This is a genomic window from Hydrogenophaga pseudoflava (assembly GCF_031020795.1).
Taxonomy (GTDB): domain Bacteria; phylum Pseudomonadota; class Gammaproteobacteria; order Burkholderiales; family Burkholderiaceae_C; genus Hydrogenophaga; species Hydrogenophaga pseudoflava_A.
The window spans coordinates 500,951-726,441 of sequence record NZ_JAVHJP010000002.1 but is presented as its reverse complement, the minus strand read 5'-3'; the positions used below and the strand labels follow the sequence as shown (position 1 = coordinate 726,441).

The window sequence follows — 225,491 nt, the reverse complement described above, 5'->3', positions numbered from 1 at the left end:
GGCGTGGAACTCGACCGTGGCCTTGACGACGTAGAGGTCGCCCCCGAGCCGGTGCATCGACTCTTCGTACGGCAGCGCCACCGCCCGCCAGTAGTCGGTGATGGCGGTGTCGAAGTACATCAGGTAGTGGGCGTTGAAGACGATCTTCTGCATGTCCACCTCGGCCCAGCGCACGCGCAGGCGGTGGAAGAAACGGAAGTCGGCGCGGGACATCTGTGGCATCTCAAGGTTCTCCGAAGGCGTGGCGCAGCGCGCGGGCGGCGTCGTTGTGGGCGGTCAAGGCAGTGGGGATGGCGCGACCGAACTGGATGAAGCCGTGCACCACGCCCGCGTAGATCTCCAGGTCCACCGGCACACCGGCCATGCGCAGCCGGTCGGCGTACAGCACACCCTCGTCGGTCAGGCAATCGCACTCGGCCAGGCCGATCCAGGCGGGCGCCACGCCGTCCAGATCGCGCACCTGGCCGGTCTCGTCCACACCGTCCAGCGGTGCGAAGCGCCAGTCGTTGCGGTCCTGCGGATCGCGCAGGTAGTGGCCGAAGAAATAGCTGATGTGCGGCTCTTCGAGGATGAAGCCGTGGGCGAAGGTCTTGTGGCTGGGCGTGTCCTGGTGGCCGGCGGTGCCGGGGTAGAACAGCAGCTGCAGCGCCAGTGGCCAGCCAGCGTCCCGCGCGGCGATGGCGGTGACCGCCGCCAGCGTGCCACCGGCACTGTCGCCACCGACGGCGATCCTCGAACCATCGAGCTTCAAGGCTTGCGCCTGTTCACGCAGCCACCCCAGTGCGTCGCAGGCATCGTGCACCGCGGTGGGGAACTTCCAATCGGGCGCCAGCCGATAGTCGAGCGAGACCACGGCGCAGTGCGCCAGATGGGCCAGGTGGCGGCACAGCGGCTCGTGGGTGGCGATGTTGCCGACGGTGAAACCGCCGCCGTGCAGGTAGAGCAGCACCGGCAGGGGTTGGTCACTGGCGGGGGCGTACAGGCGCGCCGGCAGCTCAAACCCGTCGCGCGCCGCGATCACGAGATCCTCGGTCCGTGCCAGCTTGTGCGACGGAATGTCCACCACACCCGCACCGGCGGCGTAGGCGGCCTTGGCCTGGTCGGGGGTCAGCGCGTGCAGCGGCGGATGCCCGGCGCGGGCGATGCGGTCGATCAGGCCGCGCATGGCAGGACTCAGCAGGGACCTGGGGTTGGGGTGGTGCGACGACATGGGCCGGCATTGTGGCCGTCTTTTCCGTCGCCCGCTGACCGCTGCGCGACCCGGACCGGGCAACTCAGCCCGTATAGTTTTCGCCATTCCACACAACGAGCGAGACAAGCAGCCATGGCGCAAATTCTGTATGTCACCAACATCCTGATCGAAGACGGCGCGCTGGCGCAGCTGGCCGCCGAATGCACCCGGGCCGGCATCACGCGGCCGCTGATCGTCACCGATGCCGGCGTGAAGGGCGCAGGCCTGCTGGAGCGGGCGCTGGCCGCCCTGCCCGGCTGGCCGGTGGCGGTGTTCGACCAGACTCCCGGCAACCCCAACGAGGCGGCGGTGCGCGCTGCGGTCGAAGCCTGCAAGGCCGGCGGCTGCGACGGCCTGATCGCGCTGGGCGGCGGCAGCTCGATCGACTGCGCCAAGGGCGTGGCCATCGCCGCCACCCACGAAGGCCCGCTCAAGACCTACGCCACCATCGAAGGCGGCTCACCGAAGATCACCCCGGCCGTGCTGCCGCTGATTGCGGTGCCGACCACGGCGGGCACCGGCAGCGAGGTGGCGCGCGGCGCCATCGTGATCGTCGACGACGGCCGCAAGCTGGGCTTTCACAGCTGGCACCTGGTGCCCAAGACCGCCCTCCTCGACCCGGCCCTCACCCTGGGCCTGCCGCCCCTGCTGACCGCCGCCACCGGCATGGACGCGATCGCACACTGCATGGAAACCTTCATGGCCCCGGCCTTCAATCCGCCGGCCGACGGCATCGCGCTCGACGGCCTGCAGCGTGGATGGGCCCACATCGAACGCGCCACCACCAACGGCCAGGACCGCGAGGCGCGGCTGAACATGATGAGCGCGTCCATGCAGGGCGCCATGGCCTTCCAGAAAGGCCTGGGCTGCGTGCACAGCCTGAGCCACAGTCTGGGCGGCGTGAACCCGAGGCTGCACCACGGCACGCTCAACGCCCTCTTCCTGCCCGCGGTGATCGGGTTCAACGCCGGAGCCGAAAGCGTGCAGAAAGAGCGGCGCCTGCAGCGCATGGCGCACGCCATGGGGCTGGCGGACGACGGTGACGCGGCGGCGGTGGGCCAGCGGCTGGGCGAGGCGATCAGGGCCATGAACGCCCGGCTGGGTCTGCCCTCTGGGCTGGCCGCACTGGGCGTGACCGAGGACCTGTTCGAGCGCGTGATCCAGGGCGCGCTGGCTGACCACTGCCACAAGACCAACCCGCGGCTGGCCAGCGCAGAGGACTACCGGGACATGCTGCGGGCCTCGATGTGAGGCCCGTCCGCCTCGTCAGTTGCGGCGCTTGAGCGTGTACCGGCTCTCGTAAAAGCTGTTGGGATAGCCTTCGGCATCCTTGCCGGCGTCGATGTCGCCCAGTTGCAGGGTAGTGCCGTCGGTGTACATCACCAGCTTGCCGTTGCCCTGGTCGGATGCGCCATTGAACTTGTCGGCGGTCACGCCGGCAATGGCCTTGGTGCCGGCGTGGTTCATCGACAGGTTGGTCAGCACCTTTTCGTCCTTCACGCTGGGGCCGGAGCAGGAACTGCCGATGTAGCCGTAGAGGACCACGTTGCCGCTGAAGCTGGTGGCCGAGGTCTTGGTGAAGTCGGCCCGCACCCTGCCGGAAGCGCCGCCCTCTTCGAAGCAGTCCGATTCCCAAGTACCGATGTACTTGGCCACCACATCGCCAGAGCTGTCCCCCGCCACCGAGGGATCATCGTCACCACCACCACAGGCGGTCAGGAGAGCGGCCGTTGCCAGGGCGGCACCGATCAGTGAAAGGGCGCGGATTCTTTTCATGATGGGAATTCCTTGCATGGGGAGAAAAAGGGTTGGGGAGCATTCTGCCGCAGGACGACCGCGGGCCAGCACGCTTGCAGCGGACCTCAGGGATTGCCTCGGACCATCCCGAGCACCTTGCCCATGTCCAGCGTGCGAGACATGTCCTGCATCTGGGGCAAATACTGGGCCTGCATCTGTTTCGCAGGCGCCAGCAACTGCTGGAAGGTCTGCTGCAGCAAGGCGGTGCTCATGACGCGGCCGCCGGCGTAGTAGCGCCGGGCCACCTGGCCGAGCGCGTAGGTGGTGGCGAACGACATGGCCATGCCAGTGGCCACGCCACCCATCCCGCCGATGGTGCGACCGGCCACCTTGCCCAACAGTCCTCCGAGCAGCTTGCGGCCGAACTGCTCCACGTACTGGGATGTCAGTCCCACGCCGACGGTGGTGATGAACTCCTTGATGTGGCCTTGGTCGAGTTCGATGCCGTAGGTGCGGCCGATGTTGTAGACCATGCGGACCTGCAACGGGATGATGGCCATCGACGCCCAGGACTGGGGCAGCAGCTCGAGCGCGCCATTGAGCAGGGCCGCATTCAGGATGGTCTTGTCCAGCGCGGCTTCGCGCGCCGGATCGTTGATCGGTGTGTGCCCCGGCACAGCGACGGCCGACGACAACGGCGGACGCATAGGCGCCGCAGCGGCGGCGGCCGTGAGCACCGCATCGGCCTCCTGCTCGAACGCCTGGGCACGGCCAGCGTCCAGCGCCAGGCGGGACTTCAGATCCGACAGGAACGCCGTTTCGGCCGCGTTCTGGCGCCCGTCGGCATCGGAAACACAGACCGCCATTTCGTAGGCCAGCTGGCGCTGGGCCGGATCGGCCAGCGCAGACACGGCGTCGGCCAGTGTCACGCGCTTGAGCAGCACATCCTGGTACACGTTCGCGAGCGCCGCACCACCGGCCTCGCGGCCCAGCGACTCCGCCAGGCGACGCACGGCCTCGCGCTCGGCATCGGCCTTGTCGCCGTCAGCGAAGGCGGCGAGCAGTGCGATGGTCAGAATGGCGTGCTGTTCTTTCAGATCCATGGAACGTGTTCCTTTGAAGATGACTCGGAGCACTGTAGAGCAACCCCTGCCGCCCGGGTTCCCGGTGGCTGGCCCGATAATCCACCCATGCGTTTCCTGATCGACTTTTTCCCCATCGCGCTCTTTGTCGCCGCCTACAAGTTCGGCGACATCTACAGCGCGACCGCTGTGCTCATGGCCGCCACCGTGGTGCAGACCGGCATCATCTACGGCGTCGACAAGAAGCTTCAGACGCTTCAAAAGGTGACGCTTCTTCTGGTGCTGGTGTTTGGCGCGCTCACCCTGCTGCTGCACGACGAACGCTTCATCAAGTGGAAGCCCACGGTCCTGTACGCCAGCATGGCCATCGTGCTGGCGGCGGCGCTGTGGATCTGGAAGAAGAACTTTCTGCAAATCCTGCTGGGCAGCCAGCTGAATCTGCCGGCTCCGGTGTGGTCTCGACTAACGGTGATCTGGATTGCCTACTTCCTGTTCATGGCCGCCATCAACGGCTATGTGGCGGCCTACTATTCCACCGAAGACTGGGTGAACTTCAAGCTCTGGGGCTATGTCTTCCCGGTGGTGTTCATCATCGGTCAGGGGCTCTACATCGCCCGCTACCTCAAGAGCGACACCGAAGCGGGGACCGGATCGTGATGCCCGACCAGCTGTTTGTTCCCACCGCAGGCGCGTTGCAGGCCGCCCTGGACACCGCCCTCAGCCCGAGCCGGCTGGAAGTCATCGACGAAAGCGCGGCCCACGCCGGGCACTCCGGTGCCAACGGGCTGGGTTATGGCACCCACTTCCGGGTGCGCATCGCCGCCCCGGCGTTCACCGGCAAGAGCCGCGTGGCGCAGCATCGCCTTGTGTATGATGCACTGCGCAATTTCACCGACGCCGGCCTGCATGCGCTGGCCATCGAAATCCTCACTTGATTCTCACCATGAAATTCTCCCTGTCGGCCCTGACCGCTGCGGCCCTGATCGTTGCCGCTCCCCTGGCCATGGCCCAGAACGTCGCCATCGTCAACGGCAAGGCCGTGCCCAGCAGCCGCGTCACCGCACTGGAGCAGCAGATCGCGGCTTCCGGCCGTCCGATCGACGAGGCCACCCGCGCCCAGATCAAGGAAGAAGTCATCCTGCGCGAAGTGTTCATGCAGGAAGCCCAGAAGCGCGGCATTGCCGCCACGCCGGAGTACAAGGAGCAAATGGAACTGGCCCGCCAGACCATCATGATCCGCGCGCTGTTCGCCGACTACCAGAAGAAGAACCCGGTGTCCGACGCCGACCTGAAGGCCGAGTACGACAAGTTCGCCGCGGCCAATGGTGGCAAGGAGTACCGTGCCCGCCACATCCTGGTCGAGAAGGAAGAAGAGGCCAAGGCCATCATCGCGGCCATCAAGGGCGGTGTCAAGTTTGAAGACCAGGCCAAGGCCAAGTCCAAGGACCCGGGTTCCGGTGCCAACGGGGGCGACCTCGACTGGGCCAATGCCGCGAGCTATGTCACGGAGTTCTCCGAGGCCATGATCAAGCTCGACAAGGGCCAGATGACGCAGGAGCCGGTCAAGAGCCAGTTCGGCTGGCACATCATCCGTGTCGACGACGTGCGCCAGGCCAAGCTGCCCACGTTCGAAGAACTCAAGCCGCAAATCGCGCAGCAGATGCAGCAGCAGAAGCTGGGCGACTTCCAGCGCACCCTGCGCGAGAAGGCCAAGATCCAGTAAGCTTGGTTCTCTCACCCACAAAAAGCGCGGCCCGGGCCGCGCTTTTTTTTGGCCCTTAAGCCGGTGGATCTGGCCGGATTGCTTCGATTGGATTTGATCAAATATTCAAAATCAAGATCCGAAATGCCAGAATGGCGCACTCATTTGATCAAATCCATATGAACGCCCCCACCGACATCCGAGCCTTCCTGGCCGAGCACCGCATCCACGAGGTCGAGTGCGTGATCCCCGACATGACGGGAATAGCGCGCGGCAAGATCCTGCCCAAGGACCTCTTCCTCAACTCCGGCCACATGCGCCTGCCCAAGAGTGTGCTGCTCAACACGGTCAACGGCCAGCAGCCCGACAACGCGGCCTTCGTCGGCGACACCGACCCGGACATGGTCTGCGTGCCCGACCTGTCGACGGCGCGCATGGTGCCGTGGGCGGCCGAACAGGTCGCGGTGATCATCCACGACTGCCAGGAGTTCGACGGCTCGCCGGTCGCGCTGTCCCCCCGCGGCGTGCTGCGCCGCGTGCTCGCGCTGTACGAAGCCCAGGGCTGGCAGCCGGTGGTGGCGCCCGAAATGGAGTTCTACTTGGTGGCCCGCCAGCAAAACCCGCACGAGCCGCTGCAGCCGCCGCTGGGCCGCACCGGCAAGCCCGAGGCGGGCCGGCAGTCCTACTCCATCGACGCCGTCAACGACTTCGACCCCTTCTTTCTGGAACTCTCGCGCTTTTGCGAGGTGCACCGGCTGGGCGTCGAGACCCTGATCCACGAGGCGGGCGCCGGCCAGATGGAGATCAACTTCACCCACGGCGACGCCATGGACCTGGCCGACCGGGTGTTCCTGTTCAAGCGCACGGTGCGCGAAACCGCGCTGCGCCACGGCATCTTCGCCACCTTCATGGCCAAGCCCATGGAGGCCGAGCCGGGCAGCGCGATGCACATCCACCAGAGCATCCTGGACCGCGCCACCGGCCGCAACATCTTCAGCGATGACGACGGCGCGGTCACGCCGCATTTCCGCCACTTCATCGCCGGCCTGCAGCGCTATGTGCCTCAGGTGATGCCCATGCTGGCGCCCTATGTGAACTCCTACCGCCGCCTCTCGCGCTACATGTCGGCGCCGATCAATGTGCAGTGGGGCTACGACAACCGCACCTGCGGCATCCGGGTGCCTGAGTCCGACCCGGCCAACCGGCGGCTGGAGAACCGCGTGCCGGGCGTGGACGTGAATCCCTACCTGGCCATGGCCGCGACCCTGGGCGCCGGGTACCTGGGCCTGATGGAAAAGCGACAGCCCAGCGAGCCGATGAAGACCAGCGCCTGGGACCGCGACTACGAGCTGCCCAGCCACATGGAAGACGCGCTGCGCCGCATGCGCGAGTGTGAAGCCCTGCGCGACGTGCTGGGTGGTGCCTTCATCGACGCCTTTCTCGCGGTCAAGGAACTGGAATACGCCACCTACAACCGCGTGATCAGTTCCTGGGAGCGCGAACACCTGCTGCTGCTGGTCTGAGGAGACACACGACATGACGCAAGAGCAACGCCCCACCCGCGCCGGCCTGGACTGGGCCCGCGCCCAGGCCTTTCTCGCGCAGGAACGCGCGCGCTTCACCGCCGACCACCCGCGCTCGGCCGCACTGGCCGAGCGTGCGCGCGGGCACCTGCTGTTCGGCGTGCCGCTGCACTGGATGAACGACTGGGACACGCCTTTCGCACTGCACGTGGACCACGCCTGCGGCGCCCAGGTGACCGACGTCGACGGCCACACCCTGGTCGACTTTTGCCTCGGTGACACCGGTGCCATGTTCGGCCACTCGCCGGCGCCGGTGGCGACCGCCCTCGCCCGCCAGGCCTCGCGCGGCTACACCACCATGCTGGCCACCGAGGACGCTGCCGTGGTCGGCGAACAGCTGGCGCAGCGCTTTGGCCTGCCGGTCTGGCAATTCGCGATGAGCGCCACCGACGCCAACCGCTACATCGTGCGCTGGATCCGCGCCGCCACGGGCCGCAAGAAAATCCTCGTGTTCAACGGCTGCTACCACGGGACCATCGAGGACGTGTTCGTCGACCTGGTCGACGGCCGCCCGGTGCAGCGCGACAGCCTGCTGGGCCAGGTGCACAAGCTGCTGGACACCACGGTGGTGGTGGAATTCAACGACCTGGCCGCGCTTGAAGACGCCTTGAAGGCCGGCGACGTGGCCTGCGTGCTGGCCGAACCGGTGATGACCAACATCGGCATGGTCTTGCCCGAGCCCGGCTTCTGGGACCAAGCCCAGCGCATCATCCGCCGCCACGGCACGCTGCTGGTGATGGACGAAACCCACACCATCAGCACCGGCCCGGGCGGCTACGCGCAGGCCCACGGCATCGCGGCCGATGCCCTGGTGCTGGGCAAGCCGGTGGGCGGCGGTGTGCCCTGCGCGGTCTACGGCATGAGCGCCGAACTGGCCGCGCGCGCCGAACGGGCCAAGCGCGAAGCCCCGCCCGGCCACAGCGGCATCGGCACCACGCTGACCGGCAACATGCTCGCCATGGCCGCGATGCGCGCCGCGCTGACCGAGGTCATGACGCCCGATGCCTACGGCCACATGCTGGGGCTGGCGCAAGGCCTGGCCGACGGGCTGCGCCAGGTGATCGCACGCCAAGGCCTGCCCTGGTGCGTGACCCAGGTCGGCGCCCGCACCGAGTTCCAGTTCTGCCCCACCCCGCCCGCCAGCGGCAGCGAGGCCGACCGCAGCCTGGACGGCGAACTGGAGCACCTGATCCACCTGGGCCTGCTCAATCGCGGTGTCATGATCACGCCCTTCCACAACATGATGCTGGTCTGCCCGCAAACCACCGAAGAACAGGTCGCCCGGCTGACCTCCGCGCTGGACGAGGTGCTGGCGCAGATCACCCCGCTGCGCTGACCCCCATGCCATGAAGACATCACCCGCCCCGACGCAGCAGGACGAGACCTACACGCGGCTGCGCCAGTGGGTCACGGTCGGCAAGTTTCTGCCGGGCGAGCGGCTGAAGATCCACGCCATCGCCCAGCAGCTGGGCGTGGGCGTGATGCCGGTGCGAGCCGCCCTGCAGCGGCTGGCGGCCGAGGGGGCGCTGGTCAACGTGCCGCACGCCGGCATGCAGGTGCCCAAGCTCTCGCTGGCCGAGTTCGACGATGTGCTGCAGACCCGGCTGCTGCTCGAAGGCGAGGCCGCCGAGCGCGGCGCCCACCGGCTGGACGCCAGCGGCGTGGCCGAACTGCTGGCACTGGAGCAGCAGATGCGCGACGCGCTCAAGGCCAACGACGCCAAGGGCTACCTCGACGCCAACGAGCTGTTCCACCTGCGCCTGTACCAGGCCGCCGCCTCGCCCACCCTGCTCTCGCTGATCGAGACCGTCTGGCTCAAGGTCGGGCCGCTGTCGAACAAACTGTTCGAGGCACCGGCCTCGCTGCGGGTCATCAACGAGGCGCACGGCGACGCCGTGATGGCGCTGCGGCTGCGCGACAGCGCCGGTGTGCGGCGCGCGATCGAGAAAGACCTGTTCGTGGCGGCGCAGTTCCTGCGGCCGTTCTGCGCCTGAACCAGCTCAGCCGCGCCACCACACGAAGGCCGCCAGCAGGCCGATCATCACCGGCTGGTGCAGCAGGTAGTACGGCAGACTCCAGCGCCCGAGCACCACCATCGCGCGCTTGAAACCGGCGACGGGTGCATCGCCCGCACCCAGCCACTGCGGCCGGTGCACGAGCAGCCAGCGCCCTGCCGCCACGCCCCACCACATCACGCCCAGCCAGGGCAGCACCGGGGCGTAGTCTTCGGTCACCGGCAGCTCGCTGATGAAGCCCAGCGCGTTCCAGCCCGGCTGGTTCAGGAAGGCCAGCGAGGGCAGCGCGCCGATCACCAGGGGCGCGACCCACTTCATCGCAATCGCCAGCGCACCCAGCGGCCAGAGCCAGGCGCCCCAACCCGCCGTCAGCCGCACCAGGATCAGCATGACCGCGATGCCGTGCAGGATGCCGAAGTAGATGAAGGTGTCCGGGAACATCAGCCAGGAGCCGGCCGACACGAGCAGCGCCCCACCGGCCACCTGCGCCCAGCGCTTCCAGAAACGCGGCCAGCCTTGTCCCTGCTGCACGGCCACCGCCTGCGACAGCCCGGCGGTGAACAGGAACAGGCTCACGATCATCGTGCGCTGCCAGGTCCAGAACGGGTCGTCGTAGAAGTCCTGCGCGATGAAGCCGAAGTGGTTCAGGTCGAAGCAGAAATGGAAGGCGGTCATCCACAGCATCGCCGCCGCACGCAGCAGGTCGATGCGGTCCAGCCGGGGTGTGGCGGTCACCGGCAACTGGAGTGCACCTTCAGCAGCAGCTGCGCCAGCTCGCGCGGCGCACTCACCATCGGGTCGTGCCCCGTGGCCAGTTCATACACCGTCCAGCCCGGCTCGCTGCGCACCCGCTTGCGGGCCGCGTCGATGGTGGCCAGCGGCGGGTTGGTGCAGTCGATGAAGCTGTGCGGGATGGCCCAGACCAGGGCCGGATCGAACAGCAGGGTCTCGTGGTAGAGGCGGTAAGGCTGCGGCGTCTGGCGGCGGTTGACCCAGTCGCGATCGGCGCCCTCCAGGCCGAACACGCTGGCGTCCGGGGGTGGAAAGCTCAGCCCGCCGCTGCTCTCCTGCGCCTCGGCCGCACGCTTGGCCACGGTCTCCGGCGCGTGCGGGGTGCTCCAGCTGTTGCCAGGATCGGGGACGCCTGCGTCCAGGTAGACGAGGTGCTGCAGCAGGCCGGGGTGCGAACGCTGCAGGCGGTCGGCCACGCAGGTGATCAGGTTGCCCGCGTAGCTGTGACCGACCAGCAACACGCGCGGCAGTTCCTCGGCCTCGATCAGCCCGATCACGTCCTGGATGTGGGTATTGATGCCCACCGTCGGGCTCAGCAGGTGCGCCCGTTCCCCCACCCCGGTGAGCGTGACCGCGTGGGCGTCCACACCGGCGCCTCTGAGCAGCGGAAGCACCCGCTTCCAGCACCAGGCGCCGTGCCAGGAACCATGGACGAGGACGATGGCGGTACTCGAAGGGTCTTGGGCAGCAGGCATGGGCGATCTCCGGGACAATATCGGGTTGATTTGCGGGGGCCGTTGGAGGCCCTGATTCTGCCTGTACCGCCCCATTTCCTGCGTCACCATGTTGCCTCACCAGCTCGAACTGCTTGCCCCTGCCCGCGACGCCGACATCGGCATCGAGGCCGTGAACCACGGGGCCGACGCGGTCTACATCGGCGGCCCGTCCTTCGGCGCCCGCACCAGCGCCGACAACAGCGTGCAGGACATTGCCCGCCTCGTGCGTCACGCCCACCGCTACAACAGCCGCATCTTCGTGACGATGAACACCATCCTGCGCGACGACGAGCTGGAGCCCGCCCGCAAACTGGCCTGGCAGCTGTACGACGCAGGCGTGGACGCGCTGATCGTGCAGGACATGGGCCTGCTGGAAATCGACCTGCCGCCGATCCAGTTGCACGCCAGCACCCAGACCGACATCCGCACGCCCGAGAAGGCGCGCTTCCTGCAGGATGCGGGCCTGTCCCAGATCGTGCTGGCGCGCGAACTGACGCTGCAGCAGATCGCCGCCATCGACGCCGCGCTCGGAGCGAAGGACGCTCCCGGCCGCGCCATCCTCGAGTTCTTCGTGCACGGCGCGCTCTGTGTGGCCTACAGCGGCCAGTGCTACATCAGCCACGCCCACACCGGCCGCAGCGCCAACCGCGGCGACTGCTCGCAGGCCTGCCGCCTGCCCTATGAGGTGAAAGACAGCCAGGGCCGCATCGTGGCGCACGACAAGCACGTGCTGTCGATGAAGGACAACAACCAGAGCGACAACCTGCGCGAAATCATCGACGCGGGCGTGCGCAGCTTCAAGATCGAAGGCCGCTACAAGGACATGGCCTACGTCAAGAACATCACTGCGCACTACCGCGTGCTGCTCGACGAGATCCTGGAAGAACGGCCGGAACTCGTCCGCGCCAGCAGCGGCGAATGCACCTTCCACTTTCAGCCCGACCCCGACCAGAACTTCAACCGCGAGTTCACCGACTACTTCGTGCAGGGCCGCAAAGAGGACATTGGCGCCTTCGACACGCCCAAGAACCCGGGCCGGCCGATCGGCTTCGTCACCGCCACCGGCCCCAACTTCGTGGAGCTGCAGACCGACGACGCATCCACAGTGATCCACAACGGCGACGGCCTGTGTTACCTGGACCTGCAGAAGGAACTGGTGGGCCTGCAGATCAACCGCGCTGAAGCCGTCAACAAAAAGGGGCTTTGGCGCGTCTTTCCCAAAGACCCGATGGAGGGCTTCAAGGACCTGCGCAAGGGCGTGCAGGTCAACCGCAACCGCGACATGGACTGGGTGCGCGGTCTGGAGAAGAAATCGGCCGAACGCCGCATCGCCGCGTGGTTGACACTGGACGAAACCACCGATGGCTTACGGCTCACCGTGACCGACGAAGACGGCCACAGCGGCAGCGCCACCCTGCCCGGCCCGCTGCAGGATGCCAAGGACCCCAGCCAGGCAGACGCGAAACTGCGTGAGAACCTTTCACGCCTGGGCGACACCCTGTTCCAGCCGCTGGACGTGACGCTGAACCTGAACGGTCCGCGCTTCGTGCCCGCCTCACAGCTCAACGCCCTGCGCCGCGACGCGGTGGAACAGCTCGAAGCCGCCCGCTCTGCGGCCTGGCACCGCCTGCCGCGTGCGACGCCGGTGGAACCGCCCGTGGCCTACCCGGAAGACACGCTCACGTACCTGGCCAACGTGTTCAACCACAAGGCCCGCGACTTCTACGCGAAGCACGGCGTGAAGGTCATTGCCGCCGCCTACGAGAGCCACGAGGAAGAAGGCGAAGTCAGCCTGATGATCACCAAGCACTGCGTTCGCTTCAGCCTCAGCCTCTGCCCCAAACAGGCCAAGGGCGTGACCGGCGTGCAGGGCACGGTGAAGGCCGAACCCATGCAGCTGATCAACGGCAAGGAGAAGCTGACCCTGCGCTTCGACTGCAAGCCGTGCGAGATGCACGTGGTCGGCAAGATCAAACGCAGCGTGATGAACGCGGTGCCGGCCAGCCCGGTGAGGTTCTACAAGACGCGGCCGACGGCGGGGGTCTGAACCCGGCGGTTGTAGGTCAGGAAGACATCGTCACGCACCCAGCCCAGGGATTCGTACAGCCGCTGGGCCGTGGCATTGGTTCTGGCGGTGGTGAGGTCCATGCGCTCCTTGCCTTGCTGGACTGCATGGGCTTCGGCGGCCAGCAACAGCAAGCGCCCGACGCCTGCCTTGCGCATGGCAGGCGCCACGAACAGGTCGTACAGGGTGTAGATCGGCTTGGCTTCCACGGAGCAATAGGTCGGGTACAGCTGGCAAAAGCCCACCAAACCGGCGGCACTTTCTGCCACCAGGATCACGGACTCCCTGTTGGTCAGGCGCGCGGCAATGAAGGCCTGCGCCAGCGCCAGATCAGACGGCTGTTCATAGAACTGGCGATAGAGGTCGAACAGCATAGCGGTCGCAGGGATGTCTGCCGCCTGCGCCGACCTCACGTCGATGCCCATGGTGATTTCCTTTTCATGCATCACACAGCTTCCCGCGCTTCGAGCAGCAACTGCCGCACGCTCACCCCTTTGACCTTGGCCACCGCCCGCACCCGAACGCCCTGCTCCGCTTCGAGCCGGCACCGCTGGTGGTAGTCCAGCCCGTCGGTCTGCCCGGGGTTGTGGGCGGAAATGCGGCGGCTCCACTGGAGCTGGCCGTCGAACTCCACCGCCAGCTCCAGCCAGGCGTCGCCCGGCGGCTCGGCCGGCACGTTCACCAGCAGCGAGATGTCCACATCGAACAGCCGCGCCCGACCGTTGAGGCCGGGGATATTCAGCACCGCCACACTGTCGTCGCTGTCGACGCGCCAGAGCTCGGGTGTGGATTCGGAAGACGTGCCTGGCCGATCTTTCATGCGCCCGGACTGTAGTGCATGCGCGAGCGACACACAGGCCCAGGGGCACTCAAGCTGTCTTTCTGCCCGCCGCGAAGATCGGCAGCAGGCCACGCCGGCCTGCCCGACAGGATCAGATGTACGCGGCCACCGGCTTGGCGTGGCGCATGTGCAGGCTCAGGCCCAGCGCGGCCATGTGGTTGTTGTTGCGGCCCAGGATCACTTCCGACAGCGGCAGGAACTCGGCCTCTTCGTAGGCGGCGTGCGCGGTGTACTCGGTCACCAGCCGCTGCACCTCGGCGATGTCCAGGTCGGTGCTCTGGCCCTTGGCGACCTGCTTGAGCCCCTTCTCCAGCCGCTTCCACAGCGCTTCCACCATGCGGTGCTCTTCGGTCAGGCGCTTGGTCATGGTCTTGACCTTCTCGAGCTCGGCGCCGGGCTGGGCCGAAGCGATCACCGCGGGGAACAGTTCGCGCTCTTCCTCCAGGTGGTGCTCGAAGATGGCTTCGCGGAAGAACTCGAGCGACTGTTCGGCGATCCTGCGGGCGCGGGCGGCGGGTTCCAGCAACGCAGGCAGTTCGTCCAGTGCGCTCAGGCGTTTGACGATGCCGGCATGGCAGTTGGTGAAGTTGCTGATCGGTGCCTGGGTGTCGACGGTGGTGTTCATGGTGGCTCCTCTGTTCATGGGCACCAGTCTGGAGCACCGCGGCGGGAGTGGTCTTGACTCATGTCAAAACCACCCCTGTTCATTCAGTGTGCGGACTGACCGCGCAGCTTGTTGAACGCATTGAACAGCAGCACGCAAACGATGCCGGCGAGCAGTCCGGCCACGCCTCCGGCCAGGCTGTTGACCAGACCACCGACCGCACCCAGGCCTTGCGCCCAGTGCTCGACGGCGTGCCCCAGCGCGGGCACGCCGTGGAGCAGGATGCCGCCACCGACCAGGAACATGGCGGCCGTACCCAGCACGGACAGGGCCTTCATCAGCCAGGGTGCGAACACCAGCAACCCGCGCCCGAAGGCCTGTGCCGCAGACGACGCGCTGCGGCTGAGGTGCATACCCGCGTCATCGAGCTTGACGATGCCGCCGACCAGACCGTACACGCCGACGGTCATGATCAGCGAGATGCCGACCAGCACCGCCACCTGCTGGGCAAAGGGCGCCGATGCGACCGCCCCCAAAGTGATCACGATGATTTCGGCCGAGAGGATGAAGTCGGTGCGCACCGCACCCTTGATCTTCTCCTTCTCGAAGGCAACCAGGTCGACCTTCTCGTCGCTCACGGCCTTCACCAGTTCGGCGTGGTGGGCGTCGTCGTCTTCCTTGGCGTGGAAGAACTTGTGCATCAGCTTCTCGGCACCCTCGAAACAGAGGAACAGGCCGCCCAACATCAGCAGCGGCGTGATCGCCCATGGCGCGACGGCACTGATGGCCAGCGCGGCCGGCACCAGGATGGCCTTGTTGATCAGCGAGCCCTTGGCCACCGCCCAGACCACCGGCAGCTCGCGGTCGGCGTTGACGCCCGTGACCTGTTGTGCGTTGAGCGCGAGGTCGTCACCGAGCACACCCGCCGTCTTCTTGGCCGCCATCTGCGTCATGGCGGCCACATCGTCGGCGGCCGAGACGCTCTGGCGCGCAGCGACCTTGGTCATGGTGGCCACGTCGTCGAGCAGGGTGGCGATGTCGTCAAGCAGTGCAAGGAGGCTGGAGGCCATGGAGGTGGTTCAACTTTCTTCAGGACCAGACTAGGGGAAACAGCGGGTCGTCCATCGGCGCGCCGTCGGGCAGGCGCTGGTCGAGGTCGGGGAACGGCGGTGAGGTGCGCCAGCGGCGCAGGGCATGGGTCGCGTCGTCGCCCAGGTAGCGCGCCGAGAACACGCGGCGCCGCGCGCCGGGACCGGTGCCGCTGCTGGCGTGCAGGCTGAGCATGTGGAAGGCCACACAATCGCCCGGCTCGAGCGCCCAGGCAAGCTGGCGGTAGCGGTCGGGCTCGGCGTCGATGGGCGGCAGCTCGGCCAGCGTGCCGTCGGGAAACCATTTGGCCTGCTGGTCGCGGAAGGTGCGCGGCATGTACCAGGTGCCGTCGTGCGAGCCGGCCACGAACCGCAGCGTGCTCGCCAGCGGTACAGGGTCCACCGGGATCCAGAAGCTCACGTTTTGCATGCCACCGACGTTGTAGTACGGCTGGTCCTGGTGCCAGGGCGTGGGCTGGCGCGTCCCCGCTTCCTTGACCAGCAGGTGGTCGTGGTACAGGCGCACCGTGCGGCTTTGCATCAGCTGCGCCGCCAGATGCGGCAAGGCCGACTCCTGCAGGATGCTCCGGTAACCGGGATTCGCCTGCCAGGTGCAGAAGTCTTCGACGAAGCGCCCCGGGTCGTCGGGCTCACTCGCCACCAGCGCCAGCGGGCTCAGCTGTGCCAGGTTGTGCTCGATGCCGGCTTCGAGTGTGCGCAGTTCGTCGTTGTTCAGCACACCGCGCAGCACCACCGCCCCGTCGCGGGCGTAGGCCAGGGCGGTGTCGGCGGGCAGCGGGTGCAGGCGGCTCATCGCGGGATTAGCCCACCCACTTGCGCGCGTTGCGCCAGATGCGCATCCACGGGCTGAGATCGGACGGGTTGCCGCTGGTCCAGCTCATCTGGATGTTGCGGAACACGCGCTCGGGGTGCGGCATCATGGCCGTGAAACGGCCGTCGGCCGTGGTCACCGCCGTCAGGCCGCCCGGGCTGCCGTTCGGGTTGAACGGGTACTGCTCGGTGGCGGCGCCGCTGTTGTCCACGAAGCGCATGGCGGCGATGGCCTGCGCCGGGTTGCCGCGGTGCCTGAAGTTGGCAAAACCTTCGCCGTGCGCCACGGCGATCGGCAGGCGGCTGCCGGCCATGCCCTGCAGGAACAGGCTGGGCGATGCCAGCACTTCCACCATCGACAGGCGGGCCTCGAAACGCTCGCTCTGGTTGGTGGTGAAGCGCGGCCAGGCCTCGGCGCCGGGGATGATGTCGGCCAGCTCGGCGAACATCTGGCAACCGTTGCACACGCCCAGGCCGAAGGTGTCGGCGCGGCCGAAGAAGCCCTGGAACTGCTCGGACAGCACCGGGTTGAAGGTGATGCTGCGCGCCCAACCGATGCCGGCGCCCAGCGTGTCGCCGTAGCTGAAACCACCACAGGCAACCACGCCCTTGAAGTCGGCCAGCTTGGCACGACCGCTTTGCAGGTCGGTCATGTGCACGTCATACGCTTCGAAACCGGCCTGCGTGAAGGCGTAGGCCATTTCCACGTGCGAGTTCACGCCCTGCTCGCGCAGGATGGCGACCTTGGGGCGGCTCAGGTTCAGGAACGGCGCGGCCACGTTGTCGAGCGGGTCGAACGTCAGGGCCACGTGCATGCCCGGGTCGGCGGGCTGACCAGCAGCGGCGTGTTCGCTGTCGGCGCAGGCCGGGTTGTCGCGCTGCTGGTTGATCTTCCAGCTCACGCTGTCCCAGACCTGCTGCAGGTCGAACAGGCTGGCGCTGAAGACCGCCTTGGTGTCGCGCCAGACCTGCAGCTGTCCCTTGCCCACGTCGATGGACGAGGACGCCGGGCGGGTCTTGCCGACGAAGTGGCTGTGCTTGGACAGGCCGTGCTCGCGCAGGGTCTGCATCACCGCGTTGCGGTCTTCGGTCTTCACCTGCAGGACGACGCCCAGTTCTTCGCTGAACAGGGCCTTGAGCGTGAGTTCCTCGCGGCGGGCGCTGACCTGCTGCGCCCAGTTCTTGGCGTCGCCGCTGTCCATGCGGCTGTCGGTGATGCCGTCGCCTTCGGTGACCAGCATGTCCACGTTCAGCGACACGCCCACCTGGCCGGCAAAGGCCATTTCTGCCGCCGCGGCCAGCAGGCCGCCATCGGAACGGTCGTGGTAGGCCAGGATCTGGCCCTGGGCGCGCAGTGCGTTGACGGCGTTCACCAGGTTGATCAGGTCCTGCGGGCTGTCCAGGTCCGGCACCTCGTCGCCCGGCTGCCCCAGGGTCAGGCCCAGCACGCTGCCACCCAGGCGGTTGCGGCCCTTGCCCAGGTCCACCAGCACCAGGGTGGTGTCGTCGATATCGCGGTTGAGCTGCGGCGTGAGCGTGCCGCGCACGTCGGTCAGCGTCGCAAAGGCGCTGACGATCAGGCTCACCGGCGAGGTGACCTTCTTCTTTTCACCGTCGGCCGTCCACTGGGTGCGCATGGACAGGCTGTCCTTGCCCACCGGCACCGACACGTCCAGCGCCGGGCACAGTTCCATGCCGATGGCCTTGACGGTGGCGTACAGGTCGGCGTCTTCACCCGGTTCGCCACAGGCGGCCATCCAGTTCGCGGACAGCTTGACGCGCGGCAGCTCGATGGGCGCGGCCAGCAGGTTGGTGATCGCCTCGGCCACCGACATGCGGCCCGAGGCCGCGGCATTGATGGCCGCCAGCGGCGTGCGCTCGCCCATGCTCATGGCTTCACCGGCAAACCCGGCGTAGTCGGCCAGGGTCACCGCGCAGTCGGCCACCGGCACCTGCCAGGGGCCGACCATCTGGTCGCGGTGCGACAGGCCACCTACCGTGCGGTCGCCGATGGTGACCAGGAAACGCTTGGACGCCACGGTCGGGTGGCTCAGCACGTCGATCACGGCTTTTTCCAGCGAGACGCCCGTCAGGTCCATGGGCTTGAAACTGCGCTGCACCGTCTTGACATCGCGGTGCATCTTGGGCGGCTTGCCCAGCAGCACGTCCATGGGCATGTCGACCGGGCTTTCCTTGCCTTCATCGACCAGCGACAGGTGGCGCTCTTCGGTCGCCACACCGACGACCGAGAACGGGCAACGCTCGCGCTCGCAGAAGGCCTTGAACTGCGGCAGCGACTCGGGCGCGATGGCCAGCACGTAGCGTTCCTGGCTCTCGTTGCACCAGATTTCCTTGGGCGCCAGGCCACTCTCTTCCAGCGGCACGGCGCGCAGGTCGAAGCGCGCGCCGCGGCCAGCGTCGTTCACCAGTTCGGGGAAGGCGTTGGACAGACCGCCCGCGCCCACGTCGTGGATGAACAGCACCGGGTTTTTCTCGCCCTGCGCCCAGCAGTGGTTGATGACTTCCTGCGCCCGGCGCTCGATCTCGGGGTTGCCGCGCTGCACGGAATCGAAGTCCAGCGAGGCGGCGTTGGTGCCGGTGGCCATGGAGCTGGCGGCGCCACCGCCCATACCGATCTTCATGCCCGGTCCACCGAGCTGGATCAGCAGCGTGCCGGCCGGGAAATCGATCTTCTTGGTCTGGGTTGCGTCGATCTGGCCCAGGCCGCCCGCGATCATGATCGGCTTGTGGTAACCGCGGGTCACGCCGCCCACGTCCTGCTCGTATTCGCGGAAGTAGCCCAGCAGGTTGGGACGGCCGAACTCGTTGTTGAACGCCGCCCCGCCCAGCGGACCCTCCGTCATGATCTGCAGCGGGCTGGCGATGTGCTCGGGCTTGCCGCCCGGCTGGTCGGACAGGCCCCCCCAGAGCTTGGACACGGTGAATCCGGTCAGTCCCGCCTTGGGCTTGGAGCCGCGGCCGGTCGCGCCCTCGTCGCGGATCTCGCCGCCCGCGCCGGTGGAGGCGCCGGGGAAGGGGGAAATCGCGGTCGGGTGGTTGTGCGTTTCCACCTTCATCAGGATGTGATGGGTGGCGGCTTCTGCGGCATACGCGGGCGACGTATCGGCCCCGGCGCGCGCCACGAAGCGCTCCAGCTGGTGGCCTTCCATGATGGAGGCGTTGTCCGAGTACGCCACGACGGTGTGCTGCGGGCTCGTCTGGTGGGTGTGGCGGATCATGCCGAACAGGCTCTTGTCCTGCGCCACGCCGTCGATGGTGAACTGCGCGTTGAATATCTTGTGGCGGCAGTGTTCGCTGTTGGCCTGCGCGAACATCATCAGCTCGACGTCGGTCGGGTTGCGCTTGAGGCCGTTGAAGGCGTTGACGAGGTAATCGATCTCGTCGTCGGCCAGGGCCAGGCCCCATTCGCTGTTGGCTTTTTCCAGCGCGGCGCGGCCACCGCTCAACACATCCACGTGCTCCATGGACGCGGGGTGCAGTTCGGTGAACAGGGCTTCGGCCTGTGAACGCTCGGTGGTCACGGCCTCGGTCATGCGGTCGTGCAGCAGGTCGGCCACGGCGCGCAGCTGGTCTTCGCTCAGGCTGGCCTTGCCCAGCAGGCCGGACTTCAATCCGATGCGGAACTCGACCAGACGCTCGACGCGGTGCAGCGTCAGGCCGCAGTTGTGTGCGATGTCGGTGGCCTTGGAGGCCCAGGGCGAGACGGTACCCAGCCGGGGCAGCACGTACAACGCGGGAGCGCCAGCCTGTTCAGCGGCGACGAAGGCCTCAGAGGCCGGCTCGCCGTAGGTCAGCAGCTGGCCCAGGCGGTCCACCGTGGCGGCGTCGGGCGCGGCGTCGAACGACGCCAGGTGCACGAAGCGGGCCGAGAGGCCGTTGATCTTGTCGGAGATGCCCTGCAGACGGGGCAGGAGTTGCTGGACTTTGAAGTCGCTGACGGCGTTGCCGCCGTCAAAGAAGCGCAGGTGCAGGGTCACGGTGGGTGGCCTTGGGGCTGGCGGGCGCGGGGCGTCCCGGGGATGGGGGAAAGCCCGCGATTTTACCCGCCACCCGGCGGCTCACCGGGTGTCAGAACTGGTATCCGACGCTCACATTGACGACCGGCAGCACCCTGGCGCTGTTCAGGTCGTCCTGCACCTTGCGCTCCTCGGCGGCGATGGCGGCCTGGGCGCCCGGCTGGGCCAGCAGACCGCCCGAGCCGGTCAGCTTGACCTTGGGCTTGCCGATGGACACGCCCAGGTCCAGGCCAAAGGTCCAGCCCGGTTCGTTGTGCCGGCCGTGGCCCCAGCCCACGCCGACGTAAGGCATGGTGCTCGGGTACTTGATGTCGGCGCGCAGGGAATTGCCCGTGGCGTCGAAGCGCTGGCCGTCGATGGTGACCGAGCCGTTGGTGGCCTGGGCATTCAGCGCGGCCGAGGTGCCGCCGAAGGTGGCACCTCCGACCATGCGGAAGGTGCCCAGGAAGGGGCGGAAGTCGACGAACACGCCGTTGCCCTTGAGCTTGAGGTCGCCCTTGTAGGTGATCTGGTCCTCGGTGTAGGTGTCCGACTCGGTCAGGCTGGCCAGCTCACCGCGAACGCCCAGGGCAGGACCGACCGGCAGGTTCAGACCCACCCCGAGGCCACCCGTGCCGGCGACGCCGTACACGCCAACGCCTTGTGCCAGTGCGGAGCCGGACAGGGCCATCAGGGACAAACCGGTGATCAATAGCTTTTTCATGCAAGCGCCTCGCTGTGGGGGGGGGGAAGGAGCGGGCGAGTATAGGAGTGACGACTGCGCCCGGGTGGCTATTTCACCCTTCGTTTCAAACCGCTGCCCGCCACGGGATAATTGCGCCCCATGAGCATCACCTACAAAGACGAGGCTGGCATCGCCGGCATGCGCACCGCCTGCCGCCTGGCCTCGGAGGTTCTGGATTTCCTGACCCCGCACATCCAGCCCGGCGTCACCACGCTGGAAATCGACCGCCTCTCGGCCGACTACATGAAGCAGCAGGGCACGCGCTCGGCCACCATCGGCTACCAGCCCCCTGGCTACCCGCCCTACCCCGGCCACCTCTGCACCTCGATCAACCACGTCGTCTGCCACGGCATCCCCAACGACAAGCCGCTCAAGAAGGGCGACATCCTCAACGTCGACGTCACCGTGATCACGCCAGAGGGCTGGTACGGGGACAACAGCCGCATGTTTCTCATTGGCGGCGAGGCCGCCTGCAGCGTGCAGGCCCGGCGGTTGACCCAGGTCACCTTCGAGGCCATGTGGAAGGGCATCGTGATGGTCAAGCCCGGCGTGCGCCTGGGCGACATCGGCCATGCGATCCAGACCTACGCCGAAGGCAATGGCTATTCGATCGTGCGCGAGTTCTGCGGCCACGGCATCGGCCAGCGCTTCCACGAGGAGCCGCAGGTGCTGCACTACGGCCGCCCCGGCACGCTCGAAGAGCTCAAGCCCGGCATGACCTTCACCATCGAACCGATGATCAATGCCGGCAAGCGCGACATCAAGGAGATGGGCGACGGCTGGACCATCGTCACGCGCGACCGTTCGTTGTCGGCGCAGTGGGAACACACCGTGCTGGTGACTCCCACGGGCTACGAGGTGCTCACGCTCTCGGCGGGCAGCCCGCCCCTGCCCCCTTTCGTGACCACCACCGTCTGCTGATTCCGGAGCCTAGCCATGGGTGAAGCCGCAGGCGAGCTGGGCGCGCTGCGCCAGCGCTACCGCCAGGACAAGACCACCCTGTTCACCCAGCTGGGCGAACAGGGTTCATCGACCCGCGGCGTGCGCCGCACGCTGCAGCAACTTGCACGACTGACCGACGACACCCTGCGGCAGCTCTGGACCAATGCGGGATTTGGCGCCGGGTTCTCGCTGCTGGCCGTCGGTGGTTATGGCCGTGGCGAGCTGTTCCCGAACTCGGACGTCGACGTGCTGGTGTTGCTGCCGGACGGCGCGACGCCCGACGGCGACGAGGCGCTGAAGGCGCGCCTGGAATCCTTCATCGGCGCCTGCTGGGACGTGGGCCTGGAGATCGGCTCCAGCGTGCGCACCGCCTCGGAATGCGTGGAGGAAGCGGAGCGCGACGTGACCGTGCAGACTTCGCTGCTCGAATGCCGCCTGATCGTGGGTTCGCGGGCGCAGTTCACCGGCCTGGTGCGGCGCCTGGGCGAGGTCATGGACCCCAAGGCCTTCTTCGTGGCCAAGACGCTGGAGATGCGGCAGCGCCACACCAAGTACGAGAACACGCCCTACTCGCTCGAGCCCAACTGCAAGGAGTCGCCGGGCGGCCTGCGCGATCTGCAGGTCGTCCTCTGGGTGGCCAAGGCCGCCGGGCTGGGCCGCAGCTGGGATGAGCTGGCGCGACGGGGCCTGGCCACGCCGCTGGAGGTGCGCCAGATCAAGGCCAACGAGGCCCTTCTGAGCCTGATCCGCGCGCGGCTGCACCTGCTGGCCCACCGGCGTGAGGACCGGCTGGTGTTCGACCTGCAGACCGCGGTGGCCGAATCCTTTGGCTACAAGGCGCAGGCGCCGGCGCCGGCCGGCCCGCACGAGCAACCGCCGGCGCCCACCACCCGCCTGGCCCGCCGCGCCAGCGAGGAGCTGATGCGGCGCTACTACTGGGCGGCCAAGGCCGTGACCCAGCTCAACCAGATCCTGCTGCTCAACATCGAGGAGCGCCTGAACAGCGACGAGTGCGGCGCCGACCAGATGCGCCCAATCAACGAGCGCTTCTTCGACAAGGCCGGCATGCTGGAGGTGGCCAGCGACAACCTCTACATCCAGCAGCCCCACGCGATCCTCGAGACCTTTCTGCTCTACCAGACCACGGTGGGCATCAAGGGCCTGTCGGCACGCACGCTGCGCGCGCTGTACAACGCGCGCCCGATCATGAACGGCGCCTTCCGCGCCGACCCGGTCAACCGGGCCACCTTCCTGCAGATCGTGCAGCAGCCCGAGGGCATCACCCACGCCATGCGGCTGATGAACCAGACCTCGGTGCTCGGGCGCTACCTCTGGGTGTTCCGCCACATCGTGGGCCAGATGCAGCACGACCTGTTCCACGTCTACACCGTGGACCAGCACATCCTGATGGTGCTGCGCAACGTGCGGCGCTTCTTCATTGCCGAGCATTCGCACGAGTATCCGTTCTGCTCGCAGTTGGCCGCCGGCTGGGACAAGCCCTGGATCTTCTACGTGGCGGCGCTGTTCCACGACATCGCCAAGGGTCGCGGCGGCGACCACTCCGAGCTGGGCGCGCGCGACGTGCGCAGCTTCTGCCGCCAGCACGGCATCGCGCGCGAGGACGCCCGGCTGATCGAGTTCCTGGTGTCTGAGCACCTGACCATGAGCCGCATCGCCCAGAAGGAAGACCTGAGCGACCCGGACGTGATCGGCGCGTTCGCCCAGCGCGTGGGCAACGAGCGCTACCTCACCGCGCTGTACCTGCTCACGGTGGCCGACATCCGCGGCACCAGCCCCAAGGTGTGGAACGCCTGGAAGGGCAAGCTGCTGGAAGACCTGTACCGCTACACCCTGCGCGCCCTGGGCGGCCGCGCACCCGATCCGGACGCCGTGGTCGAGGCGCGCAAGCGCGAGGCCCTGTCGATGCTCGCGCTGCACGCCCTGCCCCACCAGGCGCACAAGACCCTCTGGGACACGCTGGACGTGGGCTACTTCATGCGCCACCAGGCCGACGAGATCGCCTGGCACACGCGGGTGCTCACGCGCCAGCTGGCCATCAACGCGCGCAGCGGGTCCGGCGTGGCGCCGGCGCCGGCCGGCGAGGCCAGCGCCCCGGACGCCGCCATCGTGCGCGCCCGTCTGTCGCCCGAGGGCGAGGGCCTGCAGGTGCTGGTCTATTCCCCCGACCAGAACGACCTGTTCGCCCGCATCTGCGGCTATTTCGACAACGCCGGTTTCTCGATCCTGGACGCCCGCATCCACACGACCATGACGGGCCATGCGCTGGACACCTTTCAGGTGGTGGCGCCGACGCTGTCGGACCACTACCGCGAACTGATCGCAATGGTCGAAAACAAGCTGGCCAGCACCATCGACGCACGTGGCCCGCTGCCGCCGCCCAGCAAGGGCCGGCTGTCACGCCGGGTCAAGAGCTTCCCGATCACGCCGCGGGTGGACCTTCGGCCCGACGAAAAAGCGCAGCGCTGGCTGCTGAGCATCTCGGCCAGCGACCGCGCCGGACTGCTTTACTGCATCTCTCGCGTGCTGGCCCAACACCAGATCAGCGTGCAGCTGGCCAAGGTCAGCACCTTGGGTGAACGCGTCGAAGACACCTTCCTGATCAGCGGCCCCGAGCTGCAGGTCAACAAGCGCCAGATCCAGATCGAGACCGAGTTGCTGGAAACGCTGGAGGGCTGAGCACCCTCCAGCCCCCCCTCATGCGGGGTGGATCAGCGCATTCGGGTCGCGCTCGTGCGCCCGCTCATCCCGCACCTGGCGACCGAACAGGCGGGCGAAGAAGATGCTCAGGTCGTCCACCATGGTGAACACGGCCGGCACCACCAGCAGGCTCAGCAGGGTCGAGGTCATGAGACCACCGATCACCGCCACCGCCATTGGCGAGCGGAAGCTGCCATCCGCCGCCCCGGACCCCACCGCCACCGGCAGCATGCCCGCCACCATGGCGATGGTGGTCATCACGATGGGCCGCGCGCGCTTGTGACAGGCGTCCAGGATCGCCTCCAGTCGGGGCAGGCCGCGCTGGCGGCGCGCCTCGATGGCGTACTCCACCAGCAGGATGGAGTTCTTCGACGCGACCCCCATCAGCATCACCAGACCGATCAGCGAGGGCATGGAGAAGCTCTTGTTGGTCAGCAGCAGGGCCACGAAGGCGCCGCCGAAGGACATCAGCAGCGCCGGCAGGATGGTCAGCGGCATCAGGAAAGCCTTGAACAGCAGCACCAGCACGATGTAGATGCACAGCACGCCGGTCAGCATGGCCAGACCGAAACTGGCAAACAGCTCGCCCTGCACCTCGGCGTCGCCGATCTCCAGCACCTGAACGCCCGGCGGCAGGTTCCGGATGCTGGGCAACTGCTCGACCGCGGTCTTCATGTCGCCCAGCGGAATGCCGGCCAGCTCGACCTCGAAGTTGATGTTGCGTGAACGGTCGTAGCGGTCGATCACGGCAGGGCCACCGCCGAAGCTGAGCGTGGCGACCTGGCTGAGCATGACTGGCCCCTTCGCGCCGGGCACGGCGAGGCGGCCCAGGACGTCCAGGTTCTCGCGCGCCGCGCCGTCGAGCTTGACCACGATCGGCACCTGGCGCTGCGGCAGGTTCAGCTTGGGCAGGGCGCTGTCGTAGTCGCCCACGGTGGCGATGCGCAGCGTCTCGGCGATGGCCGAACTGGTCACGCCCAGGTCGGCGGCGCGCTGCAGGTCCGGCGTGACGATGATCTCCGTGCGCACCAGCGCGGCCGAGGACTGGATGCTGCCCACACCGTTGATGGTGCGCAGGTCGCTCTCGATGGCGCGGGCCGCAGTCGACAGCGCGTTGGCGTCGTTGCCGGTGAGCGTGAGGATGTATTTCTCGCCCGAGCCGCCCAGGCCCACCTTGTAGCGCACGCCCGGCAGGCCGGACATCACCTCGCGGATCTGGTTCTCGATCACCTGCTTGCGCGGGCGCTGGCCGCGCGGGTCCAGCTGGATGGTCAGCGCCGCCTTGCGCGACTCCTGCGCACCCTGCGGAGCGAACGGATCGCTGCCGGCCGAACCGGACCCGATGGTGGTGTAGACCGACTTGACGTGCTGCACGCCGGTGACCAGCACCCGTGCCCGCTCGGCGGTCGCCACCGTCTGCGACAGCGTCGCGCCCGGCGGCAGCTCCAGGTAGACCTGGGTCTGCGAGTTGTCGTCTGGCGGGATGAAGCCCTGCGGCAGCAACGGGATCAGCGCCAGCGAGCCGAAGAAGAACAGGACGGCGCCGATCAGCGTCAGCCAGCGGTGGCGGATGCAGGCCGCAGCCCAGCGCTGGTAGGTGTCGAGCCAGCCGGGTTCGTTCTGGTTGGTCATCCAGGCCCAGAGGCCGCCGAAGAAGCGGTTGCTGCGCGCCCAGGCCGGCTGCTCCTTGGCGGTCACCACCGGCTTGAGGAGGTAGGCCGCCATCATGGGGGTGAGCGCACGCGCCACCACCAGAGAGGCGAACACCGCCAGCGCCGCGGTCCAGCCGAACTGCTTGAAGAACTTGCCAGGAATGCCGGCCATGAAGGCCGTGGGCAGGAACACCGCGATCAGGGTGAAAGTGGTGGCGATCACGGCCATGCCGATCTCGTCGGCCGCCTCCATCGCCGCCTGGTACGGCGTCTTGCCCATGCGCATGTGGCGCACGATGTTTTCCACTTCCACGATGGCGTCGTCCACCAGGATGCCGATCACCAGCGACATGGCCAGCAGCGTGACCACGTTGATGGTGAATCCCATGTAGTGCATGCCGATGAAGGCCGGGATGGCCGACAGCGGCAGCGCCACGGCCGAGACCACGGTGGCGCGGAAGTCGCGCAGGAACAGCCAGACCACCAGCACCGCGAGGATGGCGCCCTCGTACAGAAGGGTCATGGAGGCGTTGAATTCCTCCTCCACCGGCGTCACGAAATCGAAGGACTCGGTGATCTGCAGGTCCGGACGGGCGGCCTGCAGCTCCTTGAGCTTGGCGCGCACGCCATGTCCGACCTCGACCTCGCTGGCGCCTCGGCTGCGCGCCACTTCAAAACCGACCACCGGCTTGCCGTCGAGAAAAGCCGCTGCGGTCGGCTCGGCGATGGTGTCCTTGACGGTGGCGATCTGGTCCAGCCGGATGCGCCGGCCATCGGAGAGCGACAGCTCGAGCGCGGCCAGTTCCTCGGCCGACTTCATCGACGAGAGCGTGCGCAGCGGCTGCTGGCTGCCGCCGATGTCGGCCCGGCCACCCGCGCTCTCGATCTGCACGCGTGCCAGCTGGCGCGAAATGTCGGCCGCGGTTGCACCCAGCGACTGCAGCTTCAGCGGGTCCAGCAGGATCTGCACCTCGCGGTTGACGCCGCCCACCCGGTTGATGGCCCCCACGCCGCGCACCGAGAGCAGCAGCTTGGCCACGTCGTTGTCCACGAACCATGAGATGGCCTCGTCGTCCATCTTGTCCGAACGCACCGTGTAGGCCAGCACGGCGCCACCGGCCAGTTCCAGCTTGTTGATGATGGGCTCGCGCAGGTCGGTGGGCAGGTCGCCGCGCACCTTGGCGACGGCCGAGCGAACGTCGTCCAGCGCTTCCTGCGTCGCCTTCTCGATGCGGAACTCGGCCGTGATCGAAACCGTGCCGTCCTGCACCTTGGTGTAGATGTGCTTGAGGCCCTGCAGCGAAGCCAGGCTGTTCTCGATCTTTCGCGCGACGTCGTTTTCCAGCTGGTTGGGTGCGGCACCCGGCAGGCTGGCGACGATGGTGATGTTGGGCACGTCCAGGTCGGGGAAGTTCTGCACCTTCATCGCCTGGAACGAAAACAGACCGGCGAGTGTGAGCATGACGAACAGCATCGCCGCCGGAATCGGGTTGCGGATGGACCACGCGGAAACGTTCATGGCCGGTCCTTCACTGCGCGATCTTCACGAGGTCGCCCTCGTTGAGGAAACCGGCGCCCTGCACCGCCACCGTTTCGTCGGCCTTCAGGCCCTGCAGCACCTCGACGCGGTCGCCCGCGCGTCGGCCGGTCTCCACCTTGCGCTGGGCGGCCTTGCTGTCGGCACCGATCACGAACACGTAGTTGTGCCCGTCGCGCACCACGATGGCCTGCGCCGGCACGGTCAGCGCCTGACTGGTTCCGATCTGGAACTGCCCGCGTGCGAAGGTGCCGGCCTTGAGTTCGGTGTGTTTCGGCAGGTCGGCGAACACCAGCACGTTGCGGGTCTGAGGGTCGGCCGTGGGCGCGATGGCACGGACCGTGCCGGCCACCTTCAGGCCGCTGGCGGACGTGACCTCCACCTTCTGACCCACCTTGACCTGACCGACCTCGGCCGGCGTCACCTCGGCACGCCACTCCATGCGGCTCTGGCGCACCAGGCGGAACAGTTCCTGCCCGGCGCCTGCCACCGAACCCACCGTGGCGGTGCGGGCAGAGATCACGCCATCGTCGGGCGCGCGCACCTGGGTGTTCCCCAGGCGCACCTGGCTGGCGCCATAGGCCGCCTTGGCGGCTTCGAACTGCGCGCGCGTGACCTTTTCCTGTGTCAGGTACTGGGCGATCTGGGACTTGGACAGCGCACCAGTGTTCTCGATCGAGCGCGCCCGGTCGGCGTCGGCCTTGGCGCTCTCGGCTGCGGCCTCGGCCTGCATCAGCGCCGCCTTGCCCTGCAGGCTCTCGGCCTCGGTGGTCTCGCGGGCGAAGGTGGCCAGCACCTGGCCCTTCTTCACCACATCGCCGATGTTCACATTCACCGTCGCCAGGCGCAGGCCCGGCACCTCGGCGCCCACGCTGGCCTCCTGCCAGGCGGCGATGTTGCCGTTGGCCTGCAGCTGCAGGGCCAGGCTGGCAGTTTCCGGCTTGGCGGTGCTCACCGTCATCGCGGCTTTGGGGGCGGCGGGCGCGGCGCCATCGGCTGCGGGCGCTGCCGGGCTGGCGGCCGCATCTTCGGCGGGTTTGTCGCTGCCGCCGCAGGCCACCGCGAGCACCGACGACAGCAGCAGCACGGCCGCGAGGCGGCCAGAGGATTCAACGGACAGTTGGCGCATGGTCTTCTTCATGAGGCTTGGCGCACCGGTTCCGGCGCGATCTGGGGGTCAAAACCGCCGCCCAGGGCGACGTACAGGGCGATCCAGGTGTTCAGGTGGTCCAGTTGCAGCGCCACGGCGCCGCTGTCTGCGTTGAGCTTGAGCCGGCGCGCTTCCTCCAGCTCGTTGAGGTTGGCCAGGCCGACGCGGTAGCGCGCCTCGGTGGCCTCGAACGAGCGGGTGTAGCCCGCCACAGCCTGCTGGCTGGCCACCAACTGGGTGCGCAGCGTGTCCAGCGCCACCAGCGACTGCTCGACCTCGGCGATGGCGCGGCGCAGCACATTGGCGTAGCCGATGGCCGCCGACTCGTATCGCGCGGCAGCAGACTCGGCCGATGCGTTCAGGCCACCGCGGCCGATCAGCGGCAGGTTCACCACCAGCGGACCGACCGACCAGGTGTTGAAGGTCGTGCTCTCGCCGCCGGTGGTGAACCGGTTGCGCAACACGTTGCTGCTCAGATTCAGGCTGGGCCAGAGCGCGGCCCGGGCCACACCCACACCTTCGGCGGCCGCGACCAGTTCCTGCTGGGCACGGGCCACGTCCGGCCGCTGGCGAATCACCTCCAGCGGCACCGCCGACACGGCCAGGGCCGAACCGGCCGCGGTCGGGTCGGGCAAGGTGCCACCGGCACCCAGGCGCCCGCGCAGAGCGGGCTCATCGGCCCCAACCAGCGCCACGATGGCCTTGAACTGCTGCTCGCACTGGCGGTGCTGCTGCGCCAGCCGCGCCTCGGCGTCGGCCTGACCTGCGCGCGCCAGGGCGGCGGTGGCCGGTGCCAGCAGACCGGCGCGCTCGGTGTCGGCCGCGCTCTGGGCGGTGATGGCGCGCGAGGCGCGGTCGCTGTCGATCACGGCCTTCTGCGCCAGGCAGGAGCGCCAGCCCAGGTACAGCCGCGCCGTTTCGGCCGCCATCAGCACGCGGGCCTCATGCCAGCCGGCCTGCGCCGCATTGGCCTGGGCCGAAGCCTGGCGCACCGACGACGCGTTCTGGCCCCACAGGTCGATCGCCCACGAGGCCTGCAGGCCCACGTTCATGCCCGTGCCCAGCGGGGCACTGGCGTCCACGCCACGGTAGGCGCCGGCGGTCAGACCCACCTGGGGCAGCGTGGCGCTGTCGGCGCCGGCCAGCGCCGCGCGCGCCGCGAACACCTGCGCACGGGCCGCCATGATGCTGGCGCTGCCCTGCTGGGCCTGTCCGATCAACTCCTGCAAACGGGGATCGCCCAGGCGCGACCACCAGTCGACCAGCGCGGTGGTCTGGCCCTGATGGGGCAACGCAGGAGCAAACCAGGCCTTGGGCAGACTGGCTTCGACCGTCTGCACGCTGCGCTCCGGCGGAGGCCCCATGCCGGCACAGGCGCTGAGGCCAAGCGAGCCCAACAGAATAAGAAGTGGTTTCATTTGCATTCAGACGACATGCCGCGTTGCAGCGCAACAAAGGAAACGAGCATAGCGAAGCCGCAGCCCCTTTCCGAAGACTTTTTGTTTCAGTTTTTTTCGATTTCCGCCACACCCGGAGTCACCACTTCGGTGAAACCGAAGCGGGTGAAGTCGCGCACGCGCATCGGATACAGCGTGCCCATCAGGTGATCGCATTCGTGCTGCACCACCCGGGCGTGAAAGCCTTCGACTTCGCGGTCCACCCGGCTGCCGTCGGCGGCAAAACCCTGGTAGCGGATGCGCCGCCAGCGCGGCACCACGGCCCGCAGCCCCGGCACCGAGAGGCAGCCCTCCCAGCCCTCATCTTCTTCATCGCCCAGCGGGGTGATAACCGGGTTGATCAGCACGGTGCGCGGCACCACCGGCGCGTCCGGGTAGCGCGGGTTGGGCGCACCGGTGCCAAAGATCACCACCTGCAGGTCCACGCCGATCTGCGGCGCCGCCAGGCCGGCCCCGTTCGCCGCGGCCATGGTCTCTTCCATGTCGGCGACCAGTTGGTGCAGCTCTGGCGTGTCGAAGCTCTGCACCGGCTGCGCGGTCCGCAGCAGCCTGGGGTCGCCCATCTTGAGGATCGTGTGAATGGCCATGAGAAAGCGGTGGTATTGGGGTTTTGCCCTGATGGCGCGCGATTGTGGCGCAGCTAGAGTGAGCAGAGATACCCGCCCCTGTAATTGCTGCCATCACGCTGTCAGGAGGACCCATGAAACTCGCGCCGATTGGCACCGCTTTGTCCACCCTGGCGTTTTCAGGCGCAGTCTTCGCCCAGGGCGCCGACATCTTCAAGGGGGCCGATCTGGCGTTGGGAGAGAAGCTGATCGCCGAACACAAGTGCGCCCAGTGCCACGCCAGCAAGGTGGGCGGCGACGGCGGCGCGATCTACAAGCCGGGGGGAAGGTTCAACAACGCGGGGCTGCTGCGCGGCATGGTCGAGATGTGCAACACCCGGATGAACCTGGGCCTGTTTCCTGAGGAAGTGACGGCGGTGGCCGCGGTTCTCAACCGCGACCACTACAAGTTCAAGTAGCCAGCAAGGCCAGCATGCCGGCCTCGTCCAGCACCGCCACGCCCAGCTCGCGCGCCTTGTCCAGCTTGCTGCCGGCTTCTTCGCCGGCCACCACGTAGTCGGTCTTCTTGCTCACCGAGCCGGCCACCTTGGCGCCGGCGGCTTCGAGCAGCTCCTTGGCCTCTTCACGACGGAGCGTGGGGAAGGTGCCGGTCAGCACAAAAGTCTTGCCCGTGAGCGGCTGGGCCGCGCGCTCGGCGGGGGTGCCCTCTTCCCAGCGCACGCCGCAGGCGCGCAGCTGCTCCACCACCTCACGGTTGTGCGGCTGCTGGAAGAAGGTGTGGATGCTCTGAGCCACCGTCGGACCGACATCGTTGACTTCCAGCAACCGCTCCTCGCTGGCCGCCATGATGTCGTCGAGATTGCCGAAGTGGCGCGCCAGGTCCTTGGCAGTGGCCTCGCCCACGTGGCGGATGCCCAGGCCAAACAGGAAACGCGGCAGCGTGGTTTGCTTGGATTTTTCCAGCGCGTCCAGCACATTCTGTGCGGACTTCTGAGCCATGCGGTCCAGATTGGCCAAAGCCATCAGCCCCAGGCGGTAGAGGTCCGGCAGGGTCTTGACCACGTCACCATCCACCAGTTGTTCCACCAGCTTGTCGCCCAGGCCCTCGATGTCCACGGCACGCCGCTGGGCGTAGTGCAGGATGGCCTGCTTGCGCTGCGCGCCGCAGAACAGGCCGCCGGTGCACCGGTGGTCTACCTCACCATCCTCGCGCACGGCCTCACTGCCGCAGACCGGGCAGCGGGTCGGCATGGTGAACGGCTGAGCGCCGTCCAGGCGCTTGTCGGTCAGCACCGCCACCACCTCGGGGATCACGTCGCCGGCACGGCGCACGATCACGGTGTCGCCGACCCGCACGTCCTTGCGGCGCGCCTCGGACTCATTGTGCAGCGTTGCGTTGGTCACCGTCACGCCGCCGACGAACACCGGGGCCAGCTTGGCCACCGGCGTGAGCTTGCCGGTGCGGCCGACCTGCACATCGATGGCCTGCACCGTCGTGAGCTGTTCCTGCGCCGGGTACTTGTGCGCCACGGCCCAGCGCGGTTCGCGGGTCTTGAACCCCAGCTCGCGCTGCAGCGCGAGCGAGTTGACCTTGTAAACCACGCCGTCGATGTCGAATGGCAGCGCGTCGCGCTTGGCGGCGATCTGCGCGTGGAACGCCACCAGGCCATTGGCGCCCAACGCCACGCAGCGGTCGGCGCAGACCGGCAGGCCGAAAGCGGCCAGCGCGTCGAGCAGGCCGCTGTGCGTGCCGGGCACGACCCAGCCGCGTACCTCGCCCATGCCGTAGGCGAAGAAGGACAGCGGGCGCTGTGCGGTCACCGCAGGGTCGAGCTGGCGCACCGCGCCGGCGGCGGTGTTGCGCGGGTTGATGTAGGTCTTCTCGCCCTTCTCGCGCTGGCGTTCGTTCAGCCGTTCGAAATCGTCGCGGCGCATGTAGACCTCGCCGCGCACCTCGAGCACCTCGGGTGCGGCCCCGTAAAGCCGCAGGGGAATCTGCCCGATGGTGCGGATGTTCTGGGTCACATCCTCGCCGGTCTCGCCGTCGCCGCGTGTGGCCGCCTGCACCAGCACCCCCTGCTCGTAGCGCAGATTGATCGCCAGGCCGTCGAACTTCAGTTCGGCCGCGTACTCGACGGGGGCCTCCGTGTCGGTCCGGCCGAGTTCGCGCCGCACCCTTGCATCGAAGGCCTCGGCACCGCCCGCGGTGGTGTCGGTCTCGGTCTGTATCGACAGCATCGGCACCGCGTGGCGCACCGGCACCAGTCCGTCGAGCACCTTGCCGCCCACGCGCTGGGTCGGCGAATCGGGGGTGAGCAGCTCGGGGTGTGCCGCCTCGATGGCCTGCAGCTCCTGGAACAGCCGGTCGTACTCGGCGTCCGGGATCTCCGGCGTGTCGAGCACGTAGTAGCGGTGGGCATGGTGGTGCAGTTGCGCGCGCAGTTCGGAGGCACGCTCCGCCGGCGTGGGCTCGGCGGCAAACAGGTCTTGGGTCATCAGGAGAACAGGCGGCGGGCCTGCGGGGAACCGGCGGACAGGTCGTGGCTGTCCAGCGCGTCGTACAGCGACTCGAGGTCGGCGCCGATGCTGTCCATGGTGTCGGCGCCCAGCGGCTGGCCGGCGTCGTCGGTGACCACGCCGTCCATGGCCTCGGCCAGCGCCGAGGCGGCTTGGCGCAGGCGCACAAAGGGCTGTTCGCTGCGGGGCACGTGCGTGACCTCCAGCGACAGGTTGATCTCGCGCAGCGCGCTCTGCTCCGGGTCTTCGGCCATGGCCGCCTGCGGATCGAACGACAGGCTGAGGATGGGCGCCTGGCCCACGGCGCTGCCGGGCAGCACCATGCGGCCGGGCAACACGCCCGCCACAAATCCGAAGCGCGCGGCGTTCTGCGACACGTAGCCCGGGCTCCAGGCTGCGCGGCGTGCGCGCAGTGTGAAGCCGAGCTGTGCGTCGTGACCGCTGGCAAAGGCGTCCAGCTCGCGGGCCCGCGCCACTTCGGCGCGCATGTCCGGGAAATCCGGCATGGCGCCGATGGCGTCGGCAAAGGCCTGGGCCTTCATCACGAACTCCGAGAACTCGATGTCGTTCAGGGCGCCGGCGCGGTTGGCCAGCTGAACGCCCACCTGCAGGGCCTTGTAGCGCTGCCCCGGCCGGGGCGCTTCCCACTCGCCGCCGTCTTCGACCAGTCCCTCCACGGCAAACGGTTTGCTCCCCACTCGGCGCGTGCCCGGCAGGGCCGCGATCACGGCGTCTCCCGAGACCTCGCCATCGAGCTGCAGCGGGGCGATGACATCGATCAGGGCATCCAGTCCGGGCCGCCGGTCTGGCGTGGCGACGACATGGTTGAGCGTGACCGCCACCGAGGGCACCGGCCGCACTTCTTCGCGCACCGAAACCGCTTCCACCGGCTCGTCGCGCAGCACCGGTTCGATGCGCTCGCCGTCACCCACCACACGGTGGTCGGCCAGTGGTTCCGCGTCACCCGCCGGCACGGTGTCCGCGCCCGCGGCATCGCGGGGAAGGTCGGCCTCGGGCAGGCCCCGGGCGGTGCGCGGTGCGCTGCGGCGCGTGACCCAGGCGTTGTAGGCGACCACGCCTGCGAGAACAAGACCGCCGACGATGGCCAGGCTGATTTGCAGGGTGCTCATGGGTGAAAGTCGGCGATGGTGGGGTGTGGGTCTCAGGCGGATTCGAGCATACCGGCGGCGGACTCCATGTCCACCGCCACGATGCGAGAGACGCCCTGCTCCTGCATGGTCACGCCGATCAGCTGTTCGGCCATTTCCATGGCGATCTTGTTGTGGCTGATGAACAGGAACTGGGTGCCCTTCTTGCTCATGCTGGTCACCAGGCGGGCGTAGCGCTCGGTGTTGGCGTCGTCCAATGGCGCGTCCACCTCGTCGAGCAGGCAGAACGGCGCCGGGTTGAGCTGGAAGATGGCGAACACGAGCGCAATGGCGGTCAGCGCCTTCTCGCCGCCCGAAAGCAGGTGGATGGTCTGGTTCTTCTTGCCCGGCGGCTGGGCCATGACCTGCACGCCCGCGTCCAGGATTTCTTCGCCGGTCATCACCAACCGGGCGTTGCCGCCGCCGAACAGCTCGGGGAACATCCGGCCGAAGTGCTCGTTGACGGTGTTGAAGGTGTTACCCAGCAGGTCGCGGGTTTCGGCGTCGATCTTCTTGATCGCGTCCTCCAGCGTGTTCATCGCCTCGATCAGGTCCTTGGACTGGGCGTCGAGGAAGGTCTTGCGCTCGCGCGCGGCGGTCAGCTCGTCCAGCGCGGCCAGGTTCACCGCACCCAGCGACTGGATCTCGCGGTGGAAGCGGTCGATCTCGGACTGCAGGCCGGTCAGGCGCACATTGCCTTCGGTGATGCTCTGCGACACCGCGGCCAGGTCGGCCTGGGCCTCGGCCAGCAGCTGGCTGTACTGCTCGACGCCCAGACGCGCGGCCTGCTCCTTGAGCTGGAAATCGGTGATGCGCTGGCGCAGCGGGTCCAGCTCGCGCTCCAGCTTGAGGCGGTGCTCGTCGCTGGCGCGCAGCTTGGCGGTCAGGTCGTCGTACTGGCTGCGCAGCGCACCCAGCGCCTGCTCGCGCTCCAGCTTCATGGCCAGCGCCGACTGCAGCCCGGCCTGCGCAGCGGCGTCGTTCAGGCGCGAAAACTCTTCAGCGGCGCGCGCGGCTTCGTCGGCCAGCGACTTCTCCTGCGCACCGGCGGTTTCCAGCGAGCGCTGCAGCTCGCCCTGGCGCGCTTGCAGGCTGCGCAGGGTAAAGGTGGCTTCCTGCGCCTGACGCTCCAGACCCCGCTGCTGCTCGCGCGCATCGCTCAACCGGCGTTCCGCGGCGATCACCTTGTCGTCGAGCTGGGCATGGCGCTCCTGGCTGTCGGCCAGCTGCATGTCGAGTTCTTCGAAGCGCGCTTCGGCGGTGACACGGCGCTCCTGCAGGTCGTCGAGCTGGCCGTCGACCTCGGCAAGGTCGGCGGCGATCTGTTCGCTGCGGGCGCGGGTCTGCTCGGCCAGCTGGGTCAGGCGCAGCATGTCCACCTGCAACTCGTGGGCGCGGGTGCGGGTCTCGGCGCCTTCGCGGCGCGCGGCCACCAGGCGCTGAGAGGCGTCGGTGTAGGCGGCCTCGGCACGCACCAGCGCGGCGCGCGCCTGTTCGGCAATCAGCACCTGGGCCTTGAGTTGCTTGTCGAGGTTCTCGATTTCCTGCGCGCGCGCCAGCAGGCCGGCCTGCTCGCTGTCGGGGGCATAGAAACCGACGCTGTGCGCCGTGACCACGTGGCCGGCCGGCACATAGAGGGCTTCGCCGGCCTGCAACTGGCTGCGCAGCCCCATGGCCTCGTCCAGATTCGCGGCGGTCCAGCAACCCTGCAGCCAGTCGGCCAGCAGGGCTTTCTGCCCGGCGTCGTTCAGGCGAAGCCAGTCGGCCAGCGGCCTGAGACCGGCGCGGGCCGGTGCGGGCACTTCGGCCGTGGTGGGCGGGCTGTAGAAGGCCAGCTTGGCCGGCGGCGCGTCGTTGCCGAAGGCGCGCACCATCTCCAGGCGCGAGACCTCCAGCGCACTCAGGCGATCGCGCAGAGCCGATTCGAGAGCGTTTTCCCAGCCGGGCTCGATATGAATACGGCTCCACAGGCCCTGCAGGCCGTCCAGGCCGTGTTTGGCCAGCCAGGGCTTGAGCTTGCCGTCGGTGCGCACTTTCTCTTGCAGCGCCTTGAGCGCTTCCTGCCGGGCGGACAGGTCGGACTGCTTCGCCGATTCCTGGTTGACCGCCAGCTGCGCCGCGCGGCGCTGTTCGTCCAGCTCGGGCACGCTCTCCTGCAACTCGTGCAGCACCGCCTCGGCGAGTTCGGCGGCCTGCTCGGCCTGCTGGAACGAGGCCTGCGACTGCGCGAGGCGGGCCTCGTCGGGCGCGGCCAGTGCGTTGCGGTCGGCCACCAGGCGCTCGCGGCGCTGGTTGAGCTGGCGGCTCTGCTCTTCGATGTTGCGCTGCTCGGCGGCCAGCACCTGGATCTGCTGCTGCACCTGGGCCACACTGCCCCGCTGCTCGTTGGCGGCGTTCTGTGCGGCGCGCAGCGCGTCTTCCAGCGAAGGAAGATTGCCGGCCTGCTCTTCGCCCTGCGCGGCGAGTTCGACCGAACGCTCTTCGGCCGCGACGATGTTCTCTGCCAGTTGCTCCAACTCGACCGCGGCGTCCTGGCTGCGGGTGGACCAGGAGGCGATCTGCTCCTTGAGCTGCGCCAGCCGCTGTTCGGCGCGCTGCCGGCCTTCCACCACAAAACGGATCTCGGCCTCGAGCTTGCCCACCTCGGCGCTGGCCTCGTACAGCTTGCCCTGCGCCTGGTTGACCTGGTCGCCGGCCGCGTAATGCGCCTGGCGGATGGTTTCCAGCTCGGACTCGACCCGGCGCAGATCCGCGGTGCGCGACTCCAGGTCGTTCACCGCCTGCGCCGCGTCGGCCTTGACCTTGACCTGGTCGGCCTCGGCCTCTGCGCGCTTGAGGAACCACAGCTGGTGCTGCTTGAGCGTGGCGCCGGACTGCAACTCGTTGTAGCGCGCCGCCACCTCGGCCTGCTTCTCCAGCTTGTCGAGGTTGGCGTTGAGCTCGCGCAGGATGTCCTCGACCCGGGTCAGATTTTCGCGCGTGTCGGCCAGCCGGTTGGCGGTCTCGCGGCGGCGTTCCTTGTACTTGGAGACGCCCGCGGCCTCTTCGAGGAACAGGCGCAGTTCCTCGGGCTTGGATTCGATGATTCGGCTGATCGTGCCCTGGCCGATGATGGCGTAGGCGCGCGGGCCCAGGCCGGTGCCCAGGAACACGTCCTGCACGTCGCGGCGGCGCACCGGCTGGTTGTTGATGTAGTAGCTGCTGGTGCCGTCGCGCGTGAGCACGCGCTTGACCGCGATCTCGGTGAACTGGCCCCACTGGCCGCCGGCCCGGTGGTCGCTGTTGTCGAACACCAGCTCCACGCTGGACCGGCTGGCCGGCTTGCGGTTGTTGGTGCCGTTGAAGATCACGTCCTGCATGGACTCGCCACGCAGCTCGGAGGCCTTGCTCTCGCCCAGCACCCAGCGCACCGCGTCCATGATGTTGGACTTGCCGCAGCCGTTGGGACCGACCACGCCCACCAGCTGGCCCGGCAGCATGAAGTTGGTCGGCTCGGCAAAAGACTTGAAGCCGGACAGCTTGATCGAATTGAGGCGCACGGGAGTTCGGTCGCGGAACGCTAACTGGTTGATTTATTTGAATAATCCTCCCCGGGCTGGGGCCGGACCGCAGCGCGAATGATACCGTGTCGGCCCCGTGGAAACCGTGCCCGCGACCGCGCCGTGAGGCCTTGGGATAATCGCCGCCCATGAACCCCAAGTTGTCTCTCCTGCAGCCCTACCCCTTCGAGCGGCTGCGCCGGCTGTTCGCGGGCGTCACGCCCAACCCCGGGCTTCGTCCCATCAGCCTGGGCATCGGCGAGCCCAAACACGCCACGCCCCAGATGCTCAAGGACGCGCTGGCCGCCGCGCTGGACACCGGTCTGACCGGCTACCCGGCCACTGCGGGTGAACCTGCGCTGCGCCAGGCCTGCGCCGCCTGGATGCAGCGCCGCTACGGTGTGGCGGTGGACGCCGCCACCCAGGTGCTGCCGGTCAACGGCTCGCGCGAGGCCCTGTTCGCCTTCGCACAGACCGTGCTGGACGCGACAAAGCCCGGCGCCACGCTGGCCTTTCCCAATCCGTTCTACCAGATCTACGAGGGCGCGGCCTTGCTCGGTGGCGCCCAGCCCTTCTACGTGCCCAGTGTGCCGGCACGCAACTTCGCGGTGGACTGGGACAGCGTGCCCGAGGAGGTCTGGGCGCGCACGCAGCTGATCTTCGTCTGCTCGCCCGGCAACCCCACCGGCGCCGTGATGCCGCTGGACGAGTGGCAGAAGCTGTTCGAACTGAGCGACCGCTACGGCTTCGTGATCGCGTCCGACGAGTGCTACAGCGAGATCTATTTCCGCGACGAACCGCCGCTGGGTGGTCTGGAGGCGGCCGTGAAGCTGGGCCGCCCGGACTTCCGCAACCTCATGATGTTCACCAGCCTGTCCAAGCGCAGCAACGTGCCCGGTCTGCGCAGCGGCTTCGTGGCGGGGGATGCGGCGCTCATCAAGAGCTTCCTGCTCTACCGCACCTACCACGGCGGCGCCATGAGCCCCGCGGTGCAGGCCGCCAGCGTGGCCGCCTGGGCCGACGAGGAGCACGTCATCGACAACCGCCGCCAGTACCGCGAGAAGTTCGCGGCCGTCACCCCCATGCTGGCCGAGGTGCTCGACGTGGCCCTGCCCGACGCAGCCTTCTACCTCTGGGCCGGCGTGCCGGCGTCCTTCGAGGACAAGGTGGCCGGCCTGAGCGCCGACGAGGCCTTCGCCCGGGAACTGCTGGCTCAATACAATGTGACCGTTTTGCCCGGCAGCTACCTGGCCCGAGCCAGTGGTGGCGCCAATCCCGGCGCCGGCCGCGTGCGCATGGCCCTGGTGGCCGAACCCGCCGAATGCCTGGAAGCCGCCGAACGCATCGTGCGCTTCTGCCGCGAACAGTCCCGCTGATCAACCGTTTCAACCCCAACGCCGACCCGTCTCATGACCCAACAACTGCAAACCCTGATCGACAACGCCTGGGAACAGCGCGCCGACTTCTCGCCCGCCTCCGCGCCGAAAGAGGTGCTCGACGCGGTCGAACACGTGATCGCCGAGCTCAACGTCGGCAAGCTGCGCGTCGCCACCCGGGAAGGCGTCGGCCAGTGGACGGTGCACCAGTGGATCAAGAAGGCTGTGCTGCTGTCCTTCCGCCTGAAGGACAACGCGGTCATGAAGGCCGGTGACCTGGCCTTCTTCGACAAGGTGCAGACCAAGTTCGCCCACCTCTCCGAGGCCGAACTCAAGGCCACCGGTGTGCGCGTGGTGCCGCCGGCTGTGGCGCGCCGCGGCAGCTTCATCGCCTCGGGCGCGATCCTGATGCCCTCCTATGTGAACATCGGCGCCTACGTCGACTCGGGCACCATGGTCGACACCTGGGCCACGGTCGGTTCCTGCGCCCAGATCGGCAAGAACGTGCACCTCTCGGGCGGCGTCGGCATCGGCGGCGTGCTGGAACCGCTGCAAGCCAACCCGACGGTGATCGAGGACAACTGCTTCATCGGCGCCCGCTCTGAGGTGGTGGAAGGCGTGATCGTGGAAGAAAACTCCGTTCTCGGCATGGGCGTGTACATCGGCCAGAGCACCCCCCTGTTCGACCGCGCCACCGGCGAGATCAGCTACGGCCGCGTGCCCTCCGGCTCCGTGGTGGTCAGCGGCAACCTGCCCAAGAAAGCCGCCAACGGTGCCGACTACAGCATGTACGCCGCCATCATCGTCAAGCGTGTGGACGCACAGACGCGCTCCAAAACCAGCATCAATGACTTGCTGCGCGACTGAACTCAACGCCTGACCCGGGAGCCGACATGAGCAGCGGAACGATGGAGCGCATCCTGCGCCTGATGGCCGACAAGAAGGCCTCGGACGTGTACCTGTCGGCCCATGCGCCGGCGATGATCAAGATCAACGGCCAGACCATCCCGATCAACAGCCAGGTGCTGCCGCCCGAGGCGCCGCGCAACCTGCTGTCCGAAATCGTGCCGCCGGCCCGCATCGAGGAACTGGTGGAAACCGGTGAGCTGAACATGGCGGTGCCGCTGGACGGCATCGGCAACTTCCGGGTCAGCGCCATGCGCCAGCGTGGCAACTACGCGGTGGTGATCCGCTTTGTTCCGGCCGATGTGCCGGCGCTGGACTCGCTGAACGTGCCGCCGATCCTCAACGAGATCGTGATGGAAAAGCGCGGTCTCGTGCTCATGGTCGGCGCCACCGGCGCCGGCAAGTCGACCACGCTGGCGGCCATGATCGACCACCGAAATGAGAACAGCACCGGTCACATCCTCACTATCGAGGAGCCGATCGAGTACGTCTACCGCAACAAGCGCTCGGTGGTGAACCAGCGCGAGGTGGGCCGAGACACCGCGTCGCTGCAGATCGGCCTGAAGAATGCGCTGCGCCAGGCGCCAGACGTGATCCTGATCGGCGAAATCCGCGACCGGGAAACCATGTCGGCCGCCATCGCGTACGCCCAGTCGGGCCACCTGTGCATGGCCACCCTGCACGCCAGCAACAGCTACCAGGCGCTCAACCGGATCCTCAACTTCTACCCGGTCGAGGTGCGCCCCACCATGCTCGGCGATCTCGCGGCCGCCCTGCGCGCCGTGGTGTCGCAGCGCCTGCTGCGCACCCACACCGGCGGCCGTGTGCCGGCGATGGAGGTGTTGCTCAACACCGCGCTGGTGGCCGACCTGATCCAGAAGGGCGACTTCTCCGGCGTGCGCGAGGCGATGGAAAAGTCGCTGGCGGTGGGTTCCCAGAGTTTCGAGCAGGATCTGGCGCGACTCGTGATCGACGGTCTCGTCTCGCGCAACGAGGCGCTGGTGCATGCCGACTCCCCCAACAACCTGATGTGGCGTCTGCAGAACGACTTCAACGCCTCCAAGTCCAACCAGGCGGCCACGCCGGCGGACGACGACCAGAGCGACCAGGCCACCTTCACCGAGTTCACGCTCGACGTCAAATTCTGATGACCGCCACGCTGCGCCTTGCCGAAGAACTGATTGCCCGCCCCTCGGTCACGCCCGACGACGCGGGCTGCCTGGACCTCATCGCGGCGCGGCTGCGGCCGCTGGGCTTTGATTGCCAGCGCCTTGACAGCGGCCCGGCGTCTTTTCGCGTGGCCAACCTGTGGGCGCGCTGCGGCACGGGCCAGCGTCCCACCCTCATCTGGGCCGGCCACACCGATGTGGTGCCGACCGGCCCGCTGGAAGCCTGGACCAGCGACCCCTTCGTGCCCAGCCACCGCGACGGCAAGCTGTTCGGACGCGGCGCCAGCGACATGAAGACCTCGCTGGCGGCCATGGTGGTGGCCTGCGAGCAGTTCCTGGCCGCCACCCCGCAACCGGCCATCGACATCGCTTTCCTGCTCACCAGCGACGAAGAAGGCCCGGCCAACGATGGAACCGTGGTGGTCTGCCGGGAGCTGCAGCGCCGCGGTGAACGCCTGGACTGGTGCATCGTGGGCGAACCGACCTCGGTCGAGCGCACCGGCGACATGATCAAGAACGGCCGCCGCGGCACCATGAGCGGCAAGCTCACGGTCAAGGGCATCCAGGGCCATATCGCCTATCCGCAGCTGGCGAAAAACCCGATTCATCTGGCCGCGCCGGCGCTGGCGGAACTGGCGGCCACGGTATGGGACGAAGGCAATGCCTTCTTCCCTCCGACCAGCTGGCAGGTCAGCAACATCCATGGCGGCACCGGCGCGAGCAACGTGATTCCGGGCACCGTGGTCATCGATTTCAACTTCCGCTTCTCTACCGAGTCCACGCCCGAAGGTCTGCAGAGCCGCGTGGCCAGCGTGCTGGCCCGCCATGGCCTGCAGCCGGGCAGCGACTACGAGCTGGGGTGGACCGTGGGCGGCCTGCCCTTTCTCACGACCCCGGGGCCCCTGGTCGATGCCGTGCGCGCCGCCATCCAGGACACCACCGGCATCACCACCGAGCTCTCCACCACCGGCGGTACCAGCGATGGGCGTTTCATCGCACAGATCTGCCCCCAGGTGATCGAACTCGGCCCGCCCAACGCGACCATCCACAAGGTCGACGAACACGTGCTCCTGGCCGACATCGAGCCGCTGACGCAGATCTATCTCGGCGTGCTGCAGCGGCTCCACCGCAACGCGTCGCAGGCCGGCTGAGCACCATGACCCTGCTGGAACTGCTGGACCGCGCCAAGACGCGGCTCGACGCCGCCGAGCTCTCTTATGGCCACGGCACCACCAATGCGCGCGACGAAGCCGTCTGGCTGGTGCTCTGGTCCCTCGGTCTGCCGCTGGACAGCGACCTCGACGCCATCGCGTCACAGCCGGTGTCCGACGATGCGGCCGGGCAGGTCGAGGCCCTGATCGCCCGCCGCATCGAGACCCGCCAGCCTGCCGCCTACCTGACCCGCGAGGCCTGGCTGCAGGGGGTCCCGTTCTATGTCGACGAACGCGCCATCGTGCCGCGCAGTTTCATCGCGGAGCTGATCGCCGACGGCGGCTTCGACGCCTGGCTCGGCGAGGACACGCGGCAGGTGCTCGACCTGTGCACCGGCAACGGCAGCCTGGCCGTGCTCGCGGCCATGGCCTGGCCCGACGTCGAGGTGACCGGTGCGGATCTCTCGCCCGACGCGCTGGCGGTGGCGCGCATCAACGTCGACCGTCATGGCCTGCAAAGCCGCATCACGCTGACCGAATCCGACGGACTTGCCGCGTGCCCGGGCCCCTGGGACCTGGTGCTGTGCAACCCGCCCTATGTGAACGCGCAGAGCATGGCCGAATTGCCCGCCGAGTTCCGCGCCGAGCCCGAAATGGCTTTGGCCGGCGGCACCGACGGCATGGACTTTGTGCGCGCCCTGCTGCGCGACCTGCCTTCTCGCCTGTCCCCGCAGGGTGTGCTCGTGCTCGAAATCGGCCACGAGCGCCCTTTCTTCGAGGCCGCCTTCCCGACGCTGGAAGTGGTCTGGCTCTCCACCAGCGCCGGTGACGACCAGGTGCTGCTGCTGACCGCCGAGGCGCTGCGCGCGCACGCGGCCTCCCAACCCGTTTCTCCATGATCACCCTGAAAAACCTGGTCCTTCGTCGTGGCACGAAGGTCCTGCTCGACGGCGCCTCCTGCACCATCAACCCCGGCGAAAAGGTCGGCCTCGTGGGGCGCAATGGCGCCGGCAAATCCAGCCTGTTCCGCCTGCTCGACGGCACGCTGCACGAAGACAAGGGCGACTTCAGCGTCCCCGCTCAGTGGCGCATGGCCCAGGTCGCGCAGGACATGCCCGAGACCGACATGCCGGCCACGCAGTTCGTCATCGAAGGCGACGTCACGCTGCTGGCCGCCCAGCAGGAAGTGACCGCGGCCGAGGCCACCGACGACGGCGAGCGCATGGCGCACGCCTACATGGCGCTGCACGACGCCGGTGCGCACGACGCGTCTGCCCGCGCACAGGCCCTGATCCTCGGGCTGGGTTTCCGCACCGACGAGCTGGAACGCCCGGTCAACAGCTTCTCCGGCGGCTGGCGCATGCGCCTGCAACTGGCGCGCGCCCTGATGTGCCCGAGCGAACTGCTGCTGCTTGATGAACCGACCAACCACCTGGACCTGGACGCCCTGGTCTGGCTGGAAGACTGGCTCAAGCGCTACCAGGGCACGCTGCTGGTGATCTCCCACGACCGCGAGTTTCTGGACACCGTCACCGACGTCACGGTCCACATCGAACGCGCGCTGCTGACCCGCTACGGCGGCAACTACAGCCGCTTCGAGGACATGCGCGCCGAGCAGATGGCGCTGCAGGCCACGGCCTACGCGCGCCAGCAGGAGAAGATGGCGCACCTGCAGAAGTTCATTGACCGCTTCAAGGCCAAGGCCAGCAAGGCCAAGCAGGCGCAGAGCCGGGTCAAGGCGCTGGAGCGCATGGAGAAGATCGGCCCGGTGCTGGCCGAGGCCGAGTTCAACTTCGAGTTCGCCGAACCGCAGAACCTGCCCAACCCGATGCTGGCGATGCACGAGGTCAGCTTCGGCTACCCGCCCGCGACCGACGGTGGTGCGCCGATCACCATCGTGCGCGGCGTCAGCAAGTCGGTGCTCGCCGGACAACGCATCGGCATCCTGGGTGCCAATGGCCAGGGCAAGTCCACCGTGGTCAAGACCATCGCGCGCGACCTCGGCGCCATCAGCGGCGAGATCATCGAAGGCAAGGGCCTGAACATCGGCTACTTCGCCCAGCAGGAACTGGACGTGCTGCGACCGGCCGACACGCCGCTGGAACACATGATCCGCCTGGTCAAGGACTGCACCGCGCAAGGCCGCCTGAGCGGACAGGCCACGCGCGAGCAGGACCTGCGCAGCTTCCTGGGCAGCTTCAACTTCACCGGTGACCAGGTCAAGCAGGCCGTGGGCACCATGAGCGGCGGTGAGAAAGCGCGCCTGGTGCTGTGCATGATTGTCTGGCAGCGCCCCAACCTGCTGCTGCTGGACGAACCGACCAACCACCTGGACCTGGCCACGCGCGAGGCGCTGTCGGTGGCACTCAACGAATTCGAAGGCACGGTGATGCTGGTCTCGCACGACCGGGCGCTGCTGCGTGCGGTGTGCGACGAGTTCTGGCTGGTCTCGCGCGGCGGTATCGCACCCTTCGATGGTGACCTGGACGACTACCAGCGCTACCTGCTGGATGTGGCCAAACAGGCCCGCGAGGCACGCCGCCAGGAGGCGCGCGCCGAAACCGCAGCGGTGGCACCGGTGGCCTCCGCTGCCCCGGTCGGCACGCAACCCGCTGCACCCTCCTCCGGAGGCGCGGAACAACGCAAGCTCGACGCCCTCAGGCGTCAGCAACTTGCAGATCGACTGCGACCACTGAAAAAGTCGTTGGAGCAGGCAGAGAAGCGCCTGGAGTCCCTCGGCCGGGAGAAAGCCCGGCTGGAAACGCTGATGAGCACGCCGTCCTCCCCGGCAGCCCTGGCCGATGCCGGACGGCAACTCAAGGCGGTGAACGAGGAGATCGAGTCGGTCGAAGCGCAATGGCTCGAACTGTCGGAAGCGATCGAGGCTGCCAGCACTGTCGCCTGAGCGCCGCAGCAGGATGACGTCCTGCACATGCCGAGCAGCGAGCAGTGGTGGAAGCTGTACCACCGAAGGAATGGCGCTACAGTGACCGCCACTCAGAGGCCTGTCTCTGTGTTCTGTAAGGAGTCCTCCGCATGATGTCCATTCTCGGCACCCTGTTCATCGGCCTGATCGCAGGTCTCGTCGCGCGCATGCTCAAGCCGGGCGATGACAGCATGGGCTGGATCATGACGGCCCTGCTCGGTGTCGCCGGCTCGTTTCTGGCCAGCTACGCCGGCGCTGCCCTGGGGCTCTACACGCCGGGTCAGCCGGCAGGGTTCATCGCCTCCGTCGTGGGCGCCATCGTGCTGCTGGTGGTCTACGGCATGCTCAAGAAGAACACGTCCTGAGGCCACAAGTCCTGAGGTCCAGGCATCGGGCCGGCCTCTCAGGCCTGCCTTCACAGAGCAAGATCCTCCGGAGGCTGCTCCAGGTCCTTGCACTCGGAAGACCTGCACCGTGTAGGTGACGTTTCCTCGTCTCACCGTCCTCAATGAGCCGATGCCACACACAGAAGCGCTCATAGCGAAACAGGCAGCGCGCTGGTAGCGGAGCCGCAAACAAAAAAGCCCGCTACCGTTTCGGTAGCGGGCTTTTTTGTCCCACAAGGGGATTTTGGTAGGACGTGGCAGGCTCGAACTGCCGACCAACGGATTAAAAGTCCGCTGCTCTACCAACTGAGCTAACGTCCCATCAAACTCGAACACTTGCCCGGCTTTCGCCCGGGACTTCATCAACAACCAGCCATCGCTGGTGGGGCGTGAGTGACTCGAACACTCGACCTACGGATTAAGAGTCCGCTGCTCTACCAACTGAGCTAACGCCCCGCACTCTATCCGGTTTGTTCTACCAATCGGATAGCGCGAAGCCTCAGATTATAGCGTCATTTCGCGCTGTTTCGAAAGCTTCACTGGTTTGTTTGATGCAGCGTCTGCAAGCGCGTTGAACACGCAGCCAGCAGCGCACAGCCCGAAGCTTGCCGTCACGCTGACCACCGAACCGTAGCCGTGGCAATTGAGCGATCCGTCGGGAGAAGAGATGTCGCAGGAAGCATCGGGCGGTGCCACGGGCTCACGGCTGAACACACAGGTCACCCCCATGCGACGGGTTCGCGATGCGCCGTGCTCGCGGCGCAGCCGGTACCGCAATTGGGCCAGCAGCGGGTCGTGGGTCACCTCGGCCAGGTCACCGACCTCGATGGCCTGCGGTTTCCGCTTTCCACCCGCCGCCCCGACGGACACGAAGTTCACACGGTGGGCCACCGCCCATGCTGCCATGGCGGTCTTCGCGCGCACCTGGTCACAGGCATCGATCAGCCCCAGCGGGCCAGCATGCGCCAGCAGGTTGTGACCGTGCGCCGGCCAGTTGTCCGCCGTCACAAAGTCATCCACGACCTCTACACGACACTCCGGATTGATCGATACGATCCGCTCGCGCATGGCCTCCACCTTGGCCATGCCCACGGTGTCCGTCAGCGCATGAATCTGCCGGTTGATGTTGGACTCGGCCACATGGTCCATGTCGACCAGTGTCAGGCGCCCCACCCCGCTGCGCGCGAGTGCTTCGGCGGCCCAGGCGCCCACCCCTCCGATGCCCACCACCATCACATGCGAATCAAAGATCGCCTGGGCACCCGCAACACCATAGAGGCGGCGCAGCCCCCCGAAGCGACGCTCGAAGTCTGCGTTCATTCGCGCTCAAGCAGCCAGATCTGGAACCGGAAACCCAGCACGGCGCCCGCCATGATGCCGGCGACCGCGATGGCACTGGTCAGACTCAGTGTCGACAGGCCTGAGAGGCCTTGCCCCACGGTGCAACCCATGGCGGTCACGCCACCAACCCCCATGCAGGCGGCACCGGCCAGGTGCAGCGCCGTGTCCCGGGTGTCCCGAAAACCTTCCCACCGGAAACTGCGGGACAGCAGCGCCTGAACAAACGAACCAACGACCACACCGCCCACCGTCACCACGCCCAGCGTCAGCACCTTGGAGGTGTCGCTGTAGTGGATCAGCCAGTCCAGCAGATAGGCCATTGGTGCCGTGAAAGTCAACGACTCCATGCGCCCGCTGTTGGTCGCCAGGTACACCGACTCCAGCGTTTCGGGGTGCTCCGGCACAAAGCCGAGGTGGCCACTGATCCACCACATCGAGACAATCACTCCGCCCAGCCCGAACCCTGCCAGCAGCCCGTCGGGCGTCCGGAAGTCTTTTCCGAGCAGGGCCCACACCACCAGACCACCGCCAATCACCAGCGCAGCGATCAGACCGGCCAAACCGGGCTCCAGGCCAGCGAATCGCGTCAGCCACATGGGCAGGCTGCCGCCAGCGGCCAAGTCCACAGCCACCTGATCCACCGTGTTGACTCGCAGCACAGCCAATACGCCGCGCAGCGTGGCGAACGCAAAGAAACCCATCACGAAAAACACCACCAGCGACTTCAGGCTGCCCGTTCCGATGCGCACCAGCGTCTTGCTACCGCAACCGGAGGCCAACACCATGCCGAAACCAAACAGCAGACCACCCACCAGCGCCGACAGCCAGACGATGCGCCCGGAGCTGTAGATGGTCTTGCCGGTATCGATCCAGCCCAGCCAGCCCATGCCGTAGAACCCGATCATGGCGACACCCACCGCCATGCCCCACATCCGCATGCGGGTCCAGGAGCCCATGTTGACGATGTCGCTCACCGCGCCCATGGTGCAGAACTGGGTCCGCTGGGCGATGAACCCGAAAAGACAAGAGGCCGCGAAAGCGGCCCAGAGAACAGTGCTTTGAAGAGATTGAATGCCGGCGAGATCCATCCACCGATTGTAGAAGCGCCCCTCACCCCGGGAGGGGTGGAGGCTTCCAGCGGAATCAGCGCAGACGCGACAGGCGTTCGCGACCCGCGGCGGCGGCTTCAGACTGCGGATAGGTGCGGACCAGGGTCTCGAGCGTGCGCTGGGCCGACTTGCTGTCCTTGAGTTCGACCTGACTGTTGGCCATGGCGAGCATGGCTTCCGGCGTGCGCGTGTGGGTCGGGTACTGGCTCACCAGCCTGCGGTGGCTGTCGATGGAGTCCTTGTAGGCACGGGTGGCATACAACGCATTGCCCTGCCAGTACAACGCCGACGGGATGTAGCCACTGCCCGGGAAACGCCGCAGGAAAGAGGAATAGGCTGAGGCAGCCCCGGCGAAGTCCGACTTGCGCAGCAGTTCCATGGCTGCGTCGTACTCGCGCTTTTCTTCGGGAGATGCGGAGAACTCCATGCCGTCGACCGTCACCTTGCTGGGCTCGACCTGCTTCAGCCGTGCATCCACGCCCGCCTGGACGTCCTTTTGCTGCCGTTGCAACTCGGACACTTCACGGGCCAGCTGCTCGTTCTGGCCACGCAGGCGGGCGATTTCGGCCCTGAGCTGCTCGTTCTGGTTGGACAGCTCCAGCAGGCTGCGCTGGCTGGCCGAGCCCGCCTCGCGCGACTCGCTGGCCAGGCGATTGAGCTTTGCGTCGACCTCCAGCTTGTAGGCGTCGAACTTCTGCCGCAGGTCGAGGATGGCCTTGCGCGCCTCGTCGTCATCGAACAGGGCGTGAGCCTGCAACGGCCACAGGCAAGCTCCGGCCAGCGCCAGGGCAGACACCACACGAGCGGACAGGACAACAGACGTGCGCACGGTCATCTCAGCGGTAGGTCAGTTCCACGCGGCGATTCTTGGCGTAGGACGATTCGTCCATGCCGAGCGCGGCGGGCTTTTCCTCGCCAAAGCTCACAGGCTCCATCTGGGACTCATTCACACCCAGCAGCGCGAGCGAACGGCGGACGGCTTCGGCGCGCTTCTGGCCCAGCGCCAGGTTGTACTCGCGGCCACCGCGCTCATCGGTGTGACCCTCCAGCGCGACCTTGCGGGACGGATTGGCCTTCAGGTAACGGGCATTGGCCTCCAGCGCCGAGGTGAATTCGGCACGGACTTCGAAACTGTCGTAATCGAAATAGATGATGCGGGAGAGGGCCGCGGGCTGCTCTGAGTCCATGCCGGGGACTTGCACACCAGTGACACCACGCGGATCAACACCGGAGCCTGAGCCATTCTGGCCCGCTTGGCCGGTGGTGGTGTTGCGGTCTTCGACCGGTGCCTCGTCGAGCTTCACACTGGAGCCGCAGGCGGCGAGCGACGCCACCAGGATCAGGGCGCCCAGCCGGAAGGGCCAGTGGGAGGTCGTGCGCAGCGGCGCAGGGGTCGAAGAGTTGTTCATGGAGATCCCTTTCTGAGTCGGGTTGGTTGGTTTTGAAAAAAACAAGGCTCTGGGCGCGGGCGGTCAGCGGACGAACGGGCCCCACTCCGGTTCCCGGATGTCGCCTTGGGCACCGGTCAGCCGGGTCTTGACCCGGCCATCCACGGTCGAGGTCATCAGGGCCTCCTGACCGCGATCACGGGTGGCGTACACGATCAGCCGGCTGTTGGGCGCGAAACTGGGGCTTTCGTCGGCGCTTGCATCGCTGAGTGCCGTGACGTTGCCGCTGGACAGCTCCATCACATGGAGGCGGAACGCCCCCCCCACGCGGGAGATGAACGCCAGCCAGCGCCCGTCGGGACTGGGGGCCGGAGAGATGTTGTAGTTGCCGTTGAAGGTCAGGCGCTGAGGGTTCTCGCCGCCCGCCCCCATGCGGTAGATCTGCGGCGAGCCACCACGGTCGCTCACGAAGAAGATCGAGCGGCCGTCGGCGCTGAACACCGGCTCGGTGTCGATGCTTCCCGACTGGGTCAGCCGGCGCGGCTGGCCACCGTTGGCATCCATGACGTACACCTGAGCATTGCCCGAGATGGACAGCGTGGCCACCACCTGCCGACCATCCGGCGACCAGGAGGGCGCGCTGTTGGAGCCACGGAAGTTGGCGAGCAGGCGGCGTTTGCCGGTGGCGACATCGTGCGAATAGATGACAGGCTTGCGTGATTCGAACGACACATAAGCCAGTTGCCCACCGCCGGGCGCCCAACTCGGGGAAATGATGGGCTCAGGGCTGCTGAGCGTGGCCTTCGCATTCTCGCCATCGGAGTCGGCCACCAGCAGGGTGTAGCGTGGACCGCTCTTGGTCACATAAGCGATGCGGGTGGCAAACACGCCTTTCTCGCCGGTGAGCTTCTCGTAGACGTAGTCGGCGATGCGGTGTGCTGCGTAGCGCAGGTCACCTGCATTGACCGGGTAGCTGAGCCCTCCGAGGTCCTGCCCGCGCACCGAATCCCAGAGCCGGAAGCGGATATCGAAGCGGCCATCGGCCAGCTTGGATACGCTGCCGGTCAGCAGTGCGTCAGTGCCCTTCTCGCGCCAGGCGGCGAGTTCGGGCCGAGAGGTTTCGTCCAGGCGGACGGGAAGCGGCTCCACAAAACGGAACTGCCCACTGCGCTCCAGGTCGGCCCGGACGATCGCGATCATGTCCTGGTTGGCCAGCCCGTTGTCGCGGAAGGCGACGCCGGAAATCGGAATCTGGGTCACGCCGGCGCCGGACACCTCGACGCGAAATTGCGCCAGCGCATTTTGTAGGGGGAGAGCCGCCAGCGGAAGGACGGCGGCTTGGGACAACAGATGCCGCCGCGTGGGCAGCCATTCGGGTCGATTCAAATCCAGCATGCGTCGGGTGTTGGTGTCAGCGAGAGAAAACGCTGCCGTCGGATAATACCGGATGCGCATCCACCGACCGTGACAAGATGTGCCATATCCTTGCTGTGCGCGGGCCCTGAAGCCCCTCACCGAGCCTCACGAACCACCGACTGCTGTCTTGACCTCGCCTTCCACCTCTGCCGCACTGCCCACCGCCACCATCCGCGAGCGCCTGGTGAGGTTCTGGCCGTACTTCCGCTCGGCGTCGGCGGGCATCGTACTGGCGGTGATCTGCACCATCGTCGGCGCGCTGACGGAGCCGATGATTCCCGCACTGCTCAAGACCCTGCTGGACAGCGGCTTTTCCAAGGGGACCATCGACCTCTGGATGGTCCCGGTGGCGCTGGTGGGTTTGTTCGGCATCCGCGGACTGGCCGGGTTCCTCGCGCAATACGCGCTGTCCTACACCGCCAGCCTCGGCCTGCTGAACCTGCGCCGCGCCATGTTTGCCAAGCTCAACGACGCGCAGCTGACCCTGTTCGCCCGCCAGAGTGCCAGCAAGCTCTCCAACACGCTGGTCTACGAGGTCCAGACGGGATCGACCTTGCTGGTCAACGCGCTGCTGACGCTGGCCAAGGACAGCCTCACGCTGCTGGCGTTGCTGGGCTACCTGATGTATCTGAACTGGAAGCTCACCCTGATCGTGCTCTTCCTCTTTCCGGCGCTGGTGGTCGTCATGCGGGTGCTTTCGCGGCGGCTCTACAGCCTGACCAAGTCCAGCCAGCAGGCCACCGACGAGCTGGCCTATGTGGTCGAGGAAAACGCCCTCGCCCACCGCATGGTGCGGCTGCACGGCGCACAGGAGCGCCAGTCTGAGCGCTTCGAATCGCTCAGCGTTCGCCTGCGGCGTCTGGCGCTGAAATCGACCATCGCGCAGGCTGCGATGACGCCTCTGACGCAGATGCTGGCAGCGGTGGCGCTGTCGGCAGTGATTGCCGTGGCCCTGTGGCAAAGCAGCCGCAGCGGTGTCACGGTCGGCAATTTCGTGGCGTTCGTGACGGCCATGCTCATGCTGGTGGCCCCCATTCGCCACCTGGCCGAGATCGCCGGTCCCATCACCAGGGGGCTGGCGGCACTGGAACGCGGGCTGGAGCTGATTGAGCACACGCCGGAACAGTCCAGCGGTACCCACCGGACCGACCGCGTCCAGGGTGCGATCGAGCTGAAAGAGGTCTGGGTGCGCTACCCATCGCGGGACGACGAGAGCACGAGCGACGACGAGGTCAACCGCACGGCGCTGTGCGGCGTGTCGCTGCAGGTCCAGCCTGGGGAGGTGTTGGCGCTGGTGGGCCCGTCCGGCTCCGGCAAGACCACACTCGCCAACCTGCTGCCGCGTTTCGTCGAGGTCCTGCATGGCGACGTGCTGCTCGACGGGGTGGCGCTGCCCGACTGGGACCTGCACTGCCTGCGCCGCCAGTTCGCCATGGTCAGCCAGGACGTGATCATGCTCAACGACACCCTTGCTGCCAACGTGGCGCTGGGTGCCGCGGACGGAGCCATCGACGAGGAGAAGGTACTGGCGGCTCTCCACTCGGCCAACCTGGGCGAACTCGTTGCCAGGCTGCCTCGGGGCATTCACAGCAACGTCGGACACAACGCGGCCGAACTGTCGGGCGGGCAGCGCCAGCGGCTGGCGATTGCCAGGGCGATCTACAAGGACGCGCCGGTCCTGATCCTCGACGAGGCCACGTCGGCGCTGGACAACGAGTCCGAGCGGCTGGTACAGGAGGCGCTTGCGCGGCTCATGAAAGGCCGCACGACGCTGGTCATCGCCCACCGTCTGTCGACCATCGAACACGCCGACCGCGTGGTGGTGCTGGCCAACGGCCGCATCGCGGAACAGGGCACCCACCAGGTGTTGCTGCGTGCGGGCGGCCTCTATGCGCGGCTGCACGCCCAGGGCTTCTCACCGGAGCCTGAGGCAGCGTGAACCAGAGCCTCAGAGCAGGACGATGTCGTACTGCTCCTGGGTCATCGAACCCTCGGCCTGCAGCGAGATGGGCTTGCCGATGAAGTCCGAGAGGCCGGCCAGATGCTGGCTCTCCTCATCCAGGAACAGCTCGATCACCCGGGGCGAGGCCACCACCCGGAACTCACGCGGGCTGAAGGCGCGCGCCTCGCGCAGGATCTCGCGCAGGATGTCGTAGCACACGCTGCGCGCGGTTTTCACCACGCCCTTGCCGTCGCAGGACGGGCAGGGCTCGCTGAGCATGTGGGCCAGGGACTCGCGGGTGCGCTTGCGGGTCATCTCCACCAGACCGAGCTGTGAAAAGCCGCCGGTCATGGTCTTGACCCGGTCGCGCGCCAGTTGCTTGCGGAACTCGGTCAGCACCGCGTCGCGGTGGTCCTCGCGCACCATGTCGATGAAGTCCACGATGACGATGCCGCCCAGGTTGCGCAGCCGCAGCTGGCGCGCGATGGCCTGCGCGGCCTCCAGGTTGGTGCGGAAGACGGTGTCGTCGAAGTTGCGGGCCCCCACAAAGCCACCGGTGTTGACGTCGACCGTGGTCAGCGCCTCGGTCTGGTCGATCACCAGATAACCGCCGGACTTGAGGTCGACCCTGCGACTGAGAGCGCGCGCGATCTCCTCGTCGATGTTGAACAGGTCGAAGATTGGCCGCTCGCCGGTGTAGAGCTGCAGCTTGCTGGCGGTGTCGGGCATGAACTCCGCGGCAAAGGACTGCAGCAGCCCGAACTGCTCCCGGGAGTCGATGCGGATCGAGTGAGTCTGCGCACCCACCAGGTCCCGCAACACCCGCTGCATCAGGTTGAGGTCGACGTGCAGCACCGTGGCCGGAGGCTGGCGCGAGGCCGCATCCTTGATGCGCTGCCAGGTCTTGCGCAGGTAGGCGATGTCTTCACCCAGCTCTTCATCGCTGGCGTCCTCGGCATTGGTGCGCAGGATGAATCCGCCGGCCGCGCTGCCGTCGGGCATCGCCGTCAGCGTCAGCAGGCGCTGCCGCAGCGACTCGCGCTGCGCGGACGGAATCTTCTGCGACACCCCGATGTGGTTGTCCTGCGGCAGGAACACCAGCAATCGGCCCGCGATGCTGATCTGCGCCGTCAGACGGGCGCCCTTGGTCCCGATCGGGTCCTTCAGGACCTGGACCATCAGCGCCTGCCCCTCAAAAATCTGCCGCTCAATGGGTTGCACCGGGTCGGCGGCCAGCACGCGGTTGCTGCCTCCGTTGGAGACCTCCGAGCCGGGCGCTGCGGCGGCCCGCTCACGCGGTGCTGCGTGCTTGGCCGTGATGTTGGGCATCAGATCGGCGACGTGCAGGAACGCCGCACGGTCCAGACCGATGTCGATGAACGCCGACTGCATGCCGGGCAACACGCGCGAGACCTTGCCCAGGTAGATGTTGCCCACCAGGCCGCGCTCCAGAGTGCGCTCCAGATGCACCTCCTGCACCGCGCCCTGCTCCACCACCGCTACGCGGGTTTCCTGGGGTGCCCAGTTGATCAGGATGTCCTGGCTCATCGATACCTCGTGTTGAGTTGGCGGGTCAGCAGGCCAGCCGCACACCGGCTGACCGAAGCAGTTGCGCCGTTTCATGGGCTGGCAAGCCCATGATGCCCGAGTAGCTGCCGCTGATGTGACGGATGCGCAGGGCCGCCGCGCCCTGGATCGCGTAGGCACCGGCCTTGCCCATGGGTTCGCCGCTGTCGACGTAGCGCCGGATGTCCGCGCCGCTCCACGGGTCGAATTCGACTTGCGAAATGGACAGCGCCGCCCAACGGCGCCACGCTCCACGGGCTGCGGGACGTGCCACCGCCACCGCTGTCAGCACACGGTGACGGCGTCCGGCCAGATCGGACAGCATGCGCCGGGCATCGGCGGCATCGACCGGTTTGCCCAGAATGCGACGCCCGAGCGCCACCGTGGTGTCTGCGCAAAGCACCGGCGCCAGCGGCCACCCTCTGCGGCGAAGCCGCTCTTCGGATGCCTGCAGTTTCAGTGCTGTGACCCGTTGCACATAGGCGGCTGGCGACTCGCCGGGCTTCACCAGCTCCAGCGCCTCGACGTCCTCGTCTGCGTCGGGCAGCAGCAGCTCGCAGCGCACGCCCCACTGTTCGAGCAGTTGCTTGCGGCGGGGGCTCTGCGAGGCCAGGTAGATGAAGTCACTCACAGCGGATCATTCCCGGTGATAGGGATGGTTGGCGTTGATCGACCAGGCCCGGTAGAGCTGCTCGATCAGCAGCACACGGACCATGGCGTGGGGCAGCGTCATGTCCGAGAGGCGGATTCGCTGGTGGGCCGCTTCGCGAAAAGCGGGCTCAAGGCCGTCCGGCCCACCGATCACCAGCGCCACGTCGTCGCCCCCCAGCTGCCAGGCCTTGAGCTGCTGGGCCAGCGCCTTGGTGGTCAGCTGCGCACCGCGTTCGTCGAGCACCACAATACGGCAGCCCTTGGGAAGCGCAGCCACAATGCGCTCGCGCTCGGCAACCATGACCGTCTCCACGGTCTTGGCGCCGCGCGGCTCGGTCTTCACGGTCTTGATCTCTACCCGCAGCTCGGGCGGAAAACGCTTGGCGTAGTCGTCGTAGGCGGTCTGGGCCCAGTCGGGCATGCGCTGCCCGACCGCGACGATCACCAGCTTCATGCCTTCTTCTTCGGTGCGGCCTTCTTCGCGGCAACAGTTTTCTTGGCGGCGGGCTTGGGCTTGTTCACCACCAGCTTGGGCAGCACCGCCTTGGGTTGGGCTGCCTTGGCCGCGCCGGCGGTCTTGCGTGGCGCCTTGGCCGCGGCCTTCTTGGCGGGTGCTTTCACCGGTGCCACCGCTGCGGCGGCGGCCTTGGCCTGCTTGCGGGCCACAGACTTGGCGTCCACCGGCTTGACCTCTTTCTCGACGCCCTTGCGGGTGGTCTTGCTGGTCGGCTTGGCCGCCGCGCGCGCCTCGGCGGCCTTCTCGGCCGCGCTCTTGAGACGCACTGGCTTGGCGCCCCAGATCTCTTCAAGGCGGTAGTACTGGCGGATCACTGGCTGCATCACATGGGCAACCGCCTGACCGCAGTCGATGATGATCCACTCGCCGTTGTCCTCGCCTTCGATGCGGGGCTTGTCGAAGCCGGCGTCCCTCACCGCATCCCGGACGCTGGAGGCCAGCGCCTTGGTCTGCCGGTTGGAGGTGCCGCTGGCGATGATGACGCGTTCAAACAGCGGCGACAGCGTTTCAGTGTTGAAGACCACGATGTCCTGGCCTTTGACGTCCTCCAGACCGTCGACGATGGCGCGCTGGAGTTTCTGGATGTCTTTTTTGGCGGTGGTTTCGCTGGTCATGAAGGCTGCTGGTAAAGGGAATGGTTGGAAATATAGCCGGCGACGGCTTCGGGCACCAGCGCTGCCAGCGCCCGGGAGTCTGCACCCGAGGCCACCAGCGACCGGATCTCGGTGGAGCTGATGGGCGACAGAGGCACGGATAAGCGCAGGTGAGGCACAGGCGCCGGCGCGTCGGTGGCACCGGACCAAGGGGCCGTGACAGCCGGGACATCGGGGCGCCCAGCCACCACCAGTTGAGCAAGATCGAGCACCTCGGACCAGCGATGCCAGGTCTTGAAGGCCGCCAACTGGTCCTGGCCGATGAGGAGGAACCGTTCGGAACCCGCATATTCACGTGCCAGTTCCTCGAGGGTGTCGACAGTGTAGGAGTCGCCCGGCCGGTCGATCTCGCGCCGGTCCACGCGCACGGGCTCCAGATCGCCGAAGGCCAGCTCGCACATGGCCAGCCGGTGTTCCGCCGGGCTCAAGGTGCGGGCCTTGTGCCAGGCCCGGCCGGTCGGCAGGATGTGCAAACGGTCCAGCCGCAGCAGCTCCAGAGCCGACTCGACCAGCCCACGGTGCGCGCGGTGCGGGGGATCGAAAGCCCCCCCAAACATGCCGACCCTTCGCACGGGCGGCGGCCGGTCATCCGGCCGTGCATTGAGCATCAGACCCAGTCCTTGCGCACCAGGAATTCGCTGTAGAGGCGTGCCTCGTGAGACCCTGGCTCTTCCTGGCGCTGGTAGGACCAGCTCACCATGGGGGGCATCGAAAGCAGGATGGACTCGCTGCGCCCGCCCGACTGCAAGCCGAAGTGGGTCCCACGGTCCCACACCAGGTTGAACTCCACATAGCGGCCTCGGCGATACAACTGGAACCCGCGCTCGCGCTCGCCATGTGGAAGCGACTTCCGTCGGTCGACGATGGGAAGGTAGGCGTCCAAAAAGGCATCGCCCACGGACCGCATCATGGCAAAGCTGCCCTCAAAACCCAGCTCCGAGAAGTCGTCGAAGAACACGCCGCCGATGCCGCGCTGCTCGTCACGGTGCTTCAGGTAGAAGTATTCGTCACACCACTTCTTGAAACGGGGGTATTTGTCGACGCCGAACGGGTCGAGCGCGCCCTTGCAGGTGCGGTGGAAGTGCCCAGCGTCCTCCTCGAAGCCGTAGTAAGGCGTCAGGTCCATGCCGCCGCCGAACCAGCACACCGGCTCTTGGCCCGCAGGCGTGGCAGCGATCATGCGCACGTTCATGTGCACCGTGGGCACAAAGGGGTTGCGCGGGTGGAACACCAACGACACTCCCATGGCCTCGAAAGGCGCGCCCGACAGCTCGGGGCGGTGCTGGGTGGCCGACGGCGGCAGGGCTGGCCCTTTGACATGAGAAAAACCACAACCGGCGCGCTCGAAGACCTCGCCCTGCTCGAGGATCTGGGTAATGCCCTGCCCCTGCAAACGCTCGCCGGGCGGCTTTTTCCAGTGATCGACCACAAAGCTGCCGCCATCGACCATCGCAATGGTCGACGTGATGCGATCCTGCAGACCGGTGAGGTACTCGCGAACGCGTGCGGTCGGTTTTTTCATCTCAGAGTGCCCGGTAACCGATGTCGCGGCGGCACTGCATGCCTTCGAAGCGGATGCCGTCGACCACGCCATAGGCCTTCTGCTGCGCCGCGGCCACGGTGTCGGCCAGCGCCGTCACGCACAGCACGCGACCGCCCGACACCACCACCTCACCGTTCTCATCGGCCGTGCCCGCATGGAAGACCATGCGGTCGGCCTCGTCGGCCGGCAGACCACGGATGGCGTCGCCCTTGCGCGGATTCATGGGGTAGCCGGCGGCGGCCAACACCACGCCGAGTGCCACGCGCGAGTCCCAGTCCAGCGTCACCTGATCCAGCTCGCCGCGGGTGGCCGAGAGCAGCACCTGCGCCAGGTTGGAGCGCAGCCGCATCATGATCGGCTGCGTTTCCGGATCGCCCATGCGGCAGTTGAACTCCAGCGTCTTCACGCGCCCGTCGGGCGTGATCATCAGGCCGGCGTACAGGAAGCCGGTGTAGGGGATGCCGTCGGCGGCCATGCCGCGCAGCGTCGGCAGGATGACCTCGTCCATGGCGCGCTGGTGCACCGCGGGCGTGACCACCGGCGCGGGCGAGTACGCGCCCATGCCCCCGGTGTTCGGCCCCTGGTCGGCGTCCAGCAGGCGCTTGTGGTCCTGGCTGGTGGCCAGCGCCAGCGCGTTCACACCGTCGCACAGCACGATGAAGCTGGCCTCTTCGCCCTCCAGGAACTCCTCGATCACCACGCGGGCACCGCCTTCGTTGTGCGCCACGCCCAGCTTGTTGTCCAGCAGCATGAAGTCGATGGCCTCGTGCGCCTCGGCCAGCGACATCGCCACCACCACCCCCTTGCCTGCGGCCAGGCCATCGGCCTTGATCACGATGGGCGCACCTTTTGCGTCCACGTAGGCGTGGGCCTGCACCGCGTCGGTGAAGGTCTGGTACTCGGCCGTGGGGATGCCGTGGCGCTGCATGAAGGCCTTGCTGAAGGCCTTGGAGCTCTCCAGCTGCGCGGCCTTCTGCGTCGGGCCGAAGATGGCCAAGCCGTGGGCACGGAACTCGTCCACCACACCAGCGGCCAGCGGCGCCTCCGGACCGACCACGGTCAGCCCGATGCCGTGGGCCTGCGTCCATTCGCGCAGCGCCACCTTGTCGGTGATGGCCAGGTTGGTCAGTTGCACATCACGAGCCGTACCGGCATTGCCGGGCGCCACGAACACCTGTTCCACGCCCTCGGACTGCTTGAGCTTCCACGCCAGCGCGTGCTCGCGGCCACCGCCGCCGATCACCAGGACTTTCATTCGTTGATCTCGGCGTTGTGGAAGACTTCCTGCACGTCGTCCAGGTCTTCGATGATGTCCAGCAGCTTTTGCATGCGGGCCGCGTCCTCACCAGTCAGTTCGATGGTGTTCTCGGGGCGCATGGTCACCTCGGCCACCTCTGGCTTCAGGCCAGCCGCTTCCAGCGCGTTCTTCACGGCCTCGAAATCGGTGTAGGCCGTCAGCACCTCGATGGCACCATCGTCGCCGGTGATCACGTCTTCGGCGCCGGCTTCCAGCGCCACTTCCATCACCTTGTCCTCGTTCGTGCCGGGCGCGAAGATGATCTGGCCGCAGTGCTTGAACTGGAAGGCCACCGAACCTTCGGTGCCCAGGTTGCCGCCGTGCTTGCTGAACGCGTGGCGCACTTCGGCCACTGTGCGCACCTTGTTATCCGTCATGGTGTCGACGATGATGGCCGCGCCCCCGATGCCGTAACCCTCATAGCGGATCTCTTCCAGCGCCTGGCCTTCGAGATTGCCCGAAGCCTTGTCCACGTTGTACTTGATGCGGTCGGCGGGCATGTTGGCCGCCTTGGCCTTGTCGATCGCCAGCCGCAGGCGTGGGTTCATGGCCGGGTCGCCGCCGCCGGTGCGGGCCGCGACCGTGATCTCGCGGATCACGCGCGTCCAGATCTTTCCCCGCTTCTCATCCTGCCGGCCCTTGCGGTGTTGAATGTTGGCCCATTTGCTGTGTCCAGCCACGAGAGAGTCCTTTTTTCTGACCAGAATTTGGTGTAATAACCCTCGATTTTACGACCCCCTCTTCTCCCATCTTCCTGAGGATGCTGCCATGGCCGAACCGCTGCTGATCGCCCAGAACGCCAACGCCCAGTGCCATCTGCTGCCCGGTCTGGCCAACCGCCACGGTCTGATCACCGGCGCAACCGGCACCGGCAAGACGGTGACGCTGCAGACCCTGGCCGAACAGTTCTCCAACATCGGTGTGCCGGTGTTCATGGCCGACGTCAAGGGCGACCTCACCGGCATCAGTCAGACCGGCAACCTGCCCGACAAGGTGCGCAAGATTCTGGCCGACCGCGGCCTGACCCCCACCCCGCCCCAGGCCTGCCCCACCACGCTGTGGGACGTGTTCGGCGAGCAGGGCCACCCGGTGCGCGCCACCGTGTCGGACATGGGCCCGCTGCTGCTCTCGCGCATGCTGGACCTCAACGAGACGCAGGCAGGCGTGCTCAACCTGGTGTTCAAGATCGCCGACGACAACGGCCTGCTGCTGCTGGACATGAAAGACCTGCGCGCCATGCTGCAGCATGTGGGCGACAACGCCAAGCAGTTCACCACCGAGTACGGCAACATCAGTGCCGCCAGCATTGGCGCCATCCAGCGTGGTCTGCTGCAGATTGAGCAACAAGGAGGCGACAGGTTCTTCGGCGAGCCCATGCTCGACATCAGCGACTTCATGCAGACCGTGGGCGGCAAGGGCGTCATCAACGTGCTGACCGCGGACAAGCTGCTGAACGCGCCGCGCCTGTACGCCACCTTCCTGCTCTGGATGCTCTCCGAGCTGTTCGAGAGCCTGCCCGAGATCGGGGACCCCGAGAAGCCCAAGCTGGTGTTCTTCTTCGACGAGGCCCACCTGCTGTTCGACGAGGCGCCCAAGATCCTGGTCGAGCGCATCGAGCTGGTGGTGCGCCTGGTGCGCTCCAAGGGCGTGGGCGTGTACTTCGTGACCCAGAATCCGCTGGACATTCCCGACTCGGTGCTCGGCCAGTTGGGCAACCGCGTGCAACACGCGCTGCGCGCCTTCACCCCGCGTGACCAAAAGGCCGTCAAGGCGACCGCCGAAACGATGCGCCCCAAGGCCGGACTTCACATCGAAGCCGCTATCACCGAACTGGCTGTGGGCGAGGCGCTGGTGAGTCTCCTGGACGCCAAGGGGCGACCGAGCGAGACCGAGCGCGTGTTCGTGCTGCCGCCGGGCAGCCAGCTCGGACCCATCACCCCTGAGCAACGCAAGGCATTGCTGCAGGGCTCACTGGTGGCCGGCGTGTACGAAAAGGTGGTCGACCGTGAGAGCGCCTACGAAATGTTCCGCAAACATGCGGGTGCAGCGGACGATGCGGATGCTCCAGCGGCGGACGCGCCCAAGACGCCGCGCATTCCGGGCGGGGCCGGCAAAAAGGCCGAGGCAGAGGGCGGTGGCATCGGCGGCATGCTCAACGAAGCCCTGTTCGGACGGACCGGACCCCGGGGCGGCCAGTACGACGGCATCGTCCAGACCATGGCCAAGACCGCGGCGCGCAGTGTCGCCAGCGGCATTGGGCGTCAGATCGTGCGCGGCGTGCTGGGCAGCCTGCTCGGCGGCAAGCGCTGAACCGCGCAGAAGAACAAACAGGGCATCACATGACACACCGCTTCTTTGCCCACGCTTGCCTGGTGAGTCTGAGCGCCCTGCTCAGCGCCTGCGGTGGGGGTGGCGGTGACGACGAGGCGGCGGGTGGTGGCAGTTCGGCCGAAAAGGTCGCCAGCTGTGGGCTCAATGGCGGACCGCTGCGCATCATGCCGCTGGGCGACTCGATCACCGAGGGCGAGGCGGGACACAACAGCTACCGGCGGGTGCTGTGGCAACGCCTGAACGGAGCGGGCTGCTCGGTGAACCTGGTGGGCAGCAAGTCGGGTGTCTCCAGAGGCTCGCGCGACAGCGGATCGGTCCAGCCGCCCAACGCCGACTTCGATCTGGATCATGAGGGCTACTGGGACTATTCGGTCAACGAACTCACCCCGCGGGTCGGCGGGCTGGTGGCCCAGGCTGAGCCCGATGTAGTCCTCGTTCACCTGGGCACCAACGACGTGCTCGGTGGACAGTCGGCCAACGGCATTGCCCAGGAACTGGGCGCACTCATCGATGGCATCCGTGCTGGCAAACCGGACACGCACATCCTGCTGGCCAAGATCATCCCGGCCGCCCCCGACCCGGCGGGAACCGCTGCCCTCAACCGCCTGATCGACGGCCTGGCGTCCGGCAGGTCCACCTCCACATCGCCGATCGCCGTGGTCAACCAGGCCAGCGGGTACTCGACGGGCGACAACTACGACGGGGTCCATCCCGGCCCTGGTGGTGAATCCAAACTGGGCAACCGCTGGGCCGACGCTGTGCTCGCCTGGCGCACCCGGTGAAGGACTGACGGCTGCGATCACCCCCCCAAAAAAAAGAAACCCGGCGATGCCGGGTTTCTTTTTTGCTGGCGTCGAATGCAGACGGGTCAGCCGGCGGTGGCCTCTTCCGGCTTGGCCTTGCCTTCCTTCTTGGGCAGCGGCTGGATGTCGAGCTTGACCTCCTGCGTCTCTTTGCCGTCTTCGCCGACCTTGGACTCCAGGTCCACCGTCAGGCGCCCACCCTCGGTCAGACGTCCGAACAGCAACTCGTCGGCCAGCGCGCGGCGAATGGTGTCCTGGATAAGGCGCTGCATCGGACGCGCACCCATCAGCGGGTCGAAACCCTTCTTCGCCAGGTGCTTGCGCAGCGTGTCGGTGAAGGTGACCTCCACTTTCTTCTCGGCGAGCTGACCTTCAAGCTGCAGCAGGAACTTGTCCACGACGCGCATGATGATCTGCTCGTCCAGCGCCTTGAAGCTGACGATGGCGTCCAGCCGGTTGCGGAACTCCGGGGTGAACAGGCGCTTGATGTCACCCATTTCGTCCCCGGCCACACGCGGGTTGGTGAAGCCGATGGTCGCCTTGTTCATGGTCTCGGCGCCCGCGTTGGTCGTCATGATGATGATGACGTTGCGGAAGTCGGCCTTGCGCCCGTTGTTGTCCGTCAACGTGCCGTGGTCCATGACCTGAAGCAGCACGTTGAAGATGTCCGGGTGCGCCTTCTCGATCTCGTCGAGCAGCAGCACGCAATGCGGCTTCTTGGTGATGGCCTCGGTCAGCAGGCCGCCCTGGTCGAAACCGACATAGCCGGGAGGCGCGCCGATCAGACGGCTGACCGCGTGTCGCTCCATGTACTCCGACATGTCAAAACGGATCAGGTCGATGCCCATGATGTAGGCCAGCTGCTTGGCGGCTTCGGTCTTGCCGACGCCGGTGGGGCCGCTGAACAGGAAGGCACCGATCGGCTTGTCGGCCTTGCCCAGACCGGAGCGCGCCATCTTGACGCTGGCGGCCAGCACCTCGAGCGCCTTGTCCTGCCCGAACACCACGCTCTTGAGGTCGCGCTCCAGCGTCTGCAGCTTGCCGCGGTCGTCGTTGGACACGTTCGCAGGCGGAATGCGCGCGATCTTGGCCACGATTTCCTCGATTTCTGCCTTGCCGATGGTCTTCTTGCGCTTGGACGGCGTGAGGATGCGCTGTGCCGCACCGGCCTCGTCGATCACGTCGATGGCCTTGTCCGGCAGATGGCGGTCGTTGATGTACTTGGCCGACAACTCGGCAGCAGCCTGCAGCGCCGCCACGGCGTACTTGACGCTGTGGTGTTCCTCGAAGCGGCTCTTGAGCCCCTTGAGGATGTCCACCGTCTGCTCCACCGTCGGCTCGACCACGTCCACCTTCTGGAAACGGCGGGACAGCGCGGCGTCTTTTTCGAAGATGCCGCGGTATTCGGTGAAGGTGGTCGCACCGATGCACTTGAGCTGGCCGCTGGAGAGCGCCGGCTTGAGCAGGTTCGATGCGTCCAGCGTGCCACCCGAAGCCGCACCCGCCCCGATGAGCGTGTGGATCTCGTCGATGAACAGGATGGCGTTGGGCTTGTCCTTGAGGGACTTGAGCACCGCCTTGAGGCGCTGCTCGAAATCTCCCCGGTACTTGGTGCCGGCCAGCAAGGCGCCCATGTCGAGGGAATACACGGTGGCTTCGGCGAGGATCTCGGGCACATCGTTCTGGGTGATGCGCCAGGCCAGTCCCTCGGCAATTGCCGTCTTGCCCACACCGGCTTCGCCCACCAGCAGCGGATTGTTCTTCCGGCGGCGGCAGAGGATCTGGATCGTGCGCTCGACCTCGTACTCGCGGCCGATCAGCGGATCGATCTTTCCATCCTTGGCGGCCTGGTTGAGGTTCTGGGTGAACTGCTCCAGCGGAGACTGCTTTTCATTGCCCTTGGCCTCGGCGCCCTGCTCCTCGTTGTCCGCAGCGCTTTCGCCTGGCTTGGACGACTCCGGAGGATCGCTCTTGCGGATGCCATGGGCAATGAAGTTGACCACGTCGAGGCGGGTCACGCCCTGCTGATGCAGGTAGTACACCGCATGGGAGTCCTTCTCGCCGAAGATGGCCACCAGCACGTTGGCGCCGGTCACCTCTTTCTTGCCGTTACCGGTGGACTGCACATGCATGATGGCGCGCTGGATCACGCGCTGGAAACCCAGTGTGGGTTGCGTGTCCACCTCGTCAGTGCCGGCGACCTGGGGAGTGTTGTCCTTGATGAAGTTGGTCAAGGACTTGCGCAGATCGTCGATGTTGGCCGAGCAGGCACGCAGGACCTCCGCTGCGCTGGGGTTGTCCAGCAGCGCCAGGAGCAAGTGCTCGACCGTGATGAATTCGTGTCGCTGCTGGCGGGCCTCGACGAAGGCCATATGCAAGCTGACTTCAAGTTCCTGGGCAATCATGGACGCTTCCTTTGGGCTGGTGAGAATCTGAAACGCAAGCGTTCGGGTAGTGGTTTACAGGGAAGAGACCATCAGTTGGGGTAGACCCGCCTTTATTCAACCGGTTCACTCAGGCATTGCAGTGGGTGACCGGCGGCACGGGAGGCTGCCAGCACCTGGTCGACCTTGGTGCTGGCCACATCCCGGGTATAGATGCCGCAGATTCCTTTGCCTTCAAGATGGATCTTGAGCATGATCTGGGTCGCCGTCTCGCGGTCCTTGCTGAAAAACTCCTGGATCACATGCACGACGAACTCCATCGGCGTGAAGTCGTCGTTGAGCAAAACAACCTGAAACATCTGTGGAGGCTTGGTGCGCTGGGTGCGCCTCTCAAGCACCACCGAGTCGTCGCCGACACCCGTCGGAGCCGCGGGAACAGGGGGTTTCTTGGGTATCTGGGTGGCCATGAAAATGATTCTAGCGGCCAGCCGGGTTCGGGTACCGGCTGTGGACATGCCCGAACAACCCTCGGCCGGCGCGCTGCGCCCGCCTGGTGGTTGCTGCCGCTGGTGCTGAAGCTCTCCATGTCCCCATTGTCGGACCAGCCGCCAAGAAAAAACCGCCAAGGAACGGCAATTCCTGGCGGCTTTTGTGCCCTTTCCCCCGCGGCGGGGGCACGCTCACATGTGGTCGATCATGACCTGCCCGAAACCCGAGCAGGACACCTGGGTCGCCCCGTCCATCAGCCGGGCGAAGTCGTAGGTCACCTTCTTGGACAGGATGGCCTGCTCCATGGCCGAAATGATCAGGTCGGCCGCCTCGGTCCACCCCATGTGGCGCAGCATCATTTCCGCCGACAGGATCTCGGACCCCGGGTTCACATAGTCCTTGCCGGCGTACTTGGGCGCGGTGCCGTGGGTGGCCTCGAAGCAGGCCACCGAGTCGGACAGGTTGGCTCCCGGCGCGATGCCGATGCCGCCCACCTGCGCCGCCAGGGCATCGGAGATGTAGTCGCCGTTGAGGTTGAGCGTGGCAATGACCGAATACTCCGCCGGCCGCAGCAGGATCTGCTGCAGGAAGGCGTCGGCGATCGAGTCCTTGACCACGATGTTGCGGCCGGTCTTGGGGTTCTTGAACTGGCACCATGGACCGCCGTCGATCGGCTGGGCGCCGAACTCCTTCTGGGCCAGGGCGTAACCCCAGTCGCGAAAACCGCCCTCCGTGAACTTCATGATGTTGCCCTTGTGGACCAGGGTCACGCTGGGCTTGTCGTTGTCGATGGCGTACTGGATCGCCTTGCGGACCAGCCGCTCCGTGCCCTCAATCGACACCGGTTTGATGCCGATGCCGGAGGTCTCCGGAAAACGGATCTTGGTCACGCCCATCTCGTCCTGGAGGAACTTGATCAGCTTCCTGGCCTTGTCGCTCTGGGCAGCATACTCAATGCCGGCATAGATGTCCTCGGAGTTCTCTCGGAAGATCACCATGTTGGTCTTCTCGGGTTCCTTCAGCGGTGACGGCACGCCTTTGAAGTACTGCACCGGCCGCAGGCAGACGTACAGATCCAGTTCCTGGCGCAGTGCGACGTTGAGCGAGCGGATACCGCCGCCCACGGGAGTGGTCAGAGGCCCCTTGATCGAGACCACGTACTCCCTGAGTGCGGCAAGCGTCTCTTCAGGCAGCCACACGTCCGGGCCATACACCCGGGTTGATTTCTCCCCGGCAAACACCTCCATCCAGTGGATCTTGCGCTTGCCACCGTAGGCTTTCTCCACCGCCGCATCGACCACCTTGAGCATCACGGGCGTGATGTCCAGGCCGGTGCCATCGCCTTCGATATACGGAACGATGGGCTCGTCCGGCACGTTCAGCGACATGTCCTGATTGACAGTGATCTTCTGGCCCTGGGACGGCACTTTGATGTGCTGGTACATGGAAAACGATCTCCGGTGAAAGGGTGAATGCAGACGCTCTGGAGCCGTTGTCGGCCCGGCCAGCCGGAAATTCTATTCCGAGCCACAAGCCCGATCACGCACAATGCGCGCTTGCACGACACGAGAACCCTTCCATGATCCGCCGGACCGTCCTCATCGGCCTTCTGGGCCTGTTTGCATCTTCCTCCTGGTCGCAGAACGCGCCGCAACTTGATCTGCCCAAGGTCACGTTGAAAGCGGGCATGCACCTGATTCAGGCCCAGGTGGCCTCCACTCCCGAACAGCGTGCGACCGGGCTCATGTTCCGCTCGGAGATGCCAGCCAACGAAGGCATGCTGTTTGTGTTCGAGGAGCCGGCGGGGCAGTGCTTCTGGATGAAGAACACCTTGCTGCCGCTCACCGCCGCCTTTGTGGCCGACGACGGCACCATCGTCAACCTGGCGGACATGAAGCCGAAGTCATTGGACTCCCACTGCTCTGCCAAGCCTGTGCGGTACGTGCTGGAAATGCACCAGGGCTGGTTTGCCAAACGCGGCCTTCAGGCGGGGGCTCGCCTTGGCGGGCAGCCCTTCGAAGGACGTCGCTAAGCCGCAACGCAATGAAAAAACCCGCCAGGCGGCGGGTTCTCTTGTGATGGGTGACCTTTGAACCAGGATCAGGCCACCGACTCCAGCGCAGCATTGAGCGTCTTGCTCGGACGCATCACCGTCGAGAGCTTGTCGAAATCAGGCTTGTAGTAGCCGCCGATGTCCACCTGCTTGCCCTGTACCTCGGTCAGCTCGGCCACGATGGCCTGCTCGTTGTCCGCCAACTGTCGGGCCAGCGGTGCGAACTTGGCAGCCAGTTCGGCGTCTTCGGTCTGCGCCGCGAGCTCCTGCGCCCAGTACAGCGCCAGGTAGAACTGGCTACCCCGGTTGTCGAGCTGTCCCGTCTTGGGCGAAGGGTTCTTGTTGTTGTCCAGCAGCTTGCCCGTGGCGCTGTCGAGGGTCTTGGCCAGGAGCTTGGCCTTGCTGTTGCCGGTTTTCAGTCCCAGGTCCTCCAGCGACACGGCCAAGGCCAGGAACTCGCCCAGCGAGTCCCAGCGCAGGTGGTTCTCCTCGACCAGCTGCTGCACATGCTTGGGTGCGGAGCCGCCAGCACCCGTTTCGTACATGCCACCGCCGGCCATCAGCGGCACGATGGACAGCATCTTGGCCGAAGTGCCCAGTTCCATGATGGGGAACAGGTCGGTGAGGTAGTCGCGCAGGATGTTGCCGGTGGCGCTGATGGTGTCCAGGCCGCGGATCACGCGCTCCAGCGTGTAGCGCATCGCGCGCACCTGGCTCATGATCTGGATGTCCAGGCCGTTGGTGTCGTGCTCGTGCAGGTACATCTTGACCTTGCGGATCAGTTGCGCCTCGTGCGGGCGGTAGGCATCCAGCCAGAACACCACCGGCATGCCGGAGTTGCGGGCACGGTTGACGGCCAGCTTGACCCAGTCGCGGATGGCGGCGTCCTTGACCTGGCACATGCGCCAGATGTCGCCGGCCTCCACGTTCTGGCTCAGCAGTACTTCGCCGGTTTCAAGGTCGGTGATGTTGGCAATGCCGTCTTCGGTAATCTCGAAGGTCTTGTCGTGCGAGCCGTATTCTTCGGCCTGCTGCGCCATCAGGCCGACGTTGGGCACCGTGCCCATGGTCTTGGGATCGAACGCGCCGTGCCACTTGCAGAAGTTGATCATCTCCTGGTAGATGCGGGCGAAGGTGGACTCGGGCATCACGGCCTTGACGTCCTTCAAACGGCCATTGGCATCCCACATCTTGCCGCCGTTGCGGATCATCGCCGGCATCGAGGCGTCCACGATCACGTCATTGGGCGAGTGGAAGTTGGTGATGCCCTTGGCAGAGTCCACCATGGCCAGCTCGGGGCGGTGTTCGTGGCAGGCGTGCAGGTCGCGCTTGATCTCGTCCTGCTTGGACTGCGGCAGCGAGGCGATCTTGTTGTACAGATCGACCATGCCGTTGTTGACGTTGACGCCCAGCTCCTTGAACAGCTCGCCGTGCTTCTCGAAGGCTTCCTTGTAGAAGATCTTCACGCAGTGGCCGAACACGATGGGGTGCGAGACCTTCATCATCGTGGCCTTGACGTGCAGCGAGAACATCACGCCGGTCTTGCGGGCGTCTTCGATTTCCTTCTCGTAAAAGGCCAGCAGGGCCTTCTTGCTCATGAACATGCTGTCGATGACCTCGCGGTCCAGCAGCGAAACCTTGGGCTTGAGCACGATGGTCTTGCCGCTCTTGGTGATCAGCTCCATCTTCACGTCGCGCGCCTTGTCCAGCGTGATCGACTTTTCACCGTGATAGAAGTCGCCGGCGTGCATGTGCGAGACGTGCGAACGCGAGGCCTGGCTCCACTCGGCCATGCTGTGCGGGTTCTTGCGCGCGAACTCCTTGACGGCACGGGGGGCGCGGCGATCGGAGTTGCCCTCGCGCAGCACGGGGTTCACAGCGGAACCGGTGCACTTGGCATAACGCGCCTTGATGGCCTTTTCTTCGTCGTTCTTCGGGTTCTCGGGATAGTCGGGAATCTTGTAGCCCTTGGCCTGCAGTTCCTTGATGGCCGCCACCAGTTGCGACACCGAGGCACTGATGTTGGGCAGCTTGATGATGTTGGCCTCGGGGCGCAGCGTCAGCTTGCCCAGCTCTGCGAGGTAATCCGGCACGCGCTGCTCTTCGCTCAGGCATTCCGGAAACTGCGCCAGGATGCGGGCCGCGACGGAGATGTCGCTGGTGGTCACATTGACGCCGGCGGGCGCGGCAAAGGTGCGGATGATCGGCAGGAACGACGCCGTCGCCAGCAGGGGCGCTTCGTCGGTGAGGGTGTAAACGATGGTCGAGGACGGTTGGCTCATGGCATGGCTCCTGATGTCGTTGTTGGAAATCCGCCGCTCCCGACGAACTCGGGGCAAGCGGTCGATGGTCTGGGATTTTGCTTTCAGTCCTCTGACCTCGGCTTCAAAATTCGAAGTGTTATCTCACATAACAAAATTGAACCTCAAAAAATCCATTTTTTTTTGCCGCTGCCGTGACAGAACGGATCCAGAGCCAAGAAAAAAGCCCGAAGGCGTCATGCCTTCGGGCTTTGTGCAGCCAGATCGGCCCGTCGCCTTCAGGCGAAGTTGCTTTCTGCAAACGACCAGTTCACCAGCTTGTCCAGGAATGTCTCGACAAACTTCGGGCGCAGGTTGCGGTAGTCGATGTAGTACGCGTGCTCCCACACGTCCACGGTCAGCAGCGCCTTGTCGCCGGTGGTCAGCGGGGTACCGGCGGCACCCATGTTGACGATGTCCACCGAGCCGTCGGCCTTCTTGACCAGCCAGGTCCAGCCGGAACCGAAGTTGCCCACGGCGGACTTGACGAAAGCTTCCTTGAAAGCGGCGTAGCTGCCCCACTTGGCGTTGATGGCCGCGGCCAGAGCGCCGGAGGGCTCGCCGCCGCCGTTGGGCTTCATGCAGTTCCAGAAGAATGTGTGGTTCCAGATCTGGGCAGCGTTGTTGTAGATGCCACCGGAGGACTTCTTGACGATGGACTCCAGGTCCATGTTTTCGAACTCGGTGCCCTTCTGCAGGTTGTTGAGGTTGACCACATAGGCGTTGTGGTGCTTGCCGTGGTGGAACTCCAGGGTCTCCTTGGAGTAGTGCGGTGCCAGGGCGTCGATGGCGAACGGCAATGCGGGCAGGGTGTGTTCCATGTGGGGTCCTCGTCTGTGTTGAGTGGGGAAAAGTCCGGCGCATTGTAGGCAACACCATGAACCGCTGCTGCCCTCAGGGCCAAGAAACCCGGGCTCTTCAACGGTCGGCAGTCAGCCCGACCGAGCCGTCGGCCAACCTCGCCGTGACCAGCTGTCCCGGCTGGATCTGCTCAGCCCGGGTGATTGCACGTCCTTCCCGGTCGGTGAGCAAGGTGTAGCCCCGTTCGAGCACCAGCGTCGGATCGAGCAACCCCAGCGCAGCGCCGCAGCGCTCCAGCCGCTGCGCCTGCGACGACAGCGCGCGCCCGACCGCCTGAGGCAAGGTGGCGGACAGCCGCTCAAGCTGCATCGCATGGCGCTGCTGGCGCAGCCGCACCGCGGATGTGAGCCGGTGCTGCAGCGTCGACAACCGCTGGCTGCTGTCGTGCAGGCGGCTGGAGGGCCGCCCCAGCCGCTGGGCCAGCCGGTCCAGCCGTTGCGACCGCAGGTCCAGCCCTCGCCAGACCACTCCCCGGAGGTCGGTTTCTAACTGGTCGAGTTCGTCGAGCCGCTGTTGACGGGGCGGCGCACACAGCTCGGCAGCAGCCGTGGGCGTGGGGGCGCGCAGGTCGGCCGCAAAGTCGGACAGGGTGAAATCGGTCTCGTGCCCGACGCCACAGATCACCGGCATGGGGGCGCGAACGACCGTGCGCACCACCGATTCGTCGTTGAACGCCCAGAGATCCTCAAGAGACCCTCCGCCTCGAACCAGCAACAGGACCTGGCCCTCGTCCAGGTCCCTGAACCGCTGATAGGCCTGCTCCAAGGCCCGGCAGATTTCCTGTGGCGCCTGGGCGCCCTGCACAGACGCCGGATGCACCCGCACCGGAATATGGGGCACCCGGCGCCGCAACGCGGTGACCACGTCGCGCAGCGCAGCCGCCCCGAGCGAGGTCACCACCGCGATGCTGCGAGGCTCCGGCGGCAACTGGCGCTTGCGCTGGGGATCAAAAAGTCCCTCCGCCTCCAGGCGCGCCTTGAGCCGCACGAACTGCTCGAACAGCGCCCCCTGCCCCGCCGGTTTGAGCCCATCGACGATCAGCTGCAGGTCACCGCGCGGGCCATAGACGTCCAGACGCCCCTGCGCCTGCACCAGCAGCCCGTCGCGCGGAACGAACTGCAGCTGGTCCGCTGCACGGCGGAACATGGCGCAACGCAGTTGTCCCGACTCGTCTTTCAGCGAGAAGTAGCAGTGCCCACTGGCGGCCCTGGAAAAGCCCGAGACCTCGCCGCGCACCGCCACCGGATTGAAACGAACGGACAAAGCGTCCGCAATCGCTTGCATCAGCGGCCCAACCCCCCACACGCGCCGCGCGGCCCCGTCCTCCTGAGTGAAAAACGGCTCAGACACAGGCGTCTCCGGAGCGAACCTGTCCACAACACGCGCCGATGCTGGATTCCGGGCCATCCGCCCCTGTGAAACCAGGGACTGGCGGGAAGTGGCTTGATTTCAAAGCACTTTGGACTGCCTGTTTTGTCATCGAACTGTTGAAACGCAGACGTTTGGCGGGATGCGCCGCCATCGGGGCACGGTTCTGCACAAAGTTATCCACAGAATCTGTGCATGGGCCCCAATGGCCAAGTGGCGGGCAGAGGGTTTGACGCTGGCGTGGAGGCCGCGGCGGGTGGTCGCAGGGGCTGAGACATAATCAAAAGATTGCACCGGAGCCCTGATTTGTTTTCCATCATACAAGCCGCTGGCTGGCCGATCTGGCCTCTCATCTTCTGTTCAGTGATCGCTCTTGCCCTCGTGATCGAGCGGTTTGTCAGCCTCAAGGCGGCCAAGGTACTGCCCCCGCAACTGCTTGATGAAGCCATCATGGTGTCCCGCAACGGCGTGCCCAACCCGGACGTGGTCACCCAGCTGGAGCAGAACTCGGTGTTTGGCGAGGTGCTCGCCAGTGGCTTTCGCACCTTGAACAACAACCCCAGAGCGACCGAGGAAGACCTGAGGTCCTCACTCGAAGGGGCCGGACGCATGGCCGGGTCTAAGCTCCAGCGCTATCTAGGGGCGCTGGCCACGATCGCATCCGCGGCCCCTCTGCTGGGTCTGCTGGGCACGGTGATCGGCATGATCGAGATCTTCGGCTCGCAGGGCGGTGACGGGGGCATGGGCACCATGCCGGGCGGTGGCAATCCCACCCAGCTGGCGCATGGCATCTCGATCGCCCTGTACAACACCGCGTTCGGTCTGATGGTGGCCATTCCAGCGCTGATCTTCTGGCGCTATTTCCGCGCCCGTGTCGACGACTACCTGCTGGCAATGGAGGTCGCCTCGGAGCGGTTCGCCCGCCATCTGGTGACCCTGCGCAAGTAAAGCCGCTGCCAGGAGCCACCGCATGAACTTCCGTCCTGGAACCCGCGACGAACCGGAAATCAACCTGATCCCGTTCATCGACATCCTGCTGGTTGTGCTGATCTTCCTGATGCTCACCACCACCTACAGCAGGTACACCCAGCTGCAGGTCAGCCTGCCTGTCGCCGATGCGCAGGCCCAGCGCACCACCCCCAAGGAAGTCATCGTCTCGGTCAGCAGCGATGGCCGCTATGCGATCAACCAGGCGCTGCTGGACGGCTCGTCCGTCGAGTCGCTGACCCGTGCGCTCGAAGAAGCAACGCAGGACACCCGCGACATGGTGATCATCATCAGTGCAGATGCCGCGGCCACCCACCAGTCGGTGATCAACGTGATGGATGCGGCCCGGCGCGCCGGCCTGGTGCAGATCACCTTCGCCACCCAGCAGTCCGGCTCGGCCCCGTCGCGCGGCAAGTCCTGACGCTCGCAGCCACATGACACGCCCGGACGCCGAGGCCCGGTGGCAAGCGATCTGGGCACGGCGCGGCTGGCAGGCCTGCCTGCTCTGGCCTTTGTCCCAGGTCTACCGGGCGCTGGTGGTCTGGCGCCGTCATCGGTATGCGCAGGGTCGTTGGCCGGTGGAGCACCTGCCCGTGCCGGTGATCGTCGTTGGCAATGTGGTGGTCGGTGGCGCTGGAAAGACGCCTACCGTGATGGCGCTGATCGCCCATCTGCGTTCAAAGGGCTGGTCACCGGGTGTGGTGTCCCGTGGGCACGGAAGGCTCGGCGACGAACTGCTGGAGCTCACCAAGCACACCACAGCGTCCGAAGCCGGTGATGAGCCGACCCTGATTCACCGGCGCACCGGCGTACCGGTCGTGGTCGGAAAACGCCGCGTGGAGGCCGCCCGGGCCATGCTGGCGGCGCACCCCGAGGTGAATCTGCTGATCTGTGACGACGGATTGCAGCACCTGGCGCTGGGACGGGACATCGCCATTGCGGTCTTCGACGACCGGCGTACCGGCAATGGGTGGCTTCTGCCGGCCGGTCTGCTCCGGGAGCCTTGGCCCCCCCAACCTGGCGACCCTTTTTCACCGCAGTTCGTACTCCTGCAGCGGCGGGCCACCCGCCCCGCCGCCATGGCGCCTGCCCTGCCAGCGGGTGCAGTGTCGTTTGTCGCCACCCGGCGCCTCGCCGGCAGCGCGCGCAATGCCAATGGCGATGAACGCCCCTTGTCTGAGCTGGCGTGCCAGGAGCTGGTGGCGGTCGCGGGCATTGCCCGGCCGGAAGTTTTCTTCGAGATGCTGCGCGACCAGGGGCTGACTCTTTCCCGGTGTGTGGCCCTGCCGGATCACGCGTCGCCCGACGCCTACCACGCTGTGCTTGCGTCCCCGTCGGCCACCGTCGTCTGTACCGAAAAGGACGCTGTGAAGCTCTTTGCCCAGGCGCAGGGCTTGCCGGCTGGCGCACGACCCTCGCTGTGGACCGTGCCGCTGGAGTTGCAGCTTGACTCTGACTTTCTGGAGGCGCTGGATCGCCGGCTCGAGGGCCTGCGGCCAAGCACGGGACTATCATCGCCGGATGGACACCAAACTGCTTGAACTGCTGGTCTGCCCGGTCACCAAAGGCCCGCTGATCCACGACCGCGAGGCCCGGGAACTGATCTCCCGCAGTGCCCGCCTGGCCTATCCGGTGCGCGACGGCATTCCCATCCTGCTGGAGCATGAAGCACGCACTCTGAGCGACGAAGAAGCCGCCCGGCCGCCGGCCCCTGCGGCATGACCCCGCCGGCCCAAACTTCGGCGTTCAGCGTGCTGATTCCAGCGCGCATGGCCTCCAGCAGGCTCCCGGACAAGCCGCTGGCCGAGATCGCGGGCCTGCCCATGGTCGTTCGTGTGGCCCGGCAGGCACAGCTCAGCGGCGCTCGCCAAGTGGTGGTGGCCGCCGACAATCCGCGCATCCTCAGCGCATGTGAGGCCCATGACGTGTCGGCGCTGCTCACCCGCTCCGACCATCCTTCCGGCAGCGACCGTCTGGCCGAGGCCTGTGAGCAACTGGGCCTGAATGACGAAGAACTTGTGGTCAACGTTCAAGGGGACGAGCCGCTGGTGGATCCGGAACTCATCGGAGCGGTTGCCATGCAACTGGCCCTGCGGCCCGACTGTGTGATGAGCACGGCCGCCCACGCGATCGAACGGGTGGAAGATTTCCTCAATCCGAACGTGGTCAAGGTGGTGCTCGACCGCCGGCAGGTGGCGCTGTATTTCAGCCGTGCGCCCATTGCCTGGTGGCGCGACGGTATGTCGAGTGGCCGGCCCACCAGCCTGCCGTCCCCGGCCCCGCTGCGGCACATCGGCGTCTACGGATACCGGGCCGGCTTCCTGCGCCGGTTTCCAGCGTTGGAACCGGCGCCGCTGGAGTTGACCGAATCCCTGGAGCAGCTGCGCACCCTCTGGCACGGTGAGCGCATAGCGGTGCACGTGGCGGCCCACGCGGCGGCCCCCGGTGTCGACACGCCCGCGGATCTTGAAAGGGTTCGGTCGCTGCTGCGGAAGTCTTGAACTGCGACACTGCCTGTAAGGCAGTGTCGGGGTGCGCCATGCTATCCTCGTTCAGGCCCTGGTACGGGGCGAGCGCCGCCGGGGAGGCAGGCGGGCACGAACGAAACATTGATACAAGGAAGACGATGAGACTGATCCTGTTGGGCGCTCCTGGTGCGGGCAAGGGCACACAAGCCACCTTCATCTGCCAGAAGTACGGCATCCCCCAGATCTCCACTGGAGACATGCTGCGGGCTGCCGTGAAGGCCGGAACCCCCCTCGGTATGCAGGCCAAGACGGTCATGGATGCCGGCGGACTGGTGAGTGACGACCTGATCATCAACCTCGTCAAGGAACGCATCGCGCAGCCAGACTGTGCCAATGGCTTCCTGTTCGATGGCTTCCCGCGCACCATCCCCCAGGCCGATGCCATGAAGGCAGCTGGCGTGAAACTGGACTACGTGCTGGAAATCGACGTGCCGTTCGACGCCATCATCGAGCGCATGAGCGGTCGCCGCTCGCATCCCGCGTCGGGACGCACCTACCACGTCAAGTTCAATCCGCCCAAGGTCGACGGCAAGGACGACGTTACCGGAGAGCCGCTGATTCAGCGCGACGACGACAAGGAAGAGACCGTCAAGAAGCGCCTTGAGGTCTACAGCGCCCAGACCCGACCGCTGGTCGACTACTACAGCCAGTGGGCCAAGACCGATCCGGCGGCCGCTCCCAAGTACCGCGCCATCAGCGGCACGGGCTCGGTGGAAGAGATCACTGCCCGCGCGTTTCAGGCCCTGGCCGTCTGACGCGGGCGGCACCCGCCCCCCCGAACCCGGCGGCCTGCCGGGTTTTTTTTGCCTCAACGAGGTCAGGACGCCAGCAGCGACAGCGCGATGGCCAGGCGCGCTTTCACAGGGGACAGGCCCGCAGAATCAGGCATGGACTGGGCCAAATCCGGAATCACCCGACCCCGCGCACAGCGGGTGGACCTCACAACGCGCACCCCCTGGGCCATGGCATCAGAGAGGGCCTGTTCGAGCGCCCGGTGCACCGTACCGTTGCCCGTGGCCGCCACCACGATACCCCGCGGGCGCAAGACAGGATCAAGCTCTCCGGCCCGCATCAGTGCATGAACAACCGAACCGTCGGCGTCGGCATGGCTGGTCACCACTTGCACGTTCGGCAGCGCATCTGCCTCGAGCACCCGCGCCAACAGGTGCTCTGGATTCGATGGAAGCGTACGCTGGATGGGGCCATGGAACCACCGCACCTCCCCTTCTTCGATGCAAGCCAGGGCGCCGGCGTCACCAGAGTCGAAGGCGTTCACGCGGTAGCTGTGGACTTTGCTCACGTGTTCGGCGGCATGCATCTCCCCTGCGCAGACCACCACACACCCTGAGACCTCGGGATGGCCGGCCACGGTGAAAGCATCCAGCAGGTTTTGAGGACCGTCGGGCACCAGGGCAGTGGCAGGGCGCATCGCGCAGGTGAACACCACAGGCTTGGAAGGCCGCAATACTGACTGTATGAAAAAAGCGGTTTCTTCCAGCGTGTCCGTTCCGTGGGTGACGACGACGCCGGCCACTTCGTCGCGGGCAAGGTGGTGGGAGATCCGCAGCAACAACCGCTTCCAAAGCCCGAAGTGCATGTCCTTGCTGTCCACCTGGTACACCTGTTCCACCTCCAGAGGACAGCCCTGAAGCGCGGGCACACCGGCCAGCAGATCCTCGACCCGCACCTGCCCCGCCACATAGCCGACGTTGTCGCCGGCCCGCGCAGCCCGTCCGGCGATGGTGCCCCCTGTTCCCAGGATTACGCGAAGAGGTCTGTTGCTATTGTTCACTTGCCAAGTCTCCAAAACTGTTTAAAAATACAGATACTGGATATGCAAACAGCCACCCAGCATTACCCCGCCAAACCACGAGGTTGACATGATCGAGTCGTTTCCGCCCAAGCTCACGGCCCGCCAGCAGCAGATCCTGGAGTTGATCCAGAACGCCATCTCGCGCACCGGCGCCCCACCCACCCGGGCCGAAATCGCAACCGAACTCGGCTTCAAGTCGGCCAACGCAGCCGAAGAGCACCTGCAGGCACTCGCACGCAAAGGCATGATCGAACTCGTCAGCGGCACATCCCGCGGGATCCGGCTCCGCAACCGGGACCTGCAGGCCATCAACGATCAGCGGGCCCACCAGCTTACACTGCCGCTGCCCGGCCTCTCCCAGCTCATGCTGCCCCTGATCGGCCGGGTGGCGGCGGGTTCCCCGATCCTCGCGCAGGAACACGTGGACCGGACCTACCACGTCGAGCGCAGCCTCTTTCAGCGCACCCCCGACTATCTGCTGCGTGTGCGGGGCATGTCCATGCGTGATGTCGGCATCCTGGACGGCGACCTGCTGGCGGTGCAGTCTGGCAAGGATGCGAAGAACGGTCAGATCGTCGTGGCCAGACTCGGTGACGACGTGACCGTCAAGCGCTTCATGCGCCGCGACCATCAAATCGAACTGCACGCAGAGAACCCCGACTACAAAACCATCGTGGTTCAGCCCGGGGAACCTTTCGAGATCGAAGGCTTGGCCGTGGGCCTGATTCGCAACAGCTTTCAGATCTGATCCGCTGGGTCGGTGTCGCTCTCGCAGGTGGCGGGCGTTTTGCCAGGACGGTGTGTCGTCCCTCGGCAAACCCTGCGAGAGCGGTTGTTGCGAACCAATCCTGCCTGTGTCCAACCCCTTTTCGGAGTTTCACATGGGAATCCGCATCACCTCCAAAACCTGGCGCGCGCCGCTGCAACTGATCGACAGCTGGCTGCCTTCGCCACCGTGCCCCAACAAGTCACGCAAGCCGCTGCCCACGCTGATGCAGCGGTTTGTCAGGGCCGGCTGGCTGGCCAGCAAGCCGCCGAAACAGGCGCCGGCAGCCTCATCCAACGCTTCCGCTACAATGGTGTCGCGGCTTGGGCCGTCCTCGCGCATTTTTCTGAAGCACTCCAGCCCAGCGGACCGGAGTGCTTGCCTGGTGATTTCCGGTCGCATGGCCGATGTCTGCGCGGAGTTGGACCGACTGGCCGCCCTCGAACGACCCGCCTGAAGGCGTCGGCAACTGATCATCATGTTCATGGCGGCACAATAATGCCCCATGAACATCGTGATATTGGACGACTATCAGGACGCCGTCCGAAAGCTGGATTGCGCGGCACGCCTGGACCCCTATCCCGCCAAAGTCTTCACCAACACGGTCAAGGGCGTGGGGCAACTGTCCATTCGCTTGCGGGATGCCGACATCGTGGTTCTGATCCGGGAGCGAACACATGTGTCGCGCCAGCTGGTCGAGAAGCTACCCCGCCTGAAGCTCATTGCGCAGACCGGCCGCATTGGAAGCCACATCGACGTCAGTGCCTGCACCGAACGGGGCATTGCCGTGGCCGAGGGCCAAAGCTCTCCGGTTTCCACCGCCGAGCTCACATGGGCGCTGGTCATGGCGTCGATGCGACGCATTCCGCAGTATGTGGCCAGCCTCAAACACGGCGCCTGGCAGCAGTCCGGACTGAAGTCATCCTCGATGCCGGCCAACTTCGGTCTGGGGATGGTCCTCTACGGCAAGACGCTCGGCTTGTGGAGTTACGGCCGCATTGGCAAGCTGGTGGCTGCCTACGGCAGAGCCTTCGGCATGCAGGTGCTGGTCTGGGGCGGCGAAGAATCCCGCCAGCAGGCGGCCTCCGACGGCTTCGAGGTCGCAGCCAGCCGCGAGGAACTTTTCGAGCGCTCGGATGTGCTCAGCCTCCACCTTCGTCTCAGCGACCGAAGTGCCGGCTGCGTCACGCTGGATGATCTGTCGCGCATGAAGCCGACCGCCCTGCTGGTCAACACGTCGAGGGCCGAACTGATCGAGGCCGAGGCGCTCTTGACCGCCTTGAACCGGGGGCGCCCCGGCATGGCGGCCATCGATGTGTTCGAATCCGAGCCGATTCTTCAGGGTCATGCGCTGCTGAGGCTCGAAAACTGCATCTGCACCCCTCACATCGGCTACGTCGAACTCAGCAACTACGAGACCCTTTTTTCAGCGGCTTTTGACAACGTGGTCAATTTCATCAAGGGCACGCCCACCAACATCGTGAACCCAGGCGCCTTGCAGGTGCGGCGCTGACAGGCAATCACGGCCCCCCAAAACAAAAGAGGCCAGATACGCTCTGGCCTCTTTTGTTCGGGAGACTGACAGCACTCACTGGGAGCGCGGGCTCTTGCCTTCGTCATCGCCCACCTCTTCGGGGGGCATGAAATCCAGGACCTCAAAGTCGATGAGGTTGCCCATGTCCACCGTCTCGGTGGTAACAGCCGCCACTGGAGGAGGAGCGGGCTTGGCGGTGGGCTCCACCGGCACCGCCACGTCGGGCAGAGAGGCTTCGAATGCCGACGCGTCGTGCAGAGCATCCAAGTCGATGTCCAGACCCAGACGGGGGGAGGCGTGCGGGATGCTGTCCAGCGGTTCGGTGAGTCGCCCGGAGGCGGCGGCCGAGGCCCCAACCACCTTTGGGTCGGCAGCCTTCAGCGGACGGATGGCCGTGTGCTGGAAATCCGACGATGGCGTGTTCGAATCGCGCTGGATCACATCTTTCGCAATGGCGTGCAGAAGCAGGAGCTCTCGATAGGCTTCGAGGTCGAAAACCTCCGACTCTGGATCGGTCGAGTCCCTGAAAATGGATTTCTCAATGACGTCGAGCACCTTGGGCTGCGGCCACAGGGCCTGGATGCGCCCGAATGCGGTTTCATAGGCCTCCAGCCCGCGACTGGAATCGCTGTACTGGTCAAAAGGCGGTGCGCTCGCATTGAACTGGTGGTTGAATTCGTCGCGCAACTTCTCATACTCGTCGCGCCGCCCTGTGCGGTGGTAGAGCTTGAAGAGATCGAGATAGGCAAGGGCACTCGGCTCCTGGCTCTCGTGCAGATGCGTCTTGAGGACACCGATCGCCTGGTCGAACTCGCCCAGCGAGACAAAGAAGTCCGACTGCTGCTGGACGTCGAAAAGTTCTTCGGTGGCGACGGAGCGTGACACCCCCATGTGACTGGGGCGGAAGTCGCGGCGCTCGGACGAAGACAGGGGCATCGCCCCGCTGTCACCGGCACCCCTCCGCGCAGGTGCCAGCTCGTCCATACCGGAGTCGGCGTCCAGGTCGAGGTCCAGGTCCACCCCTTTGGCCGGCGCTTTTCCTGCCGGCTTCTCTGCAGGCGCTTTCGCCATCTTCGCTGCACCGGACGCCCACCAGTTCTTCTGTGTGGAGCCGGGAGCACCCGTGAAGGCCTTGCGTCGCCAGAGCCAAGCCAACGCGGCAAGGGCGAGAAGCAGCAATGCCCCCAGTGCATACGCAGCCCACGACATGACACGCGACTGCTCAAGCCGGGCCTCCAGGTCCTGCATGGCGGCCTTGTGGCGCGCCTCCTGCTCGCGCAGGCCCTTGGATTCGGCCTCAAGCACTGCGAGCTTCTGGGCATCTCGAAGGATCTCCTCCGGTGAGGCGTTCAGCGCCTTCCAGAGCTGGGCAGCGGCGGCGCGCTCCTGCGGGTTCGAAGCCGGCTCGCTGAGCAAGGACAGAGACAGCCGGAGAACCGGATCGCGCTCGATCGCAAGGCTCACATCCACCGGGTCCAGCTGGAGGCGCGGGGCGGCCTCCCTTGGCGGTTCGGGCTTGCGCACCACACTCGCAGGCTTGGGCCTGGAGGCAACCGCTGCGGGAGGCCCATTGCGCGTCGTGGCGGCCGGAGGCTCACCACCCACGGCGGCTGTTCCTGGTGCAACCCTGGCGTTTCCGGTTGCGCCCGCCGCAGGGCTTGGCAACGGCCTCTGCGCCTCCTGCTGACCTGAGGGCGCAGGCGAAGGTTGTGAAACGGTCGCGGGTTCGGACAGCAAATCCGCCAGCAGCACGTACCGACGGGAGAACGGCGATGCGCATCCGGCTTTCAAAATCACCGAAACGACAGGCTCGTTCACCGGCACGGTGGTCTGAATGCGCACAGAAGCCTCGGCATCGGGCGCGTTGTGCTGTGTTGTGGTGCGGATGGACGCAGGCCCGAGCTGATAGTCGCCGAAGAACACATCCGCCTGCAGGCACAGTGCGGACACATCTTCCCCAGGAGCAGCGACCGCCTGCACCCTGATATCCAGTGGTCTGCCGATGACAACAGCACCGCTGTGTCGCCCCAAAGTGGCCGCCGAACCGCCCAACGCCGTTGATAGCAAAATAGAGCCAACCAAGATCTGGCGCACGTCACAGCCCTTCCGTTCTTCGTGGCAACATTTTGTCATAGGTCGTTGCCCTCCCCTCTCAAATAATACTTTCATATGACCCCAACTTTTCAGACCGTCGGCATCGTGGGTGCCGGCGCCATGGGCCGCGGCATCGCCCAAATGGCGGCCCAGGCCGGAAGTGCCGTGATCCTGTTCGATCTGCAGCCCCATGCGGCCGAGACCGCGCGGCAGGCGCTGGCAGACACCTGGCAGAAGCTGGTGGACAAGGACAAGCTCGATGCCGCCCAGCGCTCTGCCCTGCTGGATCGGGTCCGCTGCGCGGATGCCCTCGCCTCACTGGCACCGTGCGACCTGGTCGTCGAAGCCGTTGTGGAGCGGCTGGATGTCAAACAGAAGCTGTTTTCCGAACTGGAGTCCATCGTTTCCGAACCATCGGTGCTGGCGACCAACACCTCGTCGCTTTCCGTGACCGCCATCGGTGCGGCGCTCCAACGCCCCCGTCAGCTCGCCGGGTTTCATTTCTTCAATCCGGTTCCGCTGATGCGCGTGGTCGAAGTCATTGCCGGCCTCAAGACCGATCCGGTGGTGTGCGAGCGGTTGACCGCCTTTGCCCGCGAATTCGGGCATACCCCCGTATCGGCTCAGGACACCCCCGGCTTTATCGTCAATCACGCAGGACGGGGCTATGGCACCGAAGCCTTGCGTGTCGCCGGGGAGCGGGTGGCCGATTTCGCGACCATCGACCGCATCCTCAAGGACCAGATGGGCTTCCGGCTCGGTCCCTTCGAGCTGATGGACCTGACCGCCCTGGATGTCTCGCATCCGGTCATGGAATCGATCTACCGCCAGTACTACGACGAGCCACGCTACCGCCCCAGTGTGATCACGGCGCAGCGACTGGCCGGTGGTGTGGTCGGCAAGAAGGTCGGCGACGGTTTCTATGCATACAAGGATGGCATCGCGCAGGTTCCTGCGGAGCCGCCCGTTCCCGCCGTCGGCACGCTGCCGCCGGTCTGGGTCTCACCCAAGGCCGCGCGTCGGGCTGAGGTCTACCAGCTGCTCAAAAACCTGGGCGCGAGCATCGAAACGGCCCAGACCCCCTCGGCCAACGCGCTCATTCTGGTGGCGCCGCTCGGGCTGGATGTGACCACCCTCGCTGCGGTGGAACGGCTGGACCCCACCCGCACCGTGGGCATCGACATGATGCTGGAGGACGCCGCCACCAGGCGCCGCGTGCTGGCCACCAACCCGGCCACCCGCCCCGACATGCGCGACGCCGCCCACGCTCTGTTTGCCAAGGATGGCAAGGCGGTGAGCGTGGTGAAAGACAGCGGCGGCTTCGTGACGCAGCGAGTGGTGGCGACCATCGTCAACATCGCCGCCGACATGTGCCAGCAGGGCATCTGCACGCCCAAGGACCTGGAGGTGGCGGTGACGCTGGGCCTGGGCTATCCCATGGGGCCGCTGGCCATGGGCGACAAGGTCGGTCCGACCAATGTGCTGGAAATCCTCTTCAACATGGGCACGGTCTACGCCGATCCGCGCTACCGCCCCTCGCCCTGGCTGCGTCGCCGCGGCGCCCTGGGCCTGAGCCTGATGCACGAAGAGGCCTGACGATGAGCGCCAGCCTCAAGAGCCACAGCCATGGCCAGACCATGGTGCTGACCATCAGCAACCCCGAGCACCGCAACGCCCTGGGCCCGGAGATCTATGCCGCCGGGGTCGAAGCGCTGAACGTCGCCGAATCAAACCCCGAGGTGCGTTCGGTGGTCATCACCGGCGAGGGCAGCCACTTTTGCGCCGGCGGCAACCTGCAACGCCTGCTGTCCAACCGCCAGCAGGCGCCCGAGGTGCAGGCCCAGAGCATCGAGAGCCTGCACAACTGGATCGAAACCATCCGCGCGTTTCCCAAGCCGGTGATCGCTGCGGTGGAAGGGGCCTGCGCCGGCGCGGGCTTCTCGCTCGCACTCGCCTGCGATCTGCTGGTCGCCGCGCAGGACAGTGTCTTTGTGATGGCCTATAGCAATGTGGGCCTGTCCTGCGATGGCGGCGCCACCTGGAGCCTGGCGCGCGCCCTGCCCCGCGCCACGGCGATGCAGCTCCTGCTGTGCGGGGACCGCGTCGACGCAGCGCGTCTGCAGGCCCTGGGTGTGGTCAACCAGGTCTGCGCCAACGGCGAGGCCATGAACAGCGCACTGGCGCTGGCAGAGAAGCTCAACGCGCGTGCGCCCAACGCCATGGCCAGCCTCAAGGAACTGGTGAACGAGGCCCAGACCGCCCCGCTGCACACCCAGCTCGCCGCCGAACGCGACCACTTCGTTCGCAACCTCCACCATTCCAACGGCGGTGAAGGCATTGCGGCCTTTCTCGAAAAGCGCCGCCCCGGCTACCGTTGATCTCCAAGGGTACGGCGCTTCGCTTTTTCAAGCAGCACCGCCGACACCTGCGGGACAGTCCCCCGCGCTATCCCTGATGCTTCCAGCGCGTCCCAGTGGTGACAATGGGACCGCTTTCAGTCACTCAAAAGACATCCGATGGACGAACCCATTCTGACAATGGAAGAACGCGAGGCGATCAACAACGGTCGCTGGTTCCAGAGTCTTTCCCCCTCCCTGCGTCACGACATCCTCCGATGCGCCTACGTCAAGCGATTCAAGGACGGCGACCTGATCGTCGCCCGCGGCGAGCCGCCCACCGAGTGGACGGCGGTCGCCAAGGGCGCGGTGCGTGTCAGCTCGACTTCGCTCTCGGGCAAGCTCATCACGCTGACGTACGTGGAACCCGGTGTGTGGTTCGGGGACGTGGCCTTCTTCGATGGGGACCGGCGCACGCACGACGCCTACGCGCATGGCCCGACCACGCTGCTGTGCGTGGCCCGCAACGATTTCCAGAAGATCCTCAATGCCCACGTCGAGCTGTACGAGGCGCTGATGCGCCTGCAGGCGCGGCGCATCCGCACGCTGTTCGGCCTGGTGGAAGACCTCAACACCCTGCCGCTGCGCGCACGCCTGGCCAAACAGTTGCTTCACCTGGTGCGCTCCTACGGTGTGCCCTGCCTGTCGGACGGCAACGAAATGCGCATCGGTCTGCAACTGGCGCAGGAGGAACTGGCGCAGTTGTTGGGCGCCTCGCGCCAACGCGTGAACCAGGAACTCAAATCCATGGAGCGCGAAGAAGCGATCCGCATCGAGCAGGGAGGGCTGGTGGTGCGCAACCGCGACATGCTGATGCGCATCGCCGAAGCCGAGAACTGACGCTTTCCCCGCCCTCACCGACCGTGACCGAATGAACGACTCCCAGAACTTCACCGGCACGCGGCCGGTGGCGGCGCAACACGCCGTCGATCCCCTCGCCTTGCAGGGCTGGCTCGAACGCCACGTCGAGGGCTTTGCCGGTCCATTGAGCATTGAAATGTTCAAGGGCGGGCAGTCCAATCCCACCTACAAGCTCATCACGCCGAACCGCAACTATGTGATGCGCGCCAAGCCCGGTCCGGTGGCCAAGCTCTTGCCCTCGGCCCACGCCATCGAGCGGGAGTACCGGGTGATGGGCGCTCTGCACGGCACCGGTGTGCCGGTGGCGCGCATGCACGCCTTGTGCGAGGACGAGTCGGTGATCGGGCGTGCCTTCTACGTGATGGAGTGCGTCGACGGCCGTGTGATGTGGGACCAGTCGCTGCCCCACATGCCCAACGCCCAGCGCGGCGCGATCTACGACGAGATGAACCGCGTGATGGCCGCGCTGCACACGGTGCGTCCCCTGGAGATTGGCCTGGCCGACTACGGCAAACCGGGCAACTACTTCGAGCGCCAGATCGGCCGGTGGAGCAAGCAGTACGTCGCGTCGATCACGCAACCCATCCCCGAGATGGACAAGCTGATGGACTGGCTGCCTCTGAACATTCCAGCCATGGCGCGCGACGAATCGCTGGTGTCCATCGTGCACGGCGACTACCGGCTGGACAACCTGATGTTCCACCCCACCGAGCCGCGCGTGCTGGCGATCCTCGATTGGGAGCTCTCGACCCTCGGTCACCCGCTGGCCGACTTCAGCTACCACTGCATGGCCTGGCACATCCCGCCGGGCGCCTTCCGCGGCATCGGCGGCCTGGACGTGCAGGCGCTGGGCATTCCCACCGAGGACGACTACATCCACCGCTATTGCGAGCGCACCGGCTTCGTCACGCCCGAGCAGCTCAAGGCCGACTGGAACTTCTACCTTGCCTACAACCTGTTCCGCCTTGCCGCGATCCTGCAGGGGATTGCCAAGCGCGTCGAGATGGGCACGGCGTCCAGCGCGCAGGCGGTGTCGTCCGCCGCGGGCGCGCGGCCACTGGCCGAGATGGCATGGCGCTTTGCACGGCAGGCCTGAGCACCCTTTTCCACAACGTCCAGACCCACACACGAGGACCACCCCATGCATTTCGACTACACCGACAAGGTCAAGGACATGCGCCAGCGCCTACTGGCCTTCATGGACGAGCACATCTACCCCAACGAAGGGCGCTTCTTCGCCGAGATCGCGGCCAACCGCGCCAAGGGCAACGCCTGGATTCCGACCACCATCATCGAGGAGCTCAAGCCCAAGGCGCGCGCGGCGGGTCTGTGGAACCTGTTCCTGCCGATGAGCAAGCGTGCGCCCGAAGGCCTTTCCAACCTGGAGTACGCACCGCTGTGCGAGATCATGGGCCGTGTGCCGTTCGCGGCCGAGGTATTCAACTGCTCGGCGCCCGACACCGGCAACATGGAAACACTGGAGCGCTATGCGTCCGAGGAGATCAAGGACGAATGGCTTGAGCCGCTGCTGCGTGGCGAAATGCGCTCGGCCTTCCTGATGACCGAACCGGCGGTGGCCTCATCGGACGCCACCAACATCCAGTGCGAGATCCGGCGCGACGGTGACCACTACGTGCTCAACGGCCGCAAGTGGTGGTCCTCGGGCGCCGGCGACCCGCGCTGCAAGGTCTACATCGTGATGGGCAAGACCGACCCCGAAGCGCCGCGCCACTCGCAGCAGAGCATGATCGTCGTGCCCGCCGGCACGCCCGGCGTCACCGTCGTGCGCCCGCTGAGCGTGTTCGGTTACGACGACGCCCCACACGGCCACATGGAGGTCGTGCTCAAGGACGTGCGCGTGCCGGTGCGCAACCTGCTGCTGGGCGAGGGCCGCGGCTTCGAGATCGCTCAGGGACGCCTGGGCCCCGGTCGCATCCACCACTGCATGCGCTCCATCGGCGCGGCCGAGCGCGCGCTGGAGCTGATGTGCAAGCGCCTGAACAGCCGCGTCGCCTTCGGCAAGCCGATTTCCTCACAGTCGGTCTGGCACGAGCGCATCGCCGAGGCCCGCTGCAAGATCGAGCAGGCGCGCCTGCTCACGCTCAAGGCCGCCTACATGATGGACACGGTGGGCAACAAGGTGGCCAAGGCCGAGATCGCGATGATCAAGGTGGTGGCGCCCAACATGGCCTGTGAAATCATCGACATGGCCATCCAGGCCCACGGCGGCGGCGGCGTGAGCGACGACTTCCCGCTGGCCTACAGCTATGCCAACCAGCGCACGTTGCGCCTGGCCGACGGCCCCGACGAGGTGCACCGCGCGGCGATCGCCAAGCTGGAGCTGGCCAAACACATGGCCATCAAGAGCGACGTCGAGATGCCCGTGACCCGCGGTTGCTGAAATACGCCGGAGCAGACTGCGCAGCGCGCCTCGGCGTCAGGGTATACTCGCCGGCTTGTCGGAGCGTAGCGCAGCCTGGTAGCGCATCTGCTTTGGGAGCAGAGGGTCGCGAGTTCGAATCCCGCCGCTCCGACCATTCTTCAGGACAAAAAGGCCCACAGCGTGGGCCTTTTTTGTATCCTGTCCGCACCGTCTGCCCGTAGCTCAACCGGATAGAGCAGCTGCCTTCTAAGCAGCAGGTCGGGGGTTCGAGTCCCTCCGGGCAGGCCACACATCTCTCCCCCGCCCTCTCGCTGCTTGGCTGCCGTTGCGAAGCGCGGTCGGCGCATGTCCGCAGCCACCGAATGCATTCACACGAACAACCCGTCCTGCGCGATCTGGTCCTTGTCGGTGGAGGTCACAGCCATGTGATGGCGCTGCGCATGCTCGCCATGCTGCCTGAACCCGGCTTGCGCATCACGCTGGTCTGCACCGACGTCGACACGCCCTACTCCGGCATGCTGCCGGGCTACATCGCAGGCCACTACCGCTTTGACGAGGTCCACATCGACCTCGGTCGTCTGGCGGCGTTCGCGGGCGGACGCTTCATCCGCGGCGAGGTGACCGGGCTGGACCGGGCGAACCAGCGCGTGCTGCTCGAAGGCCGACCACCCGTTCCGTACGATCTGCTGTCCATCAACACCGGATCCACACCCGATGTGCGCAAGGTCGATGGCGCGCAGGCCCATGCGGTGCCGGTCAAGCCCATCGCCCACTTCAACCAGCGCTGGCTGGCCCTGCTGGAGCGTGTGCGCGGCCTTCGCGAGCGCTTCACCGTGGCGGTGGTCGGTGGCGGTGCGGGCGGCGTGGAGCTGGTGCTGGCCATGCAGCACCGGCTGCGTCAGGAATTGCAGTCTCTGGGCAAGAACCCCGATCTGCTGCAGTTCGTGCTTCTCACCGCGGGCGACTCGGTCCTGCCAACCCACAACCCCGGGGTGCGGGCGCGCTTCGTCCGGGTGCTCAAGGAACGAAGGGTTGCGGTGCACACGCGGGCCGAGGTGTCGCAGGTCTCGCCCGGCTGCCTGACCACGCAGGACGGGCGCACCTTCGATGCCGACGAGACCATGTGGGTCACGCAGGCGGGCGGCCCGGGCTGGCTGCGCGACACTGGCCTGGCGCTGGACGGGCACGGCTTCGTCCGCGTCAATGAACACCTGCAGACGCCGGACGACCCCAGGATCTTCGCAGCCGGCGACGTGGCGTCCTTCCTGCCGCGACCGCTGGAGAAGGCCGGCGTGTTCGCGGTGCGCATGGGCCCGGCGCTGGCACGCAACCTGCGCCTGGCCCTGCATGGCCAACCGCTGCAGCCCTACCGCCCCCAGAAGCACTGGCTGGCGCTGATATCCACCGGCGACCGGCATGCGGTGGCCTCGCGCGGCCCCATCGGCTTCGCGGGCGACTGGGTCTGGCGCTGGAAGGACCACATCGACCGACGCTTCATGCGCAAGTTCACCGAGTTGCCCGTCATGGTTCCGGGGCTGCCATCAAAGACAACGCCGGCCAACAGCCTCGTGCTGAGTGCCGAAGAATCACGCCAGGCGATCTCGGCCATCGCCATGCGCTGCGGCGGCTGTGGCGCCAAGGTGGGCGCCACCATCCTCAGCCGCGCCCTGGGCCATCTGCAGCCGGTGCAGCGCGAGGACGTGCTCATCGGCCTGCACGCGCCGGACGACGCGGCCGTGGTGCGCGTACCGCCGGGCATGGCAGTGGTGCAGACGGTGGACTTTTTCCGCAGCTTCATCGACGACCCGTACCTGTTCGGCCAGGTGGCGGCCAACCACGCGCTGGGCGACATCTTTGCCATGGGCGCCGAGCCGCAGTCGGCCACGGCGATCGCCACGGTGCCACCGGGTCTGGAAGCCAAGGTCGAGGACCTGCTGCTGCAGATGATGACCGGCGCGGTCGAGGTGCTCAACGCCGCAGGCTGCAGCCTGGTCGGCGGGCACACCGGCGAAGGCCGCGAGCTGGCGCTGGGATTTGCTGTGAACGGACTGATCGACGAGCGCATGACGGGTGTGCTGCGCAAGGGCGGCATGCAGCCGGGCGATGTGTTGCTGCTGACCAAGCCCATCGGCACCGGCACCCTGTTTGCGGCACACGCGCGGCACGCGGCCAAAGGCCGCTGGGTGGATGCGGCGCTCAATTCCATGGTGGTGTCCAACCAGGCCGGCGCCCGCGTCCTGCGCGCACACGGGGCCACCGCCTGCACCGACCTCACGGGCTTCGGTCTGCTCGGCCACCTCGTCGAGATGACGCGCCCCTCCGGTGTGGATGCGCAGCTGCACCTGGGCGCCCTGCCCGTGCTCGATGGTGCGGTGGAGTGCGTGCAGGCCGGCATCGTCAGTTCGCTGCAGCCGGCCAACGTGCGCCTGCGCCGCGCACTGCGCAATGCCGAGGCCTTCGTGGATGATCCGCGCTACCCGCTCCTGTTCGACCCGCAGACCGCGGGAGGTCTGCTGGCCAGCGTGCCGGCCGACCGCGCGTACGACTGCATACGTGCACTGCAGACGGCGGGCTACCCGCACACGGCCGCCATTGGCCGCATCAGCGTGGCGAGCGACGCGCTCGAACCGGTGGTGCTGAACGCCTGAGTCCGGCGGAGTCTCCTCCTAGCCTGCTCATTCGGGCCGTGCCTGCCACCGCTGGATGTCGAACACCTCGCCACCCGGCGGCACGTCGTCGGGGTCGTGGGTGACCAGCAGCGTGGGGATGCGCTGGCGCTGGATCCGCCCGAACACGAACCCCCGGAACTGCGCGCGCAGCGCCGCGTCCAGCCGGGAAAAGGGCTCGTCCAGCAGCAATGCGCAGGGCTCGGCGAGCAGCGTCCGCATCAGGCTCACGCGCGCGCGCTGGCCGCCTGAGAGGGTGGCCGGGTCGCGGTCGTGGAAACCATCCAGTCCGATGTCGCGCAGCGTCTGTGCCACCCGCTCGCGCCGGGCGGCGGTGCCGCGCACCGTGGCCGGCAGCGCGAACGCCAGGTTCTGTCCCACGCTGAGGTGCGGAAACAGCAGGTCGTCCTGGAACAGAATGCCGATGCCGCGCGCCTCCACCGGCCAGGCGTCGCGCCGCTCGCCGTCCAGCCACAACTCGCCCTGCGCCTGGAACGCCGGGTCCAGATCGCCCACCAGCCAGTTGAGCAGGGTCGACTTGCCCGAGCCCGAAGCGCCGGTGAGCGTGACGATGCTGCCCCGCCCGACCTGCAGGTTCAGCCCCGCAATGAGCAGGCTCTCGCCTTTGGTCATGGTGAGGTTTCGAATGTCCAGCATCTCAGCGCAATCCTCGGCGGGTGCGGCCCGCCCATTGGGACAGCAGCGCCGCCAGGCCAAAGCCCAGCAGCGGCAGCACGATTTGCAGCAGCGCCTGCGCGGCCAGCACGCGGCGGTTGCCCCCGGCGCTCAGCGCCACCGCCTCGGTCGTCACCGTGGCAAAGCGCCCGCCGCCGGCGAACAAGGTGGGCAGGTACTGCGCCACGCTGACCGAGAAGCCGACGGCCAGCGCGGCCAGAATGGGCTTGACCAGCATCGGCCACTTCACGCGCAGGCAGGCGCCCAGGGGCGACTGCCCCAGCGCCCGCGCGGTGACCATCAGCCGCCGGTCGAACGCTCGGTACGGCCCGATCAGGGTGAGCACCGTATAGGGCAGCACCCACAGCAAGTGGCTCCACAGCAGGCCAGGCGCAGTGCCGTCGGCCGACAACCGCAGCAGCGCCGCGTACTGCGCGGCCACCAGGGGCAGCGAGGGGATGATCAACGGCAGGTACAGCAGCGCGTTGTAACGCTGAGGCCCCCACTCCAGCCACACCAGCGCGGCCGGCAGGCACAGCAGCGAGGCCGCCGCCGCCAGCCCAAGGGTGGTGCCGAACGGTGCCCAGTCGACCTGCATCCAGTTCTGCAGCGACAGCGCATCGGGCCACAGCGCCGGAAAGAACCAGGTGTCCGCCAAGGACCACAGCAGCAGCACCGCCACCACCGCATAACCCACCAGCCACAGCGGCTGGTGCAGCCCCCGGCGCGGCGGGTGGCTCGCAGCCTTGCGCTCACCCGCCGGGTAGGCGGCACGGCGCACCAGCCCGTGCCACAACCAGCGAGCGATTCCCGAGATCAGCAGGAACAGCGCCAGCAGAACCACCGATGCGACGGCGCCGCGGGCCTGCATCGCCGGGTCGGGGTCGGAGAGCCACTGCCAGACCAGCACGGCCAGCGTGGGCGGCGTGCTCGGCCCAAGCACCACGGCCATGTCGACCACGGAGAGGCCATAAGCCAGCACCGCCGCCAGCGGCCAGCCCAGACGCGGCAGCAACTGGGGCCACAGCACCAGCCTCCAAGTCTGGGCGCGGTTGTAGCCCAGCGACCGCGCCACCACCATGTGCCGATGCACGGTCTGCTCGCCCAGCACCGCCACCAGCACCCAGAGCAGGAACCAGCTTTCCTTCAAGCCCAGCGCCAAGGCCAGGCTCAGCCCCAGCGGGTCCTGCACCGTGACCCATGCCGGCGGCTCCAGCCATCCCGCCAGCGGAGCCACTGCGCGCGCGAACCAGCCCGAGGGCGAGATCAGGAACAACAGGCCAACGGCAAAGGCCGCATGCGGCACCGACAGCATCAGCGGCAACCGGCGCTGCATCGCCAGCCAGCGCGGCCCCGGGTACAGCGCGGTCGCCAGGCCTGCGGCCAGGGCCATGCCCAGCACGCTGCCCAGCCCGGCCGACACCAGGGTGGCGCGCAGCGCCAGCGGCCACTGGGCGTCGGACCACAGCGCCTGCCAGACCGAAGGGGCGAGCACAGGCGCCAGTGCCCAGTACAGACCTGGCAGCACCGGCCCAAGGATCAGCAGCACCGGCAGGGCCGCGAGCCAGGCCCACAGCCGGCGTGCCGACCACGCCGAGGGCAAACCGCGCCAGCTCAGCGGGCCCCGTAGCGCTTGAGCCACTCGCTCTCCAGCACCTCCACCCAGCTGGCGTGCGGCTCGGCCAGCGTGGGCACGGCTTCGGCCAGAGCGCCTGGTGCCGTCTTGCGCATGGCAGCCTGGATCGCCGCTGGCAGCTTGCCCACATCCAGTACGCTGCCGTCGCCCCACACGGTGACGTCGGCCTTGCGCGCCTGGGCCTCGGGCGAAAGCAGGAAGTTGGCCACCACCTGGGCACCGGCCTGCGCCTTGGCGTTGACCGGGATGGCCACAAAATGCACGTTGCCGATGGTGCCGCCGGTGAAGCCGAAGCTGTAAGCCGTGGCGGGCAACTGGCGCGAGACGATGAGGTTGGCCGCCTCGTTCGGATTGAAGGTGAGTGAAAGCCGAAGCTCACCGTCGGCCAGCATGCGGTGCATCTCGGCGGCGGTGGCCGGGAAGGCCTTGCCACCTCGCCACAGCACCGGATGCAGCTGGTCCAGGTAGGCCCACAGCGGTGCGGTGGCAGCGCCGAAGCTGGCGGCACTCACTGGCGACTGCAGAACCTTGCGGTCAGGCGCCAGCTCGATCAGTACCTGCTTGAGGAATGTGGTGCCGTGGAAGTCCGGCGGTTTCGGGTAGCTCACCCGGCCCGGATTGGCCTTGGCGAAGGCCAGCAGCGCGGCCGCCGAGCGCGGCGGCGTGGGTGTACGGGCCTTGTCGGCGATGAAGGTCAGCTGGGCTGTGCCCCACGGTGCCTCGTAGCCTTCGGTGGGCACTGAAAAGTCGCTGCGTACCGGCTTGTTCAGGTCCACCGAGCCCCAGTGGGGCAAGTCCTCGGCCCAGGGGCCGAACAGCAAGCCGCCCTGCTTGAGGTTGCGGAAGTTCTCGCCGTTGACCCACATCAGGTCGACCGAGCCATCGATGCGGCGGCCTGCCGCCACCTCGGTCTGCACCCGCTTGACCACCTCGGCCGCGTCCGTCACTTTGACGTGCCGCAGCTCCACCCCATAGCGGCCCTTGACCTGCTGCGCCACCCACGTGATGTAGGCATTGATGGCCTCGCCGCCGCCCCAGGCGTTGAAGTACACCGTCTGGCCCTTGGCATCGGCTTCGGTCTTGGCCCAGTCGGCATGGACCGCAAGCGGGACGGACAGGCTCAGGGCCATGGCGGGCAGCAAAAACCATTTCATGCGCGAACTCTTCGTAGAACAGTTGAGGGAAGGCCAACAGTCGGCCGAGACGGCAAGAACTTACAGCCGACGCCGACTGTACGGCCTGACCTGGCTGAAGCGAACGCCACGAGCCTGCATGCAGTGCCCGTTGGCCGGGAGGCGGACATAAAAAAGCCGCCCCTGGAGGCGGCTTTTTGGAGGCATTTCCGTGAATCAGCGGATCACTGCCAGTTCAGAGCGCTTGCCACCCTTGTAGGTGTAGAGCGTCAGGGCACCGTTCTTGATGTCACCCTTCTCGTCGAAGGCGATGGTGCCGGTCACACCTTTGTAGTTGGTTTCCTTCAGCTTCGGCAGGTACTTGGCCGGATCCGAAGAATCGGCGGCCTTCATGGCCTCGACCATCACCTTGACGGAGTCGTACACGTACGGTGCGTACACCTGGACATCGGCATTGAACTTGGCCTTGAAGTCGGCCTTGAACTTCTCCATGCCGGCCTTGGCTTCACCTTCCACGCCACCGGCTTCCGCGCAGTAGACCTGCTCGTCGGACATGCCGTCGCCAGCCAGGTCGACCAGGCCGGACGAGCAGATGCCGTCGCCGCCCATGAACTTGGCCTTGATGCCCAGCTGCTTCATCTGCTTGAGCATCGGGCCCGCCACTGCGTCCATGCCGCCGAAGAACACGATGTCGGGCTTCTTGGCCTTCAGCGTGGTCAGGATGGCGTTGAAATCGGTGGCCTTGTCGTTGGTGAACTCACGACCCACGACCTTGCCGCCAGCGGCCGTCACGCCCTTCTCGAACTCGTCGGCCACACCCTGGCCGTAGGCGGTGCGGTCGTCGATGACAGCGATGCTCTTGCCCTTGAGGGTTTCCACGGCGTACTTGCCCAGCGTGCCACCCAGGTGCACGTCGTCGGCCACCACGCGGAATGCGCCAGCGTAACCCTGGCGGGTGTACTTGGGGTTGGTGGCAGAGGGGGAAATCTGGGGGATACCGGCGTCGTTGTAAATCTGGGACGCGGGAATGGTGGTGCCCGAGTTCAGGTGACCGATCACGCCGTTGACCTTGGCGTCGACCAGCTTCTGGGCGGCGGCCGTGCCTTGCTTGGGATCGCCGGCGTCGTCTTCGGCCAGCAGCTCGAACTTGGCGGGCTTGCCACCAATGGTCAGGCCAGCGGCATTCAGCTCCTCGATGGCCATGCGTGCGCCGTTTTCGTTGTCCTTGCCGAGGTGGGCGATGGCACCGCTGGTGGGACCGACGTGACCGATCTTGATGACGCCGTCATTCGCTGCAGGCGCGGGGGCGGCCGCAGGAGCCGGAGCAGCAGGAGCGGCGGCCGGGGCAGCCTCTTCTTTTTTGCCGCAGGCGGCCAGAGCGACGGCTGCGGAAATGACGGCCAGTTTCAGGTTCAGTTGCATAGGTATCCTCGGAAAGGAATGAATTTTTGGAATGCGGAGGGAACTTTTCTCCACATCCATAAAGATACTCCAAATCCTTGCACCGGGGACGCTGCGTCGAGACTTGCGCAAATGGCTTCGAGGGTTTGCCCCAGTGAGCATCATTTCAACGCATGCACCATAAGCTGGCTGCATGCAGACTTACAGCAATCACTCAGGCCACTGAAGCGGACAGGTCGTGGGCGGTGGGCTCGATACCCGCCTGCCGGTAGAGCCTCCAGCGTTCGCGGCCCTTTTCCCGGCCTCCGGGCTCCGAGCCCACCACCTCGATGATTCTCGGCACCACGCCGACACCACACAGGGCCTGATCGGCCAGGTTGACCAGCACATCCACTTGCGCCCATTCGGGCTCCAGCGCCCCCAGCACGATGGGTGAGTGGCGGCGGACATGCGCAGCGGAGCCCGAGCGGGCATGGGGCACAAATTCCCCCGGCGCCATGAGCCACAGCGCCCTGTCGAGCGCCTCGAGAGATGAAGCCTCACCCAGCACGTGAACGCGGGAGCCCTTCAGATAGGCCTTGCGCAGCAGCCTGCACAGATAGGCCGTCCGGTCCCCGACGTTCAGGTGAAAAGCGACCTCGGTCATGCCTGCCGGGACGCCCTGTTGCCTGTACGCGCCTTTTGCGCCTTTTTTGCCACCGCTTCCCGGGTCGGCAGATCGCTGAGGTACTGCAGCAACAGGGGCACCGGCCGCCCGGTCGCTCCTTTGCTGGCTCCACTCTTCCAGGCCGTACCTGCAATATCCAGATGAGCCCAGGGCATTTCTGCCACGAACTTCTGCAGGAACTTCGCTGCGGTGATCGCACCGCCCGCCCGTCCGGCCACGTTGCCCATGTCCGCGAAATTCGACTTGAGGCCTTCGGCGTACTCGTCGTCCAGTGGGAGCCGCCAGCAGAGGTCCATGGACCGCTCTCCCGCCGCAAGCAACGCGTCGGCCAGGTCGCTCCGGTTGGCGAACATGCCGGACCGGATGGCCCCCAGCGCGATCACGCAGGCACCCGTGAGCGTGGCGATGTCGATCACGCAGCGGGGCTTGAACCGGGCGGCGTAGGTCAGTGCATCACAAAGGATGAGCCGGCCCTCGGCGTCGGTGTTGAGAATCTCGATGGTCTGCCCGCTCATGCTGGTGACCACGTCACCCGGCTTGACGGCGCTGCCATCCGGCATGTTCTCGCAGCTTGGGATGATTCCCACCACGTTGACCTCAGGCTGCAATTCGGCAAGTCCGGCGAAGGTGCCGAGTACGCTCGCCGCACCGCCCATGTCGAACTTCATCTCGTCCATCTCGGCCGCCGGTTTGATCGAGATGCCACCGGTGTCGAACGTGATGCCCTTGCCCACCAGCACCACCGGGGCACTGCCTTTGGGCCCGCCCTGGTAGTGCATGACGATGAAACGCAGGGGTTGCGACGAACCCTGCGCTACCGCCATGAACGCTCCCATCCCGAGGGCGGCAACGTCCTTGGGACCGAGCACGTCGGTCTTGATTTGCGGCTTGCGCCCGAGCTTGCGCGCGGCCTCGGCCAGGTGGCTGGGGGTGGCATGGTTCGCAGGCCGGTTGGCCCACTCCTTGGCCAGTTCGATCCCGGCGACCTGGGCCAGTCCGAAGCGGAAAGCAGGCCGAGCGGCGGCGACATCGGTCACCCCCATGACCACCTGCCTGATCGTGCGGGCCGTGGCTGAAGGCTTGGTGGTCACATAGGCGTAGGTGCTGTCCGCCACCGCCACCATGGCACTTTGCACCGTGGGCCGGTCGCTGGTCATGCCGCTGAGCAGCACGGCCATCTTCTTGACGGCAGGCGACTTCAGGCCCGACATCGCCGCCATCACCGCCTTGCGAACCGCAGCAGGCGACCCGTCCCCGGCACGCGCCAGCACCACACGCGCCGGCTTGAGCCCTTGCGGCCGGTACACCGAGAGGCACTTGGCCACGCCGGCTTCCAGATCTCCGCGGCGGGCGGCGTCCCGTACCAGCATGCTCAGGGCATCGTCGCCATCCATGCCGAGGGTGTCATCGGAGACCAGCACCACCAGTGCATCCACCGCCAGCTGGCTTGCCTGAACGGGGGAAAGGGCTTTGAGTTCGAAGTCCATAATCGTGTCTTTCCTGTTTGATTCGATGTTATTCCATTCCTCCATTCGCACCGAGCTGGCACGCAGTTTCGGCGCCACCCTGGTGGTGCTCTTCACCATCGTGCTGACGGTGCTGCTGATCCGCACGCTGGGCCTGGCCTCGCGCGGCAGCGTGAACCCGGAAGAGGTCATGCTGGTGCTGGGCTACACGGTGCTCGGCTACACCCAGACCATCCTCACGCTGGCACTCTTCATCGCCATCGTCTCCACCCTCTCGCGCATGTACCGCGAGAGCGAGATGATCATCTGGTTCTCCAGCGGGCGCTCCCTGGGGGGATTTCTCAGTCCGGTGATGCGGTTCGCCTGGCCGGTGCTGCTCGTGATCGTTCTGCTGGTGCTGTTCGTCTGGCCATGGGCCAATCAGCAGACCGCCGAACTGCGCAACCGCTTCGAAAACCGCGGCGACCTTCAGCGCATCGCACCCGGACAGTTCCAGGAGTCGTCCAGCGGCCGGCGGGTGTTCTTCATCGACAAGGACACGGCCGACGGCACCGAAGGGCGCAACGTCTTCATCTCCAGCATCGAGAAGAACGGCAACGAGACCGTCACCTCGGCGGTGTCCGGCCGCATCGAATGGCAGGGCGACCGCCAGTTCCTGATGCTCAACAACGGCCAGCGCCTCGAAAGCGACCCCAAGACCGGCCGCATCAAGGTCAGCCAATTCGAACAATACGGCGCACAGATCGGGGCCGCTTCCTCCTACATCCGCGGGGGCCAGGCGCTCAAGGCGCGCAGCACCGTGGCGCTCATCCAGGACCCCACGCCGGCGCACATGGGTGAACTGGGCTGGCGCATCGGCGTCGCGCTCACGGCGTTCAACCTGGTCTTGCTCGGTGTGGCGACCACGGTCAGCAACCCGCGCGCCGGCCGCAGCGGCAACCTCCTGTTCACCCTCTTCGCCTTCATCGTCTACTTCAACCTGCTGAACGTCGGCCAACGGTGGGTGACCGCCGGCCAGGTGAACTGGCTGACGCTGACCGTTCTGCTGCACGGGTCGGTGTTCATGTTCAGCGCCTTGTGGCTGGCCAAGCGCCACCACAACGTGCACTGGCGCAACTGGCTGGACCAGGTGACGCGCGGCGGTGCCGCAGGGGCCCCGGCATGAAAACGATCCGCCGACTGATCTACGGCGAGGTGCTGATCGCCACGGCGTATGTGCTGTTGGCCTTCCTTTCGCTGTTCTTTTTCTTCGACTTTGTCGAAGAACTGGCGGCGATCGGCCAGCCCTCGCGCCTGGACCCCAAGGTCACCTACGAGTTGACGCACGCCATGCTGTACGTGGCGCTGCTCATGCCCAGCCGCATCTACGAGCTGCTGCCGATCTCGGTGCTCATCGGCTCGGTGGCTGTGCTGGCGCGGCTGGCCCAGAGTTCCGAATACACCATTCTGCGCACCAGTGGACTGGGGCCCTGGAAAGCCCTGCGCACACTGCTGGGCCTGGGCCTGCTGTTCGTGGCACTCACCTTCGCCGTCGGAGACTATGTCGCACCGATTGCCGACAAGACGGCGCAGCTGCTCAAGGCCCGGTACCAGGGCAAGCTGAGCCTGGGCCAGACCGGGGCCTGGCTCAAGGAGCGTCAGGCGCACAGCAACTTCTCGGTCAATGTGGGCTCGCTCTCGCCCTCCGGCGAGCTGGGCGAGGTGAGGATCTTCGAATTCGACAACCAGGGCCTGCTGGTGTCCACCGTGCAGGCCGAGCAGGGAAGAATCGAAGGGAACGGCACATGGACCCTGCACGAGGTGGTGCAGAGGGAGTTTGACGTGGCGGGCCAGCAGTCGGCCCGCATCGTCCGCAGCCAGCACGGGGCGTTCTCCTGGCCCAGCTCGATTTCTGCTGAGATGGTGTCGGTGGCGCTGCTCAAGCCGGACCGCATGCGCACGACCGATCTCTACGCCTACGTGCAGCACCTGGAAGCGAACGGCCAGACCGCGCAACGCTACGAGATCGAGTTCTGGCGCAAGGTGTTCTATCCGCTGTCCTGTCTGGTGATGGTGGTGCTGTCCCTGCCGTTCGCCTACCTGCATTTCCGCAGCGGCGGCATCACCGGCTACGTGTTCGGCGGGGTGATGATCGGGATCAGTTTCTTCCTGCTGAACAACGTGTTCGGCTACATCGGCAATCTCAACCATTGGCGCCCCTGGCTCGCGGCGGCGTCTCCGGCCATCATCTATTCGTTCCTTTCGCTGGGGGCGTTTGGCTGGCTGGTGCTCCGGCGGTAGTTCTCATGCTGGGCGTCATTGTTTTTGCGCACGGCTCACGCGACCCGCTGTGGCGGGCGCCGGTCGAGTCGGTGGCCCGGCAGATCCGCGATACCGCCCCCTCGGTCCGGGTGGTCTGCGCCTATCTCGAACTGAGCGAACCCGATCTTCCCACCGCGGCGGCGCAGCTGGTGAGCCAGGGGGCGTCGCGCATCCGGGTGCTGCCGCTGTTCTTCGGCATGGGCAAACATGCCCGCGAGGACTTGCCAGTCCTTTTGGAGCAGTTGGCGCGCACCCATCCGGGCGTGCACTTCGAACGCCTCGCCACCGCCGGCGAGGACCCTCGCCTGACCGCCCTGCTCGCACAGATTGCGCTGGAACCCGTCCGATGAACCTGCACCAGTTCCGCTTCGTCCAGGAGGCCGTGCGCCGCAACCTGAACCTCACCGAGGCCGCCAAGGCGCTGCACACCTCCCAGCCCGGGGTGTCCAAGGCCATCATCGAACTCGAAGAGGAACTGGGCATCGAGATCTTTGCCCGGCACGGCAAACGCATCAAGCGCATCACCGAACCCGGTGCGCAGGTGCTCAAGAGCATCGAGGTGATCCTGCGCGAGGTCAACAACCTCAAGCGCATCGGCGAGCAATACGCGGCGCAGGACAGCGGCACGCTCTCGATCGCCACCACGCACACCCAGGCGCGCTATGTGCTGCCAGGACCGGTCGCCAGGCTGCGTCAGGCCTACCCCAAGGTGGCCGTCAGCCTGCACCAGGGCTCGCCCGACCAGGTCGCCAAGATGCTGATCGAAGAGGTCGCCGAAATCGGGGTCGCCACCGAGTCGCTCACCAACTACCCCGATCTGGTCACCCTGCCCTGCTACGAATGGCAGCACGTGCTGGTCTTTCCCTACGACCACCCGCTGGTCGCACAGGAACGCATCTCGCTGGAGGACCTGGCGCATGTGCCGCTCATCACCTACCACCCGAGCTTCACAGGCCGCACCCGCATCGACCAGGCCTTCGCGCTGCGGCACCTGCGACCCAACATCGTGCTCGAAGCCATCGACTCGGACGTGATCAAGACCTACGTGAAGCTGGGCATGGGCGTGGGCATCGTGGCCGAGATGGCCATGCAGGGCGACAACGCCAGCCCCGACCTGGTGGCCCGCCCGGGGGCCCAACTGTTCGGCCACAACCTGGCGCGCGTCGCGTTCAAGCGCGGCAGCTACCTGCGGCAATTCGTGCTGCGCTTCGCCGAACTGCTCAGCGACCGGCTCTCGCGCGACCTGATCCTGCGCGCCATGGCCGGCAACTCCGACGAATACGACATCTGATTCATGGACACCGTCACCGCTCCCCGCACGCCGTCGCTGACCTCCCGCCTGCCCGCCGTCGGCACCACCATCTTCACCGTCATGTCGGCGCTCGCCGCCGAAGTGGGTGCGGTCAACCTCGGCCAGGGTTTCCCGGACTTCGACTGCGACCCGGCGCTGGTGGATGCCGTCACCCGCGCCATGCAGGCCGGCCACAACCAGTACCCACCCATGCCCGGTGTGACGGCGCTGCGCCAGGCCATGGCGGCCAAGATGCAGGCGCTGTACGGTCTTCGCTGCGACCCGAACACCGAAATCACCGTCACCGCTGGCGCGACCCAGGCCATTCTCACCGCGATCCTGGCCGTCGTGCACCCGGGCGACGAGGTGATCGTGCTCGAGCCCTGCTACGACAGCTACGTACCCAACATCGAACTGGCGGGTGGCAAGGTGGTGCGCGTGCCGCTGGTGCCCGGCAGCTTCCGGCCCGACTTCGATGCCATCGCCGCCGCCATCACGCCGCGCACCCGCGCGCTCATGATCAACAGCCCGCACAACCCCAGCGGCCAGGTCTGGAGCGCCGAAGACATGCGGCGACTCGAAGCACTGCTGGAGCCGACCGATGTGCTGCTGATCAGCGACGAGGTCTACGAGCACATGGTCTACGACGGCCAGCAGCACCAGAGCGCGGCGCGCTTTCCGGGCCTGGCCGCGCGCGCCTTCATCATCAGCAGCTTCGGCAAGACCTACCACGTCACCGGCTGGAAGGTCGGCACCGTGGTGGCGCCTGCGCCGCTGACGGCCGAGTTCCGCAAGGTGCACCAGTTCAACGTGTTCACCGTCAACACGCCCATGCAGCACGCGCTGGCCGCCTACATGGCCGACCCGGCGCCGTACCTGCAGCTCAGCGCCTTCTACCAGCGCAAGCGCGACCTGTTCCGCGAAGGCCTGGCGCAGACGCGTTTTCGCCTGCTGCCCGGCCAGGGCACCTACTTCCAGTGTGTGGGCATCGAGAGCCTCGCGGTGGCCGAACGCGACCTGCCCGAAGGCGAGTTCTGCCAGTGGCTCACCCGCGAGATCGGCGTGGCCGCCATTCCCCTTTCGGCCTTCTACGGCAACGGGTTCGACCAGAAAGTTGTGCGCTTCTGTTTCGCGAAGAAGGACGAGACGCTGAAGGCGGCACTGGAGCGGCTGGCCCGCCTCTGACGCGCCGACTCAGCAGCGCACCGGGTTGCGGCAGAAGCGCACCAGCTCGCGCACCGTGCTGCGCCCAGCCACCGGCTGTCGTGCCTTGGGGCCGACGTCCAGACTCAGCTTCACTTCGTACTTGCGGAAGAACTCGTCGAAGAGTTCACCGCCCAGCGTGCCGGTTGCCGTCAGCGAATCGGTCCGGGCGTCGTGCTCCAGCAGCACGGCGCACAGCGGTTGTTCCGCCGGACCGCCCAGCACCTGGGCACCGCGCGCGGGGTCGTACTGGCTGTGGTCGGCGCAGCAATGGATCAGGTCGTTGCCGTGGCTGGGTGTCTTGGGGTTGAGCACCGGCCCCTTGCGGAAGCTGATGAAACTCAGGTCCTTCGTCGGGTAGACCAACTGGTGGGCACAGATGGCGCTGAAGGCCACCACGCTGCGGCGTGGTCCCACGCCGCCGGGCCACTGGTAGTCCTGCTGGCCCTTGGTCCTGAGGGACAGCGGCGCCGCCGCCTTGCCCAGGTCCAGCAGGAACACCGGCGTGGCCTCGAACGGGTAATGGAACACGTAGTTGGTCTGGGTCCGCAGTTGCGACGCCTTGACCGGATCACCCAGCTCGTTCACCAGCAGCGCCCTGGCGTAATGGCGTGGCGTGGCGCGGCCTGCGCCGCCCAGCTGCCGGTGCTCAGGCTGGCAGCGAGGGCACCGCCCCCCAGCGCACAGCCTTCCACAAAGTCACGTCGATCCATCGGCACCTCCATGACACGAAGGCGCCAGTGAAGCGCAGCCCGGGCGCTCCTGTCAACAGGGCTGCGCCGGATCAGGTGTTGAGCTGGGACCAGGCCTTGTCCAACCGCTTGATGCTCACCGGCTGCGGCGTGCGCAGTTCCTGGGCAAAAAAGCTCACGCGCAGCTCTTCCAGCAGCCAGCGCAGCTCCTGCAGCCGCGCGTCCTGCGCGCCCTTGCGCTCGGCCACCAGGCGCCAGAAGCGCTGGTCCTGCGGTCGCAGTTCGGCGAACTTGGCGGCGTCGCGCGCCGGGTCGCTGCGCAGCTTGTCCAGCCGCAGCTGCACCGCCTTGAGGTAGCGCGGGAAGTGCTGCAGCTGCGCAAAGGGCGTTGAACTCAGGAAGGTCTTGGGGACCAGGCGCTGCAGCTGCTGCTGCACATCGGTCGCCACGTCGGCCGGCGGGCGGCTGTCCTTGAGCTTGCGGGCGGCGGCCGCGTGTTCGGTCAGGATCACGCCCGCCTGTCGCGCGATCTCGTTGGCGATCAGGGTCAGGCGCCCGCGTCCCTCGTCCACGCGCGCCTTGAAGGCGGCGGCGTCGGCCGGCAGCGGGTCGGACAGGAAGGCCCGGTCCAGCGCCAGGTCCAGGATCTGGTTCTTCAGTTCGTCCAGCGTGCCTCCAGTGCCGCCGCTGTCGGTCTTGCCCACGTTCATGTAGGCCACGCCCATGGCCTGCAGGCCCGGCAGGTTCTTTTCCAGGTACTTCAGCGCGTCCCGGATCTGCAGCGCGAACAGGCGCCGCAGGCCGGCGCGGTGGCGGGCCTGCGCGACCTCGGGTTCGTCGAACACCTCGATGCGCACCGCGTCGCCGTCGTCGATCAGGGCCGGGAAGCCGATCAGGGTCTGGCCGCCCTTGCGGATCTCCATCAGCTCGGGCAGTTCGCCGAAGTCCCAGGCGGTGTGGCGCTGCTCGGCGCTGGACGCCTTCGAGGCGGGCGCAGCGGGCGCCTTGGCCTTGTCCGGGGCGGGCACACGGCGCGCGTGGTCGGCGGCTGGCGCCGGGGTCGGTGCCGCCGGCGCACCGGCCGGTGCCGTGATGTCCTGGAGCTTGAGGGACGCCAGCGCCTGGAAGGCTCCGCGGGCCTTGGAACCCAGCTCGGCCTTGAGCGCGCCCAGGTTGCGCCCCTGCCCCAGCTGACGCCCGTGTTCATCCACCACGCGCAGGTGCATGAAGTGGTGCGCCGGCAGCATGTCGACCTTGATGTCGTTGCGCTGCACCGGCAGTTGCGTGGCCTCGCGCACCAGCTTGAGCAGCGCGTCCATCAGGTTGCCGCTGGCAAACACCTCGGGCTGGCACAGGGCCTCGGTCATCTTCTCGGCGGTGGCCGGCAGCGGCACCAGGCGCGAGCGCGGGCGCTGGTGCAGGGTCTTGAGCAGGGCCTGCACCTTGTCCTTGAGCATGCCGGGCACCAGCCAGTCGCAGCGGTCTTCGCTGACCTGGTTGAGCGCGAAGATGGGCACCGTCACGCTCACGCCGTCGCGCGGGTCGCCGGGCTCGTGCAGGTAGGCGGCGGCGCAGTCCACGCCCCCCAGTCGGATGGTCTTCGGGTAAGCCTGCGTGGTGATCCCCGCGGCCTCATGGCGCATCAGCTCTTCGCGGGTGAGGAAGAGCAGCTTGGGGTTCTCGCGCGAAGCGTCGCGCCACCAGCGCTCGAAGTCGGCGCCCCCGCACACGTGGGCCGGGATCTGCTGTTCGTAGAAGGCGTAGATGAGTTCGTCGTCCACCAGCACGTCCTGCCGGCGCGCCTTGTGCTCCAGCTCCTGCACCTCGCGCACGGTGCGGCGGTTGGCGGCCAGGAAGGGCAGCTTGCTGTCCCAGGTGTCCTCGTGCAGGTGGCCCACCAGGGCTTCGCGGATGAACAGCTCGCGCGCACCGGCCGGGTCCACCTTGCTGTAGTCCACGCGGCGTTGTTGGTAGACGATCAGGCCGTAGAGCGTGGCGCGCTCATAGGCGCTGACGCGGCCGGCCTTCTTTTCCCAGTGCGGGTCCAGCACCTGCTTCTTGAGCAGGTGCGCGCCGACGTGTTCCAGCCACTGCGGCTCGATGTTCGCAATGCCACGACCGAACAGGCGTGCGGTCTCCACCAGCTCGGCGCAGACGATCCAGCGGCCGGGCTTCTTGCTCAGGTTCGCGCCGGGGTGGCGGTGGAACTTGATGCCGCGCGCCCCCAGGTACCAGTCTTCGGTGTCGTTCTTCTGGCCGATGTTGCCCAGCAGGCCGGCGAGCATGGACAGGTGGAGCTGTTCATAGCTCGCGGGCGCGGTGTTGATCGACCACTTGTGCTCGGCCACCACGGTGTGCAGTTGCGAATGGATGTCGCGCCATTCGCGCACGCGGCGCACGTTGATGTAGTGCTCGCGCAGCAGGTTCTCGTACTGGCGGTGGCTGAGCTTGTGGTCCTTGCCGTGGCCACCTTTGCTGTCCTCCAGCCACTTCCAGAGTTTGAGCGTGCCGGTGAACTCGCTCTTCTCGTCGTCGAACTGCTTGTGCGCCTGGTCGGCCTGGGTCTGCTTGTCCATGGGCCGGTCGCGCACGTCCTGCAGGCTCAGGGCCGAGGCGATCACCAGCACCTCGTCCAGCGCGCCGCGGTCGCGCGCTTCGAGCAGGATGCGGCCCACGCGCGGGTCCAACGGCAGTTTGGACAGTGTCCTGCCGACCGGCGTGAGCTCGTTGGCCTCGTCCACCGCGCCGAGTTCGGCCAGCAGCTGGTAGCCATCGGTGATGGCGCGGCGCTGTGGCGCTTCGAGAAACGCGAAGTCTTCCACCGCGCCCAGGTGCAGCGCCTTCATGCGCAGGATCACGCCCGCCAGCGAGCTGCGCAGGATCTCGGGGTCGGTGAAGCGCGAACGGCCGTTGAAGTCGGCTTCGTCGTACAGGCGGATGCAGATGCCGTCGGCCACGCGGCCGCACCGGCCGGCACGCTGGTTGGCCGCGGCCTGGCTGATCGGTTCGATCAGCAGCTGCTCCACCTTCTGGCGGAAGCTGTAGCGCTTGACGCGCGCCGTGCCGGCGTCGATGACGAAGCGGATGCCCGGCACCGTCAGCGAGGTCTCGGCCACGTTGGTCGAGAGCACGATGCGGCGCTGGCCGTGCGGCTGGAAGATGCGGTCCTGCTCGGCCTGCGACAGGCGTGCGAACAGAGGCAGCACTTCGGCGTTGCGCAGCGCGGGCTGGTGGGCCAGGTGCTTGCGCAGGTGGTCGGCGGCCTCGCGGATCTCGCGTTCACCCGGCAAAAACACCAGGATGTCTCCGCCCGGGCCCGCCCCCCCACGCCACAGCTCGTCCACGGCGTCGGCGATGGCGTTGTTCAGGTCGTATTCGCGGCTTTCCTCGAAAGGCCGGTAGCGCACTTCCACCGGGAAGGTGCGGCCGGACACCATCAGCACCGGCGCCTTGCCTTTGCTGGAAGCGAAGTAGTCGGCGAAGCGGTCTGCGTCGATGGTGGCCGAGGTGACGATGACCTTCAGGTCCGGCCGGCGCGGCAGCAGCTGGCGCAGATAGCCCAGCAGGAAGTCGATGTTGAGCGAGCGCTCGTGCGCCTCGTCGATGATCAGCGTGTCGTAGGCCTTGAGGTCCGGGTCGGTCTGCGTCTCGGCCAGCAGGATGCCGTCGGTCATCAGCTTGACCGAGGCGTCCTTGGAAAGCCGGTCCTGGAAGCGCACCTTGTAGCCCACCACCTCGCCCAGCGGGGTCTTGAGTTCTTCGGCGATGCGCTTGGCCACGCTGCTGGCCGCGATCCGCCGCGGCTGGGTGTGGCCGATCAGCTGGCCGCGCTGCCCCGCCTTGGCATTGACCCGGCCGCGCCCCATCGCCAGCGCAATCTTGGGCAACTGCGTGGTCTTGCCCGAGCCGGTCTCGCCGCAGACGATCACCACCTGGTGGTCGCGGATGGCCGCCTCGATCTCCTGCCGGCGGGCGGAGACAGGCAAGGCTTCGGGGAACTCGATGTGCAGCGGCGCAGAGGACAAGGGGGAACTTCAGTCAAAATCAGGCAACCGGCGATTATCCCGCGCGCCCCGTCCGTCTGCCCCACCCGCCCCACATGTCCACCGTCTTCAATTTCACCTTCGTGCCCTGGTTCCGTTCGGTGGCACCGTACATCCACAAGTTCCGCAACCAGACCTTCGTGATCGGGCTGACCGGCGAGGCCATCGACGCCGGCAAGCTGGCGTCCATCGCGCAGGACATCGCGATGATCCAGGCCATGGGCGTGAAGATCGTGCTGGTGCACGGATTCCGCCCGCAGGTCAACGAACAGCTGCGCCTCAAGGGCCAGGAAGCGAAGTACTCGCACGGCATGCGCATCACCGACCCGGTGGCGCTGGACTGCGCGCAGGAAGCCGCCGGCCAACTGCGCTACGAGATCGAGGCCGCGTTCAGCCAGGGCCTGCCCAACACACCCATGGCCGGCGCGAGGGTGCGCGTGATCTCGGGCAACTTCATCACCGCACGACCGGTGGGCCTGATCGACGGCGTGGACTTCCAGCACTCGGGCCTGGTGCGCAAGGTGGACACAGAGGGTATCCAGCGCACGCTGGACATGGGTGCGCTGGTGCTGATCTCGCCGTTTGGCTTTTCGCCCACCGGCGAAGCCTTCAACCTGAGCATGGAGGACGTGGCGACCTCGGTGGCCGTGGCCCTGCAAAGCGACAAGCTGATCTTCCTGACCGAGATCCCCGGCATCCGCGTCGATGCCAACGACCCGGAGAGCGACATCGACACCGAGCTGCCGCTGGCCGACGCCAAACGCCTCATCGCAAGCCTGCCTGCCGCCACTGTGCCGACCGATCCGGGGTTCTACCTGCAGCACTGCGTGCGCGCCTGCGAAGGTGGGGTCGAGCGCAGCCACATCATTCCGTTCAAGCTGGACGGCTCGCTGCTGCTGGAGATCTATGTGCACGACGGCATCGGCACCATGGTGGTCGACGAGAAGCTGGAGAGTGTGCGCGAGGCCACCATCGACGATGTCAGCGGCATCGTGGCGCTGATCGAGCCGTTCGAGAAGGACGGCACCCTGGTCAAGCGCGACCGCACCGAGATCGAACGCGACGCCGGCAACTACACCATCATCGAACACGACGGTGTGATCTTCGGCTGCGCGGCGCTCTATCCCTACCCCGAGGAGCGTACCGCGGAAATGGCGGCTCTCACCGTCTCGCCGCAGAGCCAGAGCCAGGGCGACGGCGAGCGCCTGCTCAAACGCATCGAGACGCGCGCCCGCGCCCAGGGCCTGCAGAGCATCTTTGTACTCACCACCCGCACCATGCACTGGTTCATCAAGCGCGGCTTCGTGCAAGTCAATCCCGACTGGCTGCCCGAGGCGCGCAAACGCAAGTACAACTGGGACCGCCGCAGCCAGGTGCTGGTCAAGAAGCTGAGCTGAGCAGGTCCTTTCCAGCGTCGCAGGCCAAGGGACCGTCCGCAAGAACGGCGGCCGAAGTTCGCAATGCCGCTTCAGGGAGCGGAAGGCGCACCGCTCAAGAGCGATGAAAGGAGCGCGCCTGGTGAGCGCCCAGGTTCCGCGATTCTCTGATCAGGCCCGGCGGCGCAGCAGCAGCGCCGCCGCCAGCGCCGCGATGCCGGCGAAGCAAAGGAAGGACCAGTTCGCAATGGACAGGCCCAGGAAGGTCCAGTCGATCGCCGAGCAGTCGCCGCTGCCTTTGAAGATCATGGGAATCGCGCGCTTGAGCGGGAAGGACTCGATCATTCCGTAGAAGTCCCGCCCGCAGCTGAGCACTTCGGGCGGGTACCACTGCAGAAAGCTCTGCCGTGCGGCCACGAAGGCGCCGCCCAGCGCCAGGCCCCCCATCAGAGCGATCGCCACCGGGCGGCCCCGGCCGGTCATCGACGCGCCGACGCCCGCGACGATCGCCACCAGGATCAGCGCGTAGCGCTGCACGATGCACATCGGGCAGGGTTCAAGCCCCACCACGTGCTGCAGGTACATGCCGAAGGCCAGCAGACCGACGCAGGCGGCGGCAACCAGGGCCAGCGCGCGGCGCGGGTGCCGGTCAAGAAAATCGAAGGCGGGGGTCAGGAAGCTCAAGAAAACTCCAGAAGATGAAAAAGGCGCTGCGGGTGGACCCGGCCAGCGCCTTCAAGTTCCAGCGACGGGCGGTCAGCCGTTGTCGGCGAACGCGCGCTCGATCACGAACTGGCCTGGGCGCGTGGTGTTGCCCTCTGCGAAACCGCGCTTCTCGCACAGCGCCTTGAGGTCACGCAGCATTTCGGGGCTGCCGCAGATCATGACGCGGTCTTCGGCCGGGTTCAGCTCGGGCAGCCCGGTGTCCTTGGCGATCTGGCCGCTCTCAATGATGTTGGGGATGCGGCCCTGGTGCACGAAGGGCTCGCGCGTCACGGTGGGGTAGTAGATGAACTGCTGGCTCACCATCTCGCCGAGGAACTCGTGCTGCTTGAGCTGGTTTTCCAGCATGTCGCGGTAGGCCAGTTCCTTGACTTCGCGCACGCCGTGGATCAGCACGACCTGCTCGAATTTCTCATAGGTTTCGGGGTCGCGCACGATGGAGAGGAACGGCGCCAGCCCGGTGCCCGTGGCCAGCAGGTACAGGCGCTTGGCCGGCAGCAGGTAGTCGATCAGCAGGGTTCCCGTGGGCTTCTTGCCGACGACGATGGTGTCGCCCACCTGGATGTGCTGCAGGCGGCTGGTCAGCGGGCCGTCGGGCACCTTGATGCTCAGAAACTCCAGGTGCTCTTCGTAGTTGGCGCTGGCGATCGAGTAGGCCCGCAGCAGCGGCTTGTCGTTCACCCGCAGGCCGATCATGGTGAAGTGGCCATTGGAAAAGCGCAGCGCCGTGTCGCGCGTGGTGGTGAAACTGAACAGTCGGTCGGTCCAGTGGTGAACGCTCAGGACGCGCTCTTCCAGAAATGCACTCATGGTCTTGATGGAGATGGGCCCGGCCGGGACGCCGGACTTGGAAACAAAAACAGTTCGCGATTGTAGAAGTCGGGTTCCGGTGCGTCTTGCGATAAATCAGGAACTGGCACCGGCGCCCGGAGGGGATTCGCTTGCACTGGGTATTCGTTGCTACAGTGGAGCCCCTCTTGCAAGCCCCCTGCACCATGCAACCCCGGTCTTGCTGGCTGCGCGCATCATGCCGACCCAGGGTTAATACTGGAACGAATAGTTTTTCATTTTACTTAGACACCTAGAGAATAAGGAAACCCCATGGCACGTACCGTTCACTGCATCAAGCTCGGCAAGGACGCCGAAGGCCTGGACTTTCCGCCCTACCCCGGCGAGCTCGGCAAACGCATCTATGAAAGTGTGAGCAAGGAAGCATGGGCCGCCTGGCTCAAGCACCAGACCATGCTGCTCAATGAAAACCGCCTCAACCTGGCCGATGCCCGTGCCCGCCAGTACCTCGCCCGCCAGATGGAAAAGCACTTTTTTGGCGAAGGCGCCGACGCCGCGGCGGGCTACGTGCCTCCCAGCGATGCCCAGTAAGTCCGCTGGCCGCACCCCCTTGTGACATCCGAATCCCGCCATGCGCTGGTGCTCGGGGCCGGCCTGGCCGGGGCCGCCTGTTGCGCGGCCCTCACCCGCCGAGGCTGGCGGGTTGAGCTGATCGAACGGGACCGCCGGCCAGCCCAGGGGGCTTCCGGCCTGCCAGTGGGCATGCTCAGCCCGCATGTCACGCGCGCCCCCACCCCGTTGTCCCGCCTCTGCACTCTGGGGGTGGCCGATGCACGGTCCCAGCTGGAACGTCTGGTGCCCCAGGGCCATGGCTGGCAGGCCACGGAAGTGGACAACCTCGGCCACGACCCCGGCCGCTGGCCCGCGGCGGTGGTCCGACCTTCCGCGTTGGTCCAGGCCTGGCTGGACGAGGCGCGGGCCTCCGGAGGACTGAGCACCCGCTTCGATGCCGGCGTGACCCACCTGGTCCACGAGCACGGGCAGTGGGTGGCGAAGAACACAGCCGGCGTGCGGCTCGGCGCCGCACCGGCCGCGGTGGTGGCCACCGCCTACGGGGCGCTCCCTCTGCTCGAAGGCATCATGGGAGCCGGCTCCGGCGCCGTGCCCCTGCGCCCGGTCAAAGGACAGCTGACGCTGGCCGCTCTGGACGCGCCACCACTGGCCCCCCGGCCCATGCGCAACAACGGGGTTTTCGTGCCGGCCTACCAAGACGCCGGTCTCGCGCCGGACTGGCCGTCCCGCGTCTGGGCCATGGGATCTACCTACGAACGCGGTCGCGACGACACCATGGTCGAGACGGCCGCGCACGAGCGAAACGCAGCCAGTCTCGAAGAGATGCATGCGGCCGCGGCGGCCGAGCTGCGGCGCTGCGCCCGCGAAGGACGCCTGCTCGGATGGTCCCAGGTCCGCTGCGCGTCTCAGGACCGGCTTCCAATGGTAGGCGCTGCGCCGGACCTCCAAGCCCTGCACGACCTTTTCAGCGCCGCGGGCGCTCGGCGAGGCAGGATTCCGCTGTCGCAGACGCCGCGCCTGCCCGGCCTGTTCATGCTCACAGCGCTCGGGTCTCGCGGCCTGACGCTGGCCCACTGGTGTGCCGACTGGCTGGCCGGACGTATGAGCGGCGAGCCTTCGCCATTGGCTGAACAGGATCTGGAGAAAGCGCTCGACCCGGCCCGGTTTGTCTGGAAGGCCGCCCGCCGGCAACCGGCCTGATCCGGCTCAGGCCAGCAGCTCCAGCCAGCGGCGCCACTGGGCTTCCTGCAGCGGCCGCCCGACCAGGGCGCTGATACCGGTCCGCTCGGTGTCCCGCTTGAGCCGCCGGCGGTTCAGCCAGGGCGCCAACGGATCGGCGTGCTCGCTCACCCCCACGGTCAAGGCATTGGCGTTGTGCTGGGCAAACAGGCGCGCCAGCTGCCAAGTGTCCACGTGGTGCTCGTCGAGATCGAACACGCCACAGGCGTAGCGGTGCCGCCCGATGCATTCGAGCGCAATTTCGGTGCTGTCCGCCTCGTCCACCTCAGACACGCCCACCCCTTGCAGCCAGACCTTGATCGGCCTCCGTTCGGCCGCAGCGCCCACGATCAGCGCACGCCTGTTTGGTGGCGCCGAATCGGCTTCCAGGGCGCCCGGCTGTGTCACATCCAGGTCGAGAAAGCCCGAATCCAGCTGTCGGGCCGCAAACACCGCGTCGAGGTCATTGAGCATGGCGGCCCACTGGATTGGCCGCTGAAGCACCCGCCAGGCATGCGCTGGCGCCTGGGGGCCGACCCAGATCAGCCTCTGCCCCTGCGGCGTCTCACGGGCATGCGACAACACGGCCTCAGCCGCGTCTCCATCCACCAGGACCACCTCTGCCAGCCGGGTTGGGGCCGGAGCACCAGGCGCGGTCAGCGGCACCCAGGGGGCATAACTGAGCTCGCGTTCTTCGGACAGCCGGAACACCGTATTCAGCGCGTGTCGCTCCACATCACTGAAACCGACCACCTGCACATGAATCCGCTGCTTGACCATCGCCGCATGTTACCCACGAATCCCGACGCCACTGATAACCAGAGGGAATATATGAACAACCAAAATGTCGTTTGAGATATATGGACCACTGCGTACAGTCGCGCTCCATGTCCGAACTCGCTTTTGTCTTCGCCGGTTTTTTCGTGGGCCTCGTCGTGGGCCTGACCGGCGTGGGCGGCGGGTCGCTGATGACGCCGATCCTGATCTTTTTCTTCGGGATCAAGCCCTATCTGGCCGTGGGCACCGACCTGCTGTTCGCCGCCGTGACCAAGGCGGGCGGCACGGCCAATCTGGCGCGGCAACGCCTGGTGCCCTGGCGTGTGGTGGCGCAGCTGTGCGCCGGCAGCATTCCGGCAGCACTGGCCACATTGTGGGTGCTGCACCGTGTCGGCCCCGCCAATCCTGCCGTGCAGTCAGTCATGACCCACACCCTGGGCATCGCGCTGCTGCTGACAGCCGCCGCCATGCTCTACAAGGCTGCCCGCGGCAAGGTGCTGCCGCGCAGTCTGCCCGCGGCGGAGATCGACAACGCCACTCACGCCCGCCACTGGAGCCTGCCGGTGCTGTTCGGTGCCGTCATCGGCACCCTCGTGACGCTGACCTCGGTCGGCGCCGGCGCCATCGGTGTGTCGGTGCTGCTGCTTCTGTTCCCGCTGCTGCCGCTGCCGCGCATCGTGGCCGCTGACATCGCCTACGCCGTGCCGCTGACCCTGGTCGCCGGCCTGGGCCACGCCAGCCTCGGTTCGGTGGACTGGCCACTGCTGGGCAAGCTGCTGGCCGGCTCGCTGCCCGGCATCTGGCTGGGCACCCGCCTGATGCGCCACACCCCCGAGCGCCTGGTGCGCTCCCTGCTCTCGCTGCTGCTGGCCTACGCCGGCACCAAGCTGATCGCTTTCTGATTTCCGCCTTCCCACGACAGCCATGTACCAGTACTCCGATTTCGACCGCCAGTTCGTCCACCAGCGCGCCGCCCAGTTCCGCGACCAGCTCGAACGCTTCCAGGCCGGCACGCTGGACGGCGAAGCCTTCAAGCCGCTGCGCCTGCAGAACGGCTGGTACATCCAGCGTTTTGCGCCCATGCTGCGCGTCGCCGTGCCGTACGGCGAAATCAACAGCGCCCAGCTGCGCGTGCTGGCCCGGCTGGCCCGCGACTTCGACCACAAGGAGGCGCACGACACCTCCAAGGCCAACGCCGCCCTGGCCGACGTTCCCAGCCTGCCGGACCGCTGCGCCCACTTCACCACGCGCCAGAACGTCCAGTACAACTGGATTCCGCTGCACCGCGCGGCAGACGCCATGGACCTGCTGGCCAGCGTGAACCTGCACGGCATCCAGACCAGCGGCAACTGCATCCGCAACATCACCACCGACGCCCTGGCGGGCATTGCGGTCGATGAGGTGGCCGATCCGCGCCCCTTCGCCGAAATCATGCGCCAATGGAGCACGCTGCACCCCGAGTTCGCGTTCCTGCCCCGCAAGTTCAAGATCGCCATCACCGGCGCCCGCGAAGACCGCGCCGCCACGCCCTGGCACGACGTGGGCTTGCGCCTGCTGCGCAATGTCGATGGCGACCTGGGCTTTCAGGTCCGCGTGGGTGGCGGCATGGGCCGCACTCCGATCATCGGCTCGGTGATCCGCGAGTTCCTGCCCTGGAACCAGATCCTCAACTACCTCGAAGCCGTGGTGCGCGCCTACAACCGTTTCGGCCGCCGCGACAACAAGTACAAGGCCCGCATCAAGATCCTGGTCAAGGCCGAAGGGCAGTCCTTCACCGATCAGGTCGAGGCCGAGTACCGCGACATCGTGGAAAAGGACGGCGCGCCCCATACCATCACCCAGGCCGAACTCGACCGCGTGAGCGCCTTCTTCGTGCAGCCCACCCTCAGTTGCGACCGCAAGAGCGCCGACGCCAAGATCGCCAACATCCTCAAGGCCGCGGCCGAGGACGACATCGAGTTCAGCCGCTGGCTGACCCGCAACGTCAAGCCGCACCAGAACCCCGATCTGCGCGCCGTCACCCTGTCGTTCAAGCGCCTGGGTTCGGCGCCCGGCGACGCCACAGCCGAGCAGCTGGAGCGCGCGGCCGAGCTGGTGGACCGCTTCTCCTGCGGCGAAGCACGCGTGACCCACGAACAGAACCTGTTGCTGCCCTGGGTCAGCTGCGACCAGCTGCCCGAGCTGTGGCGCGAGGCGCGCCGCCTGGGCCTGGCCAAGCCCAACATCGGCCTGCTGTCCGACATGATCGCCTGCCCCGGCGGCGATTTCTGCGACCTGGCCAACGCCCGCTCGCTGCCCATCGCGCAGGCCCTGCTGGCCCGCTACCAGGACCTGGACGAGCTGCACGACCTGGGTGAGATCGACCTGCACATCAGCGGCTGCATCAACAGTTGCGGCCACCACCACAGCGGCCACATCGGCATCCTGGGCGTCGACAAAGACGGCCAGGAGTGGTACCAGGTCACGCTGGGCGGTTCCGACGGCACGCGCCTGTCGGGCGAAGCGGTGCCGGGTAAGGTGATCGGTCCTTCCTTTGCGGCCGACGAAATGGTCGACGTGATCGAGGCGTTGATCGATACCTTCCGCGCCCAGCGCCAGCCGGCCGAGACCTTCGTCAACACGGTCAAGCGCGTGGGCATCGAGCCCTTCAAGACCGCCGCCAACGCGGTGCGCGTGGCCACGGCCCGCACCCCGGTCGCCGCCTGAACGCACGAGTCAACGACATGAAATCCACGATCCAACTCTTCAAGGCCGACAGCTTCAGCGCCGACGAGGCCGGCACCCTGACCTTGCCCAACGACGCCGACCCGCGCGAGGCCTCGCTGGACGGCGTCCACACCGTGCAACTGCAGTTCCCCTCGTTTGCAGACGGCCGTGCCTTCAGCCAGGCCTTTCTGCTGCGCCGCCGCCTGGGTTTCACCGGACAGATCCGCGCGGTGGGCGACGTGCTGATCGACCAGCTGGCGCAGATGCAGCGCAGCGGTTTCACGCAGGCCGTGCTGCGCGCCGACCAGAGCATCGAACACGGACAGAAGCTGCTGGCCCAGTACGACGCCTACTACCAGGGCGATGCCGTAGACACCCGCCCGCATTTCGCCGCCGCCTGAGCACCCGGACGAACACCATGAGCACCATCGATCTCGCCAAAATCAACGCCGACATCGGCCGCGACGCGCCCGCCCTCGTGAAGTGGGCCCTGGGCCTGAACCAGCCGGCCATCGTCACGACCAACTTCCGCCCCTTCGAGGCCGTGATCCTGCACCTGGTCACCCAGGTCAACCCGGACGTGCCCGTGGTGTGGATGGACAACGGCTACAACACCGAGGCCACCTACCGCTTCGCCGACGAGGTGACGAAGCAGCTGAAGCTGAACCTGAAGATCTACCTGCCGCGCCGGTCGCGCGCGCACCGCGAAGCCGTCGAAGGCCCGACGCCCGCGCTGGACGATCCGCGCCACGCCGCGTTCACCGAAGAGGTCAAGCTCGAGCCCTTCGCCCGCGCCCTGCGCGAAACCGCGCCCAAGGTCTGGTTCACCGCCCTGCGCGCCACCGACACCGCCGTGCGCGCCCAGATGGACCCGGTGAGCATCAACCCGGACGGTCTGATCAAGGTCGCGCCGCTGCTGCACTGGACCTCCAAAGACCTGTACCACTACTGCGAACTGCACGGCCTGCCCAACAACTTCGACTACGTGGACCCGACCAAGGGTGAAGAGAACCGCGAGTGCGGCCTGCATCTGGCGCATTGACGCCCGGCCTACCGAACCGACTGCCGAAACCCATCATGAACGCCCGTACCGACTCCGCCGTGCTGCAATCCGCCGAACACCACCTGAGCAACGCCCACCTCGACGCGCTCGAAGAGGAAACCATCTTCATCCTGCGCGAGGTGGCCGCCGCTTTCGAGCGCCCCGCCCTGCTGTTCTCCGGCGGCAAGGACTCGCTGGTGATGCTCAAGTGCGCCGAGAAAGCGTTTGGCATCGGCCGCATTCCCTACCCGCTGTTGATGATCGACACCGGTCACAACTTCCCCGAAGTGACCGACTTCCGCGACAGCCGCGCAAAAGAACTGCAGGCCGAGCTGATCGTGCGCAGCGTCGAAGATTCGATGAAGCGCGGCACCGTGCGCCTGGCCCACCCGGGCGAGAGCCGCAACGTGCACCAGTCGGTGACGCTGCTCGAAGCGATCGAAGAGTTCCGTTTCGACGCCCTGATCGGCGGCGCCCGCCGCGATGAAGAGAAGGCCCGTGCCAAGGAGCGCATCTTTTCGCACCGCGACAGCTTCGGCCAGTGGCAGCCCAAGGCCCAGCGCCCCGAGCTCTGGACCCTGTTCAACACCCGCCTGGCCCCGGGCGAACACTTCCGGGTGTTCCCCATCAGCAACTGGACCGAGCTGGACGTGTGGCAGTACATCGAGCGTGAAGCCATCGCCCTGCCCTCGATCTACTACACCCACAAGCGCGAGGTGGTCGACCGCCGCGGCCTGCTGGTGCCGGTGACCGAACTGACCCCGCCCAAGGACGGCGAGACCGTGCAGATCCGCGACGTGCGTTTCCGCACCGTGGGCGACATCACCTGCACCTGCCCGGTGGAAAGCCTGGCCGCCACGGCCGGCGACATCGTGATCGAGACCCTGGCCGCCGACGTGAGCGAGCGCGGCGCCACGCGCATGGACGACAAGACCTCCGAGGCCTCCATGGAGAAGCGCAAGAAGGATGGCTATTTCTGAAGCCGACGCGCCCTCACGACCTGACATCCCCCGAACATTCCCATGAACGCTGTTGTTACCCCCTCCACCGCCGCCGACACCCGGACCGCGCTGAAGTTCATCACCTGCGGCTCCGTCGATGACGGCAAGAGCACCCTGATCGGCCGCCTGCTGGTCGACAGCAAGGCCGTGCTGCAGGACCACCTGGCCGGCGTGCAGCGCCAGGGTGAGACCGACCTCGCGCTGCTGACCGACGGCCTGTCGGCCGAGCGCGAGCAAGGCATCACCATCGACGTGGCCTACCGTTACTTCAACACCGAGACCCGCAAGTTCATCATCGGCGACGCGCCCGGCCACGAGCAGTACACGCGCAACATGGTGACCGCCGCCTCGGCCGCCGACGCTGCGGTGGTGCTGGTCGACGCGACCAAGCTGGACTGGAAGGACGCCGGCCTGAAGCTGCTGCCGCAGACCCGCCGCCACTCGCTGCTGCTCAAGCTGCTGCGTGTGCCCTCCGTCGTGTTCGCCGTCAACAAGCTCGATGCGGTCGAAGACAGCGCCGTGGCCTTCGCCCACATTGCCGGCGCGCTCGCTGCATTCGCCGCCGATGCCGGCATCGCCGTCACCGCCACCGTGCCGGTCTCCGCGCTCAAGGGCTGGAACGTGGTCGACGCGCCGGCGCTGGCCGGCTGGTGCGGCTACAACGGCCCGACCTTGCTGGACATCCTGGAACACCTGCCGGTGACCCGCCCCGACACCGAGTTGCCGCTGGCCTTCCCGGTGCAGTGGGTCGAGAAGTTCTCCTCCTCCTCCGACACCAGCCAGGGCCGCCGCGTGTTCTGGGGCCGCGTCGCCACCGGCACCGTACAACCCGGTCAACAGATCAAGGTGATGCCCAGCGGCCAGACCGCCACCGTGGCCCAGGTGCTCAACCATGTGCGCCAGCCCAAGGCCGTGGCCGCCGGCCACAGCGCCGGAATCGCGCTCGACCGCGAAGTCGATGTCTCGCGCGGCGACTGGCTGCTGGCCGTGAACGAACAGGGCCAATCGCTCGAAGCCAGCCGCGAGATCCGCGCCACGGTCGCCTGGATGGACGACGAGACCCTGGTCGCCGGCCGCGTCTACTGGGCGCTGCACGGCCACCGCTGGGTCAAGGCCAAGGTCAAGCGCATCGTGCACAAGCTGGACATCCACACCCTGGCCGAAGAGGACGCCACGCAGCTCGAACCCAACGCCATCGGCCACATCGAACTGGCGCTGCAGGAGCCGCTGGCCACTGCGCCGTTCGCGCAGTCGCGCGCCCTGGGCTCGCTGGTGCTGGTCGACACGGCCAGCCACAAGACCTCGGGCGCCGTGCTGGTGAACTGAGACGCGCGCCCGGCGCAGGCGGCGTTTAACCAATATCAAGGCCAAGGGCATCCCCAGGCCTTACCCTCCTGCACCGCCTAAAATCACTGGTTTGATCGATTTTTCTCCCACACCATGACCCACGTCGTCACCGAAGCCTGCATCCGCTGCAAATACACCGATTGCGTCGACGTCTGCCCTGTCGACTGCTTCCGCGAAGGCCCGAACTTCCTGACCATCGATCCGGATGAGTGCATCGACTGTGCGGTCTGCATCCCCGAGTGCCCGGTCAGCGCCATCTTTGCTGAAGAAGATCTGCCCAAGGACCAGGTGCACATGACGGCACTGAATGCCGAGCTGGCCAAGCTGCCGAACTGGAAGAGCATCACCAAGCGCAAGGACCCGCTGCCCGACCACGACGAGTGGAAAGACCGCACCGGCAAGCTGTCCGAACTCGTTCGCTGAAACCCGGAGACATGGCGACCGGTGATGTGATCGAAACCGACGCAGTCATCATCGGCGCCGGTCCGGTGGGCCTGTTCCAGGCCTTCCAGCTGGGTCTGCTTGAACTTCGGACCCACATCGTCGACGCGCTGCCCCACCCTGGCGGCCAGCCGGCAGAGCTGTATCCAGACAAGCCGATCTACGACATCCCTGCGGTTCCCGTGTGCACCGGCCAGGAGTTGACCGATGCGCTGCTGCAGCAGGTCCGGCCTTTCGCTCCCTCCTTTCACTTGGGCCAGACGGTCTCCCGTGTCGAACGACAGGGCAACGACCGCTTTCTGCTGACGACCTCGCAACACACCTCGCTGCTGACCCGAACGGTGTTCATCGCCGCGGGTGTTGGTGCCTTTGAGCCGCGCCGCCTCAAGCTGGAGGGCCTCGACGGTTTCGAGGGCTCCCAGCTCTTCTTCTTCCCTCGTTCCCCCGAGCAGGAAACCGGCCGCCGGGTGCTGGTCGTGGGCGATACCGACAGCGCCTTGCGGTGGGCCCTGGCGCTGGTGCAGCAAGGCGGTGTCGATGTGACGCTGATGCACCGCCGCGACGTGTTCCAGGCCGGATCGGAACTGGAGACGCAGATGCGTGCGCTGTGTGCCCAGCGCCGGATGCGGCTGCTGATCGGGCAGGCCACGGCCGTCGAATCGGATGCAGGGCGCCTGAGCACGGTGAACGTGTTGCGCGCCGAGGGCGACACCGAGCGTCTGGACGTGGACAGCGTGTATGTGATGCAGGGGCTGTCTCCGCGTCTGGGCGCGATCACCCAGTGGGGGCTCGCGCTGGAGCGCAAACAGCTGGTGGTCGACACTGAGACCTTTTCCACCAGCGAGCCCGGTATCTTCGCCGTGGGTGACATCAACACCTACCCCGGGAAGAGAAAGCTCATCGTCTGCGGCTTCCATGAGTGCGTGCTGGCGGCCTACGCTGCGGCGTCTCGCGTGGCTTCCGGAAAACCGGTCCAGCTGGAATACACCACCTCCAGCTCGCGCCTGCACCGCCTGCTGGGCGTGGCGCCTGTCGCCCCCGACAACGCAGGCGGCTGACTTTTTTTGAAGATTCCGTGACCGGGCTTCCGGAAAAGCAAAAAAGCACACTATAATTTGAGGCTGTTCCCTGATAGCTCAGTCGGTAGAGCGACGGACTGTTAATCCGCAGGTCCCTGGTTCGAGTCCAGGTCGGGGAGCCAGAAAACACCAACCGCTTAGGTCGCAAGGCCTAAGCGGTTTTTTCTTTGGCGGTTGCAGGCATGGGCGGCAGCGCTTCCAATAGCGAGCGTTCTGTTCGCCATCGCACCGACGCGGGCAGTTCGCTGGTGCATGGTGGAGGTTCAGTGCCCGAGACCCGAACGAGACCGTCAGGTCGTCGGCACTGGAATCGTTTCTTCCGGGCCCGCAGGTTTCCAGTTGGGGCGCCCACCGACTTCCTGAACACCATGCCCAAGGCCCCCCTCCCCTCGGACCCACCCCATGACCTGATCCAGACAGGCGTTCCCGGCCTGGACGATGTCCTGGGCGGCGGACTCACCAAGGGTCGGCTGTATCTGGTGGAAGGCAGCCCCGGCACCGGAAAGACCACGATCGCGCTGCAGTACCTCATGGAAGGTGTGCGCCTGGGTGAACGCGTGCTGTATGTCACGCTGTCGGAAACGGAGACGGAGCTCCAGGGCGTCGCGGCCTCGCATGGCTGGGACCTGAGTGGCATCGAGGCGCGGGAAATGCTCCCGTCGGTCGATCAGTTCCTGCCCGATGAGCTGAACACCCTGTTCCATCCCTCCGAGGTTGAACTCGGTGAAGCCTCGCTTCGCATCCTGGCCGATGTCGAACGGGTGGACCCGAGCCGCGTGGTCTTCGATTCGCTCTCGGAGCTGAGGCTGCTGGCGGGCAACTCGTTGCGGTACCGCCGACAGATCCTGGCGTTCAAACAGTTCTTCTCGCGGCGCAGCTGCACGGTGCTGTTGCTGGACGACATGACGGCGCCCGAGCGCGACCTCCAGGTCCAGAGCATCGCCCACGGGGTGCTTCATCTGGAGCACAACACGCCGGCCTTTGGTGATTCGCGGCGGCGGCTCATCGTCCTCAAGTTCCGCGGCAAGCTGTTTCGCGGCGGCTACCACGACTACCGGATTGCACGGGGCGGGTTTCTTGTCTTCCCGCGCCTGGTCGCGACCGAGCACACGCATGTGGACGACCAGGAGCACCTGAGCAGTGGTGTGAAAGACCTGGACGATCTGCTCGGCGGAGGGCTTCGACGGGGTTCGAGCACGCTGCTGGTGGGCGCACCGGGCACCGGGAAATCAACGGTCGCGATGCAGTTTGCGCTGGCCGCGGCGGACCGGGGCGAATGCGCGGCACTGTTCCTGTTCGATGAAAGCATCGCCACCATGCGCACCCGCACCGAAGGCATGGGCATGCCCTTGTCCGGGCACATGGAGGCAGGTCGCATCAGGGTGTGTCAGGTCGATCCCGCCCAGCTGTCCCCAGGGGAATTCGTGCACGAGATCCGCAGGGCCGTCAGCGAATACCAGGCGAAGGTGCTGGTGATCGACAGTCTAAACGGTTACCTGAACGCCATGCCCGAAGACCGGTTCCTGATCGTGCAGCTGCACGAGCTGCTGACCTACCTCGGCCGTTCGGGTGTGGCCACCATTCTGATCGGCGCCCAGCATGGCATCTTCGGCCTGCAGATGGACACGCCGCTGGACGCCAGCTACCTCGCCGACACGGTGGTGCTGCTGCGCTACTTCGAGGCGGAAGGCGAGGTGCGACAGGCCATCTCCGTGATGAAGAAACGCGGTGGTCAACACGAGCGCAGCATCCGCAGCTTCCGCATGACCGGCCATGGCATCGCCCTGGGGCCGCCGTTGCGGCAGTTTCATGGGGTGCTCAGCGGCGTGCCCGTCTCGCTGGGGGGCTCGGCCCCCGGTCCCGGGAACCCGGGCAGCTCATGAACAGAAGGCCCCCGCACGCGGACGAGTTGCGCGTGCTGCTCAAGCTGGTGACTGAGAAGGACACGGCCATCGTGGTCCCCCTGCTCGCCCGCTCGGGCATCACCGCGCTGGCGTGTTCCGATGCCGCGTCGCTGGCGACGGAAATGTCCAGGGGCGTCGGCACCATGGTCATCGCGGAGGAGCTGCTCGACGACCCGGGCTTTGGGCCGGTGCTGTCGTGGTTGCAGTCGCAACCCCCCTGGTCCGACCTGCCGGTGGTCATCGCGGCCCGTTCGGACCTGGAGTCGCAGGCCATCACCCAGGCGATCGAACGGCTGGGCAACGTGACCGTTCTCGAGAGGCCGATGCGGGTCTCGACCTTCGTGAGCACGGTGCGGTCGGCCCTGGCCGCACGCAGGCGCCAGTACCAGCTGCGCTCCACGCTGGACGGTCTGCGCGAGGCGGATCAGCGCAAGACCGAGTTCCTCGCCACGCTGGCGCATGAGCTGCGCAACCCGCTCGCCCCCGTGCGCACGGCCTTGACCATCGTGTCTTCGCAACAGGTGGAGCCGGAGAAGCTGCGGGGGCTGTACGCGATGATGGACCGGCAGGTCACCCACATGGTCCGCCTCATCGACGACCTGATGGAGGTGTCCCGCATCAGCCAGGGCAAGATCACGCTGCGCACGGCCACCATTGCACTCGATGGCGTGGTGCGCGACGCGGTCGAGGTCTGCCGCCCCCTGTTCGCGGCCTCGAACCAGACGCTGTTCCTGGACCTCCCGCCGACGCCCTGCCACGTGCAGGGCGATGCGGTGCGCCTGACCCAGGTGATCACCAACCTCCTGAACAATGCGTCGAAATTCACCCCTCCGGAGGGACACATCCGTGTCTCGATGCACTCGGACGACCGGTTCGTGCGGGTCGAGATCACCGACTCGGGTATCGGAATCCCCCAGGACATGCTCGAGGCCGTGTTCGGGATGTTCGTGCAGATCCGCGGCAACGCGCGAGGGGAACAGGCCGGGCTGGGCGTCGGCCTGACGCTGGCGCGCGGCCTCGTGGAGCTGCATGGCGGCCGGGTCGGCGTGAGCAGCCCGGGTGTGGACGCGGGCACGACGGTGACGGTGGAGCTGCCCCTGATACCGGCACCGGTCCTTGCGAACACACCCTCATCTACCGCCGACGAATTCAACGTCGGCCAGGGCCACCGGATCCTGGTGGTGGACGACAACCGCGATGCCGCGGATTCCCTGGGGCAGCTGTTCGCCGCGATGGGGGCGGAGGTGTCGGTGGCCTACGGGGGCAAGGTGGCGCTGGACCACATGGCGACGGCCCTTCCTTCGATCGCCTTCATCGACATCGGCATGCCGGACATGGATGGCTACGAGCTGGCCGCCCGCATCCGTTCCGTCGAGGCCTTCTCGTCGGTGGTGCTGGTGGCGCTGACAGGATGGGGCCAGGCCGCCGACAGGGAGCGCATCCTCAGTTCCGGCTTTGAACACCATCTGATCAAGCCGGCGGACTTTCAGCAACTGACGCGGCTCCTGCAGCTCCTGACGTAGCGCTCCGGACAGTGGCGGCCTGTGGCGCCAGCCGACCGCACCCGGAACAGCCGGGCATGTGGTTTGCCACCTGTCGTGCGCCCTCTGAGGGCAATCCCTCTGTTCCAACGATTCAAGGAGTGTTCCCGTGAAAGCTCAGATCCTCAGATGCGCCGCCCTGGCGCTGGCCCTGGTGTTCAGTGGCACCGCCTTTGCCGACAAGCTGGCCGAAGGCGATCAGGAGTTCCTGGAGCAGGCGGCACAGAACGGCCTGGCCGAACAGTCGGCCAGTCGCCTGGCCCAGACCAAGGCCCGTGACCCGCGGGTGCGCGACTATGCGCAGCGCCTCATCGACGACCACGCAGGCATGGGCGCCGAGCTGCAGGCCCTCGCCGCTTCCAAGGAGTACACACCGCCGAAGGAGCCTTCGATGCTGCAGAAGGGCAAGGAACTGCTCATCGCCAACCTCGGAGACAACGACTTCGACCGGCGCTTCATCAGCCAGATGGGTGTGGAGGCGCATGAAAGCACGATCCGTCTGTTTGAAGAGGCCTCGCGCCAGGCGCGGGACCCGGAGGTGAAGGCCTTCGCCACCAAACACCTGCCGATGCTGCGCGAGCACCTGCGCATCGCACAGGCACTCAAGGGTTCGGTCGACCCGGCGCGCGGCACCGACGACAAGCGCTGAATCCCTCGCGTGGTGACGCCGTCCGCCGCCATTGCGAGACATGACAGTGGTGCTTGAACGGAGCCTTGACTCCGGCGCACAATGCGCTTTTTTTGGGAGGGCCATTGACCGCGACATCCACTCGACAACATGGCCCTGGCGGGGATTCCGACCCGCATGCGGCCTCAGCGCCCCTCAAGAAGGACCGCTGGGGCGGACCGACCCGGCGGTCGGTCCTGTTCTCCAGCCTCGCAATGTTGACCCTGTGGCCCCGCCGCGACCTTTCTGCCACGGGCTTGCCCAGTGCAGACAAGGTGTTGGCCAACTATCTGCACAAGATCATCGGCTACATCGAGTGGCCAGGCATTGCGTTTGCGGACCCGGCCGCGTCGATCGTGGTGGGGGTGATGGGCTCCCAGGACATGTTCGAAGCCCTGAGCCGCGCGGTCTCGGGCCGCCCCGTGCATGGGCGCACGATCGAGGTCCGCCAGCTCGTTGCCAGCGAGGGCGCTTCGACGAACCTGCACCTGCTTCACGTCAGCGCCGCGGCCTGGGCGGTGCGTGCGCACGCCAAGGCGGCTTCCCGCGAGCGGCCACCGGTGCTCACCACCGACGCCCTTGGCGGCGTGGACCAGGGCGCGACCATCGGCTTCACGCTGGCCGAAGAAGGGGTGCGCATTGAAGCATCGCTGCCTGCCGCCGACGTGGCGGGGGTCAAACTCAGTTCGCGCCTGCTCGTGGTCGCCGACCGCGTGGTGGAAAGGCCCAAGTGAGACCGACCTCCTTGCGCGAGCAGCTGGTGCGCGCCGCCATGCAGACGACGGCGGTCGCGATGCTGCTCAGCGCAGCGGCACTGTTCTTCCATGAACTCGGGTCGAACCGCAAGGCCTGGGTCGCCGATCTGCGCACGCAGGCCGCCCTGCTCGCAGAGGCCTCTGTGGCGGCGCTGGAGTTCGATGACGCGAAAGCGGCGCATGCCAATCTGGCCCTGCTGAAATCGCAGCCGCGCATCGAGTGGGCGGCCATGTACGACGCCAACGGCGGGCTGTTCGCGACCTACGGCGGGCCCGGGGCGGTGGTCGATGTGCACCGCGTGGCGATCCACAACGAGCTGGAAACCACTTTTCGCGGCTCGATACTGGAACTCGCTTACCCGATCGAGCGGGACGGCGAGTACCTGGGCACGCTGCACCTGTCGGCCCGGCACGACATCTGGACGCGCATGCTGGTGTTTGCCGGCATCCTGATCGCGCTGGGCAGCCTCAGCCTGGCGGTCGCGTTCTATTTCTTCGGCAGCCTTCAGCGCCGCATTTCCGCACCGCTGGAGAAGATGACCCAGGTGGCGCAGGAGGTGACGTCCAGCCACAACTGGGCGCTGCGGGCGCCCGACACCGATTACCGCGATGTGGCCTTGCTGGTGGCGGCCTTCAACAGCCTGCTGTCCGAGTGCCAGACGCGCACGTCCGAGATCGAAAAGGAGGTGGAGTCGCGGCGGCGTGTCGAACAGGAGCTGCGCAAGGCCGACCATCTGAAGGACGTATTCCTGGCCACCCTCGCCCACGAGCTGCGCAACCCGCTGGCGCCCATGACCAGCGCGGTCGCGCTGCTGCAGATGGACAAGACCCCGGCAGAAACGCGCGCCAAGGCGGTGGTGATCCTGGACCGCCAGCTCAAGCACATGGTGCGTCTCATCAACGACCTGCTCGATGCGTCGCGCGTGGCCACGGGCAAGCTCTCGCTGGACCGCCAGCTGGTGGACATGAACGATCTGGTGGCCACGGCCGTCGAAGGCGTGCAGTCCATGGCGGAAAAGCAGGACGTGGGCATGAACCTGCACCCGGCCGATGAAACGCCTTATGTGCATGGGGACGCCGTCCGGCTGACCCAGGTGTTCTCCAACCTGCTGAACAACGCCTGCCGCTACACCCCGCCGGGCGGACAGGTGGATGTGACCGTGAAGAACGACGGTGCTTCGGTGCTGGTGACGGTGCAGGACACGGGCATCGGCGTGGCGCCAGAGATGCAGACGCGCATCTTCGATCTGTTCGAGCAGGCCGACAAGTCGCTTGAACGCGGCAACGTGGGCCTGGGCGTGGGCCTCACCCTGTCGCGCCAGATCGTGGAACTGCACGAAGGCCTGGTCACCATGACGAGCGACGGGCCCGGCAAGGGGTCGAGCTTCATGGTGCGGCTCCCCCGCCTCCAGGCGCAGGACACCGACCACGTCGGGACCGATGCCGCCGACGAGCGGCCCATCCGGCAACTCCGCATCCTGATCGCGGACGACAACGTCGACCTGGCGGAAGGATTTGCCGAAATCCTGCGCGCCAGGGGTCACCTGGTGCAGGTGGTGCACGACGGGGAAGCGGCGATCCGCTGCGCGGTCGACACCCTGCCCGACATCGCCCTGCTGGACATCGGCATGCCCAAGTGCGATGGCTACGAAGTGGCCCGCCGGCTGCGGCGCTCCCGGACCACCGAGCACATTCACCTGGTGGCCATTTCGGGCTGGGGCCAGGCCAGTGACAAGGAGGCGGCGTCGCTCGCCGGCTTCGACCACCACCTGGTCAAGCCGGTGCAGCCGCGGGAGCTGGAGCGCAGCCTGGTGGAGTCGTTTGAAGAATTTGCGGCATCCAGGCCAGGCGAGCTGCGCTGATCACGCGGCGCCCCCGGGACCGGCCGTCATGAAGCGAGCCAGCGCAGGCGCTGCCAGGGGCGGGTGTCGCACTTGAGGATGTCGCGCATGTAGGTCAGTGCGGCGGCTTTCTTGCCGGCGGTTTCGGCCGCGGTGCAGTCCTCCGGCACGTGCACCCGGAACCCCCGCAGAAAGGCATCGGCGGCCGACAGCTGCACGCAGATGTCGGCCGCCAGACCGGCCATCACCAGGGCGCGCACGCCGATCTGCTCGAGCAGGATCTCCAGCGGCGTGCCGAAGAACGCCGAATGCATGGGCTTGAGCAGGGTCAGGTCGTCGTGGTGCGGCCGCAGCAGGCGAGCGAGGGTCGCGCTGGGGCCCGACCCGCGGCGCAGCTGGTTCACCAGCGTGGGGAAGTCGGAGCGCCAGCGGCCGAAGTTGTCGTTCGCATAGATCACCGGAATGCCCTGCGCACGCGCCGCGCGGGCCATTTCGCGGGTGCTGCGCGCCGCCTCCACCGCGCTCGCCGCGAGCTGCCCGGCCTCCGGGAAATCCAGCGGGTTGATGAAGTCGATCAGCAGCAGCGCGCGCCGATGCTGCGGCAACCCGGGGTCACCCACCGCGCTCCTCCTGCTCTTTCACGGCACCGGAAGATTCCTTGAGCACACTGATGCCGCCGTCGGCCTCCAGGAAGGCGTACTTCAGGTCCTTCAGATCGCAGTCGGCCTGGCGCAGTGCGCACTCCACGTCCATTCTGGGCACGTGGTTCTCCTTCAGCTTGTCCTCGAAGATCCGGCCATCGCGCCCGATGCACACCGGATCGCCTTCGACCAGCGTCTGCAGCGCCCGGCTGCGGGCGGTCAGCATGGCGATCAGCACGTTGATGCCGATCAGGCTCGCCGCGGCCAGCAAGGCCCCGGTGACCGACTCGTCACCGCCGGACAGCCCGGAGGACACGGCCTCGCTGAGCAGCATCACCACGAGCAGATCGAAGGGGGTGAACTGGCCGACCGTGCGCTTGCCGGACACCCGGACCAGCACCAGCAGCACCCCGTAGATGATGGCCACCCTCAGGGGCAGCTCCCACCATGGCACCGAGAGGTCGAACATCGCGGGTTCCTCACGCGGGCCGGACCGGCCGCCTCAGATGGACCCCACGCTGCCGGTCACCGGCAGCACGATGCCGGTGATGTAGCTGGAACATGAAGGCGCGGCCAGGAACACGTAGGCGGGCGACAGTTCTTCGGGCTGCGCCGGCCGCTTCATGTCGGCGTCGCGCCCGAACTCCGCCACCTCTTGCGCCGGGATGTCGGAGGGGTTGAGCGGCGTCCACACCGGCCCGGGTGCGACAGCGTTGACGCGGATGCCGCGCTCGAGCAGGTTGCTGGCCAGCGACTTGGTGAAGGCGTGGATGGCGCCTTTGGTGGAGGCGTAGTCGAGCAGATCGGCGCTGCCGCGCAGACCGGTCACCGAGCCCGTGTTGACGATGCTGGAGCCGCGCTTGAGATGCGGCAGCGCGGCCTGCGTCAGGCGGAAGTAGCCACCCATGTTGATCTCCCAGGTTTCGCACAGGCGCTCGTCGTCGATGTCCATGATCGAGTCGACGTGCTTGTGGTAGCCGGCGTTGTTGACCAGGATGTCCAGTCCGCCCAGGGTCTGCACCGTGCGCTCCACCGCCTGCTTGCACCATTCCCGGTCTCTCACATCGCCGCGCAGCAGCAGGCAGCGTGTGCCCTCTTCCTCCACGTGGCGGCGGGTCTCTTCGGCGTCTTCGTCCGAGGAGTGGTAGATGATGGCCACGTCCGCGCCCTCGCGCGCGAAGATCACCGCGACCGCGCGTCCGATGCCCGAATCGCCGCCGGAGATCAGGGCAATGCGCCCCTTCAGTTTCTGGCTGCCCAGGTAGTCGGGCGCCTTGAAGCGGGGCTGAAGTTCCAGGTCGGCCTCCTGCTCGCCGGGTTCGAGGTGCTGGGCGGGCATGCGTCCGGGCTGTATGCGGTCGCTGGTCTGGACGGGTTCGTCGCCTGTCGATGTGCTGGTGCGTGGTGCCATGTCGTGCTCCTTGCTGAGGAATCCGGGGATTCGATGGACAATCCCCGTGGCACACCGCGTGCCATCCCCGGCGCACCCGGCCGGGCACGTCCCTTGCCATCTGCGGGGGCGTCGAAGCCGCACCGGAGCCCCATGCCCTTGTCCCTCTTTCGTCCGCAGCATTTGCCCATGTTTCCCTCCGTTCTCTCGCGTCTGGCGGCCGCCTCCCTCGCCCTGCCCTCGCTGATCTGCGGCGCGACCGCCCAGGCGGTGCCGCCGTCCGGGCCCACCCAGGAGGTGGTGCGGGCCATCCAGGCGCGGGGCATCGGCGGTCACGGCCCCTTCGTGGTGCTCGACAAGGTCGCTGCGCGGATCTGGGTGTTCGACGAGCAGGCGCGCCCCGTGGACTCCTCGCCGGTGCTGCTGGGCGCCGCCAGGGGGGACGATTCGGTGCCGGGCATCGGCGCCCGTCCCATCGGCGCGATCCGTCCCCACGAACGCACCACGCCGGCCGGCCGGTTCCGGCTGGAACCGGGGCGCAACCACCAGGGAGAGGACATCTTCTGGGTGGACTACGACGCTGCGGTGTCCCTGCACCGGATGCGCCGTTCCAACCCCGTGGAGCGCCGGCCCGAGCGCATGGCGTCGGAGACACCCGACGACAACCGCATCTCCTACGGCTGCATCAACCTGCCGCCGGCGTTCTACGACGCGGTGGTCCGGCCCCTGTTCTCCAGCGGTCGTGGCTGGATCTACGTGCTGCCGGAAACCCGCCCGGTGCAATCGCTTTTCTGAAGCGGGGAGCCGCCACCCCGAAGAGGGGCGGCTTTCTCTGGTCAGGCGGTGCGGCAACGGCCGCTCAGTTGCGGTCCGCCCGCGCGGCGCGCTCGGTGCCCGACATGTTCGTGTCGGTCGACGTGGTGCCCGTGGTGCCTCCGGTGGTGCCGCCTGTTGTGCCGGTGGTGCCACCCGTGGCGCCTGTGGTTCCCGTAGTGCCTGTGGTTCCCGTCGTTCCGGTGGTCCCGGTCGTTCCGGAGGTGCCGGGGGTAGTGGTCGTGGCGCCAGGGGCTGGGTTGCCTGAGCCGGGCACGATGGGCTGCTGGCTCGCGCCGGAGGCGCCGCCTGTTCCCGGCGTGGTGGTCTGGGCGAAGGCCGCGCTCGCGGCCAGTGCCAGGCCGGCCAGGGTGGCCACGGAGACAGAGTGAACGATTGAGGTCATGGGTAGCTCCTTGATAAGAACAACGCCGCCAGGGCCGGACATTCGGCAATGAACAGACGTCGTGAGGAGCGATGGCAAGGCATGTACCCGACCCGGAGTCACACCGCGCAGACCTACAGCGAAGAGACTGCGGCCCCGCGGGGGGGGCCGGCAAGGCCGCGGCCGTTTCCGTCAAAAGTGCCGCAACATTGACCACCGGACCCGCGGGCCACGGCGATGGGTCAGGCCCGACGGGGTCCGCGCCCGCCCCGCTGCCAGGCCGCGATGCGCCCCAGCAGGGTGGCCGGGTCCACCGGCTTGGTGAAGTGCTCGTCGAAGCCCGACACGCGGGCGCGCTGCTTGTCCTCGACTTCGTCGCGCCCGGTCAGCGCCAGGATGAGCATGGACGCACCCTCCCCGGTCTGGCGCAGACGGCTGGCCACCTCGTGCCCGTTCAGGCCGGGCATGCCGATGTCCAGGATCGCCACATCGGGGTGCAGGTGGTCCGCGATGCGCAGCGCCTCTTTGCCGTCGTGCGCCACTTCCACCTCGTGGCCCTCCAGGTTCACCAGCAAGGCGAGTGTGTCGGCGCCGTCCACGTGATCGTCGGAGATCAGCACCCGCAGCGCGCGGCCTTTCGGTGGCGACGGTGGTGGTGGAGCAGGCACTCGGTGCATGGCGGTTCGCGGGTCCGGGACGGGGCGGCCGGGCAATCGGCAGACCTCAACGCAGGGAACGTCGCGGGAATGCAGATTGCTGCGCGGTGGCGTCATCAACTTTCTGGAGATCGCCATGAAACCTCTCTTTCTCGCCGTGGCCATTGCCATCGGGTCTCTTGCAGCCACGGGCTGTGCCGTGAAAAGCGGTCAGAGCACGGTGGGCGAATTCGTGGACGATGCCACCATCACGGCCCGGGTGAAGACGCGCTTTGCCCAGGACGACCAGGTCAGCGCCATGCGCATCGGCGTCGAGACGCTCAACGGCACGGTGCAGCTCACGGGCTTTGCGACCTCGCAGACCGAGAAGGAACGGGCGGCCGCGGTGGCGCGCTCGGTGCCGGATGTGCGCAACGTGCAGAACAACATCGTGGTGCGCCCCGCCAGCTGATCCACCCGCAAGACCCGCATGCCCGCGCCTGGCGGGCGCACCACCGGAGGCGGCCGATGCACATCGGCCGCCTCCGGTGTGTGGGCCGGCAAAAGGTCAGAACCGGTGCACGTAGCCCAGGCTGGTGGTGTTGATGTCGTTGCGCCCGCTGCCCACGAAGTTCAGGTCGTAGCGGTTCCACTCCAGCACCACGGCCGACTGCGGCGTGAAGTTGAAGGACGCACCGAGGCCGTACGAACGCTCCCAGCCGCGGTCCTTGCCGGTGGCCAGCCCCGACAGCGGGCTCGCAGTCACCTTGGTCTCGCCGTAGATCGCGCCGGCCTTGGCGAACAGCGTCAGACCGCCCAGGGGCAGCTGCCCCACCACGCTGAGGTTCAGCCCGTGGGCCCGCGTGCGGCCACCGGCGCGCTCGAAGCGACCGAAGTTCACGTACCCCAGCTCGGCACCCAGGTAGGGGTTGAACATGCCGCCCGTGTAGACGTTGTACGAGGCGTTGCTCTCGGAGCACTCGAACAGGCCGACGCAGGGAACGTCCCAGTCGGGCTTGCCCACGTTGAGGCCGACGTAGCCGTTGGTCGCGTACGGGATCAGCGAAAACGAGCCGGAGGAGCCCGCCGGCATGGTGGAGCTCTGGCTGCTCTGGGCCTGGGCGGAACAGGCGAAGACCAGCGCCAGCGCGGCGACCGAGCAGGTCCTTGAGGCGTGGGTTGTGAGTGTCATGGTGGATTCCTGTGGTTGGGTTGAAGGAACGACTGCGCCGGCGAACGCGCGCAGTGCCTGCCCGGGGCAACCCACGTGCCGCCCCCGGCCACGCCGGGCACGGTGCTTGCCGTCCGGAAAGCCTGCCATCCTGGCTGCCACCGGCCCTCTCCATGAAACACCCTCACCTCCGCTCCGTTTCTCCCACTGTCCTGGTCGTCGGCGACAGCATGCTCGACCGCTACTGGGACGGCTCGGTGGAGCGCATCTCACCCGAAGCGCCGGTGCCTGTGCTGCGCTTCGGCCGCGAGTGGGAACGGGCCGGCGGCGCCGCCAACGTGGCGGCCAACCTGGCGGCGCTCGGCGGGCGCACCACGCTGGCCACCCTGCTCGGCAAGGACGAGGCCGGCGACCGGCTGGCACGCCTGATGCGCGAGGAAGGCATCGACCTGCACGAACTGCAGTGTGCGGACATGCCCACCGTGCAGAAGATCCGGGCGGTCTGCCGGCAGCACCAGATGCTGCGCATCGACATCGAGCAGCAGGCTCCGTCCGATGCGGCGCGCTCGCTGTGCGAGATCGCCTGCGGCCTGCTGCCGCGCCACCCCTGGGTGGTGCTGAGCGACTACGGAAAAGGCGCGCTCACCGGCTGCGAGCGCCTGATCGCCCGGGCACGCGAACACGGCTGCCGGGTGCTGGTGGACCCCAAGGGTCAGAGCTTCGACCGCTACCGGGGCGCCTGGCTGCTCAAGCCCAACGAGAGCGAGGCCGCGGCGGTGGCGGGGCCGTGGAAGGACGAACACGGCTTCCAGCAGGCGATGCACGCGCTGCGGGAGCGGCTGGAGCTGACCCACCTGCTCGTCACACGCGGCGAACGCGGCATGGCGCTGTTCAGCGCCAACGGCCGCATGCTGCAGATCGCCTCGGCGGCTCGCGAGGTGTTCGATGTCAGCGGTGCGGGAGACACCGCGCTGGCAGCGCTGGCCGCCTTCCTGGCGGCCGGCGCCACGCTGGAGAACGCGGTGCGCCAGGCCAACGTGGCGGCGGGCATCGCGGTGGGCAAGGTGGGCACGTCCGTCGTGTCGCTGCAGGACCTGGTGCGGGCCGATGCCGAGGTCGCCACCGCCCCGGTGCCCGAGCGGCAGCGCGCCGCGGTTCAGCTCATGCGGCGGTGACCTCGTCGAACACCGCCAGCCAGTCCCGGACAAAGCGGTCGATGGAGAAACGCTCGCGCGCGGTGCGGCGCCCGGCCTCGCCCCACTCGGCCGCCAGTCCACGGTCGCGCACCAGTCGCTGCATCACGTCCACCAGCCGCTCCAGGCTGGTGTCGATGTAGCCGTTGCGCCCGCTGTCGATCACGGTGACCAGCTCGGTGGTGGCCAGGCCCACCACCGGCAGCCCGGCCAGCATGGCCTCGACCGCCGCCAGACCCAGGCTGGTGTGCCGCACAGGGTGGAAGAAGAACCTGTGCGCCGCCATCAGGGCCGGCAGCCGGTGTTGCGCGATCTCGCCCCGCCCGCCCGCCTGCTCACTGCCCATGCCCACCAGGCACAGCGGCACCTGGGCCGACGCCGCCTGCCAGATGTCCAGGCCCAGCCGGCGACCGCGGCGCGCGATGTGGTTGACCACCACCAGCCCTTCGGGGACGTCCCCCCGCCAGGGCGGTTCGGCCAAGGGCCGCACGCCGTGCTCCACCACCCGGACCGCCAGCGGTCCGTTGTCCCACATCAGCGCGTTGAAGGGCGTGACGTGCACCAGCAGCGCCGCGGGGTCGGTGCACCAGTGGGGGGTGTCGGTGGGGTGCTGCTGCGGCGGGTCGTGCTCCAGCACGATGCGCGGCAGCGCGCGCTGCGCGGGTGAGAGCCAGCGCCGCCGGTCCACCTCCCAGTTGTCGCGCGCCTGGTAGAGCACCACGTCGAACTCCATTTCGGCCAGCCGGTCCAGCGGGGCTTCGTGCACGTTGTCGCCCCAGGGCAGCGTTCCGCTGCGGCCGGTGTGGTGCACCGAGCGGGCCGAGTCCACGACCAGCCAGAAGTCGTGCGGCACCTGGGTGAGGTTGTAGAGGTAGTTGCCGTGCACATGCCAGGTGAGGATGCGCAGCCGGCGGCGCGGGGCGGCACTAGCCGGGGAAGAAGACATGCTGAGGCTCCTTGTAGACACTGGCCAGCGCCGCCTGCGCCACCGGCTCCACCGCCACGGCCTGTGCACACTCGTGGGAGGTGGGGCACTGCCGGTGGCTGCAGGGGCGGCAATCGTGATCGCTCCACAACACCCGGTGGCGTGCCGCGTCCAGCGGTGCCCAGCGCGCGACTTCGCTGCCACAGGCCACCGCCACGCTCGGCGTTCCGAGTGCCGCGGCGATGTGCGCAGGTCCGGTGTCGTTGCCGACCAGCAGCTGCGCTTCGGCCACCAGGCCGCCCATGGTCCAGAGGTCGGTGCGGCCCGCCAGGTCCACCACCGGCCCGGACACGATGCGCTCCGCGATGGCGCGGGTGAGCGCGCGTTCGCTCTCCACCCCGGTGAGCACGATGGCCAGGCCCTGGCAGGCGAGCCGCTCGGCCACCGCCGCGAAACGCTCCGGCGGCCAGCGCCGCGAAGGCCATTGCGAACCCACATGCACGATGGCAAAGCGTCCCTCGAACGGCAGCAGCGCGCGCGCCCGGCGCCGGTCCTCGTCCCGCAGCGGCCAGTCCGTCTGCAGCCCGCGTCGGGGCAGGCCCAGTCGGTCGGTGACCGCCAGCAGTCGTTCGATCTCGTGGCCACCGGCCGGCCAGGGCACGAGGGTTTCGTCGGGACGGGCCGGGCCCTCGGCCCCGGGCAGGTGGAAGCCGGCGGTGTGGCGCGCCCCGAAGCGCTTCACCAGCGCGTGGGTCACGTCGCCCGAGCCGTGCAGCTGGATCGCCAGATCGAGCCGGCGGCGGCGCATGCCGCGAATGAACGCCTCCTGCACCGGCGGGGGTGGAGGCTCCCGTTCCGGCAGCCCGGGCCAGCCGGGGAACACCACGAAGTCGTCGACCCAGGGCAGTCGACCCGCCCAGGCCGCCGCCCAGGGCAGGCCCACCAGGGTGATGTGCGCAGCAGGCCAGCCCTGGCGCAGCGCGCGCAAGGCCGGCGTGGCGCACACCAGGTCACCGAGCATGAGCGCCCGGAAGACGCCGATGCGACGGGGGTAGAGGGCTTGCGCGCGCCCGGCCATCAGAAGAACCACACGCGGAAGCGCCACGCGCCCCGCAAGCGCCAGTAGACCGAGAGGAACGGGATGAGCGCCGAGGTGGCGATCATCTCCAGCACATGCGCGGGGCGGTGGGAGGTGCTGCGCAGCCGCCGCAGCGCGAAGCGCGCCACCAGGGCCAGGGCACCCAGCGCGCAGGCCCCGGCAAGCAGGCCCTGGCCGGCCCAGGACAGGACCGGCACCGCCAGCGTCAGCGCCACCATGGCGTAGTAGTCGAGCGGCGGAATGGTCCTCACCCGGGCGCGGTAGAGCCGGGGGTGCTTGCGGAACAGCAGCGCATCGAAGAACACGTTCTTCTGCTGCGCCAGGGACACGCCCCAGCGCTCAGGCCGCACCGGGTGCACCACGAGCGCCGCGTGGCAGTAGCCCACCGGTCCGTGCAGGGCTTCGAGGCGGAACTGCAGGTCGGTGTCCTCGCGCCAGGCGCGCTGGAAGCGCTCGTCGAAGCCGCCCAGCCGCCGCAGGCCCGAGCGCCGCACGAAGGCGTTGGCCGTCACGAACTCCGCCTTCTCCAGACCGCGCGTCATGCGCTCGTGGTCGGTGGGGGCGCCCGAGGGGCATCTGGGGACGAACACGCGCCCCGCCATGGCCATCCAGCCGCGCCGGCCCATCTCGCGCTCGCCCATCTCAAGCCAGACGGCCGAGGGCACGGTGTCGTCGTCGGTGAACGCCACCAACTCGGCCCGCGCCGCGCGCCAGCCGCAGTTGCGCGCCACCGCCGGCCCGCGGCCGTGCGGCGGACGCAGGTAGCGCAGGAAGCCGCGTGCATGGCGGGCGGCCAGGGCCTCGACTCGGCTGCGCGTGCGGTCGCAATGCCCGTCGTCCACCACCAGGATCTCGAAGGCGTGCGCGCCGATGCTCTGGGCCAGCAGCGCCTGCAGGCAGCGTTCGAGCAGGTCGGGACGGCGGTAGGTCGGCACCACCACCGAGATGCGCGGGGGCGGCGCCAGCACCGCGGTCTGCGAAGGTGTCACACGCACGGCGTGGGCACCTCCTCCAGGATCACCCCCGCCACCTGGTCCCACGAAGACACATGCGCATGGGGCTTGCGCAGGGGCGCCGAGCGCCAGACCGTTTCACCGCCGGAGTCGTAGAGGATGCTGCGGCAGCCCGCCCGCCGTCCGGCCTCCACATCGTCCAGCGTGTCGCCCACCATCCACGAGCGGCTCAGGTCGAGCCGGTGCGCCTGGGCCGCGCGGTGCAGCAGGCCGGGCATGGGCTTGCGGCAGCTGCAGGTGGGCTCGCCTTCCGGGCCGGGCCCGTGCGGGCAGAAATAAAGGCCGGCCAGCGGCACCCCGGCCGCCTGGAGGCGGCGTTGCAGCGCGCGGCCCAGGGCCTTGAACTCATTGAGGGTGAACAGGCCCCGGGCCAGGCCGCTCTGGTTGGTGATGATGGCGATCGCGTATCCGGCCGCCACCAGCGCCGACAGGGCCTCCAGGGCCCGGGGCTCGAACTGCAGCAGGGCCGGGTCCACGTTGTAGGGCACGTTCTTCACCAGGGTGCCGTCCTTGTCGACGAACACCGCCGCGCGCGGCGCGTGGCTCATGGCGCCTCCGCCTGCATCTGGCGGGACGAGGGACGCTGCTGCACACCCTCGCGCCGTGGCGGCACGGCATAACGCACCCGCGCGTAGACCTCGGCGAGCTGCCGGGCCACCTGCGCCCAGGTGAAGGCCGACTGCACCCGCGCGATGCCCGCCTGGCCGAGCTCGCGCGCCAGCTGCGGTTGCTTCTGCAGCAGCATCAGGCGCTCGGCCACGGCCGCCGGGTCCCTGGGCGGCACCAGAAAGCCGGTGATGCCGTCCTGCACCGTGTAGCGCACGCCGCCCACGTCGCTGCCGATCACCGGGGTGCCGCAGGCCATGGCCTCCAGCGGCGTGATGCCGAAGGGCTCGTACCAGGGCGTGGTCACGAACACGTCGGCGGCCACGTACCAGTCGCGCAGGGCGTCGCGGCCGCGCCGTCCGACGAAGCTCACGCGGTGCGCGGCCCCCGCGGCCGTGGCCAGCGCCTGCAGCCGTCCGATCTCGGGGGTGAGCGCCGGGTCCGGCCGGTCCGAGGCACCGCCCACCACCACCAGGCGCGCCGGCACGTCGGCCGGCAGCAGCGCCATGGCCTCGATCACGTTGTCGATGCCTTTGCGCGGCACCAGCCGCCCCAGCTGCAGCACGATGAATTCATCGGTTTTCAGGCCCAGCCGGCGGCGCGCCTCCAGCCGGTCGCCGGGCCGGAACTGCTGCGTGTCGACCCCGCAGGGCACCAGGCTGATGCGCCCGGGAGAGGCCGCGTAGAGCTGCTCCAGGTCCTGGCGGTCCTGCGGGCATTCGGCGATGAGCCGGTCCGAGGCGGCCACCAGCTCGCGTTCGATGGCGATGCGCTGGGGCGGAAACCCGTCGGCCGCCCCCTGGTGCAGGCGGCGCACCAGGCCCAGGGCATGGAAGGTGGTGACCAGCGGCGCCCGCAGGCGCGGCCTGAGCTTCAGCCCGACCCAGCCCGACATGAAGAAGTTGGCGTGGATGACGTCGTAGGCGGGCTGCGCCCGCAGCATGCGCCACGCGTGGGCGGCGAAGTCGGGCATGTGGTCCTGCAGCTGCTCTTTGGGCACCGGCTCGGGCGGCCCCGCGTTCACGTGAATGACGCGGGCGCCCCGGGCAAACGGCACCACCTCGGAGAGCGCGGGGTCGTCGCGCCGGGTCAGCACGTCGACATGGTGGCCCTCCAGCGCCAGCTGGCGGGCCACATGGTCGACATAGATGTTCTGGCCGCCGGCGTCGGTGCCGCCGGCATAGGCCAGGGGTGAAGCGTGCTCGCTGATCATCAGGATGCGCATGGGAGGGTGGTTCATGTCGGTGGCCTTTGGTTGGAACTGACCCGAACCGGCAAACGGCGTGCCGTTGCTGCCGCCGAGCGGGCACCAGCAAGATTTGCGGCAGACCCTACACAGGCGGCCTGGGCCGGGCCACCAGCGTTTCCAGGGTGGCCACCAGCTCGTCGGGTGCGACCGGCTTGCTCATGTGCACCTGGAAGCCCGCCATGAGGGCACGCACCCGGTACTCGGGCCGTGTGGCGCCCGTCAGGGCCACGGCGTACATGCGCTGGGACAGCGGCACACCGCGCTGGACCTCGATCTGGCGGATGCGCCGCACCACGGTGAACCCGTCCTCCTCATCGCCCAGCACCGCGTCGCAGACCAGCACGCGGGGCCATTGGGTCAGCGGCTGGGCCTCGATCCACTGCAGCGCATCCGTGCCGTTGGCGAAGGCCACCGGCTGCGCACCCTCGGTCCGCATCACTTGCTGCAGCGCCTCGCGGGCCACCGGGCTGTCGTCCACGACCACCACGTTCAGCCCGCTCAGGCGCTGCGCGCCGCTGGCGGGCTCGGCGGCGGCCTTCTGCACGGCGGGCGACGCCGGGGCGTCCACCGCGTGCAGGGGCAGGTCGATGATGGAGCGCATGCCCTGCGTGGCGGTGGCCGGCTCCAGGGTGAACTGGCCGCCCTGGCGCTCGATCGCCGAGCGCAGCACCAGCGGGTCCATCGCCGACGTGTCGGGCGATGGACCCGCTGGTGCGGGCGAGGATGCGAGCGGGTCGGCGCCGGCAGCGTGGCGGCCGTCGGCCACCGTCAGGCGCACGCGGCCGTCCAGGCGTTCGAGCCGCAGTTCCATGCGCCCGCCCGGCGGCGTCGCATCCACGGCATGTGAACACACGTCCCAGAGCACCTGGGACAGCGCCCCGGGGTCGCCGGTCACGCGCGCGTTCTCCAGATCGATCACGGTGTAGAGCTGGGTGGCCCGCGCGTCCAGGCGCGGCCGCAGTCCGTCGATCACGTCGGCCAGCACCACGGCCAGGTTCAGGGACTGGCGCGCCAGCCGCCGCTCCAGGCGGTCGAACGCCTGCTTCTGGCGCTGCAGGTCCCACAGCTGGCTGTAGAGACCGCCCTGCTCCATCAGCCGGTCGTGGCGCCCCTGCTCCACGATGCGGCCGCGGTCGAGCACCAGGATGAGGTCGGCGTCCACGATGGTGGACAGGCGGTGCGCGATGACCAGGGTGGTGCGGCCCTGCGAGATGCGGTCGAGCTGGCCCTGGATCGCCCGCTCGGAGCGCGTGTCCAGCGCCGAGGTGGCCTCGTCCAGGATCATGATGGGCGCGTTCTTGAGGAAGGCCCGCGCAATCGCGATGCGCTGCTTCTCGCCGCCCGAGAGCTTCATGCCGCGCTCGCCCACCACCGTGTCGTACTGCTGGGGCAGCGCGCCGATGAACTCGTCCACCTGGGCCGCGCGTGCCGCCTCGATCACCTCGGCCACGCTGGCGCCCTGGCGGCCGTAGCCGATGTTGTAGGCGATGGTTTCGTTGAACAGCGTGCTGTCCTGCGGCACCACGCCGATGGCCGTGCGCAGGCTCGCCAGGGTCACGCCGGCGATGTCGGTGCCGTCCACCAGCACCCGGCCGCGCTGCGGGTCGTAGGTGCGCAGCAGCAGCCGCGCCAGGGTGGACTTGCCCGAGCCGCTGCCGCCCACCACGGCCACCGTCTGCCCCGGCTCGATGCGGAAGTCCACATCCCACAGCACCTGGCGGCCCGGCTCGTAGGAGAAGTCCACGTGCTCGAAGACGACCTCGCCGCGCTGGACCACCAGGGGCTGCGCCCGGGCGCTGTCCACGATCTCGGGCGCGGTCTCCAGCATGCCCCACAGCCGCTCGGCGTTGGTCAGGGCGTCGCGCGCCTCGCGGTACAGCTGGCCGAGGGCGTTGAGCGGCAGGCAGACCTGCAGCACATAGGCGTTCACCAGCACCAGGTCGCCCACGGTCAGCAGGCCCCGCATGGTGCCCTGCCCCGCGAGCAGCATGATGGCGCCCAGCCCCACCGCGATGATCGCGCCCTGCCCCAGGTGCAGGGCCGACAGCGCGGTCTGGTTGTCCACGCTGCGCTCCACCCAGGCCCCCCGCGCCGCGGCGTACCGCGCGGCCTCGTGGCTGGCGCGGGCATGGGTGCGCACCGACTCCTGGTTCACCAGGCTGTCCAGCAGCAGGCCGTTGGCACGGGAGTCCAGCGCGTTGACGCGCCGCTGCATGCGCACGCGGCGACCCGTCATCAGGGCGGTGTAGACGGCGTAGGCCAGGAAGGTCACCAGCAGGATCAGCACGAACCCGCCACCGTAGGCGGTGGCCATGATGGCGATCACCGCACCGATCTCCACCAGGGTGGGCAGCAGGGTGAACAGCAGCGCGCTGAGCAGGAAGCCCAGCGCGGCGGCGCCGCGGTCGACATCCCGCACCAGCGACCCCATCGGGTGCTGCACATGGAAGCGCGGTCCCATGGCGTGCAGGTGCTCCAGGGCGCGCTGCGCGAAACCGGCCACGGTGACCAGCGTGACGCGTGCAAAGCAGAGGTCGCGCAACTCGGTGAACACCGTGGCCGAGAAGCGCAGCGCCGCATAACCGATCAGCAGGAACACCGGCAGCACGACCAGCTGCGCGCCTTCCGGGAACGTGGCCGACTGGCCCGGCGCCACCACCGTGGACAAGGCGCCCGGGGCGCTGAAACGGTCGATGATTTCCTTGAGCACCAGGGGCACGCACACGCTGGCCACCTTGGCCAGCACCAGCAACAGCACGGCCAGCAGCGTGCGCCGGCGGTGCCGCCAGGCCGCGCTGCCGAGCGCCCGCAGGATGCCCCGGAACGGGCGCCGTGTGGTGTCCGGTGAAGAGGATGGCGGAGACGGTGGCGCGGGCGCCCCGTCCGCCGGAAACTCATGCGAAGCGGATGTCATGGGCGGCAAAGCTCCCCGCGATGGCCCGGTTGAGTTCGCTCTTCAGCTGGTCGCGCGCAATGCGGGCCGGCTCGTACCACACCGCCAGCTCGAACTGGCGGGCGGCGGCGCCGATGGCCAGCCACAGCACATGCGGTGCGGGCGTGTCCATCACGCCGGGCAGGTCGCGCGCGATCCGCGCCAGCAGGCGCTCGACCTCGGCGACATCGGTCTCTGGCGCCAGCGAGGCCGACACCCGCAGGCGCACCGGTGCCTCCAGATAGGCCAGGTTGACCACGTTGTCCAGGATGAAACGCTGGTTGGGGATCAGGATGGCGACGTTGTCCGAGGTGACCACCGTCGTGCGCCGGGCGCTGATCTCGTGCACCACCCCTTCCACGCTGGCCACCTCCACCCGGTCGCCGACCTTGATGGGCCGCTCCAGCATGATGATGAGCCCGCTGATGAAGTTGCTGACGATGTTCTGCAGGCCGAAGCCCACGCCCACGCCCACCGCCCCGGCCACCATGCCGAGCGCGCCGAGCTGGATGCCCAGGTTCTGCAGGATCAGCACCGCACCCAGACCGAGCACGAGGTAGCGCGCCATGGAGGCCAGCGCATAGCGCGTGCCCGGTTCGAGGTGCAGATGCACCAGCAGCCGGTCGGCCAGCCAGCGTCGCACCGCGCTCCCCGCCCACAGCAGCACCGTGCCCAGCAGCAGCAGCCGGACCAGCGCCCCCAGCGTGATCTCGGTCTCTCCCAGCCGGAAAAGCTCCCAGTTCAGCAGCAGCAGCCGCTCCTGCAACCAGCCCAACGCGTCGCTCATGTCCATCGCCCGGTGCAGCAACCGGTGTGCCCGGCCGAAGCAGGCGAACCGGGCACGCGCCTTGCCGGAGCCGGCGCATGAACGATCTGACCCAACAACGCATCCTGGTCACCGGCGCCGGCAGCGGCCTGGGGGCGGCCATCGCCGCCCGTCTGGTCAAGGCCGGCGCCCGTGTGGCCCTGCTCGACATCCGCGCCGACAGCGCCGAACGCGTGGCCCTGGCCACCGACCCCGGCGGCGGCGCCACGCTCGCGCTGGGCTGTGACGTGGGCCAGGCGCCCCAGGTGCAACAGAGCCTGGACGCCGTGCTCGACCGCTGGGGCGGGCTGGACGTGCTGGTCAACAACGCCGGCACGGACGTCACCGCCTCCATCGACGAAGTCGACAGCGCGGTGTGGAGGAAGGTGATCGACACCAACCTGGTCGGCCCCTTCCTGCTGACCAAGGCGGCGCTGCCCATGCTGCGGGCGTCCGACGGAGGGCGCGGCGGTCACATCGTGAATGTGGCCTCCACCGCTTCACTGCGCGCCTGGCCCAACGCCAGCGCCTACCACGCCAGCAAGTGGGGCCTGCTGGGCATGGGCAAGGCGCTGCACGCCGAACTGCGGCCCCAGGGCGTGCGCGTGACCACGCTGATCGTGGGCGGCATGCGCACGCCCTTCCTGCTCGACCGCTTCCCCGACATCGACACCCGCACCCTGCAGGACCCGGCCAATGTGGCCGAGGCCGTGGGCTTCGTGCTGGCCATGCCGCGCGGCACCGTGATCGCCGAGATCATGGTGCTGCCGGACGCCGAGACCTCCTGGCCCTGACCCCGTGAAGCAGGACACCACGACACCGGCCTGGGCCGAAGCCCGCCACATCCTGGCCATCCGGCTGGACAACCTGGGCGACGTGCTCATGACGACGCCCGCCTTCGCCGCCATCCGGCAGCGGCACCAAGACATCCGCCTGACCCTGCTGGCCTCGGCCTCGGGCGCGGAGGCCGCGCGCCATGTGCCCGGGATCGACCGCTGCCTGGTGCACGCCGCGGCCTGGATGAAGCCCGACCCCGGCCCGCATCCGGACGAAGCGACACGGGCCCTGGTGCGGCGGCTGGCGGAAGAAGCCTTCGACGCCGCCGTCATCTTCACCACCTGCACGCAGAGTGCGCTGCCAGCGGCCATGGTGTGCCTGCTGGCCGGCATTCCGCTGCGCCTGGCGCACTGCCGCGAGAACCCCTATGCCCTGCTCACCGACTGGGTGCCCGACCAGGACGTGTGCCAGCGCGGCATGCGCCACGAGGTGCGGCGCCAGCTCGACCTGGTGCGCTCGGTGGGTTTCGAGACCCCCGATGACCGCCTGCGCATGAGCTTCCAGGCCGGCGACACCGCGCGCATGCGCGCGCTCTTCGCGGCGGCCGGCGGCGACCCCGACCGGCCCTATGTGGTGGTGCACCCGGGGGCGACCGCGGCGTCGCGCCGCTACCCCGCCGAGCGCTTTGGCCGCGTGGCCGACGCCCTGGCCCGGGCCACCGGCCACCAGATCGTCTTCACCGGCTCGCACGCGGAGGCCCCCCTCATCGACGAGGCCGCCGCGCAGATGCGGCACCAGACCCCGGTGCGACTGACCGGGCAGCTCTCCCTGGGCCAGTTCGCCGCGCTCGTCGGCCACGCCCGGGCCCTGCTGTGCAACAACACCGGGCCGGCCCACGTGGCGGCCGCGCTGGGCACGCCCGTGGTGGTGCTGTACGCGCTGACCAATCCGCAGCACACGCCCTGGCGCACGCCCTCGCGCGTGCTCTCGCACGACGTGCCCTGCCGGCACTGCCTCAAGAGCGTCTGCCCGCAAGGACATCACGCCTGCCTGCTGGGCATCGGGCCCGGCGAGGTGGTGCAGGCGGTGCTGGACGTGATGGACACGCCCGCCCCCGCCGAGCCGGCCACCGCCATCACCGCCGCGCCTGTGGAAGAGGCGCCTACCGGGGTCACACCATGATCACACTGGGCATCAATGCCGCCTTTCACGACAGCGCCGCCGCCCTGGTGGTGGACGGCCAGGTGATTGCGGCCAGCGAAGAGGAGCGCTTCACGCGCATCAAGCACGGCAAGCGGCCGGTGCCCTTCACCGCGTGGGAGCTGCCCTACCACGCCATCGACGACTGCCTGCGCGAGGCGGGTGCCCAGTTGGCCGACGTGGACCACGTGGCCTACAGCTTCAACCCCTGGCGCTTCGTCGGCGCCGCGCGCGCCGACCTACCCATGGTGTTGCCGCTGCAACCCTCCGCCCGCCCGCCCGAGGGCTGGGAGAACGTCTGGGACCCGCTGTTCGTCACCTACATCGTCAACGCGCCGCGCCAGCTGGCCGACGGGGCGCCCCACCACCTGCGGGCCCGCTTCCAGGGCGTGCGGCACGACGGGCCCTACCGCTTCCACTTCGTCGACCACCACCTCTCGCACCAGGCCAGCGCCTTCCTGGCCAGTCCGTTCGAGCAGTGCGCGGTGATGACGCTGGACGGCCGGGGGGAAAACGCCTCCACCACCTACGGTCTCTACTCCAACGACCGCTACGAGGGCTTCGGCGATGTGAAGGTGCCGCACTCCCTGGGCCTGCTGTACGAGCAGGTCACCGCGCACCTGGGCTTTCTCCATTCGTCCGACGAGTACAAGGTGATGGCACTGGCCGCCATGGGCGAGCGCAGCCGCTATCACGACGCGCTGGCCGGGCACGTGCGCTGGCTCGGCGAAGGCCGGTACGAGGTGGCCCAGGTGGACCTCGCCGCCCTGGCCGGCCCCCGCCGCTCACGCGGCGCGCCGCTGGAGCAGCGCCACTTCGACCTGGCCGCCGCCCTGCAGGCGGTGCTGGAGGACACGGTGCTGCAGATCGCACGCTGGCTGCGCACCGTCACCGGCCAGCCGTGCCTGGCGATGGCCGGTGGTGTGGCGCTGAACTGCGTGATGAACGCGAAGCTGCGCGACAGCGGCATCTTCGAACAGGTGTGGGTGCAGCCGGCGGCGGGCGACGCGGGCACGGCCCTGGGCGCGGCCCTGTGGATCGATGCGCTGCAGCGGCCCCACCCGGCCGGGCCGATCACGCCGCCCGAGACCGACACACCCACCGCCCTGGCCGACCGGCGCTGGGCCATGACCGACGCCTACCTGGGGCCCGGTTACGGGGACGAAGAGATCGAGGCCCTGCTGCGCTGGGCCAAGCTGCCCTACATGCGCCTGCACGATGTGGCGGCCTCCACCGCCCGTCTGCTGGCGCAGGGCAAGGTCATCGGCTGGTTCCAGGGCCGCATGGAGTTCGGTCCGCGCGCGCTGGGCGCGCGCTCCATCCTGGCTTCGCCGCTGGACGAGGGCATGCAGGCGCGCATCAACGAGCTCAAGGACCGCGAGGACTTCCGTCCGGTGGCCCCGGCGATTCCCGAAGAGCGCCTGGCCGAGTGGTTCACGCCGGCGCAGGCCAACGGGGGCAAGGCCCCGTTCATGCTGTTCGTCTACGAGGTGCCGCCCGAACAGGCCGCGCGGATTCCGGCCGCCTGCCACCTCGACCGCACGGCCCGCGTGCAGACCGTCTCGGCCAGCAGCAACCCGGCCTTTCACGCACTGCTGGAAAAGTTTGGCGAACTCACCGGCGTGCCGGTGCTGATCAACACCTCGTTCAACGTCCGCGGCGAGCCCATCGTGTGCACGCCCAAGGATGCGCTGGACGCCTTCCACAGCACGCCGCTGGACGCCCTGGTGATCGGCAGTTTCCTGCTGGAGAAGCCGGGCGAACCGCCCCCCGCCGAACCACCGTTGAAAGGCACGACATGAACCTGCTCAAACAATGCACACGCAGCGAACTGGCCGAACGCGCCAGGCTGCTGCCGCGCCCGCTGGTGTTCACCAACGGGGTGTTCGACCTGCTGCACCGCGGCCATGTGGAATGCCTCGCCCAGGCCCGCCGGCTGGGCAGCAGCCTGGTGGTGGGCGTCAATTCCGACGCCTCCGCGCGGGCGCTGAACAAGGGGCCGGGGCGCCCGCTCAATGCCGCCGAGGACCGGGCCGCCGTGCTCGCCGCGCTGGAGTGTGTCGCCCTCGTCGTGGTGTTCGACGAGCCCACGCCCGCCGCACTGCTGGACGAACTGCGGCCCGAGGTGTACGCCAAGGGCGGCGACTACAGCCTGCAGACCCTGGCAGAAGCGGACCTGGTGGACCGCTGGGGCGGTCGGGTCGCCATCCTCGGCTACCGCCAGGGCTGCTCCACCACGCGGCTGATCCAGCGCGCCCGCCGCAGCGCCGAAGAACCCGTGGAGACCCTGCCATGAACACCGCTGCCCCACCCCTTCTGAAAATCCCCGCCCACGTCGATGAAGACTTCGAGCGAGGCCTTCACCAGCACCAGGAAGTCTTCAACGCGCTCATTCACCTGCAAGCCGAAGTCGAAGCGGCCGCCGCACTGTGGACCTCGTGTCTGGCCAAAGGCGGCAAGCTGATGTTCTGCGGCAATGGAGGCTCGGCCGCCGACAGCCAGCATCTGGCGGCGGAACTGTCGGGCCGCTTCATCGAGGACCGGCGCCCACTGGCCGCGCTGGCCCTCACCACGGACAGCTCGGCCCTGACCTGCATCGCCAACGACTACGACTTCAACACCGTCTTCGCGCGGCAGGTGGCGGCGCTGGGCCGCGCCGGCGATTGCCTGGTGGCCATTTCCACCTCCGGCATGTCGCCCAATGTCGTGCGCGCCGCGGAAACCGCCAGCCGCCTCGGCATGAAGACGGTGGGACTGCTGGGCCGGGACGGCGGCCGCCTGGGACCGCTGTGCGATGTGTCGGTCACCGTGCCATCGTGGGTGACCGCGCGCGTGCAGGAGGCCCACATCTTCATCGGCCACACGCTGTGTGCGCTGACCGAGAAGCGCCTGGCCCGGGCCGGCCTGCTCTGAAGCACAGTGCCACGGGCGGAGAGCGATCGCTCCCCGCCCGTGGCAGATCTTTCGATGGAGGAACTAGGCCGCGCCGCCGCGGCTGCCGTCCTCAGCGGCGGACGCCGCCGGCGCGGCGTCGGTCTCGGCGTGCAGCCACAGCGTGCGCTGGGTGGGGCCGGGGTCGTCCACCGCACAGGGCGCCCGTTGCGAGACACCTGTGTCCATGTCGAGCGGGGTGTTGCCGCACGTCGCCTGCTGGGCGCAGGCGCCGGTGCACTGGTCGGGCCGGCACATCAGCGCGAGACGCGTGCGACGAGCACGCCCACAGCCAGTGCCAGAAACACGGCGGTCAGCGGATGCTGGCGCACGCTGTTGCGCGCGCTGTTGGTCCACTCGTCGCCCATTTCGCGCATGCGGTGCGCCTGGTCGTGCAGGACCTCGTTGGCGTGGACCACGCCCGACTCCAGCTTCTGCACCGCAGGCCCCGCCTTGTCGGCGAACCGGTCGACGGCACCGTGGGCGGTTTCCGTGACGCGGTTCAACAAGTCCTGGCCTTGGCTGTCGCGGGGGGTGGTCCCCATGGTGGCGGGATGGGTGGTGCTGTCGGTCATGGCGTGCTCCTTGGGGTGGGAAAAGAGGCCCTTCTTCGGCAAGTGGCATGCCTGTGTCAGTGCCACACGATGGCCGCTGCCGGGGGCACCAGGCCGGCCCGGTCATTGCGGCCGGGGAAGTGGGCCTGGATGGGCGCGTCCCCGGTCTGGGGCGGCTCGTGGATGGGCATCTGCTGGGGCGGGGCGGGCGGGAAGTAGATGTCGGGCGGCGGCTCGTCGGGTTTTTCCGGCGGCACGTCGGGGTCGGGCTTGTCGGGGTCCGGCTTGTCCGGCGGGTCCTCGGGCAAGGACGGCGTCGGTGGCGGGACGTCGGGGGTATGGAAGCTCCAGACGGAGACCAGGCTGCCGAACATGAAAGCGGTGTTCATCGGTGACTCCTCACAACGGGGTCGGTCGCATGCGGACCGAGGTGAGCAGAGCCGGGCAAGTCGGGTGCCCGGGCACAGCGGCCCCCCTGGTATCCCGTTTGCCTTGACCAGCGTGTCCGCAGCCCTTGAAGGAAACCAGCATGCACACTCCGTCCAGTCCCTTTGACAACCACCTGCTTGCCGGCCTGACGCCGGTGGAGTGGTCGCGCCTGAAGCCCTACGCCGACCGCGTGGTGCTCACGCGCAACCAGACCATCTACGACTCGGGCGAGACGCTGACCCACGCCTACTTTCCCACCACGCTTCTGGCCTCGCTCATGTACGTGACCCTCGACGGCGACTGCGTGGAGTCGGCCCTGGTGGGCAACGAGGGCATGCTGGGCGTGTCGCTGGTCATGAGCGGGGGGCCGACGTGCGGCTGCGCGATGGTGCTGACCACCGGCGAGGCCATTCGCATACCGGCCGGCGTGCTGCGCAGCGAGTTCAACCGGGCGGGTTCGACCATGCGCATGCTGCTGGGCTTCACGCAGGCGCTGCTGGCCCAGACGGCGCAGCGCGCGCTGTGCGCCCGGCACCACGTGATCACGCAGCAGGTGGCCGGCTGCCTGCTGCTGCAGGCCGACCGCTCGGGCTGCGACGAGGTGTTCATGACACAGGAACAGATCGCCATGCGGCTGGGCGTGCGGCGCGAAGGGGTCACCGAAGGCGCGCTGCTGCTGCAGAAGCTCGGACTGATCCGCTACACCCGGGGCCACGTGCAGGTGACCAACCGCAAAGGACTGGAGCAGCAGGCCTGCGAGTGCTACGGGGTGCTGCGAGACGCCTACCAGCGCCTGCTGCCGGTGGATGGCTGCAAACCGCGGCTGCTTCAAGCCGCCTGACCACGGAAGGGAGCACGACCATGACGAAAACCGACACCATCACCCGGCGCAAGGTCAGCAAGGTGATGCACGAGTTCAAGGAGGGTGATCTCAAGAGCAGCTCGGGCGCCAGGGTGCGCAGCCGCAAACAGGCGATCGCGATCGCGCTGTCCGAGGCGCGCGATGCGGGGGGCCGGGTGCCCGCCCCACCGAAGAAGGCCTCTCGCAAGGCCTCCTGAGGCGGACACCGGCGAGGCGGCGTTTACTGGCCGGTGCCGCTGCCGGGCGTGCCGCCCGGGGTGGTGCCGGTGCCGGGTGCGGCGGGCGCCTCGGGCTGGACCGGCGGCACGACCTGCACCGGCGGATTGGCCGGGGTCGCGGGCGTGACGGGGGAACGGTTGGGGTCGTTCGGGCGTTCGATGCTGTCGCTGCGCGGCGGCAGATCGTCGGACCGGTTGCGGTCGCAGGCGGTCAGGGCCACCAGGGGCACCGAGGCGGCGGCAACGACGATCCAGCGGCGGACGGCGGGGGTGAAGACGGTGGGCATGGCAGGTTCCTCCGGGTTGCACCAACGAACTGTTGGATGCCATCGGGGGGCAATTGCGGTGCCCACCGGCCCGTGGCGCTCAGGGCTGCGAGATGCCCACCAGGGCGTCGGCCGTGGGCTGGATGTCGTCGACGGCGACCGCGAAGTCGCCCAGCGACACGATCCCGACAAGGCGCTTGTCGCTGTTCACGACCGGCAGCCGCCGCACCTGGCAGGTGCTCATCACGTTGGCGCCCTTTTCCACGGTGTCGTCCTCGTAACACCAGATCACGTCTTTCGTCATCACATCGCGCACCGCCGTGTTGCAGTCCTTGCCCTGGGCCACGGCGCGCACGGCGATGTCGCGGTCGGTCACCGTGCCGATCATGCGGTCGTTCTCGCCCACGGGCAGCATGCCGAAGCCTTCGTCCCGCATCAGGGCGGCGGCCTCCTTCAGCGTCGCGTCGGGGCTCACCACCTGCACGTCGGGGCTCATCACGTCTTTGAGTGTTTGCATCTTGATCTCCTGGTTGAGGTTGAAACACGGGTCCGGCGGACCCGCTCAGGCGCGGTCACGCAGCTCGGTGATGCCCACCTCTTCGGCGCAATGGCTGCAGCAAAAAATGCGGCCATTTTTCTCCACGCCATGCCCCATCACGCGCACGCCGCAGCGCTCACAGGCCGGCGCCAGCGCGAAGATGGCGCACTCGAAGCTGTCGAACACATGGGTCTGGCCCTGCATGACCACTTCAAACGACTTGTCGTAGTTGTTGCCACAGGTCTCGCATTTCGCCATGGTGTGCTCCCGGTGTGGGGTGGTTGGATCGTCCAGTGTGCGAAGCCACGGACGGGGGGTCTGTACGGTGCACCACAGAGGCGGCCCCGGAGGGACTGCGCGTGCCGCAGTCCGTTGCCGGCACATGGCTTGCCCGGTCAGGCCCTGTCCACCCACCGAAGGAGGATCGAGTTGTCCACCCATCAACCACCCCCCGACCAGGCCCTGGCCGACTACCCCAAGGACTATTCCGACCCGGAGCTCGCCGCCTACACGGAAGAGAAAGCACAGGACATCCTGGAGGATGTCATCGCGTACATGCCCATCGTCCTGCCTTGCATGGCGGTGCTGCAGATCTTCATGTTCGCGTTCGTGGCCGTGCTGCTGGGCTGACCCCCCTGCCCGACGAAGGCGGCCCGCCGTGAACCCCGTCAGAAGCCTCCTGGGCCGACTGGCCTTCCTGCTTCCGCGGGGGGTGAAGCCCTCCGCGGACGCGACGCACCCCCCTTCCGATGCACCGGGTCCGACCCGGACCCTGGCGCCGGGAAGCAACATTCCCACGCTCGACGACCTCGCCAGCTCGGTGGCGGGGGAGGAGGACCCCGGCGCCGCCCTGGACGCGCCCGCACCGCCACCGGGCCCGGCTGCGCCGGGAGCGGCTACCCGGCGCTGACCCCGTCGCGCCCGCCGGAGCGGCTCGTGGCATCCCCGCGGGACGTCAGCGCGATGTCCCACACCGCGAAGAACATGGCCGCGATCAGCGGGCCGATCACGAAGCCGTTGATGCCGAACACCGCCATGCCGCCCACCGTGGTCATCAGCACCACCCAGTCCGGCAGGCGCGTGTCCTGTCCCACCAGCAGCGGGCGCAGCAGGTTGTCCACCAGCCCGATGACGACGGTGCCCCAGGCCAGCAGGCCCAGACCGGCCGCGACGCGCCCGTCGATGAGCAGGAAGACCGCCATCGGCGCCCAGACCAGGGCCGCGCCGATGGCGGGCAGCAGCGACAGGAACATCATCAGCACCGTGCCCACCAAGGCTCCCGGCAGGCCCAGCACCCAGAACGCCAGGCCGCCCAGGCCGCCCTGCAGCAGGGCCACCAGCAGATTGCCCTTGACGGTGGCGCGGATGACCGCCTTGAACTTGTGGCGCAGCAGGCGCTTGTGGCGCGGGGCCAGCGGCAGCGAGTCGTTGAGCGTGACCGCCAGCTCGGCGCCGTCGCGCAGCAGGAAGAAGGCCACGTACAGCATGACGAACACGGCCGCCGCCCAGCGCATGGTGTGCTGCCCGTAGCTCAGCGCGCCGTCTGCGAGCAGCGGCCCCAGCTGCGCATAGAGCTCCTGCAGTTTGCGCTCGAGCAGCTGCTCGTTGCCGATGCCCAGCCGGTCCAGCAGCGCCGTCATCCCGGGCGGCAGGCGCTCGTACACCTGGTGCACCCACGCGGCGGGCCTGATCGCGCCGGAGCGGATGCCCTCGTACAAGGCATTGATCTCGCTCGTCAGCCCGGCCGCCACCAGCAGCAGCGGCAGCACCACGATCAGCAGCACCACGACCACCGTCAGCAGCGCGGCCAGCGAGCCGTTGCCCCGCAGCCGGCGCCGCAGCCAGCGCTGCATGGGGGCGAACAGCAGCGCGATGATCACCGCCCAGAGCAGCGCGCCATAGAACGGCGCCAGGATGACCGCGAGCGCCAGCGCGGTGAGCGCGAGCAGCACGCGCAGCATGCCGCGCTGCTCGCGCACCGGCGGCTCGCTCGCGGGCGGTGCAGGCGTTGCGGGCGGAGCACCGGTGGTGCGGGCCGCAGGGGCCGGTGGGGACAGGACATCGGTCATGGGCATGGGAATGGAGGGACGACGCGGTGGACCGGCAAGCTGGGCGCCCGCGGGCACGGGCCTTGCCCCCGTGCGGCCATCTCCACGCTGTCACCCACCGCCCTCCCCGACCGATGCACCGAGCGCCCCCGATGTCCCCCCGCCCCGCCCGGTTCCCCACCGTGCGCGGGGCATGGCTTCCTGGCCTGCTCGCCGGCACCGTGTCGGGGCTGGTGCTGGCCTGGCGCGGCCACACCGACGCGGGAAGCGCCGCCGCACCGATCAATGCCGTCAGCCACTGGTTCTGGCCGCAGGAGGCGCTGCGGCGCGACGACCTGTCGTGGCGGCACACGGCCAGCGGCAGCGCGGTGCACCTGGGCTCGTCCTTCTTCTGGGCACTCATCTACAGCGGGCTGCGCCGCCAGCGCCGGCGGCCCACGCCCGCCAACGCCGCGCTCGACGCCGTGGCCCTGACCGCCGTGGCCGCGCTGGTGGACTACCGGCTGGTGCCGCAGAGGCTGAACCCGGGGTTCGAACAGCGCCTGAGCCGGCCCAGCCTGGGCCTGGTGTATGCGGGCTTCGCGCTGGGGCTGGCGCTCGGCGGCCTGCGGCGGCGGCGCCACCGCTGAGCGCACCCGCCGCCGGCCGCCCCGGGCACGCCGTTTGCCATGGGGCCGCATGAACAAGCCGCCTCCCCCCGCCGCCCGCACCGCCCCGGGCGTGCGCAAGCCCCGCGCCAACCGCAGCGACGATCCGCCCGCCGCCGCATCGGTCTCGGTGGACCTGCCGGACGGACAGGCGGGCAACCGCACCGCGCCCGGCGACAGCGCCCGCGGAGACGCTCCGCCCGACGACGGCAACGACAACCTGCGGCTGCCCCACGAGCGCGACGAATCGATCAGCGGTGCCACCGCCGCCGAACCGGACCCGGTGATGACCCAGGCGGCGCGCGACCTGGCGTCCGGCCAGGTGGACACCGACATGCGCGCCACGCCAGGGCTGGACGCGGAACGGCGCGAACACCTCACGAAGCGGCGGCCTTGAGCAGCCATGGTTCCGGACGTCCGGCCCGCCGTCGGCCTGCCTTTGGCGGGTCTTCCTGTGCCGGCCCGTGGGCCTGATGCATACTTTTTCGCCCTGCCCCGCGCTCCGACGCCCCTCTGCGCATGCCCACCACCATCCGTTCCCGGCTGCTGCTGCTGATGCTGGCGGTGCTGCTGCCTGCCATCGCGGCCGCACTGATCGTCATCGCACGCACTTACCAGAGCGAACGCGAGGCGGTTCACCGCGGGCTGCGTGACAATGCCAGCGCCGTGGCCCAGGTGCTGGACCGCGAGCTGACACGGCGCGCCGACATCGCGCGTGCCATGTCGAGCTCCTACATCCTGGCCGGCGAACCATTGGACGACCGGAACCTGCGCTTCCTGCACGGCTGGACCAGTGGCATCGTGCAGGACCTCGGGGGCTGGATCGAGCTGCGCAGCGCCACCGAGGTGCTGCTGGACACCCGCCTGCCCGCCCCGAGCCCGCCGCGACCCCTGCACCTTGCAGCCAGGGGTCTGGCGCTGGCACCGGTGGTGCGGCCGCTGGTGGCGGAACCACCGGACGGTGCGCTGCATGTGCAGGTGGTGCAGCCGGTCCAGCGGCAGGGTCGCACCGTGCTCAACCTCGTCATTGCGGTGCCTCAGGACACGCTGCAGCGCCTGATCGACCAGCAGGATCTGCCACCCGACTGGGTCGGCACCGTGCTCGATGACCATCACCGGGTGATGGCCCGCCACCCCGGCGGCGTGCGCTACGTGGGGCGGACGGCCTCGCCCGACATGGTGCGGCGGATACAGACGGAAAACGAGACCGTGGCGCCGTCCGTGTCGCTGGACGGGCAGAAGGTGCTCAGCAGCTTCAGCAAGACGCCCCAGGGCTGGAGTTACGTGGTGGCGGCGCCGCGCGACCACAACCCCATCTTCGACGAGCCGCCCCTGGCGGTGGTGCAGCTGGCCTCGGGCGCGCTGCTGCTGCTCGCGGTGGCCGTGGCGGCGGCCTCCTGGGTGGCGCGCGGCATTGCGCGGGCCACCGAATCGCTCAAGGCGGCGGCACAGTCGATGCGGGCCGGGGCGCCCGAACCTCCGGCCGCACGCACCGGCATCGTGGAGTTCGACGAGGTGGGCCAGACCATGAGCTGCACCGCCCAGGCCCTGGCCACCGCACGGGGCGACCTCGAGCGCAAGGTCGAAGAGGCGGTGGTGCGCACCCGGCTGGCCGAACAGCGCGTGTCGCAGGCCCAGCGCATCGCCGCGCTGGGGCGGCTCACGGGAGGGGTCGCGCACGACTTCAACAACCTGCTCGGCGTGGTCAGCAACAGCGCCCATCTGATCCGGCGCCACGTGGAGCAGCTGCCCGGGCTGCAGATGCCGCTGGAGGTGATCCAGCGCGCGGTGGAAATGGGCAGCCACCTGTCGCAGCAGCTGCTGCGCTTCGGCGGGCGCCAGGCGGTGAGCCCGCGCCCCGTGGAGCTGGGCCCCTACCTGGCCGACCTGCGCGAGATGCTTCAGATGGTGGCGCGCGAGAAGGTCACCGTCAGCGTGGACGTGGCGCCCGGCACCGAGCCTGTGAACGTCGACCCCAGCGAACTGGAGCTGGCCCTGATCAACCTCGCACTCAACGCCCGCGACGCCATCACGGACCGCGGCTGGCTGCGCGTGGAGGCGCGCACCGCCCTGACCGACGAGACCGAGGGGCTGCCTCCCGGCCGCTATGTGCTGCTGACGGTGAGCGACAACGGCGCCGGCATGGACGAAGCGCAGGCCGCCCAGGTGTTCGAGCCGTTTTTCACCACCAAGGGCGTCGGCCAGGGCACCGGTCTGGGCCTGAGCCAGGTGCACGGCTTCTGTCAGCAGGCGGGCGGCATGGCCGGCATGTCCAGCACGCCGGGCTTGGGCAGCACCGTCAGCATGGTGCTGCCGGCCGCCTCTGCCGGGACCGGCGCATCGGCCGACCACGCCCCCCTTCCCGCTCCCGCCCCGGTGCCGCAGCACGCGCTGGACGGCATGCGGGTGCTGCTGGTCGAAGACGGCAACGAACTGGCCACCGTCACCACGGTGCTGCTGGAGTCCTATGGCGCGCAGGTCCAGCGCGCGGGCAATGTGGAACAGGCACAGGCCCGCGTGCACGAGGACGCTTCGATACAGGTGGTGCTCAGCGACGTGGTGATGCCGGGCAAGCGCAACGGCGTGGACCTGGCGCGGCTGCTGCGCCGCTCCCACCCCGGGCTGCCGGTGGTGCTCATCAGCGGCTACAGCAACGCGCTGGCTGGGCTCGACGGCTTCACCGTGCTGCGCAAACCGGTGGACCCGGACGTGCTGGTGCGCACCCTGCTCGCCGCGCTCCGGCACGAACAGGCGCCGCCTGCACCGGCAGACGGCGCCTGAACACCGGGCGTGCAGCCCGGTGCGCGCTCAGCGCACCTTGCCGCGGCGGAACAGGTTGACGATGGCCAGCAGGATCACCGCGCCCAGCAACGACACACCCAGCGCACCGAGGCTGAACGTCCCGTCGTTGATGGTGGGCGAGCCGACCATGGGCGAGATCAGCCAGCCACCGATCATGGCACCCACGATGCCCACGACGACGTTGAGCAGGATGCCCTGCTGGCCGTCCGTTCGCATGAGCAGGCTGGCAACCCAACCGATCACACCGCCGACGATCAACCAGATGAGAAAGTTCATGATGCATCTCCAGAAGGTTCAGGGAGGCCTCTGCTGGCAAGGCGTGTGCCGCCTCCCGGGCCGCACGCCCGGGGGTCGGCGGCGGGAAGGGGCGGAGGACAGCAGCGCCATCAGCTGGCATTCGCTGTGTGTCAGGCCGCGGCGTGCGGGTGCCCGGCAGGCCCAGGGCCGTGTCAGCAGGGCGGCGGCGGTGTCCCCCCGCTCCAGCGCCGGCAGCAGGGCCAGCACGGCGGGGTGGATGTAGGCGCGCCGGCACACGGCCACGGTGTTGCCCAGGTGCCGGGCCACCGCCTCGAGCACGCTGGCCGGCCCTTCCGGGGGCGGGTCTTGGCCGGCCCGGCGGTTGCGTTCGGCGGCCGCCAGCAGCAGGGACAGCGCCTGCACGCTGGCGTGCCAGGTGCGAAAGCTCTTGGCGGTGGTGCGCGGCCCCCGGCCGTCGGGCGCAGCGGCGCCGGCCGAGAGCCAGTCGTTCACGGCCCCGGAGTCGATGGCGTGCACACTGCCGTCGGCGTCCTGGTAGGTGAACAGGGCCTGTCCGGGCAGGTCGCGGCAGCGCCGCACCATGGCGGCCACACGCGGGTCGGTCACACGCACCGTGTGGGCCACACCGCTCTTGCCCACATACCCCAGGCGCAGGGCCTCGCCCTCGCTGCGCACATGCCGGCGGCGCAGCGTGCTCAGCCCGTACGACCCGTTGTCGCGCGCGTAGGCGCTGTTGCCGATGCGCGCGGCGGTGGTATCGAGCAGGCGCACCAGCGTGGCCAGCACGCGGGCCCGGGTGGGCTCTTCACCATCCGCCAGCGCCCGCCGCACGCGCTGGCGGATGGCCGGCAGGCGCAGACCGAAGTCGCGCAGCTGGTCGAACTTGTGTTCGCCGCTCACCGCCAGCCACTGGGGGTGGTAGCGGTACTGCTTGCGCCCGCGCGCATCGCGCCCGGTGGCCTGCAGGTGCCCGCGCTCGTCGGCGCAGATCCACACCTTTTGCCAGGCCGGCGGGATGGCCAGGCGGCGGATGCGCTCCAGCACCCGGGGGTCGCGCACCGCGCGGCCCTGCGCGTCGCGGTAGGCCATGCCCCGGCCGCAGCGCCGCCGCGAGAGGCCCGGTTCGGTGTCGCTGCTGTGGCGCAGGCCGGCGACCGCCACCACCTCGGCCACCGCCGGTGGCGCGCTGGCGCCAGCGTCTGGAACCGGGGCGCGGACAGTGGGCGGCATGGCCGCCGGCAGCAAGGCGCGTGCCGCGCGGACCCCTCGTGTTCAGGGCGGCGGTGCGTGCTCGCCCGCCGCGCGCGTGGCGCTGTCGTCGTTGGCGGCGTATTCCTTGAGCCGGTTGTAGAGCGTCTTGAGGCTCACGCCCAGGGTGGCCGCGGTGCGTTCCTTGTGGTGGTGGAAGTGGCGCAGCGTGGCCAGGATCAGCTCGCGCTCGGCCTCGGCCATGGAGATGCCCACCGGCAGCACCACGGCGGGGGCACCGTCCAGGGTCGTCCCCGGGGAGGCCGACACCGGGGCCTGGACGCCGGACGACTCGCGGGCCGACGCACCGCCGGGCGTGGCCGCTGCGGACACCGGAGCGGCCACGGGCGCGGCCGGTGCCGGCTCGGCCGCCAGCTCCGCGGGGCGGCTGTCCGCGCCGTCCACTTCGGGCAGCCAGCGGGTGTCGATCACCGCGCCACGCGCCATGACATAGGCCCGCTGCACCACGTTGCGCAATTCGCGCACGTTGCCGGGCCAGCGGTAACGGCTCAGGTGGTCCAGCGCCTCGTCGCTGAAGCGCTTGTTCACGCCTTCCTTGGCCACCACCTGCTTGAGAAAGTGGTTGGCCAGCAGCGGCACGTCCGACAGCCGCTCGCGCAGGGGCGGCAGCTCGATCGGGAACACGTTGAGGCGGTAGAGCAGGTCTTCGCGCAGCTTGCCGTCGGCCACCGCCTGCAGCGGGTCGCGGTTGGTGGCGGCGATCACGCGCACGTCGGTTTCCAGCGCGGTGGTGGAGCCCACGCGCATGTAGCGCCCGGTCTCCAGCACGCGCAGCAGCTTGACCTGCAGCTCCAGCGGCATTTCGGTGATCTCGTCGAGGAACAGCGTGCCCCCGTTGGCCCGTTCGAAAAAGCCCTGGTGCTGCCGCTCGGCGCCGGTGAAGCTGCCCTTCTCGTGGCCGAAGATCTCGCTCTCGATCAGGTTGTGCGAGATGGCGCCGCAGTTGACCGCCAGAAAGGGCTGCTTGCGCCGGCGGGAGAGGTCGTGCACGGTCTGCGCCACCACCTCCTTGCCCGAGCCGCTTTCCCCGGTGACGAACACGGTGACCGCCGTCGCCGCCACGCGCGAGATCTGCTCGTACAGCCGGCGCATCGACGCCGAGGTGCCCCAGAGGTGGCCGAAGTGTCCGTCCTCGGACAGGGTGGCCGTCATGCTGGCCACCTCAGCCTGGAGCACCGCGGGCTTCATGAAACGCGAGAGCACACCTTCGAGCTGGCGCATGTTGATGGGTTTGACGAGGTAGTCGGCGGCTCCCAGGCGCAGCGCCTGGATGGACGTGTCCAGCGACGCATGGCCGGTGACCAGCACCACCTCGCAGCTGGCGGCGAAGGTGGGGTCGGTGAACAGGTCCATGCCGTTGCCATCGGGCAGCTGCAGGTCCAGCAGCAGGATGTCGGGCGACTGCAGCGCGATCTGCCGCCGCGCATCGCGAAGGGTGTGGGCCACGGCGACGGTGAAGGAATCGCGCGCGATCATGGCCCTCAGGGTCATGGCTGCGTCCGGGTCGTCTTCCACGATCAGGACGTGGCTGATGGCGGCACCGGCAGCGGGCTTGTTCATGGGTGTGAAGATCCTTCCTCTGAACAGATGTTTTTCTGATGGCGAAGGCGCCCTTGCAGGCGCCTGAGGCCGACGATTCTGCGGCAATGCTCCCCCTTCCGCTAAGACATTTTGTGACAGGGGTCACATTTGTAGAGCGCGGTGGCACCGGGTCGTGCGCTGTTGGCGATGGGCACGGCGTTTGCCAATCCGGTCGCAGACAGACCAGCCGGTCTGTCTTTCAAACCGACAGAAAGGACAGTGACATGACGCAGTACAACCAGGACCGCCAGCGCGGTCAGGAAGGTGCCCAGCAGGAGCAGTCCAGCGGGCAGCAGAACTGGAACCAGGGCGGGAGCAGCAACATGCCCGGCCAGCAACAGCACAACCAAGGTCAGTTCGGCAGCGGTCAGTACGGCGAGAACCAGTACGGCGACCGCGGTCAGCAAGGCGCCTCGGGAGGCTGGAGCCAACAGGGCAGCAATGCCTACGGCAATTCGTACGGCAACCAGGGGAACGACCGCGGTTACGGCGGCCAGCAGAGCCAGGGCCAGTACGGCGGCGGCCAGCAGTACGGTGGTGAACACGGTGGCTACGGCCAACGGGGCATGAACCAGGGCTTCGGCGACCAGCAGAACCAGGGCGGCTACATGGGCGGCCAACAGGGTGGCCATTACGGCGGCCAGGGCGGCTGGAGCCAGCAGCATGAGCAACGGGGCTTTGGCGGCGGCCAGTACGGTGGCAGCCAAGGCGGCGGCTTCCAGGGTGGCTATGGCGGCTACGGCAGCGGTGGCAATTACGGCAGCAGCGGCAACTACGGCGGCGGCAGCACCGGCGGCAGTGGTGGCAGCGGCCAGTGGGGCAGCCAGTCTTACGGCAACGACTACGGCAACCAGTCCCAGGGCGGCGGCAACCTCCAGCGTGGCGTGAGCGGCACCGCCCACAGCGGCCAGCACCAGGGCTTTGACCCCGATTACGAAGAGTGGCGCACCGAACAGCTGAACAACCTGGACAGCGACTACCGCGAATGGCGCAAGGACCGCACCAAGAAGTTCTCGGAAGAGTTCAACCAGTGGCGCAGCAGCCGCTCGGGCAGCTCCGGCGGTTCGAGCGGTTCGGGCAGCTCCAGTGGTTCGAGCGCCAGCGGCTCCGACTCCGGCAGCGGTTCGTCCAGCTCCGGCAGCAAGAGCAAATAAGCCCGTCCGAGGGCAGAAAGGAGGCGCCGATGGCGCCTCTTTTTTTTGCGTCTCTGAGACGGGTGGCGCACGCATCAGGCGGCGTAGCGGCGGCGCCGATCGACCGACTCCAGGCGCAGCATCTGGCGGTACTTGGTGACCGTGCGGCGCGCCACCACCAGGCCCTGTCGCGCAAGCTGGCGCGTGATCTCGGCGTCCGACAGCGGGGCCTCGGGGCGTTCCGCCTCGATGATGTCCTTGACCAGGCCGCGGATGGCGGTGCCGGAGCAGGCGCTGCCATTGGCGCTGACCATGGCGCGCGAGAAGAAGTACTTGAGTTCGAACACGCCGATGGGCGTGGCCATGTACTTGTTGTTGGTCACGCGCGAGACGGTGGACTCGTGGATGCCCACCTCCTCGGCGATTTCCTTCAGACCCAGCGGCTTCATGGCCATGGGGCCGTACTCGAAGAAGTGCACCTGGCGCCGCATGATGGCCTCCGCCACGTCCAGGATGGTGGAGAAGCGCTGCTCCACGTTGCGCAGCGTCCAGCGCGCTTCCTGCAGCTGGTCGGCCATCTCGGTGTTCTGCGGCGAGCGGTGCCGTTTGAAGAGCTCGGCGTACACCTGGTTGAGCCTCACCTTGGGCACCACGGCGGGATTGAGCTGTACCTTCCACTGGTTGTGCACGCGCCGCACGATCACGTCGGGCACCACGTAGTCCACCCGCGAGGAACCGAAGCGCCAGCCGGGCCGGGGGTCCAGCCGGCGGATGCGGTCACACACCTGCTCCACCAGCCCCACCGACTCGCCCAGGCGCTGGGCCAGGCCCTGCACGTCGCGCGCGGCCAGCTGGAGCAGGTGCTGCCCCACGATGCGCTGCGCCAGCTCGCGCGATACAGGGCAGCTCAGCTCCGGCAGCTGCAGGCGCAGGCACTCCCCCACGTCGCGCGCGCCCACACCGGCCGGGTCGAGCGACTGGACCACCGCCAGTGCCTGCTCCATGTCGGCCAGCGTGGCCGGCGGCTGCAGCGGCAGCAGTTCCACCAGTTCCTCCAGCGGGGTGCGCAGGTAACCGTCCTCGTCCAAAGAGTCGATGACCGCCTTCGCCAGCACCATCTCGCGTTCGGGCAGCACCAGCAGGTTGATCTGGCCGTGCAGGTGGCTGGCCAGCGTGGTGTCGGCCGCCATCAGGTCCAGCGCCGAGAGGTCGCCGTCGTCGCCGCGGCGCAGCGAGGCGCTGGCGTCGGCCTGCCACAGGTCGCGGTCGTTCTCGCCCTGGTAGGTCTCGTCCTCGGGAGGTGCCACCAGCTCGGCGGCGGGGGCTTCGAGCTGGTCGGGCAGGCGCTCGTCCGCCGCGGCCGCGGCCGTCTCGGGCAGCGCGTCGCCGTTGTCGTCGTTCTCCCCCTCGCCGTCTTCCAGAAAGGGGTTGCGGCCCATCAGGTCGCGCACCATGGCCGAAAAGTCCAGCGAGGAGAGCTGGAGCAGGCGCACGGCGTGCTGGAGTCGGGGGGAGAGGGTCTGGGTCTGCCGGTGATCGGCACGAAAGTCCATGGACAGCAAGTCGGGTCTCCTCAAGTTCGGTAACGAATGCCGGACCAACCGTGCGGATGGCCCTCCCTCCACGCACGACGCAACGACCATGCCGCGGACGGCTGCGGGCAACGTCTTGAAACACATTGCGCCAGGGTGCGCCGCTTGCCCCAATGAGGCTGCGGCACGGGGCCGTGCGCGCGGCAGACCGCTGCGGCCTCTTCGGGACCCGCCGCCGCCCATGCCCCCGCTGTCGGGCGGGGGGATCCGGTAGTTTTTGCCGCAATCCTTGCCGCGGTGTCCACCGCGACGGAGATGTTGCGAGGCCGGCGGGGAGGCCCACGGCACGGCGTTTGCCGCCGTTCGGAAACCGGCCAGCCGGCCGGCGCATTCCCCACACCCCCCACAGGAGACCCACCATGCCCACGAGCCGATCCTCGGAATCGACCAGTTCCGCGAGCCACCGTTCCACCACACACAGCACCTCGTCCAGCGCGTCGCGCGACGAAGTGCTGGACATGCTCAAAAAAGACCACCGCAACGTGAAGAAGGCCTACAAGGAGTTCACCAAGCTCGACCCGCTCGAGGACACCGAGCGCTGCGACGCCATCGTGCGGCAGGTGCTGGCCGACCTGCAGGTGCACACCACGCTGGAGGAAGAGTTCCTCTACCCCGCGGCCCGCGAGGCCGAGCCCAAGCTGATCGACGAGGCCGAGGTGGAGCACGAGTCGGCCAAGGCGCTGATCGAGCAGCTCGACCAGATGGAGGTCGGCGACGAAAAATTCAGCGCCCGCTTCACGGTGCTGTGCGAATACGTGGAGCACCACATCAAGGAAGAAGAAAAGGAGCTGTTCCCCAAACTCGAAAAGCTGCGCCTGGACTGGGCGACCCTGTCCGAGCAAATGCTGGCCCGGCGCGAGCAGCTGGAGCCGCCCCCCGATGCGATGGAGGACGGCGCGCCAGACGGCGGTGGCACGCGCAAGGGCTCGTCGTCGCAGCGCCCGGCCTGAACACCGCCGCCAGCGCAAAAAAGAAAGGGCCCCGGGGCCCTTTCTTCCTGTCTGACGCGCCGGCTCACACCTTGGGCGGATCGGTCTCGCGCTCGAAGTGGCGGTGGCGCGCCAGGGCCTCCAGAAAGCGGTCGGCCACCGCGTCGTCGCCATGCCCGGCCAGGAGCAGCCCGGGGTCGTCCTGCCCGTCGGGCAGCGTGAGCGGGATGTCCAGCCGCGCCAGCACGGCCTCGCCCTCGCCCACCAGCAGCAGCGTCTTGCAGTGACGGCTGGCCTCGCGCACGAAGTCCTGCCAGTGGGCGTCGCGCTCCATCTGCGCGCGCCCGGCCTGGTCGGCCAGCACCACCACGGCGTCCCACAGCACCGAGGGCGCGTTCTCCAGCGTGGCCTCGGCTTCCAGGCGTTTCCCCTCGGCCAGTGCCACCGGGCCCAGGCGGCTGCCCACGTACCGCGGCACGACGCCCGCGGCCAGCAGGCGCTGGCGCAACCCGTCCAGGTCGGTGCCGGCGCCGTCGGCCACCAGCATCGCCACGCGGCGGCCCCTGGCACCGTCCTCGCCCGGCCGCGCGAACAGCGACAGACCGGGCGAGGCCTCGACCTCGCTCTGCACCTGCCGGCCCAGCACCGGCGGCAGCGGCTCGGGCAGCGGCAGGCCCAGGCCGTCGGCCACCTGTTGCGCCAGGCTTTCGTCCACATTGCGCAGCTGGGCCAGCACGCGCTGGCGCACCGCCGGCACCGTGACCTTGGACAGCTCGAAGCGGAACGCGCCCACGATGTGGCGCTGCTCCACCTCCGTCTGGCTGCGCCAGAACAGGCTGGCCTGCGAGTAGTGATCGGCGAACTTCTCCGGCTTGCCGCGCACCTTGTCCTCCTGCATCGGCTCGTTCACCGACACGAAGCCCATGCGGCCGGCCTGGAACGGGCAGCCCCCGCCCAGCGAGTTGGGTTCGTAGGCCACGCGGCCGCGGTGGATGGCCTGGCGGTGCATGCCGTCGCGCTGGTTGTTGTGCACCGGCGAGACCGGCGCGTTGATCGGGATTTCGTGGAAGTTGGGCCCGCCCAGGCGCGAGAGCTGCGTGTCCACGTAGCTGTGGATGCGCCCCTGCAGCAGCGGGTCGTTGCTGAAGTCGATGCCCGGCACCACATGCGCGGTGCAGAAGGCCACCTGCTCGGTCTCCGCGAAGAAGTTGTCGGGGTTGCGGTTGAGCACCATGCGGCCGACCACCTGCAACGGCACCATTTCCTCCGGCACCAGCTTGGTCGGGTCCAGGATGTCGAAGCTGAACTGCTCGGCCAGTTCCTCGGTGATCACCTGCAGCGCCAGCTCGTACTCGGGGCAGCAGCCCGACTCGATCGATTCCCAGAGGTCGCGCCGGTGGAAGTCCGGGTCGGCGCCATTGATCCGCACCGCCTCGTCCCACACCAGCGAATGCGTGCCCGCCTTGGGCAGCCAGTGGAACTTGACGAACACCGACGCCCCCTCCGCGTTGACCAGGCGGTAGGTGTTCACGCCGAAGCCCTGCATGGTTCGGTAGCTGCGCGGGATGGCGCGGTCGCTCATGACCCACATCAGCATGTGGGTGGACTCGGGCATGAGCGAGACGAAGTCCCAGAAAGTGTCGTGCGCACTCGCCGCCTGCGGCATGGCGTGGTGCGGCTCCGGCTTGAGGGCATGCACCAGGTCCGGGAACTTCATCGCGTCCTGGATGAAGAAGACCGGGATGTTGTTGCCCACCAGGTCCCAGTTGCCTTCGTCGGTGTAGAACTTGACGGCGAAACCGCGCACGTCGCGCACCGCATCGGCCGAACCGCGTTCGCCCGCCACGGTGGAAAAGCGCACGAACACCGGCGTGCGTTTGCCCGCATGCGCAAACGGCGCGGCGCGGGTCAGGTCGGTCAGCGCCTCGTAGCATTCGAAAAAGCCGTGCGCGGCCGACCCACGCGCGTGCACCACGCGCTCGGGGATGCGCTCGTGGTCGAAGTGGGTGATCTTCTCCCGCAGGATGAAGTCCTCCAGCAGGGTCGGACCGCGCAGACCGGCCTTGAGCGAGTTCTGGTTGTCGGCCACCGCCACGCCCTGGTTGGTGGTCAGCGCACGGTCGGTGGCGTCCACCCGCACGCGGTCCAGCGGGCCGCTCAGGGGGTCCTGCCCCGGACGCACGCCGCCGTCACCCAGTTTGTCGGAGGCCACCGTCTCCTGCACCGTGCTGGCGGTGGCCAGGTCGTCGGTCATGGGCCTCAGGGCCGGCCCCCCCTCGCCCGCGGCCTGCGCGGGCATGCGGCCGAACTCGGTGTCCTTGATGGGATTGAACGGGACCGCCGCGGCCAGCGCCTGCGCGCCATCGGCCTGCGAGAGCATGCGGGTCTGCGAAGGGTTGAGTGCGGCGGCGGCCGGGGCCGGGTTGGACGGGCCGGACACGGAGGCGGCCGGGCCCTTGCGGGACTTGGCCGCGGCCTTGGCCTTCGGCCCGGCGGGCGGCGGTGTGGCGTCTGAGGACTTGCTCATGGACATGCTCCTGTGTGGGAAATGCGGTGGGGTGACGGGACACGGACACCCGGAGGTGCCCGCACCGCGCCGATAGCGCGGACACACCCGTTGGCAAGCGCCGCGCCCGCTGGCGGGCCCGCTCAGGCATGGCACTCAGCCACAGGGATCGCCTTCGGGGTCATCCCCCGGGTCCACGAAGGGCAGCAGCGCCGCCACCGGCGCGGCGATCACGGCCAGCGCCGCGGCGGCGGCCGCACGCTTGCTCAGCGCCCGGCCGTCCAGACCCACCTGCGGGCGCCCCAGCGAGCCGGTCACCAGCACCGGCGCCCGCACCGCGAACAGCGAAAAATCCTTGGGCCGGACGCGCGCGCGCAGCGCCAGGGCCTCGTTGCGCAGATCCACCTGGCCGTCCAGGCGCAGGGTGCTGTCGGAGTTGTCCAGCACCCCGCGCTGCACCACCGCCACGCCCTCGCGCACCACCATGTCGACCCGGGCGCAGCGCAGGGCCAGCGGCGCATCGCCGCGCACCAGCACGCCCAGGGCCTGCGCCAGGTCGACCCCGGCCGCTTCGGTGACGAGGTGCGAGATCGTGCCCTCCTTCAGCTGCAGCGCGGCGCTGCCCTGCAGACTGCCCAGGATCTGCGCGGTGGACCGGCCCTGGCCGCGCAGGTTGAACTGGCCGCCCAGCACCCCGGTGAGGTAGGACTGCACTGGCTGGGGGCCGTCCTGCTGGCCGCGCGCGCGGGTGTTGCGCCGCTCGCGCCGCAGCGCGGCACCGTCGCCCGGTGGTGGCGCCGCGCCGGGCGCCCTGAATGCGCGCACCCAGCCGGCCATGTCCAGGCCGCTCACCCGCAGCGCCAGCTCCCAGCGGGCGGGCTCGCCGCGCCCGTCCAGCGTGGTGCTGCCGGCCACCTGCCCCCCGGCCACACCGGCCTGCAGGTTCTGCAGCTGCAGCACGCCCCCCTGCAGCAACACGCGGCTGCGCACGGCGCGCAGCGGGGCCAGCGACCGGCTGCCCAGGTCCAGCGATTCGATGGCCACCTCCACGTCGGCGTCCATCACGCGCAGCGACGGCAGGTCGAAGCGGCGCTGGGGCAGCACGCGGCCGGGCTCCGGCGCGGGCGCCGGCTCGGCGGTGCTGCCGCGCCCTTCACCCCGGGTGCCCACCGCGGGACCGAGGTCGGCCAGCAGCAGGCGCCGGCCGGTGAGCCGGCCGCTCAGGCGGCGCGGCTGCGCACGGGTGTCGAAGCGGAATTCGCCACCCAGCTCGCTCTGGCCGATCACCGCGCTGTCCGCGCGCAGGCCCCAGACGCCGTCGTCGTGCGCCAGCCGGCCCTGCAGCTGGAAGGCCGGCGTGCGCGGCAGCGTGACCCCCAGGGGCTGTCCCACCGCTGCCAGCGAGGGCCCGGAGAAACGCAGGGCGCCGTCGAGCCGGCGCGCACTCAGCAGGCTGGCGGCCTGGCCGTCGAACAGCAGTTGCGCGGCCCCCGCCCGGCCTTCCACCCGCAGTTGCACCGGTTCGGCGGTGTCGTCGTCCAGCAGCAGCAAGGCGCCCTGCATGCGCACCGCCAGCGCCAGCGGCAGGCGCTGCCAGCGGCCGGTGATGTCGGCCCGGTACCCGCCGGGGGCGGGGCTGTCGGCCGGGGCGCCGCGCCCGTCGCCCTCGCCGCCTGACAGCCTGATGTCCAGCTGCGTCTGCAGCGGCGCATCGTCCAGGCGCACATGCCCCGCGTCCACCTGCAGGCGTCCGAACTGGGGCCGGGGGGCGGGTTCTCCCGCCGCCGACTCGCCGTCGCCGCCCCGACCCAGGGCCCAGCTGGCGCGTCCGTCGGCCAGGCGCAGCAGCTGCAAGTCCAGGGTCTGCGCGGTCAGGGCCTGCACGCGCAGTGGCTGGTCCCGGGCCCACCAGCGCCACAGATCACCCCAGCGCCAGTCCAGCCGCGCAGCCTCGGCCTGCAGCAGGTGGGGCGCCGGCACCTCCTGCGCGGCCCCGACTTTGATGCGCCCCACCTCCAGCCGCGGCGCCCCCAGCATGCGCAGATGGAAGCGCCCCTCCAGCTGCACCGGCACGCGGGCCACCTTTTCGATCTGGCGCTGCAGCGGTCCGCGCAATGCGGACCAGCCCGTGGCTTCGCCCCAGACCAGCCCCAGCACCAGCAGCACCACGAAGGCCCCCAGACCCAGCCAGACCCTGCGCAGCGCCGGCCGCCGGGGCGGCTGCGGTGGGTGGGTGCCGGCCGGGGCGGTGCTCATGGGACGGCGCTAGGGGTGTTCGGTGCGCGGCGTCGGCTCCTCGTCCAGCGCCTGCGCGGCCTCGGTCTGCTCGGCCGCCCACTCGCGCGGTTCGCCCGCGCGCATCAGGTCGGTCTGCTGCTGGAGCATCTGCCGCCCCAGTTCTGCGCGTTTTTCCGGACCGAGCAACAGCATCACCTTGGGAAACAGGTGGTCCTCTTCCTCCTCGTGGTGGTGTTCGGTCTGTTCCAGCAGCACCTTGCACTTGGGGGTGAAGGTGCAGTCCACGGGGTCGAGCGCCAGCAGGTCGGCCAGCAGGCGCTTGAGCGAGAGGTGTTCCTCCAGCGATTCGAGCAGGATGTCCTCGGTGCGTTCGGCGCGCACCGCCGGATAGAACAGCATCTCCTCGGCAGCGATGTGCACGGCCAGCTCGTCGGCGGCCTTGAGCAGTCGCCGCGTGCGTTCGGGCGGGGCAGCCTCCTCCACCACCAGGGACAGCAGGGCTTCCAGCCGGCGGTGCTGGTTGACCAGCAGGGTCACGGCTTCGGTCGGGTCCGGGGTGACGGCCGCGGCAACGGAACTGGTGGCGTTCATGCTGGGCTCACCGGAAGATGTCGGTGCCGCGGTTGTCCTGCCAGTGGCGGGCCAGGTAGTCGGCGTCCTCGTCGTTGCGCGGGTTCACGCCCATGACGATGCCGCCCTCGCGCAGGCCACTTTCGTAGCGCTTGACGCGCTCCTCCGGGATGCCCCAGCCGACCATGGCACCGATCAGACCGCCGGCCGCGCCACCCGCGCCGGCACCGGCCAGCGCCGCCGCCACCGGTCCGGCCACCACCAGCCCCAGTCCGGGTACCGCCAGGCTGGTGCCCACGGCCGCCACAGCGGCGGCGATGGCGCCCACGGTGCCGCCAATGCCCGCGCCGATGCCGGCGCCTTCGGCGGCCTTGGTACCGGTTTCAATGCCAGTGCCCGTGCCAGTGCCGGTGGCACCACTGGCGTCGCTGCCGAACTGGCGCCGGCGCGTCTCGTCGGACATGAGGAGGTTCACGTCGTCGCGGCTGTAGCCGCGGTCCAGCACGCCCTGGTAGGCGCGCTCGGCGCTGTCGCGGTCGGGAAACAAGCCGGTCATTACGCGGGAAGGGGTGGCCATGGTGTTGCTCCTGAAAAAAGGTAGAAGTGAAAGGAGCCCGGTGCGCGGCAAACGCCATGCCCGGCCGGCGCGTCAGGGGCCGGTGCGGGCGGCCAGCTCGGCGTCGCTGTGGCCGTCCCCCACCGGATCGGCCGACTCGTCTTCGTGCGTGCGACCGGCTGGCCGGACCGGGCCCGGGCGCGGCCCGGGTGGTGCCACCGCGCGCTGTGCCTGCACCACGCGGTGCACCAGGTGCAGCTTGCGCAGCGCCGGGCGCGAGAGCACGAACGGATAGAAGTCCGCCAGGCCCATGCTGCGCGAGAGCTCGTTGAGCACGCCGGTCAGCTCCATCCATTCGTTGACGAGGTCGATGAAGGCCGACGGATCGGAAAGCGGCAGGCCGGCGTCGGGCGCTGCAGTGCCCTCCGGCGCGGCCTCGGGCACCAGGTCCGCGGTGCTCCAGCGTTCGTAGCTCAGTTCCACCTGGTTGCCGTCCACGCCGAAGCCGCGCGCGGTGTCCAGGGTGTCGACCAGGTGCAGGTAGTGGGCGAAGGTCTCGGCCCAGTCCTCCCAGGGGTGGCTGCTGGCGTAGGCGCTGACGTGGCGCGCCCCCCAGTCGGCCGGCGGGCCGCTGCCGTGGTGCTGCGCCAGTGCGGCGGCGTAGTCGGCGCGCTCGTCGCCGAACAGGTCGCGGAACGGCGCCAGCCACACGCTGCCGTCCACCAAGCGCTGCCAGTAGTAGTGGCCCACCTCGTGCCGCAGATGGCCCAGCAGGGTGCGGTAGGGCTCGTGCAGCGCGCTGCGGCGCTGCTCGCGCTCGGCGTCGTCCGCCTCGGCCACGTCCAGGGTGATGAGGCCGTCAGCGTGGCCGGTGATGACCGGCGCGCCGCCCTCGGGCTGGCGCAGCAGGTCGAAACCCAGGCCCAGCACCGGATCGACCCCGGCGGGCCAGGCCGGCAGACCCAGCGCGATGAGGATGGACAGCAGGCGGCGCTGTGCCGTGGCGATGCGGGCCACCCATTCGCGGTTCTGCTCGACCGCCAGGTCGGGCCAGGTCCGGGTGAGCCGGCAGCAGCGGCACAGCCCGCTTTCGCTGGTGTCGGTCTCGGGCAGCAGCCAGTTGCAGCCCACCGGGCCCGCCAGGTTGGCGCAGCGCCGGTAGCGCGGCGCGCCCCGGCGTGCGCCCACCACCCGCCACAGCGCACTCTGGCGCACCGGCTCCAGCGCCAGCAGGCGCGCGCTTTCCGGGTCGTAACCCAGGGCGGTCTTGCAGGCCAGACACTGGCTGTTGCGGAAAAAGACCGGCCTGCCGCAGCGGCAGTCGGTGGCGCGGGGCACCAGGGGTGGTGCAGGGTGGCGGGTGGGCATGGCGGTCAGTTCCTGGTGGGTGAGTGGCCCGCCACGGCGGCGGGCAACGGGCTGTCGTCTGGCGGGGTCTGGTGGGAGCCGCAGCGGTTGGCCCACACCCAGGTGAACTCCGCGCCCAGCAGGATGATCTGGGCCGACCAGTACACCCACAGCAGCAGCAGCACCAGCGACGCGGCCGCGCCGTAGGCCGAGGCCACACCGCTGTAGGCGATGTACAGGCCGATCAGCGACTTGCCCAGCGTGAACAGCACGGCCGTGATGAGCGCCCCCATCCACACATCCCGCCAGGCCACGCGCACCCGGGGCATCCACTTGAAGATCATCGCGAAGATGGCCGCGAGCAGCACCAGGCTGACCAGCGTGTTGATCAGTTGCAGCAGCAGCACGGCGCCTTCGCTGAACCACGGCGCCCACCAGCGGCCCAGCGCCGACAGCAGCGCACTGACCGTGAGCGACACCATGAGCAGGAAGCCCAGCCCCATCACCATGCCCAGCGAGAGCAGGCGGCGGCGCAGCCAGCCCCACCAGCCGGGCGCCCTGGGTTCTTCGGGCGCGCGCCAGATGCGGTCCAGCGACGACTGGAGCTGGGCGAACACCGTGGTCGCCCCCACCAGCAACATGCCCACGCCGGCCAGGGTGGCCAGGGCGCCCGCGCCGGGGCGGTTGACGCTGCCCAGCAGGTTCTCCACCACCCCGGCGCCGTCGCGGCCGAGCAGATCCGAGAGCTGGCCCATGATCTCGCCGCGCGCGGCCTCCTCGCCGAACACCAGGCCGGCCACGGCGATCACGATCAGCAGCAGGGGCGCCACCGAGAACAGGGTGTAGTAGGCCAGCGCCGCGCCCATGCCGGGCGCGTCGTCCTCCACCCAGGCGGAAACCGCATCCCAGGCCAGGCGCCAGACCGGCGGCCTCGACATGCCGGCCCCCTGTTCAGGAAGTGGAGGCCCGGCAGGCGCGGGTGGGCGGAAGGTGTGTGTGCATGGGCCGGACTCCCTGGGCGGACACGGCAGGAGCGCCGCCCAGCGCCGGAGCAAACAGCGTACCCGCACCTCGCACACCGGCAAAACTTGCCGCAAGACGGTGCGGCACGCCGCTTGCCATCCGCGTGCGCCCAGACCAACCACACAGGAGGACAAATTCCATGCCCGCTTCGGACATCCGCCCCGGCGCCGTGCACGCGCCCCTCGGCCTGCAAGCCCACATCCCTCCCATCCTCACCAGCCGCCCGGCCGTCGCGAGCCGCACGCAGGACCTGGTGGTCTTCTCCCACCTGCGCTGGGGGTTCATGTACCAGCGGCCGCAGCACCTCATGGCGCGGATGGCGCGGCGCGGCTGGCGCGTCTTCTTCGTCGAGGAGCCGCGGCCCACCGCGGGGGCCGCCCGGCTCGAATGCCACAGCCCGGAGCCCGGCGTGACGGTGGTGGTGCCCCACTCGCCCGTGGCGCCGGGCGGTTTTCACGACAAGCAGGTCGCCGTGCTCGCCCCCCTGCTGAGCCGCTACCTGGACGAACGGCAGGCCCTGGGCGGGGTGGCCTGGCTGGACACGCCCATGGCCCTGCACATCATGAAGACGGCGCAGCCGCGCGCGGTGGTCTACGACTGCATGGACGACCTGTCGACCTTCCTGGACGCATCGCGGGAACTGTTGCTGCGGGAGGCGGCGCTCATGAAGCAGGCCGACCTGGTGTTCACCAGCGGTCCGTCACTCTACGAAGCCAAGCGCCACCTGCACCCGCAGCTTCTGTGCCTGCCCAGCGCGGTCGACGGCGAACACTTCTCGCCCTCAAGGCTGCGCCCGGGCAGCCCGCACGCGCAGCGTGCCCGCGCGCTGCAGGGCCGGCTGCCGCACCCCCGGCTGGGCTTCTGCGGCGTCATCGACGAGCGGCTGGACCTCGACTTGCTGGCCCACCTGGCCCGTGCCCGGCCGCAGTGGCAGATCGTGATGGTCGGGCCGGTGCTCAGGATCGATCCCGGCACGCTGCCCAAGGCCCCCAATCTGCACTGGCTGGGCCTGCAGGCCTACTCCACCCTGCCCTACCTCATGGCCGGCTGGCATGTGTGCCTGATGCCCTTCGTGATCAACGCCTCCACCCGTTTCATCAACCCCACCAAGACCCTCGAGTACCTGGCCAGCGAGACGCCGGTGGTGAGCACCCCGGTGCACGACGTGGTGCAACTCTATGGCGACGTGGTGTCGGTGGCATCGACTCCCCAGGCCTTTGTCGAGGCCTGTCAGGCCTTGATGGACGAGGCACCGGCCGGGCACCTGCGCCGCGCCCATGCGGCGCTGCAGACGGTGCGCACCCGCTCCTGGGAGATCGCCGTCAACGTGGTGCACCGCTGGCTCCTCCGGGTGAGCGCCCCGCGGCAGACAGACCGGGACGGGGCCTTGCGGGCGGCGGTGCCGCCCGAACTGCTGGCTGCGCCTCAGCCCGAGGGACCGGGATGGGCGAACACCAGCCGCCCGATGTCGTAACCGAGGGCGGCGGCCATGTTCACCAGCCGCTGCCGTTCGGGCGCCGCCAGGCGCGGCGTGCGCGAGAGCAGCCACAGCCCGTCGCGCCCCGGGGAGCCGACCAGTGCCACGCGGTAATCGGACGCTGTCTCGTCCACATGGAGCACCCAGAGGTCGGCCCACACCCCGGGCAGCCAGCGCAGCCAGGCCGGGGCGAAGCTGATCTGCAGCCGGGCGCCACCGCCGCCCGCCACGGCGCGCCCCACGCCGTGGGCCTGGCGCACACGGCCCTGGCGATCGCAGCACTCATTGGTCACCAGCAGACCCGGGCCGTCGGATGCGCGCATGGGCGTGTAGTGGGCGCGGGGCTGGCCCTCGCAGGCACGTTCGTGGCGGGTGGGCAGACGGGCCTGTTCGTACCAGGTGCCGGCGTACCGCGCCAGGTCCAGCCGTGCCACCGTGGGCGGCCCGTCGGCGGTGCGGGCGCTGCGGCGCGACAGCGCCTGTTCGAGCAGCGGCAGCAACAGCGCCAGCGCGGTGGCGGCGGTGGACGGGCTCACGCGGTGGCGCCAGCGCGGCGGCAGCATGGGCCAGGCCACGGGCATCAGCCCGAGCAGCAGGCCCGACCAGGTCGGGACCGTGGGAGCGCTGCCGGCAGACGGCGCCCGGCCGCGAAGGGCGGCAAGGCCGTGGCCGCTGCGGCGCAGCGCCCACCACAGGCCGGCTCCGGCGACCGCGGCGCCAGCGACCCGCCGGGCGATGAAGCCTGGCCCGGTGATCCGCTCCAGGTGCTCGCGCAGCCGCCGTGCGTGGGCGCGCACCCGCGCATCGCGCGCGACCAGCGCCTGCTCGGCCAGAGCGATGCGGTGGTCCAGCCCGGCCGCTGTCTCCCGCATGGCGGAGGAACGCGGCGAAGCGGTGGTGGCGGGGGCGGCCATGCCCGCGCTCAGCGTGTGAGCCGGGCCACCAGCACGCCCACGGCCAGCGCGACACCGACACAGGCCAGCGGGTGTTCACGGACGCTGGTGCGCAGGGCGTCGAGCCAGGCGTCGGACATTTCGCGCAGCTCGTCGGCGCCCTCGCCCAGCATGTCGCCCGCGGACGACCACTGCTCCTGCAACCGCTCGGCATGCGGCGCGGCCTGCTCGGCCAGGTGGTTGATGGTGTGGTGGGCCCCTTCGGCCAGGCTCTGCACCAGCTCGGGCGCGCTGCGTTGGGTGGATGGGTGGGCGGTGGTGATCATGGGGGCTCCTCGATGTGGACAGGGACGGACAGGAGGGTGAAGGCCCGGGGCCGGTGGCAATCGCCGTGCCGTGCCAGACCGGGCCTGGCGTCAGGGCGCGCGCTGCGGCGGACCGTCGGCGCCGGCCCAGGGGCGCAGCGCCGCGGGCACGCGCAGGTCGCGCGGCACCTGCAGGCCCTCGCGCGCGGCGCCCGTCATGCGCGCCGCAGACTGGGGAAAACCGCTGCGATCGCGGTAGTCGGCCACCGGCATTGGACGCCCGCGGCCCAGGGCGCGGGCGCAGGCCGCATCCACCAGGGCCAGCGCGGCCACCGCGCCCAGCGTGGCCACCGCGGTGCCCGTGGCCGCGCCGCGCCGGTTCCGCGCCACCTGGGACAGCGCCACCATCTCCAGCGCGCCGGCACCCGCACGCAGCCACAGCCAGTGTGCCGGCCGGGCGCTGCGCAACACCGCCACACCGGTGGCCAGATCGCGCGCGCCGCAGACCGCCACTCCAGGGCCGGGCACGCCCAGCGTACGCGCCACACGGCGCGCGGCCAGCAGTTTGAACAGCCCCAGGCCGACGCCCAGCCAGCCCAGCGGTGTGGTCAGCTCGCGCGCCTGGCGCGGAGACGGAAAGGGATTGCGCAGCGGTGGACGGTTCATGGCGGGCTCCGGAGGGGTTGGGTGGGCCGGCGCGGCCCGGATCAGGGCTTGAGCACCACCTTCACGCAGCCTTCGTGCCGGTCGCGGAAGGTCTTGTAGAGCGCCGGGCCGTGTTCCAGGCTGGCGCTGTGGGTGACGACGAAGGACGGATCGATCTGCCCTTCCTCGATGCGGCGCAGCAGGTCGGCCGTCCAGCGCGGCACATGGGTCTGGCCGGTCCGCACCGTCAGGCCCTTGTTCATGAGGGCGCCAAACGGCAGCTTGTCCACCACACCGCCGTAGACGCCGGGGACGGACAGCACGCCGCCGGGCCGGCAGACATAAATCATCTCGCGCAGCACATGGGGCCGGTCGGTGCCCAGCAGCGCGGCCTGCTTGGCGCGGTCCACCATGGAGTCGAGCGAGCGGGTGGCGTGCGCTTCCATGCCGACGGCGTCGATGCATTTTTCCGGCCCCTGGCCGTGCGTGAGCTCGTTCAGGCGGTCCAGCACGCTGTCCTCGTCGAAGTCGATGGTGACCGCGCCCCCGGCCCGCGCCATGGCCAGGCGTTCGGGCACGTTGTCGATGCACACGACCTGGCGCGCCCCCAGCAGCACGGCGCTGCGGATGGCGAACTGCCCCACCGGGCCGCCGCCCCACACCGCCACGGTGTCCCCGGGCTCGATGTCGCAGGCCATGGCGGCCTGCCAGCCGGTGGGGAAGATGTCGCCAAGGAAGAGCACCTGCTCGTCGCTCAGGCGGTCGGGCACCTTGATGGGCCCGCAGTCGGCAAAGGGCACGCGCACGTATTCGGCCTGCCCGCCGGCATAGCCGCCGGTGAGGTGGGTGTAGCCGTACAGGCCCGCCCCGCCGTGGCCGAAGGCCTTGTCGGCCAGGGCCTTGTTGCGGTTGCTGCGCTCGCACAGCGAAAAAAAGCCGCGCCGGCACTGGGCGCACTCACCGCAGCAGATGGTGAACGGCACGACGACGCGGTCGCCCACCTGGAGCGTGCGGTTGCCGGGCCCGACCTCGACCACCTCGCCCATGAATTCATGGCCGAGGATGTCGCCGGCCTTCATGCCGGGCATGACCCCGTTGTAGAGGTGCAGGTCGGAGCCGCAGATGGCGCAGCTGCTGACCTTGACGATGGCGTCGCGGGGGGCTTCGATCTGGGGGTCCGGCACATGGTCGCAACGCACATCGTGCTTGCCGTGCCATCGGAGGGCGCGCATGGGAGGGTCCTTTGCAGCAAAAGTTGCCGGGGGCGGCCGGGTCAGGCCGGGGGCTCGGAGAGGAAGATCTCCACCCGCCGGTTGGCGGCGCGGCCGCTGACGGTGTCGTTGCTGGCCACGGGTTCGCGGGCCCCATGCCCGATCACGCGCAGCTGCGAGCTGCTCACGCCACGGGCGACCAGGTAGTCGCCCACCGCCTGTGCGCGGGCCTGCGAGAGGCGGTCGTTGACCATGTCGCCACCGGTGCTGTCGGTGTGGCCGACCACGGTGACGCGCATGGCGGGGTCGATGCTGCGCCCGACGCCGTCGAGCACCGGGCGCATCTGCGGCCGGATGACCGCACTGCCCGAATCGAAGGAGACGTCCGTGGGCACGCTCACGAGCAGCTGGTTGTCGTTGGTGCGCTCCACAGCGACGCCGCTGCCGGCCGCGGCCTGGGCCAGCGCCGCCTGCTTGTCCTGCATGCGCTTGCTCCACAGGTTGCCGGCCACGGCACCGACGGCGCCTCCAATGATGGCGCCACGACCCGCATTGCCGCCGGTCACGCCACCCAGCACGGCACCGGCCACTGCGCCGGCGCCAGCGCCCTTGGCGGTGGCGGACTCGCGTTCGCTCATGTTGGCGCAGCCGGCGGCGGCCAGGGCACTCGCCAGCAGCAGCACGGCCGGGGTGCGCGGGCTGCGCAGGGCCCGTGGAAACGTGGATGAGAAGGTGGTCAGTCTCATGGGTTGCTCCTGAAAAAAGTCGATCGACACGGGCGTCGCGGCGGATATGCAGCAGCGCCGGTGCATGGGCCGGAGCCGGGCACATCGCATGCCCGATGGGGGTGCGCGACTTGCCGTCCGGAGGGGCCGGCGACGCATTCACCCACAGGAGACCGCCGTGCCGACCGTTTCAGAAGTGATGACCCCGGACCCTCAATCCGTGCCGCCCGAGGAGAGCCTGCGCGCCGCCGCCGAACTGATGCAGACCCTGGACATCGGGGTGCTGCCGGTGTGCGACGCCGGCACCCTGGTGGGCATGCTCACCGACCGCGACATCGCGGTGCGCAGCGTGGCCGGTGGCCTGGTGCCGGAGAGCACCTGCGTGGGCGACATCATGTCGCCCGACCTGGTCTTCTGCACCCCCGGGCAGGACATCGGCGAGGCAATGAAGCTGATGGGCGACAAACAGGTCCGGCGCCTGCCGGTGATCGACGATGACCGCCGCCTGGTGGGCATCGTCTCGCTGGCCGACCTGGCCTTGCGCCAGGGCGGCCACATCGACCAGGCCGTGCGCGACATTTCCGCGCCCGAGAGCCCGCGCGGCGAGCGCCCATGAGGCCCCTGCGCCAAGCCGGGCGGTGCTTCCGGCCACCCGACCCGATTGCGGCAACTTTTACCGGCGCTTCCGTTCCTCACTGCGGGTACTGGGATTCCCCGGTCGCCACACCGCAGGCACACCAACTGCCACGCACAGGGGCCCGCGCCGCAAGGCGTGGTTCCTCAACTCTGCATTCCAGGAGATTCACATGACCCAAGACGACATCGTCGATACCCTCAACGACCTCATTGAAACCTCGAAGGATGGCGAGTACGGTTTTCGCACCTCGGCCGAATACGCGAAGGCGCCGGAGATCAAGGACCTGTTCACGCGCCGCGCCGCCGAATGCGGCCAGGCCGCGGCCGAGCTGCAGACGCTGGTGCGCCAGTGCGGCGGCAAACCCGAGGACAGCGGCAGTGCCGCCGGCGCGGTGCACCGCGGCTGGGTCGCCGTCAAGGGGACGCTGGCCGGCTACAGCGACAAGGCCATTCTGGAAGAGACCGAACGCGGCGAAGACACCGCGCTGGCCAGCTACCGCAAGGCGCTGGAGAAGGCCCTGCCGCCCGATCTGCGCGCCGTGGTGGAGCGCCAGTACGAAGGTGCCAAGCGCAACCACGACCAGGTGCGCCAGTTGCGCAACATGGCCCGCGCCGCCACCTCCTGAGCGGGCCGACGGCCATCCGCTCCGATCAGGGCGCATGCCGCCTGAGCGCTGCCGGCCCGCGCCGGGCCGGCAGTGACCATCGCTTGCCGCAGCCATGGTCACCGCCGCGCTGATCCTCCTCGGGGCGGCCCTGCTGGCGCTGGCGCTGGTGGACCGCGCGGTGCGCCGCCTGCCTCTGACGCCGGCGCTGCTGTACCTGGCGGCGGGCTGGTGCGCGGGCGCCGGCCTGTCGGCGTTCAACGCGTCCCCTTCGCCGAAGATGCTGGAGGATCACCTGCCCGCGGTGGTTCTGGCCACCGAAGCGGCGGTGCTGCTGTCGCTGATGGCGGTGGGCCTTCGGTTGCGGGTGCCTCCTCGTCTGGCCCGTTGGCGTGTGGCCCTGTTGCTGGCCGGGCCGGGCATGGTGGCGACAGTCGCACTGGGCAGTGTGGCCGCGGCGATGGTGCTGGACCTGCCGTGGCCCGCGGCGCTGCTGCTGGCCGCGGTGCTGGCCCCCACCGATCCGGTGCTGGCCTCCGAGGTCCAGATCCGGTCCGAAGCCGACCGGGACGCGGTGCGCGTCTCCCTCACCGCCGAAGGCGGCCTCAACGACGGCAGTGCGCTGCCCGCCGTGATGCTCGGGCTCGGTTTGATGGGCCTGCACGAGCTGGGTGCGTGGGGTGGTCGCTGGGTGCTCATGGACATCGTCTGGGCCGTGGGCGGCGGCTTGGTGCTGGGCCTGTTGCTGGGCGCCGGCCTGGGACGGCTGCTGAGCCAGCGCGTGCGGCGCGGTGAGGGCCTGGCGCGCGACGAGTTGCTCTACGTGGGCACGGTGTTGCTCGGCTTCGGTCTGGCGCGCTGGCTGCATTGCTCCACGTTCGTGGTCGTGTTCGCCGCCGCCGCCGTGCTGCTTTCCGCGGACGAGGCCCCCTCCTCCGCCCCACCGGGGACGCGCTCGCTGGAGGACACCGACCTCGCCCAGCGCATGCAGGCCGTCGGTGCACGCATCGAACGGCTGGTGGAAGCCGCGACCGTCCTGGCGGTGGGCGTGGCCCTGCACAGCGTGCCCATCACCGCGCCCATGCTGGCGTTCGGCGTGCTGCTGGTGCTGGTGGTCCGCCCCCTGGCCGTGCTGGCGGTGGTACAGCGCCAGGGGCTGACGACTTCTCAGCGCCGTCTGCTGGCCTGGTTCGGCATCCGGGGTGTGGGCACGCTGTTCTATCTGGCCTACGCGCTGGAGCATGGCATCACCGGCGAACTGGCACAGCAGCTGACCGGCGCCGCGCTGGTGGCCATCTCCCTGTCGATCGTGCTGCATGGCGTGTCGTCCACGCCGCTCATGGAACGGTACCAGCGCAGGCGCGGGTCGTCTGCATGACGCTGGAAGCGGCGTCCTCGTGTCGTCACCGGTGTTCGTTGACGGGAGCGGCGCCCGGTGTGGGCGTTGCCGCCGCCGCGTCGCCGGCGTGCACCGGAGGGTCGGAGATCGGTCCCACGGCGCGGGGAGACAGATGGCGGCATGTCGCGGGAAGGAACAGCAGCGGCAGCAGGCGGCGCAGGCGCCACCACCCCCAGAAGGCGACGACCGCATTGAGCACCACCACCACCAGCAGCGCCAGCGACCAGTGCAGTCCCTGCTCCACCAGGCCCAGCGCAATGCCGGCCCACAGGGCCAGCAGGGCCGTCACCCCCAGCACCGCCACCGCCATCAGCAGGACCACGATCTGCACCAGCGCGTCGCCCGCGCGCTTGAGCTCCAGCACGAGCAGATCCAGACGGTCACTCAGCAGGCCTGGCAACTCGTCCCACAAGGCCCGCACGCTCTCCAGCAGGCCGCGGGGCGCTTCAACAGCCTGGGTGTCGTCCGCGGTAGGCGCAGCGGCAGAAGGGGATTCGGAATCGGTCGAGGGGTTCATGGCCGCCACGGGCAAACCGCATGCCCCGCCAGTGACCAGCAAGGCCTCCCGCATAATTCCCGCAACGCTGCCTCCGAAGATCCGGCGAACGGCCCGCTGCCGGTCTGCCGACCCTGGTTCAACCCAGGTCGGGATGCCTCAACCCATGAACCGACTTCTTCTGAAAACCGCCTTCTGGACCGCCGTGGCCATGGTGGGAGCCCTGTCGCTCGCGCCGGTGACGGAACTTCCCGCGCAAGTGTTCGACACATGGGACAAAGCCCAGCACGCGGGAGGCTTCCTGTTGCTGGCCCTCCTGGGGGGCCTCGCGTACCCGGGGCCGCGCGGCAAGGTCTTGATCGGCCTCCTGCTCTACGGTGCCCTGATCGAGGTGGCGCAGTCGGCCACCGGCTGGAGAAACGGCGATCTCCTCGACCTGCTGGCCGATGCCGTCGGGATCTGGCTGGGCGCCGTGGTTCTCGCAATCCCTCTGCCGTGGCCGCAGCGGTCCCGCCCACAATAGGCCATGTCCTCCACCCCCACGTTCACGCCGGAACTGCCCTGGCTGGAGCCGGGCGATCCGTTCCCGCCCGTGGAACGCGCCTGGGGCCCGAACGATCCCGCGCCGGGCCTGCTCGCGGCCGGGGGCGCATTGGACGTGGACACCCTTCTGCGGGCATACGGCCAGGGCATCTTCCCCTGGTACAGCGCAGGGCAGCCGATTCTCTGGTGGTGCACGGACCCGCGGATGGTGCTGCGCACGCAGCAGTTCAGACTCCACCGCTCGCTGCGCAAGACCCTGACCAGGCTGCTGCAGGAGCAGCGACTGGTCCTCCGGCTGGACCACGACTTCGAGCGGGTGATACGGGCCTGTGCGCACATGCCACGCAGGGGCCAGACGGGCACCTGGATCCTGCCGCCCATGATCCAGGCCTACCAGCAATTGCACGCAGCGGGCCACGCGCACAGTGTGGAGGCCTGGATCGATGGTGAGCTCGCGGGCGGGCTCTACTGCGTCAATCTTGGCGCCATGGTGTTCGGGGAGTCCATGTTCAGCCGCCGCAGCGATGCTTCCAAGCTGGCGATGTGCGGACTGGTGGCGTTCTGCCTGGCCCACGGCATTCCCCTCATCGACTGCCAGCAGGACACCTCCCATCTGGCGTCGCTCGGAGCGACCCTGATGTCGCGCGCCGACTTCAGCCGGCATCTGCACAAGACCACGTCGCACAACGCACCGGTGTGGCGATTCGAGCCCGTATACTGGAATCACCTCATCACAGGCTCTGACGCACCAGCGTGACGCACCTGAAAGAACTTCCGCTGCAGGCGTTGCAGTTCTACGCCACAGCGCCCTACCCCTGCAGCTACCTGGCCGGTCGTCAGGCCCGCTCACAGGTGGCCACACCGAGTCACCTGATCCACAACGACGCCTATTCGAACCTCGTCACCATGGGGTTCCGGCGCAGCGGTGTGTTCACCTACCGACCACACTGCGACGGCTGCCAGGCCTGCATCCCGCTGCGCATTCCGGTGAACGAGTTCCGCCCCAGCCGCAGCCAGAAGCGCTGCAAGTCCCGGCACGGCCACCTCGAAACCCGCGTCCTCGGACTGTGCTTCGAACCTGAGCACTACCAGCTCTATCTGCGCTACCAGAACAGCCGCCACGCCGGCGGCGGCATGGACCAGGACAGCATCGACCAGTACAGCCAGTTCCTGCTTCAGAGCCGGGTCAACTCGCGGCTGGTGGAGTTTTACGAGCCGGCCCGGCCGGGCCACCCGGGCCGCCTGGTCATGGTGTCCATCGTCGACGTGCTCAACGACGGCCTCTCGGCCGTGTACACCTTCTACGAACCGTCGGACATTGGCGCCAGCTACGGCACCTACAGCATTCTCTGGCAGATCGAGCAGGCCCGTGAACTGGGGCTTTCACACATGTACCTGGGCTACTGGATCGAGCAAAGCCCGAAGATGAGTTACAAGGCGGCGTTTCGGCCCCACGAACTGCTCAGGGACGGTCGCTGGGTGACCGCCTCCTGATTTCATCTCGTAAAATATCCGCATATCGATTGCGGCCATGACAAAACGAAACGACTCCCTGCCCAGCACTCCCACGGTCCAGGTCATTGAACGGATGTTCAATCTGCTGGAAGTCCTCGCCTCCCGCGAAGAGCCGGTGTCGCTCAAGGAGATCAGTGAAAAGACGGGTCTGCACCCGTCGACCGCACACCGCATCCTCAACGACCTGACCATCGGGCGCTTCGTGGACCGCCCTGAGGCCGGCAGTTACAGGCTGGGCATGCGCCTGCTGGAGCTGGGCAACCTCGTGAAGGCCCGGCTGAGTGTCCGGGATGCCGCGCTGGCGCCGATGCGGGAGCTTCACAAGCTGATCCAGCAGCCGGTCAACCTCAGCGTCCGCCAGGGCGACGAAATCGTCTATGTGGAACGGGCCTACAGCGAACGCTCCGGAATGCAGGTGGTTCGCGCCATCGGCGGGCGTGCTCCACTGCACCTGACATCGGTAGGCAAACTGTTTCTGGCGGCCGACGAACCTCAACGGGTGCGGGCGTATGCCACCCGCACAGGCCTCGCCGGCAACACCCGCAACAGCCTGACGCAGCTGCCCAGCCTTGAACGGGAACTGCAGCAATGCCGCATGGCCGGCCTGGCCCGCGACAACGAGGAACTGGAACTGGGCGTGAGGTGCATGGCGGCCGGCATCTACGACGACCAGTGCCGCCTGGTCGCCGGCCTGTCGATTTCAGCACCGGCCGACCGCATCGATGAAAACTGGGTGCCGAAGCTGCGCTCCACCGCCGCAGAGATTTCGATTGCTCTGGGCTGCCCCAAAGGATTTGCCACTCAGCCGGTGGCCCGCTGATCCTCCCTTCCAATAAAAAACGGCCCGCTAGTGGCCGTTTTTTATTGTCTGCAATGCTGCCGACGCAGCATGTTCAGCCTTGCGGCCGCATCGCCTGGTGCATCGGCTGTGCTTCCACCCAACGACGCACGCGCTCGGCATCCTGAGCCCGGCCCAGCTTGCCGGTCGCATCCAGGAACACCATGATCAACTGGCGCCCGGCCACGCGGGCCTGCATCACGAGACAACGGCCCGCTTCCGAGATGTAGCCGGTCTTCTGAAGACCGATGTCCCAGTCGGGATCACGGATCAGGCGGTTGGAGTTGCGGAACTCCAGGGTCCGGTGCCCCAGTTCGAGCTGGTGGCTCGGGGAGGTCGAAAGGCTGCGGAGCAGCGGCCGCTGATAGGCCACCGACACCAGGGTTGCGAGGTCGCGCGCACTGGACTGGTTCAGACTGGACAAACCGGTCGGCTCCACGTAGCGGGTATCGCGCATGCCCAGTTCGCGCGCCTTGGCGTTCATCAGCCGGACAAACTGGTCGAGGCCGCCCGGATAGGTGCGCCCCAAGGCATGGGCTGCCCGGTTTTCACTCGACATGAGGGCCAGATGCATCAGCTCGAGACGAGTCAGCGTGGTCCCCACGGCCAGCCTGGAGCGGCTGCCTTTGACGGTGTCCACGTCATCGGACGTGATGGTGACCATCTCGTCAAGCGGCAGGTTGGCATCGGTGACCACCAGCCCGGTCATCAGCTTGGTGAGCGACGCGATCGGGAGGACCGCGGAATCGTTCTTGCTGAACAGCACTTCGTTGGTCTGCTGATCCACCACCAGCGCAACGCTCGAGTTGAGGTCCAGAGGATCAACGGCGGCCCGAAGCCCCATCTGATCTCCGATGGAGGAGCGTGGCTCCATCGCCACCGGGCGCACGGCGCTGCGCTGGAGCGCAACCAGGCGCACCGAGGACTGGGCGGCCCGTGCCTGCTTGGTTTCGCTGGATCTGCCAGACTTTGCCAGGCGACTGCTCTTGGCCAGCTTGCGCTTGCTGCCCCGGAGATCGGCCTGGGCCATGCGCACAGCCTTGGAACTCTGCTTGCCCTTGGCGGACAGTTCCTTTTTGCCACTTCGCGCGCTCTGCTTGGCGACGGTGGTCCGCTTGCTGCGTTCGGCGGACGATGCAGCGGCCTTGCTGCGGACCGATTTGTCGGTTTTGCTGGACGCAGCCTCCGCGGTCACCGGCAGTGCCAGAGACATCGACATCACCGCTGCTGCAACCAACTGCATCAGAGTGACAAATCGTACGCGGGACAACTTCATGGGCTCCACTCCAACGACCTCAACAAATGCCACGGAGTATAGGAGTATGTAAAAAAACTAGCAATATCAAATGCTTGTAACACACTCCTCAGCGAATCTCCAAACAACCGTGGAAAGGCACGGCTGTTCGGAGTCTTTGCCGAGGATTTCGTTACAAGTGGTTGATTCGCAATGCCTTATCCCTGTGCTGCAACCCGGTCAGCCTGGCTTTCCAGCTTGTTCAGGGCGCTCAGATAGGCCTTGGCGGAAGCCACCACGATGTCCGGATCGGCCCCCACACCGTTGACCACACGGCCACCGTGCTGCAACCGGACCGTCACCTCACCCTGGCTCTCGGTCGAGCCGCTGGTGATGGCGTTCACCGAGTACAGCACCAGTTCCGCACCGCTCTTCACGTGACTCTCGATGGCCTTGAGCGACGCATCGACAGGGCCATTTCCGTCCGAAGAGCCGTGTATTTCTTTGCCTTCCACGGTGAACACCACCTCGGCATGAGGGCGCTCACCTGTTTCGCTTCGCTGGGACAGCGACACCAGGCCGTAGCGCTCCTTCTCGGCCGTCACGCTTTCATCGCTGCACAGTGCCAGGATGTCCTCGTCAAAGATCTCGCTCTTGCGGTCGGCCAGTTCCTTGAAAGCGGCGAACGCGGTGTTGATCTCGCTTTCAGACGCCATCTCGATGCCCAGCTCCTGCAGGCGCTGCTTGAAGGCGTTGCGGCCGGAGAGCTTGCCGAGAACGATCTTGTTGGCGCTCCAGCCCACGTCTTCGGCGCGCATGATTTCGTAGGTGTCGCGGGCCTTGAGCACGCCGTCCTGGTGGATGCCCGAGGCGTGCGCGAAGGCATTGGCACCGACCACCGCCTTGTTGGGCTGCACCACGAAGCCGGTGGTCTGGCTGACCATGCGGCTGGCCGGCACGATCTGCGTCGCGTCCACGCCCACATCGAGGTTGAAGTAGTCGCGACGGGTCCTGACCGCCATCACGATCTCCTCCAGCGAGCAGTTGCCCGCGCGCTCGCCGAGACCGTTGATGGTGCATTCGACCTGGCGAGCTCCGCCGATCTTCACGCCGGCCAGCGAATTGGCCACCGCCATGCCCAGATCGTTGTGGCAATGCACGGACCAGATGGCCTTGTCCGAGTTGGGGATCTTTTCGCGCAGGGTGCGGATGAAGTTCCCGTAGAGCTCGGGCACCGCATAGCCCACCGTATCCGGGATGTTCAGTGTCGTCGCACCTTCGTTGATCACGGCTTCGAGCACGCGGCAGAGGAAGTCGATGTCGCTGCGGTAGCCGTCTTCCGGGCTGAACTCGATGTCCTCGACCAGGTTGCGCGCAAAGCGCACCGACTGCTTTGCCTGCTCGAACACCTGGTCCGGCGTCATGCGCAGCTTCTTTTCCATGTGCAACGGGCTGGTCGCGATGAAGGTGTGGATGCGGGCACGGTTGGCGCCCTTGAGCGCCTCGGCCGCGCGCGCAATGTCGCGGTCGTTGGCACGGGCCAGCGAGCACACCGTCGAATCCTTGATGGTGTTGGCGATGGCCTGCACACAATCGAAGTCGCCGTTGGAGCTGGCGGCAAAACCCGCTTCGATCACATCGACTTTCAGTCGCTCAAGCTGGCGTGCGATGCGCAGCTTTTCGTCCTTGGTCATGGACGCGCCAGGCGACTGCTCGCCATCGCGCAAGGTGGTGTCGAAAATGATCAACTTGTCGCTCATCTCAGTTCTCCGGTGTGTGGCCTCGTGGACCACTCTTGAAAAAACCCGCAGTTCCAAAACAAACGGCCCGCTGCGGGTGCAAACGGGCCGTTGTCGGAAATCACTCGCGCGTTACCAGACCTGCCCGTGCCGGACACCCAGTAGTAGCGAGAGGGAAATGCGATTCATGGCGATCAATGTAGCACAAAGACCCGAGCTGGCGCATAGAAGTAATCCATGACAGCGATCGGCCTCACGCACTACTCGTGCAGACCACGTTCGTCCGGCTCGTCGGTCGAGGTGCTGATCACGCTGGTGGGGCGGCCCTTGGCCTTGCGCCAGAAGTACATGGCATAGCCGGAGAGGCCATACAGGACGAACAGACCGAACAGCACCGTCGGCGGATGGATGTTGATCACTGCAATGCCCAGCGCCACCAGCACGATGGCCGCAAACGGAACGCTCCTCTTCAGACTTAGGTCCTTGAAGCTGTAGAACGGCACATTGGTCACCATGGTGAGGCCTGAGTACAGCGTGATCGCGAACATCGCCCACACAAGATCGGCCTTGACCAGTTCCAGTTCGTTGGCCAGCCATATGAACCCGGACACCAGCGCCGCAGCGGCCGGCGACGGAAGACCCTGGAAATAGCGCTTGTCGACCACGCCGGTATTGACATTGAAGCGCGCCAGTCGCAAAGCCGCACACGCGCAGTACACAAAGGCAGCGATCCATCCCCAGCGGCCGATGTCCCTGAGCACCCAGACGTACGCCACCAGCGCAGGCGCAGCGCCGAATGACACCATGTCGGACAGAGAGTCCATCTGCTCGCCGAAGGCGCTCTGCGTGTTGGTCATGCGAGCCACACGTCCGTCCAGGCTGTCCAGGACCATGGCCGCAAAAATCCCCACCGTCGCGAGATCGAAGCGGCCATTCATGGCCATCACGATCGCGTAGAACCCACCGAACAGGGCCGCGAGGGTGATCATGTTGGGCAGCATATAGATGCCCTTGGGGCGACGCGGGTTCTCCGCAACTGGTTCGAGAAGGGGGTCGGATCCGTCGTGCATGAGGAATGGGAGTCGGGCCGCAAGGGCATCAGCGACGCAGTGTAAGCCAGCGGCAAGCCCGCACAAACGGCAAAGGCCACCGAAGTGGCCTTTGCAGCGGTCGCCGAAGCGATCAGTTGCGGGTCTGGTCGACCAGCTTGTTCTTGGCGATCCAGGGCATCATGGCACGCAGCTGGCCACCCACCACTTCGATCTGGTGGTCGGCCGTGTTGCGGCGGCGGGCGGTCATGGACGGGTAGTTCAGGCGACCTTCCTGGATGAACATCTTGGCGTAGTCACCGTTCTGGATGCGCTTGAGGGCATTGCGCATGGCGGCACGCGAGGTCTCGTTCACCACCTCTGGCCCGGTCACGTACTCGCCGAACTCCGCGTTGTTGGAGATGGAGTAGTTCATATTGGCGATGCCACCTTCGTAGATCAGATCTACGATCAGCTTGAGTTCGTGCAGGCACTCGAAATAGGCCATTTCGGGCGCGTAGCCGGCTTCCACCAGGGTCTCGAAGCCCATCTTGATCAGCTCGACGGCACCACCGCACAGCACTGCCTGCTCGCCGAACAGGTCGGTCTCGGTCTCTTCCTTGAAGTTGGTCTCGATGATGCCGGCCTTGCCGCCACCGTTGGCCATGGCGTAGCTCAGGGCCAGGTCACGGGCCTTGCCCGACTTGTCCTGGTGCACGGCGACCAGGTGGGGCACGCCGCCACCCTGGGCGTAGGTAGAACGCACGGTGTGGCCCGGGGCCTTGGGGGCGACCATCCACACGTCCAGATCGGCGCGGGGCACGACCTGGTTGTAGTGCACATTGAAGCCGTGGGCGAAGGCAAGTGAGGCGCCGGACTTGATGTTGGGCTCGACGTTGTTCTTGTAGACCTCGGCGATTTGCTCATCGGGCAACAGGATCATGACCACGTCAGCGGCCTTCACGGCGTCGTTGACTTCCATCACGGTCAGGCCGGCCTTGCCGACCTTGTCCCAGGACGCGCCACCCTTGCGCAGGCCGACCACGACTTTCACGCCGCTGTCGTTCAGGTTCTGGGCATGGGCGTGGCCTTGCGAACCGTAGCCGATGATCGCGACGGTCTTGCCTTTGATCAGGCTCAGGTCACAGTCTTTGTCGTAGAAAACTTTCATGGTCATTCCTCTTTGGAGTGTTGGTTTGCCGTTCGCACACGAGCCCGTCGAAGGCCCTCGACAGGCCCAGCCCGAACGGCGGTTCGGCTGAGCCCGAAAAACCTCAGATCTTAAACGCGCAGGATGCGCTCGCCGCGTCCGATGCCGCACGAGCCGGTGCGCACCGTTTCCAGAATGGCGGAGCGGTCGATCGCTTCCAGGAACGCGTCGTTCTTGCCTTGGTCACCTGTCAGTTCGATGGTGTAGCTCTTCTCGGTCACATCGATGATGCGGCCTCGAAAGATGTCGGCCATGCGCTTCATCTCCTCGCGCTCCTTGCCCACCGCGCGCACCTTCACCAACATGAGCTCGCGCTCGGTGTAGGCGCCTTCGGTCAGGTCCACCACCTTCACCACTTCGATGAGGCGGTTCAGGTGCTTGGTGATTTGTTCAATGACATCGTCCGACCCGGTGGTCTGGATGGTCATGCGCGAGAGCGACGGGTCTTCCGTGGGAGCTACGGTGAGCGACTCGATGTTGTAGCCGCGGGCCGAGAACAGGCCGACGACGCGTGACAGAGCACCGGCTTCGTTTTCGAGCAGGACAGCAATGATGTGTTTCATGATGAAGATTCCTCTTTTCTGAGCCCTCCCCCGCGCACGGTAATGCGCAGGCTTGGCTGCAAATAGATTCGTCGGGGGATGCGGCCGGAGCAACTGGTGCTGACGCACCAACCGACTGGCACGCGCGGGTCAGAGCTCTTCGGAGCCCAGCAGCATTTCGGTGATGCCCTTGCCGGCTTCCACCATGGGCCAGACGTTCTCCGTCGGGTCGGTGCGCACGTCGATGAAGACACAACGGTCCTTGATGGAGCGTGCCTCCCGCAGTGCGGCTTCAACGTCTTGTGGACGTTCGACCAGGATGCCGACGTGACCATAGGCCTCGGCCAGCTTGACGAAGTTGGGCAGCGCGTCCATGTAGCTGTGGCTGTAGCGGCCCTGGTAAATCAGTTCCTGCCACTGGCGCACCATGCCCAGGTACCGGTTGTTCAGCGCCAGGATCTTGACCGGCGTGCCGTACTGCTGGCAGGTGGACAGCTCCTGGATGTTCATCTGAATCGAGCCTTCGCCCGTGATGCACCAGCAGTCGGCATCGGGTTTGGCCAGCTTGATGCCCATGGCATAGGGCAGGCCCACGCCCATGGTCCCCAGACCACCCGAATTGATCCAGCGGCGCGGCTCGTTGAACTTGTAGAACTGGGCCGCGAACATCTGGTGCTGACCCACGTCCGACGTGATGTAGCAGTCGTCGTCCTTGGTCAGGTTCCACAGCTGCTCCACCACCATCTGCGGCTTGATGACCTGGGTGTTGGCGCGGTCGAAGCGCAGACAGTCGCGTGAGCGCCAGCCCTCGATTGTCTCCCACCACGACGCGAGGGCCTTCTCGTCAGGCCGGGCCTGGCCTTCCTTGATCATGTTGATCAGCTCGGCCAGCACATCCTTCACGTCGCCCACGATGGGCACGTCGACCTTGACGCGTTTGGCAATGCTCGACGGGTCGATGTCGATGTGAATGATCTTGCGCTCCACCGAAGCGAAGTGCTTGGGGTTGCCGATCACGCGGTCGTCAAAACGCGCCCCCACGGCCAGCAGCACATCGCAGTTCTGCATGGCGTGGTTGGCCTCGATGGTGCCGTGCATGCCCAGCATGCCCAGGAATTTGCGGTCGGTGGCCGGGTACGCACCCAGCCCCATCAGCGTGTGGGTGACGGGGTAGCCGAGCAGGTCTACCAGCGTGCGCAGTTCGGGCACCGCGTTGCCCAGCAGCACACCGCCGCCCGTGTAGATGTAGGGCCGCTTGGCCGACATCAACAACTGCAGCGCCTTGCGAATCTGGCCGCCGTGCCCCTTGCGCACCGGGTTGTAAGAGCGCATCTCCACCGACTCGGGGTAGCCCGTCCAGGTGGCCTTGTTGAACGACACGTCCTTCGGGATGTCCACCACCACGGGGCCGGGGCGGCCGGTGCGAGCGATGTGGAAGGCCTTCTTCATCACGTCGGCCAGATCACGCACATCCTTGACCAGGAAGTTGTGCTTGACGATGGGGCGTGTGATGCCGACGGTGTCGCATTCCTGGAAGGCGTCCGAGCCGATGGCCGCCGTGGGCACCTGACCCGCGATGATGACCATGGGAATGCTGTCGGTGTAGGCGGTGGCGATGCCGGTCACGGCATTGGTGACACCGGGCCCCGAGGTGACCAGCGCCACGCCCACGTCGCCGGTGGCGCGGGCATAACCGTCGGCAGCGTGCACGGCCGCCTGCTCGTGGCGCACCAGCACGTGCTGCATGGTGTCCTGCTTGTACAGGGCGTCGTAGATGTAGAGCACCGCGCCGCCGGGATAGCCCCAGATGTACTTGACGCCTTCGGCCTGCAAGGCGCGCACCATGATCTCGGCGCCCATGAGCTGTTCGGAAGCGGGGGTTTGGTTGGCCGCAGCGGCCGCAGAGGCCAGTTCGGCCTTGGAGATTTCCATGATCAACCTTTCGAGAATTTCTCTGACGAAATACCTTGGGTGCTCCTTCACCCACCCTCGTGAGGCGGTGTCGGAACTTGAGGCCAAGGACATGAGCGGACACATACCCCGCCGGACCTTGACCCGTTTGCCTTTTTAAATTGCAGCCCGGCATTATCGCACTGCAACACATACCCTCACACAGAACGGCGCCCAAGCGGACCGAAACGTTGCACAAACCACCCACTGCGGGGTGAGACAATCGCCCGTTGTCCCGCTCCGTCCACGATGCCTGCCTCCTCTCCCGCCCCCTCGCCCTCCCTCGTCGCGCCGCCGCTGATGCGCCGAATGGCCTGCTGGCTGTACGAAGGCATGCTGCTTTTCGGCGTGGTGTTCATTGCCGGGTACCTGTTCTCCACACTCACCCAGACCCGCCACGCGCTGGACAACCGCCACTGGCAACAGGCGTTTCTGTTCATCGTGTTCGGCATCTATTTCGTCTGGTTCTGGTCCAAAGGACAGACATTGGCCATGAAGACCTGGCACATCCGCGTCGTCGATGCCCGCGGACAGGCCCTGACGCAGAAGCGGGCGCTGGTCCGCTATCTGCTCTGCTGGCTGTGGCTCCTGCCACCGCTGGCCGCCGGTGGCATCTTCAAGCTGCCCGCGGGTGAGCTGTCGGTCATCGTCATCGGATGGGTGCTGGTCTGGGCCCTGCTCTCCCGGTTCCACGCCCAGGGGCAGTTTGTTCACGATGCGCTGGCGGGAACCCGCCTGGTGCATTTCAAACCCGATCTGCCGCCGCGGCCTGCCAGGTTCTGGCACCTGTGAGGCAACGCTCAGCATGAACACCGAGCCCACGGACGCCCAGAAGCGGCGACATGGATTGAGCAGGATGTGGCACGCCTTCGGCTATTCCCTGGCGGGTCTGCGTGCGGGCTGGCAGGAAACTGCCTTGCGCCAGGAGATGCTTGCGGCGGCGCTGCTGCTGCCCTTGTCGGTCTGGCTGGGGCACACCTGGGTGGAGGCGGTGTTGCTGGCGGGCTCCGTGCTGCTGGTCCTGATCGTCGAGTTGCTCAACACCGGCGTGGAATCGGCCATCGACCGCATCGGGCCGGAGTGGCACGAACTCTCGAAACGCGCCAAGGACATGGGCAGTGCGGCGGTGCTGCTCAGCCTGGTGCTGTGTGCCGGCACCTGGGGCGCAGCCCTCTTTCATCGAATCTCATGACAACACCTGCGTTCTCTCTCTGCGTCTACTGTGGCTCGCGACCGGGGGCCCATCCTGCGTATGCGCAGGTTGCGAGATCGGTCGGCGAGTGGATCGGTCGCCACGGCGGCCAGCTGGTCTATGGCGGAGGACACAACGGCCTGATGGGGCTGCTGGCCGATGCGACGCTGGCGGCCGGCGGACGAGTGGTCGGCATCATCCCGAAGGCGCTGGTGGAGCGGGAATGGGCCCACAGGGGCTGCAGCGAACTGCATGTGGTCGACACCATGCACGAGCGCAAGCGCATGATGGCCGAACGGGCCGACGCCTTCCTCGCCCTTCCAGGTGGCATCGGCACGTTCGAGGAATTCTTCGAAGTCTGGACCTGGCGACAGCTGGGCTACCACGACAAGCCCGTGGGCCTGCTCAATGTCGAGGGCTATTACGACGGTCTTCTGGGCTTCATGCAGACCGGTGTCGACCAGCAGTTCATGGGGCCCTGGCAGATGGAGCTGATCCGTGTGGGAACCGACTGGCAGCAATTGCTGCCTGAGCTGGTGCAGGCCGGGGGCGTCACGCCCGCCGACCGCCTGGACCGCATTTAAACGGCGGTTTCGTCCTCTTCCCCGGTGCGGATGCGCACCACGCGCTCGACCGGCGTCACGAAGATCTTGCCGTCGCCGATCTTGCCGGTGCGGGCGGCCCGCACGATGGCGTCGACGCACCGGTCCACGTCGTCCGACTTCACGACCACTTCCAGCTTCACCTTCGGCAGGAAGTCCACCACATATTCAGCACCACGGTAGAGCTCGGTGTGTCCCTTCTGACGACCGAACCCTTTGACCTCGGTCACGGTCAGACCGGTCACGCCCTGTTCGGCGAGCGCCTCCCGAACCTCTTCCAGCTTGAACGGTTTGATGACGGCGGTGATCTGCTTCATGTCGGGGTCTCCAGTCTGGCGGGCAAAGTTGCCGGAGGATTATGCCCAAGGGGGCCTGTCCCCACAGTGCACTCGGGCGTGTCAGGCGCGGTACCGGCTCGTGATCGGGTAGCGCCAGTCCTTGCCAAAGCTGCGATGCGTCACGCGAATGCCGATGGGCGCCTGGCGCCGCTTGTACTCGTTGACGCGTATCAGCCGCACCACCTTGTCCACATCGGCCTGCGGATAACCCTCTGCCACGATCTGCGCGGGGCTGCGGTCGTTCTCCATGTAGCGCTCGATGATGGCGTCCAGCACCTCGTATTCCGGCAAGCTGTCCTGGTCTGTCTGGTCCGGGCGCAGTTCGGCGCTGGGCGGCCGCGTGATGATGCGATCGGGAATGGGATTGGCGCCGGAGCCATACGGGTCGTGGGCGTTGCGCCAGCGTGCCAGGCGGAACACCATGGTCTTGGCGACGTCCTTGATGACCGCAAAACCGCCGGCCATGTCGCCGTAGAGCGTGCAGTACCCGGTGGCCATCTCGCTCTTGTTGCCGGTGGTCAGCACGATGGAGCCGAACTTGTTGGACAGCGCCATCAGCAGCGTGCCGCGGATGCGTGCCTGCAGGTTTTCTTCGGTGGTGTCTTCTGCACGCCCCTCGAACAGCGGGTTGAGCGACGCCCGGAACGACTCGAACTCGGGTGCGATGGCGATCTCGTCGTAGCGCACCCCCAGACGCGCCGCCATGTCGCGTGCATCGATCCACGAAATGTCCGCGGTGTAAGGGGAAGGCATCATCACCGCCCGGACGCGGTCCTTGCCCAGCGCATCGACCGCAATGGCCAGTACCAAGGCTGAGTCAATACCACCCGACAGCCCGAGCAGCGCCCCTGGAAACCCGTTCTTGCCCAGGTAGTCGCGCACCCCCAGCACCAGCGCGTGCCAGAGATCGGCCTCCGGACTGTGGGGCCGGTCCACAGACGCCTCGATCAGCCAGCCGCCGCCCGCACGAGTCATGGCGATGTCGAACATGACCTGTTCAAAGCTGATGGCGCGGCCCGCGAGCGCTCCGTCGGCGCCCAGCACGAAACTGCGCCCTTCGAACACGATCTCGTCCTGCCCCCCCACCAGGTGGGCATACACGAGGGGCAGGCCGACCGCCCGCGCGCGTTCGCGCATGGTGGATTCCCGCTCGCCCCCCTTGCCCGTGTGAAACGGCGAGGCGTTGATGATCACCAGCACCTCGGCCCCGGCGGCGCGCGCGTCGGCCGCGGGCTCGTCGAACCAGGCGTCCTCGCAGATCAGCAAGCCAATTTTTACTAACTCGCCAGCGCGGTCCGGAACCTCAAACACACAGGCTTCGCTTCCGGGAACAAAGTAGCGCCGCTCATCGAACACCTGGTAATTGGGCAGTTCCCGCTTGGCGTAGCTGTGTGTGATGCGCCCCTCGCAGAGCACACTCGCGGCGTTGTACAGACTCGCCACCGACACGCTTCGGCTGCGAACCCCGGTGTCACCCAGTCTGCGGGCAGGATGTCCCACCACGATGTGCAGGCCTTTGAGGTCGGCCGTGCCGCTGGCGATCGCTTTGAGCGCATCATCACAGGCGTTGATGAACGCGGGTCGCAGAAACAGGTCCTCGGCGGCGTAGCCGCACAGCGCCAGTTCAGGAGTCACGAGGAGTTGTGCCCCGTCCGCATGGGCACTGCGCGCCGCTTCCACAATGCGCCTGGCATTGCCAGTCATGTCCCCCACCACGAAATTGAGCTGGGCCACACAAATCTTGAGCGTCATGGAATCGGAACCAAGGGGAACAACACAGGAAACAGACACCGGAGCCCAGGGCCCCGGCAAGGGGGACAAAGATTATGTCACCCGGGTATTCGATGCGCCGTCAGAAATCCCGCTTGCCGAGTGGAACGCCCTGCTGGCGCTGGATGGGGACCCAAGCCCCTTCATGCGGCTGGAGTATCTGGTAGCGCTTGATGCCAGCGGCAGCGCGACGCGCCGCACCGGGTGGCGCCCGGCTTTCATGACCCTGTGGGACGGTGGGGAGATGGCTGCGGCCTGCCCGCTGTACCTGAAGCAGCACTCCTACGGCGAGTACGTGTTCGACTGGGCGTGGGCCAACGCCTACGAACAGCACGGGCTGTCCTACTACCCCAAGGCCCTGGTGGCGGTACCCTTCACGCCGGTACCAGGTGCCAGGCTGCTGGCGCGCGACGACGCCGCGCGCGCTGCGTTGGTACAGGCACTGGTCCGTCATTGCAAGGACCAGCGGCTCTCGTCGCTGCACCTGCTGTTCGGCCAGCCGCGCGACCTGCAGGCCTGTGCCGACGCTGGGTTGATGCTGCGTCACACGGTGCAGTTTCATTGGCACAACCGGGACCATGCCGACTTCGAACAGTTCCTGAACAGTCTGCAGCAGGACAAGCGAAAAAAGATCCGCCAGGAACGGCGCAAGGTGGCCGAGGCCGGCGTGCGCTTTCGCCATGCGCAGGGACGGGAGATAGGTCCCGCCGACTGGCGTTTCTTCTACAGCTGCTACGAACGGACCTATCTGGAGCACGGCAATGCCCCTTATCTCCGGCCGGAGTTTTTCGTCCGCATGGCCAACGACATGCCCGAGCACTGGCTGATGTTCATCGCCGAGCGGGATGGCCGCCCGATCGCCAGCAGTCTCGTGGGCATCGATGCAGAGCGGCGGGTGGCGTACGGCCGTTACTGGGGAGCGCTGGAACGTGTGGACTGCCTCCATTTCGAGGCGTGCTACTACCAGCCTCTGAACTGGTGCATCGACCATGGCTACATTCGGTTCGAGGGCGGCGCCCAGGGTGAACACAAGATGGCCCGCGCGCTTCTGCCGGTGCGCACCAGCAGCGCCCACTGGCTGGCCCATCCGGCGTTTTCCGATGCGGTGGCGCGTTTCCTGGAGCGCGAGGAAAGCGGCGTGGACAACTATCTCGCACACCTTGCCGAACGCAACCCGGTCCGTGCAGGCAGCGGGGGCCCCGCTGCGACCATCCCCGACAATCTGTCGTAAGCACGCTGCACGCGGGACGCTGTTCAAGGAATGCATCACGACTCGAGGCGGTCGGCGCGCACGCATACTCGTAGCAGCTTGTTACACCCTCCCTACAATCCCGAACCATGGACCCGACAGACGCCTTCTTTACCCAGACCGTTGTGGGCGCACCGTTCACCGTGCTGCTCGGTCGACGTCGCCAACCCGGCGGCACCGGTGCAGAAGGCCTGCAAGTCGATCTGGCCACGGGCGAAAGCCGACTGAGCCGGCTCTGGAACGAATGGGCGTTGCTCCACCATGCCACCCCTCCGGGCTCAGCGAGGATGCGACCCGGTCGTGTCCGGCGCCTGATGGAGCGTCATGCGCTATGGATGGCTGCTCTGGGCCTGCTGTCGCTGACCGGCTCGGCCATCTCCTGGGGGGTCCTGCTGTGGAAATGAAGTTGCCACAGGACACGCTGACGATCGACCCTGTTGCGATGAACGTGGTCAACCGGGTGGCCGCCGGCAGCCGGCTGGCGGGAGACCTGCTGTTTGAAGGCGGTCTGCTGGTGCAGGGTGAGATCTCCGGGCAAATCCGGGTCAACGGGCGGCTCATCATCTGGAAGGGCGGCGTGGTGCGGGGCTCGGTGCGGGTGCAGGGCGACCTGTACCTCTTCGGCCAGCTTGGTCTGCCCGACGGCGCGGCCCAGGATACGCAGCTGGAGTGCCATGGCATGGCCTATGTGGCCCAGACCGGCATGTCCACCGGAACCCTGATGGCCAAACGCCTGCAGTTGTACGAGGGCGCGGATCTTCGCGGGCCTTTCAAGACGCTAAAGTTGGGAAGCACCGTGCCCGTGTTGCATGATGCCCAGCCCCAGCAGCCCTTGAGAGCACCCGGAAGCCGATCATGAAAGCACGCCGCTACATCCCGCCCGAACGCCATCTCGAACAGCCCCCAGGATCCCCGACCATGATGAACGACCAGAACAGCTTCCCCGCCATGCCCATGCCGGAACAGGAGCCCGCATCCGACGCGCCGCAGGCCCTGGAGGTGGATGTGGGACGGGCCATGCCGCCGGCCATGGCCGAACCGATTCCCATGCTGCAGGCGCAGGGTGGCAATGTGCCCGTGGTCGATGCGACCGAGGTGGCCTCGGCACGCAGCATGCTGGCCGACGGCATGCACTTCGTGGGCAACGCCCTGCTCAAGGGACCTTTCAGCGTCGCGGGCCAGATCGATGGCAACCTCACCCAGGCCGAAGGCATCCAGGTCTCGGTGGTGGTCACCGAGACCGGGCGCGTCAAAGGGGACATCACCGCCCACAAGATCTCCGTCATGGGACACACCGACGGCGTGCTCGATTCGGGTCAGGGTGAAGTGTCCCTGCACGATTCCGCCAGTGTCCACGGGCTGGTGCGCTACGGGCGCATCCAGGTCAACGGCGCCGACCTCAACGCGACGCTCGAACGCGTGGCACCCGCCCGGAAAATGAACTGACGGTCTCATGCAGTGGCCGCGGAGCGAACACCCGCAACCGCCCTCGCCCCGCCAGCCGTCGATCCCCGGCTCCGAGGCGCTGCGGCTGGCCGCGCTCCAGGCCAGCTGGCGCAGGGACCGGCGTGTCGCCCGGCGCAGAATCGCCTGGCGCTGGATGGTCTGGTTCGCCCAGCGCTACCTGCCCTGGCTGGTGGTGGCGCTCGCGCTGCTGATCGTGGCGGGATACCTGTCGGGCCGGCTTCCGGCGTCGTCCAAGGCCGAACCACGCATGGTCGAAGCAGAGGCCGCGGTCTACGCGCCCGAGCCCGTCTCCGCGACAACAGCCGAGGCAGCGCCTCTCGAGGCCGTTGCAGAGACAGACTCAGGCCCATTGAAACTGGAGGTCAGCGTGCAGATCGAACGCACCGCGAGGGTCGCGACAACGGCCATCGAAGCACCGACATCTCCCGATACACTCACCCTCACCCCTGAAAACTGGTTGCACAGCAAGGAGCCCTGACCTCATGAGCCACAACCCCGCGTCCACGCGCCTCGTTCCGGCCGAGCGCCTCTCCGCCATCACCAGCCTGATCGCAGAAGGCGCTGTGTTCGACGGCAACTTTCACACCAGCCGTGACCAGGGCATCAAGGTGGACGGCCAGCTCAAAGGCAACATCACCTTCGAAACCGGCGGCACGTTGCATGTTGGAGCCACGGGCGTGGTCGAGAACACCCGGCTGGAGGCGGACTACGTGTTCATAGAGGGCAAGGTGATCGGCACCGTGATCGCCCGCAAGGCACTGGAGATCACCGGCTCGGCCACGCTGATCGGCGATGCAAGCTACGACGAGCTGATCGACATGCACCCGCGCGCCCGCGTGCGCGGCAAGATCGAATACCGGGGCGACATCGACGCGGCGCCCAACTGATTCAGGCCCGCAACGCCCACAAAAAAGCCTGCCATGTGGCAGGCTTTTTTGTGTCCAGCACCAGGGCGGTGGAGCCGCGTTCAGTCGAGAGACTTGTTGTAGGCGGCGATGCCGTCCATGATTTCCTTGTGGGCGGACTCGGGGCCTTCCCAGCCAGCCACCTTGACCCACTTGCCCTGCTCGAGGTCCTTGTAGTGCTCGAAGAAGTGCTCGATGGCTTTCAAGCGCATCGGATTCAGATCCTCGGGCTTGGTCCAGCGGCTGTACAGCGACAGGATCTTGTTGGTCGGCACAGCCAGCACCTTGCCGTCTTCGCCGGCCTCGTCGGTCATCTTCAGGATGCCGATGGCGCGGCAAGGCACCACGACGCCGGGCATGAGCGGCACGGGGGTGACCACCAGCACATCCACCGGGTCGCCGTCGCCGGCAATGGTCTTGGGCACATAACCGTAGTTGGTCGGGTAGTGCATGGCGGTGTTCATGAAACGGTCCACGAAGATCGCGCCCGATTCCTTGTCCACCTCGTACTTGATCGGATCGCCGTTCATGGGGATCTCGATGATGACGTTGAAGGCTTCGGGGATCTTGTCGCCAGGGGTGACGTTGTCGAGAGACATGGGTTCTTTGGAAAGTTGAGGAAAACGCTAGTGATTAACCCTGATTTTACTGATTCCAACCTGACTTCCTGATCCACATCAGTTCGCTCTTGAAGCAATTCCCGCTACATTCGACCCGTTGGCCAATCGCCCTGCCCCACCTTCCCGGGTGCGTGACGGACGCGAGGAAGCAACGCAGCGGGGGTCGTCCTCTCAGCGTTGCCCCCTCCAAGTCAAACGTTACGGAGCAGGAGAAATCTATGGTTGGACAAACTGCGCTGATCTTTGCGCTGGTGTGTGGACTGGTGGCCGTGGTCTATGGTTTCTGGTCCCGCAGCTGGATTCTTTCCCAGGACGCGGGCAACGCCCGCATGCAGGAAATCGCCGGGGCCATCCAGGCCGGCGCTGCCGCCTACCTCGCCAAGCAATACACGACCATCGGCATCGTCGGTGTGGTTCTGGCCGTGTTGATCGGCGTGTTTCTTGACGGCCCCACCGCCATCGGCTTCGTGCTCGGCGCGGTGCTCTCAGGTGCCTGCGGCTTCATCGGCATGAACATTTCTGTGCGTGCCAACGTGCGCACCGCACAGGCCGCCACCCGAGGCATCGGCCCGGCGCTGGATGTGGCCTTCCGCGGCGGCGCCATCACCGGCATGCTGGTGGTGGGCCTGGGCCTGCTGGGGGTGGCCGGCTTCTTCTGGTTCCTGGTCGGCAACGGCAACCTCACGCCCGACAAGAACCTGGCCAAGCTGCTGAACCCGCTGATCGGTTTCGCCTTCGGCTCTTCGCTGATCTCCATCTTCGCGCGCCTGGGTGGCGGCATCTTCACCAAAGGCGCCGACGTCGGAGCCGACCTGGTGGGAAAGGTGGAAGCCGGCATCCCTGAGGACGATCCGCGCAACCCCGCCGTGATCGCCGACAACGTGGGCGACAACGTCGGCGACTGCGCCGGCATGGCGGCCGACCTGTTCGAGACGTATGCGGTCACGCTGATCGCCACCATGGTGCTGGGCGCCCTGATGGTGGCGGCCGCGCCAATGCAGGCGGTGATGTACCCCCTGGTGCTGGGCGGCGTGTCCATCATCGCCTCCATCATCGGCTGCTTTTTCGTCAAGGCCAGCCCCGGCATGAAGAACGTGATGCCGGCGCTCTACAAGGGCCTGGCCATCGCCGGTGCGCTCTCGCTGATCGCCTTCTACTTCGTCACAACGGCCATCATTCCGGACAACGCCATCGCTGCGTCCGGCAGCCAGATGCGCCTGTTTGGCGCCACGGTGGTGGGTCTGGTGCTGACCGCTGCGCTGGTGTGGATCACCGAGTTCTACACCGGCACGCAGTATTCGCCGGTGCGCCACATCGCACAGGCCTCCACCACCGGCCACGGCACCAACATCATCGCGGGCCTGGGCGTGTCGATGCGCTCCACCGCCTGGCCGGTGCTGTTCGTCTGTGTCGCCATCATGGCGGCCTACTCGCTGGCCGGCCTGTACGGCATCGCCGTGGCCGCCACCTCCATGCTCAGCATGGCCGGCATCGTGGTCGCACTGGACGCCTATGGCCCCATCACCGACAACGCCGGCGGCATTGCAGAAATGGCCGAACTGCCCAGCAGCGTGCGCGACATCACCGACCCGCTGGACGCCGTGGGCAACACCACCAAGGCCGTGACCAAGGGCTACGCCATCGGCTCGGCCGGTCTGGCTTCCCTGGTGCTGTTCGCCGACTACACCCACAAGCTGGAAACCTACGGTCACGCAGTCAGCTTCGACCTGTCCGACCCGATGGTGATCATCGGCTTGTTCATCGGCGGCCTGATCCCCTACCTGTTCGGCGCCATGGCGATGGAGGCGGTTGGCCGCGCGGCCGGGGCGGTGGTGGTCGAGGTGCGCCGCCAGTTCAAGGAGATTGCCGGCATCATGGAAGGCACGGCCAAGCCCGAGTACGGCAAGGCCGTGGGCATGCTCACGGGTGCGGCCATCAAGGAAATGATCGTGCCCAGCCTGCTGCCGGTGGTGGTGCCGATCCTGGTCGGCGTGTTCCTCGGGCCCAAGGCCCTCGGCGGCCTGCTCATGGGCACCATCGTGACGGGTCTGTTCGTGGCGATCTCCATGTGCACCGGCGGCGGTGCCTGGGACAACGCCAAGAAGTACATCGAGGATGGCCACCACGGCGGCAAGGGCAGCGAAGCCCACAAGGCAGCCGTGACCGGTGACACCGTGGGCGACCCCTACAAGGACACCGCCGGCCCGGCCGTGAACCCGCTGATCAAGATCATCAACATCGTCGCGCTGCTCATCGTGCCGCTGCTGCCGATGGTCTGAGTGCCGCGCACACCTGCTCCGGTGTGCCATGGCAGCATGGCCCCGGAGCAGAGTGTTCTCAGGTCGCGGGCGGCCGGGCCAGTCGCCGCACCACTTCACTGGCCACCGGCGTCATGGCGGGGAGTTCAGCCACCCGCCCCTGTTCGATGGCCCGCAGAATCAGCTCGTTGATGCCTCCCACGGCTGCCAGCGCCAGCCCCTCGTCGATGACGCTCTCCCCTGGCCCGCGGCGAAGGGTCTCTGCCATGAAAGCGGCCAACGCATCCATGACGTCCCGGCGGGCCCTTTCTCCCGCCGCTCCCAGATGGTGGACCTCGATGAACAGGGTGCGCAGCAGTTCTGGATTGGCCGCCATGTGCGAGAGGTAGGCCTGCAGCGCCTGCTCCAGCTGTTGCTGCCAGGGCCGCCCGGCAGACACCGAGTCGCTCAATGTTTTCAGGGCGTTCATGCTCACCGCCCGGTACAGGGCCAGGAAGCAGGCGTCCTTGCTTTCGAAGTGCTCATAGAACGTGCGCTTGGACACACCCGCCTCTCGCACCACGTCGGCAATGGTCACCTCGGCCAGGCCCTTGGCGGCCGCCATGCTGGCCATGCCTTGCAGCAGTCGCCGACGGTGTTCGCTGCCGATGACGGTCTCGGGTGTGGTCTGGTTCGACGCCATGTCCGACATCTTAGGCGGCATGGTCATTCGGGATGGCCGGCTTGACACCCGCAAGTGAAAGCCAGACCATGGCGCTCCCGGTACCAACGGGTACCAATACCCATGACCCGCCATGACCGAACTTGTCGTCCGCCGCCTGCTGATCGATCTGGACCAGCCCATCGAACGCCACTGGTGCCGAGGCGACGCCTTCCTGACCGCCTGGTTCAATGCCCTGTCCATGAGCTTCCCGCTCGGCGAGCAGTTCTTTATCGACTCGGTGCGCGCCGGCTTCAAGGCCCTGCCTTCGGAGCGGCAGGAGGCGCTGCGCGGCGAGGTCCAGGGCTTTGTGGGCCAGGAGGCGACCCATCGCCGCATCCACAGCCTGTTCAATGCCCAGATCGAGAAGCACGGACTGCGCAACCACTGGGAGCCCCGGGCGCGTCGGCGACTGGCGCTGATGCAGGGAGCTGATGTGCGCCACGGTGTGGCCATCACCGCCGCCAACGAGCACTTCACCGCCCTCTTCGCCGAGTGGCTGCTGTCGCACCCCGAGCTTCTGGAGGGCAGCGATCCCCGCCTGAAGACGCTGTGGCTGTGGCACAGCGCCGAGGAGGCCGAGCACAAATCCACGGCCTTCGACATCTACCAGGCCCTGGGCGGCAGCCACGCCTGGCGCGTACGCTGGATGCGCCGCGTGACCGTGTTCTTCCTGGGCGATGCGCTGCGCCAGACCGTCTCCAATCTGCGCGCCGACGGCACGCTCTGGCACTGGTCCACCTGGCGCAGCGCAGCCCGCCACCTGCTGGGGAGCGACGGGTTGTTGCGGGCCAGCTATGTTCCGTGGAAACACTATTTCCGCCGCGACTTCCATCCGGACCAGCACCACAGCGATCTGTCCGAGCGCTGGCTGCAAGCCCACGCACAGGCCTTCGAACGCGTCGGCGCCGGCGCCTGACTCCGCGAAAACATTGACCCTTTCCGGAACCCCTGCGTCCGGGCCCGGGTATGCGGGGTCGACCATAATCGAGTCATGTCCGAACGCGTGATTCCCCTGATCGACCAGCGCCTGAAGGCCCGCGCCGCGGTCGTTCCCACCACCCCGATCGCCGCCACCGGTCTGCTCGGCGATGCACTGGGGCGGCCGCTGCGCGACCTGCGCATCAGCGTCACCGACCGCTGCAACTTCCGCTGCAGTTACTGCATGCCCAAGTCGATCTTCGACAAGGACTATCCCTACCTGCCGCACAGCGCGCTGCTGAGCTTCGAGGAAATCACCCGCATCGCGCGCCAGTTTGTGGCCCACGGCGTGCAGAAGATCCGCCTCACCGGCGGTGAACCGCTGCTGCGCAAGAACATCGAAATCCTGATCGAACAGCTGGCCGCGCTGCGCACCACCGAAGGCCGGCCGCTGGACATCACGCTGACCACCAACGGCTCGCTGCTGGAGCGCAAGGCGCGCGACCTCAAGGCCGCCGGCCTGCGGCGCGTGACCGTGAGCCTGGACGGGCTGGACGACGCGGTCTTCCGCGCCATGAACGATGTCGACTTTCCGGTGGCAGACGTGCTGCGCGGCATCGAGGCGGCCCGCGAGGCTGGCCTTGGGCCGGTGAAGATCAACATGGTGGTCAAGCGCGGCACCAACGAGCACGAAATTCTGCCGATGGCGCGCCACTTCAAAGGCACCGGCGCGGTGCTGCGCTTCATCGAGTACATGGACGTGGGCGCCACCAACGGCTGGCGCATGGACGAGGTGATGCCCAGTGCGGAGGTGGTCCGACACATCCATCAGGAGCTGCCGCTGGTGCAGCTGGAACCGTCGGCGCCCGGTGAAACCGCCGAGCGCTGGGGTTATGCCGACGGCAGCGGCGAGATCGGCGTGATCAGCAGCGTGACGCAGGCCTTCTGCCGCGACTGCAACCGCGCCCGCCTCTCCACCGAAGGCAAGCTCTATCTCTGCCTGTTCGCTACCCAGGGCCACGACCTCAAGCCGCTGGTGCGCGGCGGCGCCAGCGACGCGGAGCTCGCCAGCGCCATCGCCGCCATCTGGCAAGGCCGCGACGACCGCTACTCGGAACTGCGTGCCTCGATGCCGCCGGACCAGAGCACGGGCGGGCGCCGCATCGAAATGAGCTACATCGGGGGCTGAGCGCATGCAGGCGGGAGACATTACGGGGCTGGTCCTGGCCGGCGGGCGCGGCTCGCGCATGGGCGGCATCGACAAGGGGCTGCAGAACTTCCACGGCACACCGCTGGCGCTGAACGCGCTGATGCGGCTGCAGATGCAGGAAGGCGGAGTGGTCGGCGACCTGATGATCAACGCCAACCGCAACCTCTCCGCCTACGAGGCCTTCGGTGCTCCGGTCTGGCCCGACACGCTCGACGGCTTCGCTGGACCGCTGGCGGGTTTTCTCACCGGTCTGGAGCGCTGTGAAACGCCCTGGCTGCTGACCGTGCCCTGCGACTCGCCGCGCTTTCCGCTCGACCTGGCACAGCGCCTCGCTCAGGCCGTCGAGGCACCCGACACCGACATCGCGATGGCCGCCGCGCGCGAGGACGACGGACAGTGGCGTGCCCAGCCGGTGTTCTGCCTGATGAGGGTGGACCTGCTCGAAAGCCTGTCCGAGTTCATGCGCGGCGGTGGCCGCAAGATCGACCGCTGGACCGCACAACACCGCACCGTGGTGGTTCCGTTCGACCACCCAGGCGACGACCCGCTGGCGTTCGCCAACGCCAACACGCTGGACGAACTGCACGCCCTCGAAAAGCCCTGACCGACCGATGAAAACGATTGAACAGATTGCCGCCGAACTGCAGGGCTACGACCCCAAGGCGCTCAAGGCCGCGGACGTCAATGAGTTTCTGGCCCGGCTGGTGACGCCGGTCGTCGAAACAGAGGCCTGCAGCGTATTCGACGCCCTCGGACGTGTGCTGGCCGAGGACGTCGTCTCGCCGATCAGCGTGCCGCCGCACGACAACTCCGCCATGGACGGTTTTGCGTTCGATGGCAGCCAGCTGCAAGCCGGACAGCCGCTCGCGCTGCGCTGCCTGGGCACCGCTTTCGCCGGCCAGGCCTGGAGTGGTCAGGCCAACGCAGGCGACTGCGTGAAGATCATGACCGGCGCCATCATGCCTACGGGCACCGACACGGTGGTGCCCGTAGAGTTCGTGAAATTCGAGGGCGACATGGTCACGGTGCCGGCCGACGTGGTGCGCCGGGGCGACAACCGCCGCCTGCTGGGCGAAGACCTGATGGCCGGCCGCCCCGCCCTGACACAAGGCCAGAGCTTGGGGCCGGCCGCGCTGGGCCTGATCGCCAGCCTCGGTCTGCCCACCGTGCCGGTGTTCCGGCGCCTGAAGGTGGCCTATTTCTCGACCGGCGACGAGATTCTGAGTCTGGGCGAAGCGCCGCGCGAAGGCGCGGTCTACGACAGCAACCGCTACACCGTCTTCGGCCTGCTCAGCCGCATGGGCATCGAGGTGGTCGACATGGGCGTGATCAGGGACGAGCCGGCTGCGCTCGAGGCCGCGTTCCGTCGCGCAGCGTCCGAGGCTGATGCCATCATCACCAGCGGTGGCGTGAGCATGGGCGAGGCCGACCACACCAAGGCCATGATGAAGCAGCTGGGCGACGTGGCGTTCTGGCGCATCGCGATGCGGCCCGGCCGGCCCATGGCCGTGGGACGGATCGTTCAGGACGGGCAGTCGTCGGTCCTGTTCGGCTTGCCTGGCAACCCGGTGGCGGTGATGGTCACCTTCCTGGCTTTCGTGCGCCCTGCCCTGCAGCGCATGATGGGTGCGCAGGTCACCGAGCCCATTTTGCTCAAGGCCCACAGTGCCGAAGCATTGCGCAAGAAGCCCGGCCGCACCGAGTACCAGCGCGGCGTTGTCACCCGCGAGGCCGATGGCACGCTGCGCGTGCGTACCACCGGCAACCAGGGCTCGGGTGTGCTGCGTTCAATGGTGGAAGGCAATGGCCTGATCGTGCTGCACCACGACCAGGGCCATGTGGCGGTGGGCGATCCGGTCGACGTGATGATGTTCGATGGCGTGATCTGAGGCGCCTCAGAGCCAGCGCCTCACCCGTGCCATGTAGGCGCGGTATTCCTCGCCGAACAGTAAGAGCAACGCCCGCTCTTCGGGCACGATCTGGAACCGGGTGAGGTACAGCACATAGGCCACCGGCCCCAGCAGCAGCGCCGGCCACTGAGCAAGGTAGACCCCCCAGGCCAGCAGCAGGAACACCATGCCGACGTACATCGGGTTGCGGGTGATGCGGTAGACGCCGCGCGTGACCAGCGAGGATGCACGCTCGGGGCGCAGCGGATTGACCGTGGTGCGCGAGGCGCGGAAAGCCAGCAGACCGGCCAGGTCGAACGACAGGCCCACCAGCACCAGCAGCAGCACCGACCACCCGTCCACGCCGGTGGGCACATGCCACTGCGGGCCACCTGAGAACCAGGCCATCAGCAGCGCGGTGACCAGGCCCACCAGGGGCGGCGGCACGCGGTGTTCGAGCCAGCTCATCGGATCACCACCGGTCAGCCGGGAGGCTCACTTGGCCACCAGCACGTCACCGGTGTGCGCCGGCTGGTCAGGCTCCTGCGGGAGCACACGCGAGCCGTGCCTGGCGCGCGCCAGCAGCATGTACATGGTCGGCACCACGAAGATGGTCAGCAGCGTGCCGACCGACATGCCACCCACGATGACCCAGCCGATCTGCTGCCGGCTCTCGGCGCCCGCGCCCGAGGCCAGCGCCAGCGGAAGGGCACCCAGCACCATGGCGCCGGTGGTCATCAGGATGGGGCGCAGGCGCAGCGCGGCGGCCGCGGTCACCGCCTCCAGCTTGGACTGGCCCTGCTCGCGCAACTGGTTGGCGAACTCCACGATCAGGATGCCGTGCTTGGAGATCAGCCCCACCAGCGTGATCAGGCCGATCTGGCTGAACACGTTGAGCGTGCCGCCGGTGAGGCGCAGCGCCGCCAGCGCGCCCAGCATGGACAGCGGCACCGACAGCAGGATGATGAACGGGTCCACGAAGCTTTCGAACTGGGCCGCCAGCACCAGAAAGATGAACAGCAGCGCCAGCGCAAACACGATGACCAGCGAGCCGGACGAACTGCGGAACTCGCGGCTCTGGCCATTGAGGTCGGTGGTGTAACCCGGCGGCAGCACCTCGGCCGCGATGTTGTTCATGATCTGCAGCGCATCGCCCAGCGCCAGCTCGGGACCGAGGTTGGCGGTGATGGAGGCGCTGCGCCGCTGGCCGAAGTGGTTGAGCTCGCGCGGCACCACCACCTCGCTGACCTTGACCAGAGACGCCAGCGGGATCATGGCGTCGCCTCGCCCGCGCACGAACAGGCGGTCGATGTCGTCGGGCGCACTGCGTTGCGCACTGTCGGTCTGCACCACCACGTCGTACTGCTCGCCGCCCTGCTTGTAGCGGGTCACGGTGCGTCCGCCCAGCAGCGTTTCCACTGTGCGGGCGATGGCGTCCACGCTCACGCCCATGTCGGCGGCGCGCTCGCGGTCCACATCCATGCGGATTTCGGGCTTGTTCAGCCGCAGGTCGGTATCGACCTGCTGGAACCCGGGGTACTTCGCCATCTCGTCCTGGAAGCGCCGCACGGTGCGCGAGAGGTTCTCGTAGCTGTCGCTGGTGATGATGACGAAGTTGATCGGCCGCTCGCGGAAGCCCTGGCCCAGCGACGGCGGCGTGATCGGGAAGGCGCTGATGCCCGGCAACGCGCCGATCTTGGGCTGCAGCTCGCGGGCGATTTCCAGCGTGCTGCGCTCCCGCTCTTCCCACGGCGTGGCCCGAAGGAACACCGAGCCCTGGGCCACGGTCGGGTTGCCGATGTTGGCGAAGATGCGGTCGAACTCGGGGTAGTTCTGGCCGATGCGCTCGACCGCTTCGGCGTAGCGCCGCGTGTAGTTCAGCGTGGCGCCGTCCGGGCCGTTGATGTTGACCAGGATCACGCCCCGGTCCTCCAGCGGCACGAGCTCCTGCTTGGTGGTCTTGAGCAGCCACCAACTGCCCACCGCGCTGGCGAGCATGATGCCCACCACCAGCCAGCGCACCCGCAGCGCGCCGGCCAGCGCCCGGCTGTAGCCGCGGGTGATGGCCACCAGCACACGCTCCATGCCGCGGTCGAACCAGCCCGGGTTGGGGTTGTGGCGCAGCAGCTTGCTGCTCATCATGGGCGAGAGCGTCAGCGCCACGAAGCCCGAGACCACCACCGCGCCGGCCAGGGCGAGCGCGAACTCGGCGAACAGGCGGCCGGTGCGCCCGGGTGTGAAGGCCAGCGGCGCATACACCGCCGCCAGCGTCAGCGTCATGGCCACCACCGCGAAGCCGATCTCGCGCGCGCCCTTGATCGCCGCATCAAACGGTTTCATGCCCTCCTCGATGTGGCGGTAGATGTTCTCCAGCACCACGATGGCGTCGTCCACCACCAGCCCGATGGCCAGCACCAGCGCCAGCAGCGTCAGCGTGTTGATGGAAAAGCCGAACAGCGCCATCAGCGCGAAGGCACCGATCAGGCTGACGGGAATCGTGACCAGCGGAATGATGGAGGCGCGCAGCGTGCGCAGGAACACAAAGATCACCAGCGCCACGAGCACCACGGCTTCCGCGATGGTGGTGTAGACCGCCTTGATCGAGCGGTCGATGAAGACCGAGTTGTCGTTGGCGATGTCGACGTTGATGCCGGGCGGCAGGTCGGCCTTGACCTTCTCCAGCAGCTGGCGTACGCCAGCGGAGAGCTCCAGGGGGTTGGCCGTGGCCTGGCGGATCACGCCCAGCGACACCGAGTCGCGGCCGTTCAGCCGCACCGAGCTGCGCTCGTCCTGCGGACCCTGCACCACCCGCGCCACATCGCCCAGCCGGATCGGCAGCCCGTTGACATTGCGGATGGTGATGTCGCGGAACTGCTGCGGCGTCTGCAGGTCGGTGGCTGCGGTCACGTTGAACTCGCGCTGGCTGCTTTCGATGCGGCCGGCCGGCACCTCCAGGTTGGAGCGCCGCAGTGCGTCCTCGATGTCCTGCACCGTGAGCCGGTAGGCCGCCAGGCGGTCCGGGTCGGCCCAGATGCGCATGGAATATTTGCGCTCGCCGAACACCCGCACCTCGGCGGCACCGGGCGCGGTCTGCAACACCGGCTTGGCGATGCGGTTGGCCAGGTCGGACAACTGCAGGGCGCTGTGGGTGTCCGACGTCATGGCCAGCCAGATCACCGGAAAGGCATCGGCCTCCACCTTGGCGATCACCGGCTCGTCGATGCCCTGGGGCAGGCGCTGGCGCACACGGCTGACCTTGTCGCGCACGTCGGCGGCGGCGGAGTCGGGGTCGCGCTCGAGCTTGAAGCGCACGGTGATCTGGCTGCGTTCCTGGCGGCTGATGGACGTGATCACGTCCACGCCCTCGATGCCGGCAATCGAGTCTTCCAGCGGCTTGCTCACCTGCGACTCGACCACCTCGCTGGAGGCCCCGGTGAAGGTGGTGCTGACGGTGACCGTGGGCTCGTCGATCTTCGGGTACTCGCGCACCGTCAGCCCCTGGAAGGCCACCAGGCCCACCAGCAGGATCAACAGGGACAGCACGCTCGCGAAGACCGGGCGGCGGATGGCAATCTCGGGCAGTTGCATGGTCGGACTCCTGTGCGGTGCGGGAGGACCTCAGCCCGCGGCCGCGGGCTTGCCACCCGCCGGCGCCTCACCCGGCTTCGCAGCAGGCGCACCGGCCGGCGGCCCACCCTTGCCAGCACCCGGCTGGCCACCTTCGGGCCGGCTCATGTCCACCACCCGCACAGCCGTTCCGTCCTGCTGCAGGCGCTGCTGTCCCGCGACCACCACCGTGTCGCCCGCCGCCACCCCCTCGGTGATCTCCACCTGACCGGCACGGCGCACACCGATGCGGACTTCGGTGCGCTGGGTGACCAGCTTGGCGCCATCGCCCTCGCCTTCCTTGCGCAGCTTGATGACGAACTGCTTGCCCGCCTGCGGCACGATGGCCTCCTCGGGCACCACCAGGGCCGCGTCGTTGACCGAAAACACCGTGTTGACCCGCGCGAACATGCCCGGGCGCAGGTCTTTGGCTGCGTTCGAGGGCAGCACCGCGCGAACCGCCACAGAGCGCCCATTGGCGTCGAGCAGGGGATCGACCGCCTGGATGCGGGCCTGGAAGCTCTGCCCCGGCAGCGCATCGAGTTGCACCTGCACCGACTGACCCGCCGCCACCAGGCCCTGGTAGCGCTCGGGCAGGCGGAAATCCACCGTCAGCTGCGAGGTGTCTTCGAGGTTGATCAGGTCGGCCCCATCCTTGACGTACTCGCCGAGGTTGATGTTGATCAGGCCCACCGTGCCATCGAATGGCGCCACCACGCGCATGCGCGCCAGCCGCGCCTGCGCCAGCGACACCTGGGCCTCGGCCACCTGCAGGGCGGCCCGGCTTTCGTCGAGCACACGCTGGGCCACGAAGGCCTGGGCCACCAGTTCCTCGTTGCGCCGGAGGTTGGCCCGCGCAATCGACAGCTGCGCCTGGGCCTGGCTCAACTCCGCCTTCTGCAGCGTGTCGTCCATCTGCACCAGAAGCTGCCCCTTGCGCACCCGGGCACCATCGGAGACTGCGATCTGAACGATTCGGCCAGCCACCTCGGGCCGCAGGGTCACGCTCTGGCGCGAGCGCAGCGTGCCGACCGACTGGGCATCGTCCTGCAACCGCCGGGTCTGGACCTTGGTGACCTCGACCCCTGGCATGCCACCACCGCCTCCGGGGCGTCCTGCCGAGCCGTTGTTGGCGGGCGATGCCATGCCGGCGGAGGCCTGCGGGGCACCCGAAGCGGGCCGATTCTGGTACCACCAGGCGCTGGCCGAGGCCAGCGCAATGCCGCCCACCGCGACCCAGACGTAGAGTTTTTGTGCCATGTGTTCTTCGCGCCCACGAAGGCCTCATCCGGCGGCGCGGCTGCGAATGAGACGGAGAAAGAAACGCAATGTATCAGCGCTGACGCTGCTGCGTTGCACAAGTTCCCCAAGCCCCGCGCGAACGGTGGCCCGTTCATCGGAGGTTCATCAACGGGCGCGGTTCAGGCGGGCACGCCCCGGTTGGCCAGGGCGTCGGCGCGTTCGTTGCCGGGGTCGCCGGCATGGCCCTTGACCCAGTGCCACTCGATCTTGTGGGTGCCCTGGTGCACCAGCGTGTCCAGGCGCTGCCACAGATCGGCATTCTTCACCGGCTGTTTGGCCGCGGTCTTCCAGCCCTTGGCCTTCCAACCGTGGATCCACTCGGTGATCCCCTTGCGCACGTACTCGCTGTCAAGGTAGAGCGCCACCACGCAGGGGCGCTTGAGCGCGGCCAGGCCTTCGATGACCGCCGTCAGCTCCATGCGGTTGTTGGTGGTCTCGCGCTCGCCCCCCCACAGCTCCTTTTCGTGCCCGCCCGATTTCAGGTAGACCCCCCAGCCGCCCGGGCCGGGATTGCCCTTGCAGGCGCCATCGGTGTACATCACCACGTGGTTCAAATTCAATGCTCCAGAAAGGCGTCTTCAGCGCCGGTTGGCAATCGTCACGGGGGCTGTGCCCGAGGCCCGCCGGGGTCGCCAGGCGGGCCCCAGCAGCCGCACGCCCCGCACCCGCTTGACCGCGACAAAAAAATAGACCGATCCGAAGATGGGCCACCAGCGGGCACCGGCGCGGTCCATCCACGCGAACCGCTGCAGCCAGTGGTCGCTGTGCACCGCAGGCCGGTAGCAGCCGAAGTGCTGCGACTCGACTTCCAGGCCCAGCAGCCGGAACCAGTCCCGCAGCCGCCCCGAACCGATGAATTCACCGGCCTCGGGCAGGTACAGCTCCGACAGGCCCAGCGCAGAAATCCCGAACCGGCCCATCAGCCGCGCGCGGCTCTGGCGCAGCCCCCAGAAACTGTTGGGGTTGAAGCCCGCCACCACCACACGCCCCTCGGGCACGAGCACGCGCTCAACTTCGCGCAGCACATGGTGCGGGTCGGCGCTCAGCTCGAGGGTGTGCGGCAACACCACCAGATCCAGGCTGGCCGCAGAAAAGGGCAACGCGGCGGCGTTGGTGACCAGGGCCACGCCAGGAAAAGAAAGTGCGTCCTCAGATACAAGGCTGTCCGCGACCGGGGCGTCCGTTTCCACGGTAGCTCCCACGGGGTTCAGCATTTCTTCGGGCAAGGCCAGCCACCGGTGGGGCATGCGGTTGGCCGCCAGCGCCTGCAATTCCGGGAGCCCCAGCTGCAGGGCGTTGTAGCCGAACAGGTTCGCCACCGAACGATCAAACTGGCCCTGTTCCCACTCGAGCAGGTAGCGCCCCGGAGGGGTCTGGAACCAATCGGTCAAACTTATAATCCGGTGATTCATTCTGGGTGTTCAAGCGACGGTCTTTGCGGGCCGCAACCCGGTCCCGCCCGGTACTCTACACGCCCTGCCCCACAGTGCGAGCCCCATGACCCTGCTCCCTCTGCCCGCGTTCAACGACAACTACATCTGGGTGCTGCACGACGGTCGGCGCGCGCTCGTGGTGGACCCGGGCGAATCCGAGGGTGTGATGAAGTGGCTCGTGTCCGAAGGCGTCGTGCTCGACACCATCTTGGTCACCCACCACCATGGTGATCACACGGGGGGCGTGGACGCCTTGAGGCTGGCCACCGGTGCACGGGTGATCGGCCCGGCGCATGAGGTCGTTCCCGAACCCCTGCAGCGTGTGGCCGATGGCGACAGCATCGAGACGCTGGGCCTGCGCTTCGAGGTGCTGGACGTGCCGGGGCACACGGCGGGCCACATCGCCTATCACTGTGCCGAGGTGGTCGGCCGGCCCCTGCTGTTCTGCGGCGACACGCTGTTTTCCGCCGGCTGTGGCCGACTCTTCGAAGGCACACCCGAGCAGATGCTCGCTTCGCTCGACCGCCTGGCGGCCCTGCCGGATGACACCCGGGTGTGCTGCACCCACGAATACACGCTGTCCAATCTGCGGTTCGCCCGGGCCGTGGATCCGGCCAACACGGACCTGCAGACGTACGAACAACACTGCCAGGCGCTGAGGGAGCGGAACCTTCCCACGCTGCCCAGCTCCATCGGGCTGGAAAAGCGGATCAACCCCTTTCTTCGCGTGCGCGCGCCGGCCCTGTCGGAAGCGGCCCGCCGCCATGACCCCGAGACCCCTTCCGACGCACTGGGCGTGTTCACGACACTGCGTGCCTGGAAAAACGTGTTCCAGTAGTCCATGAACTTCTTTTCTTCGTTGTCCGTCCGTGCGCGCCGTTCGGCACGTCCTGCCAAGGTGCTCACCGGCCTCGGACTCGTGGCTCTTCTGGCCGCCTGTGCAAGCACCCCGCTGCCGCCCCATGTGCCTCCGCAGGCGCCTCAAACGCTGCCTTCCACACCCAGCAGCACGCCGCCCCTGCCCTCCGTGTCCCAGGCTCCCCGCGTCCTGGCGCCCCATGCGCCGCTGAGCGAGATTTCCATCGCCTCTGCCACACCGCCGCCGGTCACCATGCTGGCCGCGCCACTGGACATCTGGGAGCGCATCCGCCGGGGCCTCTCGATGCAGGACCTCGACGGGGAGCTGGTGCGCGACCGCGAGCAGTGGTACGCCTCCCGGCCCGACTACATCCAGCGCATGACCGAGCGCTCAAGCCGCTACCTGTTCCACATCGTCGAAGAGATCGAGCGGCGCAACCTGCCGATGGAACTGGCGCTGCTGCCCTTCATCGAGAGTGCCTTCAACCCGCAAGCGGTCTCCAGCGCCCGCGCCGCCGGCATGTGGCAGTTCATGCCTGCCACCGGGCAGTCTTTCGACCTCAAGCAGAACGTGTTCCGCGACGACCGCCGCGACGTGCTGGCGTCGACGCGCGCGGCGCTCGACTACCTCGAGCAGCTGCATGCGCGGTTCGGCGACTGGCACCTGGCGCTGGCCGCGTACAACTGGGGACAAGGCAACGTCAACCGGGCCATCACCCGCAACCAGCGCGAGGGCCGCTCCACCAGCTACACCGACCTGAACATGCCGCTGGAAACGCGCATGTACGTGCCCAAGCTGCAGGCGGTCGAAAACATCGTCGCGCGGCCCGAGATGTTCGGCACCGTGCTGCCCTCCATCGGCAACCACCCCTTCTTCGACACCCTTACGATCGAACGCGACATGGACGTGTCGCTGATCGCGAGCCTGGCGGACATCAGCGAACGCGACTTCCGCACGCTCAACCCGTCCATCAAGCAACCGCTGGTGATGGCCGCCGGTACGCCGAACATCCTGCTGCCCTGGGACAACGCCAAGGTGTTCGAGGAAAAACTCAAGTCCTACCGCGGCCCGCTGGCTTCGTGGACCGCCTGGGTGGCGCCCACCACCATGGGCCTAGACCAGGTGGCCCGCCAGGTCGGCATGAGCGAGTCGGAGCTGCGCGAGGTCAACAACATCCCGCCGCGCATGAAGGTCCGGGCCGGCTCAAGCCTGCTGGTCCACCGCAGTGGAACGCGCGACCGGGACGTCAGCGAGTTCGTGGCCGACAACGCCCAGCTCAGCCTGGCACCGGAGGTCGTGCTCAAGCGCACCGTGGTGCGTGCCCGCAAGGGGGACACACTGGCCCGCGTGGCGCAGCGCTACCGCGTGAGCACCGTCAGCGTGGCCGGCTGGAACGGCCTGTCGGTCAACGCGAAGCTCAGGTCGGGGCAGCGCCTCACCCTGATGCTGCCCAAATCGGTCAGCGTGGCCGAACGCGCGCCAGCCCGCTCGGCGAAGGCGAGCAAGGCTGCCCGCGGCCAGCAAGCCAGCCTCAAGAAGCCGGTGCGCGCGGTGAAGGCGGCCAAAGGGAAGCAACGCAGCGTGCGGGTCGCCTCGGAAGACCGGGCCGGACGCAAGACCGCCAAACGCTGAAGGCGCAGGTGCAACGCCTCAGGCCTTGAATCTGGCCTTGGCCTTGAGCGCCATGTCGTTGGTGTAGGTCTGCGACAGATCCACCTGGCGCAGGGGAGAGGCAGCGTCGAACCGGGACATCACGCGCGCCATGGTTGCAGGCCCAGCCTCCGGCATCAGCCCGTCGGGCGACCAGGCTTCGCGGGCGCGGCTGAACGCCGCCAGGTACAGCGCCCGGTCGCCCTGGAAGTACGACTCTGGTACCACCTTGTTGATGTCGGACAGGCCGGCGGTCTGCAACCATTTGAGCGCATGGACCAGCCCATGGACCAGCGCCTGGCACTCGTCCCGGTGCGTGGCAAGGTAGTCGGCCGCCACACTCAGACAGCCCGCCGGCATCGGTCCGCCGAACACATCGGCATTGCCGCGCACCGTGCGCGTGTCGGCCACCAGGCGCAACGCGCTGTCCTGCTCCAGCTGCGTGATGACCGGGTCGGTGTAGCAGATCGCATCTACCAGCCCGTTGCGGAAGTTCACCAGCGCAGCCGTGGGGTTGGAGACCGGCACGAACTCCACCGCGTCCGCGTTCAGACGGCCGGCCGCCATCATCATGAGCACCATGCGGTGCGCGCCACTGCCCAGCGACGGCACCAGCACCTTGCGCCCCCGAAGATCGACGATGCCGCTGAAGCCTGCGAGTGTCTTGCGCGACGCCCCCAGCACGAGCTGGGGCGCGCGCCCCTGCAGAACGATGGAGGGATAGGACTGCCCACGCGCACGCAAGGCCACGCTGGTGCTGTACGGGCCGGAGAGCACCTGCGCCGAACCGGTCAGCAGGGCCTGCAGTGCCGCGCCGGGCTCCACCATGTCGCGCACTTGCACATCCAGCCCTTCGGCGGCGAAATAGCCCATGCGCTCGGCAATGGTCAGCGGCAGGTAGCAGAAGGCGGCGCGGTTGTCGACTGCCAGCACCACACGGCCGAAAGGCGCCCGCGCGGACAGAGACGGTGTCCCGCTGCCCTGCGCCATCGCCGCAGGCCGTCCGGCGACCATCGGCAAAGCCGAGGCCCAAGACCGCAACCATTCACGGCGATTCCACATGCACGCTTCCTTCTGTTCCCTGATTCGATGGAGCCGAGCGTAGGACACGCGTGCACAACGCGCATCGGGACGAGTCCCGAGCGGGTTTCCACCGACCCCAGATGCAAGCCGATGTAACGGCCGCAGGCGCGCGAATCAGATGAACAGAAGCGCGATGTTCGCCAGCAATGCCAGCGCCCAGACGGCGCTGCGCAGCGTGGCCATGTCGGCCACGTAGAACAGGATGTACATCAGGCGGAGCACCACGTACACGAAGCACAGCAGGTCCAGCCGCGTCTGGAAGGCCCCGTGCTGATGCGCAATGATCACCGCCCCGATGTAGAACGGCATGGCCTCGAAGCAGTTGGCCTGCGCCGCATTGGCCCTTGCACGCCAGCCCGACTGCCGCGCCAGCCACTCGCGCGGATGGTGGTTGTCGTAGCCGCCCTCCCTGCGGGGCTTGGCGAACGAACCCGATTTGGCCAGCCAGGCGCAGCCGATGGGCAGCAAGGCCACGATCAGCACGGTCCAGTAGGCCACGGTCAGTCCGGCATAGGTCATGAAAAACACCTTGAAACAGAGCGGCGTACAGGGCGCCTCAGCGCCGGTCCACCAGGGCATGGGCGATGGTGCCCAGATCGACGTATTCGAGTTCGCTGCCCACCGGCACTCCGCGCGCCAGACGCGTGACGTTGACGCTCCGGGTCTTGAGCCCCTGGGCGATGACATGGGCCGTGGTCTCACCTTCGGCGGTGAAATTGGTGGCCAGAATCACCTCGCGTACCACCCGCTCGCCCTGCTCGGTGGCGTCGATGCGCTCGAACAGCTTCTGCAGCCCTATCTCGCGCGGGCCCACGCCGTCGAGCGGGCTGAGCTTGCCCATGAGCACGAAGTACAGGCCCTTGTAGGCACCGGTGCGCTCCATGGCCGCCTGGTCGGCCGGCGTCTCGACCACGCAGAGCAAGCCGCGGTCGCGCCGCGGATCGTCGCAGGTTGGGCAGATGTCGCTTTCAGTGAAGGTGTGGCACATGGTGCAGTGCTTCACCGAGTTGCACGCGTTCTGCAAGGCCTGCGACAGCCGCAGCGCGCCCTCGCGGTCGTGCTGCAGCAGATGGAAAGCCATGCGCTGGGCGGACTTCACCCCCACGCCAGGCAGGCAGCGCAGTGCCTGCACCAGCAGTTCCAGCGAGTGGGTGTCGGCCACGCGGAGAGCGGGTGCAGGATCAGAACGGGAACTTCATGCCGCCCGGCAGACCCGGCATGCCGGCGGTGAGCTTGCCCATCTTTTCCTGCGAGGTCTCTTCGGCCTTGCGCACCGCGGCGTTGAAGGCGGCGGCCACCAGGTCTTCGAGCATGTCCTTGTCGTCGGCCAGCAGCGAAGGGTCGATGGTCACTCGGCGCACGTCGTGCTTGCAGGTCATGACCACCTTGACCAGGCCGGCCCCGGACTCACCGGTAACCTCGATGTTGCCCAGTTCGTCCTGGGCCTTCTTGAGGTTTTCCTGCATGGCCTGGGCCTGCTTCATCAGGCCGGCGAGTTGTCCTTTGTTGAACATGGTGATCCTTGGGTTATTTGAAAAGAGTGAAAGCGTCTGCGCTCAGGCCTCGGTGGCCCTCAGCGATCCGGGCACGATTCTGCCGCCAAAGTCGCGCATCATCGCCTGCACCATGGGGTCGTCGTGGATGATGCGTTCGGCCTCGCGCTGGCGCCGGTTGGCTTCGGCCGCCAGGCGCAGCGACGCCGAGTCGATCACAGGGCCGATCTCCACGGCCAGCCGAACGGCATGGCCCTGCGACTGCAGCGCGGTCGACAGGCGCTCGCGCGTGCTGGCCTGGTTGAGCGACTCGCGCTCCACCCGCAGCAGCCACTGGCCGGCGTCGCGCGCCACCAGCTGCGACTGCAATGCCAGCTCCCGCACCAGCGCCGTGACCACCTCGGCCTTGACCATCTGCTGCACCAGGGCGAACCAGAAATCGCCTTCGGGCGTGACGACAGGTTCCGGCAGGCGCACAGGCTCGGAGGGATCGCGCATCTGCTCGACCCGTGGCGAAAGGCTGGCCTCCCTGACAGGGATCTCCACCACGCGCCGGCTGGTCTGGACACCCTCCTCAGGGGGCTCGGGCAGGGACTCATCCGGCTCGTCGACCCAGGGCGGACCATCGGCATCGGTCGGCTCCTCGGACACAGGGCGCTGCGGCGCTGCCACAGCCACAGGGTTCTGGGGCGCCGCCGCCTTCGGCTCCGCAGCCTTGGGCGCCGGAACAGGCGCAGCGACGGGCTCGGGCCCGGTTTTCAGTGTTTTTTTTTCCGGTGAGGCGCTGACGGCGCCGGCCGGCTTGAAGGCCAGCAGTCGCAGCAGCACCATGGTCAGCGCTGCGTACTCGTCGGGCGCCAGGCCCAGCTCGCCACGGCCGTGCAGGCACAGGCTGTAAAGCAGCTGCGTCTCGTCTGCCGGCAGCGCGTGCGCCAGGCGGACGATCTCCGGCTGGTCCGGGTCGTCCGAGGCCTCCAGCGCCGCCCGCCCGGGCACCGCCTGCAGCACGGCCATGCGCTGCAGCAGGCTGGTCATCTCCTCCAGCGTCGAGGCGGCGTTCAGGCCGTTGACGCGCAGCGCATCGACGGTGTCCACCACCGCCGCACCATCGCCACGCGCCAGCGCGTCGATCAGCCGCAGCACATGCGAGCGGTCCACGGCGCCGAGCATCTGGCGCACCGTGGCCTCCTGCAGCTGACCGCCGCCGAAAGCGATGGCCTGGTCGGTCAGCGAGAGCGCATCCCGCATCGAGCCACGCGCGGCACGCGAGAGCAGGCGCAGCGCCTGCGGCTCGGCCGGCACGTTCTCGGCCGCCAGCACCTGTCCCAGGTGCTCCAGCACCGTCTCGGGCGCCATCGGTCGCAGGTTGAACTGCAGACAGCGCGACAGCACCGTGACCGGCACCTTCTGCGGGTCGGTCGTGGCCAGCACGAACTTCAGGTACTCGGGCGGCTCTTCCAGCGTCTTGAGCATCGCGTTGAACGCGTGCCCGGTGAGCATGTGCACCTCGTCGATCATGAAGACCTTGAAGCGCCCCTGCACCGGCTTGTAGACCGCCTGTTCCAGCAGCGACTGCACCTCGTCCACGCCGCGGTTGGAGGCCGCGTCCAGCTCGGTGTAGTCGACGAAGCGGCCGGCGTCGATGTCGGTGCAGGCCTGGCAGACGCCACAGGGTTCGGCGGTGATCCCGCCCTGCCCGTCGGCGCCCAGGCAGTTGAGCGACTTGGCCAGGATGCGCGAGACCGTGGTCTTGCCCACGCCGCGCGTGCCGGTGAACAGATAGGCGTGGTGCAGGCGCTGGGTCGTCAGGGCGTTGGAAAGGGCTTGCACCACATGCTGCTGCCCCACCATTTCGGTGAAGCGGCGCGGACGGTATTTGCGGGCCAGGACGACATAGGACATAGGCCGGTGATTCTAAAGGTCGCCCTACTCCGAGATGGGCGCGGGTCATCGCCTACAATCGCGGGTGACGGGCCTTCCCGCATGGTGAAGCGGCCAACCGGGTCAGGTGGGGAACCAAGCAGCCCTAACTGTGGAGCCAGTGCCGGGGTCAAGGCTCGTCACCTTATTCGTCCAGCGCCAATGGCGCACAGAAACGCAAAGGCCGCATCAGCGGCCTTTTTTGTTGGCGAACGCCGCGCTGCTCAGAACGCGTCGATCTTCAGCCCCTGCTTCTTCACCACGCCCTTCCAGCCCTCCAGGTCTCGCTGCAGGAACTGGCCCAGCTGGGCGGGGCTGCCCACCGCAGGCTCCAGCGCGTCCTTGGCGAGCCGCTCCTTCACGTCGGGCATCTGCACCACCTGGGTCAACGCGGCATTGATCTGCTGCACCACCGCATCCGGGGTGCCCCTCGGCGCGACCAGTGCGAAGTAGTTCAGCACGTTGAAGTCAGCCATGCCGGCCTCTTTCATGCCCGGCACGTTCGGCAGCGCGGGGCTGCGCTCCGGGCTGGTGACCGCCAGCGCCTTGAGCTTGCCGTCGCGGATGTGCGGTGCCAGCGCCGGAATGGTGCCGGTGAGCAGCTGCAGCTGGCCGGAAATGGTGTCCAGCGTGGCCGGCGCGATGCCCCGGTAAGGAATGTGAGTGATGTAGATGCCGGCGCGCGCCTCCAGCGATTCGAGCACCAGGTGGTTGATGCCGCCCACACCGGCCGAGCCGTAGTTGAGCGCGCCCGGCCGCTTCTTCGCCAGCGCGATCAGCTCGGGCAGACTGTTGGCGGGCAGTTCCTTGTTGGCCACCCAGACCAGCGGTCCGTGCGCGATCATGCCGACCGGCGCGAAGCCGCCCACCGGGTCGTAGCCCGCCGTGGGCAGCGCGGCCGCCACCGTGGTGAAGGGGGCGGCGGCCAGCAGCAGCGTGTGGCCATCGGGTGCGGCCTTGGCCACCTCCTGGGCGCCGATGGCCCCGGAGGCACCGGTGCGGTTCTCGACCACCACGTTCATCTTGAAAAGTTCGGAGAGCTTGGCCGCCACCAGACGCCCCATGGCGTCGGTGCCGGCGCCCGGCGCGAACGGCACGACGATGCGCATCGGGCGTTCCGGGAAGACCGCAGCGGAAGACAGTGCGGGCGCCAGGGCAAGACCCGCTGCGATCTGATGGCAGAAGCGGCGGCGGTTGGGATGAGAGGTGCTCATGGTCGGTACAAACTCGGGTTCTGGATGACAAGCGGGACACTCTAGGTCGGTGCCTTGACGCCGTGATGACAGAGAAGATTCAGCCGTTCCGGCGCAGCCAGTGGAGCACGCCCTGCCCCGCCCGGCGGCCGCTGGCCAGGCAGGCGGTCAGCAGGTAGCCGCCGGTGGGGGCCTCCCAGTCCAGCATTTCGCCGGCGCAGAACACGCCGGGCAGCTGCTCGCACATGAGGCCGCTGTCCAGCGCCTCGAACAGCACGCCCCCGGCGCTGCTGATGGCCTCGTCGATCGGCCGCGCCGCGACGAGCGAAAGTGGCAGGCTCTTGATCGCTTCGGCCAGGCGCACCGGGTCGTTCATTGCGTCCTTGCCCAGCCGCTCATACAGCACGGCGCTCTTGATGCCGTCCAGGCCCAGCCGGCTCTTGAGGTGGCTGGAGAGGGAGCGCGAGCCGCGCGGGTGGGTCACCTCGCGTTGCACCCGCTCGGCCGTCCAGGCCGGCAGCAGGTCCAGTACCAGTGTGGCATGGCCCTCCTGGATGATCTGGTTGCGCAGCAGCGCAGACGCGGCATAGACCAGGCTCCCCTCGACGCCGCTCTGCGTGGCGACGAACTCCCCCTGGCGCTCGAAGGCCGTGCCCTGCGCGGTACCGCAGCGAATCGCCACGTTCTTGAACGGCTGGCCGGCGAAGCGGCTGCGGAAGTGTTCGCTCCAGCCGCCGGCCACGTCGAAGCCGCAATTGGCCGGCAGCAACGGCGCCACCGCCACACCGCGTGCCGCCAGCAGCGGCACCCAGGCACCGTTGGAGCCCAGCCGCGCCCAGCTGCCACCGCCCAGCGCCAGCAGCACCGCACGCGCCTCCACCGGTTGTTCGCCCGACGGCGTCTCGAAGCGCAGCGTCCGGCCATCGCCGGCCCAGCCCAGCCAGCGGTGCCGCATGTGAAAGCGCACGCCGGGGCCGCCACCGGGCGGATGGCGCAGGCGCTGCAGCCAGGCCCGCAGCAGCGGCGCGGCCTTCATGTCGGTGGGGAAGACGCGGCCCGAGCTGCCCACGAAGGTCTCGATGCCCAGTCCAAGCGCCCAGGCGCGCACCTCGGCGGCGCCGAAGTCGGCCAGCAGCGCCTCGATCTGCTGGCGCCGCTCGCCGTAGCGGCCGGCGAAGCGGTCGGCGGGTTCGGAATGGGTCAGGTTCATGCCACCCTTGCCGGCCAGCAGGAACTTGCGTCCGACCGAAGGCATGGCGTCGTAGAGGTCGACCGGCACGCCGGCCGCCGACAGCACTTCGGCGGCCATCAGGCCGGCCGGGCCGCCGCCGATGATTGCGACATCACAAGTCATGGGGTTCCAGTTCGATCAGTTGTCCGGTGGCGCTGACGAAGGCCAGCCGCACCGGTTCGCCGGGACGGGCCGCCTGCAGCGCCCGGCGGTAGCGCGCCATCTGCTCGCGCAGCGCGGCCTGCTGTTCGGGTCGTTCGGCGCTCTTGAAGTCGAGCACCCACCATTCGCCGCTGTCGCGCCGCCGCACCAGCCGGTCCAGCCGCAGCAGCTCGCCCCCATGCCAGAGCTCGACCTCGTTGCCCCAGTGCTGCAGCACCTCGTCCGACCAGGCCCAGGCGGCCTCGCCCGCCACCACTCGCTGTGCCATGGCCAGCGCTTCCTCGCCGGCCGGCCCGGTCAGCTGGAACTCGCGCACCACCGCGCGCATGTGTTCGTCCGTCCAGGTGAAACCGCCCAGCGGCGTGGGTCGCCACTGCAGCAGGCGGTGCATGGCCTGGCCCAGACGGGAACGTTCGTCGTCTTCCTCTTCCGGGGCGGCGGGGGCGTCGGCCCGCAACCACTTCGGGTCCAGCACCGGCAACGCCGGGAGTTCAAACGGTGCATCGACGGCGGCTGCCGCACCGGCGGCGGGAGGCGTCGGCAGATCCTGCGCCAGCGGCTGCAGCCGGCGCCACCAGCTCTGGTCAGGCTCCTGGTGCGGCACAAAGCTGGAAATCACCAGATTCGTCTCGGCCCGCGTGAGCGCCACGTACAGCGCGTTGAGCTCCTCCAGCGCGCGCGCCTGCTGTTCGGCAGCGAGCAGGTCCACGGTGCAGGCGGGCGGCTTCTTCTCGCTGGCCAGGAACACCAAGCGCCGCGGTGCCTCCTCCCCGGCGGGCCAGTCCACCAGCACGCCCATGTTCTCGGGCTTCTGCGGCGGGTTGTCGGTGTCCAGCAGGACCACGGTGTCGGCCTCCAGACCCTTGGCGCCGTGGATGGTGAGCAGACGCACGGCACCAGGCTGGTGGGCGCCACCCGCGGGGACGCCACCGGCCTTGAGCGCGCGCACGAAGCGGTAGGGCGTGAGAAAACGCCCGCCGTCCTGGGCCAGCGACTGCGCCAGCAGATCCCGCAAGGCGGCCAGGGTGGCACCGCGTTCGCTCGCCGGCACGGCGCAGGCGAACCGCGCCAGCACGTCGCCGTGGTCGTAGATGGCCGAGAGCGCATCGTGCGGCGGCAGGCGGCGCAGCCAGTCCTGGTAGAGCTTGAGCGTGCTTCCCGTGTCCGGGTCGGTGGTTTGCAGCACGTCCCACCAACCGGGCTTGGCCTCCTGTCCCTCGCCCGCTGCGCGGACCGCGGTGGCCAGCACCACCAGGCGGGCATCGTTCCAGCCAAAGAGCGGCGACTTGAGCGCCCGCGCCAGGCTCAGGTGGTGGCGCGGCGACACCAGCGCATCCAGAAGCGCCACCATGTCCTGCACCGCGGGCGATTCGATCAGTTCCGCCTCGCCGGGCGCTTCGCTGGCGATGCCGCGTTCGCGCAGCGCCTCGTGCACCAGGTGCAGCCGGTTGCGCTTGCGGGCCAGCACCATGAAACCGTCGGGCGCCTGGCCGCCGGCCACCTGCTGCGCGATCCAGTCGGCCACCTGGGCGGCTTCGCGCTCGGCACTGCCCTCCTCGTCGGGCAGCACGCGCGGCTGGTTCAGGCTGTCCCGCCAGACCGGCTCTTCGTCGCTGCCCGCATCGTCTTTCGCGGCGCGTTCGATGGCCGGCAGCGCGCCGACCGAACCGGCCTGCTGGCTGTGTGTGGTGTGGGGCCGGAAGCCGGCGTATTCGCCCGTCGCCATCGCCGCGGCCATGGCGGTGTTGAGCGTCTGCACCACCGCCTGCGAGCAACGGCGGGTGTGGTCGCAGCTGAGCAGCGCACCGCCCAGGCCCTGTACCACGAAGGCCTGGGCAGCCTTTAACACCTGGGGCTCGGCGCGGCGGAAGCGGTAGATCGATTGCTTGGGATCGCCCACCAGAAACACGCTGGGCGCCTCACCCGAACCGGCCCCGGCGTAGGCGCTGAGCCAGCCGTAGAGCGACTTCCACTGCAATGGGTTGGTGTCCTGGAACTCGTCGATCAGCAGGTGGCGCACGCGGGCATCCAGCCGCTGCTGCATCCAGCCCGAGAGCTCGGCGTCACCGAGCAGCCGGCAGGCGGCGAACTCCAGGTCGTTCATGTCCACCCACCCGCGCTCGCGCTTGAGCTCGGCATAACAGGCCAGCAGCACCCGCGCCAGGCGGGTCATGCGTTGCTGGTGCAGCCAGGCCTCGTGCTGGGCATCGGCCTGCACCACGCGCAGCACGCGCTCCTGCGCCTCGCGCACCTGGTCGATGGCGGCGATCTTGGTGCCGAACTTGCGCGGTTCGCCGTCTTTGGTCAGCAGCGCCTCCCGCACGCCTGGCCAGCGCCCTTCGGTCAGTGCCATCTCCAGCTCGACGCCCTTGGCAGAAAACGAAGGTGCCGACGCGGCGCCCAGGGTCTTGGCCGCAGCCCACAGACTCTCGCGCACCACCGCGGTGTGCATTTGCGCCTGCGGGGCCGCCAGACCGGCCATGTCGGGAAACAGTTCATCGAAACGCTTCACCGAAGCGTGCACCCGGCCCGCGTGGTCCGCCAGACCCAGCTCGACGCGCTTGGCCAGCGCCGTCTCCAGTGCCTTGAGGGTCTGGTGGCGGCCGTGTCGCGCCACGCTGTCGAAGAAGGCCTGCCGGTCCTCACCCCCGTCCGCCAGCGCCGCATAGAAGCGCGGCCACAGCAGCGGCATGGCCTTCTGGTCGTTCTCCAGCAGTTCGTAGGACAGCGGCAGGCCGAGCTCCTGCAGCACCGCCAGCGGCGCCCCGCGCAGCAGCGCAGAGAACCAGCTGTGGAAGGTGCGCAGCTGCACCTGACGACCCGAAGCGGTGACCCGCTGGTGCAAGGTCTTGAGCTCGGGCGCGCGGCGCCGGGCCTCGGCCTCGCCATAACCCCAGCTGCACAGGGTCTGGACCAGGCCCTTCTGATCCAGATCGGCGCAGCGGCGCAGCTCGCTGCCCAGCCGCCCGCGCATTTCGCCGGCGGCCTTCTTGGTGAAAGTAATGGCCAGGATGTCCTGCGCGGGCGTGCCGTCCAGCAGCGCCCGCACGATCCGCGCCACCAGCATCCAGGTCTTGCCCGCGCCTGCGCAGGCCTCGACTGCGATCGAGCGCGCCGGGTCACAGGCGGCGGCATAGAAGGCCTCGGCCGACACCGGCTGGCCATTGATCTGGTAGGCGGCCTGCAGGCTCATGCGGCGCTCCAGAAGTCCTTGCGACAAAGCCCTCGGGCATCGCAGTGCTCGCAGACACGCCCTTCGCCGAGCGCGGGCATCGGGTGCCCGGCCGCGACCCGCGACAGGTCGGCCACCAGACCCTCTCTCAGATGTTCCCTGGCCTGCAGCACCAGCGGCTGCTCGATCAGGTGGGTGGCGCCTTTCTTGGCGCTGGCAGAGCGGCCGTCGGTGATGCTCAGGTAGGCCGCGCGCAGGTTCTCGTCGGGCAGCAGTGCGGCGTAGAACGCCAGCTGTGTGTCCTCGAACGGCTGCTTGACCCGGTCCTCGGTCTTCTGCCGGCTCTCGGTCTTGTAGTCGATCACCAGCGGCAGGCGGCCCTCCGGGCTGGCCTGGCGGTCGATCCGGTCGAGCTTGCCCCACAGGCGCCAGGGCGGCAGGTCCGCCGCCAGCTCGGCCTCAGCCCGTTCAAAAACCGGCCCGGGGCGGTCAGGCCGGCCTTCGAACTCGGCCAGCCAGTCCAGATAGCCCTCGCGCAAAGCGGGCCAGACGGCCTGGTACGGAAGGAAGCCGGCCTCGGCGGCATCGCCCTGCAGGCCCATGGCGGCGGCCACTTCGTCCCCGATCTGATCGAGCCGCACGGCGTCGGTCTCGCGACCCGGGCGCTGGTCGCCGCGCTCTTCGTGAAAGACCTTGAGCACCGCATGCAACCAGTTGCCCAGGTCGCGCTGGTCGGGCTCGGCTTCCAGCTCTGGCGCGTCGCTCACCCGCAGCTGCCGCAGCGCGAAGAAGCGGTAGGGGCAGTCGCGCAGGTCCTGGTAGGCACTGGCCGACAAGCTCGCGGGCAGCAGCCCCGGCGCTGCGGGCAGCGGCGGCAGCTGAGGCAGGGGCTCCAGAAGGCGCGGCGTCTCTGCGGGTGGGCGGCTCGCGCCCAAGGGGTCGCCCCCGGGCAGGGCCAGCACCCAGGGGCTGGGCGACAGCGGCTCGCCGTCCTTCTGGCAGCGCCACAGGATGTCGACCGACGGTGCACACAGCGCTGCGGTCCAGGCGCTTTCGGCCGCCGCCGACAGCTGCTCCCGCGTGGGCAGTCCCAGCAAAGCGCGCTGGGCGGCGGTCCAGGGGCCGGGCAGCTCCGGGACGGGATCGAGGGTGACCTCGTCACAGCCGGGCATCACCACCGCCGCAAAGCCGCGTCCCAGCACCTGGGCCATCGGGAGGATCACCACCGGCGCGTCGGCATCCTGGCGTGGCAAAAAGCTGGCGCTCTCCAGCACATCCCGGACCCAGGCAGAAAAGGCGGCCAGTCCCAGGCGCGGCGCCGGCCGGGCACCCCCGGCCAGCACCTGGCCGATCTGCCGCAGCTCCGACGAGGCCCCTTCGTTCAGGCGCAGCGCCTGAAGCACCTGCTGACCGGCCGGGTCCTCGCTGAGCATCGCCCACAGCCCGCACGTCGTCAGCGCAGCGCGCAGGTCGTCGAGCCAGCGTTCCAGCGGGCGGGCCGTCTGCAGAGACTCCAGCATCACGCTGAGCCCCTCGGGCAAGTGCGGCACCAGGGTCGCGTGCCGCAGCACCGACCGCCAGGACGGCAGACCGTGCTCGCGCACCAGCTGTTCCAGCGTCTCCACAGCACCCGCCGGCCAGGCCCCCCCCTGTTTGAGCAGATCGAGCACATCGTCCGTGCGGGCCCTGGGGTCGGCGGCTCTCAGCAGGCTCATGAGCCGCGCCGCCGCGTGGGTGGTGGAGAGCTTCCAGCCAGTGTCGTCGCGCAGCGTAACGCCGACGGCGTGCACCAGGGCACTGACGCGGCGCATCAGCAGGCGGTCGTTGGCCACGAGGGCCAGCGGCACCCGCCCTTCGTTGACGCGGGCGATCACCGCCGCCGCGGCGCGGCGCGCCTCGTCTTCCGGATCGGTGCAGGCCTGCAGGTGCCACACGCCCGGGGCCGCATCCCGGGATACGCCCAGCAAGTCGGCGAGCGAAAGCACCTGCGAGTGCCCGGCCCAGTGTCCGGCCAGCGCCAGACCCAGCGGATCGTCCTGAAAGCCCTGCAACACCCAGAGCCGATCAGCCGCGTGGCCAGGCGCCGCACGGTCCGACCAGAGCACGTCGGTGGCAAAACCGGCGCTGCCCACCCAGGCCAGGGCCAGGGAAGCCACCAGCGATTCCCACTGCGGGCCCTGTGCCAGGGCGACGCGCTGCTGCTCGGACCAGGCGGCCCGCTGCCCGGGAGGCACCGCCGCCGCAAGCGGCGCGAGCTGCCGTGCCGCGTCGACCAGCCGGGCCACCAGCTCGGCCCGCAGCGCCGGGTCGCGCAGACCCGTGGCCATGCGGTCGACCAGAGCCTCGGCCACCAGGCTGTCCCGCGCCATGTCACCGCTGAGATCGGTGGGCGCCGGCCACCAAGGCGCAAGCCCTGAGGCCCAGTTGCGCGTGGTTTCGAAGCGGGGTGCAAAACCCGTGGGGTGGGAGGCGGCCCAGGCCCGCCGCGCCGGATCGATGAGCTGGGCATACGGCAGCAGCACCAGCCACCGGTCCGGCGGACCACTTTCCTCGGTCACGGCAGCCTCGATGCGGCGCACCACCGCAGGCCATCCGCCAGGGGCGGCCGACATGGACCCAGCGGTTGTG

The 225,491-nt window shown here is 67.8% G+C and carries 211 protein-coding genes, 5 tRNA genes and 1 other RNA gene (1 of these 217 cut by a window edge); 102 read left to right on the top strand and 115 right to left on the bottom strand.

What is annotated here, in order from left to right; translation table 11 throughout:
- Positions 1-213: the start of a YbgC/FadM family acyl-CoA thioesterase gene (locus RCO38_RS09190; protein ID WP_308328079.1), read on the bottom strand. Its footprint begins 648 nt before the window's first position; only the first 213 of its 861 coding nucleotides appear in the window; the start codon lies at positions 211-213; the stop codon falls past the left edge of the window.
- Positions 214-223: 10 nt separating this feature from the next.
- The gene (locus tag RCO38_RS09185; protein WP_308327990.1) at positions 224-1,210 is read right to left on the bottom strand and encodes an alpha/beta hydrolase; all 987 of its coding nucleotides are present in this window, start codon (positions 1,208-1,210) and stop codon (positions 224-226) included.
- Between the two features lie 114 nt (positions 1,211-1,324).
- On the opposite strand from RCO38_RS09185, the gene RCO38_RS09180 reads away from it, so the two are divergent.
- On the top strand, positions 1,325-2,482 hold the full coding sequence (locus tag RCO38_RS09180; RefSeq protein ID WP_308327989.1) for an iron-containing alcohol dehydrogenase: 1,158 nt from the start codon (positions 1,325-1,327) through the stop codon (positions 2,480-2,482).
- Between the two features lie 15 nt (positions 2,483-2,497).
- Here the strand turns inward: RCO38_RS09180 and RCO38_RS09175 are convergent, their stop codons facing one another.
- The gene (locus RCO38_RS09175; RefSeq protein ID WP_308327988.1) at positions 2,498-3,007 is read right to left on the bottom strand and encodes a hypothetical protein; all 510 of its coding nucleotides are present in this window, start codon (positions 3,005-3,007) and stop codon (positions 2,498-2,500) included.
- A gap of 86 nt (positions 3,008-3,093) precedes the next feature.
- Complete coding sequence (locus RCO38_RS09170; protein WP_308327987.1) at positions 3,094-4,071, bottom strand: YcjF family protein; 978 nt, start codon at positions 4,069-4,071, stop codon at positions 3,094-3,096.
- A gap of 87 nt (positions 4,072-4,158) precedes the next feature.
- On the opposite strand from RCO38_RS09170, the gene RCO38_RS09165 reads away from it, so the two are divergent.
- The 6 genes from RCO38_RS09165 (at position 4,159) to RCO38_RS09140 (ending at position 9,329) form a co-directional block, all read left to right on the top strand.
- Positions 4,159-4,707 (top strand): septation protein A, encoded by a 549-nt coding sequence (locus RCO38_RS09165; RefSeq protein ID WP_308327986.1) that lies wholly within the window; start codon positions 4,159-4,161, stop codon positions 4,705-4,707.
- Positions 4,707-4,985: a BolA family protein gene (locus tag RCO38_RS09160; RefSeq protein WP_308327985.1), complete on the top strand. Its 279-nt coding sequence runs from the start codon at positions 4,707-4,709 to the stop codon at positions 4,983-4,985. Before RCO38_RS09165 ends, RCO38_RS09160 begins: the two co-directional genes overlap by 1 nt.
- Positions 4,986-4,993: 8 nt before the next feature.
- Entirely contained in the window at positions 4,994-5,773 is a 780-nt protein-coding gene (locus RCO38_RS09155; protein WP_308327984.1) for a foldase protein PrsA, read from the top strand.
- A 158-nt stretch (positions 5,774-5,931) separates the two neighbouring features.
- Positions 5,932-7,275, top strand: a complete 1,344-nt coding sequence (locus RCO38_RS09150) for a glutamine synthetase family protein (RefSeq protein WP_308327983.1) — start codon at positions 5,932-5,934, stop codon at positions 7,273-7,275.
- 13 nt (positions 7,276-7,288) lie between these two features.
- On the top strand, positions 7,289-8,671 hold the full coding sequence (locus RCO38_RS09145; protein WP_308327982.1) for an aspartate aminotransferase family protein: 1,383 nt from the start codon (positions 7,289-7,291) through the stop codon (positions 8,669-8,671).
- A gap of 10 nt (positions 8,672-8,681) precedes the next feature.
- On the top strand, positions 8,682-9,329 hold the full coding sequence (locus RCO38_RS09140; RefSeq protein ID WP_308327981.1) for a GntR family transcriptional regulator: 648 nt from the start codon (positions 8,682-8,684) through the stop codon (positions 9,327-9,329).
- 6 nt (positions 9,330-9,335) lie between these two features.
- Here RCO38_RS09140 and RCO38_RS09135 read toward each other — a convergent pair whose 3' ends face one another.
- Entirely contained in the window at positions 9,336-10,085 is a 750-nt protein-coding gene (locus RCO38_RS09135) for a heparan-alpha-glucosaminide N-acetyltransferase (RefSeq protein ID WP_308327980.1), read from the bottom strand.
- Positions 10,082-10,837, bottom strand: coding sequence for an alpha/beta fold hydrolase (locus RCO38_RS09130; protein WP_308327979.1), 756 nt, complete (start codon positions 10,835-10,837; stop codon positions 10,082-10,084). Before RCO38_RS09130 ends, RCO38_RS09135 begins: the two co-directional genes overlap by 4 nt.
- An 88-nt stretch (positions 10,838-10,925) precedes the next feature.
- Between RCO38_RS09130 and RCO38_RS09125 the strand changes: the two genes are divergently transcribed.
- Positions 10,926-12,905 (top strand): peptidase U32 family protein, encoded by a 1,980-nt coding sequence (locus tag RCO38_RS09125; RefSeq protein WP_308327978.1) that lies wholly within the window; start codon positions 10,926-10,928, stop codon positions 12,903-12,905.
- On the opposite strand, the gene RCO38_RS09120 is transcribed toward RCO38_RS09125, so the two are convergent.
- The 7 genes from RCO38_RS09120 to RCO38_RS09090 form a co-directional block, all read right to left on the bottom strand.
- Positions 12,875-13,348, bottom strand: coding sequence for a GNAT family N-acetyltransferase (locus RCO38_RS09120; protein ID WP_308327977.1), 474 nt, complete (start codon positions 13,346-13,348; stop codon positions 12,875-12,877). The two genes, RCO38_RS09125 and RCO38_RS09120, sit on opposite strands and share 31 nt — an antisense overlap.
- 20 nt (positions 13,349-13,368) lie before the next feature.
- Positions 13,369-13,743 (bottom strand): hypothetical protein, encoded by a 375-nt coding sequence (locus RCO38_RS09115; RefSeq protein ID WP_308327976.1) that lies wholly within the window; start codon positions 13,741-13,743, stop codon positions 13,369-13,371.
- Positions 13,744-13,855: 112 nt separating this feature from the next.
- Positions 13,856-14,389, bottom strand: coding sequence for a hemerythrin domain-containing protein (locus RCO38_RS09110; protein WP_308327975.1), 534 nt, complete (start codon positions 14,387-14,389; stop codon positions 13,856-13,858).
- Between the two features lie 83 nt (positions 14,390-14,472).
- Positions 14,473-15,438: a DUF808 domain-containing protein gene (locus RCO38_RS09105; protein ID WP_308327974.1), complete on the bottom strand. Its 966-nt coding sequence runs from the start codon at positions 15,436-15,438 to the stop codon at positions 14,473-14,475.
- A gap of 19 nt (positions 15,439-15,457) precedes the next feature.
- The gene (locus tag RCO38_RS09100; protein WP_308327973.1) at positions 15,458-16,270 is read right to left on the bottom strand and encodes a phytanoyl-CoA dioxygenase family protein; all 813 of its coding nucleotides are present in this window, start codon (positions 16,268-16,270) and stop codon (positions 15,458-15,460) included.
- A gap of 7 nt (positions 16,271-16,277) precedes the next feature.
- A complete protein-coding gene (purL, locus tag RCO38_RS09095) occupies positions 16,278-20,285 on the bottom strand; it encodes a phosphoribosylformylglycinamidine synthase (protein ID WP_308327972.1) in 4,008 nt (1,335 codons plus the stop codon).
- Between the two features lie 91 nt (positions 20,286-20,376).
- Positions 20,377-21,027, bottom strand: coding sequence for a hypothetical protein (locus tag RCO38_RS09090; RefSeq protein ID WP_308327971.1), 651 nt, complete (start codon positions 21,025-21,027; stop codon positions 20,377-20,379).
- A 120-nt stretch (positions 21,028-21,147) separates the two neighbouring features.
- Here RCO38_RS09090 and map point away from each other — a divergent pair, with 120 nt between their 5' ends.
- Positions 21,148-21,969, top strand: coding sequence for a type I methionyl aminopeptidase (gene map, locus RCO38_RS09085; RefSeq protein WP_308327970.1), 822 nt, complete (start codon positions 21,148-21,150; stop codon positions 21,967-21,969).
- A gap of 15 nt (positions 21,970-21,984) precedes the next feature.
- Positions 21,985-24,687, top strand: coding sequence for a [protein-PII] uridylyltransferase (locus RCO38_RS09080; RefSeq protein ID WP_308327969.1), 2,703 nt, complete (start codon positions 21,985-21,987; stop codon positions 24,685-24,687).
- An 18-nt stretch (positions 24,688-24,705) separates the two neighbouring features.
- On the opposite strand, the gene RCO38_RS09075 is transcribed toward RCO38_RS09080, so the two are convergent.
- From RCO38_RS09075 to def, 4 genes are all read right to left on the bottom strand, one after another.
- On the bottom strand, positions 24,706-27,879 hold the full coding sequence (locus tag RCO38_RS09075) for an efflux RND transporter permease subunit (protein ID WP_308327968.1): 3,174 nt from the start codon (positions 27,877-27,879) through the stop codon (positions 24,706-24,708).
- Between the two features lie 10 nt (positions 27,880-27,889).
- Positions 27,890-29,026: an efflux RND transporter periplasmic adaptor subunit gene (locus RCO38_RS09070; protein WP_308327967.1), complete on the bottom strand. Its 1,137-nt coding sequence runs from the start codon at positions 29,024-29,026 to the stop codon at positions 27,890-27,892.
- A gap of 8 nt (positions 29,027-29,034) precedes the next feature.
- Complete coding sequence (locus tag RCO38_RS09065) at positions 29,035-30,465, bottom strand: efflux transporter outer membrane subunit (RefSeq protein WP_308327966.1); 1,431 nt, start codon at positions 30,463-30,465, stop codon at positions 29,035-29,037.
- A gap of 86 nt (positions 30,466-30,551) precedes the next feature.
- Positions 30,552-31,091, bottom strand: a complete 540-nt coding sequence (gene def, locus RCO38_RS09060) for a peptide deformylase (RefSeq protein WP_308327965.1) — start codon at positions 31,089-31,091, stop codon at positions 30,552-30,554.
- A 113-nt stretch (positions 31,092-31,204) separates the two neighbouring features.
- On the opposite strand from def, the gene RCO38_RS09055 reads away from it, so the two are divergent.
- Positions 31,205-31,528 (top strand): hypothetical protein, encoded by a 324-nt coding sequence (locus RCO38_RS09055; protein ID WP_308327964.1) that lies wholly within the window; start codon positions 31,205-31,207, stop codon positions 31,526-31,528.
- Here RCO38_RS09055 and ligA read toward each other — a convergent pair.
- From ligA to smc, 3 genes are read right to left on the bottom strand one after another with little or no spacing between them, the layout of a single operon-like run.
- Entirely contained in the window at positions 31,521-33,566 is a 2,046-nt protein-coding gene (ligA, locus tag RCO38_RS09050) for an NAD-dependent DNA ligase LigA (protein WP_308327963.1), read from the bottom strand. The two genes, RCO38_RS09055 and ligA, sit on opposite strands and share 8 nt — an antisense overlap.
- Complete coding sequence (locus tag RCO38_RS09045; RefSeq protein WP_308327962.1) at positions 33,566-34,717, bottom strand: cell division protein ZipA C-terminal FtsZ-binding domain-containing protein; 1,152 nt, start codon at positions 34,715-34,717, stop codon at positions 33,566-33,568. The genes ligA and RCO38_RS09045 overlap by 1 nt, the downstream gene beginning before the upstream one ends.
- A 32-nt stretch (positions 34,718-34,749) precedes the next feature.
- Positions 34,750-38,274 carry a chromosome segregation protein SMC gene (gene smc, locus RCO38_RS09040; RefSeq protein WP_308327961.1) on the bottom strand — a complete coding sequence of 1,175 codons (3,525 nt, stop codon included), beginning with the start codon at positions 38,272-38,274 and terminating at the stop codon, positions 34,750-34,752.
- Between the two features lie 149 nt (positions 38,275-38,423).
- Here smc and dapC point away from each other — a divergent pair, with 149 nt between their 5' ends.
- The 7 genes from dapC to RCO38_RS09005 all read left to right on the top strand — a co-directional run bounded on the left by dapC (position 38,424) and on the right by RCO38_RS09005 (position 46,167).
- Positions 38,424-39,650 (top strand): succinyldiaminopimelate transaminase, encoded by a 1,227-nt coding sequence (gene dapC, locus RCO38_RS09035; protein ID WP_308327960.1) that lies wholly within the window; start codon positions 38,424-38,426, stop codon positions 39,648-39,650.
- A 33-nt stretch (positions 39,651-39,683) separates the two neighbouring features.
- On the top strand, positions 39,684-40,517 hold the full coding sequence (gene dapD, locus RCO38_RS09030) for a 2,3,4,5-tetrahydropyridine-2,6-dicarboxylate N-succinyltransferase (protein WP_308327959.1): 834 nt from the start codon (positions 39,684-39,686) through the stop codon (positions 40,515-40,517).
- A gap of 26 nt (positions 40,518-40,543) precedes the next feature.
- Positions 40,544-41,704: a PilT/PilU family type 4a pilus ATPase gene (locus RCO38_RS09025; protein ID WP_308327958.1), complete on the top strand. Its 1,161-nt coding sequence runs from the start codon at positions 40,544-40,546 to the stop codon at positions 41,702-41,704.
- Positions 41,704-42,876, top strand: coding sequence for a succinyl-diaminopimelate desuccinylase (dapE, locus tag RCO38_RS09020; protein ID WP_308327957.1), 1,173 nt, complete (start codon positions 41,704-41,706; stop codon positions 42,874-42,876). Before RCO38_RS09025 ends, dapE begins: the two co-directional genes overlap by 1 nt.
- 5 nt (positions 42,877-42,881) lie before the next feature.
- Positions 42,882-43,775, top strand: coding sequence for a 50S ribosomal protein L3 N(5)-glutamine methyltransferase (gene prmB / locus RCO38_RS09015; RefSeq protein WP_308327956.1), 894 nt, complete (start codon positions 42,882-42,884; stop codon positions 43,773-43,775).
- On the top strand, positions 43,772-45,781 hold the full coding sequence (locus RCO38_RS09010) for an ABC-F family ATP-binding cassette domain-containing protein (RefSeq protein ID WP_308327955.1): 2,010 nt from the start codon (positions 43,772-43,774) through the stop codon (positions 45,779-45,781). Before prmB ends, RCO38_RS09010 begins: the two co-directional genes overlap by 4 nt.
- 131 nt (positions 45,782-45,912) lie before the next feature.
- A complete protein-coding gene (locus RCO38_RS09005) occupies positions 45,913-46,167 on the top strand; it encodes a GlsB/YeaQ/YmgE family stress response membrane protein (RefSeq protein ID WP_308327954.1) in 255 nt (84 codons plus the stop codon).
- A gap of 266 nt (positions 46,168-46,433) precedes the next feature.
- On the opposite strand, the gene RCO38_RS09000 is transcribed toward RCO38_RS09005, so the two are convergent.
- The 7 genes from RCO38_RS09000 to tolB all read right to left on the bottom strand — a co-directional run bounded on the left by RCO38_RS09000 (position 46,434) and on the right by tolB (position 51,421).
- Positions 46,434-46,509: transfer RNA gene (locus RCO38_RS09000), tRNA-Lys, on the bottom strand.
- Between the two features lie 59 nt (positions 46,510-46,568).
- Positions 46,569-46,644: transfer RNA gene (locus RCO38_RS08995), tRNA-Lys, on the bottom strand.
- Between the two features lie 48 nt (positions 46,645-46,692).
- Positions 46,693-47,508 (bottom strand): tRNA threonylcarbamoyladenosine dehydratase, encoded by an 816-nt coding sequence (locus RCO38_RS08990; protein ID WP_308327953.1) that lies wholly within the window; start codon positions 47,506-47,508, stop codon positions 46,693-46,695.
- On the bottom strand, positions 47,505-48,617 hold the full coding sequence (locus tag RCO38_RS08985) for a YeeE/YedE family protein (RefSeq protein WP_308327952.1): 1,113 nt from the start codon (positions 48,615-48,617) through the stop codon (positions 47,505-47,507). Before RCO38_RS08985 ends, RCO38_RS08990 begins: the two co-directional genes overlap by 4 nt.
- A 55-nt stretch (positions 48,618-48,672) precedes the next feature.
- Positions 48,673-49,473 carry a tol-pal system protein YbgF gene (gene ybgF, locus RCO38_RS08980; RefSeq protein WP_308327951.1) on the bottom strand — a complete coding sequence of 267 codons (801 nt, stop codon included), beginning with the start codon at positions 49,471-49,473 and terminating at the stop codon, positions 48,673-48,675.
- Between the two features lies 1 nt (position 49,474).
- Entirely contained in the window at positions 49,475-50,047 is a 573-nt protein-coding gene (gene pal, locus RCO38_RS08975; RefSeq protein ID WP_308327950.1) for a peptidoglycan-associated lipoprotein Pal, read from the bottom strand.
- A 63-nt stretch (positions 50,048-50,110) separates the two neighbouring features.
- Positions 50,111-51,421, bottom strand: coding sequence for a Tol-Pal system beta propeller repeat protein TolB (tolB, locus tag RCO38_RS08970; RefSeq protein WP_308328078.1), 1,311 nt, complete (start codon positions 51,419-51,421; stop codon positions 50,111-50,113).
- Between the two features lie 148 nt (positions 51,422-51,569).
- Here tolB and msbA point away from each other — a divergent pair, with 148 nt between their 5' ends.
- On the top strand, positions 51,570-53,381 hold the full coding sequence (msbA, locus tag RCO38_RS08965) for a lipid A export permease/ATP-binding protein MsbA (protein ID WP_374694526.1): 1,812 nt from the start codon (positions 51,570-51,572) through the stop codon (positions 53,379-53,381).
- A 9-nt stretch (positions 53,382-53,390) separates the two neighbouring features.
- On the opposite strand, the gene rng is transcribed toward msbA, so the two are convergent.
- From rng to RCO38_RS08925, 8 genes are read right to left on the bottom strand one after another with little or no spacing between them, the layout of a single operon-like run.
- Positions 53,391-54,932: a ribonuclease G gene (gene rng / locus RCO38_RS08960; RefSeq protein ID WP_308327949.1), complete on the bottom strand. Its 1,542-nt coding sequence runs from the start codon at positions 54,930-54,932 to the stop codon at positions 53,391-53,393.
- Between the two features lie 25 nt (positions 54,933-54,957).
- Positions 54,958-55,581, bottom strand: a complete 624-nt coding sequence (locus RCO38_RS08955; RefSeq protein ID WP_308327948.1) for a Maf family protein — start codon at positions 55,579-55,581, stop codon at positions 54,958-54,960.
- 6 nt (positions 55,582-55,587) lie between these two features.
- A complete protein-coding gene (gene rlmH / locus RCO38_RS08950; RefSeq protein WP_308327947.1) occupies positions 55,588-56,055 on the bottom strand; it encodes a 23S rRNA (pseudouridine(1915)-N(3))-methyltransferase RlmH in 468 nt (155 codons plus the stop codon).
- The gene (gene rsfS / locus RCO38_RS08945) at positions 56,052-56,732 is read right to left on the bottom strand and encodes a ribosome silencing factor (protein ID WP_308327946.1); all 681 of its coding nucleotides are present in this window, start codon (positions 56,730-56,732) and stop codon (positions 56,052-56,054) included. Before rsfS ends, rlmH begins: the two co-directional genes overlap by 4 nt.
- Positions 56,729-57,379 (bottom strand): nicotinate (nicotinamide) nucleotide adenylyltransferase, encoded by a 651-nt coding sequence (nadD, locus tag RCO38_RS08940; protein WP_308327945.1) that lies wholly within the window; start codon positions 57,377-57,379, stop codon positions 56,729-56,731. Before nadD ends, rsfS begins: the two co-directional genes overlap by 4 nt.
- Positions 57,379-58,293, bottom strand: coding sequence for an oxygen-dependent coproporphyrinogen oxidase (gene hemF / locus RCO38_RS08935; RefSeq protein ID WP_308327944.1), 915 nt, complete (start codon positions 58,291-58,293; stop codon positions 57,379-57,381). The genes nadD and hemF overlap by 1 nt, the downstream gene beginning before the upstream one ends.
- 1 nt (position 58,294) lies before the next feature.
- A complete protein-coding gene (purD, locus tag RCO38_RS08930; protein WP_308327943.1) occupies positions 58,295-59,569 on the bottom strand; it encodes a phosphoribosylamine--glycine ligase in 1,275 nt (424 codons plus the stop codon).
- The gene (locus tag RCO38_RS08925) at positions 59,566-60,291 is read right to left on the bottom strand and encodes a YebC/PmpR family DNA-binding transcriptional regulator (protein WP_308327942.1); all 726 of its coding nucleotides are present in this window, start codon (positions 60,289-60,291) and stop codon (positions 59,566-59,568) included. Before RCO38_RS08925 ends, purD begins: the two co-directional genes overlap by 4 nt.
- An 88-nt stretch (positions 60,292-60,379) precedes the next feature.
- On the opposite strand from RCO38_RS08925, the gene RCO38_RS08920 reads away from it, so the two are divergent.
- Together RCO38_RS08920 and RCO38_RS08915 are read left to right on the top strand one after the other, a co-directional pair.
- Complete coding sequence (locus RCO38_RS08920) at positions 60,380-61,921, top strand: helicase HerA-like C-terminal domain-containing protein (protein ID WP_308327941.1); 1,542 nt, start codon at positions 60,380-60,382, stop codon at positions 61,919-61,921.
- Positions 61,922-61,950: 29 nt separating this feature from the next.
- Positions 61,951-62,724: an SGNH/GDSL hydrolase family protein gene (locus RCO38_RS08915; protein ID WP_308327940.1), complete on the top strand. Its 774-nt coding sequence runs from the start codon at positions 61,951-61,953 to the stop codon at positions 62,722-62,724.
- 86 nt (positions 62,725-62,810) lie between these two features.
- Here the strand turns inward: RCO38_RS08915 and clpA are convergent, their stop codons facing one another.
- From clpA to icd, 3 genes are all read right to left on the bottom strand, one after another.
- Positions 62,811-65,150: an ATP-dependent Clp protease ATP-binding subunit ClpA gene (gene clpA / locus RCO38_RS08910; RefSeq protein ID WP_308327939.1), complete on the bottom strand. Its 2,340-nt coding sequence runs from the start codon at positions 65,148-65,150 to the stop codon at positions 62,811-62,813.
- Between the two features lie 92 nt (positions 65,151-65,242).
- A complete protein-coding gene (clpS, locus tag RCO38_RS08905; RefSeq protein WP_308327938.1) occupies positions 65,243-65,596 on the bottom strand; it encodes an ATP-dependent Clp protease adapter ClpS in 354 nt (117 codons plus the stop codon).
- Positions 65,597-65,809: 213 nt separating this feature from the next.
- Complete coding sequence (gene icd / locus RCO38_RS08900) at positions 65,810-67,063, bottom strand: NADP-dependent isocitrate dehydrogenase (RefSeq protein ID WP_308327937.1); 1,254 nt, start codon at positions 67,061-67,063, stop codon at positions 65,810-65,812.
- A 134-nt stretch (positions 67,064-67,197) separates the two neighbouring features.
- Here icd and RCO38_RS08895 point away from each other — a divergent pair, with 134 nt between their 5' ends.
- Positions 67,198-67,650: a DUF192 domain-containing protein gene (locus RCO38_RS08895; RefSeq protein ID WP_308327936.1), complete on the top strand. Its 453-nt coding sequence runs from the start codon at positions 67,198-67,200 to the stop codon at positions 67,648-67,650.
- Positions 67,651-67,718: 68 nt separating this feature from the next.
- Here RCO38_RS08895 and RCO38_RS08890 read toward each other — a convergent pair whose 3' ends face one another.
- The 3 genes from RCO38_RS08890 to xseA all read right to left on the bottom strand — a co-directional run bounded on the left by RCO38_RS08890 (position 67,719) and on the right by xseA (position 72,116).
- Positions 67,719-69,953, bottom strand: coding sequence for an NADP-dependent isocitrate dehydrogenase (locus RCO38_RS08890; protein WP_308327935.1), 2,235 nt, complete (start codon positions 69,951-69,953; stop codon positions 67,719-67,721).
- A 257-nt stretch (positions 69,954-70,210) separates the two neighbouring features.
- On the bottom strand, positions 70,211-70,792 hold the full coding sequence (locus tag RCO38_RS08885) for a superoxide dismutase (protein WP_308327934.1): 582 nt from the start codon (positions 70,790-70,792) through the stop codon (positions 70,211-70,213).
- Between the two features lie 97 nt (positions 70,793-70,889).
- Positions 70,890-72,116, bottom strand: a complete 1,227-nt coding sequence (xseA, locus tag RCO38_RS08880) for an exodeoxyribonuclease VII large subunit (protein ID WP_308327933.1) — start codon at positions 72,114-72,116, stop codon at positions 70,890-70,892.
- 390 nt (positions 72,117-72,506) lie between these two features.
- Between xseA and RCO38_RS08875 the strand changes: the two genes are divergently transcribed.
- The 6 genes from RCO38_RS08875 to adk all read left to right on the top strand — a co-directional run bounded on the left by RCO38_RS08875 (position 72,507) and on the right by adk (position 76,470).
- Positions 72,507-73,148 (top strand): MotA/TolQ/ExbB proton channel family protein, encoded by a 642-nt coding sequence (locus tag RCO38_RS08875; protein ID WP_308327932.1) that lies wholly within the window; start codon positions 72,507-72,509, stop codon positions 73,146-73,148.
- A 22-nt stretch (positions 73,149-73,170) separates the two neighbouring features.
- On the top strand, positions 73,171-73,608 hold the full coding sequence (locus RCO38_RS08870; RefSeq protein WP_308327931.1) for an ExbD/TolR family protein: 438 nt from the start codon (positions 73,171-73,173) through the stop codon (positions 73,606-73,608).
- A gap of 13 nt (positions 73,609-73,621) precedes the next feature.
- Entirely contained in the window at positions 73,622-74,728 is a 1,107-nt protein-coding gene (gene lpxK / locus RCO38_RS08865) for a tetraacyldisaccharide 4'-kinase (protein ID WP_308327930.1), read from the top strand.
- The gene (locus tag RCO38_RS08860) at positions 74,709-74,909 is read left to right on the top strand and encodes a Trm112 family protein (RefSeq protein WP_308327929.1); all 201 of its coding nucleotides are present in this window, start codon (positions 74,709-74,711) and stop codon (positions 74,907-74,909) included. The genes lpxK and RCO38_RS08860 overlap by 20 nt, the downstream gene beginning before the upstream one ends.
- Entirely contained in the window at positions 74,906-75,688 is a 783-nt protein-coding gene (gene kdsB / locus RCO38_RS08855) for a 3-deoxy-manno-octulosonate cytidylyltransferase (RefSeq protein WP_308327928.1), read from the top strand. The genes RCO38_RS08860 and kdsB overlap by 4 nt, the downstream gene beginning before the upstream one ends.
- A 125-nt stretch (positions 75,689-75,813) precedes the next feature.
- Complete coding sequence (gene adk, locus RCO38_RS08850; protein ID WP_308327927.1) at positions 75,814-76,470, top strand: adenylate kinase; 657 nt, start codon at positions 75,814-75,816, stop codon at positions 76,468-76,470.
- A 62-nt stretch (positions 76,471-76,532) separates the two neighbouring features.
- Here adk and RCO38_RS08845 read toward each other — a convergent pair whose 3' ends face one another.
- A complete protein-coding gene (locus RCO38_RS08845; protein WP_308327926.1) occupies positions 76,533-77,507 on the bottom strand; it encodes an asparaginase in 975 nt (324 codons plus the stop codon).
- Positions 77,508-77,595: 88 nt separating this feature from the next.
- Here RCO38_RS08845 and lexA point away from each other — a divergent pair, with 88 nt between their 5' ends.
- The 3 genes from lexA to RCO38_RS08830 all read left to right on the top strand — a co-directional run bounded on the left by lexA (position 77,596) and on the right by RCO38_RS08830 (position 79,807).
- Positions 77,596-78,276, top strand: a complete 681-nt coding sequence (gene lexA / locus RCO38_RS08840; protein ID WP_308327925.1) for a transcriptional repressor LexA — start codon at positions 77,596-77,598, stop codon at positions 78,274-78,276.
- Between the two features lie 133 nt (positions 78,277-78,409).
- The gene (locus RCO38_RS08835) at positions 78,410-78,751 is read left to right on the top strand and encodes a hypothetical protein (protein WP_308327924.1); all 342 of its coding nucleotides are present in this window, start codon (positions 78,410-78,412) and stop codon (positions 78,749-78,751) included.
- Between the two features lie 48 nt (positions 78,752-78,799).
- A complete protein-coding gene (locus tag RCO38_RS08830; RefSeq protein WP_308327922.1) occupies positions 78,800-79,807 on the top strand; it encodes a D-2-hydroxyacid dehydrogenase family protein in 1,008 nt (335 codons plus the stop codon).
- A 75-nt stretch (positions 79,808-79,882) separates the two neighbouring features.
- Here RCO38_RS08830 and RCO38_RS08825 read toward each other — a convergent pair whose 3' ends face one another.
- Positions 79,883-81,922, bottom strand: coding sequence for a hypothetical protein (locus RCO38_RS08825; RefSeq protein WP_308327921.1), 2,040 nt, complete (start codon positions 81,920-81,922; stop codon positions 79,883-79,885).
- A 75-nt stretch (positions 81,923-81,997) separates the two neighbouring features.
- Here RCO38_RS08825 and RCO38_RS08820 point away from each other — a divergent pair, with 75 nt between their 5' ends.
- The 8 genes from RCO38_RS08820 to selD all read left to right on the top strand — a co-directional run bounded on the left by RCO38_RS08820 (position 81,998) and on the right by selD (position 90,210).
- On the top strand, positions 81,998-83,518 hold the full coding sequence (locus RCO38_RS08820) for a 3-hydroxyacyl-CoA dehydrogenase (RefSeq protein ID WP_308327920.1): 1,521 nt from the start codon (positions 81,998-82,000) through the stop codon (positions 83,516-83,518).
- 2 nt (positions 83,519-83,520) lie between these two features.
- Entirely contained in the window at positions 83,521-84,300 is a 780-nt protein-coding gene (locus RCO38_RS08815; RefSeq protein WP_308327919.1) for an oxepin-CoA hydrolase, alternative type, read from the top strand.
- A 138-nt stretch (positions 84,301-84,438) separates the two neighbouring features.
- Positions 84,439-85,158: a Crp/Fnr family transcriptional regulator gene (locus RCO38_RS08810; protein ID WP_308327918.1), complete on the top strand. Its 720-nt coding sequence runs from the start codon at positions 84,439-84,441 to the stop codon at positions 85,156-85,158.
- A gap of 31 nt (positions 85,159-85,189) precedes the next feature.
- Positions 85,190-86,275 (top strand): phosphotransferase family protein, encoded by a 1,086-nt coding sequence (locus RCO38_RS08805; RefSeq protein WP_308327917.1) that lies wholly within the window; start codon positions 85,190-85,192, stop codon positions 86,273-86,275.
- Between the two features lie 45 nt (positions 86,276-86,320).
- On the top strand, positions 86,321-87,580 hold the full coding sequence (locus RCO38_RS08800) for an acyl-CoA dehydrogenase family protein (RefSeq protein ID WP_308327916.1): 1,260 nt from the start codon (positions 86,321-86,323) through the stop codon (positions 87,578-87,580).
- Between the two features lie 59 nt (positions 87,581-87,639).
- A tRNA-Pro gene (locus RCO38_RS08795) sits at positions 87,640-87,716 on the top strand.
- 57 nt (positions 87,717-87,773) lie between these two features.
- Positions 87,774-87,850, top strand: a tRNA-Arg gene (locus RCO38_RS08790).
- A gap of 74 nt (positions 87,851-87,924) precedes the next feature.
- Positions 87,925-90,210: a selenide, water dikinase SelD gene (gene selD, locus RCO38_RS08785; protein ID WP_308327915.1), complete on the top strand. Its 2,286-nt coding sequence runs from the start codon at positions 87,925-87,927 to the stop codon at positions 90,208-90,210.
- 27 nt (positions 90,211-90,237) lie between these two features.
- Here the strand turns inward: selD and RCO38_RS08780 are convergent, their stop codons facing one another.
- From RCO38_RS08780 to RCO38_RS08755, 6 genes are all read right to left on the bottom strand, one after another.
- Positions 90,238-90,885 carry an ATP-binding cassette domain-containing protein gene (locus RCO38_RS08780; protein ID WP_308327914.1) on the bottom strand — a complete coding sequence of 216 codons (648 nt, stop codon included), beginning with the start codon at positions 90,883-90,885 and terminating at the stop codon, positions 90,238-90,240.
- A gap of 1 nt (position 90,886) precedes the next feature.
- Positions 90,887-92,545, bottom strand: coding sequence for an ABC transporter permease (locus tag RCO38_RS08775; protein WP_308327913.1), 1,659 nt, complete (start codon positions 92,543-92,545; stop codon positions 90,887-90,889).
- Positions 92,518-93,693 carry an ABC transporter substrate-binding protein gene (locus RCO38_RS08770; protein WP_308327912.1) on the bottom strand — a complete coding sequence of 392 codons (1,176 nt, stop codon included), beginning with the start codon at positions 93,691-93,693 and terminating at the stop codon, positions 92,518-92,520. Before RCO38_RS08770 ends, RCO38_RS08775 begins: the two co-directional genes overlap by 28 nt.
- A 195-nt stretch (positions 93,694-93,888) precedes the next feature.
- Positions 93,889-95,094: a branched-chain amino acid ABC transporter substrate-binding protein gene (locus tag RCO38_RS08765; RefSeq protein WP_308327911.1), complete on the bottom strand. Its 1,206-nt coding sequence runs from the start codon at positions 95,092-95,094 to the stop codon at positions 93,889-93,891.
- A gap of 193 nt (positions 95,095-95,287) precedes the next feature.
- Positions 95,288-95,719, bottom strand: coding sequence for a DNA polymerase III subunit chi (locus tag RCO38_RS08760; protein ID WP_308327910.1), 432 nt, complete (start codon positions 95,717-95,719; stop codon positions 95,288-95,290).
- Positions 95,716-97,227, bottom strand: coding sequence for a leucyl aminopeptidase (locus RCO38_RS08755; RefSeq protein ID WP_308327909.1), 1,512 nt, complete (start codon positions 97,225-97,227; stop codon positions 95,716-95,718). The genes RCO38_RS08760 and RCO38_RS08755 overlap by 4 nt, the downstream gene beginning before the upstream one ends.
- 25 nt (positions 97,228-97,252) lie before the next feature.
- Here RCO38_RS08755 and lptF point away from each other — a divergent pair, with 25 nt between their 5' ends.
- Genes lptF through RCO38_RS08730 form a run of 5 tightly spaced genes read left to right on the top strand, consistent with a single transcriptional unit; the run spans position 97,253 to position 101,983 of the window.
- Entirely contained in the window at positions 97,253-98,371 is a 1,119-nt protein-coding gene (lptF, locus tag RCO38_RS08750; protein WP_308327908.1) for an LPS export ABC transporter permease LptF, read from the top strand.
- Positions 98,368-99,486 (top strand): LPS export ABC transporter permease LptG, encoded by a 1,119-nt coding sequence (gene lptG, locus RCO38_RS08745; RefSeq protein ID WP_308327907.1) that lies wholly within the window; start codon positions 98,368-98,370, stop codon positions 99,484-99,486. Before lptF ends, lptG begins: the two co-directional genes overlap by 4 nt.
- A 5-nt stretch (positions 99,487-99,491) precedes the next feature.
- A complete protein-coding gene (locus tag RCO38_RS08740) occupies positions 99,492-99,857 on the top strand; it encodes a sirohydrochlorin chelatase (RefSeq protein WP_308327906.1) in 366 nt (121 codons plus the stop codon).
- Entirely contained in the window at positions 99,854-100,798 is a 945-nt protein-coding gene (locus RCO38_RS08735) for a CysB family HTH-type transcriptional regulator (protein WP_308327905.1), read from the top strand. Before RCO38_RS08740 ends, RCO38_RS08735 begins: the two co-directional genes overlap by 4 nt.
- Before the next feature lie 3 nt (positions 100,799-100,801).
- Positions 100,802-101,983, top strand: coding sequence for a pyridoxal phosphate-dependent aminotransferase (locus tag RCO38_RS08730; RefSeq protein WP_308327904.1), 1,182 nt, complete (start codon positions 100,802-100,804; stop codon positions 101,981-101,983).
- Between the two features lie 9 nt (positions 101,984-101,992).
- On the opposite strand, the gene RCO38_RS08725 is transcribed toward RCO38_RS08730, so the two are convergent.
- The 3 genes from RCO38_RS08725 to hrpA form a co-directional block, all read right to left on the bottom strand.
- Entirely contained in the window at positions 101,993-102,589 is a 597-nt protein-coding gene (locus RCO38_RS08725) for a (2Fe-2S)-binding protein (RefSeq protein ID WP_308327903.1), read from the bottom strand.
- Entirely contained in the window at positions 102,586-102,714 is a 129-nt protein-coding gene (locus RCO38_RS08720; RefSeq protein WP_308327902.1) for a twin-arginine translocation signal domain-containing protein, read from the bottom strand. The genes RCO38_RS08725 and RCO38_RS08720 overlap by 4 nt, the downstream gene beginning before the upstream one ends.
- Positions 102,715-102,785: 71 nt before the next feature.
- Positions 102,786-106,718, bottom strand: coding sequence for an ATP-dependent RNA helicase HrpA (hrpA, locus tag RCO38_RS08715; RefSeq protein ID WP_308327901.1), 3,933 nt, complete (start codon positions 106,716-106,718; stop codon positions 102,786-102,788).
- A 74-nt stretch (positions 106,719-106,792) separates the two neighbouring features.
- Here hrpA and argA point away from each other — a divergent pair, with 74 nt between their 5' ends.
- Positions 106,793-108,133, top strand: coding sequence for an amino-acid N-acetyltransferase (argA, locus tag RCO38_RS08710; protein ID WP_308327900.1), 1,341 nt, complete (start codon positions 106,793-106,795; stop codon positions 108,131-108,133).
- A gap of 150 nt (positions 108,134-108,283) precedes the next feature.
- Here argA and RCO38_RS08705 read toward each other — a convergent pair whose 3' ends face one another.
- Together RCO38_RS08705 and RCO38_RS08700 are read right to left on the bottom strand one after the other, a co-directional pair.
- The gene (locus tag RCO38_RS08705) at positions 108,284-108,787 is read right to left on the bottom strand and encodes a disulfide bond formation protein B (RefSeq protein WP_308328076.1); all 504 of its coding nucleotides are present in this window, start codon (positions 108,785-108,787) and stop codon (positions 108,284-108,286) included.
- An 81-nt stretch (positions 108,788-108,868) separates the two neighbouring features.
- Positions 108,869-109,645: a ferredoxin--NADP reductase gene (locus RCO38_RS08700; RefSeq protein WP_308327899.1), complete on the bottom strand. Its 777-nt coding sequence runs from the start codon at positions 109,643-109,645 to the stop codon at positions 108,869-108,871.
- A 291-nt stretch (positions 109,646-109,936) separates the two neighbouring features.
- On the opposite strand from RCO38_RS08700, the gene RCO38_RS08695 reads away from it, so the two are divergent.
- Both RCO38_RS08695 and RCO38_RS08690 read left to right on the top strand, forming a co-directional pair.
- Positions 109,937-110,215 (top strand): oxidative damage protection protein, encoded by a 279-nt coding sequence (locus RCO38_RS08695; protein ID WP_308327898.1) that lies wholly within the window; start codon positions 109,937-109,939, stop codon positions 110,213-110,215.
- A 21-nt stretch (positions 110,216-110,236) separates the two neighbouring features.
- Positions 110,237-111,397: an FAD-dependent oxidoreductase gene (locus RCO38_RS08690; protein ID WP_308327897.1), complete on the top strand. Its 1,161-nt coding sequence runs from the start codon at positions 110,237-110,239 to the stop codon at positions 111,395-111,397.
- Positions 111,398-111,403: 6 nt separating this feature from the next.
- Here the strand turns inward: RCO38_RS08690 and RCO38_RS08685 are convergent, their stop codons facing one another.
- Complete coding sequence (locus RCO38_RS08685; RefSeq protein ID WP_308327896.1) at positions 111,404-112,195, bottom strand: hypothetical protein; 792 nt, start codon at positions 112,193-112,195, stop codon at positions 111,404-111,406.
- A 107-nt stretch (positions 112,196-112,302) separates the two neighbouring features.
- On the opposite strand from RCO38_RS08685, the gene RCO38_RS08680 reads away from it, so the two are divergent.
- The 14 genes from RCO38_RS08680 (at position 112,303) to RCO38_RS08615 (ending at position 126,537) form a co-directional block, all read left to right on the top strand.
- Positions 112,303-113,094 (top strand): sulfite exporter TauE/SafE family protein, encoded by a 792-nt coding sequence (locus tag RCO38_RS08680; RefSeq protein WP_308327895.1) that lies wholly within the window; start codon positions 112,303-112,305, stop codon positions 113,092-113,094.
- A gap of 22 nt (positions 113,095-113,116) precedes the next feature.
- Positions 113,117-114,898, top strand: coding sequence for a nitrite/sulfite reductase (locus tag RCO38_RS08675; protein ID WP_308327894.1), 1,782 nt, complete (start codon positions 113,117-113,119; stop codon positions 114,896-114,898).
- A gap of 17 nt (positions 114,899-114,915) precedes the next feature.
- Positions 114,916-115,299 (top strand): DUF934 domain-containing protein, encoded by a 384-nt coding sequence (locus tag RCO38_RS08670; RefSeq protein ID WP_308327893.1) that lies wholly within the window; start codon positions 114,916-114,918, stop codon positions 115,297-115,299.
- Positions 115,300-115,316: 17 nt separating this feature from the next.
- A complete protein-coding gene (locus tag RCO38_RS08665; RefSeq protein WP_308327892.1) occupies positions 115,317-115,940 on the top strand; it encodes a phosphoadenosine phosphosulfate reductase family protein in 624 nt (207 codons plus the stop codon).
- 35 nt (positions 115,941-115,975) lie between these two features.
- On the top strand, positions 115,976-116,920 hold the full coding sequence (gene cysD, locus RCO38_RS08660) for a sulfate adenylyltransferase subunit CysD (RefSeq protein ID WP_308327891.1): 945 nt from the start codon (positions 115,976-115,978) through the stop codon (positions 116,918-116,920).
- Between the two features lie 42 nt (positions 116,921-116,962).
- Positions 116,963-118,267, top strand: coding sequence for a sulfate adenylyltransferase subunit 1 (locus tag RCO38_RS08655; protein WP_308327890.1), 1,305 nt, complete (start codon positions 116,963-116,965; stop codon positions 118,265-118,267).
- A gap of 114 nt (positions 118,268-118,381) precedes the next feature.
- Positions 118,382-118,711 carry a ferredoxin FdxA gene (fdxA, locus tag RCO38_RS08650; RefSeq protein ID WP_308327889.1) on the top strand — a complete coding sequence of 110 codons (330 nt, stop codon included), beginning with the start codon at positions 118,382-118,384 and terminating at the stop codon, positions 118,709-118,711.
- 11 nt (positions 118,712-118,722) lie between these two features.
- Positions 118,723-119,787, top strand: a complete 1,065-nt coding sequence (locus RCO38_RS08645) for an NAD(P)/FAD-dependent oxidoreductase (protein WP_308327888.1) — start codon at positions 118,723-118,725, stop codon at positions 119,785-119,787.
- A 67-nt stretch (positions 119,788-119,854) separates the two neighbouring features.
- Positions 119,855-119,930: transfer RNA gene (locus tag RCO38_RS08640), tRNA-Asn, on the top strand.
- Positions 119,931-120,176: 246 nt separating this feature from the next.
- On the top strand, positions 120,177-121,691 hold the full coding sequence (locus RCO38_RS08635) for an ATPase domain-containing protein (protein WP_308327887.1): 1,515 nt from the start codon (positions 120,177-120,179) through the stop codon (positions 121,689-121,691).
- On the top strand, positions 121,688-123,235 hold the full coding sequence (locus tag RCO38_RS08630) for an ATP-binding protein (RefSeq protein WP_308327886.1): 1,548 nt from the start codon (positions 121,688-121,690) through the stop codon (positions 123,233-123,235). Before RCO38_RS08635 ends, RCO38_RS08630 begins: the two co-directional genes overlap by 4 nt.
- A gap of 127 nt (positions 123,236-123,362) precedes the next feature.
- On the top strand, positions 123,363-123,902 hold the full coding sequence (locus tag RCO38_RS08625) for a DUF4142 domain-containing protein (protein ID WP_308327885.1): 540 nt from the start codon (positions 123,363-123,365) through the stop codon (positions 123,900-123,902).
- Positions 123,903-124,135: 233 nt separating this feature from the next.
- Positions 124,136-124,654 carry a YfiR family protein gene (locus RCO38_RS08620; RefSeq protein ID WP_308327884.1) on the top strand — a complete coding sequence of 173 codons (519 nt, stop codon included), beginning with the start codon at positions 124,136-124,138 and terminating at the stop codon, positions 124,652-124,654.
- Positions 124,651-126,537: a hybrid sensor histidine kinase/response regulator gene (locus tag RCO38_RS08615; RefSeq protein WP_308327883.1), complete on the top strand. Its 1,887-nt coding sequence runs from the start codon at positions 124,651-124,653 to the stop codon at positions 126,535-126,537. The genes RCO38_RS08620 and RCO38_RS08615 overlap by 4 nt, the downstream gene beginning before the upstream one ends.
- Positions 126,538-126,563: 26 nt before the next feature.
- Here RCO38_RS08615 and RCO38_RS08610 read toward each other — a convergent pair whose 3' ends face one another.
- The 3 genes from RCO38_RS08610 to RCO38_RS08600 are packed head-to-tail and all read right to left on the bottom strand — an operon-like array spanning position 126,564 to position 128,568.
- Positions 126,564-127,136: a cysteine hydrolase family protein gene (locus tag RCO38_RS08610; protein WP_308327882.1), complete on the bottom strand. Its 573-nt coding sequence runs from the start codon at positions 127,134-127,136 to the stop codon at positions 126,564-126,566.
- Positions 127,129-127,626 (bottom strand): DUF421 domain-containing protein, encoded by a 498-nt coding sequence (locus RCO38_RS08605; RefSeq protein ID WP_308327881.1) that lies wholly within the window; start codon positions 127,624-127,626, stop codon positions 127,129-127,131. The genes RCO38_RS08610 and RCO38_RS08605 overlap by 8 nt, the downstream gene beginning before the upstream one ends.
- Before the next feature lie 33 nt (positions 127,627-127,659).
- The gene (locus RCO38_RS08600) at positions 127,660-128,568 is read right to left on the bottom strand and encodes an SDR family oxidoreductase (RefSeq protein WP_308327880.1); all 909 of its coding nucleotides are present in this window, start codon (positions 128,566-128,568) and stop codon (positions 127,660-127,662) included.
- 168 nt (positions 128,569-128,736) lie between these two features.
- On the opposite strand from RCO38_RS08600, the gene RCO38_RS08595 reads away from it, so the two are divergent.
- Positions 128,737-129,342 carry a L,D-transpeptidase gene (locus RCO38_RS08595; RefSeq protein ID WP_308327879.1) on the top strand — a complete coding sequence of 202 codons (606 nt, stop codon included), beginning with the start codon at positions 128,737-128,739 and terminating at the stop codon, positions 129,340-129,342.
- 64 nt (positions 129,343-129,406) lie between these two features.
- Here RCO38_RS08595 and RCO38_RS08590 read toward each other — a convergent pair whose 3' ends face one another.
- The gene (locus tag RCO38_RS08590; RefSeq protein WP_308327878.1) at positions 129,407-129,766 is read right to left on the bottom strand and encodes a hypothetical protein; all 360 of its coding nucleotides are present in this window, start codon (positions 129,764-129,766) and stop codon (positions 129,407-129,409) included.
- 221 nt (positions 129,767-129,987) lie between these two features.
- Positions 129,988-130,422, bottom strand: coding sequence for a response regulator (locus RCO38_RS08585; RefSeq protein ID WP_308327877.1), 435 nt, complete (start codon positions 130,420-130,422; stop codon positions 129,988-129,990).
- Between the two features lie 115 nt (positions 130,423-130,537).
- Here RCO38_RS08585 and RCO38_RS08580 point away from each other — a divergent pair, with 115 nt between their 5' ends.
- Entirely contained in the window at positions 130,538-130,852 is a 315-nt protein-coding gene (locus tag RCO38_RS08580) for a BON domain-containing protein (RefSeq protein ID WP_308327876.1), read from the top strand.
- A gap of 96 nt (positions 130,853-130,948) precedes the next feature.
- On the opposite strand, the gene RCO38_RS08575 is transcribed toward RCO38_RS08580, so the two are convergent.
- The gene (locus RCO38_RS08575; RefSeq protein ID WP_308327875.1) at positions 130,949-131,572 is read right to left on the bottom strand and encodes an outer membrane beta-barrel protein; all 624 of its coding nucleotides are present in this window, start codon (positions 131,570-131,572) and stop codon (positions 130,949-130,951) included.
- A 152-nt stretch (positions 131,573-131,724) separates the two neighbouring features.
- Between RCO38_RS08575 and rfaE1 the strand changes: the two genes are divergently transcribed.
- Positions 131,725-132,726 (top strand): D-glycero-beta-D-manno-heptose-7-phosphate kinase, encoded by a 1,002-nt coding sequence (rfaE1, locus tag RCO38_RS08570; RefSeq protein ID WP_308327874.1) that lies wholly within the window; start codon positions 131,725-131,727, stop codon positions 132,724-132,726.
- Here the strand turns inward: rfaE1 and RCO38_RS08565 are convergent.
- From RCO38_RS08565 to RCO38_RS08535, 7 genes are all read right to left on the bottom strand, one after another.
- Positions 132,713-133,690: a glycosyltransferase family 4 protein gene (locus RCO38_RS08565; protein ID WP_308327873.1), complete on the bottom strand. Its 978-nt coding sequence runs from the start codon at positions 133,688-133,690 to the stop codon at positions 132,713-132,715. The genes rfaE1 and RCO38_RS08565 overlap by 14 nt on opposite strands.
- Positions 133,671-134,747 (bottom strand): glycosyltransferase family 9 protein, encoded by a 1,077-nt coding sequence (locus RCO38_RS08560; RefSeq protein ID WP_308327872.1) that lies wholly within the window; start codon positions 134,745-134,747, stop codon positions 133,671-133,673. Before RCO38_RS08560 ends, RCO38_RS08565 begins: the two co-directional genes overlap by 20 nt.
- Positions 134,747-135,763 (bottom strand): glycosyltransferase family 2 protein, encoded by a 1,017-nt coding sequence (locus RCO38_RS08555; protein WP_308327871.1) that lies wholly within the window; start codon positions 135,761-135,763, stop codon positions 134,747-134,749. The genes RCO38_RS08560 and RCO38_RS08555 overlap by 1 nt, the downstream gene beginning before the upstream one ends.
- Positions 135,754-136,329 (bottom strand): D-glycero-alpha-D-manno-heptose-1,7-bisphosphate 7-phosphatase, encoded by a 576-nt coding sequence (locus RCO38_RS08550; protein WP_308327870.1) that lies wholly within the window; start codon positions 136,327-136,329, stop codon positions 135,754-135,756. Before RCO38_RS08550 ends, RCO38_RS08555 begins: the two co-directional genes overlap by 10 nt.
- Positions 136,326-137,612 (bottom strand): glycosyltransferase family 4 protein, encoded by a 1,287-nt coding sequence (locus RCO38_RS08545; protein ID WP_308328075.1) that lies wholly within the window; start codon positions 137,610-137,612, stop codon positions 136,326-136,328. Before RCO38_RS08545 ends, RCO38_RS08550 begins: the two co-directional genes overlap by 4 nt.
- A 106-nt stretch (positions 137,613-137,718) precedes the next feature.
- Complete coding sequence (locus RCO38_RS08540) at positions 137,719-140,550, bottom strand: ATP-binding cassette domain-containing protein (protein WP_308327869.1); 2,832 nt, start codon at positions 140,548-140,550, stop codon at positions 137,719-137,721.
- Positions 140,531-141,355: a mechanosensitive ion channel family protein gene (locus RCO38_RS08535; RefSeq protein ID WP_308327868.1), complete on the bottom strand. Its 825-nt coding sequence runs from the start codon at positions 141,353-141,355 to the stop codon at positions 140,531-140,533. The genes RCO38_RS08540 and RCO38_RS08535 overlap by 20 nt, the downstream gene beginning before the upstream one ends.
- Positions 141,356-141,432: 77 nt before the next feature.
- On the opposite strand from RCO38_RS08535, the gene RCO38_RS08530 reads away from it, so the two are divergent.
- Genes RCO38_RS08530 through RCO38_RS08510 form a run of 5 tightly spaced genes read left to right on the top strand, consistent with a single transcriptional unit; the run spans position 141,433 to position 146,263 of the window.
- Positions 141,433-142,167 (top strand): SDR family oxidoreductase, encoded by a 735-nt coding sequence (locus tag RCO38_RS08530; protein ID WP_308327867.1) that lies wholly within the window; start codon positions 141,433-141,435, stop codon positions 142,165-142,167.
- 4 nt (positions 142,168-142,171) lie between these two features.
- Complete coding sequence (waaF, locus tag RCO38_RS08525) at positions 142,172-143,332, top strand: lipopolysaccharide heptosyltransferase II (RefSeq protein WP_308327866.1); 1,161 nt, start codon at positions 142,172-142,174, stop codon at positions 143,330-143,332.
- Positions 143,329-145,152 (top strand): carbamoyltransferase family protein, encoded by a 1,824-nt coding sequence (locus tag RCO38_RS08520; protein WP_308327865.1) that lies wholly within the window; start codon positions 143,329-143,331, stop codon positions 145,150-145,152. Before waaF ends, RCO38_RS08520 begins: the two co-directional genes overlap by 4 nt.
- Complete coding sequence (locus tag RCO38_RS08515; protein ID WP_308327863.1) at positions 145,149-145,646, top strand: adenylyltransferase/cytidyltransferase family protein; 498 nt, start codon at positions 145,149-145,151, stop codon at positions 145,644-145,646. The genes RCO38_RS08520 and RCO38_RS08515 overlap by 4 nt, the downstream gene beginning before the upstream one ends.
- Positions 145,643-146,263, top strand: a complete 621-nt coding sequence (locus RCO38_RS08510; RefSeq protein ID WP_308327862.1) for a D-sedoheptulose-7-phosphate isomerase — start codon at positions 145,643-145,645, stop codon at positions 146,261-146,263. The genes RCO38_RS08515 and RCO38_RS08510 overlap by 4 nt, the downstream gene beginning before the upstream one ends.
- A 63-nt stretch (positions 146,264-146,326) precedes the next feature.
- Here the strand turns inward: RCO38_RS08510 and RCO38_RS08505 are convergent, their stop codons facing one another.
- Genes RCO38_RS08505 through RCO38_RS08495 form a run of 3 tightly spaced genes read right to left on the bottom strand, consistent with a single transcriptional unit; the run spans position 146,327 to position 147,224 of the window.
- Positions 146,327-146,539: a hypothetical protein gene (locus RCO38_RS08505; RefSeq protein ID WP_308327861.1), complete on the bottom strand. Its 213-nt coding sequence runs from the start codon at positions 146,537-146,539 to the stop codon at positions 146,327-146,329.
- Positions 146,539-146,856 carry a DUF883 family protein gene (locus tag RCO38_RS08500; protein WP_308327860.1) on the bottom strand — a complete coding sequence of 106 codons (318 nt, stop codon included), beginning with the start codon at positions 146,854-146,856 and terminating at the stop codon, positions 146,539-146,541. The genes RCO38_RS08505 and RCO38_RS08500 overlap by 1 nt, the downstream gene beginning before the upstream one ends.
- 56 nt (positions 146,857-146,912) lie before the next feature.
- Positions 146,913-147,224: a hypothetical protein gene (locus RCO38_RS08495; protein WP_308327859.1), complete on the bottom strand. Its 312-nt coding sequence runs from the start codon at positions 147,222-147,224 to the stop codon at positions 146,913-146,915.
- Positions 147,225-147,364: 140 nt separating this feature from the next.
- Here RCO38_RS08495 and RCO38_RS08490 point away from each other — a divergent pair, with 140 nt between their 5' ends.
- Together RCO38_RS08490 and RCO38_RS08485 are read left to right on the top strand one after the other, a co-directional pair.
- Positions 147,365-148,105, top strand: coding sequence for a Crp/Fnr family transcriptional regulator (locus RCO38_RS08490; protein ID WP_308327858.1), 741 nt, complete (start codon positions 147,365-147,367; stop codon positions 148,103-148,105).
- Between the two features lie 20 nt (positions 148,106-148,125).
- Complete coding sequence (locus RCO38_RS08485; protein ID WP_308327857.1) at positions 148,126-148,323, top strand: DUF6496 domain-containing protein; 198 nt, start codon at positions 148,126-148,128, stop codon at positions 148,321-148,323.
- A 23-nt stretch (positions 148,324-148,346) separates the two neighbouring features.
- Here the strand turns inward: RCO38_RS08485 and RCO38_RS08480 are convergent, their stop codons facing one another.
- The 3 genes from RCO38_RS08480 to RCO38_RS08470 all read right to left on the bottom strand — a co-directional run bounded on the left by RCO38_RS08480 (position 148,347) and on the right by RCO38_RS08470 (position 149,406).
- Complete coding sequence (locus tag RCO38_RS08480; RefSeq protein ID WP_308327856.1) at positions 148,347-148,631, bottom strand: hypothetical protein; 285 nt, start codon at positions 148,629-148,631, stop codon at positions 148,347-148,349.
- A gap of 79 nt (positions 148,632-148,710) precedes the next feature.
- Positions 148,711-149,127: a CBS domain-containing protein gene (locus RCO38_RS08475; protein WP_308327855.1), complete on the bottom strand. Its 417-nt coding sequence runs from the start codon at positions 149,125-149,127 to the stop codon at positions 148,711-148,713.
- Between the two features lie 45 nt (positions 149,128-149,172).
- Entirely contained in the window at positions 149,173-149,406 is a 234-nt protein-coding gene (locus tag RCO38_RS08470; protein ID WP_308327854.1) for a hypothetical protein, read from the bottom strand.
- A 171-nt stretch (positions 149,407-149,577) separates the two neighbouring features.
- On the opposite strand from RCO38_RS08470, the gene RCO38_RS08465 reads away from it, so the two are divergent.
- Positions 149,578-149,778 (top strand): hypothetical protein, encoded by a 201-nt coding sequence (locus tag RCO38_RS08465; RefSeq protein ID WP_308327853.1) that lies wholly within the window; start codon positions 149,578-149,580, stop codon positions 149,776-149,778.
- 266 nt (positions 149,779-150,044) lie between these two features.
- Here RCO38_RS08465 and RCO38_RS08460 read toward each other — a convergent pair whose 3' ends face one another.
- The gene (locus RCO38_RS08460; RefSeq protein ID WP_308327852.1) at positions 150,045-151,217 is read right to left on the bottom strand and encodes an AI-2E family transporter; all 1,173 of its coding nucleotides are present in this window, start codon (positions 151,215-151,217) and stop codon (positions 150,045-150,047) included.
- A 131-nt stretch (positions 151,218-151,348) separates the two neighbouring features.
- Between RCO38_RS08460 and RCO38_RS08455 the strand changes: the two genes are divergently transcribed.
- From RCO38_RS08455 to RCO38_RS08445, 3 genes are all read left to right on the top strand, one after another.
- Positions 151,349-151,825, top strand: coding sequence for a hypothetical protein (locus RCO38_RS08455; protein ID WP_308327851.1), 477 nt, complete (start codon positions 151,349-151,351; stop codon positions 151,823-151,825).
- A 49-nt stretch (positions 151,826-151,874) separates the two neighbouring features.
- Positions 151,875-152,240 carry a hypothetical protein gene (locus RCO38_RS08450; protein ID WP_308327850.1) on the top strand — a complete coding sequence of 122 codons (366 nt, stop codon included), beginning with the start codon at positions 151,875-151,877 and terminating at the stop codon, positions 152,238-152,240.
- A gap of 122 nt (positions 152,241-152,362) precedes the next feature.
- Complete coding sequence (locus RCO38_RS08445) at positions 152,363-154,624, top strand: hybrid sensor histidine kinase/response regulator (RefSeq protein ID WP_308327849.1); 2,262 nt, start codon at positions 152,363-152,365, stop codon at positions 154,622-154,624.
- A gap of 27 nt (positions 154,625-154,651) precedes the next feature.
- Here RCO38_RS08445 and RCO38_RS08440 read toward each other — a convergent pair whose 3' ends face one another.
- From RCO38_RS08440 to RCO38_RS08430, 3 genes are read right to left on the bottom strand one after another with little or no spacing between them, the layout of a single operon-like run.
- A complete protein-coding gene (locus RCO38_RS08440) occupies positions 154,652-154,921 on the bottom strand; it encodes a GlsB/YeaQ/YmgE family stress response membrane protein (protein WP_308327848.1) in 270 nt (89 codons plus the stop codon).
- Between the two features lie 18 nt (positions 154,922-154,939).
- Entirely contained in the window at positions 154,940-156,133 is a 1,194-nt protein-coding gene (locus RCO38_RS08435; protein ID WP_308327847.1) for a DNA topoisomerase IB, read from the bottom strand.
- Positions 156,134-156,175: 42 nt separating this feature from the next.
- A complete protein-coding gene (locus tag RCO38_RS08430; protein WP_308328074.1) occupies positions 156,176-157,705 on the bottom strand; it encodes a sigma-54-dependent transcriptional regulator in 1,530 nt (509 codons plus the stop codon).
- Positions 157,706-157,977: 272 nt separating this feature from the next.
- Between RCO38_RS08430 and RCO38_RS08425 the strand changes: the two genes are divergently transcribed.
- Complete coding sequence (locus RCO38_RS08425) at positions 157,978-158,907, top strand: hypothetical protein (protein ID WP_308327846.1); 930 nt, start codon at positions 157,978-157,980, stop codon at positions 158,905-158,907.
- A gap of 74 nt (positions 158,908-158,981) precedes the next feature.
- Here RCO38_RS08425 and rpoN read toward each other — a convergent pair whose 3' ends face one another.
- The gene (rpoN, locus tag RCO38_RS08420; RefSeq protein ID WP_445297927.1) at positions 158,982-160,439 is read right to left on the bottom strand and encodes an RNA polymerase factor sigma-54; all 1,458 of its coding nucleotides are present in this window, start codon (positions 160,437-160,439) and stop codon (positions 158,982-158,984) included.
- A gap of 398 nt (positions 160,440-160,837) precedes the next feature.
- Here rpoN and RCO38_RS08415 point away from each other — a divergent pair, with 398 nt between their 5' ends.
- Positions 160,838-161,428, top strand: coding sequence for a hemerythrin domain-containing protein (locus RCO38_RS08415; protein WP_308327844.1), 591 nt, complete (start codon positions 160,838-160,840; stop codon positions 161,426-161,428).
- A 64-nt stretch (positions 161,429-161,492) separates the two neighbouring features.
- Here RCO38_RS08415 and RCO38_RS08410 read toward each other — a convergent pair whose 3' ends face one another.
- From RCO38_RS08410 to RCO38_RS08385, 6 genes are all read right to left on the bottom strand, one after another.
- On the bottom strand, positions 161,493-163,934 hold the full coding sequence (locus RCO38_RS08410) for a catalase (protein WP_308327843.1): 2,442 nt from the start codon (positions 163,932-163,934) through the stop codon (positions 161,493-161,495).
- Between the two features lie 135 nt (positions 163,935-164,069).
- Positions 164,070-166,169: an AsmA family protein gene (locus RCO38_RS08405; RefSeq protein WP_308327842.1), complete on the bottom strand. Its 2,100-nt coding sequence runs from the start codon at positions 166,167-166,169 to the stop codon at positions 164,070-164,072.
- Between the two features lie 9 nt (positions 166,170-166,178).
- Positions 166,179-166,742 (bottom strand): hemerythrin domain-containing protein, encoded by a 564-nt coding sequence (locus RCO38_RS08400; protein ID WP_308327841.1) that lies wholly within the window; start codon positions 166,740-166,742, stop codon positions 166,179-166,181.
- Between the two features lie 7 nt (positions 166,743-166,749).
- On the bottom strand, positions 166,750-167,298 hold the full coding sequence (locus RCO38_RS08395; protein WP_308327840.1) for a hypothetical protein: 549 nt from the start codon (positions 167,296-167,298) through the stop codon (positions 166,750-166,752).
- A 72-nt stretch (positions 167,299-167,370) separates the two neighbouring features.
- Positions 167,371-168,645, bottom strand: coding sequence for a zinc-binding metallopeptidase family protein (locus RCO38_RS08390; RefSeq protein ID WP_308327839.1), 1,275 nt, complete (start codon positions 168,643-168,645; stop codon positions 167,371-167,373).
- 5 nt (positions 168,646-168,650) lie between these two features.
- Entirely contained in the window at positions 168,651-169,562 is a 912-nt protein-coding gene (locus RCO38_RS08385) for a YihY/virulence factor BrkB family protein (protein ID WP_308327838.1), read from the bottom strand.
- 224 nt (positions 169,563-169,786) lie between these two features.
- On the opposite strand from RCO38_RS08385, the gene RCO38_RS08380 reads away from it, so the two are divergent.
- On the top strand, positions 169,787-171,121 hold the full coding sequence (locus tag RCO38_RS08380) for a glycosyltransferase (protein WP_308327837.1): 1,335 nt from the start codon (positions 169,787-169,789) through the stop codon (positions 171,119-171,121).
- Here RCO38_RS08380 and RCO38_RS08375 read toward each other — a convergent pair.
- The 5 genes from RCO38_RS08375 to RCO38_RS08355 form a co-directional block, all read right to left on the bottom strand.
- Positions 171,073-172,038 carry a lipocalin family protein gene (locus RCO38_RS08375; RefSeq protein WP_308327836.1) on the bottom strand — a complete coding sequence of 322 codons (966 nt, stop codon included), beginning with the start codon at positions 172,036-172,038 and terminating at the stop codon, positions 171,073-171,075. The genes RCO38_RS08380 and RCO38_RS08375 overlap by 49 nt on opposite strands.
- A gap of 8 nt (positions 172,039-172,046) precedes the next feature.
- Positions 172,047-172,343: a DUF883 family protein gene (locus RCO38_RS08370; RefSeq protein ID WP_308327835.1), complete on the bottom strand. Its 297-nt coding sequence runs from the start codon at positions 172,341-172,343 to the stop codon at positions 172,047-172,049.
- A gap of 90 nt (positions 172,344-172,433) precedes the next feature.
- Positions 172,434-172,988: a hypothetical protein gene (locus tag RCO38_RS08365; RefSeq protein ID WP_308327834.1), complete on the bottom strand. Its 555-nt coding sequence runs from the start codon at positions 172,986-172,988 to the stop codon at positions 172,434-172,436.
- A 41-nt stretch (positions 172,989-173,029) separates the two neighbouring features.
- A complete protein-coding gene (locus RCO38_RS08360) occupies positions 173,030-174,199 on the bottom strand; it encodes a zinc-dependent alcohol dehydrogenase (protein WP_308327833.1) in 1,170 nt (389 codons plus the stop codon).
- A gap of 41 nt (positions 174,200-174,240) precedes the next feature.
- Positions 174,241-174,924, bottom strand: a complete 684-nt coding sequence (locus RCO38_RS08355; RefSeq protein WP_308327832.1) for an OmpA family protein — start codon at positions 174,922-174,924, stop codon at positions 174,241-174,243.
- Between the two features lie 157 nt (positions 174,925-175,081).
- Between RCO38_RS08355 and RCO38_RS08350 the strand changes: the two genes are divergently transcribed.
- From RCO38_RS08350 to RCO38_RS08340, 3 genes are all read left to right on the top strand, one after another.
- Positions 175,082-175,519, top strand: coding sequence for a CBS domain-containing protein (locus RCO38_RS08350; protein WP_308327831.1), 438 nt, complete (start codon positions 175,082-175,084; stop codon positions 175,517-175,519).
- Between the two features lie 190 nt (positions 175,520-175,709).
- Positions 175,710-176,165 carry a PA2169 family four-helix-bundle protein gene (locus RCO38_RS08345; RefSeq protein ID WP_308327830.1) on the top strand — a complete coding sequence of 152 codons (456 nt, stop codon included), beginning with the start codon at positions 175,710-175,712 and terminating at the stop codon, positions 176,163-176,165.
- A gap of 94 nt (positions 176,166-176,259) precedes the next feature.
- A complete protein-coding gene (locus RCO38_RS08340) occupies positions 176,260-177,522 on the top strand; it encodes a cation:proton antiporter domain-containing protein (RefSeq protein ID WP_308327829.1) in 1,263 nt (420 codons plus the stop codon).
- A gap of 25 nt (positions 177,523-177,547) precedes the next feature.
- On the opposite strand, the gene RCO38_RS08335 is transcribed toward RCO38_RS08340, so the two are convergent.
- The gene (locus tag RCO38_RS08335) at positions 177,548-178,060 is read right to left on the bottom strand and encodes a phage holin family protein (protein WP_308327828.1); all 513 of its coding nucleotides are present in this window, start codon (positions 178,058-178,060) and stop codon (positions 177,548-177,550) included.
- Between the two features lie 145 nt (positions 178,061-178,205).
- Between RCO38_RS08335 and RCO38_RS08330 the strand changes: the two genes are divergently transcribed.
- From RCO38_RS08330 to RCO38_RS08315, 4 genes are read left to right on the top strand one after another with little or no spacing between them, the layout of a single operon-like run.
- Complete coding sequence (locus tag RCO38_RS08330) at positions 178,206-178,562, top strand: VanZ family protein (RefSeq protein WP_308327827.1); 357 nt, start codon at positions 178,206-178,208, stop codon at positions 178,560-178,562.
- Between the two features lie 3 nt (positions 178,563-178,565).
- Positions 178,566-179,339, top strand: a complete 774-nt coding sequence (gene aat / locus RCO38_RS08325; RefSeq protein WP_308327826.1) for a leucyl/phenylalanyl-tRNA--protein transferase — start codon at positions 178,566-178,568, stop codon at positions 179,337-179,339.
- Positions 179,336-180,076: an arginyltransferase gene (locus RCO38_RS08320; RefSeq protein WP_308327825.1), complete on the top strand. Its 741-nt coding sequence runs from the start codon at positions 179,336-179,338 to the stop codon at positions 180,074-180,076. The genes aat and RCO38_RS08320 overlap by 4 nt, the downstream gene beginning before the upstream one ends.
- Before the next feature lie 37 nt (positions 180,077-180,113).
- Positions 180,114-180,917, top strand: coding sequence for an IclR family transcriptional regulator (locus RCO38_RS08315; protein WP_308327824.1), 804 nt, complete (start codon positions 180,114-180,116; stop codon positions 180,915-180,917).
- Positions 180,918-180,990: 73 nt separating this feature from the next.
- Here the strand turns inward: RCO38_RS08315 and pbpG are convergent, their stop codons facing one another.
- The 6 genes from pbpG to RCO38_RS08285 form a co-directional block, all read right to left on the bottom strand.
- Entirely contained in the window at positions 180,991-182,211 is a 1,221-nt protein-coding gene (gene pbpG / locus RCO38_RS08310; RefSeq protein WP_308327823.1) for a D-alanyl-D-alanine endopeptidase, read from the bottom strand.
- A 176-nt stretch (positions 182,212-182,387) separates the two neighbouring features.
- Complete coding sequence (locus RCO38_RS08305) at positions 182,388-183,929, bottom strand: 2-isopropylmalate synthase (RefSeq protein ID WP_308327822.1); 1,542 nt, start codon at positions 183,927-183,929, stop codon at positions 182,388-182,390.
- Positions 183,930-184,168: 239 nt separating this feature from the next.
- Positions 184,169-184,978: a CDP-diacylglycerol--serine O-phosphatidyltransferase gene (gene pssA, locus RCO38_RS08300; RefSeq protein WP_308327821.1), complete on the bottom strand. Its 810-nt coding sequence runs from the start codon at positions 184,976-184,978 to the stop codon at positions 184,169-184,171.
- Positions 184,979-185,090: 112 nt separating this feature from the next.
- Positions 185,091-186,107 carry a ketol-acid reductoisomerase gene (gene ilvC, locus RCO38_RS08295; protein WP_308327820.1) on the bottom strand — a complete coding sequence of 339 codons (1,017 nt, stop codon included), beginning with the start codon at positions 186,105-186,107 and terminating at the stop codon, positions 185,091-185,093.
- 110 nt (positions 186,108-186,217) lie between these two features.
- Positions 186,218-186,709 carry an acetolactate synthase small subunit gene (gene ilvN, locus RCO38_RS08290; protein WP_066151204.1) on the bottom strand — a complete coding sequence of 164 codons (492 nt, stop codon included), beginning with the start codon at positions 186,707-186,709 and terminating at the stop codon, positions 186,218-186,220.
- Between the two features lie 129 nt (positions 186,710-186,838).
- Positions 186,839-188,620 carry an acetolactate synthase 3 catalytic subunit gene (locus RCO38_RS08285; RefSeq protein WP_308327819.1) on the bottom strand — a complete coding sequence of 594 codons (1,782 nt, stop codon included), beginning with the start codon at positions 188,618-188,620 and terminating at the stop codon, positions 186,839-186,841.
- 267 nt (positions 188,621-188,887) lie between these two features.
- Here RCO38_RS08285 and RCO38_RS08280 point away from each other — a divergent pair, with 267 nt between their 5' ends.
- The 3 genes from RCO38_RS08280 to RCO38_RS08270 are packed head-to-tail and all read left to right on the top strand — an operon-like array spanning position 188,888 to position 190,414.
- A complete protein-coding gene (locus tag RCO38_RS08280) occupies positions 188,888-189,430 on the top strand; it encodes an RDD family protein (protein WP_308327818.1) in 543 nt (180 codons plus the stop codon).
- Positions 189,431-189,443: 13 nt separating this feature from the next.
- Positions 189,444-189,830, top strand: coding sequence for a diacylglycerol kinase (locus RCO38_RS08275; protein WP_308327817.1), 387 nt, complete (start codon positions 189,444-189,446; stop codon positions 189,828-189,830).
- A complete protein-coding gene (locus RCO38_RS08270; RefSeq protein WP_308327816.1) occupies positions 189,827-190,414 on the top strand; it encodes an LOG family protein in 588 nt (195 codons plus the stop codon). Before RCO38_RS08275 ends, RCO38_RS08270 begins: the two co-directional genes overlap by 4 nt.
- Here RCO38_RS08270 and RCO38_RS08265 read toward each other — a convergent pair.
- Together RCO38_RS08265 and RCO38_RS08260 are read right to left on the bottom strand one after the other, a co-directional pair.
- Positions 190,411-190,749, bottom strand: a complete 339-nt coding sequence (locus RCO38_RS08265; RefSeq protein WP_066263643.1) for a P-II family nitrogen regulator — start codon at positions 190,747-190,749, stop codon at positions 190,411-190,413. The genes RCO38_RS08270 and RCO38_RS08265 overlap by 4 nt on opposite strands.
- A gap of 81 nt (positions 190,750-190,830) precedes the next feature.
- On the bottom strand, positions 190,831-192,522 hold the full coding sequence (locus RCO38_RS08260; protein ID WP_308327815.1) for an NAD+ synthase: 1,692 nt from the start codon (positions 192,520-192,522) through the stop codon (positions 190,831-190,833).
- On the opposite strand from RCO38_RS08260, the gene RCO38_RS08255 reads away from it, so the two are divergent.
- The 6 genes from RCO38_RS08255 (at position 192,521) to RCO38_RS08230 (ending at position 196,143) form a co-directional block, all read left to right on the top strand.
- Positions 192,521-193,771: a GNAT family N-acetyltransferase gene (locus tag RCO38_RS08255; protein ID WP_308327814.1), complete on the top strand. Its 1,251-nt coding sequence runs from the start codon at positions 192,521-192,523 to the stop codon at positions 193,769-193,771. The two genes, RCO38_RS08260 and RCO38_RS08255, sit on opposite strands and share 2 nt — an antisense overlap.
- Before the next feature lie 107 nt (positions 193,772-193,878).
- Positions 193,879-194,193, top strand: coding sequence for a hypothetical protein (locus RCO38_RS08250; protein ID WP_308327813.1), 315 nt, complete (start codon positions 193,879-193,881; stop codon positions 194,191-194,193).
- On the top strand, positions 194,190-194,648 hold the full coding sequence (locus tag RCO38_RS08245; RefSeq protein WP_308327812.1) for a bactofilin family protein: 459 nt from the start codon (positions 194,190-194,192) through the stop codon (positions 194,646-194,648). The genes RCO38_RS08250 and RCO38_RS08245 overlap by 4 nt, the downstream gene beginning before the upstream one ends.
- Positions 194,645-195,235, top strand: coding sequence for a bactofilin family protein (locus RCO38_RS08240; RefSeq protein ID WP_308327811.1), 591 nt, complete (start codon positions 194,645-194,647; stop codon positions 195,233-195,235). Before RCO38_RS08245 ends, RCO38_RS08240 begins: the two co-directional genes overlap by 4 nt.
- Before the next feature lie 154 nt (positions 195,236-195,389).
- Positions 195,390-195,734, top strand: coding sequence for a hypothetical protein (locus RCO38_RS08235; protein ID WP_308327810.1), 345 nt, complete (start codon positions 195,390-195,392; stop codon positions 195,732-195,734).
- A 4-nt stretch (positions 195,735-195,738) separates the two neighbouring features.
- A complete protein-coding gene (locus RCO38_RS08230) occupies positions 195,739-196,143 on the top strand; it encodes a bactofilin family protein (RefSeq protein ID WP_308327809.1) in 405 nt (134 codons plus the stop codon).
- Between the two features lie 80 nt (positions 196,144-196,223).
- Here the strand turns inward: RCO38_RS08230 and ppa are convergent, their stop codons facing one another.
- Entirely contained in the window at positions 196,224-196,760 is a 537-nt protein-coding gene (gene ppa / locus RCO38_RS08225) for an inorganic diphosphatase (RefSeq protein ID WP_308327808.1), read from the bottom strand.
- Positions 196,761-196,999: 239 nt separating this feature from the next.
- Here ppa and RCO38_RS08220 point away from each other — a divergent pair, with 239 nt between their 5' ends.
- Positions 197,000-199,060: a sodium-translocating pyrophosphatase gene (locus tag RCO38_RS08220; RefSeq protein ID WP_308327807.1), complete on the top strand. Its 2,061-nt coding sequence runs from the start codon at positions 197,000-197,002 to the stop codon at positions 199,058-199,060.
- Between the two features lie 58 nt (positions 199,061-199,118).
- Here the strand turns inward: RCO38_RS08220 and RCO38_RS08215 are convergent, their stop codons facing one another.
- Complete coding sequence (locus RCO38_RS08215) at positions 199,119-199,748, bottom strand: TetR/AcrR family transcriptional regulator (protein ID WP_308327806.1); 630 nt, start codon at positions 199,746-199,748, stop codon at positions 199,119-199,121.
- 85 nt (positions 199,749-199,833) lie between these two features.
- Here RCO38_RS08215 and RCO38_RS08210 point away from each other — a divergent pair, with 85 nt between their 5' ends.
- The 4 genes from RCO38_RS08210 (at position 199,834) to moeA (ending at position 203,759) form a co-directional block, all read left to right on the top strand.
- On the top strand, positions 199,834-200,658 hold the full coding sequence (locus tag RCO38_RS08210) for a metal-dependent hydrolase (RefSeq protein ID WP_308327805.1): 825 nt from the start codon (positions 199,834-199,836) through the stop codon (positions 200,656-200,658).
- 75 nt (positions 200,659-200,733) lie between these two features.
- The gene (gene moaA, locus RCO38_RS08205; protein WP_308327804.1) at positions 200,734-201,849 is read left to right on the top strand and encodes a GTP 3',8-cyclase MoaA; all 1,116 of its coding nucleotides are present in this window, start codon (positions 200,734-200,736) and stop codon (positions 201,847-201,849) included.
- Positions 201,850-201,853: 4 nt separating this feature from the next.
- Complete coding sequence (gene mobA / locus RCO38_RS08200) at positions 201,854-202,474, top strand: molybdenum cofactor guanylyltransferase MobA (RefSeq protein ID WP_308327803.1); 621 nt, start codon at positions 201,854-201,856, stop codon at positions 202,472-202,474.
- A 7-nt stretch (positions 202,475-202,481) separates the two neighbouring features.
- The gene (moeA, locus tag RCO38_RS08195) at positions 202,482-203,759 is read left to right on the top strand and encodes a molybdopterin molybdotransferase MoeA (RefSeq protein WP_308327802.1); all 1,278 of its coding nucleotides are present in this window, start codon (positions 202,482-202,484) and stop codon (positions 203,757-203,759) included.
- Between the two features lie 6 nt (positions 203,760-203,765).
- Here moeA and RCO38_RS08190 read toward each other — a convergent pair whose 3' ends face one another.
- From RCO38_RS08190 to RCO38_RS08170, 5 genes are all read right to left on the bottom strand, one after another.
- Positions 203,766-204,227 (bottom strand): methyltransferase family protein, encoded by a 462-nt coding sequence (locus RCO38_RS08190; RefSeq protein ID WP_308327801.1) that lies wholly within the window; start codon positions 204,225-204,227, stop codon positions 203,766-203,768.
- A gap of 27 nt (positions 204,228-204,254) precedes the next feature.
- On the bottom strand, positions 204,255-207,347 hold the full coding sequence (locus RCO38_RS08185) for an efflux RND transporter permease subunit (RefSeq protein ID WP_308327800.1): 3,093 nt from the start codon (positions 207,345-207,347) through the stop codon (positions 204,255-204,257).
- Positions 207,348-207,377: 30 nt separating this feature from the next.
- Complete coding sequence (locus RCO38_RS08180) at positions 207,378-208,625, bottom strand: efflux RND transporter periplasmic adaptor subunit (protein WP_308327799.1); 1,248 nt, start codon at positions 208,623-208,625, stop codon at positions 207,378-207,380.
- 161 nt (positions 208,626-208,786) lie between these two features.
- Positions 208,787-209,221, bottom strand: coding sequence for a ribonuclease HI (rnhA, locus tag RCO38_RS08175; protein WP_308327798.1), 435 nt, complete (start codon positions 209,219-209,221; stop codon positions 208,787-208,789).
- Positions 209,222-209,245: 24 nt separating this feature from the next.
- Positions 209,246-210,058, bottom strand: a complete 813-nt coding sequence (locus RCO38_RS08170; protein WP_308327797.1) for a class I SAM-dependent methyltransferase — start codon at positions 210,056-210,058, stop codon at positions 209,246-209,248.
- A gap of 106 nt (positions 210,059-210,164) precedes the next feature.
- On the opposite strand from RCO38_RS08170, the gene gloB reads away from it, so the two are divergent.
- Both gloB and RCO38_RS08160 read left to right on the top strand, forming a co-directional pair.
- The gene (gene gloB, locus RCO38_RS08165; protein ID WP_308327796.1) at positions 210,165-210,938 is read left to right on the top strand and encodes a hydroxyacylglutathione hydrolase; all 774 of its coding nucleotides are present in this window, start codon (positions 210,165-210,167) and stop codon (positions 210,936-210,938) included.
- A gap of 3 nt (positions 210,939-210,941) precedes the next feature.
- The gene (locus tag RCO38_RS08160; protein WP_308327795.1) at positions 210,942-212,591 is read left to right on the top strand and encodes a transglycosylase SLT domain-containing protein; all 1,650 of its coding nucleotides are present in this window, start codon (positions 210,942-210,944) and stop codon (positions 212,589-212,591) included.
- An 18-nt stretch (positions 212,592-212,609) separates the two neighbouring features.
- On the opposite strand, the gene RCO38_RS08155 is transcribed toward RCO38_RS08160, so the two are convergent.
- From RCO38_RS08155 to dnaX, 5 genes are all read right to left on the bottom strand, one after another.
- Positions 212,610-213,623, bottom strand: coding sequence for an ABC transporter substrate-binding protein (locus RCO38_RS08155; RefSeq protein ID WP_308327794.1), 1,014 nt, complete (start codon positions 213,621-213,623; stop codon positions 212,610-212,612).
- A 183-nt stretch (positions 213,624-213,806) separates the two neighbouring features.
- Complete coding sequence (locus RCO38_RS08150) at positions 213,807-214,211, bottom strand: MAPEG family protein (RefSeq protein WP_308327793.1); 405 nt, start codon at positions 214,209-214,211, stop codon at positions 213,807-213,809.
- Positions 214,212-214,248: 37 nt separating this feature from the next.
- Positions 214,249-214,854, bottom strand: coding sequence for a recombination mediator RecR (gene recR / locus RCO38_RS08145; protein WP_308327792.1), 606 nt, complete (start codon positions 214,852-214,854; stop codon positions 214,249-214,251).
- A gap of 19 nt (positions 214,855-214,873) precedes the next feature.
- Positions 214,874-215,206 (bottom strand): YbaB/EbfC family nucleoid-associated protein, encoded by a 333-nt coding sequence (locus RCO38_RS08140; protein WP_079365739.1) that lies wholly within the window; start codon positions 215,204-215,206, stop codon positions 214,874-214,876.
- A 42-nt stretch (positions 215,207-215,248) separates the two neighbouring features.
- Complete coding sequence (gene dnaX, locus RCO38_RS08135) at positions 215,249-217,087, bottom strand: DNA polymerase III subunit gamma/tau (RefSeq protein ID WP_308327791.1); 1,839 nt, start codon at positions 217,085-217,087, stop codon at positions 215,249-215,251.
- Between the two features lie 66 nt (positions 217,088-217,153).
- On the opposite strand from dnaX, the gene ffs reads away from it, so the two are divergent.
- An RNA gene (gene ffs / locus RCO38_RS08130) (signal recognition particle sRNA small type) lies at positions 217,154-217,250 on the top strand.
- Positions 217,251-217,329: 79 nt separating this feature from the next.
- On the opposite strand, the gene RCO38_RS08125 is transcribed toward ffs, so the two are convergent.
- The 4 genes from RCO38_RS08125 to RCO38_RS08110 form a co-directional block, all read right to left on the bottom strand.
- Entirely contained in the window at positions 217,330-218,319 is a 990-nt protein-coding gene (locus RCO38_RS08125) for a tripartite tricarboxylate transporter substrate binding protein (protein ID WP_308327790.1), read from the bottom strand.
- Positions 218,320-218,398: 79 nt separating this feature from the next.
- A complete protein-coding gene (locus RCO38_RS08120) occupies positions 218,399-219,652 on the bottom strand; it encodes a TIGR03862 family flavoprotein (RefSeq protein WP_308327789.1) in 1,254 nt (417 codons plus the stop codon).
- Positions 219,642-222,884 carry a UvrD-helicase domain-containing protein gene (locus RCO38_RS08115; protein WP_308327788.1) on the bottom strand — a complete coding sequence of 1,081 codons (3,243 nt, stop codon included), beginning with the start codon at positions 222,882-222,884 and terminating at the stop codon, positions 219,642-219,644. Before RCO38_RS08115 ends, RCO38_RS08120 begins: the two co-directional genes overlap by 11 nt.
- Positions 222,881-225,475: a PD-(D/E)XK nuclease family protein gene (locus RCO38_RS08110; protein ID WP_308327787.1), complete on the bottom strand. Its 2,595-nt coding sequence runs from the start codon at positions 225,473-225,475 to the stop codon at positions 222,881-222,883. The genes RCO38_RS08115 and RCO38_RS08110 overlap by 4 nt, the downstream gene beginning before the upstream one ends.
- Positions 225,476-225,491 lie beyond the last annotated feature (16 nt).

Bases quoted from the DNA above. Each gene is read 5' to 3' on its own strand.
- RCO38_RS09185 (WP_308327990.1), bottom strand. From the start codon at position 1,210: ATGTCGTCGCACCACCCCAACCCCAGGTCCCTGCTGAGTCCTGCCATG.
- RCO38_RS09180 (WP_308327989.1), top strand. From the start codon at position 1,325: ATGGCGCAAATTCTGTATGTCACCAACATCCTGATCGAAGACGGCGCG.
- RCO38_RS09175 (WP_308327988.1), bottom strand. From the start codon at position 3,007: ATGAAAAGAATCCGCGCCCTTTCACTGATCGGTGCCGCCCTGGCAACG.
- RCO38_RS09170 (WP_308327987.1), bottom strand. From the start codon at position 4,071: ATGGATCTGAAAGAACAGCACGCCATTCTGACCATCGCACTGCTCGCC.
- RCO38_RS09165 (WP_308327986.1), top strand. From the start codon at position 4,159: ATGCGTTTCCTGATCGACTTTTTCCCCATCGCGCTCTTTGTCGCCGCC.
- RCO38_RS09160 (WP_308327985.1), top strand. From the start codon at position 4,707: ATGCCCGACCAGCTGTTTGTTCCCACCGCAGGCGCGTTGCAGGCCGCC.
- RCO38_RS09155 (WP_308327984.1), top strand. From the start codon at position 4,994: ATGAAATTCTCCCTGTCGGCCCTGACCGCTGCGGCCCTGATCGTTGCC.
- RCO38_RS09150 (WP_308327983.1), top strand. From the start codon at position 5,932: ATGAACGCCCCCACCGACATCCGAGCCTTCCTGGCCGAGCACCGCATC.
- RCO38_RS09145 (WP_308327982.1), top strand. From the start codon at position 7,289: ATGACGCAAGAGCAACGCCCCACCCGCGCCGGCCTGGACTGGGCCCGC.
- RCO38_RS09140 (WP_308327981.1), top strand. From the start codon at position 8,682: ATGAAGACATCACCCGCCCCGACGCAGCAGGACGAGACCTACACGCGG.
- RCO38_RS09130 (WP_308327979.1), bottom strand. From the start codon at position 10,837: ATGCCTGCTGCCCAAGACCCTTCGAGTACCGCCATCGTCCTCGTCCAT.
- RCO38_RS09125 (WP_308327978.1), top strand. From the start codon at position 10,926: ATGTTGCCTCACCAGCTCGAACTGCTTGCCCCTGCCCGCGACGCCGAC.
- RCO38_RS09120 (WP_308327977.1), bottom strand. From the start codon at position 13,348: ATGGGCATCGACGTGAGGTCGGCGCAGGCGGCAGACATCCCTGCGACC.
- RCO38_RS09115 (WP_308327976.1), bottom strand. From the start codon at position 13,743: ATGAAAGATCGGCCAGGCACGTCTTCCGAATCCACACCCGAGCTCTGG.
- RCO38_RS09110 (WP_308327975.1), bottom strand. From the start codon at position 14,389: ATGAACACCACCGTCGACACCCAGGCACCGATCAGCAACTTCACCAAC.
- RCO38_RS09105 (WP_308327974.1), bottom strand. From the start codon at position 15,438: ATGGCCTCCAGCCTCCTTGCACTGCTTGACGACATCGCCACCCTGCTC.
- RCO38_RS09100 (WP_308327973.1), bottom strand. From the start codon at position 16,270: ATGAGCCGCCTGCACCCGCTGCCCGCCGACACCGCCCTGGCCTACGCC.
- RCO38_RS09090 (WP_308327971.1), bottom strand. From the start codon at position 21,027: ATGAAAAAGCTATTGATCACCGGTTTGTCCCTGATGGCCCTGTCCGGC.
- map (WP_308327970.1), top strand. From the start codon at position 21,148: ATGAGCATCACCTACAAAGACGAGGCTGGCATCGCCGGCATGCGCACC.
- RCO38_RS09080 (WP_308327969.1), top strand. From the start codon at position 21,985: ATGGGTGAAGCCGCAGGCGAGCTGGGCGCGCTGCGCCAGCGCTACCGC.
- RCO38_RS09075 (WP_308327968.1), bottom strand. From the start codon at position 27,879: ATGAACGTTTCCGCGTGGTCCATCCGCAACCCGATTCCGGCGGCGATG.
- RCO38_RS09070 (WP_308327967.1), bottom strand. From the start codon at position 29,026: ATGCGCCAACTGTCCGTTGAATCCTCTGGCCGCCTCGCGGCCGTGCTG.
- RCO38_RS09065 (WP_308327966.1), bottom strand. From the start codon at position 30,465: ATGAAACCACTTCTTATTCTGTTGGGCTCGCTTGGCCTCAGCGCCTGT.
- def (WP_308327965.1), bottom strand. From the start codon at position 31,091: ATGGCCATTCACACGATCCTCAAGATGGGCGACCCCAGGCTGCTGCGG.
- RCO38_RS09055 (WP_308327964.1), top strand. From the start codon at position 31,205: ATGAAACTCGCGCCGATTGGCACCGCTTTGTCCACCCTGGCGTTTTCA.
- ligA (WP_308327963.1), bottom strand. From the start codon at position 33,566: ATGACCCAAGACCTGTTTGCCGCCGAGCCCACGCCGGCGGAGCGTGCC.
- RCO38_RS09045 (WP_308327962.1), bottom strand. From the start codon at position 34,717: ATGAGCACCCTGCAAATCAGCCTGGCCATCGTCGGCGGTCTTGTTCTC.
- dapC (WP_308327960.1), top strand. From the start codon at position 38,424: ATGAACCCCAAGTTGTCTCTCCTGCAGCCCTACCCCTTCGAGCGGCTG.
- dapD (WP_308327959.1), top strand. From the start codon at position 39,684: ATGACCCAACAACTGCAAACCCTGATCGACAACGCCTGGGAACAGCGC.
- RCO38_RS09025 (WP_308327958.1), top strand. From the start codon at position 40,544: ATGAGCAGCGGAACGATGGAGCGCATCCTGCGCCTGATGGCCGACAAG.
- dapE (WP_308327957.1), top strand. From the start codon at position 41,704: ATGACCGCCACGCTGCGCCTTGCCGAAGAACTGATTGCCCGCCCCTCG.
- prmB (WP_308327956.1), top strand. From the start codon at position 42,882: ATGACCCTGCTGGAACTGCTGGACCGCGCCAAGACGCGGCTCGACGCC.
- RCO38_RS09010 (WP_308327955.1), top strand. From the start codon at position 43,772: ATGATCACCCTGAAAAACCTGGTCCTTCGTCGTGGCACGAAGGTCCTG.
- RCO38_RS09005 (WP_308327954.1), top strand. From the start codon at position 45,913: ATGATGTCCATTCTCGGCACCCTGTTCATCGGCCTGATCGCAGGTCTC.
- RCO38_RS08990 (WP_308327953.1), bottom strand. From the start codon at position 47,508: ATGAACGCAGACTTCGAGCGTCGCTTCGGGGGGCTGCGCCGCCTCTAT.
- RCO38_RS08985 (WP_308327952.1), bottom strand. From the start codon at position 48,617: ATGGATCTCGCCGGCATTCAATCTCTTCAAAGCACTGTTCTCTGGGCC.
- ybgF (WP_308327951.1), bottom strand. From the start codon at position 49,473: ATGACCGTGCGCACGTCTGTTGTCCTGTCCGCTCGTGTGGTGTCTGCC.
- pal (WP_308327950.1), bottom strand. From the start codon at position 50,047: ATGAACAACTCTTCGACCCCTGCGCCGCTGCGCACGACCTCCCACTGG.
- tolB (WP_308328078.1), bottom strand. From the start codon at position 51,421: ATGCTGGATTTGAATCGACCCGAATGGCTGCCCACGCGGCGGCATCTG.
- rng (WP_308327949.1), bottom strand. From the start codon at position 54,932: ATGAGCCAGGACATCCTGATCAACTGGGCACCCCAGGAAACCCGCGTA.
- rlmH (WP_308327947.1), bottom strand. From the start codon at position 56,055: ATGAAGCTGGTGATCGTCGCGGTCGGGCAGCGCATGCCCGACTGGGCC.
- rsfS (WP_308327946.1), bottom strand. From the start codon at position 56,732: ATGACCAGCGAAACCACCGCCAAAAAAGACATCCAGAAACTCCAGCGC.
- nadD (WP_308327945.1), bottom strand. From the start codon at position 57,379: ATGCTCAATGCACGGCCGGATGACCGGCCGCCGCCCGTGCGAAGGGTC.
- hemF (WP_308327944.1), bottom strand. From the start codon at position 58,293: ATGAAAAAACCGACCGCACGCGTTCGCGAGTACCTCACCGGTCTGCAG.
- purD (WP_308327943.1), bottom strand. From the start codon at position 59,569: ATGAAAGTCCTGGTGATCGGCGGCGGTGGCCGCGAGCACGCGCTGGCG.
- RCO38_RS08920 (WP_308327941.1), top strand. From the start codon at position 60,380: ATGGCCGAACCGCTGCTGATCGCCCAGAACGCCAACGCCCAGTGCCAT.
- RCO38_RS08915 (WP_308327940.1), top strand. From the start codon at position 61,951: ATGACACACCGCTTCTTTGCCCACGCTTGCCTGGTGAGTCTGAGCGCC.
- clpA (WP_308327939.1), bottom strand. From the start codon at position 65,150: ATGATTGCCCAGGAACTTGAAGTCAGCTTGCATATGGCCTTCGTCGAG.
- clpS (WP_308327938.1), bottom strand. From the start codon at position 65,596: ATGGCCACCCAGATACCCAAGAAACCCCCTGTTCCCGCGGCTCCGACG.
- icd (WP_308327937.1), bottom strand. From the start codon at position 67,063: ATGTACCAGCACATCAAAGTGCCGTCCCAGGGCCAGAAGATCACTGTC.
- RCO38_RS08895 (WP_308327936.1), top strand. From the start codon at position 67,198: ATGATCCGCCGGACCGTCCTCATCGGCCTTCTGGGCCTGTTTGCATCT.
- RCO38_RS08890 (WP_308327935.1), bottom strand. From the start codon at position 69,953: ATGAGCCAACCGTCCTCGACCATCGTTTACACCCTCACCGACGAAGCG.
- RCO38_RS08885 (WP_308327934.1), bottom strand. From the start codon at position 70,792: ATGGAACACACCCTGCCCGCATTGCCGTTCGCCATCGACGCCCTGGCA.
- xseA (WP_308327933.1), bottom strand. From the start codon at position 72,116: ATGCAAGCGATTGCGGACGCTTTGTCCGTTCGTTTCAATCCGGTGGCG.
- RCO38_RS08870 (WP_308327931.1), top strand. From the start codon at position 73,171: ATGAACTTCCGTCCTGGAACCCGCGACGAACCGGAAATCAACCTGATC.
- lpxK (WP_308327930.1), top strand. From the start codon at position 73,622: ATGACACGCCCGGACGCCGAGGCCCGGTGGCAAGCGATCTGGGCACGG.
- RCO38_RS08860 (WP_308327929.1), top strand. From the start codon at position 74,709: ATGGACACCAAACTGCTTGAACTGCTGGTCTGCCCGGTCACCAAAGGC.
- kdsB (WP_308327928.1), top strand. From the start codon at position 74,906: ATGACCCCGCCGGCCCAAACTTCGGCGTTCAGCGTGCTGATTCCAGCG.
- adk (WP_308327927.1), top strand. From the start codon at position 75,814: ATGAGACTGATCCTGTTGGGCGCTCCTGGTGCGGGCAAGGGCACACAA.
- lexA (WP_308327925.1), top strand. From the start codon at position 77,596: ATGATCGAGTCGTTTCCGCCCAAGCTCACGGCCCGCCAGCAGCAGATC.
- RCO38_RS08835 (WP_308327924.1), top strand. From the start codon at position 78,410: ATGGGAATCCGCATCACCTCCAAAACCTGGCGCGCGCCGCTGCAACTG.
- RCO38_RS08830 (WP_308327922.1), top strand. From the start codon at position 78,800: ATGAACATCGTGATATTGGACGACTATCAGGACGCCGTCCGAAAGCTG.
- RCO38_RS08820 (WP_308327920.1), top strand. From the start codon at position 81,998: ATGACCCCAACTTTTCAGACCGTCGGCATCGTGGGTGCCGGCGCCATG.
- RCO38_RS08815 (WP_308327919.1), top strand. From the start codon at position 83,521: ATGAGCGCCAGCCTCAAGAGCCACAGCCATGGCCAGACCATGGTGCTG.
- RCO38_RS08810 (WP_308327918.1), top strand. From the start codon at position 84,439: ATGGACGAACCCATTCTGACAATGGAAGAACGCGAGGCGATCAACAAC.
- RCO38_RS08805 (WP_308327917.1), top strand. From the start codon at position 85,190: ATGAACGACTCCCAGAACTTCACCGGCACGCGGCCGGTGGCGGCGCAA.
- RCO38_RS08800 (WP_308327916.1), top strand. From the start codon at position 86,321: ATGCATTTCGACTACACCGACAAGGTCAAGGACATGCGCCAGCGCCTA.
- selD (WP_308327915.1), top strand. From the start codon at position 87,925: ATGCATTCACACGAACAACCCGTCCTGCGCGATCTGGTCCTTGTCGGT.
- RCO38_RS08780 (WP_308327914.1), bottom strand. From the start codon at position 90,885: ATGCTGGACATTCGAAACCTCACCATGACCAAAGGCGAGAGCCTGCTC.
- RCO38_RS08770 (WP_308327912.1), bottom strand. From the start codon at position 93,693: ATGAAATGGTTTTTGCTGCCCGCCATGGCCCTGAGCCTGTCCGTCCCG.
- RCO38_RS08765 (WP_308327911.1), bottom strand. From the start codon at position 95,094: ATGCAACTGAACCTGAAACTGGCCGTCATTTCCGCAGCCGTCGCTCTG.
- RCO38_RS08760 (WP_308327910.1), bottom strand. From the start codon at position 95,719: ATGACCGAGGTCGCTTTTCACCTGAACGTCGGGGACCGGACGGCCTAT.
- RCO38_RS08755 (WP_308327909.1), bottom strand. From the start codon at position 97,227: ATGGACTTCGAACTCAAAGCCCTTTCCCCCGTTCAGGCAAGCCAGCTG.
- lptF (WP_308327908.1), top strand. From the start codon at position 97,253: ATGTTATTCCATTCCTCCATTCGCACCGAGCTGGCACGCAGTTTCGGC.
- lptG (WP_308327907.1), top strand. From the start codon at position 98,368: ATGAAAACGATCCGCCGACTGATCTACGGCGAGGTGCTGATCGCCACG.
- RCO38_RS08740 (WP_308327906.1), top strand. From the start codon at position 99,492: ATGCTGGGCGTCATTGTTTTTGCGCACGGCTCACGCGACCCGCTGTGG.
- RCO38_RS08735 (WP_308327905.1), top strand. From the start codon at position 99,854: ATGAACCTGCACCAGTTCCGCTTCGTCCAGGAGGCCGTGCGCCGCAAC.
- RCO38_RS08730 (WP_308327904.1), top strand. From the start codon at position 100,802: ATGGACACCGTCACCGCTCCCCGCACGCCGTCGCTGACCTCCCGCCTG.
- RCO38_RS08720 (WP_308327902.1), bottom strand. From the start codon at position 102,714: ATGGATCGACGTGACTTTGTGGAAGGCTGTGCGCTGGGGGGCGGTGCC.
- argA (WP_308327900.1), top strand. From the start codon at position 106,793: ATGTCCACCGTCTTCAATTTCACCTTCGTGCCCTGGTTCCGTTCGGTG.
- RCO38_RS08700 (WP_308327899.1), bottom strand. From the start codon at position 109,645: ATGAGTGCATTTCTGGAAGAGCGCGTCCTGAGCGTTCACCACTGGACC.
- RCO38_RS08695 (WP_308327898.1), top strand. From the start codon at position 109,937: ATGGCACGTACCGTTCACTGCATCAAGCTCGGCAAGGACGCCGAAGGC.
- RCO38_RS08685 (WP_308327896.1), bottom strand. From the start codon at position 112,195: ATGGTCAAGCAGCGGATTCATGTGCAGGTGGTCGGTTTCAGTGATGTG.
- RCO38_RS08680 (WP_308327895.1), top strand. From the start codon at position 112,303: ATGTCCGAACTCGCTTTTGTCTTCGCCGGTTTTTTCGTGGGCCTCGTC.
- RCO38_RS08675 (WP_308327894.1), top strand. From the start codon at position 113,117: ATGTACCAGTACTCCGATTTCGACCGCCAGTTCGTCCACCAGCGCGCC.
- RCO38_RS08670 (WP_308327893.1), top strand. From the start codon at position 114,916: ATGAAATCCACGATCCAACTCTTCAAGGCCGACAGCTTCAGCGCCGAC.
- RCO38_RS08665 (WP_308327892.1), top strand. From the start codon at position 115,317: ATGAGCACCATCGATCTCGCCAAAATCAACGCCGACATCGGCCGCGAC.
- cysD (WP_308327891.1), top strand. From the start codon at position 115,976: ATGAACGCCCGTACCGACTCCGCCGTGCTGCAATCCGCCGAACACCAC.
- RCO38_RS08655 (WP_308327890.1), top strand. From the start codon at position 116,963: ATGAACGCTGTTGTTACCCCCTCCACCGCCGCCGACACCCGGACCGCG.
- fdxA (WP_308327889.1), top strand. From the start codon at position 118,382: ATGACCCACGTCGTCACCGAAGCCTGCATCCGCTGCAAATACACCGAT.
- RCO38_RS08645 (WP_308327888.1), top strand. From the start codon at position 118,723: ATGGCGACCGGTGATGTGATCGAAACCGACGCAGTCATCATCGGCGCC.
- RCO38_RS08635 (WP_308327887.1), top strand. From the start codon at position 120,177: ATGCCCAAGGCCCCCCTCCCCTCGGACCCACCCCATGACCTGATCCAG.
- RCO38_RS08630 (WP_308327886.1), top strand. From the start codon at position 121,688: ATGAACAGAAGGCCCCCGCACGCGGACGAGTTGCGCGTGCTGCTCAAG.
- RCO38_RS08620 (WP_308327884.1), top strand. From the start codon at position 124,136: ATGTTGACCCTGTGGCCCCGCCGCGACCTTTCTGCCACGGGCTTGCCC.
- RCO38_RS08605 (WP_308327881.1), bottom strand. From the start codon at position 127,626: ATGTTCGACCTCTCGGTGCCATGGTGGGAGCTGCCCCTGAGGGTGGCC.
- RCO38_RS08600 (WP_308327880.1), bottom strand. From the start codon at position 128,568: ATGGCACCACGCACCAGCACATCGACAGGCGACGAACCCGTCCAGACC.
- RCO38_RS08595 (WP_308327879.1), top strand. From the start codon at position 128,737: ATGTTTCCCTCCGTTCTCTCGCGTCTGGCGGCCGCCTCCCTCGCCCTG.
- RCO38_RS08590 (WP_308327878.1), bottom strand. From the start codon at position 129,766: ATGACCTCAATCGTTCACTCTGTCTCCGTGGCCACCCTGGCCGGCCTG.
- RCO38_RS08585 (WP_308327877.1), bottom strand. From the start codon at position 130,422: ATGCACCGAGTGCCTGCTCCACCACCACCGTCGCCACCGAAAGGCCGC.
- RCO38_RS08580 (WP_308327876.1), top strand. From the start codon at position 130,538: ATGAAACCTCTCTTTCTCGCCGTGGCCATTGCCATCGGGTCTCTTGCA.
- RCO38_RS08575 (WP_308327875.1), bottom strand. From the start codon at position 131,572: ATGACACTCACAACCCACGCCTCAAGGACCTGCTCGGTCGCCGCGCTG.
- rfaE1 (WP_308327874.1), top strand. From the start codon at position 131,725: ATGAAACACCCTCACCTCCGCTCCGTTTCTCCCACTGTCCTGGTCGTC.
- RCO38_RS08565 (WP_308327873.1), bottom strand. From the start codon at position 133,690: ATGTCTTCTTCCCCGGCTAGTGCCGCCCCGCGCCGCCGGCTGCGCATC.
- RCO38_RS08560 (WP_308327872.1), bottom strand. From the start codon at position 134,747: ATGGCCGGGCGCGCGCAAGCCCTCTACCCCCGTCGCATCGGCGTCTTC.
- RCO38_RS08550 (WP_308327870.1), bottom strand. From the start codon at position 136,329: ATGAGCCACGCGCCGCGCGCGGCGGTGTTCGTCGACAAGGACGGCACC.
- RCO38_RS08545 (WP_308328075.1), bottom strand. From the start codon at position 137,612: ATGCGCATCCTGATGATCAGCGAGCACGCTTCACCCCTGGCCTATGCC.
- RCO38_RS08540 (WP_308327869.1), bottom strand. From the start codon at position 140,550: ATGACATCCGCTTCGCATGAGTTTCCGGCGGACGGGGCGCCCGCGCCA.
- RCO38_RS08535 (WP_308327868.1), bottom strand. From the start codon at position 141,355: ATGAGCGACGCGTTGGGCTGGTTGCAGGAGCGGCTGCTGCTGCTGAAC.
- RCO38_RS08530 (WP_308327867.1), top strand. From the start codon at position 141,433: ATGAACGATCTGACCCAACAACGCATCCTGGTCACCGGCGCCGGCAGC.
- RCO38_RS08520 (WP_308327865.1), top strand. From the start codon at position 143,329: ATGATCACACTGGGCATCAATGCCGCCTTTCACGACAGCGCCGCCGCC.
- RCO38_RS08515 (WP_308327863.1), top strand. From the start codon at position 145,149: ATGAACCTGCTCAAACAATGCACACGCAGCGAACTGGCCGAACGCGCC.
- RCO38_RS08510 (WP_308327862.1), top strand. From the start codon at position 145,643: ATGAACACCGCTGCCCCACCCCTTCTGAAAATCCCCGCCCACGTCGAT.
- RCO38_RS08505 (WP_308327861.1), bottom strand. From the start codon at position 146,539: ATGTGCCGGCCCGACCAGTGCACCGGCGCCTGCGCCCAGCAGGCGACG.
- RCO38_RS08500 (WP_308327860.1), bottom strand. From the start codon at position 146,856: ATGACCGACAGCACCACCCATCCCGCCACCATGGGGACCACCCCCCGC.
- RCO38_RS08495 (WP_308327859.1), bottom strand. From the start codon at position 147,224: ATGAACACCGCTTTCATGTTCGGCAGCCTGGTCTCCGTCTGGAGCTTC.
- RCO38_RS08490 (WP_308327858.1), top strand. From the start codon at position 147,365: ATGCACACTCCGTCCAGTCCCTTTGACAACCACCTGCTTGCCGGCCTG.
- RCO38_RS08485 (WP_308327857.1), top strand. From the start codon at position 148,126: ATGACGAAAACCGACACCATCACCCGGCGCAAGGTCAGCAAGGTGATG.
- RCO38_RS08480 (WP_308327856.1), bottom strand. From the start codon at position 148,631: ATGCCCACCGTCTTCACCCCCGCCGTCCGCCGCTGGATCGTCGTTGCC.
- RCO38_RS08475 (WP_308327855.1), bottom strand. From the start codon at position 149,127: ATGCAAACACTCAAAGACGTGATGAGCCCCGACGTGCAGGTGGTGAGC.
- RCO38_RS08470 (WP_308327854.1), bottom strand. From the start codon at position 149,406: ATGGCGAAATGCGAGACCTGTGGCAACAACTACGACAAGTCGTTTGAA.
- RCO38_RS08460 (WP_308327852.1), bottom strand. From the start codon at position 151,217: ATGACCGATGTCCTGTCCCCACCGGCCCCTGCGGCCCGCACCACCGGT.
- RCO38_RS08455 (WP_308327851.1), top strand. From the start codon at position 151,349: ATGTCCCCCCGCCCCGCCCGGTTCCCCACCGTGCGCGGGGCATGGCTT.
- RCO38_RS08450 (WP_308327850.1), top strand. From the start codon at position 151,875: ATGAACAAGCCGCCTCCCCCCGCCGCCCGCACCGCCCCGGGCGTGCGC.
- RCO38_RS08445 (WP_308327849.1), top strand. From the start codon at position 152,363: ATGCCCACCACCATCCGTTCCCGGCTGCTGCTGCTGATGCTGGCGGTG.
- RCO38_RS08440 (WP_308327848.1), bottom strand. From the start codon at position 154,921: ATGAACTTTCTCATCTGGTTGATCGTCGGCGGTGTGATCGGTTGGGTT.
- RCO38_RS08435 (WP_308327847.1), bottom strand. From the start codon at position 156,133: ATGCCGCCCACTGTCCGCGCCCCGGTTCCAGACGCTGGCGCCAGCGCG.
- RCO38_RS08425 (WP_308327846.1), top strand. From the start codon at position 157,978: ATGACGCAGTACAACCAGGACCGCCAGCGCGGTCAGGAAGGTGCCCAG.
- rpoN (WP_445297927.1), bottom strand. From the start codon at position 160,439: ATGGACTTTCGTGCCGATCACCGGCAGACCCAGACCCTCTCCCCCCGA.
- RCO38_RS08415 (WP_308327844.1), top strand. From the start codon at position 160,838: ATGCCCACGAGCCGATCCTCGGAATCGACCAGTTCCGCGAGCCACCGT.
- RCO38_RS08410 (WP_308327843.1), bottom strand. From the start codon at position 163,934: ATGAGCAAGTCCTCAGACGCCACACCGCCGCCCGCCGGGCCGAAGGCC.
- RCO38_RS08405 (WP_308327842.1), bottom strand. From the start codon at position 166,169: ATGAGCACCGCCCCGGCCGGCACCCACCCACCGCAGCCGCCCCGGCGG.
- RCO38_RS08400 (WP_308327841.1), bottom strand. From the start codon at position 166,742: ATGAACGCCACCAGTTCCGTTGCCGCGGCCGTCACCCCGGACCCGACC.
- RCO38_RS08395 (WP_308327840.1), bottom strand. From the start codon at position 167,298: ATGGCCACCCCTTCCCGCGTAATGACCGGCTTGTTTCCCGACCGCGAC.
- RCO38_RS08390 (WP_308327839.1), bottom strand. From the start codon at position 168,645: ATGCCCACCCGCCACCCTGCACCACCCCTGGTGCCCCGCGCCACCGAC.
- RCO38_RS08385 (WP_308327838.1), bottom strand. From the start codon at position 169,562: ATGTCGAGGCCGCCGGTCTGGCGCCTGGCCTGGGATGCGGTTTCCGCC.
- RCO38_RS08380 (WP_308327837.1), top strand. From the start codon at position 169,787: ATGCCCGCTTCGGACATCCGCCCCGGCGCCGTGCACGCGCCCCTCGGC.
- RCO38_RS08375 (WP_308327836.1), bottom strand. From the start codon at position 172,038: ATGGCCGCCCCCGCCACCACCGCTTCGCCGCGTTCCTCCGCCATGCGG.
- RCO38_RS08370 (WP_308327835.1), bottom strand. From the start codon at position 172,343: ATGATCACCACCGCCCACCCATCCACCCAACGCAGCGCGCCCGAGCTG.
- RCO38_RS08365 (WP_308327834.1), bottom strand. From the start codon at position 172,988: ATGAACCGTCCACCGCTGCGCAATCCCTTTCCGTCTCCGCGCCAGGCG.
- RCO38_RS08360 (WP_308327833.1), bottom strand. From the start codon at position 174,199: ATGCGCGCCCTCCGATGGCACGGCAAGCACGATGTGCGTTGCGACCAT.
- RCO38_RS08355 (WP_308327832.1), bottom strand. From the start codon at position 174,924: ATGAGACTGACCACCTTCTCATCCACGTTTCCACGGGCCCTGCGCAGC.
- RCO38_RS08345 (WP_308327830.1), top strand. From the start codon at position 175,710: ATGACCCAAGACGACATCGTCGATACCCTCAACGACCTCATTGAAACC.
- RCO38_RS08340 (WP_308327829.1), top strand. From the start codon at position 176,260: ATGGTCACCGCCGCGCTGATCCTCCTCGGGGCGGCCCTGCTGGCGCTG.
- RCO38_RS08335 (WP_308327828.1), bottom strand. From the start codon at position 178,060: ATGAACCCCTCGACCGATTCCGAATCCCCTTCTGCCGCTGCGCCTACC.
- RCO38_RS08330 (WP_308327827.1), top strand. From the start codon at position 178,206: ATGAACCGACTTCTTCTGAAAACCGCCTTCTGGACCGCCGTGGCCATG.
- aat (WP_308327826.1), top strand. From the start codon at position 178,566: ATGTCCTCCACCCCCACGTTCACGCCGGAACTGCCCTGGCTGGAGCCG.
- RCO38_RS08315 (WP_308327824.1), top strand. From the start codon at position 180,114: ATGACAAAACGAAACGACTCCCTGCCCAGCACTCCCACGGTCCAGGTC.
- pbpG (WP_308327823.1), bottom strand. From the start codon at position 182,211: ATGAAGTTGTCCCGCGTACGATTTGTCACTCTGATGCAGTTGGTTGCA.
- RCO38_RS08305 (WP_308327822.1), bottom strand. From the start codon at position 183,929: ATGAGCGACAAGTTGATCATTTTCGACACCACCTTGCGCGATGGCGAG.
- pssA (WP_308327821.1), bottom strand. From the start codon at position 184,978: ATGCACGACGGATCCGACCCCCTTCTCGAACCAGTTGCGGAGAACCCG.
- ilvC (WP_308327820.1), bottom strand. From the start codon at position 186,107: ATGAAAGTTTTCTACGACAAAGACTGTGACCTGAGCCTGATCAAAGGC.
- ilvN (WP_066151204.1), bottom strand. From the start codon at position 186,709: ATGAAACACATCATTGCTGTCCTGCTCGAAAACGAAGCCGGTGCTCTG.
- RCO38_RS08285 (WP_308327819.1), bottom strand. From the start codon at position 188,620: ATGGAAATCTCCAAGGCCGAACTGGCCTCTGCGGCCGCTGCGGCCAAC.
- RCO38_RS08280 (WP_308327818.1), top strand. From the start codon at position 188,888: ATGCCTGCCTCCTCTCCCGCCCCCTCGCCCTCCCTCGTCGCGCCGCCG.
- RCO38_RS08275 (WP_308327817.1), top strand. From the start codon at position 189,444: ATGAACACCGAGCCCACGGACGCCCAGAAGCGGCGACATGGATTGAGC.
- RCO38_RS08270 (WP_308327816.1), top strand. From the start codon at position 189,827: ATGACAACACCTGCGTTCTCTCTCTGCGTCTACTGTGGCTCGCGACCG.
- RCO38_RS08265 (WP_066263643.1), bottom strand. From the start codon at position 190,749: ATGAAGCAGATCACCGCCGTCATCAAACCGTTCAAGCTGGAAGAGGTT.
- RCO38_RS08255 (WP_308327814.1), top strand. From the start codon at position 192,521: ATGGAATCGGAACCAAGGGGAACAACACAGGAAACAGACACCGGAGCC.
- RCO38_RS08260 (WP_308327815.1), bottom strand. From the start codon at position 192,522: ATGACGCTCAAGATTTGTGTGGCCCAGCTCAATTTCGTGGTGGGGGAC.
- RCO38_RS08250 (WP_308327813.1), top strand. From the start codon at position 193,879: ATGGACCCGACAGACGCCTTCTTTACCCAGACCGTTGTGGGCGCACCG.
- RCO38_RS08245 (WP_308327812.1), top strand. From the start codon at position 194,190: ATGAAGTTGCCACAGGACACGCTGACGATCGACCCTGTTGCGATGAAC.
- RCO38_RS08240 (WP_308327811.1), top strand. From the start codon at position 194,645: ATGAAAGCACGCCGCTACATCCCGCCCGAACGCCATCTCGAACAGCCC.
- RCO38_RS08235 (WP_308327810.1), top strand. From the start codon at position 195,390: ATGGTCTGGTTCGCCCAGCGCTACCTGCCCTGGCTGGTGGTGGCGCTC.
- RCO38_RS08230 (WP_308327809.1), top strand. From the start codon at position 195,739: ATGAGCCACAACCCCGCGTCCACGCGCCTCGTTCCGGCCGAGCGCCTC.
- ppa (WP_308327808.1), bottom strand. From the start codon at position 196,760: ATGTCTCTCGACAACGTCACCCCTGGCGACAAGATCCCCGAAGCCTTC.
- RCO38_RS08220 (WP_308327807.1), top strand. From the start codon at position 197,000: ATGGTTGGACAAACTGCGCTGATCTTTGCGCTGGTGTGTGGACTGGTG.
- RCO38_RS08215 (WP_308327806.1), bottom strand. From the start codon at position 199,748: ATGACCATGCCGCCTAAGATGTCGGACATGGCGTCGAACCAGACCACA.
- RCO38_RS08210 (WP_308327805.1), top strand. From the start codon at position 199,834: ATGACCGAACTTGTCGTCCGCCGCCTGCTGATCGATCTGGACCAGCCC.
- moaA (WP_308327804.1), top strand. From the start codon at position 200,734: ATGTCCGAACGCGTGATTCCCCTGATCGACCAGCGCCTGAAGGCCCGC.
- mobA (WP_308327803.1), top strand. From the start codon at position 201,854: ATGCAGGCGGGAGACATTACGGGGCTGGTCCTGGCCGGCGGGCGCGGC.
- moeA (WP_308327802.1), top strand. From the start codon at position 202,482: ATGAAAACGATTGAACAGATTGCCGCCGAACTGCAGGGCTACGACCCC.
- RCO38_RS08190 (WP_308327801.1), bottom strand. From the start codon at position 204,227: ATGAGCTGGCTCGAACACCGCGTGCCGCCGCCCCTGGTGGGCCTGGTC.
- RCO38_RS08185 (WP_308327800.1), bottom strand. From the start codon at position 207,347: ATGCAACTGCCCGAGATTGCCATCCGCCGCCCGGTCTTCGCGAGCGTG.
- RCO38_RS08180 (WP_308327799.1), bottom strand. From the start codon at position 208,625: ATGGCACAAAAACTCTACGTCTGGGTCGCGGTGGGCGGCATTGCGCTG.
- gloB (WP_308327796.1), top strand. From the start codon at position 210,165: ATGACCCTGCTCCCTCTGCCCGCGTTCAACGACAACTACATCTGGGTG.
- RCO38_RS08160 (WP_308327795.1), top strand. From the start codon at position 210,942: ATGAACTTCTTTTCTTCGTTGTCCGTCCGTGCGCGCCGTTCGGCACGT.
- RCO38_RS08155 (WP_308327794.1), bottom strand. From the start codon at position 213,623: ATGGTCGCCGGACGGCCTGCGGCGATGGCGCAGGGCAGCGGGACACCG.
- RCO38_RS08150 (WP_308327793.1), bottom strand. From the start codon at position 214,211: ATGACCTATGCCGGACTGACCGTGGCCTACTGGACCGTGCTGATCGTG.
- RCO38_RS08140 (WP_079365739.1), bottom strand. From the start codon at position 215,206: ATGTTCAACAAAGGACAACTCGCCGGCCTGATGAAGCAGGCCCAGGCC.
- dnaX (WP_308327791.1), bottom strand. From the start codon at position 217,087: ATGTCCTATGTCGTCCTGGCCCGCAAATACCGTCCGCGCCGCTTCACC.
- RCO38_RS08125 (WP_308327790.1), bottom strand. From the start codon at position 218,319: ATGAGCACCTCTCATCCCAACCGCCGCCGCTTCTGCCATCAGATCGCA.
- RCO38_RS08120 (WP_308327789.1), bottom strand. From the start codon at position 219,652: ATGACTTGTGATGTCGCAATCATCGGCGGCGGCCCGGCCGGCCTGATG.
- RCO38_RS08115 (WP_308327788.1), bottom strand. From the start codon at position 222,884: ATGAGCCTGCAGGCCGCCTACCAGATCAATGGCCAGCCGGTGTCGGCC.
- RCO38_RS08110 (WP_308327787.1), bottom strand. From the start codon at position 225,475: ATGTCGGCCGCCCCTGGCGGATGGCCTGCGGTGGTGCGCCGCATCGAG.